202 protein-coding genes, 1 tRNA gene, 1 pseudogene and 1 other annotated feature (2 of these 205 cut by a window edge) are annotated in these 230,686 nt (G+C 41.5%); of the genes and pseudogenes, 81 read left to right on the top strand and 123 right to left on the bottom strand.

Annotated elements, in window-relative coordinates:
• Positions 1–1,422: the 5' portion of a family 20 glycosylhydrolase gene (locus OHT75_RS13220; RefSeq protein ID WP_264727350.1), read on the bottom strand. 1,269 nt of this gene lie to the left of the window's left edge; the window shows 1,422 of its 2,691 coding nt (coding positions 1–1,422); its start codon is at positions 1,420–1,422; its stop codon lies off the left edge, out of view.
• 593 nt (positions 1,423–2,015) lie between these two features.
• Here OHT75_RS13220 and OHT75_RS13215 point away from each other — a divergent pair.
• Complete coding sequence (locus OHT75_RS13215; protein ID WP_264727348.1) at positions 2,016–2,918, top strand: sulfite exporter TauE/SafE family protein; 903 nt, start codon at positions 2,016–2,018, stop codon at positions 2,916–2,918.
• 87 nt (positions 2,919–3,005) lie between these two features.
• Here OHT75_RS13215 and OHT75_RS13210 read toward each other — a convergent pair whose 3' ends face one another.
• The 3 genes from OHT75_RS13210 to OHT75_RS13200 all read right to left on the bottom strand — a co-directional run bounded on the left by OHT75_RS13210 (position 3,006) and on the right by OHT75_RS13200 (position 8,098).
• On the bottom strand, positions 3,006–3,707 hold the full coding sequence (locus OHT75_RS13210; protein ID WP_264727346.1) for a SapC family protein: 702 nt from the start codon (positions 3,705–3,707) through the stop codon (positions 3,006–3,008).
• 189 nt (positions 3,708–3,896) lie between these two features.
• A complete protein-coding gene (locus tag OHT75_RS13205) occupies positions 3,897–5,420 on the bottom strand; it encodes a tryptophan halogenase family protein (RefSeq protein WP_264727344.1) in 1,524 nt (507 codons plus the stop codon).
• A gap of 77 nt (positions 5,421–5,497) precedes the next feature.
• Positions 5,498–8,098 carry a TonB-dependent receptor gene (locus OHT75_RS13200; protein WP_264727342.1) on the bottom strand — a complete coding sequence of 867 codons (2,601 nt, stop codon included), beginning with the start codon at positions 8,096–8,098 and terminating at the stop codon, positions 5,498–5,500.
• 395 nt (positions 8,099–8,493) lie between these two features.
• Here OHT75_RS13200 and OHT75_RS13195 point away from each other — a divergent pair, with 395 nt between their 5' ends.
• The gene (locus OHT75_RS13195; RefSeq protein WP_264727340.1) at positions 8,494–9,513 is read left to right on the top strand and encodes a LacI family DNA-binding transcriptional regulator; all 1,020 of its coding nucleotides are present in this window, start codon (positions 8,494–8,496) and stop codon (positions 9,511–9,513) included.
• A gap of 57 nt (positions 9,514–9,570) precedes the next feature.
• Here the strand turns inward: OHT75_RS13195 and OHT75_RS13190 are convergent, their stop codons facing one another.
• Together OHT75_RS13190 and OHT75_RS13185 are read right to left on the bottom strand one after the other, a co-directional pair.
• Entirely contained in the window at positions 9,571–10,857 is a 1,287-nt protein-coding gene (locus tag OHT75_RS13190) for an NAD(P)/FAD-dependent oxidoreductase (protein WP_264727338.1), read from the bottom strand.
• An 85-nt stretch (positions 10,858–10,942) separates the two neighbouring features.
• Positions 10,943–11,281 carry a P-II family nitrogen regulator gene (locus tag OHT75_RS13185; protein ID WP_264727336.1) on the bottom strand — a complete coding sequence of 113 codons (339 nt, stop codon included), beginning with the start codon at positions 11,279–11,281 and terminating at the stop codon, positions 10,943–10,945.
• A gap of 234 nt (positions 11,282–11,515) precedes the next feature.
• Here OHT75_RS13185 and OHT75_RS13180 point away from each other — a divergent pair, with 234 nt between their 5' ends.
• On the top strand, positions 11,516–12,043 hold the full coding sequence (locus OHT75_RS13180) for a GspH/FimT family pseudopilin (protein WP_264727334.1): 528 nt from the start codon (positions 11,516–11,518) through the stop codon (positions 12,041–12,043).
• 121 nt (positions 12,044–12,164) lie between these two features.
• Entirely contained in the window at positions 12,165–12,662 is a 498-nt protein-coding gene (locus OHT75_RS13175; RefSeq protein ID WP_264727333.1) for a GspH/FimT family pseudopilin, read from the top strand.
• An 81-nt stretch (positions 12,663–12,743) separates the two neighbouring features.
• Here the strand turns inward: OHT75_RS13175 and OHT75_RS13170 are convergent, their stop codons facing one another.
• The 12 genes from OHT75_RS13170 to murJ all read right to left on the bottom strand — a co-directional run bounded on the left by OHT75_RS13170 (position 12,744) and on the right by murJ (position 26,720).
• Positions 12,744–13,040 (bottom strand): TapY2 family type IVa secretion system protein, encoded by a 297-nt coding sequence (locus OHT75_RS13170; RefSeq protein WP_264727331.1) that lies wholly within the window; start codon positions 13,038–13,040, stop codon positions 12,744–12,746.
• Positions 13,037–13,426, bottom strand: a complete 390-nt coding sequence (locus tag OHT75_RS13165) for a type IV pilin protein (protein ID WP_264727329.1) — start codon at positions 13,424–13,426, stop codon at positions 13,037–13,039. Before OHT75_RS13165 ends, OHT75_RS13170 begins: the two co-directional genes overlap by 4 nt.
• Before the next feature lie 2 nt (positions 13,427–13,428).
• Positions 13,429–17,022 (bottom strand): pilus assembly protein, encoded by a 3,594-nt coding sequence (locus OHT75_RS13160; RefSeq protein ID WP_264727327.1) that lies wholly within the window; start codon positions 17,020–17,022, stop codon positions 13,429–13,431.
• On the bottom strand, positions 17,019–17,489 hold the full coding sequence (locus tag OHT75_RS13155) for a pilus assembly PilX family protein (protein ID WP_264727769.1): 471 nt from the start codon (positions 17,487–17,489) through the stop codon (positions 17,019–17,021). The genes OHT75_RS13160 and OHT75_RS13155 overlap by 4 nt, the downstream gene beginning before the upstream one ends.
• A 12-nt stretch (positions 17,490–17,501) precedes the next feature.
• Entirely contained in the window at positions 17,502–18,515 is a 1,014-nt protein-coding gene (locus OHT75_RS13150) for a PilW family protein (protein ID WP_406682022.1), read from the bottom strand.
• Complete coding sequence (pilV, locus tag OHT75_RS13145) at positions 18,516–19,049, bottom strand: type IV pilus modification protein PilV (protein WP_264727323.1); 534 nt, start codon at positions 19,047–19,049, stop codon at positions 18,516–18,518.
• A gap of 262 nt (positions 19,050–19,311) precedes the next feature.
• Positions 19,312–20,241, bottom strand: a complete 930-nt coding sequence (gene ispH / locus OHT75_RS13140) for a 4-hydroxy-3-methylbut-2-enyl diphosphate reductase (protein WP_264727768.1) — start codon at positions 20,239–20,241, stop codon at positions 19,312–19,314.
• A 39-nt stretch (positions 20,242–20,280) separates the two neighbouring features.
• On the bottom strand, positions 20,281–20,724 hold the full coding sequence (fkpB, locus tag OHT75_RS13135; RefSeq protein ID WP_264727320.1) for an FKBP-type peptidyl-prolyl cis-trans isomerase: 444 nt from the start codon (positions 20,722–20,724) through the stop codon (positions 20,281–20,283).
• Complete coding sequence (lspA, locus tag OHT75_RS13130; protein ID WP_264727318.1) at positions 20,721–21,239, bottom strand: signal peptidase II; 519 nt, start codon at positions 21,237–21,239, stop codon at positions 20,721–20,723. The genes fkpB and lspA overlap by 4 nt, the downstream gene beginning before the upstream one ends.
• Positions 21,240–21,251: 12 nt before the next feature.
• Positions 21,252–24,074, bottom strand: a complete 2,823-nt coding sequence (gene ileS / locus OHT75_RS13125; RefSeq protein WP_264727766.1) for an isoleucine--tRNA ligase — start codon at positions 24,072–24,074, stop codon at positions 21,252–21,254.
• 31 nt (positions 24,075–24,105) lie between these two features.
• Positions 24,106–25,041 (bottom strand): bifunctional riboflavin kinase/FAD synthetase, encoded by a 936-nt coding sequence (gene ribF, locus OHT75_RS13120; protein ID WP_264727316.1) that lies wholly within the window; start codon positions 25,039–25,041, stop codon positions 24,106–24,108.
• A 110-nt stretch (positions 25,042–25,151) separates the two neighbouring features.
• The gene (gene murJ / locus OHT75_RS13115; protein WP_264727314.1) at positions 25,152–26,720 is read right to left on the bottom strand and encodes a murein biosynthesis integral membrane protein MurJ; all 1,569 of its coding nucleotides are present in this window, start codon (positions 26,718–26,720) and stop codon (positions 25,152–25,154) included.
• Positions 26,721–26,978: 258 nt separating this feature from the next.
• Between murJ and rpsT the strand changes: the two genes are divergently transcribed.
• Positions 26,979–27,245, top strand: coding sequence for a 30S ribosomal protein S20 (gene rpsT, locus OHT75_RS13110; protein ID WP_261297582.1), 267 nt, complete (start codon positions 26,979–26,981; stop codon positions 27,243–27,245).
• A gap of 133 nt (positions 27,246–27,378) precedes the next feature.
• Here rpsT and OHT75_RS13105 read toward each other — a convergent pair whose 3' ends face one another.
• The gene (locus OHT75_RS13105) at positions 27,379–27,675 is read right to left on the bottom strand and encodes an ArsR/SmtB family transcription factor (RefSeq protein WP_188841265.1); all 297 of its coding nucleotides are present in this window, start codon (positions 27,673–27,675) and stop codon (positions 27,379–27,381) included.
• 134 nt (positions 27,676–27,809) lie between these two features.
• On the opposite strand from OHT75_RS13105, the gene OHT75_RS13100 reads away from it, so the two are divergent.
• On the top strand, positions 27,810–29,246 hold the full coding sequence (locus tag OHT75_RS13100; RefSeq protein ID WP_264727312.1) for a M20/M25/M40 family metallo-hydrolase: 1,437 nt from the start codon (positions 27,810–27,812) through the stop codon (positions 29,244–29,246).
• A 137-nt stretch (positions 29,247–29,383) separates the two neighbouring features.
• Here the strand turns inward: OHT75_RS13100 and yaaA are convergent, their stop codons facing one another.
• Both yaaA and OHT75_RS13090 read right to left on the bottom strand, forming a co-directional pair.
• Positions 29,384–30,160 carry a peroxide stress protein YaaA gene (gene yaaA, locus OHT75_RS13095; RefSeq protein WP_264727310.1) on the bottom strand — a complete coding sequence of 259 codons (777 nt, stop codon included), beginning with the start codon at positions 30,158–30,160 and terminating at the stop codon, positions 29,384–29,386.
• 124 nt (positions 30,161–30,284) lie between these two features.
• The gene (locus OHT75_RS13090) at positions 30,285–31,721 is read right to left on the bottom strand and encodes an alanine/glycine:cation symporter family protein (protein WP_264727763.1); all 1,437 of its coding nucleotides are present in this window, start codon (positions 31,719–31,721) and stop codon (positions 30,285–30,287) included.
• Positions 31,722–32,213: 492 nt separating this feature from the next.
• On the opposite strand from OHT75_RS13090, the gene OHT75_RS13085 reads away from it, so the two are divergent.
• The 5 genes from OHT75_RS13085 to OHT75_RS13065 all read left to right on the top strand — a co-directional run bounded on the left by OHT75_RS13085 (position 32,214) and on the right by OHT75_RS13065 (position 39,351).
• On the top strand, positions 32,214–34,580 hold the full coding sequence (locus tag OHT75_RS13085) for a phosphoketolase family protein (RefSeq protein ID WP_264727308.1): 2,367 nt from the start codon (positions 32,214–32,216) through the stop codon (positions 34,578–34,580).
• Between the two features lie 378 nt (positions 34,581–34,958).
• A complete protein-coding gene (locus tag OHT75_RS13080) occupies positions 34,959–36,068 on the top strand; it encodes an OmpA family protein (protein WP_264727306.1) in 1,110 nt (369 codons plus the stop codon).
• A gap of 293 nt (positions 36,069–36,361) precedes the next feature.
• A complete protein-coding gene (gene tal / locus OHT75_RS13075; protein ID WP_264727304.1) occupies positions 36,362–37,315 on the top strand; it encodes a transaldolase in 954 nt (317 codons plus the stop codon).
• A 17-nt stretch (positions 37,316–37,332) separates the two neighbouring features.
• The gene (gene pgi, locus OHT75_RS13070) at positions 37,333–38,967 is read left to right on the top strand and encodes a glucose-6-phosphate isomerase (RefSeq protein ID WP_264727302.1); all 1,635 of its coding nucleotides are present in this window, start codon (positions 37,333–37,335) and stop codon (positions 38,965–38,967) included.
• A 198-nt stretch (positions 38,968–39,165) separates the two neighbouring features.
• Positions 39,166–39,351, top strand: a complete 186-nt coding sequence (locus tag OHT75_RS13065; protein ID WP_188841272.1) for a DUF3545 family protein — start codon at positions 39,166–39,168, stop codon at positions 39,349–39,351.
• 174 nt (positions 39,352–39,525) lie between these two features.
• On the opposite strand, the gene OHT75_RS13060 is transcribed toward OHT75_RS13065, so the two are convergent.
• The 4 genes from OHT75_RS13060 to thrA all read right to left on the bottom strand — a co-directional run bounded on the left by OHT75_RS13060 (position 39,526) and on the right by thrA (position 45,018).
• The gene (locus OHT75_RS13060) at positions 39,526–40,077 is read right to left on the bottom strand and encodes a hemerythrin domain-containing protein (protein WP_264727299.1); all 552 of its coding nucleotides are present in this window, start codon (positions 40,075–40,077) and stop codon (positions 39,526–39,528) included.
• A 203-nt stretch (positions 40,078–40,280) separates the two neighbouring features.
• Positions 40,281–41,564: a threonine synthase gene (thrC, locus tag OHT75_RS13055; RefSeq protein WP_264727297.1), complete on the bottom strand. Its 1,284-nt coding sequence runs from the start codon at positions 41,562–41,564 to the stop codon at positions 40,281–40,283.
• A gap of 35 nt (positions 41,565–41,599) precedes the next feature.
• Positions 41,600–42,550 (bottom strand): homoserine kinase, encoded by a 951-nt coding sequence (gene thrB / locus OHT75_RS13050; RefSeq protein ID WP_264727295.1) that lies wholly within the window; start codon positions 42,548–42,550, stop codon positions 41,600–41,602.
• Complete coding sequence (gene thrA / locus OHT75_RS13045; RefSeq protein ID WP_264727293.1) at positions 42,550–45,018, bottom strand: bifunctional aspartate kinase/homoserine dehydrogenase I; 2,469 nt, start codon at positions 45,016–45,018, stop codon at positions 42,550–42,552. Before thrA ends, thrB begins: the two co-directional genes overlap by 1 nt.
• Before the next feature lie 692 nt (positions 45,019–45,710).
• Here thrA and slyD point away from each other — a divergent pair.
• Together slyD and OHT75_RS13035 are read left to right on the top strand one after the other, a co-directional pair.
• Positions 45,711–46,271: a peptidylprolyl isomerase gene (slyD, locus tag OHT75_RS13040; RefSeq protein WP_264727291.1), complete on the top strand. Its 561-nt coding sequence runs from the start codon at positions 45,711–45,713 to the stop codon at positions 46,269–46,271.
• A 285-nt stretch (positions 46,272–46,556) separates the two neighbouring features.
• Positions 46,557–46,931 (top strand): hypothetical protein, encoded by a 375-nt coding sequence (locus OHT75_RS13035; RefSeq protein ID WP_264727289.1) that lies wholly within the window; start codon positions 46,557–46,559, stop codon positions 46,929–46,931.
• A gap of 102 nt (positions 46,932–47,033) precedes the next feature.
• On the opposite strand, the gene trpR is transcribed toward OHT75_RS13035, so the two are convergent.
• Positions 47,034–47,309: a trp operon repressor gene (gene trpR, locus OHT75_RS13030; protein WP_264727287.1), complete on the bottom strand. Its 276-nt coding sequence runs from the start codon at positions 47,307–47,309 to the stop codon at positions 47,034–47,036.
• A gap of 353 nt (positions 47,310–47,662) precedes the next feature.
• On the opposite strand from trpR, the gene OHT75_RS13025 reads away from it, so the two are divergent.
• Complete coding sequence (locus OHT75_RS13025) at positions 47,663–48,112, top strand: c-type cytochrome (protein ID WP_264727285.1); 450 nt, start codon at positions 47,663–47,665, stop codon at positions 48,110–48,112.
• 80 nt (positions 48,113–48,192) lie between these two features.
• On the opposite strand, the gene OHT75_RS13020 is transcribed toward OHT75_RS13025, so the two are convergent.
• Positions 48,193–48,858 (bottom strand): cytochrome b/b6 domain-containing protein, encoded by a 666-nt coding sequence (locus OHT75_RS13020; protein ID WP_264727283.1) that lies wholly within the window; start codon positions 48,856–48,858, stop codon positions 48,193–48,195.
• 370 nt (positions 48,859–49,228) lie between these two features.
• Between OHT75_RS13020 and hpf the strand changes: the two genes are divergently transcribed.
• Together hpf and OHT75_RS13010 are read left to right on the top strand one after the other, a co-directional pair.
• Positions 49,229–49,579, top strand: coding sequence for a ribosome hibernation-promoting factor, HPF/YfiA family (gene hpf, locus OHT75_RS13015; protein WP_264727281.1), 351 nt, complete (start codon positions 49,229–49,231; stop codon positions 49,577–49,579).
• Positions 49,580–49,690: 111 nt separating this feature from the next.
• Positions 49,691–49,811: a sequence feature (Phe leader region), on the top strand.
• Positions 49,812–49,858: 47 nt separating this feature from the next.
• A complete protein-coding gene (locus OHT75_RS13010; RefSeq protein WP_264727280.1) occupies positions 49,859–51,799 on the top strand; it encodes a chorismate mutase in 1,941 nt (646 codons plus the stop codon).
• A gap of 251 nt (positions 51,800–52,050) precedes the next feature.
• On the opposite strand, the gene OHT75_RS13005 is transcribed toward OHT75_RS13010, so the two are convergent.
• The 8 genes from OHT75_RS13005 to ffh form a co-directional block, all read right to left on the bottom strand.
• The gene (locus tag OHT75_RS13005) at positions 52,051–52,389 is read right to left on the bottom strand and encodes a hypothetical protein (RefSeq protein WP_264727278.1); all 339 of its coding nucleotides are present in this window, start codon (positions 52,387–52,389) and stop codon (positions 52,051–52,053) included.
• A 127-nt stretch (positions 52,390–52,516) separates the two neighbouring features.
• Positions 52,517–53,656, bottom strand: coding sequence for a bifunctional chorismate mutase/prephenate dehydrogenase (tyrA, locus tag OHT75_RS13000; RefSeq protein ID WP_264727761.1), 1,140 nt, complete (start codon positions 53,654–53,656; stop codon positions 52,517–52,519).
• 11 nt (positions 53,657–53,667) lie between these two features.
• On the bottom strand, positions 53,668–54,759 hold the full coding sequence (locus OHT75_RS12995) for a 3-deoxy-7-phosphoheptulonate synthase (RefSeq protein ID WP_264727276.1): 1,092 nt from the start codon (positions 54,757–54,759) through the stop codon (positions 53,668–53,670).
• 767 nt (positions 54,760–55,526) lie between these two features.
• Positions 55,527–55,880: a 50S ribosomal protein L19 gene (gene rplS, locus OHT75_RS12990; RefSeq protein WP_188740919.1), complete on the bottom strand. Its 354-nt coding sequence runs from the start codon at positions 55,878–55,880 to the stop codon at positions 55,527–55,529.
• Between the two features lie 34 nt (positions 55,881–55,914).
• Positions 55,915–56,661: a tRNA (guanosine(37)-N1)-methyltransferase TrmD gene (trmD, locus tag OHT75_RS12985; protein WP_264727272.1), complete on the bottom strand. Its 747-nt coding sequence runs from the start codon at positions 56,659–56,661 to the stop codon at positions 55,915–55,917.
• Positions 56,662–56,676: 15 nt separating this feature from the next.
• A complete protein-coding gene (rimM, locus tag OHT75_RS12980) occupies positions 56,677–57,207 on the bottom strand; it encodes a ribosome maturation factor RimM (RefSeq protein ID WP_264727270.1) in 531 nt (176 codons plus the stop codon).
• A 20-nt stretch (positions 57,208–57,227) separates the two neighbouring features.
• Positions 57,228–57,479, bottom strand: coding sequence for a 30S ribosomal protein S16 (gene rpsP / locus OHT75_RS12975; RefSeq protein WP_169563463.1), 252 nt, complete (start codon positions 57,477–57,479; stop codon positions 57,228–57,230).
• 190 nt (positions 57,480–57,669) lie between these two features.
• Positions 57,670–59,043 (bottom strand): signal recognition particle protein, encoded by a 1,374-nt coding sequence (gene ffh / locus OHT75_RS12970; protein ID WP_264727265.1) that lies wholly within the window; start codon positions 59,041–59,043, stop codon positions 57,670–57,672.
• A 354-nt stretch (positions 59,044–59,397) separates the two neighbouring features.
• Here ffh and OHT75_RS12965 point away from each other — a divergent pair, with 354 nt between their 5' ends.
• The gene (locus tag OHT75_RS12965) at positions 59,398–60,186 is read left to right on the top strand and encodes a cytochrome C assembly family protein (protein ID WP_264727264.1); all 789 of its coding nucleotides are present in this window, start codon (positions 59,398–59,400) and stop codon (positions 60,184–60,186) included.
• A gap of 224 nt (positions 60,187–60,410) precedes the next feature.
• On the top strand, positions 60,411–61,703 hold the full coding sequence (locus OHT75_RS12960; protein ID WP_264727262.1) for an HlyC/CorC family transporter: 1,293 nt from the start codon (positions 60,411–60,413) through the stop codon (positions 61,701–61,703).
• Positions 61,704–61,764: 61 nt separating this feature from the next.
• Here the strand turns inward: OHT75_RS12960 and OHT75_RS12955 are convergent, their stop codons facing one another.
• The 12 genes from OHT75_RS12955 to rpoE form a co-directional block, all read right to left on the bottom strand.
• The gene (locus OHT75_RS12955) at positions 61,765–62,289 is read right to left on the bottom strand and encodes an Mpo1 family 2-hydroxy fatty acid dioxygenase (RefSeq protein ID WP_264727260.1); all 525 of its coding nucleotides are present in this window, start codon (positions 62,287–62,289) and stop codon (positions 61,765–61,767) included.
• Positions 62,290–62,404: 115 nt separating this feature from the next.
• On the bottom strand, positions 62,405–62,788 hold the full coding sequence (gene acpS / locus OHT75_RS12950; protein WP_264727258.1) for a holo-ACP synthase: 384 nt from the start codon (positions 62,786–62,788) through the stop codon (positions 62,405–62,407).
• A complete protein-coding gene (pdxJ, locus tag OHT75_RS12945) occupies positions 62,788–63,525 on the bottom strand; it encodes a pyridoxine 5'-phosphate synthase (RefSeq protein WP_264727255.1) in 738 nt (245 codons plus the stop codon). The genes acpS and pdxJ overlap by 1 nt, the downstream gene beginning before the upstream one ends.
• A gap of 71 nt (positions 63,526–63,596) precedes the next feature.
• A complete protein-coding gene (recO, locus tag OHT75_RS12940; RefSeq protein ID WP_264727759.1) occupies positions 63,597–64,301 on the bottom strand; it encodes a DNA repair protein RecO in 705 nt (234 codons plus the stop codon).
• 45 nt (positions 64,302–64,346) lie between these two features.
• Positions 64,347–65,360: a GTPase Era gene (era, locus tag OHT75_RS12935; RefSeq protein WP_264727254.1), complete on the bottom strand. Its 1,014-nt coding sequence runs from the start codon at positions 65,358–65,360 to the stop codon at positions 64,347–64,349.
• Positions 65,357–66,037 carry a ribonuclease III gene (rnc, locus tag OHT75_RS12930; protein WP_264727252.1) on the bottom strand — a complete coding sequence of 227 codons (681 nt, stop codon included), beginning with the start codon at positions 66,035–66,037 and terminating at the stop codon, positions 65,357–65,359. The genes era and rnc overlap by 4 nt, the downstream gene beginning before the upstream one ends.
• Positions 66,037–66,951, bottom strand: coding sequence for a signal peptidase I (gene lepB / locus OHT75_RS12925; protein WP_264727250.1), 915 nt, complete (start codon positions 66,949–66,951; stop codon positions 66,037–66,039). Before lepB ends, rnc begins: the two co-directional genes overlap by 1 nt.
• Before the next feature lie 175 nt (positions 66,952–67,126).
• Positions 67,127–68,917 carry a translation elongation factor 4 gene (lepA, locus tag OHT75_RS12920; RefSeq protein WP_264727248.1) on the bottom strand — a complete coding sequence of 597 codons (1,791 nt, stop codon included), beginning with the start codon at positions 68,915–68,917 and terminating at the stop codon, positions 67,127–67,129.
• Between the two features lie 148 nt (positions 68,918–69,065).
• Positions 69,066–69,581 carry a SoxR reducing system RseC family protein gene (locus OHT75_RS12915; protein ID WP_264727245.1) on the bottom strand — a complete coding sequence of 172 codons (516 nt, stop codon included), beginning with the start codon at positions 69,579–69,581 and terminating at the stop codon, positions 69,066–69,068.
• Positions 69,582–69,616: 35 nt separating this feature from the next.
• Complete coding sequence (locus OHT75_RS12910; protein WP_264727243.1) at positions 69,617–70,546, bottom strand: MucB/RseB C-terminal domain-containing protein; 930 nt, start codon at positions 70,544–70,546, stop codon at positions 69,617–69,619.
• 63 nt (positions 70,547–70,609) lie between these two features.
• The gene (locus OHT75_RS12905; RefSeq protein WP_264727241.1) at positions 70,610–71,215 is read right to left on the bottom strand and encodes a sigma-E factor negative regulatory protein; all 606 of its coding nucleotides are present in this window, start codon (positions 71,213–71,215) and stop codon (positions 70,610–70,612) included.
• 27 nt (positions 71,216–71,242) lie between these two features.
• Complete coding sequence (gene rpoE / locus OHT75_RS12900; protein ID WP_188841302.1) at positions 71,243–71,821, bottom strand: RNA polymerase sigma factor RpoE; 579 nt, start codon at positions 71,819–71,821, stop codon at positions 71,243–71,245.
• A gap of 232 nt (positions 71,822–72,053) precedes the next feature.
• Here rpoE and nadB point away from each other — a divergent pair, with 232 nt between their 5' ends.
• Positions 72,054–73,661 carry an L-aspartate oxidase gene (gene nadB / locus OHT75_RS12895; protein ID WP_264727237.1) on the top strand — a complete coding sequence of 536 codons (1,608 nt, stop codon included), beginning with the start codon at positions 72,054–72,056 and terminating at the stop codon, positions 73,659–73,661.
• Between the two features lie 113 nt (positions 73,662–73,774).
• On the opposite strand, the gene OHT75_RS12890 is transcribed toward nadB, so the two are convergent.
• The 5 genes from OHT75_RS12890 to nhaA form a co-directional block, all read right to left on the bottom strand.
• Complete coding sequence (locus OHT75_RS12890; RefSeq protein ID WP_264727757.1) at positions 73,775–74,164, bottom strand: protein YgfX; 390 nt, start codon at positions 74,162–74,164, stop codon at positions 73,775–73,777.
• Between the two features lie 34 nt (positions 74,165–74,198).
• Positions 74,199–74,447: an FAD assembly factor SdhE gene (locus OHT75_RS12885; RefSeq protein ID WP_264727235.1), complete on the bottom strand. Its 249-nt coding sequence runs from the start codon at positions 74,445–74,447 to the stop codon at positions 74,199–74,201.
• Positions 74,448–74,484: 37 nt separating this feature from the next.
• The gene (gene nhaR / locus OHT75_RS12880) at positions 74,485–75,417 is read right to left on the bottom strand and encodes a transcriptional activator NhaR (RefSeq protein WP_264727233.1); all 933 of its coding nucleotides are present in this window, start codon (positions 75,415–75,417) and stop codon (positions 74,485–74,487) included.
• A gap of 158 nt (positions 75,418–75,575) precedes the next feature.
• Positions 75,576–75,962 carry a hypothetical protein gene (locus OHT75_RS12875; protein WP_264727231.1) on the bottom strand — a complete coding sequence of 129 codons (387 nt, stop codon included), beginning with the start codon at positions 75,960–75,962 and terminating at the stop codon, positions 75,576–75,578.
• Entirely contained in the window at positions 75,962–77,134 is a 1,173-nt protein-coding gene (nhaA, locus tag OHT75_RS12870) for a Na+/H+ antiporter NhaA (RefSeq protein WP_264727229.1), read from the bottom strand. Before nhaA ends, OHT75_RS12875 begins: the two co-directional genes overlap by 1 nt.
• A gap of 343 nt (positions 77,135–77,477) precedes the next feature.
• Here nhaA and OHT75_RS12865 point away from each other — a divergent pair, with 343 nt between their 5' ends.
• Positions 77,478–78,329: a thymidylate synthase gene (locus tag OHT75_RS12865; RefSeq protein ID WP_264727227.1), complete on the top strand. Its 852-nt coding sequence runs from the start codon at positions 77,478–77,480 to the stop codon at positions 78,327–78,329.
• Positions 78,330–78,362: 33 nt separating this feature from the next.
• Here the strand turns inward: OHT75_RS12865 and OHT75_RS12860 are convergent, their stop codons facing one another.
• From OHT75_RS12860 to rppH, 3 genes are read right to left on the bottom strand one after another with little or no spacing between them, the layout of a single operon-like run.
• Positions 78,363–79,163, bottom strand: a complete 801-nt coding sequence (locus OHT75_RS12860; RefSeq protein WP_264727224.1) for a sulfite exporter TauE/SafE family protein — start codon at positions 79,161–79,163, stop codon at positions 78,363–78,365.
• A 27-nt stretch (positions 79,164–79,190) separates the two neighbouring features.
• Positions 79,191–81,425: a phosphoenolpyruvate--protein phosphotransferase gene (gene ptsP / locus OHT75_RS12855; protein ID WP_264727222.1), complete on the bottom strand. Its 2,235-nt coding sequence runs from the start codon at positions 81,423–81,425 to the stop codon at positions 79,191–79,193.
• Positions 81,426–81,452: 27 nt separating this feature from the next.
• Positions 81,453–81,977, bottom strand: coding sequence for an RNA pyrophosphohydrolase (rppH, locus tag OHT75_RS12850; RefSeq protein ID WP_261297540.1), 525 nt, complete (start codon positions 81,975–81,977; stop codon positions 81,453–81,455).
• 885 nt (positions 81,978–82,862) lie between these two features.
• Here rppH and mutH point away from each other — a divergent pair.
• Complete coding sequence (mutH, locus tag OHT75_RS12845; protein ID WP_264727219.1) at positions 82,863–83,546, top strand: DNA mismatch repair endonuclease MutH; 684 nt, start codon at positions 82,863–82,865, stop codon at positions 83,544–83,546.
• A 227-nt stretch (positions 83,547–83,773) separates the two neighbouring features.
• Positions 83,774–84,805 carry an adenylate/guanylate cyclase domain-containing protein gene (locus OHT75_RS12840; protein WP_406682021.1) on the top strand — a complete coding sequence of 344 codons (1,032 nt, stop codon included), beginning with the start codon at positions 83,774–83,776 and terminating at the stop codon, positions 84,803–84,805.
• 3 nt (positions 84,806–84,808) lie between these two features.
• Here the strand turns inward: OHT75_RS12840 and oxyR are convergent, their stop codons facing one another.
• The 3 genes from oxyR to OHT75_RS12825 form a co-directional block, all read right to left on the bottom strand.
• Positions 84,809–85,729 carry a hydrogen peroxide-inducible genes transcriptional activator OxyR gene (oxyR, locus tag OHT75_RS12835; protein WP_264727214.1) on the bottom strand — a complete coding sequence of 307 codons (921 nt, stop codon included), beginning with the start codon at positions 85,727–85,729 and terminating at the stop codon, positions 84,809–84,811.
• 169 nt (positions 85,730–85,898) lie between these two features.
• A complete protein-coding gene (locus OHT75_RS12830; protein WP_264727212.1) occupies positions 85,899–86,264 on the bottom strand; it encodes an Hpt domain-containing protein in 366 nt (121 codons plus the stop codon).
• 247 nt (positions 86,265–86,511) lie between these two features.
• Positions 86,512–87,468: a TIGR01212 family radical SAM protein gene (locus OHT75_RS12825; protein ID WP_264727210.1), complete on the bottom strand. Its 957-nt coding sequence runs from the start codon at positions 87,466–87,468 to the stop codon at positions 86,512–86,514.
• Between the two features lie 521 nt (positions 87,469–87,989).
• Here OHT75_RS12825 and gltB point away from each other — a divergent pair.
• The 7 genes from gltB (at position 87,990) to OHT75_RS12790 (ending at position 97,429) form a co-directional block, all read left to right on the top strand.
• A complete protein-coding gene (gene gltB, locus OHT75_RS12820) occupies positions 87,990–92,438 on the top strand; it encodes a glutamate synthase large subunit (protein ID WP_264727208.1) in 4,449 nt (1,482 codons plus the stop codon).
• Positions 92,439–92,443: 5 nt separating this feature from the next.
• Positions 92,444–93,850 (top strand): FAD-dependent oxidoreductase, encoded by a 1,407-nt coding sequence (locus OHT75_RS12815; RefSeq protein ID WP_264727206.1) that lies wholly within the window; start codon positions 92,444–92,446, stop codon positions 93,848–93,850.
• A 267-nt stretch (positions 93,851–94,117) separates the two neighbouring features.
• Entirely contained in the window at positions 94,118–94,810 is a 693-nt protein-coding gene (locus OHT75_RS12810) for a 5'-methylthioadenosine/adenosylhomocysteine nucleosidase (RefSeq protein ID WP_264727204.1), read from the top strand.
• A 42-nt stretch (positions 94,811–94,852) separates the two neighbouring features.
• Positions 94,853–95,869 carry a cobalamin biosynthesis protein gene (locus OHT75_RS12805; protein ID WP_264727201.1) on the top strand — a complete coding sequence of 339 codons (1,017 nt, stop codon included), beginning with the start codon at positions 94,853–94,855 and terminating at the stop codon, positions 95,867–95,869.
• 69 nt (positions 95,870–95,938) lie between these two features.
• Positions 95,939–96,328: a DUF2721 domain-containing protein gene (locus OHT75_RS12800; protein WP_264727199.1), complete on the top strand. Its 390-nt coding sequence runs from the start codon at positions 95,939–95,941 to the stop codon at positions 96,326–96,328.
• Positions 96,325–96,951, top strand: a complete 627-nt coding sequence (locus tag OHT75_RS12795; protein WP_188841343.1) for a trimeric intracellular cation channel family protein — start codon at positions 96,325–96,327, stop codon at positions 96,949–96,951. The genes OHT75_RS12800 and OHT75_RS12795 overlap by 4 nt, the downstream gene beginning before the upstream one ends.
• A gap of 1 nt (position 96,952) precedes the next feature.
• A complete protein-coding gene (locus OHT75_RS12790) occupies positions 96,953–97,429 on the top strand; it encodes a nuclear transport factor 2 family protein (protein ID WP_264727197.1) in 477 nt (158 codons plus the stop codon).
• Between the two features lie 108 nt (positions 97,430–97,537).
• On the opposite strand, the gene tyrS is transcribed toward OHT75_RS12790, so the two are convergent.
• A complete protein-coding gene (gene tyrS / locus OHT75_RS12785) occupies positions 97,538–98,734 on the bottom strand; it encodes a tyrosine--tRNA ligase (RefSeq protein WP_264727195.1) in 1,197 nt (398 codons plus the stop codon).
• A gap of 185 nt (positions 98,735–98,919) precedes the next feature.
• Between tyrS and OHT75_RS12780 the strand changes: the two genes are divergently transcribed.
• The 5 genes from OHT75_RS12780 to OHT75_RS12760 all read left to right on the top strand — a co-directional run bounded on the left by OHT75_RS12780 (position 98,920) and on the right by OHT75_RS12760 (position 103,399).
• Positions 98,920–100,389: a peptidoglycan DD-metalloendopeptidase family protein gene (locus OHT75_RS12780; protein WP_264727193.1), complete on the top strand. Its 1,470-nt coding sequence runs from the start codon at positions 98,920–98,922 to the stop codon at positions 100,387–100,389.
• 81 nt (positions 100,390–100,470) lie between these two features.
• Positions 100,471–101,583, top strand: coding sequence for an anhydro-N-acetylmuramic acid kinase (locus OHT75_RS12775; protein ID WP_264727191.1), 1,113 nt, complete (start codon positions 100,471–100,473; stop codon positions 101,581–101,583).
• Between the two features lie 75 nt (positions 101,584–101,658).
• A complete protein-coding gene (gene aqpZ, locus OHT75_RS12770) occupies positions 101,659–102,357 on the top strand; it encodes an aquaporin Z (protein WP_264727189.1) in 699 nt (232 codons plus the stop codon).
• Between the two features lie 136 nt (positions 102,358–102,493).
• On the top strand, positions 102,494–102,880 hold the full coding sequence (locus OHT75_RS12765; protein ID WP_264727187.1) for a DUF2750 domain-containing protein: 387 nt from the start codon (positions 102,494–102,496) through the stop codon (positions 102,878–102,880).
• Positions 102,881–102,883: 3 nt separating this feature from the next.
• Positions 102,884–103,399 carry a hypothetical protein gene (locus OHT75_RS12760; RefSeq protein ID WP_264727185.1) on the top strand — a complete coding sequence of 172 codons (516 nt, stop codon included), beginning with the start codon at positions 102,884–102,886 and terminating at the stop codon, positions 103,397–103,399.
• Positions 103,400–103,614: 215 nt separating this feature from the next.
• Here OHT75_RS12760 and erpA read toward each other — a convergent pair whose 3' ends face one another.
• Both erpA and OHT75_RS12750 read right to left on the bottom strand, forming a co-directional pair.
• Positions 103,615–103,965 (bottom strand): iron-sulfur cluster insertion protein ErpA, encoded by a 351-nt coding sequence (erpA, locus tag OHT75_RS12755; RefSeq protein ID WP_055024237.1) that lies wholly within the window; start codon positions 103,963–103,965, stop codon positions 103,615–103,617.
• On the bottom strand, positions 103,958–104,782 hold the full coding sequence (locus OHT75_RS12750) for a DUF6776 family protein (RefSeq protein WP_264727176.1): 825 nt from the start codon (positions 104,780–104,782) through the stop codon (positions 103,958–103,960). Before OHT75_RS12750 ends, erpA begins: the two co-directional genes overlap by 8 nt.
• 63 nt (positions 104,783–104,845) lie before the next feature.
• On the opposite strand from OHT75_RS12750, the gene OHT75_RS12745 reads away from it, so the two are divergent.
• From OHT75_RS12745 to nhaD, 5 genes are all read left to right on the top strand, one after another.
• Entirely contained in the window at positions 104,846–106,570 is a 1,725-nt protein-coding gene (locus OHT75_RS12745; protein WP_264727174.1) for a chloride channel protein, read from the top strand.
• A gap of 9 nt (positions 106,571–106,579) precedes the next feature.
• Positions 106,580–107,653: a glucosaminidase domain-containing protein gene (locus tag OHT75_RS12740; RefSeq protein WP_264727172.1), complete on the top strand. Its 1,074-nt coding sequence runs from the start codon at positions 106,580–106,582 to the stop codon at positions 107,651–107,653.
• A 121-nt stretch (positions 107,654–107,774) separates the two neighbouring features.
• On the top strand, positions 107,775–108,794 hold the full coding sequence (locus OHT75_RS12735) for an aspartate carbamoyltransferase (protein ID WP_264727170.1): 1,020 nt from the start codon (positions 107,775–107,777) through the stop codon (positions 108,792–108,794).
• A gap of 27 nt (positions 108,795–108,821) precedes the next feature.
• Positions 108,822–110,108, top strand: coding sequence for a glutamate-1-semialdehyde 2,1-aminomutase (gene hemL, locus OHT75_RS12730; protein ID WP_264727167.1), 1,287 nt, complete (start codon positions 108,822–108,824; stop codon positions 110,106–110,108).
• Between the two features lie 493 nt (positions 110,109–110,601).
• Positions 110,602–111,849 carry a sodium:proton antiporter NhaD gene (nhaD, locus tag OHT75_RS12725; protein WP_264727164.1) on the top strand — a complete coding sequence of 416 codons (1,248 nt, stop codon included), beginning with the start codon at positions 110,602–110,604 and terminating at the stop codon, positions 111,847–111,849.
• A 72-nt stretch (positions 111,850–111,921) separates the two neighbouring features.
• Here nhaD and OHT75_RS12720 read toward each other — a convergent pair whose 3' ends face one another.
• Both OHT75_RS12720 and OHT75_RS12715 read right to left on the bottom strand, forming a co-directional pair.
• On the bottom strand, positions 111,922–112,968 hold the full coding sequence (locus OHT75_RS12720) for a general secretion pathway protein GspB (protein WP_264727162.1): 1,047 nt from the start codon (positions 112,966–112,968) through the stop codon (positions 111,922–111,924).
• The gene (locus tag OHT75_RS12715; RefSeq protein ID WP_264727161.1) at positions 112,968–114,626 is read right to left on the bottom strand and encodes an ExeA family protein; all 1,659 of its coding nucleotides are present in this window, start codon (positions 114,624–114,626) and stop codon (positions 112,968–112,970) included. Before OHT75_RS12715 ends, OHT75_RS12720 begins: the two co-directional genes overlap by 1 nt.
• Positions 114,627–114,753: 127 nt before the next feature.
• Here OHT75_RS12715 and OHT75_RS12710 point away from each other — a divergent pair, with 127 nt between their 5' ends.
• Together OHT75_RS12710 and OHT75_RS12705 are read left to right on the top strand one after the other, a co-directional pair.
• Positions 114,754–115,986: a multifunctional CCA addition/repair protein gene (locus OHT75_RS12710; protein WP_264727159.1), complete on the top strand. Its 1,233-nt coding sequence runs from the start codon at positions 114,754–114,756 to the stop codon at positions 115,984–115,986.
• A gap of 261 nt (positions 115,987–116,247) precedes the next feature.
• Positions 116,248–116,514: an Lpp/OprI family alanine-zipper lipoprotein gene (locus OHT75_RS12705; protein ID WP_124017059.1), complete on the top strand. Its 267-nt coding sequence runs from the start codon at positions 116,248–116,250 to the stop codon at positions 116,512–116,514.
• A 256-nt stretch (positions 116,515–116,770) separates the two neighbouring features.
• Here OHT75_RS12705 and OHT75_RS12700 read toward each other — a convergent pair whose 3' ends face one another.
• From OHT75_RS12700 to folB, 4 genes are all read right to left on the bottom strand, one after another.
• Positions 116,771–117,610 carry a putative RNA methyltransferase gene (locus tag OHT75_RS12700; protein ID WP_264727155.1) on the bottom strand — a complete coding sequence of 280 codons (840 nt, stop codon included), beginning with the start codon at positions 117,608–117,610 and terminating at the stop codon, positions 116,771–116,773.
• 82 nt (positions 117,611–117,692) lie between these two features.
• Complete coding sequence (locus OHT75_RS12695; RefSeq protein ID WP_261297512.1) at positions 117,693–118,493, bottom strand: undecaprenyl-diphosphate phosphatase; 801 nt, start codon at positions 118,491–118,493, stop codon at positions 117,693–117,695.
• Positions 118,494–118,534: 41 nt separating this feature from the next.
• Positions 118,535–119,050 carry a 2-amino-4-hydroxy-6-hydroxymethyldihydropteridine diphosphokinase gene (gene folK, locus OHT75_RS12690; protein ID WP_264727152.1) on the bottom strand — a complete coding sequence of 172 codons (516 nt, stop codon included), beginning with the start codon at positions 119,048–119,050 and terminating at the stop codon, positions 118,535–118,537.
• A gap of 48 nt (positions 119,051–119,098) precedes the next feature.
• Complete coding sequence (gene folB, locus OHT75_RS12685) at positions 119,099–119,452, bottom strand: dihydroneopterin aldolase (RefSeq protein WP_264727150.1); 354 nt, start codon at positions 119,450–119,452, stop codon at positions 119,099–119,101.
• A gap of 225 nt (positions 119,453–119,677) precedes the next feature.
• On the opposite strand from folB, the gene plsY reads away from it, so the two are divergent.
• Positions 119,678–120,307 (top strand): glycerol-3-phosphate 1-O-acyltransferase PlsY, encoded by a 630-nt coding sequence (plsY, locus tag OHT75_RS12680; RefSeq protein ID WP_406682020.1) that lies wholly within the window; start codon positions 119,678–119,680, stop codon positions 120,305–120,307.
• Between the two features lie 100 nt (positions 120,308–120,407).
• Here the strand turns inward: plsY and tsaD are convergent, their stop codons facing one another.
• A complete protein-coding gene (gene tsaD, locus OHT75_RS12675) occupies positions 120,408–121,421 on the bottom strand; it encodes a tRNA (adenosine(37)-N6)-threonylcarbamoyltransferase complex transferase subunit TsaD (protein WP_264727145.1) in 1,014 nt (337 codons plus the stop codon).
• Between the two features lie 302 nt (positions 121,422–121,723).
• On the opposite strand from tsaD, the gene rpsU reads away from it, so the two are divergent.
• The 5 genes from rpsU (at position 121,724) to OHT75_RS12650 (ending at position 126,493) form a co-directional block, all read left to right on the top strand.
• Positions 121,724–121,939 (top strand): 30S ribosomal protein S21, encoded by a 216-nt coding sequence (gene rpsU / locus OHT75_RS12670; RefSeq protein ID WP_006080725.1) that lies wholly within the window; start codon positions 121,724–121,726, stop codon positions 121,937–121,939.
• A 7-nt stretch (positions 121,940–121,946) separates the two neighbouring features.
• Positions 121,947–122,390, top strand: coding sequence for a GatB/YqeY domain-containing protein (locus OHT75_RS12665; protein WP_264727142.1), 444 nt, complete (start codon positions 121,947–121,949; stop codon positions 122,388–122,390).
• A gap of 90 nt (positions 122,391–122,480) precedes the next feature.
• A complete protein-coding gene (gene dnaG / locus OHT75_RS12660; protein WP_264727140.1) occupies positions 122,481–124,208 on the top strand; it encodes a DNA primase in 1,728 nt (575 codons plus the stop codon).
• Positions 124,209–124,355: 147 nt separating this feature from the next.
• Entirely contained in the window at positions 124,356–126,194 is a 1,839-nt protein-coding gene (gene rpoD, locus OHT75_RS12655; protein ID WP_264727138.1) for an RNA polymerase sigma factor RpoD, read from the top strand.
• 222 nt (positions 126,195–126,416) lie between these two features.
• Positions 126,417–126,493, top strand: a tRNA-Ile gene (locus OHT75_RS12650).
• Between the two features lie 185 nt (positions 126,494–126,678).
• Here the strand turns inward: OHT75_RS12650 and OHT75_RS12645 are convergent.
• Positions 126,679–127,029 (bottom strand): annotated as a pseudogene (locus OHT75_RS12645) (IS3 family transposase); the annotation flags it as partial.
• A 187-nt stretch (positions 127,030–127,216) separates the two neighbouring features.
• On the opposite strand from OHT75_RS12645, the gene OHT75_RS12640 reads away from it, so the two are divergent.
• The 3 genes from OHT75_RS12640 to OHT75_RS12630 all read left to right on the top strand — a co-directional run bounded on the left by OHT75_RS12640 (position 127,217) and on the right by OHT75_RS12630 (position 129,751).
• Positions 127,217–127,420 (top strand): DUF1656 domain-containing protein, encoded by a 204-nt coding sequence (locus tag OHT75_RS12640; RefSeq protein WP_264727135.1) that lies wholly within the window; start codon positions 127,217–127,219, stop codon positions 127,418–127,420.
• Positions 127,421–127,481: 61 nt separating this feature from the next.
• The gene (locus OHT75_RS12635) at positions 127,482–128,348 is read left to right on the top strand and encodes an HlyD family secretion protein (RefSeq protein WP_264727133.1); all 867 of its coding nucleotides are present in this window, start codon (positions 127,482–127,484) and stop codon (positions 128,346–128,348) included.
• 17 nt (positions 128,349–128,365) lie between these two features.
• Entirely contained in the window at positions 128,366–129,751 is a 1,386-nt protein-coding gene (locus tag OHT75_RS12630; RefSeq protein ID WP_264727131.1) for an FUSC family protein, read from the top strand.
• A 278-nt stretch (positions 129,752–130,029) separates the two neighbouring features.
• On the opposite strand, the gene OHT75_RS12625 is transcribed toward OHT75_RS12630, so the two are convergent.
• The 14 genes from OHT75_RS12625 to OHT75_RS12560 all read right to left on the bottom strand — a co-directional run bounded on the left by OHT75_RS12625 (position 130,030) and on the right by OHT75_RS12560 (position 147,351).
• The gene (locus OHT75_RS12625; RefSeq protein WP_264727129.1) at positions 130,030–130,752 is read right to left on the bottom strand and encodes a DUF599 domain-containing protein; all 723 of its coding nucleotides are present in this window, start codon (positions 130,750–130,752) and stop codon (positions 130,030–130,032) included.
• Positions 130,753–130,829: 77 nt separating this feature from the next.
• Complete coding sequence (locus OHT75_RS12620) at positions 130,830–131,489, bottom strand: RluA family pseudouridine synthase (protein WP_264727127.1); 660 nt, start codon at positions 131,487–131,489, stop codon at positions 130,830–130,832.
• 244 nt (positions 131,490–131,733) lie between these two features.
• On the bottom strand, positions 131,734–133,851 hold the full coding sequence (locus OHT75_RS12615; RefSeq protein ID WP_264727125.1) for a methyl-accepting chemotaxis protein: 2,118 nt from the start codon (positions 133,849–133,851) through the stop codon (positions 131,734–131,736).
• Between the two features lie 155 nt (positions 133,852–134,006).
• Positions 134,007–135,284, bottom strand: a complete 1,278-nt coding sequence (gene gabT / locus OHT75_RS12610; RefSeq protein WP_264727123.1) for a 4-aminobutyrate--2-oxoglutarate transaminase — start codon at positions 135,282–135,284, stop codon at positions 134,007–134,009.
• A 22-nt stretch (positions 135,285–135,306) separates the two neighbouring features.
• Positions 135,307–136,755 (bottom strand): NADP-dependent succinate-semialdehyde dehydrogenase, encoded by a 1,449-nt coding sequence (gabD, locus tag OHT75_RS12605; RefSeq protein ID WP_264727121.1) that lies wholly within the window; start codon positions 136,753–136,755, stop codon positions 135,307–135,309.
• A 30-nt stretch (positions 136,756–136,785) separates the two neighbouring features.
• Positions 136,786–138,072, bottom strand: coding sequence for an NAD(P)/FAD-dependent oxidoreductase (locus tag OHT75_RS12600; RefSeq protein WP_264727119.1), 1,287 nt, complete (start codon positions 138,070–138,072; stop codon positions 136,786–136,788).
• Between the two features lie 325 nt (positions 138,073–138,397).
• Positions 138,398–139,216, bottom strand: coding sequence for an ABC transporter permease subunit (locus OHT75_RS12595; RefSeq protein WP_264727116.1), 819 nt, complete (start codon positions 139,214–139,216; stop codon positions 138,398–138,400).
• Positions 139,213–140,112: an ABC transporter permease subunit gene (locus tag OHT75_RS12590; RefSeq protein ID WP_264727114.1), complete on the bottom strand. Its 900-nt coding sequence runs from the start codon at positions 140,110–140,112 to the stop codon at positions 139,213–139,215. Before OHT75_RS12590 ends, OHT75_RS12595 begins: the two co-directional genes overlap by 4 nt.
• A complete protein-coding gene (potA, locus tag OHT75_RS12585; protein WP_264727112.1) occupies positions 140,109–141,245 on the bottom strand; it encodes a polyamine ABC transporter ATP-binding protein in 1,137 nt (378 codons plus the stop codon). Before potA ends, OHT75_RS12590 begins: the two co-directional genes overlap by 4 nt.
• Before the next feature lie 135 nt (positions 141,246–141,380).
• On the bottom strand, positions 141,381–142,481 hold the full coding sequence (locus OHT75_RS12580) for a polyamine ABC transporter substrate-binding protein (protein WP_319803638.1): 1,101 nt from the start codon (positions 142,479–142,481) through the stop codon (positions 141,381–141,383).
• A gap of 282 nt (positions 142,482–142,763) precedes the next feature.
• Positions 142,764–144,128 (bottom strand): aspartate aminotransferase family protein, encoded by a 1,365-nt coding sequence (locus tag OHT75_RS12575; protein WP_264727110.1) that lies wholly within the window; start codon positions 144,126–144,128, stop codon positions 142,764–142,766.
• A gap of 84 nt (positions 144,129–144,212) precedes the next feature.
• Positions 144,213–145,568, bottom strand: a complete 1,356-nt coding sequence (locus OHT75_RS12570) for a glutamine synthetase family protein (RefSeq protein ID WP_264727108.1) — start codon at positions 145,566–145,568, stop codon at positions 144,213–144,215.
• Between the two features lie 3 nt (positions 145,569–145,571).
• Complete coding sequence (locus OHT75_RS12565; RefSeq protein ID WP_264727106.1) at positions 145,572–146,336, bottom strand: gamma-glutamyl-gamma-aminobutyrate hydrolase family protein; 765 nt, start codon at positions 146,334–146,336, stop codon at positions 145,572–145,574.
• Between the two features lie 466 nt (positions 146,337–146,802).
• A complete protein-coding gene (locus OHT75_RS12560; RefSeq protein WP_264727104.1) occupies positions 146,803–147,351 on the bottom strand; it encodes a cupin domain-containing protein in 549 nt (182 codons plus the stop codon).
• Between the two features lie 192 nt (positions 147,352–147,543).
• Here OHT75_RS12560 and OHT75_RS12555 point away from each other — a divergent pair, with 192 nt between their 5' ends.
• Positions 147,544–148,851 (top strand): NAD(P)/FAD-dependent oxidoreductase, encoded by a 1,308-nt coding sequence (locus OHT75_RS12555; protein WP_264727102.1) that lies wholly within the window; start codon positions 147,544–147,546, stop codon positions 148,849–148,851.
• A gap of 89 nt (positions 148,852–148,940) precedes the next feature.
• Here OHT75_RS12555 and OHT75_RS12550 read toward each other — a convergent pair whose 3' ends face one another.
• The 3 genes from OHT75_RS12550 to OHT75_RS12540 form a co-directional block, all read right to left on the bottom strand.
• Positions 148,941–149,792, bottom strand: coding sequence for a sulfurtransferase (locus tag OHT75_RS12550; RefSeq protein ID WP_264727100.1), 852 nt, complete (start codon positions 149,790–149,792; stop codon positions 148,941–148,943).
• On the bottom strand, positions 149,785–150,207 hold the full coding sequence (locus OHT75_RS12545; protein WP_264727098.1) for a VanZ family protein: 423 nt from the start codon (positions 150,205–150,207) through the stop codon (positions 149,785–149,787). Before OHT75_RS12545 ends, OHT75_RS12550 begins: the two co-directional genes overlap by 8 nt.
• 296 nt (positions 150,208–150,503) lie before the next feature.
• Positions 150,504–152,000 carry an aldehyde dehydrogenase gene (locus OHT75_RS12540; protein ID WP_264727096.1) on the bottom strand — a complete coding sequence of 499 codons (1,497 nt, stop codon included), beginning with the start codon at positions 151,998–152,000 and terminating at the stop codon, positions 150,504–150,506.
• A 290-nt stretch (positions 152,001–152,290) separates the two neighbouring features.
• Here OHT75_RS12540 and OHT75_RS12535 point away from each other — a divergent pair, with 290 nt between their 5' ends.
• The 4 genes from OHT75_RS12535 to OHT75_RS12520 all read left to right on the top strand — a co-directional run bounded on the left by OHT75_RS12535 (position 152,291) and on the right by OHT75_RS12520 (position 156,675).
• Positions 152,291–153,640, top strand: a complete 1,350-nt coding sequence (locus tag OHT75_RS12535; RefSeq protein WP_264727094.1) for an aspartate aminotransferase family protein — start codon at positions 152,291–152,293, stop codon at positions 153,638–153,640.
• Positions 153,641–153,709: 69 nt separating this feature from the next.
• Complete coding sequence (locus tag OHT75_RS12530; RefSeq protein WP_264727091.1) at positions 153,710–155,206, top strand: CoA-acylating methylmalonate-semialdehyde dehydrogenase; 1,497 nt, start codon at positions 153,710–153,712, stop codon at positions 155,204–155,206.
• Positions 155,207–155,222: 16 nt separating this feature from the next.
• Entirely contained in the window at positions 155,223–155,585 is a 363-nt protein-coding gene (locus OHT75_RS12525; protein ID WP_264727089.1) for a cupin domain-containing protein, read from the top strand.
• A gap of 352 nt (positions 155,586–155,937) precedes the next feature.
• A complete protein-coding gene (locus tag OHT75_RS12520; protein WP_264727087.1) occupies positions 155,938–156,675 on the top strand; it encodes a TorF family putative porin in 738 nt (245 codons plus the stop codon).
• A 96-nt stretch (positions 156,676–156,771) separates the two neighbouring features.
• Here the strand turns inward: OHT75_RS12520 and OHT75_RS12515 are convergent, their stop codons facing one another.
• The 5 genes from OHT75_RS12515 to OHT75_RS12495 all read right to left on the bottom strand — a co-directional run bounded on the left by OHT75_RS12515 (position 156,772) and on the right by OHT75_RS12495 (position 166,131).
• The gene (locus tag OHT75_RS12515) at positions 156,772–158,070 is read right to left on the bottom strand and encodes a glutamate-5-semialdehyde dehydrogenase (protein WP_264727085.1); all 1,299 of its coding nucleotides are present in this window, start codon (positions 158,068–158,070) and stop codon (positions 156,772–156,774) included.
• Positions 158,060–159,190, bottom strand: a complete 1,131-nt coding sequence (gene proB, locus OHT75_RS12510) for a glutamate 5-kinase (RefSeq protein WP_264727083.1) — start codon at positions 159,188–159,190, stop codon at positions 158,060–158,062. The genes OHT75_RS12515 and proB overlap by 11 nt, the downstream gene beginning before the upstream one ends.
• A 226-nt stretch (positions 159,191–159,416) precedes the next feature.
• The gene (locus tag OHT75_RS12505; RefSeq protein WP_264727080.1) at positions 159,417–160,706 is read right to left on the bottom strand and encodes an NCS2 family permease; all 1,290 of its coding nucleotides are present in this window, start codon (positions 160,704–160,706) and stop codon (positions 159,417–159,419) included.
• A gap of 707 nt (positions 160,707–161,413) precedes the next feature.
• Complete coding sequence (locus OHT75_RS12500) at positions 161,414–163,120, bottom strand: MFS transporter (protein ID WP_264727078.1); 1,707 nt, start codon at positions 163,118–163,120, stop codon at positions 161,414–161,416.
• A 1,481-nt stretch (positions 163,121–164,601) separates the two neighbouring features.
• Positions 164,602–166,131, bottom strand: a complete 1,530-nt coding sequence (locus OHT75_RS12495; RefSeq protein ID WP_264727076.1) for a M17 family metallopeptidase — start codon at positions 166,129–166,131, stop codon at positions 164,602–164,604.
• A 190-nt stretch (positions 166,132–166,321) separates the two neighbouring features.
• On the opposite strand from OHT75_RS12495, the gene OHT75_RS12490 reads away from it, so the two are divergent.
• Complete coding sequence (locus OHT75_RS12490) at positions 166,322–167,782, top strand: aminoacyl-histidine dipeptidase (RefSeq protein WP_264727074.1); 1,461 nt, start codon at positions 166,322–166,324, stop codon at positions 167,780–167,782.
• A 59-nt stretch (positions 167,783–167,841) separates the two neighbouring features.
• On the opposite strand, the gene dinB is transcribed toward OHT75_RS12490, so the two are convergent.
• From dinB to dnaK, 11 genes are all read right to left on the bottom strand, one after another.
• Positions 167,842–168,924, bottom strand: a complete 1,083-nt coding sequence (gene dinB, locus OHT75_RS12485; protein ID WP_264727071.1) for a DNA polymerase IV — start codon at positions 168,922–168,924, stop codon at positions 167,842–167,844.
• A gap of 308 nt (positions 168,925–169,232) precedes the next feature.
• Positions 169,233–169,700, bottom strand: a complete 468-nt coding sequence (gene bfr / locus OHT75_RS12480; RefSeq protein ID WP_261297476.1) for a bacterioferritin — start codon at positions 169,698–169,700, stop codon at positions 169,233–169,235.
• A 156-nt stretch (positions 169,701–169,856) separates the two neighbouring features.
• Positions 169,857–170,327 carry a bacterioferritin gene (gene bfr / locus OHT75_RS12475; RefSeq protein ID WP_264727067.1) on the bottom strand — a complete coding sequence of 157 codons (471 nt, stop codon included), beginning with the start codon at positions 170,325–170,327 and terminating at the stop codon, positions 169,857–169,859.
• A gap of 208 nt (positions 170,328–170,535) precedes the next feature.
• Entirely contained in the window at positions 170,536–173,757 is a 3,222-nt protein-coding gene (carB, locus tag OHT75_RS12470) for a carbamoyl-phosphate synthase large subunit (protein WP_264727065.1), read from the bottom strand.
• 23 nt (positions 173,758–173,780) lie between these two features.
• Complete coding sequence (carA, locus tag OHT75_RS12465) at positions 173,781–174,938, bottom strand: glutamine-hydrolyzing carbamoyl-phosphate synthase small subunit (protein ID WP_264727753.1); 1,158 nt, start codon at positions 174,936–174,938, stop codon at positions 173,781–173,783.
• Positions 174,939–175,111: 173 nt separating this feature from the next.
• The gene (gene dapB, locus OHT75_RS12460) at positions 175,112–175,927 is read right to left on the bottom strand and encodes a 4-hydroxy-tetrahydrodipicolinate reductase (protein WP_264727063.1); all 816 of its coding nucleotides are present in this window, start codon (positions 175,925–175,927) and stop codon (positions 175,112–175,114) included.
• 93 nt (positions 175,928–176,020) lie between these two features.
• Positions 176,021–176,638 carry an FKBP-type peptidyl-prolyl cis-trans isomerase gene (locus tag OHT75_RS12455; protein ID WP_264727061.1) on the bottom strand — a complete coding sequence of 206 codons (618 nt, stop codon included), beginning with the start codon at positions 176,636–176,638 and terminating at the stop codon, positions 176,021–176,023.
• Positions 176,639–176,727: 89 nt separating this feature from the next.
• Positions 176,728–177,534 (bottom strand): M48 family metallopeptidase, encoded by an 807-nt coding sequence (locus OHT75_RS12450; RefSeq protein ID WP_264727058.1) that lies wholly within the window; start codon positions 177,532–177,534, stop codon positions 176,728–176,730.
• A gap of 43 nt (positions 177,535–177,577) precedes the next feature.
• Positions 177,578–178,813, bottom strand: a complete 1,236-nt coding sequence (locus OHT75_RS12445; RefSeq protein WP_264727056.1) for a DEAD/DEAH box helicase — start codon at positions 178,811–178,813, stop codon at positions 177,578–177,580.
• A 133-nt stretch (positions 178,814–178,946) separates the two neighbouring features.
• Entirely contained in the window at positions 178,947–180,074 is a 1,128-nt protein-coding gene (gene dnaJ, locus OHT75_RS12440) for a molecular chaperone DnaJ (protein WP_264727054.1), read from the bottom strand.
• Positions 180,075–180,196: 122 nt separating this feature from the next.
• On the bottom strand, positions 180,197–182,113 hold the full coding sequence (gene dnaK, locus OHT75_RS12435) for a molecular chaperone DnaK (RefSeq protein WP_264727051.1): 1,917 nt from the start codon (positions 182,111–182,113) through the stop codon (positions 180,197–180,199).
• Positions 182,114–182,417: 304 nt separating this feature from the next.
• On the opposite strand from dnaK, the gene OHT75_RS12430 reads away from it, so the two are divergent.
• Positions 182,418–183,326: a DMT family transporter gene (locus OHT75_RS12430; RefSeq protein WP_264727049.1), complete on the top strand. Its 909-nt coding sequence runs from the start codon at positions 182,418–182,420 to the stop codon at positions 183,324–183,326.
• A gap of 115 nt (positions 183,327–183,441) precedes the next feature.
• Positions 183,442–183,768: a hypothetical protein gene (locus tag OHT75_RS12425; RefSeq protein ID WP_264727047.1), complete on the top strand. Its 327-nt coding sequence runs from the start codon at positions 183,442–183,444 to the stop codon at positions 183,766–183,768.
• A gap of 395 nt (positions 183,769–184,163) precedes the next feature.
• Here the strand turns inward: OHT75_RS12425 and OHT75_RS12420 are convergent, their stop codons facing one another.
• Positions 184,164–184,337, bottom strand: coding sequence for a hypothetical protein (locus OHT75_RS12420; RefSeq protein WP_264727045.1), 174 nt, complete (start codon positions 184,335–184,337; stop codon positions 184,164–184,166).
• Between the two features lie 248 nt (positions 184,338–184,585).
• Between OHT75_RS12420 and OHT75_RS12415 the strand changes: the two genes are divergently transcribed.
• Positions 184,586–184,930, top strand: a complete 345-nt coding sequence (locus OHT75_RS12415) for a DUF3634 family protein (protein WP_264727044.1) — start codon at positions 184,586–184,588, stop codon at positions 184,928–184,930.
• 82 nt (positions 184,931–185,012) lie between these two features.
• Here OHT75_RS12415 and OHT75_RS12410 read toward each other — a convergent pair whose 3' ends face one another.
• The 13 genes from OHT75_RS12410 to OHT75_RS12350 all read right to left on the bottom strand — a co-directional run bounded on the left by OHT75_RS12410 (position 185,013) and on the right by OHT75_RS12350 (position 198,590).
• On the bottom strand, positions 185,013–185,609 hold the full coding sequence (locus OHT75_RS12410) for a DUF3833 domain-containing protein (RefSeq protein ID WP_264727043.1): 597 nt from the start codon (positions 185,607–185,609) through the stop codon (positions 185,013–185,015).
• A 2-nt stretch (positions 185,610–185,611) separates the two neighbouring features.
• Entirely contained in the window at positions 185,612–186,232 is a 621-nt protein-coding gene (locus tag OHT75_RS12405; protein ID WP_264727042.1) for a chalcone isomerase family protein, read from the bottom strand.
• A 44-nt stretch (positions 186,233–186,276) separates the two neighbouring features.
• Positions 186,277–186,777, bottom strand: coding sequence for a DUF2878 domain-containing protein (locus tag OHT75_RS12400; RefSeq protein WP_264727041.1), 501 nt, complete (start codon positions 186,775–186,777; stop codon positions 186,277–186,279).
• 292 nt (positions 186,778–187,069) lie between these two features.
• The gene (locus OHT75_RS12395) at positions 187,070–188,305 is read right to left on the bottom strand and encodes an SAM-dependent methyltransferase (protein ID WP_264727040.1); all 1,236 of its coding nucleotides are present in this window, start codon (positions 188,303–188,305) and stop codon (positions 187,070–187,072) included.
• 96 nt (positions 188,306–188,401) lie between these two features.
• Positions 188,402–189,220 carry a DUF1365 domain-containing protein gene (locus OHT75_RS12390; RefSeq protein ID WP_264727039.1) on the bottom strand — a complete coding sequence of 273 codons (819 nt, stop codon included), beginning with the start codon at positions 189,218–189,220 and terminating at the stop codon, positions 188,402–188,404.
• On the bottom strand, positions 189,217–190,485 hold the full coding sequence (locus OHT75_RS12385; protein WP_264727038.1) for an NAD(P)/FAD-dependent oxidoreductase: 1,269 nt from the start codon (positions 190,483–190,485) through the stop codon (positions 189,217–189,219). Before OHT75_RS12385 ends, OHT75_RS12390 begins: the two co-directional genes overlap by 4 nt.
• 70 nt (positions 190,486–190,555) lie before the next feature.
• A complete protein-coding gene (locus OHT75_RS12380) occupies positions 190,556–191,326 on the bottom strand; it encodes an SDR family NAD(P)-dependent oxidoreductase (protein ID WP_264727037.1) in 771 nt (256 codons plus the stop codon).
• Between the two features lie 4 nt (positions 191,327–191,330).
• Positions 191,331–191,804: a nuclear transport factor 2 family protein gene (locus tag OHT75_RS12375; RefSeq protein ID WP_264727035.1), complete on the bottom strand. Its 474-nt coding sequence runs from the start codon at positions 191,802–191,804 to the stop codon at positions 191,331–191,333.
• Positions 191,805–192,024: 220 nt separating this feature from the next.
• Entirely contained in the window at positions 192,025–193,344 is a 1,320-nt protein-coding gene (locus OHT75_RS12370; RefSeq protein WP_264727751.1) for an ammonia-forming cytochrome c nitrite reductase subunit c552, read from the bottom strand.
• Positions 193,345–193,414: 70 nt separating this feature from the next.
• On the bottom strand, positions 193,415–194,626 hold the full coding sequence (locus OHT75_RS12365; RefSeq protein ID WP_264727033.1) for an NnrS family protein: 1,212 nt from the start codon (positions 194,624–194,626) through the stop codon (positions 193,415–193,417).
• Between the two features lie 437 nt (positions 194,627–195,063).
• Positions 195,064–196,533, bottom strand: coding sequence for a deoxyribodipyrimidine photo-lyase (phrB, locus tag OHT75_RS12360; RefSeq protein WP_264727031.1), 1,470 nt, complete (start codon positions 196,531–196,533; stop codon positions 195,064–195,066).
• A gap of 29 nt (positions 196,534–196,562) precedes the next feature.
• A complete protein-coding gene (locus tag OHT75_RS12355) occupies positions 196,563–197,525 on the bottom strand; it encodes a YbgA family protein (protein WP_264727029.1) in 963 nt (320 codons plus the stop codon).
• Between the two features lie 141 nt (positions 197,526–197,666).
• Positions 197,667–198,590 carry a DUF368 domain-containing protein gene (locus OHT75_RS12350; protein WP_264727026.1) on the bottom strand — a complete coding sequence of 308 codons (924 nt, stop codon included), beginning with the start codon at positions 198,588–198,590 and terminating at the stop codon, positions 197,667–197,669.
• A gap of 138 nt (positions 198,591–198,728) precedes the next feature.
• Here OHT75_RS12350 and OHT75_RS12345 point away from each other — a divergent pair, with 138 nt between their 5' ends.
• From OHT75_RS12345 to OHT75_RS12315, 7 genes are all read left to right on the top strand, one after another.
• Positions 198,729–199,205, top strand: coding sequence for a hotdog fold domain-containing protein (locus OHT75_RS12345; protein WP_264727024.1), 477 nt, complete (start codon positions 198,729–198,731; stop codon positions 199,203–199,205).
• 29 nt (positions 199,206–199,234) lie between these two features.
• Positions 199,235–200,119 (top strand): prohibitin family protein, encoded by an 885-nt coding sequence (locus OHT75_RS12340; RefSeq protein ID WP_188841506.1) that lies wholly within the window; start codon positions 199,235–199,237, stop codon positions 200,117–200,119.
• 106 nt (positions 200,120–200,225) lie between these two features.
• Positions 200,226–201,434: a DUF418 domain-containing protein gene (locus OHT75_RS12335; RefSeq protein WP_264727021.1), complete on the top strand. Its 1,209-nt coding sequence runs from the start codon at positions 200,226–200,228 to the stop codon at positions 201,432–201,434.
• 55 nt (positions 201,435–201,489) lie between these two features.
• Positions 201,490–202,143, top strand: coding sequence for a YceI family protein (locus OHT75_RS12330; RefSeq protein WP_264727019.1), 654 nt, complete (start codon positions 201,490–201,492; stop codon positions 202,141–202,143).
• Positions 202,140–202,517, top strand: coding sequence for a DUF1294 domain-containing protein (locus OHT75_RS12325; protein WP_264727017.1), 378 nt, complete (start codon positions 202,140–202,142; stop codon positions 202,515–202,517). The genes OHT75_RS12330 and OHT75_RS12325 overlap by 4 nt, the downstream gene beginning before the upstream one ends.
• Before the next feature lie 97 nt (positions 202,518–202,614).
• The gene (locus OHT75_RS12320) at positions 202,615–203,085 is read left to right on the top strand and encodes an FKBP-type peptidyl-prolyl cis-trans isomerase (protein WP_264727015.1); all 471 of its coding nucleotides are present in this window, start codon (positions 202,615–202,617) and stop codon (positions 203,083–203,085) included.
• 1,053 nt (positions 203,086–204,138) lie between these two features.
• The gene (locus OHT75_RS12315) at positions 204,139–205,131 is read left to right on the top strand and encodes a catalase family peroxidase (RefSeq protein ID WP_264727013.1); all 993 of its coding nucleotides are present in this window, start codon (positions 204,139–204,141) and stop codon (positions 205,129–205,131) included.
• A gap of 87 nt (positions 205,132–205,218) precedes the next feature.
• On the opposite strand, the gene OHT75_RS12310 is transcribed toward OHT75_RS12315, so the two are convergent.
• Positions 205,219–206,439: a M24 family metallopeptidase gene (locus OHT75_RS12310; RefSeq protein ID WP_264727011.1), complete on the bottom strand. Its 1,221-nt coding sequence runs from the start codon at positions 206,437–206,439 to the stop codon at positions 205,219–205,221.
• A 233-nt stretch (positions 206,440–206,672) separates the two neighbouring features.
• Between OHT75_RS12310 and OHT75_RS12305 the strand changes: the two genes are divergently transcribed.
• Both OHT75_RS12305 and OHT75_RS12300 read left to right on the top strand, forming a co-directional pair.
• Positions 206,673–208,466 carry an aminopeptidase P family protein gene (locus tag OHT75_RS12305; RefSeq protein ID WP_264727009.1) on the top strand — a complete coding sequence of 598 codons (1,794 nt, stop codon included), beginning with the start codon at positions 206,673–206,675 and terminating at the stop codon, positions 208,464–208,466.
• A gap of 230 nt (positions 208,467–208,696) precedes the next feature.
• Positions 208,697–209,998: a DEAD/DEAH box helicase gene (locus OHT75_RS12300; protein WP_264727007.1), complete on the top strand. Its 1,302-nt coding sequence runs from the start codon at positions 208,697–208,699 to the stop codon at positions 209,996–209,998.
• Positions 209,999–210,067: 69 nt separating this feature from the next.
• Here OHT75_RS12300 and OHT75_RS12295 read toward each other — a convergent pair whose 3' ends face one another.
• Both OHT75_RS12295 and OHT75_RS12290 read right to left on the bottom strand, forming a co-directional pair.
• Positions 210,068–210,442 (bottom strand): nuclear transport factor 2 family protein, encoded by a 375-nt coding sequence (locus OHT75_RS12295; protein ID WP_264727005.1) that lies wholly within the window; start codon positions 210,440–210,442, stop codon positions 210,068–210,070.
• Between the two features lie 38 nt (positions 210,443–210,480).
• A complete protein-coding gene (locus OHT75_RS12290; protein ID WP_264727003.1) occupies positions 210,481–210,699 on the bottom strand; it encodes a DUF6500 family protein in 219 nt (72 codons plus the stop codon).
• A gap of 101 nt (positions 210,700–210,800) precedes the next feature.
• Between OHT75_RS12290 and OHT75_RS12285 the strand changes: the two genes are divergently transcribed.
• The 5 genes from OHT75_RS12285 (at position 210,801) to OHT75_RS12265 (ending at position 217,474) form a co-directional block, all read left to right on the top strand.
• Complete coding sequence (locus OHT75_RS12285) at positions 210,801–211,430, top strand: peroxiredoxin-like family protein (protein WP_264727001.1); 630 nt, start codon at positions 210,801–210,803, stop codon at positions 211,428–211,430.
• Positions 211,431–211,568: 138 nt separating this feature from the next.
• Complete coding sequence (locus tag OHT75_RS12280; RefSeq protein WP_264726999.1) at positions 211,569–213,590, top strand: sensor histidine kinase; 2,022 nt, start codon at positions 211,569–211,571, stop codon at positions 213,588–213,590.
• 23 nt (positions 213,591–213,613) lie between these two features.
• A complete protein-coding gene (locus OHT75_RS12275) occupies positions 213,614–215,917 on the top strand; it encodes a bifunctional diguanylate cyclase/phosphodiesterase (protein ID WP_264726997.1) in 2,304 nt (767 codons plus the stop codon).
• Between the two features lie 88 nt (positions 215,918–216,005).
• On the top strand, positions 216,006–216,635 hold the full coding sequence (locus OHT75_RS12270) for a DUF2913 family protein (RefSeq protein WP_264726995.1): 630 nt from the start codon (positions 216,006–216,008) through the stop codon (positions 216,633–216,635).
• A gap of 95 nt (positions 216,636–216,730) precedes the next feature.
• Positions 216,731–217,474 carry a substrate-binding periplasmic protein gene (locus OHT75_RS12265; RefSeq protein ID WP_319803637.1) on the top strand — a complete coding sequence of 248 codons (744 nt, stop codon included), beginning with the start codon at positions 216,731–216,733 and terminating at the stop codon, positions 217,472–217,474.
• A gap of 13 nt (positions 217,475–217,487) precedes the next feature.
• Here OHT75_RS12265 and OHT75_RS12260 read toward each other — a convergent pair whose 3' ends face one another.
• Complete coding sequence (locus tag OHT75_RS12260) at positions 217,488–218,057, bottom strand: DsrE family protein (protein ID WP_264726994.1); 570 nt, start codon at positions 218,055–218,057, stop codon at positions 217,488–217,490.
• A gap of 78 nt (positions 218,058–218,135) precedes the next feature.
• On the opposite strand from OHT75_RS12260, the gene OHT75_RS12255 reads away from it, so the two are divergent.
• Genes OHT75_RS12255 through OHT75_RS12240 form a run of 4 tightly spaced genes read left to right on the top strand, consistent with a single transcriptional unit; the run spans position 218,136 to position 219,795 of the window.
• A complete protein-coding gene (locus OHT75_RS12255) occupies positions 218,136–218,648 on the top strand; it encodes a GNAT family N-acetyltransferase (protein ID WP_264726993.1) in 513 nt (170 codons plus the stop codon).
• Between the two features lie 3 nt (positions 218,649–218,651).
• A complete protein-coding gene (locus tag OHT75_RS12250; protein ID WP_264726992.1) occupies positions 218,652–218,999 on the top strand; it encodes a DMT family protein in 348 nt (115 codons plus the stop codon).
• A 17-nt stretch (positions 219,000–219,016) separates the two neighbouring features.
• Positions 219,017–219,274 (top strand): DUF2960 domain-containing protein, encoded by a 258-nt coding sequence (locus tag OHT75_RS12245; RefSeq protein WP_264726991.1) that lies wholly within the window; start codon positions 219,017–219,019, stop codon positions 219,272–219,274.
• Positions 219,275–219,285: 11 nt separating this feature from the next.
• Positions 219,286–219,795 carry an RDD family protein gene (locus OHT75_RS12240; RefSeq protein ID WP_264726990.1) on the top strand — a complete coding sequence of 170 codons (510 nt, stop codon included), beginning with the start codon at positions 219,286–219,288 and terminating at the stop codon, positions 219,793–219,795.
• A gap of 84 nt (positions 219,796–219,879) precedes the next feature.
• On the opposite strand, the gene OHT75_RS12235 is transcribed toward OHT75_RS12240, so the two are convergent.
• The 3 genes from OHT75_RS12235 to lptF are packed head-to-tail and all read right to left on the bottom strand — an operon-like array spanning position 219,880 to position 222,563.
• Positions 219,880–220,344 (bottom strand): hypothetical protein, encoded by a 465-nt coding sequence (locus tag OHT75_RS12235; protein ID WP_264726989.1) that lies wholly within the window; start codon positions 220,342–220,344, stop codon positions 219,880–219,882.
• A 48-nt stretch (positions 220,345–220,392) separates the two neighbouring features.
• A complete protein-coding gene (gene lptG, locus OHT75_RS12230; RefSeq protein ID WP_264726988.1) occupies positions 220,393–221,451 on the bottom strand; it encodes an LPS export ABC transporter permease LptG in 1,059 nt (352 codons plus the stop codon).
• On the bottom strand, positions 221,448–222,563 hold the full coding sequence (gene lptF / locus OHT75_RS12225) for an LPS export ABC transporter permease LptF (protein ID WP_264726987.1): 1,116 nt from the start codon (positions 222,561–222,563) through the stop codon (positions 221,448–221,450). The genes lptG and lptF overlap by 4 nt, the downstream gene beginning before the upstream one ends.
• 274 nt (positions 222,564–222,837) lie before the next feature.
• On the opposite strand from lptF, the gene pepA reads away from it, so the two are divergent.
• From pepA to OHT75_RS12205, 4 genes are all read left to right on the top strand, one after another.
• Positions 222,838–224,346: a leucyl aminopeptidase gene (pepA, locus tag OHT75_RS12220; RefSeq protein ID WP_264726986.1), complete on the top strand. Its 1,509-nt coding sequence runs from the start codon at positions 222,838–222,840 to the stop codon at positions 224,344–224,346.
• A 155-nt stretch (positions 224,347–224,501) separates the two neighbouring features.
• Positions 224,502–224,951, top strand: coding sequence for a DNA polymerase III subunit chi (locus OHT75_RS12215; RefSeq protein WP_264726985.1), 450 nt, complete (start codon positions 224,502–224,504; stop codon positions 224,949–224,951).
• Between the two features lie 32 nt (positions 224,952–224,983).
• Positions 224,984–227,899 (top strand): valine--tRNA ligase, encoded by a 2,916-nt coding sequence (locus tag OHT75_RS12210; RefSeq protein ID WP_264726984.1) that lies wholly within the window; start codon positions 224,984–224,986, stop codon positions 227,897–227,899.
• Between the two features lie 166 nt (positions 227,900–228,065).
• Positions 228,066–230,686, top strand: the 5' portion of a protein-coding gene (locus tag OHT75_RS12205) for an ImpA family metalloprotease (protein WP_264726983.1). Its footprint extends 391 nt past the window's final position; only the first 2,621 of its 3,012 coding nucleotides appear in the window; it begins with the start codon at positions 228,066–228,068; its stop codon lies off the right edge, out of view.

Raw genomic sequence — 230,686 nt, 5'->3', positions numbered from 1 at the left:
TGGCATATCCATTGACGGGATCACCTGAATTTGACGCGCATTGGCATACTTAATAATGTCAATATAATCCGCTTTTGTGTAGTAACCATTCACTTTAGTGTCAACAAAAGGTCCGCTGCCTAACTGAGGTAAAATACAGCTTGATTCAGTAATATCATGGCATCGTTTGCTGCCGATATCCGTCAATTCAGGTAAGCCATCAATCTCTAAACGCCAACCTTCGTCATCTCCCATGTGCAAATGTAATTTATTGAGTTTGTAGGCTGCCATTTGATCAAGCAAATCTAACAAGAACTGCTTACTATGGAAATTACGCGATACGTCAACATGCATACCACGGTATTGATAACGAGGACTGTCATCAATTTGCATGGCATTAATGGTCAAGTCGTTCAAATTAACCAGCGAGGTGATTGAGGCAATAGCATAGCTAAAACCACTGGGCTCATTGGCTTTGATCACAATGCCCTGATCCGCAATGGTTAACTGATATGAGCCAGCTTCTGGGTTAGCGGTTGATGATAATGTTGCAAATGAGACTTTTACCCCCTTGTCAGATTGTGGCACGCCAATACGTTCAAGACGGGCTAAAGCCGCTTGAATATCATCAGGATTCAACTTTGCATCCGTTATACTTTGCGTGTCTAAAGAGATCCCTTGTGATAAAGAGACCGCTTTAGCATTATCTAGCAGAACTTGTGTTTGAGGCGTGGGTAATAAAGAGTTAGCTGTTAATGCAGGCTCAATCGCTACGGCTTTATTCTGTTCAAATAAAACGCCTGATTTAGCCCATACTAATTTATCTTTATCGCTGCGCTGATATTGTCTTTTTGCATCAACGAATGCTTCGACATAGGGTCTAACTTCCATGCCTGTGTCAGCATCAATTTCAACACGGGTACTACTTATTATCTGCGGCGCTAGCTCTGTGCCATTAGCGTCTTTAGCAACGATGTAGTAATTAGGCATAAAGTCTGTTTCAGACAATTGCCATAACTCGCCACGAAAACGCAAGGTTTTAACCTGTCCGGCTTTAAATCCAGTAAATTTATCTGTAGGCGTTATACGGTGTAAATCACCTTTCACACGTTCAATCGTAAACTCGTCGTTAAGCACCGTTTGAACTGGGCGCATTTGGCTAAAATAGATTTCCCAATCACGGTTTAGCATATCTTTTGGACTGGTGAAATCAATCTCAGCAATAAAACAGCGCTCATCCGCTTTAGCGTCTGCGGGACATGCTTCTTCAGGTAAATTAGATACTAAGCGATATTTAACGATAAGTGCATCTGCAAATTCTGCTAGGTGACTTTGCTGCCAAGTGGCCGTAGCTGGAGAGGTTGAGACTGTCGATTCTGATGGAGAGCATGCGGTCAAACTTAATGACATCATTATGGCACTGAGCGCCCAAGTCTTTTTCATAGCGTCCTCGTTATAAATCTTGTTTTTATTAGGGCTTATTTAGTGTGGTCGGTTGATATCATCGCCAATAAAGACTGATTTTAGGGATTCCCCTTAAAATGATATCTTGTTGGTTAATTGATTATGCCACTTTATAAATGTGTGCTCGATAAATGTTCAATTATAAATTTAAGGAAAAAAAAAGCTGGGACATAAATCTGTGAAGACATGTACCCAGCCTATACTCGTTTCTGGGGAGAGACTAAAAGTATATTAAAAAGATAATGTCGCTCGCCCGACCGAGCTAACATTACCAAGCATGAATCAGAGACCTCTTCCTCTTCATGTTGACCTTAAATAACAGCGTTCCCCACAAGCAATGACAACGCTGTCATTTATTAAGTTACCTAATTTATTTAATGAGATCTACATCTTTTTGACAAAATTTTATTAACTCAAGCTTAATTCACCACAAAGCACTTTTATATCATAACCTTACAAAAAAAGTTGTCATCTAATAAAAAATCACAGCCAATTAACATCATCAATGACAAGAGATGAATGCACTGATAGGATAAATTCAATTTCACTTTACAGACTGTCTTTCAGCCAACATGCAGCTAAAACGCCATTTACCTAAAATGCATCCCATTATTTTTATCACCGTATTCGTCTTGATCGGTTTATGGCTGCAATGGGCATTGAACACCCCGAATATTGATCAACTTTTTTTCAGTCATAGTGGCTTTTTGTTACTGGGCATATGTGGGGCGATATTTGCCAATGCGACTGGCGCTGGCGGTGGTGTGATATTTATCCCAGCATTTTCAGCTTTAGGTTTTACTCCTACAGAAGCAATCAGCACCTCATTCCTCATTCAATGCTTTGGTATGACTGCTGGGTCAATGACTTGGTGTCATTACTACTTCAAACAACATCATCAGGATGACTCATGGCAAGGCTTTCCTGTTATGGTGGCGTGCTGTGCACTGTTCTCGATTTCAGGTTTTTGGACTAGCCAATTCGCTTCACTGAGTGCCCCCGTATCATTGCATGTCAGTTTTAGTGTTTTTTCTATTGTCCTTGGTGCAATTATTATCATAAATAGCCGTAAAAAAACCACGCAACATTCGCTAACCTCATTTAAAAACTCAGCGTTAAGAGATTGCATGTTCCTCAGTGGATTAAGTTTTGTTGGCGGAATAATTACAGCTTGGTTGTCGGTAGGTGTTGGCGAGATAATAGTTATCTATCTGATGTTGAGAGGATATTGCACAAAACTTGCTATTGCGACAGGTGTAGTTGTCAGCGCAATGACCGTTTGGTCAGCCACTCCTATTACACTTAGTGCAGATTCTGTTGCTAACGTCGAAGTATTACTTTTTGCTGGCCCTGGTGCGTTATTGGGTGGATTAATTGCAAAGAGAATTGCGTTATTTTTCTCGGTGATCAAGCTTAAAATATTTTTTGCACTGTGGATTATGCTGACAGGCTTAGTCATGATCATCGTGGCCTAGCTATAGTCAGGATGAATAAAGAGGCGATTCTCAAACACAAAAATGGCGCGTTAATCGCGCCATTTAGTATTATCAAGTTATAAAGTATTAACGGCCTAATACTTCCATACGCGCTAAACGATTGACTTGGTTGATTGAGCCTAAGTGACCATAAATAGGACCGAGTAAACCACGTTTTTTCAACTCTAAGAAGTCTTCATCAGATAATGAGTTCAACTTTTGCTCATCAATGAGGTATAACCCATTGATATTACGTTTTTCACCTGCCACATCAACGGTTAATGTTTGACTTATAAATAACTCTTTCTCCGCTAAAAAGCCCAGAATGCCACGAGTTGCTTGATCTTGCTCAAAGTGAGTAATCAAGGCTTTTTTACGTGCTTCTAAGAAGGGCGTTTCTTGATCGCCATTAAATAACGCTTGGCCTTCAGTCTTACTGACTTCTTTGGCTTCTTCACGTAAACCAATCCACACTTTATCTTTAACCTCAGGATTTAACACTAATCCTAATGGATAATCACGCACCACAGTAGGGATGTATAAACCTAACCACTTACCGTCTTTAACACTTAAATTCTGACCTGGCTTTAAACCCAACATAGCAACTGATTGAAACTCGCCAGTGTCACTGTTTTTAACAAAAACGATGGGATATTCAGTTGCAGCACGAGCAATTTCATGCAGAGTTACAGGCACAATGTGCTGTTCTGCAACATGGTTAAAATCACTTGCTGTGATTTTAAGTTCACCATGTTTTGCTTGTTCTAGTAGCGTAATTTGGTTAGACATCTTGGCTCCTTGAGGCGCTTCTCATTCAATGTGAACACTGTCATAACGGTGTTTAGTAAACGTTATTCGGTGTTTAAAATAATTTTAGTACTTGAAACTACCAAGTTACCCAGCTTTTTCAAGTGGCAACTTGGCTTATTCGAAATACTGAACATCAATAGCTTAAATAACCATCAAAAATGGTTGAAATTATAATTTTTGCAAACCGAACTGATGAATTTTTTGCAATAACTCACGGTGAGACGGCAACTGCTGACATAACATATTGGCACGCTTGGCGATCTTATCTGCATGCTTGTTGGCTTCGATAAGTGAGTGTTCATTTATTTGAGGCGTCTTAGTCATATACTTCATGCCGTAAAGCACATAGAGGTAATTCTCAACATTAAACACTTCAAACTTTGAGAATAAATCTTCACTCATTGGGACATATTGGTTCCACAAAGCCAGTTTGTTTTGCAATCCTTCAGGGATTGTTTCAGAGTTTCTGTTATCTATCCAAAAGTCAGAATCAGTTCGATCCGAAAGACAATAGTGCATCTTCGCAAACTCAACCACACGCTCCCACGCATACGTCATAGTGTGGTTAAATCGCTCTGATAACGCAGCCATTTGTTCGGTGCTAGTAGGAAAGCGGTTAGCTAAATAGCCTGCTGCAAAATCAGTCAACATGATAGAAGTGGCTTCAATAGGTTCTAAAAATCCTTGAGCTAAGCCTAGCGCAACACAATTTTTAGCCCAAAATTGTTTACGATATCCAACATTCATAGGAATAGTGCGATAAGAGTATTCAGATAAGCGGCCATCTAAATAGCGATTTAACTTTTGCTGTGCTTGCTCATCTTCAAGGTGGGCATTGGAATACACCAAACCAATACCTCGACGTGAAGATAAGGCAATATCCCAAATCCAACCACCCTGATGGGCTGTGGCCTTAGTATAAGGCGGAATAATTGCATACGGTTCGGTAGGCACTTGCACCACAACGGCTTTATTGACAAATAACTGCGCAGATTTATCAACAAAAGGAACCTTTAACGCTCTAGCTAATAAAATGGATTCAAAGCCACTGCAATCGATGTAAAAATCAAACTGTTGCTCACCAATGGTATCCAACATCAATGAGTCAATGCTGCCATCGAGGTGTAATTTAGCCTCTACAACATTGGCTTTAATGTGGTTAACAGCAAATTTTTGTTGCGCATTGTCAGCCAACAACAACGCAAACTTTGCGGCATTTAAATGATAGGCATACCCCTGAATTGCTTGATATTCCGGGGTTGTGATCAGCTTAGGCGCAAGATTAGCCTCGCAGACGTCATGCTGGCTCGATACCAGCTTGCTATAGTCTTGTGAAGGCTTTTGAAGCCAGAGCGCTGATAAATCATCTCCCAGCGGACTGGGCGGGTCAAATAGGTGATGATAAAAATTAGCAGGCCCATGTAAGCCCTTATCAAGCCAGTTTTGAAACTTAATCGACTGCTTGAATGTCACATCACAGCGCTTAATAAACTCAGTTTCACTAATACCAAAGCTTTGAAGTGTTTTACGAATGGTCGGCACTGTGCCTTCACCCACCCCGATGGTTGGAATGTCAGGTGACTCAATCAAGGTAATTGACACATTCTTATTAAGTAACGCTTTACCAAGATGATTAGCGGCTAGCCAGCCCGCCGTACCACCGCCAATAATAGCCACTTTTTGAATATTCATACGACGACCTTTGAATATAATAAAAAGCCCAGCATAGGCTGGGCTTTAAGGCATATCAATTAAAAAATTGACTCAAATTAGAAGCGTAGGTTTAAACCCAATTTGTAACGCGCTTCACCTTCAAAGCTCCATGCTGGGTAACCATTTTTAAGCTCAGGCTTAACATCGGCTCCATCAGGTGCAACACCTAACTGTACGCTGTCTTCTTCAAGTAAGTTAACCACTTCAAACGTCACACCTAAGTAGTCAGTGATGTTGTAGTTAGCACTTAAATCAACAGTACCAAATGCTTGGTGCTCACGGTTACCGTAGAAACCTGGTAATTCGCGGATCATGTATTCACTGCGCCAGTTGTATGCAACACGAGCAGAGAAATCATCCATTTCATAGAAGCCAACTAAGTTAACAGAATGCTTAGATGAATCAGAGAATACGCTCACTTGATCTGGATAGTTTTCTGCATCAGCATCTGAATCAGCGAAAGTATAGTTAGCGGCATAACCTAAACCATTTTCGAATGCATCTTGTAACTGAAGCTCAATACCTTGGATTTGACCACCAGTACCGTTTTTCTTGGTTGATACAGTCCACTCATCTTTACCTGAGTTAGGGTCGATGATACCAATGCTTTGATCTAAAATCTGTGCAGAGGTAATAAATGAGCTGATATCTTTGATGAAGAAAGATGCACCAAATAATCCGTCAGGGCTGAAGTACCACTCAACACCTAAATCAGCTTGAGTGGCTTTAAATGGTTCTAAACCAACATTACCGGTATTTAATACTTCGTTGCCAGCAGTACCATCGTTATAACCCGCTAGTGATGAAGCAGAGAACATATCAGCGTAGTTAGGACGAGAAATCACTTGTGAAGCAGAAGTACGAATAATGACGTCAGGTGCAACATCAAATGCGATGTTAATGCTTGGTAATACATCATTGTAGCTTTCTTTGTTAGTGCTTAACTCATCAGCGTATGTGCCATCAGCTTGAAGTTTAAAGTAATCTGATTCAGCGTCTGTAGAAATATAACGTAAACCAAAGTTACCACGCATACCGTCTGCATCGAAGTTAGCCATTGCATAAACTGACAGGTTTTTCTCGTTAATGGTGCCATAACCTGACTTATAAACAGTACCGTCAGTTAAGAAGCCATCAATTGCAGCATAGGCATCATCTAGCATTGCGTCCATATTAGGCTTAGGTAGTGTGAAACCTGCGCCAGATGAAACTTGACCGCTATAATAATATGAAGCATCTTTTTCAGTAACAGAAGCTCTTACATTTGCAGGTAAAGTTAGCTGAGTAACATCATGATCTGCATAACGTAAACCAGTTTTGAATGAAGTGATAACACCTAAATCAGCTGGAATTGTAAAATCAACTTGTGCATAGGTTTCTTCGTCTGAGTTTGGTTGACTTTTCAGTGCCCAACCTGCAGGAGAAAGTTTGCCACCAAAATCTTCAGCGCTGAAATTTTTGTTAGCGATATTGATATCAATCACTTCACCTCTGGCGTCATAGGTACCAGCATAATCTGCTGCAGTGCCTAACCAGAAACCGTAGTTAGATGTTAAATCAGTACCACCTTCAGATTTGGTATTACCTACACGACCTTCTACTTTGAAGTTTTCTGCTTCATAGTCGAAGTTTAGGTCATAGGTATTTGAATCCATGCTTGCTTTACGAGCCCAAGTTTGCGCCCAACCTGGATTAGCACCTTTGCCGTCACGACGGTAGAAAGTACAAGTACCAGAAGAGTTACGCTCTTCACATGCAGCATCTTTATCATCAGGGAACATAACAAATAAAGACGTGTTAGCATTGTTTGCTTTCATGTCTAAGCTCATGATGTTTAAACCGAAGTTTAAGTTATCCATTGGGCTATATTGGAATGCACCATTAATCGCTGTACGTTCACGCTTTTGCTCAAATGTAGTTGGAACAATTTCGCCCCAACCTAATAAAGATTCGATACCGTTACGTTGGTAATGAGTTTCAGAACCCGCAGCAGAGATTAGGAAACCAAAGTTTTCATCATCATTTTTCCAGCTGTAAAGGCCAGATAACTCTGGATCTGTCTCTTCTGAAATTGTACCGTAGTCACCTTTAACACTTAAGAATGTTGAATTAGCATCTAGGTCTAATGGCTTACGAGTTTTAACGATTACCGTACCACCAACACCACCTTCCGGTAAGTCAGCTTGTGATGATTTGTAAATCTCGATACCACCGACCATTTCAGGTGGTAATAAAGAATAGTTGAAGCTACGGTCAATTCCTTGTTGGTCGTACCAACCTGTAGAAGCTACAGAATGTCCGTTTAATAAAGTACGTGTCAAACTGCTTGATGCACCACGAATCGATACGCCTTGGCCTTGACCAAATTGACGATTAACTGCAACACCAGGAATACGGCCTAAAGATTCACCTACGTCACCGTCAGGGAACTTACCAATGTCTTCTGCAGTCACTGCATCAACAACGGCATTTGAAAAACGCTTCTCGTTTACAGAAGCTTTCATTGAGGCACGCATACCGCGCACTTCAATTTTTTCAATATTTTCATCAGCAGCAGTGGCTTCATCTGCAGCATAAGCGCCAACAGATACAACACTGCCAAGTAGGATTGCGATGTTAGTCGCTAGTACATTTTTCTTAAAGGTAGATGGTCGCATCTTTGTTCCCCTTCCATAACTTTATTATCGTTTTTGAGTTCATAACCATTCCGACGGAATGACAACGCTGTCATGTCTAGAACAAACATTACACAAAAATTAACAGCCACGCCACAACAAAATAACTATTTGGTGTTTTTTTTTACTACTATATTCTGTAATTTATCACCAGTTTTGATGATAAAACGCTATAAAACATAGACGTAAATAATGTAAACATGATGTAAACACTGTTATTATCACCCCCAAAAGTAAGCTGATCCTACCTGTTAAAAAATTGATGATTGCCTATTTTTTTAAAAACTCGCACTATTACACGATAAATAACCCATGAAAACGATCGATTCCGGGGGATCAATTAATTGGGTTTCGCCTGAAGAAGAGCTAACTTTTACATGAAAGTAACCATAAATGACGTAGCCAAATATGCTGGCGTGTCGATAAAAACTGTATCTAGGGTCACTAACAAAGAGCCCTCAGTCAAACAAGCAACAATTGATAAAGTAAATCAAGCGATTTCCGCGCTTAATTACCAACCCAATGTTGCAGCACGCAACCTTGCCAGTACCAGCTCTTATGTTATTGGATTTATTTACGATAACCCGAATGCTTATTACGTGATTGATATGCAAAATGGGATTTTATCTGCGTGTAATGACCGTGGCTTTGAGCTTCTTATTCATCCTTGCAATGCCAAGTCTGCCTCTATTTGTGATGAGCTCACCTCTATGGTGAAGCATTCTAGACTTGCTGGATTAGTGCTTACGCCCCCTATGTCTGAAGATCCCAACATTTTGGCCGCTTTAGATAAGATAAATGCCAATTATGTCCGGATCATCGCTGGTGAACACACTGACGAGAATAAAGGCCTAACGGTATTAGTCAATGATAAACACGGCGCGGTTGAAATCACTCAGCACTTAATCAGTCTAGGCCACCAGCATATTGGTTTTTTAAGTGGTGATCATCAACATGAATCGACAAAAGAGCGTTTACTAGGATTTAGAAAAGCCATCGAAAATAACAAGTTAACTGTTAATGAAAATTGGATCTTAGACGGAAAATATTCCTTTGAATCAGGTGTTGAAGGGGCAAATAAATTGATTGCGATGAAAAATCGCCCCTCTGCAATTGTAGCTTGTAACGATGAAATAGCCGCGGGTGCATTGTTTGCTGCACGTTTAGCCGGACTTGATATTCCTAAAGATTTATCAATTGTTGGATTCGAAGATAGCCCTTTCTCACGTCAAACATGGCCCAAATTAACTACGGTTCATCAACCCAATGTTGAAATTGCACAGATAGCGACTCAACTATTGATCAATAAACATAAAGATCAAGGTAATGAGAAATTCAAAATCTTTACGCCTAATCCGGTTATACGTGATTCATCCGCCTCACCTCACGGTAATTAATCACATAAAAAAACGTCTCCATTGTGAGACGTTTCTAATTTATAGCATTTGTCATTTTTAATGCAGTTTCAATTTTGGCCTTTTCCAGCGAAGCAGTTTTTGTGCAAGGCGATATACCAAAGCAGAAAACCAACCATATAGGCTAATAAGATGACGTTGATAAAGAGAAATATACATAATACGTGCAAGATGACCTTCAACAAAAAAAGTTCCTGTCCGTAAATTCCCCATCAAATTACCTACCGCAGAAAAACGGCTTAAAGACACTAGTGAACCATAATCTTTATAAATAAATGATTTTTCAGGTTGATGTTTTATTTTTAAACAAATGTTTTTAAATAATGTTTCAGCCATCTGCGCTGCAGCTTGCGCCCTAGGAGGCACAGGTTTACCGTTTTCTTGGATCAGTTGAGCGCAATCACCTAACGCATAGATATTATACATTCCCTTCACTCGCATATATTGATCAACTTCAATTTGATTGCGTGAAGTAATAGGTAGTGCGGAAAAATTTTCTAATACTTTTGGTCCCTTAACACCTGCGGCCCAAACCTTGATATTGGCATTAATCGTTTCGCCAGTTGAGGTAATAAAGCCTTGTTTGGTGACTTCTTTTACTTGCACAGCTAAATGCAATTTAATGCCTAATTTAGATAAAACAGCCTGAGCCCGAAAACTCACCTGCTCAGGTAATTGAGGCAATACTTTATCAGCAGCTTCTATGAGATGTATTTCTAAATGCTGTTTTGAAATATTACTATAGCCATATTCTGCAACCGATTCGATAACATGGTGTAACTCTGCAGCAAGTTCAACGCCCGTTGCACCGGCGCCGACAATGCCTATACTCAATTTGTCTTGAGTTTCATTTAATTGTAATAGCGCGTCTAACAGTTTGTCATGAAATCGATTTGCACTATTCAAACTATCTAAAAAGATGCAATTTTGCTCCGCACCCAGCGTATTAAAACTATTAGAAACGCCCCCCAGAGCTAGCACTAAGAAATCATAATCAATTTTTCTTGGCGGAATAATGACGTCATTTTCATCATTGATAACGGCAGCTAACTGAATAGACTTTGTTTGTGGATCACATTGTTCAATACTACCGCGCACATATTGGTAGCCATTTTTTAAACCATGGTCACGATATTGTAAACCTTCAAGCGACTGGTCGATAACGCCAACAGCAACTTCATGTAATTTAGGCTTCCAGATATGGATGGTATTTTTATCAATCAAACAAATATCCATTTGCTTACTGAGCCCAAACTTACGACCTAATCGAGATGCGAGTGCCAAACCAGCAGCCCCACCACCCACAATGACAACCTTTTGAGCCATGACAACATTCCTATGAATGACACCAATTAAACAAACAACGTTTTAACAAATTCAAGCCAATAAAAAAGGCCATAAAGGCCTTAAGTTATACCGCTTCTTCGTTTTCTTCACCGGTACGAATCCGGATCACGCGCTCTATTTCAGTAACAAATATTTTTCCGTCACCTATCTTGCCTGTTCTAGCAGTATCAACGATGACATCGATAGCTTGCTCTAAAAGATCATCTTGTATCACTAACTCAATCTTCACTTTAGGCAAAAAATCAACCATATATTCAGCACCGCGATAAAGTTCTGTATGCCCTTTTTGGCGACCAAATCCCTTTACTTCAGATACTGTCATGCCAGTAATACCAATCTCTGCGAGTGATTCACGCACATCATCTAATTTAAATGGTTTAATAATGGCTTCTACTTTTTTCATTTAATCACTCCTAAAAGGGCTAAACAGGCGAATTAACTTGCCTAAGACGATGTAACTTTTAAAGTTTATCGTAACAAAATGCATCTGTTCAACATCTTACTTGAAAGCCAATTAATTTTCTGCTGCATTTTGAACTTATTTTAAAACCGTCTTTTCAGTTAAAAACTTAATCATCGGCTATAATTAATGCAACGGCTGCTGGATGCGGCTATAAAATTATCAAGGATGAAAAATATGATGAACTTACCTCGCCACAATTGTGGATTCAATTTTGTTGAACTCATGACCACTATTACCATCACCAGCTTGTTGTCTGTAATAGCGTTCCCCTCTTTCAACGCTATTCAGCAGCAATGGAGAGTGGATAGCAATATAAGCACCATTCAACATGCGATGCAATTTGCCAGAAATATGGCAATCAGTTATGGCACCAGAGTAACAGTCTGTCCTCTTGAGCAAGGAAAGTGTGGGAACAACTGGCAGGGTGGATTTTCAATTTTTAGTGATAATGGTGTAACTAATGAATTAGATAGCAAGGATAAAATATTAAAAGAAATAAATGCCTTCCACGCAAACGATATCGTTCAATATAACCGAAAAGCAGTACGCTTCCAGCCTGACGGGTTAGCCTCTGGAACAAACGGTACACTGACTTATTGCCCAGAAAAATTTAACAGCCCTTATTCTAAAGCAGTGATCATCAATCAAGCTGGACGGGTGAGGTTTTCAACTAAAAAAGATATCAAATGCGCAGAGAAATAACGCAAACTGCATCAGACATTGTTACTATCTGTTATAGAATGTTTAATGATTAAGTTTTAGATACTGAAATTTAAACCATTCTCACATATACTTAATTAAGTAGTTTGGGGGGATGAAAGTCATGTTTAAAAATCAAAACGGCTTTACCGTAGTAGAGCTTATGGTAACTATTGCTGTTGCTTCAATTTTATTGACTATTGGAGTACCTTCATTAGTATCAGTTTATGAAGGTGTTAGGGTAAATAATAATATTGAAAAGATTCATAACATCATTGCTTTTGCTCGCAATCAAGCAATAAGTTATGGTGCTACGGTAAACATATGCCCTTTTGCAAGCGAAACTTCTTGTGGCACGACAACTGATTGGAGTAACGGTATTCGAGTTTTTATTAATAATGCAGATGGTGATCATGAGTTAAGGGTAATTGATAGCTTTCATAGCCAAGATGTTGTAAAAGGTTCTGCATCGATGGTTTCATTTACCGCTGAAGGTATGGTGAATGCTGGTAGCGGCAACATCATTTATTGCCCCGGAGGTAAAAATGCTGACTCCAAAAGCGTTAATGTCAGTAGTAGTGGGTTAATCTCTTATGGCACAGATGCGTTATCATGTTCTTAAATTTAATCAGCTCTTTATATATTTTTATAGGAGCCTATATAAAAACCTAGATAAATTCTAGGTTTTTATCACGTGAATAAATCATCTTAATGTTTGCTTATCTTGCTCTTTGGCCTTTTCACTCTTGAAGTCTTGACTTAACAGCACACATTCTTCGACTTCTTTAATAAAGTATTTTTTACCTTTATTATCCGTTAACTGCTTACCTACTATTCTAGCCGATCTCAATTGAGCGTCTTTCTCTTGCCAGCGATAAAACAAAACTTTCGAACCTTTTGTAGTATTCACATAGCACTTATAGTCCTGTTTCGCTGCGCTAACTGGCAGAGACAAACTGCATAGTGTAAAACACGTTAACACACTAATATATTTGATCATTTCCAACACTCCGCAGAAGGGCCTTTAACGCCAACTGATGTCATGGTAATTGTTGCACAGGTGCTATCACGACTAGCCTGACTTCCTTTAGCTGTTGCGGTTATGGTAAAATCACTCGTGCCTGCAGAAGCTATACTATAATGGCCATGTTCTGTTACAAAGGGATTTGCAAGACCAAGTTTAGACATATCGGTAGCATAAACACGATTATCTAAATAATACTGCTCTTGCAAATTTGCAACTTTCATCACTGCAGCAACACCCTCAGAACGCCCACTTTTAGTGATATAGTCGATATAAGATGGGTAGGCAATCGAAGCTAAAATACCCACAATTGCCACTGTTATCATCAACTCTATTAGAGTAAAACCTTCACTTTTATGCATTATTAATTATTCTCAGCTTGATGGTAATAAAGTTTATTGGTATTCAAACAGGCATCAAGGTTAATGGTTCCTGTACAATTAAATCCATTCTCATCACAAATACCTTTACCAATGATCAGCTTAATCTGGCTTTCACAATCAGACTCCGACTCAGGTTCCTCAGGTTTTGAACAATCATCTCCGTCACAAGGTGGAGGGCAATCCTCCCCCTCACAAGGAATTGGCTTATCTACTGGCGGAGTGATGATTTTTGGAGGTTGCGGAATACAATTATCACATACGTCAATAACATACTCTTCAGAATAACGGGCCCCTTTATGTAGATCTAATGTATAAAGTCTACCAACAGAAGAAACTGTACATACATCTTGATCTGCCGCAGGTTGTGTTGGAATAAAGGACGTGAAATAAACCTTTCCTTTAATGATTATTGAAGGCGATAAACTTTTTTCCCCCGCTACAGGAAAGTCATAATACCAACCTTTCTTAGTACCAAATTCGATATTTTCAGCCTCTGTAGTCGGGGACGCTGATGTTACATTGTAAAGATTCGAAAAAGTAATCGCTTCAGGAACGGGCGAACCACCAGAACCAAACTGTTGAGTAATAACATTCCTATCTTGTAAAACATAAAACATATCATTAGTAGTTCGTTCTAATGGTTCGGCTCTATTACCTGTTCCTAGAGTTACAGCATCATAAGGAACATTTTGATAAGAGATAGTTGATGTCGTACCTGACGCATCAGTAACAGTTACTTTAGTCGTATTGGTAAAGTAGGTTTGGGCAACAATTGGTTCATAAAAGAAACGACGGTCGTTATTTAATGTACCACCCAAATCAGCGAACTTAAATCCGCTCCAAGTACTCTTATCATCAGATGGCATGTCCATGCGCCAAACTTTACCGCCCAAATCGGATGCATACAATCTGTCTGTATAGCCGTCACTATTGCTGTCAAGAGTTGCAATAGCTCCAACGATTGAATCTTCGATACCACTTAATATGGTATTACCACTCGCTCCAAATTTATGCACTAATGAGCCCGTTTCTGCATCCACGATAAAAATAGCACGTCCGTCGGAGTTTTTGCCCGTTCCAGAATCATACCCATTATTATAACCACCGCCAAAAATGACTACTGGCTTATCCGATCCAGGAACTTTCGTCACAACAGGAGTAGACCAAGTTTGGCCTAAGTCTGTAAAACCCAAAGTACTATTAGATACCTTCCAAAGCAGTTTGGGCTGAGAAGAAGGATCTGTAACGTCAAATGCAAAATATGTTTCGCCGCCTCTTCGCATTCCAATAAATAGCCACGCTTTAGTTATAGAGCCACTAGCACTTCTCTCTAAATAAGCTACAGGTGATCCATCCATACCATAAACACTATGTCCTAGAGCATAATTATTTCCTCTAAGAGTGGTGACATTGGGAAGTAATTGATAAGGCATAAATGCCCAGCTCTCAGAAACCGATGAACCTGTATCTTTAAAAGCATGAAGCACCCCATGATTTGTTCCGAAGAATATAACCACATTGGAACCATCGCCGCCATAATCTATCGCAAGAGGTTGGGAATGTAAGGGATCACCTACTATATCTCCTCGTACGCCAGAAAAGTCCTCAGATGTAAACTCTCCATCATCGGCTTTATCAACATTATTCCCCTTAATCCACTCAAACGCCTTAGTTAAATCTGTACTGACATCTGTGAGAGGAAGCGACATGTATGTGGCCAAAGAGTTTGAACCACCTGCGTATAATGCCGCATTAGATAAAGATAGAGTTGTAATAGCTCCTCCAGCACCGATATCACTGTATAATATGCGTTTGTCAGGGGAAATGGTTCTAGCTGCCCCGCCAAGAATAACATCATTACCATCAGGTGTTCCTGCACAATCACTCCAAAAACTACAAGCCGTTTCAGAGATCCCGCCAGAGCTATCAATCGCTAATTCACCTTTTGCATCAACCAGCGCTCCGCTAGAATTCACCTTTAATTTTTTGAGATTACCAGCCCATTTAGGACTCTGAGATGGGCGGAATAATGCATAGTATGCAGCGTCCAATGTTCTTGTAGGGTCTGCGTTACTAAAAGCCACACCAGGGGCGGAAAAACGCTGTCCTGTCTTGGTGATTTCATCAACTATATTACTAATTTTTTCTTGTAACTGTGCAGTATCATTTGCAGCAAAGTACTTACCACCACCGCGTCTAGCCGTTTCAATCAATAAAGGCTCAGCTTCAGAGCCCTCAGCTAAACTAAATCCAATTGAATGAGTAATAACTCGTTGAAAATTATCTACATTAGGCATGATATCATTGTTATACATATATCCTGCTAATGCAGGTAAATAGCTAAACCTATTATTAACCGTGTCATATTCATATGGCGCATCATTTAATACTTTTATAAAATTATTCGCACTTTTATCAACCGTTGGCGTACCATCGGTGATATAAATCACGTACGCAATTTTAGCACACTCAGTCAATGGAGATTTATAACTACCATTCACTTCAATGCTTGAATCGTAGGGCGGTCTATTAGCTCGGTACCAACTCGAATAGTTACTATCAGAATGACCAAAGGTAACTTCCCCTCCGCTAAAATACTTATAAGCCTCAAATAAAGTTTCACATAAAGGAGTATTTGTTTCAGCTGGTATATTCTCAACCGTACTGATCAATAAATCTTTTTCAGCACTTGTTCTTTGCTTAATGCCAGCGACAATACGCCCGCCATCTCTATTACCTTCATTAGGATAGTTTAAATTAAAAAGAGCCAAACCAAAATCGACAGATGGGATAGAGCTAATCACACCTGTAATTGCACTCTGCGCCATTTCTAGCCGAGTTGGTGGAGTTTCATCTGGTGGCAGCAAACCATCTTTATACAGTTTGTACCAACGTAGATAATTATCAGTATAAAGAGTCACTAACTGCCCTGAGCCAAAACTAATAGCTTTAGCGGTATCTTGCGCAGCAGAGTCTGTAGAACCATAGGGGATATAAGAATTGCCAGATTTAACACTATCCTGTGGGTAACCTGGTTCATAACCAGTTAAACTCTTATTGTTATCAGTTATGCCCGCCTCAATATCCTCGCCACAATCAACAGGGTTGTTTTTTTCAGCACCACTATTTTCTTTAATCTGTTGCCATGTGCCTTTACCATTTCCGGTAAACTTAAATTCTCGAATATAGCCTGTAAAACGACCATATTTATTCAATGCTGTTTTTGCCGTAGCACATCCATTGATTAGCTCATTAAATCGCCGAGATTCAGAAGGGCTATCTGGTACTGGTAATGAAGACTCATCCATCCCCGTTCCAACAGTAAAATAGATCATTCGTCCCTGATACGAATTGGAGCTCCCAACAGCAGGGTAAGCTATGGCTGGATCATAACCCTTTTGCGCCCCCTCAACCTCTGCATCCATACTGCCAGAGTTATCAAATATGATTAACACTTTACTACGGTTTTGAGTTAACTCTGGATTTAAATACAAATCAGTATCGTCAGCCAGTAATTGCACCGGCAGTGCAAATGCAGCCACAAGGCTTGCACATAATATTTTACTAAGCTTCATATTCCACTCCCGTTGAGCACTTCCTGCTCAATACCTGTAACGACTATCACCTGACCTAAATCATCACGGCCAAAATTTACCTGGCTAGATATTTCGATACGTCGACATTTAAATACATCTATTCCACTAGCAGGCCCTTTGCGTTGACAAGACACATTTTTAGGCTCCACCTTAAGACCACCAGCCCCATCATCAATCAAAGGAAGTGGAGTTAACACTTGCGTCCCACCGGAATAGTTATTGGCATTATCAACATTAGACATGGTTGCTAAAAATGCTGGAGTCTTATCTAATAAAACGGCTGCAATGCCACCATCAGCCAATGCCTTTGCTTCAATACGTTCAGCTCCGGCCCCAGCCATTCTTAATGATTGAGTAGAGTTTACGGCTAAAGCAACACCTATAACTGTCATAATGATGAGAACAATTAACGAAAAAAACAGCACCACACCTGCTTGCTTTTTGATTTTTACCATTATCTAGCTCCCTATAAGCATTGGGTTCTCTAAAATTACGGTTGTTGACATTACTTTACGCCTATAATGGTCATTAGGTGCGGCTATCGTTTTATCTCCTAACAGATATTCAACATCATTGGTATAAGTAAAGTCTTCCTGCTGCGACCTAACTAACACATATATTTTTACAGCAACCAAACGGGGTAAAGTAAGTAATGTTATATCTGTATTGGGTCTCATTAATGCAGATTCCCACATTGAATTAGAAACGTTAGAAACAGATCTATATATATCAACAACACCATCAGCATCTTCATCAAATCCATATAACACACGAATATTTTCTATTCCTTCGACGAGTTGTTCTTCGTTATTCATGCCATTAGTGACTGTCAGTGTACGTCGCCTCAGCACTGGAACCTCACCGTCATTTTTAATAAAATAAATATGATGTAGATACTCCCAAATACGACTATTTTCAAGAACAGGCAAAGCTTGCCCACCAGTGAAAAAAATTGCCTCACCAGATGCGGTTGCGACATAGTGACGTGTTGTATTAAGCGGTAAAGAAGCCGAGGGCCCCAAGAGTCTTTTAAGTTGAATGACGTCAGTATTTGCAAGCACTCCAGTCAAACAATTTATGCCTACCCCACTAACACCAGCTTCATAACCCCAAACACGCCTAAATTGGAGCCCGGAAGTATTTGGAAGTGTCGCATTATTAGCTCCTCCACCGAAACAATCATTGGGTACTGCCGCCGACATAACATTAGGGTTGGTAGTATCTATATCATTCCCAGTATAATCTCCAAAAAATCCTAATTGACTTATATCACGCTCCATAATCGCCAATGCTATCCGGCCGTTTTCTTGTAATTGATTAAACTGGCTGGTTGTAGTTACGTTAGATGAAGACATACTAAACATGGTAAACACACCCGCGGTTAAAAATAAACCAATAACCATAGCAACCATCAACTCTACGAGTGACATACCTGATTGCAATGCTTTCAAATTATTAGTCATATCTACCATCTATATAATTACTGTTTGAATTGAAAATATGCGGCGATTTTCTTTGTCCGCAGCACAGGATATCGAAGTATCGACAATGGGAGAATCTGCATCAATTTTCGTCTTTCGAATACCTCGCCATACAAGAACAACTGTTACAGTATTAGCATTAACCTCAATACATGCTGTAGGAGTATCGAGTCCACCCACATTTTGGCTGTCAACAGTCTCGTTTGCTCCAGTAAATGACGATTGCCACTCATAAATGTCCCGCAATCGCATCTGAGATGGTGTACAAACTGCTGCATTACAAGCCGTTGCTGAGGAAGGTGTTCCACTATAGGTACCTTCATAGTTAGCTAGTTGGCTTGAATTCAACTTCATACGATTAACAATATCATTAGCATAATATGACGCTTGAGTTTGCTGGAAAGACTCAAAGCTGCCTCTTTTGGCAACAATGTGAAGGTTGAAAATGCCAATAAGGCCGATCACTAGGATAACCAGTGAGACCATGACTTCAATAAGAGAGAATCCTTTGACTTTAGCGCGCATGTGTCAAGCCTTCGACAATCGCCATAATTTTGACCTCAAAAATAACGTTTTAAGCTTAAAAATCTATAACTTATACCGTATGTGTAGACAAATAATTCTAGCTTACAAATTGGCAACAATCCAGATTAATCTGTTTACGTTTGCGTAAAGCGACTATAACTAACTAACTATACTCCGATTAAAATTTAAGCACAAAAAAAAACCCGTAACTAAAAAGCTACGGGTTTATTTCAAACAGTATGACTGAAAAAATGTGCTTACGCTATCTTAACTCAGCTGGAACGGCAAAAACGATGTCTTCTTTACGGCCTTCTACCTCAGTTATCACGCTAGGGGCATGCTCTGCAATTGCATTGACCACTTGCTGCACTAAGACTTCTGGCGCTGAAGCTCCAGCTGTAACAGCTACTTTTGTAACCCCTTTAAACCATGATGGCTCTACATCAGCAGCGGTATCAACTAAATAAGCTTGAGTGCCTGTTTTTTCAGCTAATTCACGTAATCGATTTGAATTGGAGCTATTTTTAGAGCCAACGACTATCAGTAGATCAACTTGCTCAGAGAGTTGCCTAACCGCATCTTGACGGTTTTGAGTCGCATAACAAATATCATCTTTACGCGGTCCCTCAATTGAAGGAAAACGTGCTTGTAAGGCTGCGATAATATCAAGCGTATCATCAACAGATAATGTTGTTTGCGTAACAAAACATAAATTATCAGGATTTTTAACCGTTAAAGCATTTACGTCTTCAGGGGATTCAATTAAATAAACCCCACCTTCATCATTGTCATATTGTCCCATGGTCCCCTCAACTTCAGGATGACCTTCATGACCAATTAAGATGCACTCAATACCTTTACGACTGGCGCGCGTTACTTGTAGATGCACTTTAGTCACTAATGGACACGTGGCATCAAATACTTTTAAACCGCGCGTTTTAGCTTCTTTCCTTACCGCTTGTGAAACACCGTGGGCACTAAAAATAACAATTGAATTGTCAGGAACTTGATGTAACTCTTCAACAAAAATAGCACCGCGATCTTTTAAATTTTGCACCACATAACGGTTATGTACCACTTCATGACGAACATAAATGGGGGGTTCAAATAGCTCTAGTGCGCGCTCTACAATACTAATAGCACGATCAACACCCGCACAAAAACCTCGAGGATTGGCTAATAAAATATTCAGTTTTGCAGAAGTAGGATCAACTTTTAACATTGCAAATGTTTACTCCGTGATGACTTTAACAACGTCCAATTCAAAAGTGACTTTACGTCCAGCTAAAGGATGATTTAAGTCTACAGTGATTGAATCACCTAGTGTTTCACGCACAATGCCTGGAATCTCACTTCCACCAGGGCCGGCAAAACTGACAATAACGCCTGGCTCTAATTTCATGTCTGCAGGAAAACGACTACGGTCCATATGGTGGATCGCATCTGGATTTGACTCTCCAAAGGCATCTTTGGCCTCAAGGGTAAACGTATGCTTATCACCAGCAACTAAATTAATAATCTGTGCTTCTAAGGCTGGACTTAAGCTTTGATCACCGATATTTAATCTTGCTGGCTTACCCGATGCTTTAGTGCTATCGGCAGTAGAGCCATCCTCAAGAATGATATTCATATGGCATACAATTGAGTGAATATCTGGCTTATTTAAATCGGTCACTTTGACTGCTCCTGCTCTTCATGAACCACATCGGGCTTAAATGCTTCCCAAATAATCAGTACAGCACCAATAAAAATGGCTGAATCAGCAATATTAAATGCTGGGTAATGACTGGTATTCCAGTAGAAGTCGATAAAATCGACCACAAAACCGTGCATCAAACGATCAACTAAGTTGCCTAATGCGCCACCTATGACCAATGTGTAGGCAAGGTTTGTACGCAGCATTTGATGTGATTGCTTTCTCAGCCAGAAAGTCAGCAATGTGCTGAACCCTACGGCTACAACAGCAAAAAACCATCTTTGCCAACCGCCTGCATCACTTAAAAAGCTAAATGCAGCGCCGTAATTTCGCACATACGTGAAATTAAAAAACGGCAATAACTGAATGGAATCATATAACTCAAAATTATTCAGTACCCATTGTTTAGATAGCTGATCTGCAATAAATACAAATACAGCTACCCAATACCAACGCAAGCCACTGTCTTTCCAAGTTAATGGAACAGTACTCATAGCATTATACCCTTATGCAAACTCACGTTTTTCGCCGTCACCTTCAATATTGGTCACACAGCGTTGACACAATGTTGGGTGGGTTTCAATGGTGCTAACCTCTTCGCGGTGATGCCAGCAACGTTCACACTTTTGTGCTTCACTTTTGGTCACAACTAATTTAAGGCTTTCAAGTTCAGTCACAACCGCATCTGAGGGTGCATCAGCTAAAGGTAAAACAACCGCTTTAGACGTTAGCAATACAAAGCGAAGTTCATCATCTAACTTAGCTAACTCAGCAATCAACTTAGAATCGGCAAATAGAGTGACTTCAGCTTCTAATGAACCACCAATACGTTTATCACGACGGGCTTGTTCAATTACTTTGTTCACTTCATTGCGAACAGTAAGTAACTTCTGCCAATACTCATCGCTCAAATCGGATTCAAGCGTTACTGACTGCAAACCTTGATACCATTCTTCCGTAAACACGTACTTTTCACGTTTACCTGGTAATAACTGCCACACTTCGTCAGCGGTAAAGCTTAGAATTGGTGTGATCCAACGTACCATGGCTTCGGCAATGTGGAATAAAGCCGACTGGCAGCTACGACGCGCATTACCATCCTGCTTCGCGGTATATTGACGGTCTTTAATAATATCTAAATAAAATGCACCCAGTTCAACAGAGCAGAACTGCATTAACTTTTGCGTGACTAAATGGAAGTTATATTGATCGTACGCAGCAATAATTTCATTTTGCAACGTATCTGCACGGCGCAGCACCCAGCGATCTAATGCCACCATATCTTCTGGCGCAACCATATCGGTCTCTGGGTTAAAACCATTCAAATTAGCCAATAAGAATCGTGCAGTATTGCGAATGCGTCGATATGCATCGGCACTACGGTTAAGGATCTCATCTGAAACGGTCATTTCACCGCTATAATCGGTCGCAGCAACCCATAAACGTAGAATATCTGCACCGAGTTTGTTGGTGACTTGCAGCGGCGCGATGACGTTACCGACTGACTTAGACATTTTGCGGCCTTTACCATCTACGGTAAATCCGTGCGTAAGCACTTGCTTGTAAGGCGCTTTGCCATTCATCGCCGTTGAAATCATCAACGATGACATAAACCAACCACGATGTTGATCGCTGCCCTCAAGATACAAATCAACTTCATGACCTTGGAACTCAGGACGCGATGCCACAACCGATGAGAATGTTGAACCGGAGTCGTACCATACATCTAGTGTATCTGTGACTTTGCGGTATTGAGCGGCTTCTTCGCCGAGGAGTTCAGACTCATCTAAATCCCACCAAGCTTGAATACCCTGTTGTTCAATGCGATGCGCGATACGTTCCATTAATGCAACGCTATCAGGGTGTAACTCTTCGGTTTCACGGTGAACAAATAAAGTGATTGGTACGCCCCAAGTACGTTGGCGTGAAATACACCAGTCTGGACGGTTTTCTACCATTTTTTCAATACGGCTTTGACCCCAGTCAGGCACCCATTGTGTTTTTTCAATTTCAGCTAATGCTTGAGTACGTAAGCCTTTGTTGTCCATCGAAATGAACCACTGTGGCGTGGCACGGAAAATAATCGGGGTTTTGTGACGCCAGCAATGCGGGTAGCTGTGACGGTAAGCCACATGGTTCAATAATGCGCCCTTCTCTTTTAAAAGAGCAACCACATTGTCATTTGCTTTGAATACATGTTGGCCAGCAAAAAATTCAGTGTCAGGCTTAAATACGCCGTTATCACCGACTGGATTTGCGACTTCTAAATCATATTTTTGCCCCACGACAAAGTCGTCTTGACCATGTCCTGGTGCAGTATGAACAATTCCAGTACCCGCATCTGTGGTGACATGGTCACCTAAAATTGCGGGCACATCAAAACTTAAAAAAGGATGCTTAAAGCGCGTTAATTCAATTTCAGCACCTTTGATTTCACCAATAATAGTATGCGAATCAAATGCAAAACGTTCAACGCATGACTCAACTAACACCCGACCTAATATAACCGCTGCAGTAACACCGTCTTTGGTGTATTCCACTAAGCTGTAATCTAAATCTGGGCTAAGTGACAACGCACGATTAGCTGGCAATGTCCATGGTGTGGTTGTCCAGATGACCATAGAAACTGGATAAGCGTAATTTTCAACGCCAAACTTAGCCGCAATAGCCGCACTGTCGGCTGCTTCGAAAGCCACATCAATTGCAGGAGACGTTTTATCTTCGTACTCCACTTCAGCTTCAGCTAACGCTGAACCACAATCGGTACACCAATGCACCGGCTTAACGCCTTTATGCAAATGGCCACTGTCGATCACTTTGGCAAGTGAACGGACGATATTCGCTTCAGTGCTGAAATCCATAGTCAGATATGGGTTGTGCCAATCGCCTAAAACCCCTAAACGGATGAAGTCATCACGTTGACCATCGACCTGAATAGCCGCATATTTACGGCACTCTTCACGAAACTCCGCTGCAGAAATTTTTTGGCCAGGTTTTCCGACTTTTTGCTCAACTTTTAGTTCAATAGGTAAACCATGACAATCCCAACCTGGAATATAAGGTGCGTCAAAACCTGACATGGTTTTAGACTTGATAATAATGTCTTTTAGGATTTTATTAACTGAGTGACCAATATGAATACTGCCATTCGCATATGGAGGGCCATCGTGCAAAATAAACGGTTTACGACCCGTTCTATTTTCACGAATGTGTTGATACAGCCCATCTTGCGTCCAGCGATTTAACATTTCTGGCTCGCGATTAGCTAAGTTACCACGCATCGGAAATTCAGTTTCCGGCAAATTCAAAGTCAGTTTATAGTCGCTCATTGATCCCATACCGTTGTTTAAGCTGAATACATCAGCTTGCATCAAAGCTGAACAAAGCCTTGGCTTCATTCGCATCATTCAAAATTTGTTTTTTTAGTGCATCCAGTGATTCAAAAGGTTGTTCATCACGAATTTTTGCCACTAACTCTACTTCTACTCGCTTACCATACAAGTCACCATCAAAATCAAATAGGTGAACTTCTAACTGGCAAACTTGGCCTTGCACCGTTGGTCTAAAACCAATATTGGCAACGCCTTCATATATATCACTGTCATCCCAAAATAAACGCACGGCAAACACGCCACGCACAGGGACAACTTTTCTTTTTAAAGCAATATTCGCAGTCGGAAAACCTATGGTTCTACCAATTTTTTGTCCGTGGGCCACTTTACCACTTAAAATAAAAGGGTGCCCCAGCAATCGCCTTGCTTGCTCAAGGTTACCCTGCTGCAATTGCTCGCGCACTAATGTTGAACTCACACGTTGCGAGCCAACAATAAAACTTTGTGTGCTGACCACGGTAAAACCAAATTCTTTTCCTGCAGCGACCAACATTTCAAAGGTGCCTTCACGGCCTTTACCAAAGCAAAAATCGTCTCCAACAACAAGGTATTTCACCCCAAGCTTATTAACGAGTAAATCTTCAATAAAAGCTTGTGCAGGTTGACTGGCAAAAGCAGGCGTAAAGTTGACACACAATAAACGGTCAATATCTAGTTCATCAAGTAATCGAACTTTATCACGCAGCAAGCTTAACCTTGCTGGCGCTTTCTCTCCTCGAAAGAGTTCTTGCGGCTGAGGCTCAAAGGTCATTATCGTTGCAGGCAATTGAAAATGATGTGCTTTATCAACTAAACGCTTTATCACTTCAGCGTGGCCACGATGCACACCATCAAAGTTACCAATGGAGAGCACGCACCCATGATGCGAAGGTAATATATTGTGTATACCGCGGATTAATTCCATTACGCCAATGCTTGCCCAAGTAATTTAATGATAGTAAATCGGCAGATTATATACCCAAAGCCCTATTCACTTAAACCCACTAACTCTATTAAGCCTGTTTAATTGTACCTTTATCCCGAAACAGGGGCTTTTTTAATTTTCCATGGTCTCACGCCAAGTAAAAGTAACATGAGCAAATAACTGATTGCGCCTGCAATAATTAACGTGATCAGCATTAACATTCGGTGACCAATATTCCAGCTAATCCATTGCGATTGGTCAGGAGAGAAATAAAATAGCAAACCAGACATCACTGCAGTTGCAATAACAACTTTAAAGGTAAAGATTAAAGTAGAGCGGCTAACTTGATAAACCCCAGCTTTATGCAAACCTTGATACAGTAATCCCGCATTAAGCAAAGCTGACATTGATGTCGCAATGGCTAAGCCAACATAACCAAATGGAATGGCAAAAAGAAGGTTAAAAAACATGTTGGTTACCATGGCAATAATGCCATATTTAACTGGTGTTTTAGTATCTTGCCTTGAGTAATAGCCTGGAGCTAATACCTTAATCATCATGAAACTCAACAGTCCTGCACCATAGGCGACTAAACTGAATGAAGCCATTTCTACATCTGTGATGCTAAATGCCCCACGCATAAACAGCACCATTAACATAGGTTGCGCGAGTAAAATCAAACCAAACATTGCCGGCATACCTAAAAGCAAAATAGCTTTAACGCCCCAATCCATGGTGTGATGAAACCCCTCACCTTCTGCATTAATATGCTTTCTTGAAAGAGCAGGCAAAATGACCGTCGCAATGGCAATACCAAATAACCCGAGTGGAAACTCGAGTAATCGATCTGCGTAATATAACCAGCTAATCGATCCGGTCATTAAAAAGCTGGCAATAAAAGTATCAAACAATAAATTAATTTGCGAAACAGAAACCCCAAAAAGTGCGGGGATCATTAATGTGCGAATTTTAACGACACCAGGATGGTGCCAACCCCACGAAGGTTTTACTAATGCACGCTCTTGAATTAAAAACGGAATTTGAAACACGAATTGCACTAGACCACCAGCAAAAACCCCCCATGCTAATCCAATTTCAGGGCTTTCCATTGAAGGCGAAACATATAAAGCAAATGCGATTATGGCGATGTTCAGAAAAACGGGCGTAAACGCAGATACCGCAAAGCGGCCTCTGGTATTTAAAATGGATCCAGCTAGGGCGGTAAATGTAATAAACCATAAATAAGGGAAGGTGATTTTTAGCATTAATGATGCAAGTTCGAATTTTTCAGCATTAGGGCCGTCATTTAACCAATCTAAAAACCAGCCACCGCCAAATAATGCCGCTAATATAGGTGAACCGATTACGCCAAAAAGCGTTACCAATGTCACCAACACACCTAGTGTACCAGCAACTTTACCAATTAATTCTCTGGTTTCTTCTGGAGTATGTTTCTCTTGATATTCGGTTAAAACAGGTACAAAAGCTTGTGCAAACGCCCCTTCAGCAAACAGTCGACGTAAAAAGTTTGGTATTTTATTCGCGAAAAAAAACACATCGGCGCTACTTCCTGCCCCCATTAGGTTTGCAATAACAACATCCCTCGCCAACCCCAACACGCGTGAAATCAATGTCATAGCACTCACAATCACACCTGATCTTATTAACTTTTTACTCAATTGGCCCCCTGAAGCGCATCCTGCCCACAAAATTTAATGGGATTTGTCACAAATATTCTAACCAAGCCCTGTCACATAAGCGAAAGAGCTGTTAGAATTGCCGCCACATATTACACGAGTGGGTTGAAGATAAGCACGCTCGATTGAAATTTTTATCTTTATGATGCTATTTCAATCATTGTCGTTGACAAAGCGACAAAAAGCAGGCATATTCCTCGGCCTTTAAAAGTATCAAATCCAGTTTTTAGGAGTTGCACCTTGGCTAATAGCAAGTCTGCAAAGAAGCGCGCGCTTCAGTCTGAAAAGCGTCGTCAGCATAATGCAAGCCGTCGCTCTATGTTACGTACATACGTTAAAAAAGTTATCGCTGCTATCAAGAGCGGTGACCACAAAGCGGCTACAGAAGCGTTCGCAGTTGCACAACCAATCGTTGACCGTATGGCGACAAAAGGCCTTATTCACAAGAATAAAGCAGGTCGTCAAAAGGCTCGTTTGAATGCTAGAATCAAAGCACTAGCTGCTTAATTTTAGTAATCAATTTTAAAAAACCGGCTTAGGCCGGTTTTTTTATATCTAAATTACAATAAATAAGTGATTAGGTTGATGTAATAAAAAAGCCTTAATCAGGTTACTGATTAAGGCTCAATATAAAGTTATATTAGTGACAATACATATTATTTAGCACTTGAATTAACGCTTTCACTTCATCACTTTTTAACGAGTAATAAACGGTTTGCGCTTCTTTGCGTGTGCACACTAAGTCGTCCTTTCTTAACCATGCAAGGTGCTGTGATAACGCAGACTGACTCAAACCTAGCTTTTTATTCATATCGCCAACGCACATTTCACCATCATTCAAAAGGTGGCATAAAATAAACAATCTACGTTCGTTTGCTAGTGCCTTCAGTAACACAACAGCATGATCGGCTTGTTGTTGCATTTTTTCTATATTCATCACCCGAAATACTCTCCTCATCTAACCTTAGCCTAATATAGCGTCACCTTAAAAATAGAGTCGGGACATGAAGCACACTTTTTGGTAGATTGTTTAAAAAAGTGAGACATAGTTAGAATATTTGAAGGAAACTCATGAAAAACTACACACGCGTCAGCTTAACCGCCTTATTTACAATGGCATTATTAGGCTGTCAATCGACACCCTCATCAGTTCAAAAAATGCCTGAGTTAGTCATAAATAATTCGCAAGACGCAATAATTAGTCAGCAACTTGCTCAAAAAGCCCTAAATTCTAATGCCGCCTATGACATTGTTGAATCACTCACCGTAGAAGTGGGTCCAAGGTTAGCTGGTACAGACAAAGATATCATGGCAGTTGATTGGGCCATGGAAAAATTATGGTTAATGGGATTTGACAAGGTTTATAAAGAATCTGTTCAAGTACCCGCGTGGTCTCGCGGCCATGCAAGTGCTAGTATCATAGCCCCGTATGAGCAACCCTTAGTGATTACGGCACTGGGCGGAAGCATCGCTACACCGATAAAAGGCATTCAAGCGCCCATTGTTAGATTTGAATCATTAGAAGAGCTTATGCTTGCTTCTCCGGGCCGTGTAGAAGGAAAAATCGTTTTCATCGACCATAAAACTGAGCGCCACAAAGAGGGTAATGGTTATGGTGTGACTGTGGGCGGGCGTTCAAGAGGTGCTGTTGAAGCCGCTAAAAAAGGTGCTGTTGCTATCGTTATTCGATCAATTGGTACGGATCACGACCGTATGGCGCACACTGGCATGATGCGATATGAAGAAGATGTACCCAAAATTCCTGCTGCAGCTATGTCTATTCCTGATGCTGAATTGATAAATGGCATGCTTAAGCGCGATCCAAATATTGTCATGTCATTAAACATGACGTCAGAAAATCTGGGCATCGCCACATCCTATAATGTCATCGCCGAAGTGACCGGCAGCAGTAAACCTGACGAAATAGTGCTAATAGGCGCACATTTAGACTCTTGGGATGAAGGCACGGGTGCAATTGATGATGGTGCTGGCGTCGCAATTGTGACTGCAGCTGCAAAATTGATTCAAGACCTTCCGCAAAAGCCAGCGCGTACGGTAAGAGTTGTTTTATATGCTGCTGAAGAAGTGGGCTTAGTCGGCGGTAAAGCATATGCTGCGCAACATGCCGATGAACTGGAAAAACACTATATTGCCGCAGAGTCTGATTTTGGTGCTGGACCGATTTACCAAATTGACTTTAATGTTGCACCAAACAGCTTTAAACAAGTTCAACACCAAGTGTCGGCAATGACGCGATTCGGTGTTGCATTAGGCACTAACGACGCATCCGGTGGCCCTGATGTATCTATGATGCCGGGATTAGGCGTACCAGTTGCCTCGTTAAAACAAGATGGTACCGATTATTTTGATTACCACCACACGCCTAATGACACCTTAGATAAAATTGATCCCAAAGCATTAGCGCAAAATGTGGCTGCGTATGTGCAATTTGCTTATATGATGGCACAATCTGAAATTGATTTAAGACCGTTAGCGTCAACTAAATAATGACAATATCATGTTGGTAAAAAAGCCCTGATTAAGGGCTTTTTTTACATTAACTGATGAGGCGCAATTTCATCTGCGATCAGGTTTAAACGGTAAAATATCTACACCATCACTTACCATCTTTAAGCTTCGAAGCGCTAAATTTGCTCTTGGCGTAAAAACACCGGGCTATTAGCGGTTGATTGCTCCGGAGAATAAAAGTAGCCTTCAAGGTCAAATTCAAGTAATGCTGATAAATTTTTAGGTTGCTTATCAATCAAATACCTTGCCATCAAACCACGGGCTTTTTTGGCATAGAAACTGATAACTTTATACTGTCCATTCTTACAATCTTTAAACACTGGCGTGATTAGCTGGCCGTTAAGCTGTTTTACTTTTACCGACTTAAAATACTCGTTAGAAGCTAAATTAATAATAATGTCATCACCTTGCGCTTGTAATGCATTATTGATCTCTTTAGTAATGGTATCGCCCCAAAAGGCATAGAGATTACTTCCTTGAGGATTAGCAAGCTTTGTGCCCATTTCAAGGCGATATGGTTGCATTAAATCTAACGGTTTAAGTAGTCCATATAACCCAGATAATATGCGTAAATGTTGCTGCGCTGACTCAATTTGTATTTCAGATAAGCTATCTGCATCAAAACCAGTATACACATCCCCCCTAAAAGCAAAAATAGCTTGTTTGGCGTTATCGGGAGTAAAGTTGGGCTGCCACTGTGCAAATCGGGCAGCATTTAAGCCCGCTATTTTATCACTGACCTTCATCAAACTAGCAATATCAACGGGCGAAAGCTCACGACACACCTTAATAAGTGATTCACTGTAAGATAATAATGTTGGCTGAGTGAATGTTTTCGTCGCTGGGGGATTTTCAAAGTCTAATGTTTTGGCGGGCGATACTAAAACCAGCATAGTTTACTCCTCTGTCTTAATTAGAATCATGATACGTGACTAAAATAAAAAAACCATGCTAAATCAGCATGGTTTTTTCGATTACCCTAACGCACATTTTCAATGCATTATATCGTTCTACTATCTATCGTTTATGTTTTGCAGAACCATCAGGCCAAATTTTGTCTTCTAATTGATCTGCTAATTCAGGAAACTTACTGGTCTCAAATACAGGATCTTTACCTGCGTTAACTTGCTCACGATAATCATTGATGACACGAATAGCCAAACCAGACAGTAATAAAATTGCGACAATATTCACCAAGGCCATTAAGCCCATCGATACGTCAGCTAAGTCCCACACTAGGCCAATTTTAGCCATGGCACCAAACATCACCATGCCTAAAACAATCAATCTAAAAATCGGTAACGCCTTTTTACTGTTACCAGATAAAAACATCACATTGGTTTCTGCATATGAGTAATTTGCAATAATCGAGGTAAAGCAAAATAGCAAAATTGCCGCAGCAATAAATCCGCCACCCCAACTGCCGACATGTGAAGATAATGCATTGATTGTCATGCCAATACCCTCACCACTGCCTGCTGCATCGCCTGACAGTAAAATGATTGCCGCAGTAGCAGTACAAATCACGATGGTATCGAAAAATACCCCCATCATTTGAATATACCCCTGTGATGCAGGATGATTTGGATTAGGTGATGCACTGGCTGCAATATTTGCCGCACTGCCCATACCGGCTTCATTTGAAAACAAACCCCGTGCGATACCAGCTTGCATGGCCTGGGAAACACTATAAGCAATTGCGCCACCAGCGGCTTCATGCCAACCAAAAGCACTGTTGATAACCAGCATAAACACACTTGGCAGTTCGGTGACATTCATCAAAACAACGACTAATGCCATCAATATATAAGCCAGTGCCATTACTGGCACGATAAACTCAGACACCTTAGCCACTTTCTTTAAGCCGCCCATGATAACGACACCACTAAAGGCGGTGATCCCAAGTCCGACATAAAGCGGATTGAAATCAAATACTGTCGTCATCGCCCCTGCGATGGTATTCGCTTGTACAGCATTAAAGACTAAACCAAAACAGATTATCAGTAGAACAGAGAATAAAATTCCCATCCAACGCTGCCCTAACCCTTTCTCCATATAGTAAGACGGGCCGCCGCGATATTGGCCATCGACATCTTTCACTTTATAAACTTGAGCGAGTGTAGACTCAATCATTGCTGTGGCCATACCTAAAACGGCAATAGCCCACATCCAAAAAACAGCTCCAGGCCCTGCAACACCTATCGCGAAGGCCACACCAGCCATATTACCCGCACCGACACGCGCTGCCATACTGGTACAAAATACTTGAAAAGATGACAAACCATTTTTGCCTGGTCGACGACTAATAGACAGTAACTTAAGACCATGACCAAACTGACTAAACTGAATAAAACCCAGTCTAATGGTGAAATATAACCCTGCACCCACTAGCCCGTAGACTAATAACTTACCCCATAAGAGGGCATTTAAATAATTAACGATCGTCTCTAACATTGCCATAATGCTTGTCTATTCCTTTGGGATAGCTTTATTTTGTGCAACCTAAACATCAGCAATGACAAAATAAAAATATCTTAGTTATTTGATTATTATAGATTTAATGCAATAACTGAGTGATAACCCGTTATTTAACTGGCTTCATTATACTCATTCAACAAAGTAACTCTAATTTAGTTTACGCTACAAAACTGAAATTTCTGTGTTGATTGCATATTTGTAACAAGTGCAAATTATCATGAGCTGTCAAACTGTTCTTGATAAGCGGATCGCAAAAAAACATTTAGCCTCCGTCAGCATAACAAATAGACAACCTAACAAACCGCTCAAAATTAAAGCCATTAACACTTCAAAAACAACATTGGTTATTTTTCACCCTACCTGATTAGCAAAAGTTTGAACCACCACACATTATTAACCACAAAATAAGAATACAGTGTTCTTAAATTAAGACTAAGTATTTTGTATTTCACGATGTATGAGGCCACTATGACAACTGCTAATGAAATTATTGCTCTGAAAAAGTATGTGAGAGCGACCAACTTTCTTGCCACTTCACAAATTTATCTAAAGCAAAACGTATTGTACAAACGCAAGCTTGAGCATACCGATATTAAGCCAAGATTATTAGGTCACTGGGGAACATGCCCAGGTATCAATTTTGTTTATGCCAATGTAAACCGTCTTATCGTTAAACATAACCGTGAATTCATTTATCTTGTTGGCCCAGGCCATGGTTTCCCTGCTGTGCAAGCTAACTTATTTATGGAAGGTTCATTAAGCCATTTCTACCCTGAGACAATTCCTTTAACAGAAACGGGTATCGAAGATATCTGTAAAAAATTCTCAGCAGCTTACGGTTACCCATCGCACGCTAATCCAGAAGCACCGGGGCAAATTTTAGAAGGTGGTGAGCTAGGTTATTCATTATCCGTTGCCTGGGGCTCTGTTCTTGATAACCCTAATCTTATTGCAACCTGTTTAATCGGTGACGGTGAAGCAGAAACAGGACCACTGGCAGCATCTTGGTATGCTAACCGGTTAGTGTCTCCAGCCAATAATGGTGCGGTATTACCTATCGTGCACATCAATGGCTATAAAATTTCAGGTCCTACTCGCATGGGTCGAATGAGTCATGAAGAACTTGATTTAGAATTCCGTGGTCTGGGTTACCATCCAATTATTGTTGATGATGAACTTGACACTGACATCTACGAACAGATGACAGCAGCAATGGATTTATCATATGACATGATCACCGATATTCAGCGCCGTGCTCGTTCTGGCGAAGATGTGGTTAAGCCACGTTGGCCGGTCATTTTGATGAGAACAGCCAAAGGTTGGACCGGCACATCAGAATACGCAGGTAAGAAGCTCGAAGGGAACTGCGAATCGCATCAAGTTATCGTCAACAACTGTGCTACCGACAAAGGCCATTTAGAGGCGCTTGATCAATGGCTAGCAAGCTATAAGTTTGATGAATTAGTGCAAACAACTGCATCTGGTGAACTCATATTTGATAAAGATATTTTATCCCTTATCCCACCAAAAGATTTATGTTGTGGCCGTCAACGTCTTAGCTACGGCGGTGAAGTGGTCCGTGCATTAGCCAATCCTGATCTGGCTAAACTGGGCTATGGTCCTGAAACACCTCGCGGTCAACGTGGTTACTCTATGTTGAAAATGGGCCAATGGATGCGTGATGCCTTCAAACTGAACCGTGATCAACGTAATCTACGCATTTTTAGCCCTGATGAAACCTATTCAAACCAATTACAAGCTGTGTTTGAAGAAACCGATCGTGCCTGGCAATGGCCTATTGAAAGTTGGGACGAAGATATGTCTCGTGATGGACGAGTGATCGAATTGCTATCTGAAAACTTACTTTTCGGTATGTTACACGGTTACACTGTAACAGGTCGTCATGGCATGTTCCCAACTTATGAGGCTTTCTCTCAAGTTGTGTCATCAATGGCTGACCAATATTGTAAATATGTACATGCTAGTCAAGACATACATTTCCGTAAGCCTATTCCTGCGTGTAACGTAGTATTATCTTCACTGCTGGAACGTCAAGATCACAATGGCTACTCCCATCAGAATCCGTCATTCTTGGGGGCAATGTTAGAAAAACATCCAAATATTATTTCTGCTTATTTACCTGCAGATGCCAACAGCACGCTAGTTTATACAGAACGCGCCTTTAGCGATCGTGATAAATTAAACATTATCGTTGCAGGTAAAAAATCACTGCCACAATGGTTATCATTGGAAGAAGCACGTAAGCAGGCTAAAGATGGCATTATGGTGTGGGATTTTGCATCTGATGAAAACCCAGACGTGGTTCTTGCTGGTTGTGGTGATTATGCCACTCAAGAGTGTATGGCTTCACTGGTGTTGATCCGTGAAATCCTACCTAGAGTTCGAATCCGCTTTGTGAGTGTGTCAGAACTTCATAGCAGCGGTCTAGGTAGTCTTAAATTCCAGAGCAAGCCTTGGATGATGGATGAAATCTTTACTGAAGATAAAGGCGTAGTATTTAACTACCATGGCTATCCAAACACTATCAAAAAGCTAGTATTTGATTATAAAGGTAACCGTCGTTTCCGTATTAAAGGTTATGAAGAAGAAGGTTCAACCACAACACCATTCGATATGGGCGTACGAAACGGAACTTCTCGTTATCATTTAGTCATTGATATGGCCTACAAGTTGTTCCAGCAAGGCGTGATTGACGAAACCCAACATGTGCGTATTACGACTGATATGCTGCAGCGATTGGTTGATCACAAGAACTACATCAAAGCCAATGGTGTTGACCCAGAAGAAATCGAAAACTGGATATGGACTCGATAAGCATTGGATTGTGCGTTAATTAAAGCGCAGCTAAATAATGCACCATAAGATAGAAATGCGTCCCATGGGCGCATTTTTATTTGGGTTCATTTAATAGAAAAATATTCACCCGCAAATCATTAACAATTTATAAACATAACCTCCATTTATACACCCAAATGTAAAATATTTTGATGGTGTCAATACTCTATTTCTAAGTTTATTTTGGCATTAAACATAAATTAATCATTTTTACTATGGCAAATCACTCAATTAGCAACGATAATTACGCCGCTGGCTAAAACATAACGGATTCACCTCTCAAGTGTCAGCTGCACATGTTTACAACAAACTCAAAACATGTGTGTTGGTGAAGTAAAAATAACAATGGACTTATAAATGATGAAGAACACATTAAAAGTAGTATTACTCACCTCTATGTTACCTTTTGCAGCATCTGCAGCAGAAGGAATGACTCCTTGGTATGTTGGTGGCGGTTTAGGCGTAAACAACTACGAGCCAAACTGTGACCAAAAAACCATGAAAGTATGTGGCGAAGATGATCCGTATGCATGGGATGTTTTCGGCGGTTACTTATTCAATGATTATTTCGGTGTGGAATTAGGTTACCGAGACCTAGGCCGTGCAGAATGGACTGACTACAGCAACAAGTTAAATGATGTTGGTGCTCGTGGCATGAATTTAGGTTTAGTTGCATTTTACCCATTTGCTGACAAATGGTCTTTATCAGCAGAAGCTGGTGCAATGAACTACCTAATCTCTAACAAAAAACAATGGAACACTGAATACTACAGCGACAGTGGTGTTGCACCATATGTTGGCGCTGGTATCGGTTACAACTTCACTGACAACTTAAAGTTAGCGGCTAAATACCGTCGTTATGAAAACTTAGACGAAGAAAAGTGGAACACACTTTCAATGGAAAGCAACTACTGGGGTCTTGAATTAAGCTACCGCTTTGGTTCAGCCGCTCCTACAGCCGTTGCTGCTCCTGTTGTTGCTGTAGCTGCTGATGTTGATTCAGACAACGACGGTGTTGTTGATCGTTTAGACAAATGCCCTAACACACCAAGCGACCACAAAGTTGATGCAACTGGTTGTACTGTATATGAAATGGCAACAACTAAGCATGACTTAGGTGGCCTTTTATTTGCTAACAACTCTGCTGTGATCAATCAATCTTCATATGCTGATATCGAAAAATTAGCAAACTACATGAAGAAAAATCCAGAACACACAGTGATCATTGAAGGTCATGCTTCAAATGTTGGTAAACCAGCATACAATATGACACTTTCTGAGCGTCGTGCTAACTCTGTTGCACAGGTTTTAGAAAACAAATATGGTATTAGCAGCAACCGCATCAAGTCTGTTGGTTATGGTATCACTAAGCCTATCGCTCAAGGCAACACTCCTGAAGCGCATAAGCAAAACCGTCGTATCGAAGCTATCGTTACCGGTACTGAAAAGCGCGCTGTACTAAAATAATTTAGTCTTAAACGCTAAAGTTAACAGCCGCTGATATCAGCGGCTTTTTTGTTTTATGAACAATCTAAAACATCATAAACTGTTGCTTTTAACCTAATTAGCTTACAAGTTTTTTAATAGCAATTATTCCCTTCGTAATCAGATACGGAATTAAACAACAATAAAAATTCAATTTTAAGTATAAAGTCGTATTATTTCGTAATTTTTTTACAAAACAAGTTGGAATAAAGGGTAAAATCGCTTCTAATAAAGGGATTGAAACATTCATTTTGCTTATCGAGAGGAAACGTTACATGGCCAACGCACTCACTCAACTCAAATCATTTACCACAATTGTTGCAGATACAGGTGACATTGAGGCAATCAAACGTTATCAACCAGAGGATGCTACCACTAATCCATCATTGATTTTGAAAGCCGCACAAATTCCTGAGTATGCCTCTTTAATCGATAATGCAGTTACTTGGGCAAAAAGCCAAAGTAACGATCAAGCTCAACAAATTGAAGATGCCGGTGATAAACTTGCGGTTAATATTGGCGTTGAGATCCTAAAACTTGTCCCTGGTCGCATTTCTACTGAAGTAGATGCGCGTCTTTCTTTCGACAAGCAAGGTTCTATTAATAAAGCACATAAACTTATCAAACTTTATAAAGAAGCAGGCATTGATAAATCACGCATTTTAATCAAACTAGCCTCTACCTGGGAAGGCATCTGCGCAGCTAAAGAGCTAGAACAAGAAGGAATAAACTGTAACCTCACCTTACTTTTTAGTTTTGCTCAAGCAAGAGCCTGTGCTGAAGCTGGTGTTTATCTTATTTCTCCTTTCGTAGGCCGTATCCTTGACTGGTACAAAAAAGATACCGGCAATGATTACACCGCAGACACAGATCCTGGCGTTATTTCTGTTACTGAAATTTATAATTACTACAAACAACACGGCTATAACACGGTAGTGATGGGAGCAAGCTTCCGTAATATCGGTGAAATTATTGAATTAGCAGGATGCGATCGCTTGACGATTGGACCCGCTCTATTAGAAGAGTTAGCCAATACAGATGCCGTTGTGACAGAAAAACTTAAAGCAGTCTCGGCATCATCAACCGCCCCTTCTGCGCTAACAGAAGCCGAATTCCGTTGGGCATTCAACGAAGATCCAATGGCAGTTGATAAATTAGCCGAAGGGATCAGAAACTTTGCAATTGACCAAGGTAAACTTGAGGTCATGCTAAAAGAGAAATTAAGCTAAACAAGGACTGTAAATTAATGACTCAATTAACACAATCAGCCACATGGCAACAATTAGCCACTCATACCACGGCATTACCGCACATGCGTGAGTTATTTGAAAACAATGATCAACGCTTTAATGCAATGCACTTAAAGAGTTGTGGCCTATTGCTAGATTATTCTAAAAACCGTGTAAATGAAGAGACATTGGCATTACTGTTCAAACTTGCCAATGAAGCACAGTTAACCGATAAAATTACCGGTATGTTCTCAGGTGATATAATTAATAACACCGAGCAACGCGCTGTATTACATACCGCTCTTCGCAGCAAAGCTTCACAAACCATCAAAGCTGAGGGACAAAATATTGTTCCTGAAGTACAACAAACCTTGGCTAAAATGGCAGAGTTTGTCGAACAAGTTCAAAGCGGGCAATGGACTGGCTACACAGGCAAAGCCATCACTGATATCGTCAGTATAGGTATTGGTGGATCGTTTCTTGGACCGAAAATTGTCACCCAAGCTTTGCGACCTTACTGGAAAGACTTAAACTGCCATTTTGTGGCCAATGTTGACGCAACGTCAATTTGCGAGAAATTAAAAGGATTAAACGCAGAAACAACGCTATTTGTGATGTCGTCAAAATCCTTTGGGACCCAAGAAACACTAACAAATACACTCAGTGCCAAAGAGTGGTTTTTAGCTCAAGGTGCATCACAACAAGACGTCGCAAAGCACTTTGTTGCGGTAACATCTAATGTGACCAAAGCGACTGAATTTGGTATGGATGCAAACAACATATTCCCGATGTGGGATTGGGTTGGAGGACGTTATTCTCTCTGGTCGGCTATTGGATTACCGATTGCGCTAGTTATTGGTATGGATAACTTTAAAGCGCTGTTATCTGGTGCCTTTGACATGGACCAACATTTTCAGCAAGCCCCATTAGAACAAAACATGCCTGTGATTATGGGAATGCTATCTGTGTTATATAGCAATTTTCATGGTGCCCAATCCCATGTGATTTTAACTTACGATCACTACTTACGAGGTTTACCGGCTTATTTCCAACAACTGGATATGGAAAGTAATGGTAAGTCTGTCACCTTAAATGGCACAGCAGTAGATTACAGTACGGGCCCTGTTATTTGGGGGGGAGAAGGTACCAATGGTCAGCATGCTTATCATCAGCTATTACACCAAGGTACAGCATTGATACCTGCAGACTTTATTATGCCGCTACAAAGCCATAATCCGCTTGGCGAACACCATAATCAGCTGGCTTCAAATTGCTTCGGTCAAACCCAAGCGTTAATGCAAGGTCGTACCTACGAAGAAGCATTAGCCGAAATGAGTTCAAGTAAGCTTGATGATACCCAAAAGCAGCTTATCGCTAAACATAAAGTGATGGCTGGCAACAAACCTAGTAATACTTTATTGATGGATAAGCTAACTCCACAAACCTTAGGCGCATTAATTGCGTTGTATGAACACAGAACATTTGTTCAAGGTGTCATTTGGCAAATCAATTCATTTGACCAATGGGGTGTTGAATTAGGAAAAGTACTCGGAAATGATGTACTCGACCGAATAGGTGCCGATCATGATGCGCAAGCGTTAGATTGTTCCAGTAATTCTTTAATCAATTTGTATCGTCAAGGACAGATTTAATCACTCAAATAGCCAGCATTAGCTGGCTTTTTATTAGTTTGAATCCGATAACTTCAGCATAGAATTCTAAAAGGCCGTTTAATTTATTCATCAAAGATTAACCCAGCATTAACATTAATGAAACATAACTATTGCACCCTATGATGGAAATATGTTATTTATCTGCATAGAGACATCATAATAACAAGGGAGGTTACCATGGATCGTTTAGACTATGGTGGTGCGTTAGATGAAGTTGTTGAAAGACCAAGCCGTACAAAAAGTTCCAACAAAAAACGTAAATGGCGCGAGATTGAAGCAATTAAAGATAAGCAGCGCTTACTGAAAGAGTTACAAGATATAGATGACTCTTTCGAATTTGATGCAAATACTTTAGTATTATAAATATTAGTTCAACTGAATATTTATTCATTTATGTTTAAATGTAAAAGAGCACTCTAGGGTGCTCTTTTTGATCTCTTAATGATTAATACCTGTGTTGTTTGCTGATTGAGTTTTGTTCGAAGCGAATAAATTCAATATCAAAACTTAAGCTATTAGTGAATCACTCTAACTGGGCTATAGCTTCATTTTTCTCTCAACATTCGCAATATAGGCACGAAGATCATCAAAAATTGCATTATCATTTTCGCTAAATAATGGATCGTCGACTAATTTTTTATTACAGAGCTGTTCCACTTTGTGCCAATCGTCATCATTTAATGATTTGGCAAATAAAGGAAATATTTCTTGTTCCTCATACTGCATGTGTTCAACTTGTAATTTAATATAATTAGCTAAATCATTAATTAACTTCTCTCTTGAAATCACGATATCTGAAAGAATCATATTTAAACTGTACATTAAAGAGCCTGATACCTGCGCAAGTTTGTCATGCTCATTACGCAGCTGTTCACTATTAGGCACTGACATTTTTTTTACATAATAGTGATAGGTAATATCTTCTAATGGATGATGGCTATGTTCGGCATAGCCTTGCATATACTCAACAATGTCTCTTACAAGATTAAAGTTTACTGGCTCACCTTCAATTAATCGGCTATTTTTATTGTTGAGTATGTCCAATAATATGGCTATATGTTGGTGATCTCGCTTTAATCGCTTAAGCATAGTCTTCTCCGTCATGTAAACCTCACTAGTCTATATTTTAGTCAATACTCAGGGTATTTCCCAATCTACCCTATTGATAAATATTCGTTATGACCAAGATCATGTTCTAGAAAAAAACTCACAATTATCTCAAATAAAAAAACACTCAATAATTGAGTGTTTTTATACTAAACCAATGATTAATTGAGTTTATATCGCAATGACTAACGTAGGGTTGCAAACAAATGAGACTTTAACTGACTGAAATCAGCATCCAACCCAACTGATAGAATTGGCTTATTAGCTACCGCTTTGAGCTCAGGAGGTAGCGGCAAGTCAACTTTTAGCTCACGATCAACCACATCTTTAAATTTAGCAGGGTGCGCGGTTCCTAAAAAAATACCGTATTCATCTTTAGTTAACAATTGGCGTAAACCTTGAGCAGCAATGGCAGCATGTGGTTCAGATTGATAACCTAATTGATATAGGTTTTTAAGCGCTTCTGAGGTTTGTAATTCATTCAACGCTAAGCCTGTAATATCAGATAAGGGCCAGCCCATTTGCTGACAAATCGCTTCTACTCTAGGCCAATTACTTGGTTCTGACACGTCCATTGCATTAGACATAGTTGCAACTGTATCGTGCGGAGCCCAATCGCCATTGACTAAATAACGAGGCACAGTATCGTTGCTGTTGGTCGCGGCAATAAAACGCTTGATCGGTAACCCCATCGCTTTGGCAAACAAACCGGCGGTTAAATTACCAAAGTTTCCACTTGGTACCGATACCACAAAGTTTTCATGGCCAGCTTTTTTCGCCTGTGCAATCGCTTCGAAGTAATAACAAATCTGCGCTAACAATCGGCTAATGTTGATTGAATTTGCCGAATTTAATGCTAATCCTTCACGCACTTCCTCGTCATCAAATGCCTGTTTAACAAGATGCTGACAGGCATCAAAATCAGCATTAACCGCCACTGTATGAATATTTTTACCTAAGGTGGTGAACATCTTTTCCTGCAGTTCACTGATTTTACCCTTAGGGTACATCACAACCACTTGCACTTTCTCCAGCCCATAAAAAGCATCAGCAACTGCCGCGCCAGTGTCACCCGATGTGGCGGTTAAAATGGTTAATCCTTTATCGCCAGATAATAAATTAACGCATTGGGCCATAAAGCGGGCACCAAAGTCTTTAAAAGCTAAGGTAGGGCCATGAAATAACTCTAAGCAGCTACGGTGGTAATCCACCTCTGCTAGTGGCGCTGCAAAGGTAAATGCGTTATCCACTAATACATCGACGTTATCTTGTCCTAATTCATCAGCAAGCCATGCGCCGAGTACCTTTTTACTGCGCTCGGCAAAAGGCATTGCTAACAATTCATCGATGTTGCTTAACACTGGAATTGATTTAGGGAAAAACAGTCCTCTATCTTTGCCTAATCCTAACTGCACAGCTTGACTAAAATTAACTTCCTGAGAAGGATGTTTTAAATTATATAATTCCATTACCACTACCTATAAAATTGAAAACTATTTATTATCTAAATGCGGCGAGTACCTTGTTCATCTAATTGACATACATGGGCAAAACCACCTTGCTCTGTCACATAATGTTGTTCTAACCACGCTTTCGCCTGCTGAGCTTTTTCTAATGAGTCCGTTACGCTAAATAATGTTGGTCCGCTACCTGATATCCCAGTTGTAAGCATACCTTGCTGTTGCAGTGCCTCTCGGGCCGCTAGGTAGCCAGGAATCGCAGCCGCGCGATAAGGCTCAGCTAATACATCTTTAAGCACTTCAATTGCCATATCAGCATCTTGCTGGTAACTGGCATGCACAAATGCGCTCAAGTACCGACCAAACTCTATCGCCACAGCTTTATCGTATTGTGCGGGTAATAAGGCCCGCATTTTTGCCGTGGACAATGAAATACCAGGATAAGCCACCACCCAATACCATTGCTTAAAACTTGGAATTGGCGCACACACCTTGTTCGCGGTGTTAAGCATCAGTTGCATACCGCCTAAGAAACATGGCGCCACGTTATCATAATGAATACTGCCAGATATCTGCCCTTCAAACTCACCCATTAATAACAATAATGCTTGTTGATCAAATGGCTGTTTAAAATGTTCATTTAACGCATATAGTGCAGCAACAACAGAGCTAGCACTCGAACCTAAGCCGCTGCCTACCGGTAAGTTTTTTTCTAATATTAATTTCACGCCATCGGTGCGCTGTAATTTTTCAAGAAAAAATACTGCGCACTGATAAACGATGTTTTCAGTCAAATTAGTTGGAAGTTTATGTGCCCAAGTTCCAACTTGTTCAAACTCAACACCGGCGTCAAGGGCGCTTATGGTGACACGGTCACCCAATAAACTTCCATCAATGGGGGCTAGCGCCGCGCCTAACAAATCAAAACCCACGCCAACGTTTCCCATTGAGGCTGGAGCATAGACAGTGATTGCAGCTTGATTACTTTTATTCATTACAGCCCTACCTCACGAGTCCAATTCAGTGTTCTCAATACATCAGCAAAGACTCCGGCAGCCGTTACATCAGTTCCTGCACCATAACCGCGTAAAACAAAAGGTATAGGCTGATAGTAACGACTATAAAATGCAAGGGCATTCTCGCCACCTTTTACACTGTATAACGGATCGCTTGCTTCGACTTCTATAATGCGAACATGACACTTACCTTCATCGATTTGGCCCACATAGCGCAACACTTTGCCCTGCGCTTTTGCCTTTGATACACGATCTAAAACTTGCGCATCCAAACTCGGTAATTTAGCCATAAATGAGTCAACATCACCGCTATCATCGAAATCAGTAGGTAATACTGATTCGATATTGATATCGCTTAACTCTAAGGATAAGCCAACTTCACGAGCTAAGATAAGCACTTTACGAGCAACATCCATTCCGCTTAAATCATCACGTGGATCGGGTTCGGTAAAACATTTTTCACGCGCTATTGATGTCGCTTGCGATAAACTCATACCCTCATCCAGCATACCGAAAATATATGATAATGAACCCGATAAAATACCGTTAAATTTATGCAGTTTATCACCCGCACATAAAAGCTTTTTCAAATTATCAATCACGGGGAGCCCTGCTCCCACAGTGGTTTCATATAAAAATTGCCGACGTTGCTCTAAACTTACTTGGCGTAAAGATTGATAAAACGCATAATCACGTGTGTTTGCCTTTTTATTAGGGGTAACCACATGAAAACCGGCATTCATTACATCTAAATAGCGGTCAGATACTGCTTCGCTTGAGGTACAATCGACCAACACAGGATTGAGCAGTTGCTGCTGTTGACCAAACTCAAGTAAATCATTTAAATCATATTTTTGAGCATTATCACTCATTAACCCTTGCCAATTGGATAAATCAACTCCATTACTATCAAGCAGCATCTGACGCGAGTTAGCAATACCACAAACCCGAATACTAATATGTTGTTCTTTGAGCATGTCATTCTGTTGCTTTATTTGCTCAAGTAACCCAGCCCCAACATTCCCCGCGCCAACCAAAAACACATCAACATATTGCTGAACATCGAAAAAAGCTTGATGACAAGCACCTATAGCATGCTTGGTTTTTCCCTGCTGAATAACCGTTGAAATTGAGCGCTCTGAAGACCCCTGTGCAATCGCTACGATATTAACGCTTGCTTTGGCCAGCGCACTGAAAAACTTCGCCGCTACACCTTTGTGAGTTTTCATACCGTCGCCAATTAAAGACACAATCGCTAACCCTTTACGTAACTCAATAGGCTCTAATAGTTCAGACTTTATTTCTAACTCAAACTCTTGCTCTAACGACCATTTTGCTTTAGCGGCTTCATTGGTTGCGACACAAAAACTAATGCTGTACTCAGATGAGCTTTGTGTAATAAGGGATACCGAAATACCGCTACGTGAAATCGCAGCCAATGTTCGACTGGCCATCCCAACCATGCCTTTCATACCAGGGCCTGATACGTTAAACATGGTTTGATCATCAAGATTTGAAATGGCCTTCACTTGCAGCCCCGTTTTATCCGCATCGTTAGACACTAATGTCCCAGGTGCTGATGGGTTGAAGCTGTTTTTGATGTAGCAAGGAATATGATATTGAGCGATCGGAGCAATCGTTTTAGGATGCAACACTTTTGCCCCAAAATAAGAAAGCTCCATCGCTTCTTGATAGCTCAGTTGTGACAATAACTTCGCATCGGTCACCACTCTAGGGTCGGTATTATAAACGCCATCAACATCTGTCCAAATTTCACAGCTTGAGGCATCTAAACATGCAGCCAATACCGCGGCAGAATAATCAGAACCATTGCGACCTAAGGTGACGACTTTTCCATGGGCATCGGCAGCAGTAAAACCAGGCATAACCCAAACTCTGTAATCATTTAACGGCAATACAGAGAAACGTGGCTTACTGACATTAATATCCACAACCGATTCTAAAGGCTGCCCATGTGCAAGGAATAACGACACAGGATCTAATTGAGCGGAAGTAATGCCTTTGGCAAGCATGACTTGTTCCATTAATGCAGCGGATAAGCGTTCACCAGATACAACTATTGCTGCGCGCACTGAATCAGGGCACTCCCCCAATAAGCAAATCCCTTCTAGCTTATGTTTCCATTGCAGCATTTGATCATTTAATTTTTCTTGAAGTAATGCCTGCTGGGCCGGCGATAACAACGCTTCACTTGCTTGCGCATATAAGGTATTAAAAACAGTATCGATGTGCTTAACAACAGCCTGATATGATTTCCCCTCCACGGCTAAATCTACCATCTCTAACAATGCATTAGTAATGGTTGCTGGCGCTGAAAGCACTGTTGCTACAGGTTCTAACTTAGAAGACTCAGCAATAATATCCGCCGCCATTAAAAAACGCGGCCAATTTGCTAAAGATGTACCACCAAATTTCATTACTTTCATATCGTCTTCTCCAGTCAAATACATGACATCAATGCAAAATTATTAATAAAAAAGCCCGCGTCCTTTGTAGGGAGGCGGGCTGTTTATTGAATTCTTTTAGGATGTGTCAGCCCGCCCCCACTATGGTAATAGTGGTAGTTGTAATAGTTGTAATAACAACGTGCTTAAATGCTGACATCTCGCTCACTTTCTTATTCAGGTTATATAGCTTGATACGTAATCTGACTAGGTTACGTCGCTCCCTTTTGACTAATGCTTACAGAATTGCTTTTTTAGCACCATATTGTCAACCCCGCTTAGCGATTTATTTACATATTAACTAACATTTAAATTGATTTATTTAAGATTACATATTTCATAATCTGAAACATCAATACAATTAGCAATAAAATCAATTAAAGTCCGCATTTACGCTAACGTTAACGCAAATAACATAAAATTTAAAATATTCATATTTTTCATAAGCTAAAATAAAAACGGTTTGATAAGCATAGTTAATTCCTTATTTATGCGACATCAAAATTGCTCCTGAAAACTTAACGCCTTATCTTTTTCGAAAAACAATGTTCAAGATCAAAATAATTAAAATTTACAGCATCTAATCAATAGAAATTTAGCAAAACCTGATGTAAATCATCGCAGCAAAAAAGAAATAAATGTATTATGCGCCAATATCAGCTATTGGAGTCTTTATGAAAATCTCAAAACATGCAGCAGTAACGATTCATTACCGCCTAAGCGATGCTCAAGGTCAATTGTTGGAAAGCTCTTTCGATGCTGAACCAATGATATATTTACAAGGCACTGAAAACCTTATTCCTGGTTTAGAAGCAGAATTAGAAGGAAAAGTTGCTGGTGATAAATTTGAAGCCACTATTCCAGCAGAACAAGCCTATGGCGAATATCATGAAGGCTTAAAGCAAGAAGTCCCTTTAGCCGCCTTTGGTGATATTGAAGATATCGTACCGGGTATGCGCTTTATTGCGGAAACAGAAATGGGCCAACGACCAGTGCAAGTTACAGAAATCAAAGATGATACTGTTATTGTTGATGGCAATCACCCTCTTGCAGGCCAAGCATTAACCTTCAATATTGAAGTAGTTGATGTTCGCGAAGCTACGGCAGAAGAAATTGCTCACGGTCATATTCATGCCCACGGTGGCAGTTGTGGTGGAGGCCATGATCACGATCATGAACCCTGCGATACTCAAAAACCTGGGTGTGATGGCAATGGCGGCTGCGGATGCCACTAACTCAAAATCAATTGCAACACTGATCAAGTCTTGTTGGCAATATTCATCAAACTAGGTCAGTAAAAAGGTTGAAATAAATGTAGGTCGTAGACTAAAAATAGTCTGCGACTTTTTTTATGGGCTATAATTATTACAAGTGTTGTGCTTAAAACGGACACACTCTAAATTGTGTTTGGTTTACTCTTTCCCATCTTTTTGATTATGGAAGATTTTATGAACTTTGGGCTGTAAACAACATATCTACATAGTAAACAATAATAATTAATGCTCAGCGACGGAGTGCTTATGTTAATTAAACCTGTATACGAGCTTTTGCCTTACACTTACATCGTAATTGGTGGAATAAGTGTTCTACTACTGCAACAACAGTATGCTATAGCTGCCGCCATTTTGATGTATTTATTAGGAGCCAGAATTTATAACCTTCGCTCCGAAAATAGACGAACGGACATGAAGCGCAAGCGCAGGGAAGGTATTTTGCCTGACTGGCTGTATGGCTACATGCCATTTTTGTACATATTATCAGCCGTTTTGCTGTACCGTTTTTATCCTAAAGACTCAAGCGCATTATTTGCCATCTGTTTAATCACTTTCGGAATGTATTTATTGCTCAGAAGATCCACTTACAGAAGGCATAAAATTCCTGTCGTGAGAGTGTAATCATCAGGACTTGTTTCATTGAATAAACAACAAAACCGCTTGATATCATCAAGCGGTTTTCATTTTAACAGTGTCATTAAGTTAACAATTTATTGTAATGGCTTACAAAATCAACTTTTGTACTAGTTCGCGCTGCTCTGCTGACATATTTTTAAGATAATTTGAACAACGGGTGATAGTCGCAATACTGACCTGATACTCGGCAGCGATTTGCCTTTGACTTAACTCACCAGCCAATAAGGTTTGAAATACCTTTAAACGCCCAGCTATCGCGCTACGCTCTTCTTCTGTTAATAATAATCGAAATAATACTGCTAAATCATCATGATTCGAATGAGTCAAAATTTTCTCGACCACTAAACTCCAATTCGCTCTCATAGTTACTCTCTTCAATAAAGTCATATAGATAATAACAAGTAACCCAATGAAAGCAAAAGCTAGCCTCAAAGTAATAAGTTTTATTTTAATTTTTATAAATCATCAAAATTGAATACGAAGTCAATGATAACAAAATCACATAATAATAAGTCACTTAGACCATAGCTATCGTAGTTCCTTTTCCGCTCACCAAGCTAAAATCAACATTAGTCATTAATCTGTACTGAACCGATTAAAACTCAATTTAAGCTTATGTAAATTTCGCTCACATTCAGAAACAATCTAAACGTGATATCCGTTTGAAAATGTGTAAAATAATGTTCTTTACCCACCTGATAATAATAGAGAATCTGATGAAAAAATTATTAATTGCAATGACCGCAACTGTACTGCTTGTTCCAAGTGTTTATGCCAATAACTTTAAAGACACTGACCACGCAATTGACTACCGTAAATCAGCTTTTGGTCTAATCGCTTATAATTTTGGCGACATGGGAGCGATGCTTAAGGGTAAGAAAGATTTCGATGCCGCTGTTTTTGCTAGCCGTGCAACCAATGTTGCAGCGCTTTCTAAAATCCCTCATGAAGGATTTATCGCAGGTTCAGACAAAGGTGATACCGATGCTCTTGCTAAAATTTGGACTGATAAGGCTGATTTTGATAGCAAAATGACTCAATTCCAAGAAAATGCGGCTAAGTTAGCTGTGGCTGCACAAGGTAGTGATTTAGGTCAAATTAAAGATGCATTCGGTAATACAGGGCAAAGCTGCAAAGGCTGCCATGATGTTTATAAGAAAGACTAAACGCTAAACTCTTAAAAAATTAAACCCCATACCTTTAAAAAGAGATGGGGTTTTATATCAAGCCAAACAACCTAGTATATCTACATGTATTTAACTGCATTCGCTAAAACACTAAACCAAACACAAGCAAATATAATCGCAAATAGGATTAATCCAATCCAAGCTGGACGCATTTTAGGTTGTAACACCTCTTCTTTTAGATGTTTATAGCCAGTAAACATCGCCTTAATCAGATTTTCGCCCTTTAGCAGATAAATCACCACAGCTAGAATATGCATTGCTGAAAAGGCCAAAATAAGATTGAAATTTTGCTTATGCAACCAGGTCATTGTGCTAGCGGTTGCAGATGAAACATAACTATAAAGCGGGCCTTCAGTAAAAATGTCATCGGTAGCAAATAAGCCACTCACTAACTGGATCGTCAATAAACTGAGTAACAAAACCACCATATACCCGCCCATTGGATTATGGCCTATTGATTCCGGCTTTTGACGAGTAAAAGCATACTGAATGACGGTTTTAGGAGCACGGACAAAGTGATTAAATCGGGCCGTATCACTTCCAATCACTCCCCAAATAAGGCGAAACGATAAAATCACCATCAGTAGATAAGCAAAGACTTGATGAAGGCTCATTTCACCAGCATCAGCACTCCACCATAAACCGATGAGGAGGCCAAGCATGCTCCAATGAAATACTCTTACGGGTATGTCCCACACTTTGATTTTTTTCGATTGAGAATGCATGTAATAACTCGACTTGAATAAAAGGTTAATCATTCGCCTTTGCGAACACCAGGGACATTATAAAATGATTTATATCAATTAGGTGAATTCGAAACGTAAAGAAATGTAAGAAATATTGCGATTGATATTGAGAGAGAAATTTAGCGACAAAATAACAAAAAACCAAAAAAGCTGGCTTGTTATCCATTCAAATATGCGCCTTAAAAAAGAGTCTTTCAAGCGGTTTTTGACATCTTTTTAATGAAAATGTCTAAGCGATCAAATTTGCATCTGTCAGCTAAACCCCCCTTTAATTATGTGACGAAGATCACATTTTATGTATGATAACTTGGTAATCTGAACTTAAGCAATACAACAGAAGGTTCAAAATATGCTGAAAATCACTAGCAAGCAACTTGAAGTCACTGCCCCTATTCTTGAACGCATCGAAGGACAAATTGAAAAACTAACCAGACACGATGTCCAATTAATCAATCCACACATCATCATTACTCAGGAAAAGCAACTCTTCAAGATAGAAGCCAATATCGGCTTGCCAAGTGGAGAATTATTTGCCCAGGCGAAAAATGAAAACCTTTACGCAGCAATTACTGCAATGGGTAAAAAGCTGGAGAAACAGCTAAATCGTCTGACCGATAAACCCCAGGCTCAACGTCATGCTACATTTGAAAATGCGGAAGATGACTTTGAGTATGTCTATAAGGAGGAAACCGCAGCTTGATTTTATTTAATCCACAGAGCGCACCTTCGGGTGCGCTTTTTATTGCTGTTTTAGCAAAGTGAGTAATTTTACATTGACACTTATCAAGCTACGTTTTAGTTTTAAGTTATGAATCAGATCTTCCGTCGCGTTTTTATTTCCTTTTTTATGCAGCCCACATAGGGAGGCGGTTTTTCTGTATCAAAAAGAAAATGAAAATACCAAAGCCTCCCAAGTGGGAGGCTTTTTAGTTTTACTCGTTAATAAAGTAAATCTGTTAAACAATATTAAGAGGTGAGTATGAATAAGCCACAAGGGTTAAATCTAACTCGAGAGCAAATTACGTCGTTGGATAATGAATTACTGACCTTACTCTCAAAACGTCGAGAATTAAGCCTTGAAGTAGCCCGTAGCAAGGAAGTAGATATTAGACCCATTCGCGATACCCAAAGGGAAAAAGAGCTACTAGAGCGCCTTGTACAGCAAGGGCGCGAAAAAGGCCTTGATGCACATTTTGTTATTTCACTTTATCAAAGCATCATTGAAGATTCTGTACTTAACCAGCAAGCTTTTTTGCATAGTAGAGCAAACCCTGACACCCAAAAACAGCAATATACCGTCGCCTTCTTAGGTGCTAGAGGTTCATACTCTTACTTAGCTGCCACACGCTATTGTGATCGACGTCAGGTCAGCATGGTTGATTTTGGTTGTCAAAGCTTTGATGACATTGTCAATGCTGTAGAGTCTGGTCATGCTGATTATGGTTTTTTACCTATAGAAAATACCTCTTCGGGTTCAATCAATGAAGTTTATGACGTATTGCAACACACCAGTCTGTCTATTGTCGGTGAAACAACCATTGAAGTAGGACATTGTTTGCTCGCAAAGCCTGGAGCAATCACTGCAGAAATCAAAACCGTTTATGCTCATCCTCAACCCATTAGTCAGTGCAGCCGCTATTTAAGCCAACATCCTGAGTTTAAACTAGAGTACTGCTCTAGTAGTGCAGAAGCTATGGCGAAAGTGATTGAGGCGGATAATGCAAACGTCGCTGCTATTGGGAGTGCTGAAGGCGGTGCCTTATATAAACTAACTGCAATTGAAGATGGTCTTGCCAATCAAAAAATCAACCAAAGCCGCTTTATTGTCGTTGCCAGAAAGGCTGTCGGTGTGCCGACACAACTACCAGCAAAAACCACCTTAATTATGGCAACAGGTCAAAAACCGGGGGCGTTAGTTGAAGCTTTATTAGTGCTAAAAGCCCATAACTTAAATATGTCGAAATTGGAGTCAAGACCTATCCCTGGTACTCCATGGGAAGAAATGTTTTATATCGACATAGATGGTAACCTTGCACATCAAAATGTTCAGCAAGCGATTAAAGAATTAGAACGATTAACCCGCTTTATCAAAGTACTGGGCTGTTATCCTTGCGAATCCGTTAAACCGACCCAATTATCACAAGCACAACTGTTGATTGAGCCGGATAGCTCAAAAAATACAGAATTAACCACAAGCAATACCGAATTATCTGAAGCAAAGTACAGTCGAGAATACAAATCACAAGACAGTGAAGTGCATTGTAAGCATTTGCAAGTTGGCGGTAGCCACTTTGGCGCATTTCAATTTGTTAGCAATCCTCAAAATGAAACAGAATTAACCAGTCTTGCAAAACAAAGTAAGGAAACCGGTTTTCAAGCCATTATTCTTCATCAGTCTGCCACGTTTCTAAGTGATAACAAGCTTAAAAAATATTTTCAAATTATAGAACAAGCAGGACTTGTCAGTGTTATCTATATCGAACACGAAGCCGACATTACCTGCAGCCACTTGGCTGATATGGTGATGTTAAGTGGCCAGAATATGTATAATCAGGATTTATTAGAACAACTAGGATGTTTGAATTTGCCCGTCATAATCGAGCGAAATCACATTGCCAGTTTAGAAGATTGGTTATCGTCAGCACAAACCGTGCTTACCAAGGGCAATCAACAGGTTATCCTGTGTGATTCTGGTATACGCAGTTTTGCCAAACCAGATACCATCAGCTTGGACTTATCCTCATTAGTAGCTGTGAAGCAAACCTGCCACTTACCGATTATTTGTAACATAAGCCATGAGATCGAAACCTTAGGTTATGCTCAGGCGAAAGCTGCAAAGCAGTTACATTCAAACGGTATTGTATTGCCCTACCCGAATACAACCGCCAGTAGCCGTTTGCTTCACGAGCTCTATCAATAAGTAAAAGCAAAAAATGCCGGTAAAAACCGGCATTTTTTATTACTAAATGATAACTAAACCTCAACTCCGCTTAAGAGATGGGTTCAATAAGCTGAATTCAACTGATTGAGCTTATTTTGTAGCAAACTTGCCATGTGTTTTGAAACAAGACGCATTAACTCGTCAATAGCTAGCCTATTGCACATTAATGAACGCAGTTAGCACGACAAAGGGCTGTTTGGGAAGCATTTATATCCCGAGATGAGGTTAACTTAAACCATCAAGTCTTCATTTAAGCTGACCCAACCTTTAAATATGCGGTAACTAAACCAGCTGATACCTATCAAGTACATACTGATACTTAGCCATGCAGGGCTGAAGCAATAACCGGCAATAAAGAAAGGGCATAAACCAATAATGCTTAATCGCTGCCAGCGAAGATGGGAAGCAAGTAACGAATTAGGTTGAATATTCTTCTGTATAAGATTAAGCCAAAAGCTGACTAGCACCGGAATTAAAAATAGCGGAAAAGCACTCATCATGGCATATAGAAAATGACCAACCGTCTTATCTTGTGGTGTCGATGTAGACAGCATATTGGATGTTGTCATGGGCTCATCTCCATGGTGAATGATAAAAATAACGGAAATTGCATCATGACAACACAATCTTCTTTTTACAACACTATAAACATAAGCCCTAGACTAGATTTACGCAATCAACAAACGATAAAAATGCTTATCCTGCTTTCATATCATTAACCGATTGCAACATCGCTCTGCTTTCATGCTGAAACTGTGGAGCAAAATCACCGAACCATTTTGCAACACGTTTAAACTCTTCAACAAATGTACTTCTGTCGCCAGACTTTAACAATGCAAGTGCATTGCGATAATTATCTAAATAGTCACTTATCGCATCTTGGCTGCCTTGTTGTGCAAAAATTATATCGGCATAAAGCTCAGGATCTTGAGCAAACAAGCGGCCGACCATCGCCAACTCTAACCGGTATATTGGTGAACTAAACTGCAATAAAGTGTCAATGTCAGCCTGCTCTTCGCATAAATTCATCCCGTAGACAAAGCTAGAGAAGTGGCGCATAGCCTGCACAAGTTGCATGGCTTTATCGTGTTTTACCGGTTCAGCTTCAACAATTCTCGCTCCCCAAATAACAATTTGATCAAGCAGCCATTGGTATGCTTCGCTTTGACGGCCATGGCAAACCACAATGACTTGCTTAGCGAGACTGCCAACATCTGGGCCAAACATGGGATGTAAACCAACGACGGGGCCTTTATGTGCGTTAAGCATGGCTTCAACAGGTTGTTCTTTAATTGACGTAAGATCCGCTAAAATACATGTTTCAGGTAAATTGGTGAGATGCTCACGAATCACACTACAAGTGACTTTGATGGGAACCGTAACAATGACTAATCCAGCGCCATCAAATAAACTATTAGCACGATGCCAGTCATTTTTGTCTAGGCTTTTAACTTGATAACCCGACAATGTTAGCATTTGGGTAAATAGCTGTCCGAGCTGACCTTCGCCCCCGACAACCACAATATGACCTAAATCATGCTTTACTTGTTTAAAGCCAACATCTTTTTCATTCAAATAAGACTCGCGCATTAATCGACGTAAAATATCCTCAATGAGCTGTGGCGACACATTCATTTTTTGCGCTTCATCACGGCGTTTGGCTAACATAGAGGCTTCACGTTGCGGCGCGTAAATTGGCACTCCTGCGGCATGCTTCACCGCCCCAACTTGAGCGACTAAATCTAAACGTTTGCGTAATAAATGTAGAAGTTGTTGATCGACGCCATCAATTAAATCGCGCAGCTTTTCTAAATCCGCAGTGGTTTTTTCATTCATCATACTTTTCATTAACCATTAACAACTTGCAGCATATCGAATCGAGTCGGAAGTACTGCAGATAACTGGTTAGCGCCTTGTCGTAATATCGTTTCAGTGGTGTTCCAATCAATACAGGCATCGGTAACCGACACACCGTATTCAAGTTCATTTAAAGGCTTATTCGTACTTTGATTACCCGCATTTAAATGACTTTCTAGCATAACACCAATAATGGATTTATTGCCTTCAACAATTTGATTAAATACGTCTTCACATACTTGTTTTTGACGATTGTGATCCTTGGAGGAATTACCATGGCTGCAATCAACCACAAGTCGCGCATTTAATTTGGCCTTATGAATTTGTGTTTCGCAATCAGCAACACTCTGCGCATCATAGTTTGGTACAAGTCCACCACGCAGGATAATGTGTCCATCAGGATTACCAGCTGTTTGTAACAAACTCACTTGCCCTTCTTGGTTAATTCCCATAAAACGGTGACTGCTTGCAGCTGATTTCAAGGCATTAATAGCGACATCTAACTTACCTTCAGTACCATTTTTGAACCCTACAGGCATAGATAAGCCCGAGGCCATTTCACGGTGGGTTTGTGACTCTGTTGTACGCGCTCCGATTGCCGACCAGGTGACTAATTCTGAAATATATTGCGGACTAATCGGGTCAAGCGCCTCTGTTGCTACAGGTAATTCGAGCTCTGCTAACCAAATCATTAACTCACGCGCCATTCTTAGCCCTTTTTCAACATCAAAAGACTCATCCATATTGGGATCGTTGATTAAACCTTTCCACCCTACAGTTGTACGAGGCTTTTCGAAATACACTCGCATTAAAATATAAAATTCATCGCTAAGTTCATCATGGAGTTTTTTGAGCTTTAATGCGTATTCTTTAGCGGCATCGATATCATGTATAGAACAGGGTCCGGTTACCACAAGTACACGGCTATCACGCTTATGTACAATATCAGCGACCGTTTTACGTGCATCTAAAATATAGCGGTAAGCATGCGCAGATAAAGGCAACTCTTGCTTGAGCTGCGTCGGTGTAGAGAGCACTTGCTCAGAACTAATATGAACGTTATTTATGGTATCTTGCTGCATGATCTTGGCTCACTTCTTATCTTTTAAAAGTTAACTTTGTAGAGCTTGTTAACGATAATTAACACTCCACTTGTAATTTTGTAATGATACACCATTACACTTTAACGACAACTATGCCTGCGAGTAACCATGAGATCAAGGCTTATTTCAATCAAGATGTGAAAATATTGCAGTAACTCTGGTAACACACTCGTATTTCATATCTATCGCAGTCAATAGGAACTCAGTAATAGCCGAGAAAAATGCATGACGACAAGGCAGATTTTTACGATAAGTCGTTATTCTACAATCTAAAAATTTAACGCTGTTATTGAGCATTTTAACAGGCAAAACCTAATTGATGATAGCTACCTTCTTCAGAAGGTGGCTTTGATATCACGCCCTAAAAGGGCGCTTTCCTAAAATGCGTTAACAAGACGCCGTAAATATATCCCTATAGGCTCTACTAAATCATCCCTGATTTAGAAGCTTGTACCGCACCATTAGCAAAGCTTACGTATCACTTGAGTTAATAAGCTATGTTCAAATGAACTGATAAGCCGTGTATCGCATGGATGCGATAAGCAAACCGGTATGAAAGCAACCTCGGCGTGCTTAAAAGTCGTTAAACATTGCCTTACTCCTCCATACCATTGAACATACTTCAGGCAAAGCCTAATTGATGATATCCACCTACTGAAGTCGGTGGTTTAGGGCTGAAAACAAAAAACCGCCTTTCGGCGGTTAGTTGTGCGAACACTGCATCTTTTAAACTAAATTGATAACTATTACTTAGTTGCCAATTTTTCACGGATACGTGCAGATTTACCTGAACGCTCACGTAAGTAGTAAAGTTTAGCACGACGAACACGGCCGCGACGCTTAACTTCGATGCTAGCAATTAATGGGCTGTGCGTTTGGAAAGCACGCTCAACACCTTCACCATTAGAGATTTTACGAACTGTGAATGCAGAGTGCAAACCACGGTTACGTTTTGCGATAACGATACCTTCAAAAGCCTGAAGACGCTCTTTATCACCTTCTTTTACGCGAACTTGAACTACTACTGTATCACCAGCACCAAATTCAGGTACGTCTGTTTTCATTTGCTCATCGTTGAGCATTTTAATGATGTTGTTCATAACTTACTCCGTTCTAGAATAACTGAAGCGATGACTATACGGACGTATCCGTTTCGTTAACAAACTGCGCTAATAATGCGGTTTGCTCGTCAGTCAGAGCTAGATTTTCAAATATTTCTGGTCGTCGTAAAAAAGTTCTTCCGATACTTTGTTGCAACCGCCAGAGTCTAATTTTTTCGTGGTCACCGCTCAACAACACTGCTGGTACATCCATGCCATCTAAGTTTTCAGGGCGCGTGTAATGAGGACAATCCAGTAACCCATCAGAGAAAGAATCTTGCTCTGCTGAAGCTTGCTTACCTAGTACACCTGGTACTAAGCGCGCCACTGAATCGATTAAAGTCATTGCTGGTATTTCACCGCCCGAAAGCACGTAATCACCAATTGACCATTCTTCATCCACTTCAGTTTGAATTATGCGCTCATCGATACCTTCGTAGCGACCGCACACTAAAATCAAACTGTCTGATTTAGCTAACTCAGTGACACCTTGCTGATCCAGCTTGCGTCCCTGAGGAGATAGATAAATCACTTTCGCTCTGTCACCCGCTGCAGCTTTTGCTGCATGAATGGCATCTCGTAGAGGTTGCACCATCATTAACATTCCAGGTCCACCACCGTAAGGGCGATCATCAACCGTGTTATGTCTATCATGGGTGAAATCACGAGGATTCCACGTTTGCACCTCAAGCAGGCCGTTTTTTACGGCTCGCCCCGTCACCCCAAAGTCTGTAACGGCACGAAACATCTCTGGAAACAGGGTTATTACCCCTAACCACATGTGTTGTACCTCGACTTAGAAGTCAGGATCCCAATCCACTGTTATCTGTTTACCTTGCAAATCCACTTTTAAAATGAATTGTTCAGGGACAAAGGGGATCATACGTTCCGCTTTGCCAAAAGCATCTTTGGCATTAGCTTTAACAAGTAATACATCGTTTGATCCTGTTTCCACGATCTGGTCGACAATACCCATGTTATAGCCGTTACTATTTGTCACTTCACATCCGATAAGATCTCGGTGATAAAATTCATCATCACTGAGTTCTTTCATTTGCTCAGGCATAATCGCAATTTCACAATTTGTGAGCATTTGCGCCTGTTCCCGCGACGTTACACCTTCAAGCTCAGCAATTATTGCTTTACCTTGTGAACGCCATTGGCTGACTTTAACTTCACGCCATTTTCCTTGGTCATAAATGAGCCAAGGAGAATAATCAAAAATGCCTTCAACAGAATCGGTATAGGCAGTGATTTTTAGCCAACCTTTAATGCCATGACTTGCGCCTAATTTTCCCAGCACAATCGGCTGTTGGTTACTACTCATCAATCTATACCTAAACGCAATTAAGCAGCAGCTTTACGTGCGTCTTTAATTAACTTAGCAACACGGTCAGATGTTGCCGCGCCAGTAGCAACCCAGTGCTCAACACGGTCTAAATCTAAACGTAAAGTTTCTTCTTGACCACGAGCTAGTGGGTTGAAGAAGCCTACACGTTCGATGAAACGACCGTCACGAGCATTGCGGCTATCAGCAACAACGATATTGTAAAATGGACGCTTTTTTGCGCCGCCACGAGCTAAACGAATGGTAACCATGCGTTTTATTCCTCTAATGATTTGCTAGAAGCAAAAATAAAAACTGGAACCCGTGTTCGCGAAGGTCCCAGAAAGAAAGCCGGAAGATTTTACCTGACTTTGAAACTATTGCAACCCACAGTGCCGTTTTTTACAGCAAAACTGGATTATAGTTGCCAAGCAGGTGACCACTTACGGAGATTGAAATAAATTAACGGCCAGGCATTTTCATGCCAGGTGGAAGCATCCCACTCATTCCACGCATCATTTTTTTCATGCCGCCTTTAGATGACATTTTTTTCATCATCTTTTGCATTTGCGTAAATTGTTTCAATAAACGATTCACATCTTGAATTTGTGTACCTGAACCTAATGCGATACGACGCTTACGTGAGCCTTTAATAACATCAGGATTTTTACGCTCTTTGGCTGTCATGGAATTAATAATGGCTTCCATTTGCCCAGTCATTTTTCCATCTTGTACTTGCGCTAAAGCTTCAGGGGGCAATTGGCCAACGCCTGGCAGCTTTTCAATCATGTTCATCATGCCGCCCATATTCTTCATTTGCTGCAATTGCTCACGAAAGTCTTCTAAATCAAAGCTTCCACCCGCTTTGACTTTTGAAGCAAGCTTCATCGCTTTGTCTTTGTCGACACCACGTTCAACTTCTTCAATAAGCGACAGTACATCGCCCATGCCTAGAATACGTGATGCAATACGATCTGGGTGGAAAGGTTCTAACGCATCGGTTTTTTCACCCACACCTAAAAACTTAATCGGCTTACCGGTTATGCTACGTATAGATAACGCAGCACCACCACGTGCATCGCCATCCACTTTGGTTAAGATAACCCCTGTAAGTGGTAATGCTTCATTAAATGCCTTTGCCGTATTTGCCGCATCTTGACCTGTCATAGCATCAACAACAAATAAGGTTTCAATTGGTTTAATCACCGCATGAAGTTCTTTAATTTCATCCATCATGGCTTCGTCAACATGCAAACGACCTGCAGTATCGACAATAACAACATCAATGAACTTTAATTTGGCATGAGCAATGGCGGCTTTAGCAATATCTAATGGCTTTTGACTGACATCAGAGGGAAAGAACTCAACCTCAACCTCTGTGGCTAATGTTTCAAGCTGTTTAATCGCTGCTGGACGATAAACGTCGGCACTGACAACTAAAACGGATTTTTTATGGCGAGTACGTAACAGTTTACTCAATTTAGCCACTGAAGTCGTTTTACCGGCACCTTGTAAACCTGCCATCATAATCACAGCTGGCGGCTGTGCAGCTAAGTCTAACGCTTCATTTGCTTCGCCCATTGCACGTTCAAGCTCACTTTGAACAATCTTAATAAAAGCTTGTCCAGGACTTAAACTTTTTGAGACTTCTTGACCAACAGCGCGCTCTTTGACGCTGTTAACAAATTCTCTTACTACAGGTAACGCAACATCAGCCTCGAGCAAAGCCATGCGGACTTCACGTAAGGTGTCTTTAATGTTGTCTTCCGTTAATCGACCACGACCACTGATATTTTTTAGTGTTCTAGATAGTCTGTCAGATAGATTCTCAAACATTTAACCGCTCTTAATACGCTTCTCGATAATGCGCACTATTATACTCAAAAATTTTTAAGATGCGCGCTTGTGTGACAATTTATTCATTTTTAGCGCTATCGATTTTATAAGCGGGTTGCAAAGATGCAAGCGTTGACGAAAAACAATCAATTTAAACGGTGTGTTCAGCATCATTTATGTCTAAACGTAAATTATTTGCGACTAAGAGTAAGATACTGTTAAATTTTGCGTATTAGGTCACTGCCCTTATAGGGTCACTTCATGTTAGTCTAACCTCATAATGCCCGTGTACTTTGCATGACGTGATATTTTGTCTAGTCAACATGTCTGTATAACTTGATAGGTTCTAATCGGATGGTTATTTTTTCTGCTTCGGCTATGTTGTTTTATTGTATTGCATTGATTCTTGCCACTAGCCGGCTATTTCATGCTGATGGCCCTAATCGCAAACTCATTATGATTATTTCTGCTTTGGGTGTGGTAATGCATGGTTTTGCGTTATCGAATTCCATTTTTACCCTCGATGGGCAAAACTTCAGTTTAACCAATGTGATTTCAATGGTGAACTGGATAATCGCTTTTACCTTTACCGTGACATTACCGCGACTAAAAGTCATTGTCGTGTTGCCAGTAATATATGCCTGCTCGATCATATCTGTGGCTTTACTGTGGTTATTGCCACCGCAATTTATTACTCATTTTGAACTACACCCTGAGATTTTAGCCCATGTGGTGTTATCGCTAATGGCCTACAGTGCCTTAATGATTGCCGCACTTTACGCATTACAATTATGGATGATTCAAAATAAGCTCAAAACCAAAAAAATGATAATGAGCCCTTCAATGCCACCATTGATGACAGTTGAGCGTCAATTATATCATCTCGTGGTAATCGGGTTTGTGTTACTGAGCCTGTCACTGATAACTGGGTTTGTCTTCCTTGAAGATATGTTCGTTGAAGGTAAAGGACACAAAGCCATCTTATCTATCGCCGCTTGGCTAGTTTATGGCGCGATGCTTTGGCAACATTACACTATAGGCTGTCGTATCCGCACCGCTGTGCTTTATAGTTTGTCTGGAGCAGGCTTATTATCATTGGCCTATTTCGGTGCTCGCATTGTGAAAGAGCTTATCCTCAATTAAGCGACATACTTAAGCCTTTAAAGATAACGGCTATCCAGCAGAGTAGTCGTTTTCTTTAGTATTTAGAGACTTTTTTACCTGCATATTCATTTTCTTTTTTTACTTTGCTGATAATATCCCCGCATATCTCTTGACTCTTTTTGTCAGTCATTAATAATGTCCAACTTAATTCATCCATTTTAGCTGTAAAAAACAGCTTATATGCAAAAACGGAGCCCCTTTCTTTGGACGCTATATCTACCAGCGCACTCCTGATTTTCCTTTTGGTTTTATTACTGATCTCAGCTTATTTTTCGGGTTCAGAAACCGCCATGATGACGTTAAACCGTTATCGACTTCGCCATCTAGCAGGCAGTGGGCATAAAGGTGCCCAACGAGCATTAAAAATGCTCGATAGACCTGATCGCTTAATCGGTCTTATCCTAATTGGTAACAACTTGGTCAATATCCTTGCATCTGCTATCGCAACGATTGTCGGGATGCGTCTATTTGGTGATGTTGGCGTGGCCATTGCCACCGGGGTATTAACGGTTGTGGTATTAATTTTTGCAGAGGTCACCCCAAAAACCTACGCAGCTTTGCATCCTGAGCGCATCGCTTTTCCATCAAGCATATTATTAAAGTGGTTATTGATCCTTTTACTTCCTTTGGTCAAATCTCTCAACATTATCACCACTGGATTTTTACGCCTAATGGGCATTAAGACGGTGCAAACGGATGATGCATTAAGCCAGGAAGAACTTCGAACCGTTGTGCATGAAGCGGGCGCTTTGATCCCGCAGCGTCACCAAGAAATGTTGCTGTCGATATTAGACTTAGAAAAAGTCACTGTTGAAGATATTATGATCGCGCGTTCAGACATATACGCCATTAATATGAACGATGACTTTAAACTGATTAATAAACTGGTCACTCAAAGTCCACATACGCGCGTATTGGTATATCGTGACACGATAGATGAAGCTGTAGGGTTTATTCATTTGCGTGACGCATTGCGCCTGCAATCAAAAGAACAATTCAGTAAGTCATCATTGTTACGCGCCGTAAAAGAGTTGTACTTCATTCCTGAAGGTACGCCACTTAACGTGCAGCTGGCTAATTTTCAACAGAATAAAGAACGTATTGGCCTAGTGGTAGATGAATACGGTGATATTCAAGGTTTGGTTACGCTTGAGGATATATTGGAAGAAATCGTTGGCGACTTCACCACATCGATGATGACCACGCCCAGTGAAGATATTAATATCCAACAAGATGGTAGTTTCTTAATTGATGCGACGATTAACATTCGTGATCTGAACAAAGAAATGAAATGGGATTTCCCCATCGATGGCCCTAAAACGTTAAATGGCCTGATTGTCGAATATCTTGAAGATATCCCTGCGGCAAAAACCAGTCTTCGTTTAGCTGATTATCATATTGAAGTCATAGAAGTTGCCGACAATATGATCAAATTAGTGCGGATTATGCCTAACTCACCCATTGTTGAAAAAAACGATGACGATGAAATAAGCTAATACTTTCAGTAAGTAATAAAAAAGGCGCTCTGCGCCTTTTTTATTACGGTAAAATCATTCGCTACACTGCCCGCTTTGCCGCTTCCATGGCGCGGCGCTTTTCTCTGGCAATTGGAGTAATCTCAGCATCTAACTGTTTTTCCCAACCAAGCATAAAATACAATTCAGCCATTAAGAAAAATGGGCCAATTAATAGTTGGTTTAAATCATCCATGAACGCGGGCTTCGCTTTTTCATATTTATGACCAACAAATTGAATTATCCAACCAATAACGAATATCGAGATTGCCAACATAAACGGCTTGTCGGTATGAACAGCCATTTCCGAAGTAATTAATACTGGAATAATGAACAAGGTTAACCCGAAAGCCAGTTTAACATGGAGCTTGTAGTAATAAGCCAATACCAACAACATGAGTACCATAGCCGCACTTAATTCTACACCAGCCAGTTCAAAACGAATCGTACCTAGCATCAAAAAAGCTGACCAAATGATCATTGGCACCCCGAAAAAATGCGTTCTAATGTTTTTGGGGTTCAAATGAACGCTTTTATAAGTAGCAAGTTGTTCTACGGCAGATTTCATAATGGCTCTCGATGCATGTTGTTATTATGCTGTTAACTTAGCGCATCTCTGAAGATTTTAAAAGCCCATTAAAAAAGGCGCTATTGCGCCTGATGTAAAACCAACACCACACTGTTCACTCACTTTCTAGCACCACAGTTGCAACAGCATAGTGTTGTTCATCTGCAATGCTGATAAACCCATGATGCCCACTCAATAACTCAAGCCGGGCTTTAGCTCCAGCACTAAAACTCAAGGTTGGCGCGCCATTTTCATCATTACCAATATGAATATGTTGAAAAGACACGCCCCGCCCAATTCCAGTACCTAACGCTTTAGCAGCAGCTTCTTTCGCGGCAAAACGTTTTGCCAGAAAACGCTCTGGTAATGAAGATTGCAAATACACAGCAAACTCGGCATCGGTCAAAATACGCTTAGCTAACTTGTCGCCTATGCGTTCACGTTGTGCACGTATTCGTGCAATTTCAACAATATCAGTGCCTATGCCGATGATTGCCATTATTCGCCTCTACGGCCTTCAAGCATCAATTGCTTCATATCGCGTACGGCTTTTTCCAACCCATCAATAGCTGCACGGGCAACCACAGCATGACCAATATTTAACTCATACAATTCAGGGATTGCTGCAATAGGTTTCACATTATGATAATGCAGTCCATGACCGGCATTAACGACTAAGCCTTTACTATGGGCATAAGCTGCCATTTCGGCGATACGTTTTAACTCATAAGCTTGCTCTGCATCAGTATGAGCATCAGCATAACAGCCTGTATGGATCTCGATATAGGGCGCACCCGATGCTACCGCCGCATCGATTTGCTGCTTATCGGCATCAATAAATAGAGAGACTTTAATTCCTTGAGCTGCCAATCGAGTGACTGCTGATGTGATTTTATCTAGCTGACCAGCAACATCTAAACCACCTTCTGTCGTCAACTCTTCACGCTTTTCTGGTACCAAGCAAGCATAAGCAGGCTTAACCTCACACGCAATCGCAATCATTTCCTCTGTCACAGCAAATTCAAAATTCATCCGTGTCTTAAGGGTTTTTGCTAATAAATACACATCTCTGTCTTGAATATGGCGACGGTCTTCACGTAAATGAATGGTAATGCCATCTGCGCCAGCATGCTCTGCCACGGCCGCTGCATGAATTGGATCGGGGTAATTAGTGCCACGAGCCTGACGAAGGGTCGCAATATGATCGATATTAATACCTAAAAGAATAGCGCTCACGGAAGGTTCCTTAACGTGATGACAAAATAGTGTGGTTGTTATTGTACTGACAACCGTGACTGAATTCGAGATTATTTAATGAATAACTGACGGCTTAATAATGGCTTAGTACCGAGTAACGGCCTAAGTAAAAAACGCATTAACCCTTTAGCGGAGTTTAAATGTTCTTCAGGTAAATTTTCAAGGTGAAGAGCAATCAACATTGCACCTGGGACGACACTTTTACCATGGCTAAACACACCAACAGCATGCTGTAATACAGGAATAAAGCCGCATTCTGCCTCTAAACGATAAAATGTTTCTCCAGCAATAGCATTCCCATCAACATCATATTGCAATGAAGGCAATGCACCCAACTCGCTTAACAGCGCTTTCTCATAAAAACGTAAATGGCTTGAACAAAAGGCCTGAGCCAACGATAAAACACTTCGATGATAAGCTAAAAATAAAGATTCGGTTTGGTGCTCGACCGTTAATAAGCGAACAGATAGCTCATTTAAATAAAAACCTGAAAATAAGCTATTACCAGATAATGGAATTGCAGGCGCGGCCGCCTCAATATGCGTAATGGTTTTGAGCGATAAATTTTTGACTTCAGACTGAGCACTAAATTGAATAATGAGGGGTTGAAAGGGTTGTAAAATAGACTTAATAGAACGTTTACCGCTACCTGTTCGAACAATAGCGTCAACTCGCCCGACACCATCGACGAGCAAGTTTACAATCACGCTTGACTCACGATAGGCGCGGTGATGCAAAACATAGCCACGTTTCATTGTGGCCATGTTAACGTCACCCAATCGGTGATCCCATCATAGTGCTTAGTCTTCACCATAACCTAAGCTACGCAGCGCACGTTCATCATCAGCCCAACCTGATTTAACTTTGACCCAAATCTCAAGAAATACCTTATTATCAAATAGTGTTTCCATATCTAATCGGGCTTGGGTGGCGATAGTACGAATACGTTCACCTTTGTTGCCAATCACCATACGTTTTTGGCCATCACGTTCGACTAAAATCAGGGCATTAATTTGATAAACGCCATTGTCCATCATTTTAAATTGCTCAATTTCAACGGTGCAATCGTAAGGTAATTCATCTCCTAAAAAACGCATGAGTTTTTCACGGACAATTTCAGATGCCATGAAGCGCTGTGAGCGATCGGTCACATAATCTTCAGGAAAGTAAAACGGCGCTTTTGGCAATGATGTTTGCGCCAACTCTAAAATACGCTGCACGTTAGTGCCTTTATTGGCTGAAATAGGCAAAATCTCATCAAAATCAAATTTTTTGCCCAGTTCACTTAAATAAGGGAATAAGGCTTCTTTATCTTTGATGTTATCCACTTTGTTGATGGCCAACACAATTTTGCGGTCATCGTTACGATGTTTGATCTTTTGTAAAACCATTTCATCGTCAGCAGTCCAAGTCATGCCATCAACAACAAAAATCACCATAGACACATCCGCTAATGAACTGGCCGCTGCACGGTTCATTAAGCGATTAATGGCACGTTTTTCTTCAATGTGTAAACCTGGGGTATCAATAAAAACGATTTGTTTTGGGCCATCACTGTGGATCCCCATAATACGATGACGTGTTGTTTGTGGCTTTTTAGAAGTAATACTGACTTTTTGGCCAAGTAATTTGTTCAGTAAAGTAGACTTGCCCACATTGGGACGGCCAACAATGGCAACCATGCCACAATAAGTCACATCATACTGAGCTGCGGCCTCGGGTGCGGCAAGGTTCAATCTCGACAATAACTCATTTAAGCTTGGCTCTTTATCTGCCGGTGCTTGTTGATCTGGCAAGTCATTTTTCTTGGTCATTTGTTCAGTAACTCCAACACCTGAGCGGCGGCTAGCTGCTCAGCTTTTCTTCTTGAACTTGCTACGCCAATCACGACATCAGCTAAATCCGTAATACGACACTCAACCGTAAAGGTTTGATCGTGCGCTTCACCTTCAACTTTCACCACTTGATAATCGGGTAATGGCTTTTTAAAACCTTGAAGATGCTCTTGTAAAATAGTCTTAGGATCTTTTTGATTAATGCCTGGCTTAATTTTAGCTAAACGTTGCTCGTACCAGCTCAATAATAGTGTACGGCAGGCATCAATATTGGCATCAAGATAAACGGCACCAATGATGGCTTCAACAGCATCAGCCAAAATTGATTCCCGTCTAAAACCCCCACTTTTAAGCTCGCCAGGGCCTAAATAGAGGTAATCACCTAACTTAAACTCTTTGGCAATCAAGGTAAGTGTATCGCCTTTCACCAAGGTTGCACGCATACGGCTTAAGTCTCCTTCTGTGGCTTTAGGAAACTGATGGTATAACGCGTCTGATATCACAATTGATAAAATCGAATCCCCTAAAAACTCTAAACGCTCGTTATGCTTATTTGCCGCACTTCGATGAGTTAAGGCTTGGGTAAGTAAGTTAATATCTTTAAATTCATAACCTAAGGTACGACAAAGTCTAGGTAAGTTTTTAATTGGTTCCATTACTTAATTCCACCCGTTCGCTCGAAACGCACTCCGCTGGGTACCCATGTTGGTAAAAAATCACTTGCTTGGCGATCAAACTCAAAACTGATCCAAATAGCCACCGCTTTACCAACAAGATTAGCTTCTGGCACGAAGCCCCAAAAACGACTATCAGTGCTGTTATCTCGATTATCACCCATAGCAAAATACTGCCCTTCAGGCACAATAAACTCACCGATTTGAGTACCAGGTTGTTGATAAAAATGCTGTCTAAAATCAGGACGCGATGGATTGATTAAAATATCATGCGCAAAACCTGAGGTCGTTTCTGTGTAACGGGTTAATGGTACATTTTCTTGGGTGAACTCACCTTGGTTAAGTTCAACATGTTCAATGACTAACGGCTCAGGACACACATTATCAGTGCTACATTTAGGCTGAATGCTCAATTGCTTGTTACGATAAGTGACCGTGTCACCAGGTAATCCAACAACACGTTTTATGTAATCAATTGAAGGGTTTTCTGGGTATTTAAAGACAAATACATCACCACGTTCAGGCTCACCCGTTTCGACTAATTTGGTACGCCATACAGGATCCCTTAGACCATAACTGAATTTTTCAACTAAGATAAAATCACCCACTAGCAAAGTTGGCATCATAGACCCTGATGGTATTTGAAATGGTTCATAAATAAATGAACGCAGAATCATTACAAATGCAATCACTGGAAAAATAGAGTGTGCTGTTTCGACTAACATTGGCTCACGAATAATTTTATCAATCGCTTCATCACTGAGTTGTTTTGATCCCGATTGAGCTAAAGCCAATTTCTCTTTGCGTTTAGGGGCAAAAAATACCACGTCAATAAGCCAAATCAGACCACTGATAAGGGTGACGAGTACGAGAATGGTAGAAAAGTGAGCTGCCATTGCTGATAGAACTCCTAAATATAAGTCTTACACTTTAACGGTTATTATCTCAACAAACAGTGTAAGCCAATTTCGACGACTCAATACTGAAAAAATTTGCAGATAAATTAGATTTATTATAACGATAACGCCGCTAAATGCGGCGTTATCTTAGAAGCAATTGGGTTAATTATGATTAATCATTTAACTTTAATACTGCTAAGAATGCCTCTTGAGGTACCTCAACATTACCCACCTGCTTCATACGTTTCTTACCTTCTTTCTGCTTATTAAGCAGTTTCTTCTTACGCGAAACGTCACCACCATAACATTTAGCTGTAACGTCTTTACGTAGTGCTTTAATTGTTGAACGCGCAACAATTTGGCTGCCAATCGCAGCTTGAATTGCGATATCAAACATCTGTCGTGGAATAAGCTCTTTCATCTTTTCAACAAGGGCTAAACCACGATGACGAATATTCGTGCGGTGAATAATCATCGCCAGTGCATCGACTCGATCGCCGTTAATAAGGATATCTAATCGCACCATATCAGCAGGATCAAAACGAATGAAGTTATATTCAAGAGATGCATAACCACGGCTCGTTGACTTTAAGCGGTCAAAGAAATCCATTACCACTTCAGCCATTGGAATGTGGTAAGTTACTGCAACTTGATTGCCATGATAAACCATGTTTGTTTGCATGCCGCGTTTATCAATACATAAGGTAATAACGTTACCTAAATATTCTTTGGGTACGAGTATGTTCGCTTCAACAATCGGCTCCCGCACTTCTTCAATGTTGTTCAGTGGGGGTAAATCAGATGGATTATCAACATAGATCACATCGCCGTTAGTCATTTCAACTTCATAAACTACCGTTGGTGCAGTGGTGATCAAGTCTAGATTATATTCGCGTTCTAAACGCTCTTGCACGATCTCCATGTGCAATAAGCCAAGGTAACCGATACGGAAGCCAAAACCTAACGCACCAGAGGTTTCAGGTTCGAAAAACAGTGAAGCATCGTTTAGTGATAATTTATTCAATGCTTCACGGAAGTTTTCGTATTCATCAGTCGAAATAGGGAAAACACCCGCGTAAACCTGTGGCTTCACTTTTTTAAAGCCTGGAAGTGGTTTTTCTGCACCGTGTTTAGCATGAGTTAATGTATCACCTACTGGTGCACCATGGATCTCTTTGATACCTGAGATAACATAACCCACTTCACCTGCTCGTAGTTCAGGTTCGTCCTGTTCTTTTGGCGTAAAAATACCGACGCGATCCGCGTTATAGTTTTGTCCAGTTGACATCACTTTAAACTTGTCGCCTTTCTTTAGTACACCATGTTTAATACGAACTAAAGACACCACACCTAAATAAGCATCAAACCAAGAGTCAATGATCAGCGCTTGTAAAGGGGCATTTTCATCGCCTTCTGGTGGAGGGATTTTGGCTACAATTTCTTCAAGAACATCTTCAATACCAACACCGGTTTTAGCTGAGCAGCGCACAGCATCCATGGCATCAATACCCACAATGTCTTCAATCTCTGCAGCCACTCTATCGGGCTCTGCTTGAGGCAAATCGATTTTGTTTAGTACTGGAACCACATCAAGATTCATATCTAATGCGGTATAACAGTTTGCCAACGTTTGCGCTTCAACACCTTGACCAGCATCTACCACTAACAATGCGCCTTCACAGGCGGCTAGTGAGCGCGACACTTCGTATGAAAAGTCTACGTGCCCAGGGGTGTCAATGAAGTTTAATTGATAGGTATTTCCATCTTTAGCTTTATAGTCCAAAGTCACGCTTTGGGCTTTAATGGTAATGCCACGCTCACGTTCAATGTCCATTGAATCGAGAACCTGAGCAGCCATCTCGCGGTCACTTAAGCCGCCACAAAACTGGATAAGACGATCCGATAAGGTGGATTTGCCGTGGTCGATATGGGCAATAATTGAAAAGTTTCTAATGTGTTTCATTATGAGGCAATGACTACTACTAAAAAGGGTGAAAAATATGGTGTGAAATTGTACCTGATTAGGGTGCTAATACCAATCAGATTCATCATCCATATCCCAATCAAGCCTAAAATTGTCTAAAAACAAAGGCTCAATTAAATTGAAATGACTAAACCTGACGGAATAATTCAACCTGCTGGCCTAAATTACTGATGATAACGGGTTGTGCGTTGGCTTCAATTTTATGGGCAAAATATTTACCTACACGCCAACTCAATACGGCACCTAACAGGGCAAGCGTCATCGCACTAAGGTTAGTATCGATTTCAAGGACAAGCGCGAATAAATGCCCTATACCTGCAAATAAAAACAATCCTAACAAAGGAAGTAGGTAAACCAATGCTGCTGCTTGAATGATGACGCTTTCTGGAAGGCCCAATTTCAACATATCGTTTTTGTTATATGCTTGGTCACTGGCAATAGAAAATCGCTGGGTTTTAACCGAAAAAGCTTTAGCCACAGCCGATGTACCACAATTTTCATTATTAGCGCAGTGATTACAGGCGCTTTTTAACTCAACTTCGACCATTACCCAGCCAGGTTGGTAATCAACCACTTTAGCCAACTCCTCCAATAAAGGACTTGGCTTTAGTTCGCGAACTGAGGGCGTTGGTTGATTAGGCATATCTATTTGCTTATGGTTAATGGGCAATGAAAGCACTATTTTAACGCTAAACTTCTAGCAATGCGCTCTAAAGTTTGACTGGGGACTTTACCTAAGGCAACCACTTCAGCATTACCGACTTTTTCCACCACCATTGATAAACCATTTCGGGTGACTAACTCTTCAGGCATAGGAGCCTCTGGCGCTCTAGCAACGTAAACTGAAATATTCGCTAAACCATCGGTTAACGCAATATATTCAACCGGTTCATGAATACCAATTAAACGATGATTATCGCTTACAACCATGCTAAAACCTTGCGGTAACCAAGTGAACTGCCAATCTTGTGCATCTTTACGATCGGCTTGTTTGATCACTTCTGGCCAATCGTGCTTACTCGCCTCAACTAAAATACTGGGAGAGTCAGTAAATTCAATAAGCTCGATAACCATGGTCTGTTCGAGTAACTGCTTGTCACGATTCAGCGTGTCATATCGCAAAGGTAAATAGGTTTCTAAATCAAGCCAGATTTGCGCATCATAACGATATTCATCTTTGGCAATAAATCGAATCAATTGCCCCGCGCGACCTGCAATACGGCTGCGACCGCCTAATACAAATTGATACCCCTGCTCTAGTTTACTAATGTCACCATATAAAGATACCGGCCAAACACCTTGAATCAGGTTGGCGTTAACACTGTATGGGGGTTGGTCATGCTCTAAAAAAGTAACGGTATTATTCACTTTAACCGCATTTTTGGGCGGACCATTGAGATATTCTAAATAGGCTATTCGCTTTTCATCTACCGTACCTTGTAAAAATACCAAAGGACGCACATGATCAGCTTGAATTTGAACAACTGAGGCTTTGAACTGTGTTTCGCTAAGGGCTTGGCTCATGTTGACAAGCCAATCTTTTGCTGACAATTCTTCACTATGACTAAAAGGGGAAATGATTAACAGTGCTAGCAGGAAAAGGCGCAAGCTAACTCCTAGAAAGTAAATCAGCAATGGCCTATTGAACCATTGCTGTAGGGAGAATAAAAGTTATTGGTTGATTTCAGCTTGGTTAGCTTGCTCAACTTGAACACCTGGGTTTAAGCGTTGTTGCAGCATGTGATCTTGAATGTATGCGTTGATACGTTTGCGCTGCTCAAGCACTTGCTCGTTTGTATAACCTTGCTGATTAGTGACCGGACCCGTTTGTAAACTAACTGGAGACATAGTGCCCACTAACGGGCGGGTATTAAACACGGGTAATGGAGACTCAACATCTTGAGATTGATCGTAAGACTGCACACCCACAATGGCAACTAAAGCAACACTAGCGGCAATGGCATATTGGCCAAACTGCTTAAACAGCGAAACCACATTAGAGGTCTTAGGTGTCTTGGACTCAACACCTTGAACTTCTATCGCAGGGCTATTTTTAGGGGCCATAATAGTTGGTTCTAACTCAATAGCCGCTGCAATGCTTGCTGTAATATCTAAGTCGATGGCCGCGGGAAGTTCACCACGCATCGTATCACCAATCATGTGATAACGTTGCCACTCTTGATGAGAATCAACATCAGATGCAAGTTGAGTTAATGTTTGCGCATCAACCTCGCCATCAACTGCTGCAGATACCCACTCTTGACTTGATTTAACCATTTTTCACCTATCTTAATAACAAGGCTATTACTTTTCCAGTAGAGGCTGGAGCTGTTTATCGATTGCTTCTCGAGCACGAAATATTCGCGATCTCACCGTACCAACGGGACAATCCATGATGTTGGCAATATCTTCGTAACTCATACCATCTAATTCACGTAAAGATATCGCCATTTTTAATTCTTCAGGTAGTTTATCGAGCGTATCAAATATCACTTTACTCATTTGATCTTTCATCAACAAACGCTCTGGTGAAGCGAACTCTTTTAAAGCATCACTGCCTTCATAGTATTCAGCCTCTTCAATATCAACATCATTCGCAGGCGCTTTACGGCCTTGAGAAGTCAGAAAATTCTTTGCCGTATTCACGGCTATTCGGTACAACCAAGTGTAAAAAGCACTATCACCACGAAAATTAGCAAGTGCACGGTAAGCTTTAATAAAAGCTTCTTGCGTAACATCAGCTACATCCGCTTGATTACGAACGTATCGTCCAATCAGGCTCATTACTTTGTTTTGGTATTTCATTACCAACAGGTTAAAAGCGTTTTTATCGCCTTGCTGTACACGCTCAACTAATTGTTGATCACTATATTGTCCACTCATCCGAGCCGACTACTCCTAAATCTGTATCACTGATATTCAGTCGCTCGAATCCTGTTCATATAAGTAGACAGAGCATTTCGATAAAAGTTCGATAAAATATAAAAAAAAATTCATTTTGCTGGCTTTATGCCAAATAAACACTAAATAGCACGAACAAAATATCGGCTTAATGTACCCAAGTATGGTGTTTTGATTTACCATTACTGAACCATTTCTTTACCCATGATACCCGATGACACAAGCAGTTGAATACCAATCTGACATTTTGGTGATAGGTAGCGGTGCGGCTGGGCTCACTTTAGCACTTCATTTGGCAGAAACATCTTCTGTCATTCTCCTCTCTAAAGGTCCTTTAGCTGAAGGCTCAACCCTCTATGCCCAAGGTGGCATTGCTTCCGTATTTGATGAAGATGACACGATTGAATCCCATGTAAATGACACCCTAATAGCAGGTGCAGGAATATGTGATAAAGCCGTAGTCACTTATACCGCTGAAAATGCCAAAGCATCGATGCAGTGGCTGATAGATTGCGGTGTGGCTTTTGATAAAGAAGAAACGTCAGATAATCAAAAAGATGCGCCTTATCACCTCACCAGAGAAGGCGGCCATAGTCATCGTCGTATTTTGCATGCTGCTGATGCGACAGGCAAAGCGGTACAAACTACACTACAAGCACGCGCCCTTGCCCACCCTAACATTCGCGTATTAGAGCGCTATAATGCAATTGACCTAATTACCTCTCGAAAACTTAATCGCCCAGGTAACCGTGTGCTTGGTGCCTATGTTTGGAATCGAGATAAAGAACACGTCGAAACCATTACGGCAAAATTTGTGGCACTAGCAACAGGGGGATGTTCAAAGGTTTATCAGTATACCTCTAATCCAGACATTGCCAGTGGTGATGGTATTGCTATGGCTTGGCGCGCAGGTTGCCGCGTGGCCAATATGGAGTTTAATCAATTCCACCCAACGTGTTTATACCATGCTGAAGCCAAAAACTTTTTGTTATCAGAAGCATTAAGGGGAGAAGGTGCTTATCTTCGCCGCCCAGATGGCAGTCGTTTTATGCCAGAATTTGATGAACGCGCAGAACTCGCTCCTCGCGATATCGTTGCAAGGGCAATTGATTATGAAATGAAACGCTTGGGTTCAGATTGCGTGTATCTGGATATTAGCCATAAGCCTGCTGATTTTATTATTAAACATTTCCCGACGATTTATCAGCGTTGTTTAGAGTTAGGAATTGACATCACTAAATCGCCTATTCCGGCGGTACCTGCAGCTCATTATACCTGTGGTGGTGTGATGACAGATTTACATGGCCAAACTGATTTAACTGGCTTATATGCGATAGGCGAAGTCGCTTATACCGGACTGCACGGCGCTAATCGTCTAGCAAGCAATTCGTTATTAGAATGCTTGGTGTTTGCAAGAGCGGCCTCTCAGGATATTGAAAGTCAGCTTCAAAAAATTAAAATGCCGATGAATGTACCTAACTGGGACGAAAGTAAGGTCAGCAACTCTGATGAAGAAGTCGTCATTGCGCATAACTGGCATGAGCTCAGACTGTTTATGTGGGATTATGTTGGCATAGTCCGAACGGATAAACGATTAGAGCGGGCACTTAGACGCTGTATGATGTTGCAACAAGAAATCCAAGAATATTATTCTAACTTCCGTGTGAGTAATAACCTACTGGAATTACGAAACCTAGTGCAAGTGGCTGAACTGATTATTCGCTGTGCAATGGAGCGTAAGGAAAGTAGAGGCCTACATTATAATATTGATTACCCTAAACTGCTTGAAAATTCAGGGCCAACTATTTTGCAGCCCAAATGAATGTGCTGAGCTTTACCTAACAATATATTCCAAAGGAATATATTGTTAGGACAATTTAACGCTGTTATCAGTAAAATAGTCACACGAGAGCAAGTAGTGATACGAGGTTTATATTAACTAGACTGCTTTGCAAGACGACATAAAGTACGATACTGAGTGTCGTCTAGCATATCCGCCCACACACAACAGATTTGCCGTGAGTGATCATCAAACTCAAGATAAAGCAGACAAAATAAAGGGCAAATAAAAGCCGGTTTAGCTAATTTAAACCCGTCTTCTGTCCCAAGCCGACCGCCTGAACGTCCATCTAATACTATCTGACATTGCCAATGCCTTAATCGACGCAGTTGTCCAATAAACACTATGATGGCAGCTGACATACATCCATAAAAACAAATCGTTAATAAAGTTGAATTCAAGTTTGGCCACGCGATAAAACTGGTCATCACGACAGCAAATATTAGCCAGTAACAGAGATATTGATGAAACGATGCCCTCAACACAAAGAGACTTGTGCGAGGGGAATTTCCAGCTTGATTATGGTGCTGGGCGTCCACGAACTTTTATCACCATGGCCGCTAAATCGACATCGGGGCATTGTTCATGCCCCATGAACCATGCAAATAGTTCAGGATCTTCACATTCTAATAAGCGAATAAATGTCTGTTTTTCATGATCGGGTAATTGTTGATAATGTGCCTCAACAAAGGGTTGAAACAATACATCAAGTTCTAGCATTCCGCGACGACAAGCCCAGCGAACTCTCGCTATATTCATTAATTCCAACACATACTCCTGCAATAATGAGGATCAACCACCATGGCTAATCAGCGAATCCTAAACGATTATCAAAATCTTGTACTTGTTGATCTAACCCTAAAAATAAATCGGTAAAATCTGTTTCAAGTAAGCTTTTTACGGCAGGATGTTGAATCATTCGCTCAGCAAACATGACATGATATTCTTCTTTAATATCGGTGGTTTCACCTAATAAAACCATTCCTTGCGAAAGTATATCATGTCGATAAATAGACGGGGCAACAAAAATTCCGCGTTTGAAATAGCCAAAAGCTTTCATCATGGCCGCATCATCAAACTCACCTAAGATACTCACATTCAGATTTTTCTCAGCAAACCAGCTATGCAATTGTTGACCAAGTGAAGTACGGATCCCGGGGATCAATAATTTTTCTTGCTCTAAACAAGCAGGAAATGGGGCATCGATAGGATGAGCACAAAAAAAGCTGACACCGCACTCCCCCAATTTTTTAGATAAAATATCGCTGTATTTTAATGATTCACCGGCGCAATCCGATAATATCATATCTAATTTATGCTCACGTAAACGTGCAATCAAACTCTCATGGGTTGATTCATAACATGCTAAATGGATCGAACCATCGTGTGGAATAACCGTTAACAATACTCGGCTAGCGAGCGCTTTTGAGAGCGCATCAGCAATGCCAACCTCAAAGAGCAACGATGTGTCTTTTTGATAATTGAGCAAATCGAGCATTTCATAACTCAAGTTAAACATTTTATCGGTATAGCGAAACACAACTTCACCAAGTTCTGTTGCTTCCAAATTACGTCCAACACGCTTAAATAATGCGCCTTTTAATCGGTTTTCGAGTAAGCGCATTTGTCCTGTTATGGTTTGTGGTGTTAAACACAGTGCTTCAGCAGCTTTAGCGACTGACCCTTTGCGCTTAACCATCCAGAAATAATAAAGGTGATTATAATTAAGATGCTGCATAACATACGCCTTTTAAAGAATACGCTTTAGTAAATAAGCCAACTGTCACTCGTTCTGGTTAAGTTGGCAACTTAGCAGAATATCAACCACAGCATGCAAACCCCTATCTAAAAAAAATCGCCCACGAGCGTGAGCGATTTTTGATAAGTAAACATGCATTACTGCTTACGGCAATCCATCAATGAATTAATGACCAACTCAAGTTCATCACTGTTTGAAACGTTATCCATTGCAACCTGCTCAGATAAAGCATCTACAATGTCACCTTTAATTGGTACTTGGCTGACGCAATATTTACTGTTAGCCGTTTGATAGCGTTTTCCAGCACGATACTTTAATGCCCTAGACTCGTAGCTATTGGCTTCCACTTTCTTTGCGGGCACGTCTTTACGGTACATTAACGCACCATCAACTACACCTTCAAGATAGCTTGTACAGCTTTGGCTAGTTGAATCGGTTAAGCACACATCAAACGCGCTTGCAGAAACTGGGGAGGCATATACCCCTATGCTTGCCACTAAAGCAACAACAGATAACGTTTTCATTATTTGGCTCCTTTTTTCGGTAACACTTTGTCTAACCAGAAGTACCCCAATAAAGCCGCAAGTAATGAACCCGTCAAAATGCCTAATCTAGCAAAGTCACCAAACGCTGCTGGTGAATTTTCAAATGCAAGTGAAGCAATGAAAACTGACATGGTAAAACCAACACCACACATAGCCGCCACAGGAGCAATATGTTTCCAACCTATACCCGGTGGTAATTCTGCCCATTTAAGCTTAACCGCAACAAAACTAAACAGTAATACACCAATCGGTTTGCCCAACACTAAACCTAAAATAATACCAATGGTAATGGGCTCAGCAAAAGAGGCAAAAGTCATATTAGCCAATGATAAACCCGCATTAGCAAATGCAAACACTGGCAAAATTAAGAACGTACTCCAAGGATGTAAGCTATGTTCTAAGTGCTCTGAAGGCGATGTGCCATCTTTAGCTCTTAACGGAATACAGAATGCGATAATCACGCCTGCTAATGTAGCATGTACCCCAGATTTCAATACTGCAACCCAAAGAATGAACCCGAGTAATCCGTAAGGTGTTAATGATGTAACCCCTTTACGATTTAATAAAACCATTAGTCCAATCGCAATCGCCGCAATAATCAAGCTCAGCATTGATAAATCGGTACTATAGAACAGTGCAATGATGACAATCACACCAAGGTCATCGATGATCGCCAACGCTAATAAGAATACTTTTAATGCGACTGGAACGCGATTGCCTAGCAACGCCATAATACCCAAAGCAAAAGCAATGTCAGTCGCGGCAGGAATAGCCCAACCAACTTGAGTTGCAGGGTTTGAATAATTAAACATCAAATAAAATAGCGCGGGGAATAGCATCCCGCCGATAGCGCCAAAAGTAGGTAAAGAAGCTTTTGCTGCTGTTGATAACGCCCCTTCTAATAGTTCGCGCTTAACTTCTAAACCGATCAACAAGAAAAATAGTGCCATCAAGCCATCATTAATCCACAACAATAGTGGCTTATCAATATCTAGTGCACCGACACGGACTTGTACCTCAGTATTTAAAAAACCTTCGTACAAACCAGATAGTGGTGAATTTGCTAAAATCATGGCCAAGGCGACAGAGATCATTAAAATGATCCCACCTGCAGACTCTTGGCTCAGAAAGTTTCTAAGTGCTTTTTCCATTTGTAACTCCTAAAAATCGATCCTTTGAGTCTATACCAGAACATTAAAACAAATATAATCGAATGTTTCGAGCTAATACATCGAAAAAACCGAATCGAGCTCACATTTAGTCGTTTTTACTGAGTAAATGCCCCTAAAAGCGCTGTAAACTAATAAATCTAATGTTAATTTACACTTCAATCACTAATCCATTTGCAGATAAATACAACATAAATGTTAAAAAAACATTTTTCAATCAGTATTAAAAATGGCTGTGAAGTTCATTTTAGTAAAAGATTGGGTTTAAGCGTCAACAACACAAAGGTATACTCAGCAGATAACGCACAATGAAATCAGGGACACCATGAAACAATATTTGGACCTTTGCCAGCGTATCGTTAATGAAGGCGTTTGGATTAATAATGAACGGACAAATAAACGTTGTTTAACCGTCATTAATGCAGATCTGACATACGATGTTGCCAATCATCAATTTCCACTAGTTACCACCCGGAAAAGCTACTGGAAATCTGCAATTGCTGAAATTATTGGTTATATGCGTGGTTACCAAAGTGCGGCTGATTTTCGTGCTTTAGGAACCAAAACCTGGGATGCTAACGCAAACTTAAACGAGGCATGGTTGAAGAACCCTCATCGCAAAGGCGAAGATGATTTAGGATTAATTTACGGCGCATTAGGGCGAGCGTTTCCAAAACCTAATGGAGGCCATGTTGATTTGCTACAAGGTATTGTTGATGATCTGACTAAAGGGGTCGATAATCGTGGTGAAATCCTGACCTTTTTACACCCTGGGGCATTTGACTTAGGCTGCTTACGCCCATGCATGTATGAACATCATTTTTCATTATTAGGTGACACCTTATATCTAAACAGTACCCAGCGCAGTTGTGATGTGCCACTTGGGTTAAACTTTAATATGGTTCAAGTTTACGTATTATTGGCATTAATGGCGCAAATAACCGGTAAAAAACCTGGTAAGGCTTATCACAAAATTGTTAATGCCCATATTTATGAAGATCAACTAGCGCCCATGCGCGATATTCAACTCAAGCGTGAACCTTTCGCTGCCCCGCAGTTGATTATCAACCCTGATATTAAGAGCCTTAAAGATATTGAAACTTGGGTCACATTAGATGATTTTGAAGTTAAAGGATACCAGCACCACGATGCGATTCAATATCCTTTTGCGGTGTAGAATGTATTCAAATTCTGTTTAGTAAACCACTACTTAACTGAATATCATTTTTAGCCCCACAACCAATAACAGGCCTGCAAAGGCCTTTTTTAGTTTTGGTGTGGGTAACGTGCTAGCGGCTTTAACGCCAAATGGCGCAAAGATCATTGAACTAATAATAATGCCAAATAACGCTGGTAGATAAATATACCCTAAGGTGCCAGAAGGTAAATCAGGCGCATCAAAGCCGGCTACAACGTAGCCTATCGTGCCAGCTATCGCAATCAAGAAGCCCGTGGCTGATGAAAACCCCACAGCCTGCTTCATTTGTAAACCACAATAACTTAAAAAAGGCACCAATAATACGCCACCACCAATGCCCATCATTCCAGCAACTAATGCGATAATCACAGAGACAATAAACAACACACCATCGCCAGGCATTTGTCCTTCACCCTTAGCTTTAAACGGAAAAGCCATTTGCAAAGCCATTAACACCACAAAAACAGCAAAAGCTTGCTGCAATCGATCAGACGAGATTAACTCAGATACAAATCCCGCTGAAAGTGCCCCGATAATAATGCCGGGTAAAATGGGTTTAAATAACGCCCAAGGAATATTTCCGCGTCGGTGATGCGCGGTAGCAGAAGATAAAGAAGTTAAAATAATCGTGCTAAGCGAGGTTGCTATCGCCACATGAGTTAATTGCGAAGAGGTGACTCCCACCCAAGGCAAAATATACAGCAGGGCTGGAACAATAATAAGCCCTCCGCCAATACCCAGTAACCCAGCTAAAAAACCCACTAAAGAACCTAATGCTAAACAAATAGCAAAAATAAGTAGAAAATTATCCAAGGTTGTCCCCTAAAAATGACCTGCGGGTTAATGCAATATATCTTCCAATTGATGCTGCACAGTAAATGTTTGTAGCAGTTGCCTCACTTGCGTGGCATTTGAGACAGCCAAACAACGCTCTAATAACAAGTTAAGATGACGGCATGACACACGCCTGAGTAGATAATTAATTCGTGCTAGGCTTGCTTGGTTCATGCTGAGTTTCGTATAACCCATAGCGACCAAAAGCAAAGCGCCATAGGGCTCGCCAGCAAGTTCACCACAAACACTCACATCTAATTTGTATTGTTGGCATTCATCTAATGCACGTTTTAATGCACGTAAAATACCGGGGTGATAACTATCAAACAAAGAACTTACACTGGGGTTATTACGATCCACCGCCAATAAATATTGGGTTAAATCGTTACTTCCGACGGAAACAAAATCGACCCTTTTGGCCACGTCAGCTAATTGATAAAGCAATGCTGGCACTTCTAACATCACGCCAATTTTAGGACGAGTCAATACTCCTGCCAATTCAACATTAAGCTCTTCATAAGCTTGGTCTAAATATTCCAAGGTTTGATCTATTTCATCTAAATTACTGACCATAGGTAAGAGGATTTGCAATTGCTTACCTGATCCACCCGCTTGCAGCATTGCTCTTAATTGCACTAAAAAAAGCTCTGGATGATCTAAAGACAATCGAATTCCACGCCAACCAAGAAAAGGATTATCTTCTTTGATCGGGAAATAGGGTAATGGCTTATCACCACCTACATCAAGAGTGCGCATAACAACCGGCCTGGTTCCTGCCACGTTAAGCACTTGCTGATAAACCTTAATTTGTTCAGCTTCGCTCGGAAAACGTTGATGCAGCATAAACGGAATTTCAGTACGATATAAACCAATGCCATCGGCACCGTCAGCTATGTTTGATTCCATGCCACTTAATAAGCCAGCATTGAGGTATAGATGAATACGCCTGCCATCTAATGTTTTTGCAGGCAGACAAAGCTCAGCAGAAAAACGCTTTTGCTTCTCTACATCAGCATTGATCAGCACCCGATACTCATCAACCACTGTTGGAGAAGGCGACACGAGCAACTGACCACGAGTCGCGTTCAACACCAACAATTTATTATCGATGTTGGTGTCTAAAACCTGTTCAACCCCAATTAAAGCAGGCACGCCCAGTGCGCGAGCAAGAATGGCAGCATGCGCATTGACCCCGCCTAATTTAGTGACAATGCCGGCTAATTTATGTCGAGGAAACTCAGCCAACATAGTGGCATCGACCTCTTTAGCAACCAAAATTACAGGTGTATCGGGTTCTAATTCTAATCGATCGGGTTCAATAAGCTGGCGTAATACTTTTTGGCCTAACTCACGAATATCGCTTGCACGTTCTTTTAGATAGGGGTCATCCATCGCCAAGAATTGTTCGATATAACGAATAGAAACCCGACTAACCGCAGATTCGGCTCGCCATCCGCCTGTCACTTCACGAACATATTCACCGCCAAGGCTACTGTCATCAAGTAACATTTTAAAAGCCGAAAAAATTGAGGCGACATCGTCAGCTTGATCATGTTCAAAACGTTGCGAAAGGGTGTTTAATCTGTCTCTGCTGCGGTTAATTGCAAGTTTAATTCGCTGTGTTTCATAAGCTATATCTTCACAAGCTAAATCAGCTTGTTCGAGTGATATTGCACCTCCAAGCACAAACCCTTTTGCAATGGCGATACCGCTTGAGGCTGTGGTACCACTAAATACCACTTTATCTTGTACATTGGTGATAGCCGCTCTATTTTTTAAACTGCGGATCACCACTGCCAGCTGCGCAGCTAGCGTCATCAAAAAGGCTTCTTCACCCTCGCTAAACTGTCTGGCATCAGGTTGTTGCACGACGATGACACCCACAACCATTTTTTGATAAATGATGGGTACGGCCAGAAAAGCGCGATATTCTTCTTCTTCAACTTCGGGGAATAATTTAAAACGGGGATGCACTCTAGCATCAGCAAGATTGATTGCTTCTTCACGCTCAGCCGCTAATCCAACCAACCCTTGTGACAAGGGCATTTTCACATGACCAATAGCAGAACGCTGAAGTCCTTCAGTTGCCCAAAGCACTAGCTGTTTCTGCTCTAAAAGATAAACAGAACAACACTGGGTTGCCATCGCTTGTTTGGTTTGCACAACCAATAAATCAAGCGCTACGTCTAACGAATTAGCCGCAGCGACAGCCTGTGTAATGTCCCTAAGTGTATTTAACACTTTTTTCTCATCCTTTAATAATGGCAGTTAATTTCGGTTACGGCCTCTTCGTCTATTTTGATGAACTTCCCTGGCTTGCAGCGCTAAAGTTGTGACTGCAAACTCTTTCATCACCTTACGATAAACATCTCGTTTAAATGACACCACTTGCCTAACAGGATACCAATAACTCACCCAACGCCAATCATCAAACTCTGGATGACCCGATGAATTCAAGTTAATAGTGTTATCATGTCCCTTTAGTTGTAGCAAAAACCATTTCTGTTTTTGTCCAATACACACAGGCTTGCTGTCTTGCCGAATTAATCGCTTTGGTAAACGATAACGTAACCAAGCACGCGAAGTTGTCAGAATTTGAACGTGTTCAGGTAAAAGACCGACTTCTTCATATAATTCTCTATACATGGCTTGCTCAGCAGTTTCGCCTTCATCAAGCCCACCTTGTGGAAATTGCCAAGAATGCTGACCAAAACGTCTTGCCCACATAACTTGACCGAACTTGTTACAGATAATGATGCCCACATTTGCGCGAAAGCCGTCGCTATCAATCACATGGACTCCAAATTCACAAAAATTTCATTGATGTGATTGTTTCACAAAGCTTGGCTATCGGCAAACACCTATTTTCAACATAATTTGGGATAAATATAAATTAAATGCAATTTTATCAACAGCAGAAACCATTACAACTGTGCGTTATCCACAAAATCTGTGGATATCTCTGTTTGAAACTTCCGTAAACTAAGATATTTGGTTAAAAAAACAGTCGTGACCGACTTGTTTTAAAAAAACAACCATCAACAAAAATTATTTATAAACAATACATTATAATTTAAAATTAAATATGTAAAGTATTAAAAAACCTTGAAGCTCATTTTTTAACCGCACTTAAAGTTATTCTACAAACCTCATTGACACAATAAAACTTATTCACAAATAACAAGCGAATATTTATAAAAAAAGCCTTTTTTTCAATAAAAAAGTCATTGACGATAGATTTTACATCGGTTAAGACAATAACTTTAGCGTGTTATTCAACAAAACTGTGGATAACTATGTGTGAAATACTAGGGATAAAAGCGTGTAACTTTTTTAAAAGGCCATTATCTGAAAAACAAAATGCATTTAAATGTCTTATTTTCATAAACTTAAAAGATCATTTTTAGCGTGAATAACTTACCCATATTTTAGTGAGCATATTTTAACCACACCAAGTTAAAAGCATCTAGTCCACATTAATCAACAGACTATGATTTTCTGCTCTAGGAAAACAATATAATGACAAAGAGTTGCACTTGATGCTGATATTGATAACCTAAACCACATACTTGATTTCACTTAATTCAGTTTGAGGTTAGCTAAGGCATTAATAATGTTAGCGCTGAATATAGCTGCTGCAGATAGATTGATTAACCAAAGTTCGGGTGACTAACCTTTATGACAAAACCAGCGCCTAAAAATATCCATGAATTGATGTTACGAGCCAATGCAATGGCCGGAATATCTTTAGCTGACATAGCCGCAGAGCATCATATTCCCGTACCTAACAACCTTCGGCGAGATAAAGGCTGGGTAGGACAGCTCATTGAATTAGAGCTTGGTGCATTAGCGGGTTCAAAACCCGAACCTGATTTCATCCATTTGGGGGTAGAATTAAAAACGATCCCGATAGACAAGCAAGGAAAGCCATTAGAAACCACTTATGTGACAGTTGCGCCATTAACTGACATTCATGGTCTAACATGGGAGCAAAGTGTGGTATTTCATAAGCTTCGATGTGTTTTATGGGTACCAATTGAAGGCGATCGTCATATCCCTGTAGGGCAAAGACGTATAGGAACCCCACTACTTTGGTCGCCCTCCCTAAAAGAAATGGCTTTACTCAAACAAGATTGGGAAGAGATTATGGAAAAAATAGCTTTAGGTCATGTGGATAATATCACCGCCCGCCACGGTGAAGTACTGCAATTACGCCCTAAAGCCGCTAACAGCCATACATTAACAGAAAGCATTGGACCTGATGGAAAATTACAATTATCCAATCCACGTGGTTTTTATTTAAAAATTCCCTTTACCCAAAAAATTCTCAGTAATGCTTTTGCCATTAATACGGCATCATAACGGCTAACAGAGCTTATCTTTTTTCATGCTACAAGGAGGAACTTTGGCTAAAAGTAACGTTTTATGGACATCTCTTGATCTAAATCACAATTACCACTAACACAAGTAGGGTTTTTTCGTTAAAATGCCGCCTCCTTTGCAGCCCACTTCGGATTAAACTTCTAACCGTGAAAGCCAAGAAGCAAGTTAAAAAACTCGCGTTTGCCATATTAGCTTGGTGCTTTGCTATGGCCGCATTTGTTTTTTTTCGTTACGCACAAATGCCAGAACTCCCGCAATGGGCCGTTGGCCAAGGCGATCTCGCAACACTGGCCATTTTTATGGGCTTTGTATTTGGCAGCCTTCATTGGATGTCTAACCTTATTGCCGATTTCAGCGCAATTAGCCGTCTTCCCTATCTTTTTTCAGTCATATTCAAAGGGTTATTCTTACTACTTGGTGCAACAACCTTAGCTTATGTGACGCAATTTTTGAACATGTGGGCAATTGAGAACCATATGGTAACCTTGCGCCAAATGCTAACCGCACATGTGCTTTATAGCCCTTCATTTCAAGCGTTAGTTGTTTATCTAGTTGTGGTTAGAGTCGGGCTTGCGTTTATTGAACAAATGGGGTTATTGGTAGGACCAAGAGTTTTACTTAATATTGGACTGGGTAAATATCACAAACCCAGATATGAACAGCGCTTATTTTTATTTTTAGACATGGCGTCTTCAACCTCACATGCTGAGTCATTAGGTGACTACCGCTTTTCAAGATTAATTCAAGATAGTTTTAGTTTACTGGCAGATACTGTGATCAGGAACGATGCCGAAATTTATCGTTATATGGGTGATGCTGTGCTGATCCATTGGCCATTAAAAGAAGGGATCCAACACGATCGCTGCATGAATATTTATTATGAATTTTGTAATGAACTTCAATGGCAAAGAAAATACTTTGAAGAACAATATGGGTTCGTACCGAAGTTTAAGGCTGCAGCTCATTGTGGTCAGGTTGTTGCTGCTGTAGTTGGCGTACACAAACAAGAAATAAGCTTCTTTAGTGACGTATTAAATACCCTCGCCCGTCTGCAAGATCAATGTAATCCCCTTGGCCAACGCATGCTGTTATCAGGGGATTTAGCACACCGTTTGGAACAACAGGGCAGCAATTATCAATTGCAAGATCTTGGCTTAATACCGCTAAAAGGAAAACAGCATCCTATTGAAGTTTATGCTGTTTCCCCAAAAAACACGACATCAAGCTTTAATCGTTAACCGCTATTTTTTAGCAAGCACTTGTGGCATCAACTTTTGTTGAATAGCTAAGCCTAAGGTTCTAAAAGTGCTGATCCTGCTAGTGGTTTGCCGCCATACTAAACCGATATCACGATAAGGCGCCTCACCTGGTGGGTCCATCACTTTAAGTTCAGTGTCTTTCAAAATACCCGCATCAATCGCCATTTGCGGTAAAAAGGTTGTGCCCAGCTTGCTATTAACCATCTGCACTAAAGTATGCAAGCTTGTGGCCGCAAATGGGTTGATTTTTGCGCTATCGCCTAACTGGCAAGCCGTAATAGCATGACCAGTGATACAATGCTCTGCCTGCAATAAAAAGATACTTTCATCAGGCATAGATTGATAATCAATTGGCTGTACCACATCATGGGACATCTCCTGATGCATCACCATTTTAAAAGGATCAATCCCGACTTTCATGCTATGAAAACCACTGGTATCGACCGGTAAAGCCAAAATCAATAAATCAAGCTCTCCTTTTGCCAAAGCATCAAGTAAACGCTCTGTGGTGTCTTCTTTCAATAATAAAGACAATTGTGGGTATTCTTGTTGGCAAAGCTTGACCACTCTACTGAGTAAAAAAGGCGCGATGGTGGGTATGCAGCCTAGACGAATTTCGCCCGTCATTGGTGCCCCCTGATTTTTAACTAACTCAACCAAATCATCAACATTAGTTAAAATATCACGAGCACGTTCAACCACTTCTTCGCCAATTGCCGTAAACATGAATGATTTATGATCACGTTCAATCAGTTGGTAACCCAATTGTTCTTCTAAATTTTGAATGCCACTGGATAAAGTTGATTGACTAACAAAACAAATTTTGGCGGCGCGATTGAAATTCTGCTCTTGGTATAAGTTAACCAAATAATACAGGTTCTTAAGACTAGGAAGGTTTTTCATGTAATCGATTATATAAGACCAAGGTAATTCAAATAATGAATTAACAACGCCAGAATGACAAGGTCAGTATGATGAGCAATTCCACAAAATCAGTAAAAATGATAAAAAAATGCTCCTTATATTAAGGAGCATGTCAATTCGCTTTATAGCTGCAATTGGTATCGAGAAATTAAGCTTTCGCTTCTAAGAATAACTTCAATTGCTGTAAATCACGTTCTGCATGTTCAACAATACCTGCTAACCACACTTTATGCTCGGCATCCCATGTGGTTTCTTCGCCATGCTGAAGCGACTGGGCAAACTGCTGAATACGCTTCAAACCAACAGAACCTGCTGCCCCTTTGAATTTATGAGCTTCTGAGCACAATGTCTCTTTATCGCCAGCGTCATTTGCTTTAACTAAACTACCAACATATTCAGGCATTAATTGTTCAAATAACACGACACTTTTCAATAACGTGCCTGCTCCGATTGCACTGATATATTGCTCAAGAGTATTCAGATCTAAAATAGCATCTAACTGCGTTGCGGACATGTAGGGCACCTCTATTAAATTAAAATTCTAAATCGCAATCTATTAAATTAACTTTATAATACCCCGTCTTTTGCCCTATGCAAGCTTTCAGCAGTGTATGTGTGCTAAACCTCGCACAGCCAACAAACTGATAACAATTGTACAAACAACTATTCATCATGGCGAAAAAAACATCTTAACAATTACGATTAAAACGTCATACATTCAGCCATATAAATATAAAATAGCGCCACTTATCATAAACCTACTACAGAGAACAATTTTTACTGTTACCAATGAGTGCACTTCCCTGTTCTCCTTTCACAGCTAATAAATCAACAATGGCGACCAATCCATCCCATCTGAACCCACACCACTGTGGCGCGATTAATAAAGGTTTTTTAGCGTATGCCGTGACTCTATGATAAATGATGTGTTTTGGTGTATTGCAGATCAACTCAGTAGCTGCTTCGGCATAATCTTGAATACTTAAAAGTGAAAAAGGTTTATAGCGCCATTGTTTGGCCATGGTACTGCCTTCAACAATATGTAGAGGATGTAATTTCAATCCATCAACCCCCACAGCTAAAACCTGTTTCAGGCTAGACATATAATCCGTTAACGTTTCATTAGGTAACCCCAAAATCAGGTGACAACACACTTTAAGTCCGCGCATGCGCGCTCGGGTAGCTGCATCTTGGTATGCGGCAAAATCGTGCCCTCGATTAATACTTTTCAACGTCTGATTGTTTGCAGTTTGCAGACCCAACTCTAACCAAACCTCAACACCCGATTTTTGGTAACTCACCAGCAAATCTAATACATCATCAGGGACACAATCGGGCCTTGTGCCAATGTGTAATGCCACAATTTGTGAATCCTGTATGGCTTGATCATATTTAGTTTTTAACTGCTGATATTCTTCATATGTTGATGTGTAAGCCTGAAAGTAAGCAATATATTGACTGTCACTATGGCTACTGCTTGCACGAGGATTTTCTTTCAAGTTCATTTTAGCCGAATCAAGTTGGACTGCAATTGACTGCAATTCCCCCTGCTTTTCATGAAAAGAAGCCACATTACAAAAACTACAGCCTCCTACACCCAATGTGCCATCTCTGTTAGGACAGGTGAATTTAGCATCTATAGTGAGCTTTTTTAGTCTTTTACCATAACGCCTTTTACAATCCGCGCCGTAAGTATTGACGAAATCATCTAAGCCCATATTTAACCTCTACCCTATTGCAAAACGGCGCTTAATTTAGGATAAAATCAAACAGCAAACTTAGATTTAAATCAAAGAAAGCGAGTTTAACCAAGGCCCAGTGTAAAGACTGTAAACAGTTAAAGATTGTTTAAAACAACATCAATAAATTTTAAATTACTAAAAGTGAATATTTAGTCACAAACAGCATTTATACCCACTGCCACTGTGTTTGGAATAAAATTCACTATTTCTATTTCAAAAACAATTTACCCACCTTGTTACCAAAAAGTTACAAACAAAACTGCAATATATTAAAATTCTTTTTATTCATAACGTTATACAGGCAAAACCACAGTTGACGTTAACGTAAACATGATAAAATATTACAATTAGTTGGTAATAATATTTCAGAATAATACAATAAATGCGTTTGACCTTTGTACTAACTCAGTTTAATTTGAGAGGTTCGGGTGCATATCTATGGAATTTCTTCACATTTACCCCGAGTCGTATCAGTAAAGGTTTTAGGGGGTTTTTGTATGAGCTTATATCATCCCAGTTTCGAACGGGACAATTGCGGGTTTGGATTGATTGCACAAATGGATGGCGATGCCAGCCACAGAATCGTGCGCACTGCAATTCATGGGCTCGATCGCATGAAACACCGTGGTGGTATTGCATCCGATGGACGCACAGGTGATGGATGTGGTCTATTAATGCAAATGCCGACCCAATTTTTTGAAGCCATTGCAGCAGAGAATGACTGGCACTTAAGTCGAAAATTCGCTGTAGGCATGCTGTTTCTTAGTCAAGATCAGCAAAAAGCTGACGAAGCGAAGTTTATTTTAGAAAAAGAATTACAACGAGAAACACTAAGTGTTGCGGGTTGGCGCAAAGTTCCCATTAATCCTGACGTATTGGGTGAAATTGGCCGTAATAGCTTGCCACAAATTTATCAGGTTCTCATTAATGCGCCTGTCGGTTGGCGTGAAAAAGACTTAGAACGTCGTCTGTATATGGCGCGTCGTCGCCTTGAACAACAAATTGTTAATGATAACGACTTTTATGTTGCCAGCTTATCTGGTCAGGTTATTGTCTATAAAGGCCTAATGATGCCTGCGGACTTGCCATCATTTTATTTAGACCTAGCCGACATTCGTTTAAAAAGTGCTATTTGCTTATTCCACCAGCGCTTTTCAACCAATACCTCACCTAAATGGCCTTTGGCTCAACCCTTTCGCTATTTAGCGCACAATGGTGAAATCAATACCATTACCGGTAATCGCCAATGGGCTCGCGCACGTGCTTATAAATTTAATTCGCCATTGCTACCAGATTTACAACAAGCCGCGCCATTTGTGAATGAAACCGGCTCTGATTCTTCATCTCTGGATAACATGCTAGAAATGTTGTTATCGGGTGGTATGGACCTATACCGTGCCATGCGTTTGCTTATTCCACCAGCGTGGCAATCAAACCCTGAAATGGATGACGAGTTAAAGGCCTTCTACGACTTTAACTCTATGCACATGGAACCATGGGATGGCCCTGCGGGTATCGTAATGACTAATGGCCGTTATGCCGCCTGTGCGGTTGACCGTAATGGTTTGCGCCCATCGCGTTACGTTATCACTAAAGATCGCATTCTTACCTTGGCTTCTGAGGTAGGCATTTGGGATTACGCAGCTGATGAGGTCATCGAGAAAGGCCGTGTAGGCCCTGGTGAGTTATTGGTACTTGATACCTTAAATGGTCGCTTACACCAATCATTTGAAATCGATAATGACTTGAAACGTCGTCACCCATACAAAGAATGGATGGCAAAAAACAGCCAAACATTGATCCCTGCAGAGCAAACTGAGCCTAGCAAGCAAGGTTCTAGCCGTTTTGATGCTAAAACCCTATTACAGTACCAAAAACAGTTTGGATTTACTCGTGAAGAGTTAGAACAAGTGATTTGGGTATTAGCCAGCAAAGGTGAGGAAGCGATTGGATCAATGGGTGATGATACCCCGATGGCGGTATTGTCTAAAAAATCACGTTCGCTGTATGACTATTTCCGCCAGAAATTTGCTCAGGTAACCAATCCACCCATTGACCCATTACGTGAAAAACACGTGATGTCACTGGCAACTTGTGTAGGGCGCGAGCAAAACTTATTTAGCGAAACCACAGGCAACGCATATCGCGTTATGTTTAACTCGCCAATTTTATTATTCAGTGATTTTAACCAGTTACTCGGCTTAGACAGCACCAACTATCGCGCTAACACTGTCGATTTAAACTACGACGGTCACGAAACACTGGAGCAAGCCATTCATCGTATTACCGATGAAGCAGAACGTTTAGCCAGAAGTGGCACAACACTGCTTATCCTATCAGATCGTGCTGTCGACAAGAATGCGCAGGTTATTCCTGCGGCTATGGCTGTCGGTGCGGTTCAAACACGCTTAGTTGATAAAAGTTTACGTTGCGATACCAACATCATTGTTGAAACCGCGTCAGCGCGAGATCCCCACCATTTTGCGGTATTACTCGGCTTTGGTGCGACTGCTATATACCCTTACCTTGCCTATGAATCGATTGCGGCCATGGCCAAGCAACATGCGGTTGAAGATATTACCAGTCTAATGCTTAACTTCCGTTACGGCATTGAAAAAGGCCTGCGTAAAATCATGTCAAAAATGGGGATCAGTACCGTTGGTTCCTATCGTTGTAGCCAACAGTTTGAAGCTGTCGGCTTAGCCAGTGACGTAATTGAATTGTGCTTTAAAGGCGTGATAAGCCGCATTGAAGGTGCTAGTTTTAGCCATATTGCTGACGATCAAAAAATACTGCATACCGCAGCTTATCGTGCGCATGTGCCACTGCCTCAAGGTGGATTACTTAAATATGTTGAAGGTGGTGAATACCACAGCTTTAACCCAGATGTGGTTAACACGCTTCAAGCATCATTAAAAAATAAAGATTATCCAGCATACAAACAGTTTGCCAAGCTTGTTGATGAACGCCCAATTGCCACCCTACGAGACTTAATTGGCATCAAAGGCACTCAAGCCGCAATCGACTTAGACAAAGTGGAAGATGCTAGCCATTTGTACACTCGCTTCGATAGCGCAGCTATGAGTATTGGTGCTTTAAGCCCTGAAGCGCATGAGGCATTAGCCGTTGCGATGAACCGCTTAGGCGGTCGCTCTAACTCAGGAGAAGGTGGAGAAGACGCGCGTCGTTTTAACAGCGAGCGTAACTCAGCCATTAAGCAAATTGCTTCTGGTCGCTTTGGTGTCACCGCCCACTACCTTGTGAATGCTGATGTGTTACAAATCAAAGTCGCCCAAGGTGCAAAACCCGGTGAAGGTGGTCAATTACCCGGTCACAAAGTCAGTGTTGAAATCGCTGGATTACGTCATGCGCGTCCTGGCGTAACACTCATTTCACCTCCGCCTCACCACGACATTTATTCAATTGAAGATTTAGCCCAGCTGATTTTCGACTTAAAACAAATTAACCCAACAGCACTGGTTTCTGTGAAGTTAGTGTCAGAGCCTGGCGTTGGAACAATTGCCACAGGTGTAGCCAAAGCATACGCCGATATGATCACCATCTCCGGCTATGATGGCGGTACTGGTGCAAGTCCAATTACTTCCGTTAAATACGCTGGCTCACCATGGGAGCTGGGCCTAGCTGAAGTGCAACAATCTTTGGTTGAAAATGGCTTACGCCATAAAATCCGTTTACAGGTTGATGGCGGCTTAAAAACCGGTACCGATGTGATTAAAGCAGCGCTGCTAGGGGCTGAAAGTTTCGGTTTTGGTACCGTGCCCATGATCGCGTTAGGTTGTAAATACCTGCGTATTTGCCATTTAAATAACTGCGCTACCGGCGTTGCAACCCAAGACAAAAACCTGCGTGACAATCATTACCATGGCTTACCCGAGCGAGTAATGACTTACTTTGAATTTGTGGCACAGGAAGTCCGTGAATGGATGGCGGCATTGGGTGTAAGCCAATTTGAAGATTTAGTCGGCCGTAGCGAATGGTTACATGAACTTGAAGGTCAAACGGCTAAGCAACAAGGCTTAGATCTTGCCCCTATTTTATATAAACCAGTGGTGCCCAGCTCATCATCACTCACTTGGAAAGAAATTAACCCGCCATCAGATGTTGGCCAGCTAAACCAAACCTTGCTAGCCGATTGCAAGCATGCTGTGGATTCGGGTGAGGCATATGCATACCAATATGCCATCAATAACACTGACCGCTCTGTGGGCGCAACGCTATCGGGCTACATAGCCACAGTGCATGGTGTTGCGGGTACCAAAGAACCTATATCGCTAGGTTTTAGTGGCAGCGCAGGCCAGAGCTTTGGGGTATGGAATAGCCCAGGGTTAAACCTCAAATTATGTGGTGATGCCAATGACTACGTTGGTAAAGGTATGTCAGGCGGGAAGATTGTTATTCATCCTCCTATTGGCAGCCCATTTCAATCTGAGCGAAGTGCCATTGTAGGTAATACCTGTTTATACGGTGCGACTGGCGGTAAATTATTTGCAGCTGGTCAAGCGGGTGAGCGTTTTGCAGTGCGAAACTCAGGTGCAATTGCTGTGGTCGAAGGTTTAGGTGATAACGGCTGTGAATACATGACCAGCGGGATCATTGTCGTGCTAGGTAAAACCGGTGTTAACTTCGGCGCGGGTATGACAGGAGGATTTGCGTATGTATTTGATCAATTCGGCCGCTTTAATCGCCGTGTAAATACCGAATTAGTCGATACCTTAAAAGTCGAATCAACCATTCATCGTCAACACTTAAAAGGCTTAATTGAAGCCCATGTCGCTGAAACAGGCAGTGAACATGCCAATATGATTTTAAGTGATTTTGACAATTGGATTGACTGTTTCGTACTGGTTAAACCTAAAAATATTGCCGTTGCTGATCTGTTAAAAATAGAGCAGAAAAGCCCTGAATTAGTTGTTAAGGCGGGATAATAAACATGAGTAATGATTTTCAATTTATCGAAGTTGGTCGTGTTGATCCAACCAAGCATGCCGCAGAAAAACGTGCGACTCAGTTTATTGAGATTTATCAGCCGTTTACTCAACCACAAGTGAGCAGTCAAGCCGATCGCTGTTTGGATTGTGGCAACCCTTATTGTGAATGGAAATGCCCATTACATAACTATATCCCTAACTGGCTTAATTTGGCCAAGCAAGGACGTATTATGGAAGCGGCAGACTTAGTCCATGAAACTAATACCCTGCCAGAGATTTGTGGTCGTGTATGTCCTCAAGACAGATTATGTGAAGGCGCTTGTACCCTCAACGAAGAGTTTGGGGCTGTGACAATTGGTAATGTCGAGAAATACATCACTGACACGGCTATCTCCCAAGGTTGGCGCCCAGACTTAAGCAATGTAACACCACGTAAAGAACGTGTTGCCATTATCGGCGCGGGTCCTGCGGGTTTAGGCTGTGCTGATATTCTTGCCCGTAACGGTGTGCAGGCGGTGGTGTATGACAAGTACCCTCAAATTGGTGGTCTACTCACGTACGGTATTCCATCTTTTAAATTAGATAAAAACGTCATGGCAACTCGCCGCTCGGTGATGGAAGGCATGGGTATCCAGTTCAAATTGAATACCACTGTCGGCAAAGATATTAGCTTCCAAAGTTTGTTAGACGAATACGATGCTGTTTTCTTAGGCATGGGGACCTATACCGCCATGCCTGCTAAATTACCTAATGAAGATGCCACAGGTGTTTTACAAGCCCTTCCCTATTTGATTGGTAACACGCACAAAGTGATGGGGACCTCGGATGCGGCCACACCTTACATTAGCCTAGAAGGTAAAAATGTGGTGGTGCTGGGTGGAGGTGACACCGCAATGGATTGTGTTCGCACAGCTGTCCGTCAGGGCGCAAAAAGCGTTACCTGTGCTTATCGTCGTGACGAGGCCAATATGCCAGGTTCAGTTCGTGAGGTCCAAAACGCACGCGAAGAAGGCGTAAAATTCTTATTTAATCGCCAGCCTGTTGCCGTTAAAGCTGACAATGGTGTTGTAGTGGGGATTGAGTGCGTTGAAACTCAAATGGGTGAAGCCGATGCCACAGGACGTCGCCGTGCTGAAATAATTGCAGGAAGTGAACAAATACTCGAGGCCGATGCGGTTATCGTTGCCTTTGGTTTCCAGGCCAGTCCTGCCGCTTGGTTTGCAGATTTTGGTATTGAAACCAATGAATGGGGACTCGTAAAAGCGTCCAAAACAGATGCTAATCCTTTTCAAACAACAAACCCTAAAGTGTTTGCTGGTGGGGATATGGTGCGAGGATCCGATCTTGTTGTTACAGCAATTGCTGAAGGTCGTGATGCCGCATTAGGTATTTTAAACTTTATCGACTGAAGCCGATAAACCCGTTTGCTTGTGATTTTGCACACCTTAGGGTGTGCATTTTTTTTGCCCATTCGTTCTCAAGCCCTCACAACTTGTGTTACAAAATCGAACGGTAAAATGCCAAAAAACGGGAGACTAAGCTAGTTTAAAAATCAGTAAAATCGACTTAAGCCCGACTATCGTGCAAGAGAATGAAGAGAGTTTTCACAAAGCCTATTCTGACGTGATATATTATTCAGCAATTCTATTTGTATAAAACTCGTTTAAGGTTACCCAATGAAAATCGGTATTATCGGCGCTATGGAGCCCGAAGTCGTTCATCTTGTTCAAGCTATTCATTCTCCAGTTCATACCACCATTGCCGGTATTGAGTTCATCAGCGGCAAGATTGCTGACAAAGACGTAGTGGTTACCCGCTCTGGTATTGGTAAAGTTGCAGCCAGTATCGCAACAACCTTATTGATCGAAAAATTTGCTGTCAGCCATGTGGTTAACACGGGGTCTGCGGGTGGATTTGTTGATGACCTTGCTATTGGCGATATTGTGATTTCATCAGAAGTGCGCCATCACGATGTAGATGTCACTGCATTTGGCTATGAAATTGGTCAAATGGCACAGCAACCTGCGGCATTTATCCCTGATGCAACACTCGTTCAAGCTGCCCAACAAGCGGTAGCATCATTAGGCGAAGTGAAAGCGATAGAAGGTTTAATTTGTACTGGCGACAGTTTCATTTGCGATCCACAGCGCACAAAAGTGATGCGTGCAAACTTCCCAACGATGGCGGCATGTGAAATGGAAGGCGCGGCTATCGCACAGGTGTGCCATCAATTTAACACGCCATTTGTGATTATCCGTTCTCTGTCAGATAATGCCAATAATGACTCACCGGTGGATTTTGATTCATATATTATCAAAGCAGGACATCATTCTGCGATGATGGTCATCGCGTTACTGCAACAGCTATAACATCACACCCTGTATGAGCTTGCGACGGATATGCAAATAAATATGGAAAGTCTACTGCTGCAAAACGAGCTCATCCAACAATGCCTGGTCCTATTGGCTGCAATTGCTGTGGCGCAAGTCGCGCCTCTTCCTAAGCGATGGCAGCCATTTAATGCCTTTAGCATGCTAGCTACTGAGCTGGCATCAAAAGTCAATCATAACGAACGTCCCGTTTCGCAGCAAATGACCGCTGGTATTCTAGCCACCTTGTTACTGGTGGTTCCAATAACCGTGATCGCGAGTTTTTTATTGGAATTTGCCGCATTTCCCTGGTTTTTCGATTTTATTGTTTTGTATTGCTGTATCAGTAATTATCAATTTACCCACCAAGCAAAGCGTATTCAAATGGCATTGGAGCAAAATAATAATCAACAAGCAAAGATATTGTTAGCTCCCTGGGTAAGCCAAAGTACACAGAGGTTGTCGAGTATCGGCATATGTAAAACAACGATAGAAAAAACCCTTACTTCGCCCATTTATGGCAGTATTTCTAGCATTGTATTTTTTGCTGTTGGGGGCGCATCTACGGTCATCGCAGTTCATCTATTAAAGCAATTAGAGTTATCATGGCCACCCTATCAGAAAAAATATATCAACTTTGCCAGCTTCGTTAGCCAATTTAATCGAGTATTATTTTTTGTGCCGCAATGGATTTGGCATTGCTCCCTTGCTATCCAATTTGGTCAACTTGGTTTAAAAAGCATGTGGATGAGTGACCCACAAAGTCTAGGGCTTAATAACGATTACCGTACCCTTCACCTTGGGGCAAATTTGCTTAAAATTGAACTAGGTGGACCGCAACAGTTTTTAACCCCAACAACACAAACCTTAGCTTATACACAAGATCAAACTGCACCAGTTAATGTAGAGAAAGTCACCCTCGCGAAAGTGAACGCTGGCCCATTACCTCAATACCAACATATTCAATTAGCGATTAAAGCCAGTCAAAATGGTAAATTTTTCTTCCTAAGCTTAGCGATTTTATTACCTTTACTCTGGGCAACGTTACAAACGGTGTAAATCAACAATCAAAAACGTTATTATTCGCGGCTGATTTTTCATGAATGCTTTTGCAATAGGAAAGCCCAATTGTTTAATAATTTACATGTATCACTGACCACACCAGCATTACTGTTTCCAGCAATATCATTGTTATTACTGGCGTATACCAATCGATTTTTTTCATTAGCGGCGTTAATTCGCCAACTAAGCCAGGCAGGAAAGCCAGTAAACGACAACCAAATCAAAAACCTCAAACAAAGAATTAACCTTATCCGCAAAATGCAAGAAGCCGGTGTCAGCAGCTTTGCCCTATGCGTATTATGCATGATTTTTCTCTACACTGGCTTTAACCAAACCGGCTCAATTATTTTTGGGATCAGTTTATTGCTATTGCTATATTCGTTGATTTTGTCGGTCATTGAAATTCGTATCTCAGTTGATGCCCTCAATATTCACCTAAAAGAGTTAAGTAAATGAGTCAATGGATCTACTTTTTTGACCTTTGTGGCACGGCGGTATTCGCATTGTCAGGCGCATTAGCCGCGGGAAAACACCGCATGGACCCTTTTGGGGTGATCGTTTTGGCTTCGGTCACCGCTATTGGCGGCGGCAGTATCCGTGATGCTTTGTTAGGCACCACGCCGGTATTTTGGATCACTAATCACAATTACATCATAGTGATATTAGCCACCGTTTTAGCCTGTTTAGTGTTAGTGCGTAAACCACACAAATTACCACAAATGACACTGCCGGTCGCAGATGCCTTTGGTTTGGCCTTATTTACCGTGATTGGTGCTGAAAAAGCATTATTACTGGGTCACTCAGGCATGATTGCGGTTGTTATGGGCCTAATCACTGGCGTTGGCGGTGGGATTATTCGCGATCTTTTATGTCGCCAAGTACCAATGGTTTTACGTACTGAAATATACGCGACGGCGTCAATCATAGGTGGTATATGTTATACCTTGAGCTTACTCTCAGGAATGGATAGTATGACATCGATGTTTTTGGCCATGTTAAGTACCTTGATCATTAGATTGAGCGCTATTCGTTGGCACCTGTCATTACCCGCATTTGATTTAAAAACGAAGAGACACTGATGTGCGTTTAATTAGTCTACTATTTTGCATCATTTTCAGTTTTCCAGCACAAGCAAATCTTGGTGATATGCCTGTCGAACAGCAATTAGCCATGCAATATATTAAAGCCTACACTGAGCATGACTTTAAAACCCTAAAACAATTCTATACCCGTGAAAGCATATTTTTTGATAAAACCGCGGGCGTTGAATACAAGGGAGAACGCCATATTATTGATTTTTTAACTCGCGCCCATGAGGGTGTGTTGGAATATCGACTCAATATCGAGCATATGTTTAACAACGGCTCGATTGTGGTGATTATCGGCAGTTACCGATTACGTGGGCCGGGAGACCAATACGGTAAACCAGACAGAATCATTGATATTGCTGTACCAGGCGTCACCACCTTAACGTTTGATAAAAACACCCAGCGTTTAATAGAACACATGGATTTAATGGATTACCAAACTATGGCTGACCAATTAGAGTCTCAGTAATGCGTCATGCTAATGTGTGGGGATTATCAAATATTGCGGTACACCAATGATAAAAAAACATTAAAAAAGGCTCCTAAGAGCCTTTTTAATTGGTTAGTTTTTTGTAAATTAACTTAATACCACTTTAGCAAATTTACGCTTGCCAACTTGTACTACCGCTTCAAAACCGCTGTTAAACACCTGACGACTGTCTTCGGCTTTTTCACCATCAATTTTCACTGCACCTTGTTTAATCATGCGCATGCCATCAGAGGTAGATCCCACTAAACCAGCATCTTTTAGCAAGTTAGCAATCGCTAACCCCTCGCCAGCCTCAAGGATAACTGTTTCAATATCATCCGGTATGGCACCTTTTTGGAAACGATTGATAAACTCTTGATGCGCAGCTTCTGCTGCGGCCTCATCATGGAAACGAGCAATAATCTCTTTGGCTAGAGTGATTTTAATATCACGTGGGTTAGTGCCATTTTCGATATCTTGCTTAAAGCCTGCAATCTCTTCTAATGGACGGAAAGACAGTAATTCAAAATAACGCCACATGAGATCATCGGAAATCGACATGATTTTACCAAACATTTCATTGGCAGGTTCACTCACACCAATGTAGTTATGGGCCGATTTAGACATTTTTTTCACGCCGTCTAAACCTTCAAGCAATGGCATCATAATAACCGTTTGCGGTTTTTGTCCTTCTGCTTTTTGTAATTCACGACCCATTAATAAATTAAATTTTTGGTCGGTTCCGCCCAGTTCCACATCAGCTTGCAGTGCAACCGAATCGTAACCTTGCAGTAAAGGGTACATAAATTCATGGATCGCAATTGACTGACCTGACGCATAACGCTTTTTAAAATCATCACGTTCCATCATACGCGCAACCGTTTGCTGAGATGCTAAACGGATCATACCAGCTGCGCCTAATGGCTCTAACCAGCTAGAATTAAATTCGATGCGCGTTTTAGCTGGGTCTAAAATTTTATACACCTGTTCTTTATAGGTTTCAGCATTAGCAAGCACTTGCTCACGTGTTAACGGTGGACGCGTACTGTTTTTACCACTTGGATCACCGACCATACCGGTAAAATCACCAATCAAAAAAATCACTTCGTGACCTAACTCTTGAAAAGTACGCATTTTGTTCAAAATGACCGTGTGGCCTAAATGGATATCGGGTGCGGTAGGATCAGCACCTAGCTTTATCTTAAGTGGGCGACCTTCTTTAAGTTTTTCAATGAGATCTGTCTCAAGTAAAATTTCGTCTGTACCACGTTTGATCTCTGCCAACACTTGATCTAAATCAGCCATCTCTACTGCAACTCCTAGAGCGTAATCATGAAAGCCTGTTGTTCTTTGCTGCCAAAACAACCGTCAAAGATGAACAAGCCTTAATAAATAAAATAAAGAGGACTATGTTACTTGTTAGCCACAGCAAATGAAAGAGTGTACACTTAACGGATAACAACAAGAGTGGGAAATTGGTACTAGAGTCAATGGCAAAGCTGATTACATTATTTAAGTTGCTGCCTAAAGCACATCAAATAGCCTTAGCAATATTGGCTATTTTCACTTTTTTTATTTTGATGTTTCCATCAGAAGACGCTCAGGCTTCTAAACAAACCTCGATGGAACCTTCTGCAACTCTGCAAAGCAATACCCGCTATCAAGTACCTTTGGCTTTTAGAAGCCCAAGCGCACCAGAAAAAACCGCTAACAACGATGATACCGAAGCAGAAATGGGATTACCCACTGCCGATGATGAAGCCTTTATCGCTCACCTTTCAACCTTATCGTCTGGCGCGAAAACGGATGAGATAATTGATCGTATCGATGAAGAACTAAAAGCGCAGCAAAAAGCGTTAAAAGAGGCTGCTGCACTTGAAAATCAAGTTGAATATTATGAAGTTGCCAAAGGCGACACCTTGGGTGGTTTATTCAATCGTGCAGGACTGACATCAAAAGATGTTTATGACATTACTCGCCTGCCACTTGCAAAAAAGAATTTAGTTAAAATCATCCCTGGCGAAGAAATTGCGATCAGTAAAAATGCCCAAGGCGAATTAACCGAATTAAGCTACCGAATCGATAAAATATCCACATTAGTTATCACCAAAGCAAATGATAAATATAAAGAAACCGTAAACAAAAAATCGCTCGAAACTCGGCAGTCTTTTATTACTGCCAACATAAAAAGTAATTTTTGGAGTGCCGCTGCCGATGCAGGTTTATCAGCTAACCATATTATGCAGTTGGCTAATATTTTCGGTTGGGATATCGACTTTGCCTTAGATATCCGTAAAAACGATCACTTTTCACTGATTTTTGAACAAGAATATGCCGATGGGCAATTTATTCGAACTGGCAATATTTTAGCGGCCGAGTTTGTTAACCAAGGCGAGCGTTATACTGCGATTAGATATAAAGATGGCCAGTACTACTCGGAAACAGGCGATAGTATGCGTAAAGCATTTTTACGATCACCCGTTGATTTTAAATACGTAAGCTCTAATTTTAATCCTCGTCGACTTCACCCAGTTACAGGCCAGGTGAAAGCCCACAGAGGGGTAGATTATGTTGCCGCCATTGGCACTCCAATCAAAGCGGCTGGTCGCGGTAAAGTAATCGAATCGAGCTACAATCAGTACAACGGTAATTACGTATTTATCAAACACAACGATACTTATACCACTAAGTATTTGCATTTAACTAAGCGCAGCGTAAAACGTGGCGACACGGTAAAACAAGGGCAGATCATTGGGACACTTGGACGCACTGGCCGAGTGACAGGCGCACATTTACATTACGAATTTATTGTCAATGGGGTACATCGTAATCCGCGCACCGTTAACCTGCCTAAATCGCTGCCGATAGACCGCAGTGAAAAAGCAAAGTTTGATGGGTTAAGTAAACAACTGATGGCACAGATTAAGTCGAATCAACAACAACAGCTCGCCAGTAATTAATCCCTTATCTATATTGTGTGGGTGAGCATATTATCACCCATACATCTCTTTTAGTTTCCCTTGTTACAAGGAATGTCATTAATGTCGCAGCCTGAATATTATATTGGCCTTATGTCTGGAACCAGTATGGACGGCGTTGATGCCGTTCTGGTCGATTTCAGTAGCGGTTATCCTTTATTGGTTTACGCACATACAGAAGCCATTCCTGACCACTTGTTAAAAGGACTACAACGCCTTTGCCAACCCTCAACGGACGAAATAAACCGTTTAGGCCGTATTGATCGTAGTGTCGGTTTGTTATTTGCAAAAGCAGTCAATCAATTATTAGCACTGGCAGGTGTGAGTCCAAGTGAAGTCATAGCGATAGGGTCTCACGGTCAGACAGTCAGACACATGCCCAATTTAGAAATTGGCTTCACCCTACAAATTGGCGATCCTAATACCATTGCAGTCGAAACCGGCATTGATGTTATTGCCGATTTTCGCCGCAAGGACATTGCGTTAGGTGGACAAGGCGCGCCACTGGTACCCGCATTCCACCAGCAAGTATTTGCCAAAACTGATACTTCCAGAGTGATATTAAATATTGGCGGTATTGCCAATATTACTTACCTTCCAGGTGATTCGAATCAGGTACTTGGGTTTGATACCGGTCCTGGTAATAATTTAATTGATGCTTTTATCCAACAAGTACAGCAACAGCCCTTTGATAAAGACGGTGAGTGGGCGGAGTCTGGCACTTCCAATCCTGATTTATTAAAACAGCTATTATCCCATGCTTATTTTTCATTACATTACCCCAAAAGCACTGGACGCGAGTTATTCAATCAAGCCTGGTTAGAGCAGCAACTCGCTGATTTCAGTCATTTAGATGAAGAAGATATTCAATCAACCTTGCTCGACTTAACCTGCCACAGCATTGCCAACGATGTGAATAAACTTAACCCCCAAGGTGAAATGTACGTTTGTGGTGGCGGCGCGCTGAATAAAGCCTTAATGCGCAGACTTAGTCTGCTTTTACCTGGCTATAAATTGGCGACAACGACCGAGATAGGCGTTGACCCTAAGTGGGTTGAAGGCATCGCTTTTGCTTGGCTAGCCATGCGTTATGAACACCAATTACCCGCAAATTTACCCGCCGTTACAGGTGCAAACAGAGAAGCGGTGCTCGGTGGAAAATTTTCATCAAAATAATCTTTTGTGTTATTGACAACTTACTGTTTTATAGACTTTACTTGACTGGCATGCACATTAACAAGGAATGAAGTTATGGATATAAAACAAAAAATGCTAGCAGAGTTTTTAGGCACTCTCTGGCTAGTATTAGGCGGTTGCGGCAGCGCAGTACTTGCTGCGGCCTTTCCAGATGTAGGAATAGGACTGCTTGGTGTATCATTTGCTTTTGGTTTGACCGTTTTAACCATGGCTTACGCCATTGGCCATATCTCTGGATGCCATCTTAATCCTGCAGTGTCATTTGGATTATGGGCCGGTGGCCGTTTCAATGCCAGTGAACTACTTCCCTATATCATTGCCCAAGTTTCTGGCGCCATAATGGGCGCAGGCATTTTATATTTAATTGCATCAGGACAGGACGGATTTGCATTAAGTGCAGGGTTTGCCTCAAATGGTTTTGGCGAACACTCACCAGGCGGCTATGACTTAATTGCGGTATTGATTTGTGAAATTGTCATGACGCTGTTTTTCTTGCTGATTATATTAGGAGCAACCGATGACCGCGCGCCAAAAGGTTTTGCGCCAATTGCGATTGGTTTTGGTTTAACTCTTATTCACCTGATTAGTATTCCGGTATCTAACACTTCAGTTAATCCTGCACGAAGCACCGGGCCTGCATTGTTTGTCGGTGATTGGGCGCTCTCTCAACTTTGGTTATTCTGGATCGCACCGATTGTTGGCGCTATTTTAGCCGGCATCATTTATCGCAGTTTTCAACCCGCCGCTAAATAAATTTTATCCCCCGTTTAAGAAAAGTCCGACCGTGTTCGGACTTTTCTTTTTCAATTATTCTTGTCAATGGTATTATGCGCACATAATTGTCCCTGATCGGCATAGCTATTGCTGATTGCAGCCATATGAGAATCACATGAGCACTAAAGAAAAAAGCATCGCTGAACTAATGAACCTAACGCCTGAAGGCCGTTATGACTATATGATTGAGCAAGTAAAAGCCAATAAAGTCATTTGGTCTTTACAAGACAGCGATGGCTGCGTGATGTTAACCACCGAAGATGAAGATTGCATTCCGATGTGGCCATCTGAAGAAACAGCAGCACTTTGGGCTGTTGATGATTGGAAAGATTGTGAACCTTTAGCGATCCCACTTGATGAATTTCAACAACGCTGGGTAAGTGGTATGGAAGACGATGACTTATTTATTGCTGTCTTCCCCGTTCAAGAAGACTTAGGTGTGGTGGTGGCACCTTTTGAAGTTGACCAACGTCTAACGCCTAAAAGCGACAAGAAACACTAATTTATGATTAATCCAATGGATGCTCAATCTAAGGTCGTGACGCCAGTGCAAACTGATGCTTTGCCAGATGTCGATACTGTGTCTGACACTTTAGCTTTCCCAAAAAAACCAACGTTGCCTAAACGTTTAACTGCGCTGATGCTGATATATACAGCGGCGTCGATAAGCGGGTTGATGTCAGCAGGTTCTGTATCAGATCTAAGCTCAATGTTATGCATGTTGACGTTATTGATGGTCGTTGCGGTATTTGGACGCCAAAAAGCGGCGTTATACATGCTTAGAGGTTACAGCGTACTGCAACTTGCATTTTACAGTTGCTTACCCGCTATTATGTACGATCCTGAAAATCTCGTCGCCGGCCCAACAACGGTTGATTTTGGTTTGTTTCAGGCGGTGGTGTCTGATTGGATCATCTTCAGTGTGCTAATTTTTATAGGTGCGTTTCAAGTTTGGATTAGCTTTAATGGCAAAGTGAAAGCTTGGTTTAAACCCAGACAAAGCATGAATATTATGAGTTAAACCCACTGAAAACGAAAAAGCCGTCAAAAGACGGCTTTTTTATGCTTGAGTGTAATGCCAATAGTAATAAATAACCAGCTGGTAAAAATGCGCAGTAAAGGCATTAAATTTTTAGATGGTATAATCACGACTCATCATAAAAATCTACCTTATTATCAAGCATTTCCCCTTGGCTATTTCTGTTAACCTATGGACTGTGATTGGGATAAAATCCATTACACTGAGAAGCTAGCACCACAACCACAGGTGGTCGTTGCATTGGGATTTTTAACAAAGAAGCGAGAGCCTTCTAAGCCAGAGGTGTAATCCACTTCACCACCCACAAGGTATTGTAGGCTCATTGGATCTACCACTAGTTGTACGCCTTGTTTTTCAATAGTGAAGTCACCTTCGTTGACTTTTTCATCGAATGTAAAGCCATACTGAAAACCTGAACAACCACCGCCGGTAACATAAACTCGCAGTTTTAATTCAGGGTTCTGTTCTTCTTCTAACAGCCCTTTTACCTTGGTCGCCGCAGCATCGGTAAATTGGATCGGCATTGCTGCATCAGTTTGTTCAGTCATTACTACCTCTTACTTCAGTTTTCTGCGGTGAATTATCCGATACCTGACTGTTTTGTTCAAGTATTACCCGAGGTTCTTTTTGATTGTCTGTGACTTCGGTGGTTAATGAAGCAATATCGGCAATATTAAATACCTGCTCAATCTCACCGCCTTTCACGCCTCGTGCTGATTTAACTAGCACATTCACCTTCACTCTTTGCAGCTCAAATCCCACGGGCAGAGTAAAATCACTATCCATAATGTGGAAATACTTAAAATCAATATTATGCTTTTTACCTAGCAACTGACTTAAAGTGAGTTCAGTGACTTTATCATCCATCACCCCAATAAATACTGCATCAACGACAACCTTTAAATTAACCTTACGCTTTTGTAGCTGAGTTAAAACAACCCTAAGCTGTTGTTGTTCAGGTAATATGCCTGCATTGATTTCAACATTGTGGATCATCACTCCCTCAACTTCAGCATCGGCAACCATTACGCTTCGATAAAATGCCAGCTCTTTTTCTAATACTTTTTGACGCACTAATTGATCGCTGAACATTTGCTGTAAGTTTTTGTTGGCTTCTTGTTCTATTGTTAACGCAAGATTACGACTTGCCAATACCTTAGCTTGCGCATCAAGATCGGATAGCAATTTTCGTTTACCACTGACGCTATTGGGCGCGGCCTCTGGCGCTAAGGACAGCCAAATTTGATGGGATAACACACCGGTAATGAAAGCGACTATCACCAATGCAATAAGATAGGAACTTGAGGCACGTTTTTTTCGTTCGATTGATTTGAAAGTGTCCAACATGCGATGATAATTTAGCATTAGGTAACAAGCCCTTAATAAAATACAATGATAAAGTAACTACAGGGAAGCAAGAGCATAACAGTGCAACTCAAACTTAATAAAGCTGCTATTATTCACGCCAAGAGGGCCACACGCAAATATCTGAACAACGAATTTCGCGATAAATTATCACAAGCGAAAATAAGTGTTCAACTATGCGCCCTAGCATTGCTGTTTGCGGTTATCGCATCCAGCGTGATTATTCTATTCCGATTGATGTTGGTGTGGGCTGAACAGTATACCCATAGTGAGGCAACCAGCTTCAATAATGTCCTTACCGATTGGCGTTCTTATTTACCCCTGATCGGCGCATTACTCATTTGGTTGTTATCATTACTCGGTTCAAAACGTTATCGCCGTATGGGGATTGCCTATGTATTACATCGATTTAAAATCCATTACGGCAAAGTGCCTCTTCAATCTGCTGCGGGTCAATTTTTTCAAGCACTTATTGCACTGGTAACAAACTTTTCGGTTGGACGCGAAGGGCCTGCTATTCATTTAGGCGCTGTAAGCGCCAGTGTCATGGCTGAAAAATTTAAGTTACCCGATAACAGCGTCCGGATCATGTGTGCCAGTGGTATTGCCGCCGGTATTGCCGCAACCTTTAACGCACCTTTAGCCGCGGTGCTGTTTGTGTTTGAAGTGATTGTTCGTGAATATAAAATTCATTACTTTTTCCCCATCATGCTATCCGCCATTTGTGGCGCAGTATCAAGTCAAATAGTATTTGGCAATGTCCATGAATACGACCTAATTAATGTGATCCGCATTCCGCTAGATCATTACCCAATATTATTGCTTGGTGGTTTAGGCTTAGGATGTACTGCAGCCTTGTTTAATCATTCATTATTAACGGTGACCGCCAAAGGACAACACTGGCCCTTAATCTATCGATTGCTCATCGCAGGCTCAGTGACCACTTTAATTGGCTTGGTGTTACCTCAAGCACTAGGTTCTGGCGATTTAGCCATCCATGAAGCAATTAGCGAGTCCCCCAACCTGTGGTTTTTAATCGCGCTATTACTGGGTAAGATGCTGGCAACCATCGCCGCAATAGGTTTTGGCGTGCCAGGAGGATTAATTGGTCCGTTATACGGTATTGGTGCTTTAGTGGGTGCAATACTGGCGCTGGTCAGCAGTGCGCTATTCCCATCTATTGCGCCTTACGTTGGACTTTATACCGTTATTGGTATGACAGCCATGATGGGCGTGTGTTTAAGCGCCCCACTTGCTGCGTTAGTGGCTTTACTCGAGTTAACCAACGATGCATCGATTATTTTACCGGCAATGTTTGTAACTATTCCTGCATTTTTAGTGGCTTACCAGGGCTTTAACACCAGCTCCATTTTTATTAAGCAGCTAGAGATTATGGGCTTAGAGTATAAAATCGCCCCGATGAATCAAGGCTTACAGAAAAAAGGCGTCAGGGTATTAATGAATAGACGCTTTGTGGTGGTCAACGACGATGATGAATTATTACTCGAAGTATTAAAACGTGCAGAAGGTCGGCCTGTGTTAGTCCGTAATGCTGACAATCAAATAGAAATGCTCAGATTAGAAATTCAATCATTTGAAGATGAAACCACCTTATCGCGGCATTTGATGGTCGGATTACCGGACTCAGCAACCTTGAATGAGGCTTACGAAGCACTTGCAGCAAAACGCGCTGGAGAGGTCTATATTTATCGTAACACGCCAAATAATGTCATTGGGGTGATCAGTTGGGCTAATTTAATACAAGAAATTCGCTCTGGCCAACTATAGGACTGAATCATGAAAATAATGACCAAATCATTTTGGGCACTGCTAGGTATCGGCATATTGTCAGTATCGGCTTTTATGATATTTAGCCTCTCTACAGACAAAGATGAATCCCTTGATATCACCTTAGCCGACGTTAAAAACACCACAGATGCTAAAACCGATATAAAGCTTGCTCCATTAAGCGCCTTTACTGACAATGAACCAGACCAATTACAAAACAGTTTTTCGTTAATTTCAGATAATCGCCCAACCCAAAAACCTAAAAGAGTGCCGATTTATTCGTTAGACAGTATAAAAAACCTCTTCGATTCGCTTAATTATAACTCTCAAAGTTGGCAACAAGGCAACCGCGAGGTACCAAGGCTTACCTTCAATACCGTCACCGAAAAATGGCAACGAACGGCAAATAGCATTCCCGTAGAAGAGAAAAAAATGATTTTCTTCCGCCTGATGGCGCCCTTGATTTTACTCAGTAATGAAAAAATGCTGCTGGAACGCAGATACATCGAAGTCAACGCCAATAGCGATGAAAAAGTCAGAAAACTTGCGCTGAAATACAACGTTATTGATGAAGAATTTCTAGAAAGTGGCGCAAGTCTCTCAGATGAACAACGAACCACATTACTTAATAGCGTTGATATCGTGCCCCCCTCTTTGGTTCTAGCACAAGCAGCCGAAGAAAGCGGCTGGGCTACCTCACGATTTACAATTGAAGGAAATGCCTTTTTTGGCCAATGGGATTTTAGCGGCAACGGCATGGTGCCAAAGCAACAACGCACTGAACTGGGCAACTATGGTATTGCCAGGTTTGACTCGCCTCTGGCATCGGTCATCGGCTACTTGCACAACATAAACACCAATAATGCTTACCAAAAGTTGCGAGATTTGCGTGCAAAACTTAGGCATGAAAATGCCCCAATAACAGGACTAGCCCTAGCTAGCACATTAGATAAGTATTCCGAACGTGGCCAAGCTTACATCGACAGTTTACGCAATATGATCCGCTTTAATGGCTTAGATCAAGTTGATGAAGCTTATCTATCCGATGCCCATCCGCTTCATTTGATAACAGGTTCACAGTAATCTAGTTTAACTGTACAAGATTGTCTGTTACAATTTTGCCTCAGCCACCCTACACAACTTGGGTAAATCTCCCGCTGAATTTCAAGCACGATTTACCCCTCAAATATTGGAAATCAGGCTGATGACTCAGTTCGAAGGTTCACACATCCTTTCCGTAAACCAGTTAAATCTGGATTCAATTACTACCATTTTTGATGTTGCCAATAAAATGACCCCGTATGCGTTGCGAGAAAAGCGCACTAAGGTATTAGAAGGCGCGATTCTAGGTAATTTATTTTTTGAACCCAGCACCCGTACCCGTGTTAGTTTTGGTTGCGCATTCAACCTACTTGGTGGGCATGTTCGCGAAACCACCGGAATGGCATCGTCATCGTTGTCAAAAGGTGAATCTTTGTATGACACAGCGCGCGTGCTGTCGACCTACTCTGATGTTATCGCCATGCGCCACCCTGATGCTTACTCAGTAAAAGAGTTTGCTGAAGGCAGTCGTGTTCCGGTGATCAACGGCGGTGATGGTCCAAATGAGCACCCTACCCAAGCCTTACTTGATTTATTTACCATTCAAAAAGAACTCAGCCACTCAGGTATGGGCATTAATGGTATGCATATCGCTATGGTAGGTGATTTGAAATATGGCCGCACTGTGCATTCACTCTCACGTTTGTTATGCATGTATAAAGATATCCAGTTCACATTAATTTCACCTTCTGAGCTGGCAATGCCCGACTATGTGATCGCCGACATTGAAAATGCTGGTCATAAGATCAAAATAACCGAACAACTCGAAGGAAATCTGCATCAAGCGGATATTCTTTATTTAACTCGAATTCAAGAAGAGCGTTTTCCTTCCCAGGAAGAGGCGAACAAATATCGGGGTAAATTCCGATTAAATCACAATATTTACACTCAACACTGTAAATCGAACACAGTGATCATGCATCCTTTACCACGTGATTCACGTGCACAGGCAAATGAGCTTGATAACGACCTAAACAGCCACCCAAGTTTGGCTATTTTCCGTCAAGCTGATAACGGATTATTAATCCGTATGGCATTGTTTGCATTAACGCTAGGTGTTGAAAACCAACTCGAAAAATATGAATGCCCAGTAAATTGGTATTCACGTAAAGCTGATCGTTAATCAGCGGCATTAAATTAAGGATTACACATGACCCGTTCCGAAACACTATTTGAACAGGCTAAAAAGACCATCCCTGGTGGCGTAAACTCACCTGTTCGTGCATTTAACGGTGTAGGTGGCTCGCCATTATTTATCGAAAAAGCCGATGGTGCTTATATCTATGATGCTGATGGTAAAAAATATATCGATTATGTAGGTTCATGGGGACCGATGATTTTAGGACATAACCACCCTAAAATCCGTGAAGCGGTATTAGCGGCTGTTGAAAATGGTTTATCTTTTGGTGCCCCCACTGAACTTGAAGTCAAAATGGCTGAAAAAGTGATTTCGATGGTACCATCAATGGAACAAGTTCGTATGGTGAGCTCTGGTACAGAAGCCACCATGAGTGCGATTCGTTTAGCCCGTGGCTTCACAAATCGCGACAAAATTTTAAAGTTTGAAGGTTGCTATCATGGCCATGCTGACTGCCTACTAGTAAAAGCAGGTTCTGGTGCATTAACCCTAGGTCAACCTAGCTCACCGGGTATTCCTGAAGACTTTGCCAAGCACACGCTCACAGCAACATACAATGATTTAGCGTCAGTACGTGCTTTGTTTGAACTGCACCCGACAGAAATTTCTTGTATCATCCTTGAGCCAGTGGCGGGCAACATGAACTGTATTCCGCCAGTTGAAGGCTTTTTACAGGGTCTGCGTGCAATTTGTGATGAGTTTGGTGCGTTACTGATTATTGATGAAGTGATGACCGGTTTTCGTGTATCAATGAGCGGTGCACAAGGTCATTATGGCGTTAAACCTGACTTAACAACCTTAGGTAAGGTGATTGGCGGCGGTATGCCAGTAGGCGCATTTGGTGGTCGTAAAGATGTGATGCAGTTTATTGCTCCAACAGGACCTGTTTATCAAGCGGGTACCTTATCGGGTAACCCTATTGCTATGACCGCAGGTTTAGCGCAAATGGAAGCCTTAAACGAACCTGGTTTATATGAAGCACTTGCCGCTAAAACTAAGCGTATCGCAGAAGGTTTTAAAGCCGCTGCTGATAAGCACGGTATTCCATTAAGCATCACCTATGTTGGTGGTATGTTTGGTTTCTTCTTTACAGAAGATCAAGCGCCAATGACCTCATTCAGTCAGGTGACAAAATGTAATATGGAACACTTCCGTCATTTCTACCATGCAATGTTAGATGAAGGCATTTACCTAGCACCTTCGGCCTATGAAGCCGGATTCTTGTCTATGGCACATGGTGAAGAAGAGATCAGTTACACTTTGGCCGCTGTTGACCGTATTTTTGCAGCAATGAAGTAACACCTGATTTAATCAGGCGTCATGCTAAGGCCAATCTACTCAGATTGGCCTTTTTATTGATTTCCCTGCGCCTTTTAAAAGGCATTTCCGCTTTAGTTAACGTTGAATATCACACCATTGTTACCATAATGACAGCATGAAGTTAATGCGTATTTAGCCGCTATTGCGGTGTTTCTCAGTCCTGTTTTTCAGATCACTAAAAAGATGTCGATGTAAACCGATTAAGTCCAGCTAAAAACCCCATTAAGTGGGATTAATTTTGAGCGCCAAAATTGATAATTATTCAATAGCATATCTAGAAAGCCTTCCTTGTTAGAGATTCTGGCTCAGCGTTGTGCTTATTTACTTAAAACAATGAGAAGCCTGTTGCAGAAATCGCCATAGTGTGATGTGATCCGCACCGCCTGAAGAAAGCTTAATTAAAACTTAATTAAGCTAGCTTAAATTCATGACATAGCAGCTATGTCATTAACAAGCCGTTGGAATTGCCGTTATGCTAGAAACCTTTCTGCTCACACTTGCTGTACTTGCACTACTTAGTATCATTTTTGAAGAAGTTACCCATATTAACAAAGCTAAGACCACCTTATTTTTAGGCTGTGTGTCTTGGATTACTCTATTTATTGCCGCTCAGACACCAGAAAAATCAGCCTTGATTTCAGAGGAACTGAACGAGAACTTATTAGAAATTGCCACTTTATGGCTATTTTTAATGTCAACGATGACCTTTGTGGCCTACCTTAACGCGAAGGGTATGATCCAGGTCATGGTGCAAAAAATATTCCCGCAACAGGTGTCTGTCAGAATGCTGATGCTGCAAGTGGGGATGTTTTCCTTAGTGTTATCGACATTTTGTGACAACGTAACAGCAACCCTCGTATCGCTTGGGCTACTAACAACGTTTAATTTAGATAGCCAAATGCGTCGTCGCATGGCGGTTTTGATTATTTTTGCGGTCAACTCTGGTGGTGTCGCATTGATCACTGGCGATGTCACCACCTTGATGATTTTCCTTGCTGGCAAGGTGCATATCTCTGAATTATTAGTATTGTTTATACCTGCATCGCTTAGCGTATTGTTGTTAGCGGTGTTGTTTTCGTTAAAAGCAGAAGGTTCTGTCAATACCACGCCCATGGCGCAGTCTTACAACACGGTCGATATCGTTATTGGGGTCATCTTCCTCCTAACAATCATTTTGACTATGCTACTTAACGTGCTATTTGCCATTCCTCCTGTGCTGACCTTTTTAGCCGGTTTATCAGTGATGTTTTTAGTGGGGCGTAGCAATAAAAGTAAAGATGAAGAAGTACAAATTTTAGAATATGTTCGTCAGGTTGAGTTTGATACGCTACTGTTTTTCTTAGGTATTTTGTTACTTGTTGGTATGCTCAAAGAAATAGGTACGCTGCACTTATTAACTGAGGTCTACTCTATGTACGACCCAAGTATTTCAAACTTTTTTACCGGTGTTGGCTCAGCCGTGTTAGATAACGTACCGTTAACTGCGGCGTTATTAAAAGCCGATCCTGTACTCACTACTGCGCAATGGTTAGGTTTAACCTATTCTGTCGGTGTAGGTGGCTCGCTGCTGGTTATTGGATCAGCCTCAGGCATTATTGCGATGAGTAAAGTACCTGAGCTAACCTTTGTCAGTTACTTAAAATACGTGCCAGCACTATTGTTATGTTATTGCTTAGGTTATTCATTAACATTATTTTTAGCCAATCACTTACACGGTTAATCTTTATCAGACATAAAAAAGGCGCCTAGGCGCCTTTTTTATTGCTTGTCTGTCATCTACAAAAGTCGATGATTAAATGGCAGGCACTTTAAACTCTTGACCATCAATATCTAAAATAATGTCTCGAGGGCGAATTTCAATAATGGTTAATTTACCTTGGATCATATCGCCCTGCTGTAACTCTTGACCATCTACATTTAACCAGCGATTGCTGGGTTCTGTTGAATACACATGCGCAACAATATTAAACTCGGGAATACGTAACTGTATGCTTGCAGGTAAGTCGCCGTATTTGGGGATCCCCTGCGGCTTAGGTTTAGGAATAGGATCCAATTTAGCCTCAGTCACATCACGATTAGCAGACTGCTCGTACTCAACATCTTTTAAAGCTGCAGCAAATGCATCAGCAAGATTGTTATCCTGATTCACTCGCTCCTGTCTAACCGACTGAAAATCAACTTCATTTGCTGCCATATTCACTTGAAGTTTTAAGGCTTCTAGCTCTTGTAAGCCACGCTGATTGGCATTTGCACCTAAAATAATCGGTTCAACATCCTGCGTATCAGTTGATTGTTGATAGGCATTTTGCAATTGTTGATCGTATTGCTGACTCAATTGCTGCAACTGCTCTATCGTCAATGCATTAGATGAAGACGCGGTTGTCAAATGGGGTTGCTGTACCGGATCAGGTTGGCTGTATTGGTTGCTCATCGGCTGTGGCTGCTGAAGCTGCGGCTCAGTCATTACCATGGACGATGACAGTGGTTTAGGTCGTGGTAATGCCACTTTGCCTGCTAAACTAAAATCTTCCATTGCTGAAGTCTCAGATTCGACATCCGATTTAGACACTTCAGGCACAATAGTCGCCACAGGTAAAACCGACGGAGCCGATGTCACTTTACGGGTTGCAGCGTCTTGATGGCCACGACTCAATAAGGTGTTTAATCCCCATGCGCCGGAAATTGCAAACGACATAGCAACGGCGAGTATAGTCACTTTCGTCGCCAAGCCGCGCTTACGCCGGATCAAAGGTGACGCAGGGCGTGGTGTCAAAACCGGATCATATACTCCCGCAGATTGTTGCTTCTGTTTACTGACCGCATCCAATAAAATTGACATTATTGACGCCCCGCTGAACTCAATCTTGGGCCGGTTTGGCTTAGATATAAATTAATTTGCACCAGTGTTTGACTGCCTGCTATGCCATCTGCTTTTAATCCATGCAATCGCTGAAACGACATTAAATGCTCTTCTAATTGGCGATCAAACTGGCTCACTAAGCGGGCTGGACGTTGATCAATCATGGCGAGGCTATTTTCTAACCACTGCACTTGCGCTAAAGGCGCACTTTGGCCTATTTCTCTTGGCATAGCTTGTTCTGACTGCCATAAAATTTCAAAAGTGCCACTGAAATGGCGATCAAACCAATCTTTACCCACCCAAAATTGTTGCTCGCCTAATTGCAATAATATTTGTTCATACTGACGCTCTACAATCACCCCATAAAACGGGTTAATTTTTGCATCTTGTAAATACACCACGGCAGGATAGTTGAGGCGCATGATGCTATTCCAATTACCTTGTTGTTGGTAACAGGTTAATCCTTGTTGCTGTGCAGCCTGACAAGGGGTTAACTCGCTAATAGGCTGTAATTGCCATAAACCGAATAATGCAGCAAAAGCCACATCAATATTTTGGCTTTGTGCCATGGCATTTTGCATCACCCTTTGATTGGCATTCATCTTACTTGAATTAACCTGTAATGCAGTATCAGCAGATGGTGAATGTGATACAGCTTGTGATGCCGAAGGCAGCGTTTGAATGGGTTGATTTGTTTGCTGATTATGGAGCACTTCAGCAGCGGATGATGTCGTTTCACCACTTTGATAAAAAAGATAAAATGCCGCAGAAAACGTGAATAATGCCACAACAGCAATCGCAGCATACCAACGTTTATCATTATTTGGCAATGACTCTCCAAGCACTTCCATCGCTGCCTGATCGATCATCTTATGATCTATCGGCACCTTAGATTGACCATATCCTGCCATTAATGCTCTTTCGCATAAAAGGTTGGTCAATCGAGGTATGCCACCACTGTAGTGGTGCAACCTGCGGATCGATTTTGCGGTAAATAAAGGCTCATGCCGGCCAGCAACCTGTAAACGATGCTGCACATACAAGGCTAATTCATCAGCATTGAGCGGTAATAAGTGATATCGCGCAGTAATACGCTGCGCAAGCTGACGTAAGTCTTGGCGCTTTAGCAGTTGTTGTAATTCTGGCTGGCCAATTAAAATAACCTGTAATAGCTTTTTAGTATCTGTTTCAAGGTTAGTTAATAATCTTAACTGCTCTAGTACCTCTGAGCGTAAATGTTGCGCTTCATCAATGATTAGTACCGTGTTACGCCCATTTTTATGGCTATTAAGTAAATATTGGCTCAATAAATCGGTAAGTTGCTTAATACTGGGATTTTCACCATAGGTAATGCCAAGCTCATCACACAGGGTCGCCAATAACTCTTGCTCAGTGAGTGAAGGATTAAGAATAAATGCAGTATCAGTATTTTCAGGTAACTGCTGCAATAAACAACGCGATACAGTTGTTTTACCCGTTCCCACCTCACCAGTAAGCAACACAAAGCCACCGGTTTCCCCCAAACCGTAGGTCAAATGCACGAGGGCTTCACGGTGACGATCACTTAAGAACATATAATGCGGATTAGGAGCAATGGAAAATGGATTATCGTTTAACCCATAAAAAGCTTTATACATACGACTTAGCATCCTTAACTAAAACTGACGGCTCAAGTTAATCCCTGCGAGGTTGCTTGTCAAAAGTTAGCCGCAAAAATCGAACTCTGGTAAGATTTATTTCCTATATTGACCAAAAGTGACCCAAATGAAGATCTATTTAGTCGGTGGTGCGGTGCGAGACAAGCTGCTTGGCCATGCAATTAAAGACCAAGATTTTGTTGTTGTTGGCAGTAGTGTTGAAGAAATGCTAGCAAAAGGCTATCAACAGGTAGGCAAAGATTTTCCGGTTTTTTTGCACCCTAAAACGCAACAAGAATATGCACTTGCCAGAACTGAGCGCAAAACGGGTATGGGATATCAAGGTTTTGCATGCTATGCAGCCAAAGATGTCAGCCTAGAGCAAGACCTATTACGCCGAGACTTAACCGTTAATGCCATTGCTGAAGATGAATCAGGCAACTTGGTGGACCCTTATGGGGGCCTGCAAGATATTGAACAAAAAATTCTCAGACATGTTTCAGATGCATTTATTGAAGATCCACTAAGGGTCTTACGCGTCGCCCGCTTTGCAGCACGATTCCATCATCTTGGCTTTACCATTGCGCCAGAAACTCAAGCACTTATGCAACAAATTGCAGAGTCAGGTGAACTGGAGCATTTAACCCCTGAACGTGTATGGCAAGAGCTAGATAAAGTATTAAGCAACAATAACCCTGAAGTGTTTTTTCAAGTATTGCGTAACTGCAACGCCTTAAAAGCGATATTTCCTGAAGTTGACGTGCTATTTGGCATTCCGCAACCTGAAAAATGGCACCCTGAAATAGACACAGGAGTACACACCTTACTGGTACTGGCGGAAGCAAGTATATTATCGACAGATAAAGCCATCAGGTTTGCCAGTTTAACCCATGATTTAGGTAAAGCCCTTAGCCCCAAAGAAACGTTACCTAAACATCACGGCCACGGTCAAAAAGGTGTCGGTGTTATAAAACGCTTGTGCCAACGTTTGCGTGTGCCAAATGAATATCGTGATTTAGCTATTTTAGTCAGCGACCAACACCAAAATATTCATAATGCGTTTGAACTAAAAGCAGAAACCGTTATCAAAATATTCGACAAAGCTGATTTTTGGCGCAAACCACAGCGATTAAAGCAAATGTTAACCTGTTGTCATGCCGATATGCGGGGCCGCTTCGGGTTTGAAAATGCGCAATATCCGCAACAAGCGTATCTTGAATCCTGCTTTGAAGTAGCAAGTAACGTTGATGTTAAGCAAATTATATTAGGTGGATTTCAAGGCGCGGAAATAAAACAGCAATTGCACCAAAAAAGAATTGAAGCCGTGCAAGCTTTAAAGCAACAAAGCCAAACTATATGACTTATAGCTCAAAAAATAGCTATGGGCAGAAAACTGCTTTTTTATTGATTTTCGTAGGATAATTCACTAATTTCCTTCAAATAGTACACGAATCAACCCAATAAGCTCCAAAACGCTTGCATTTTTCATTTATTTGACTACTTTAGGTAAACATTTTGTTGTTTGCCTATAGCAAATTATAGAATGTGTGACATAATTACGCCGCTGCAAAGGCATAGGCTTTTGCGCTAAAACTACAACCTATATTTAAGGGATTTACCCATGAACAAAAAAGTACTGATGATTGCTGGTGTTGCTATGACTGCTTTACTAGGTGGCTGTGCTAACACTACTGCTCTAGAAGAAAGCGTTGCTAACTTAGGTAACAAAGTTGATCAACTATCTGCAGAAGTTGGTTCTTTAAAGTCTGAGCAAAGCAAATTATCTGCTGATGTTAAAGGCGCTAAAGCTGCTTCTATGGACGCACAAGCTGAAGCTAAACGTGCTAACGACCGTTTAGACAACATGGCTTCTTCTTACAAGAAGTAAGACATAGCTATAAAGAATTAGCTTATTTTCATAGGTTGATTATTAGGGCTTGAATGTGGATTAACTGCCATGCAGTTTAAATCAACTTCAAGCCTTAATTATTTGTTTTACTTAATAATTGATTAACACGTCAAAAAGACTTTATCGGTTTTGCTAACCAACGCTTGTTAATATTTACCACAAACAACTACATATCAGCGTAAAATCCTATATTTGTAGCCTACCATCGCATCTTGGCTACACATCCTAAAAACACCTATGCTTGCTTGAGTACCAATACATCAAACTCACATTTCAATCCTTCAATGGGCCGAGCTTTAATTTGATGTCTAAGTTCATCATTAGCACGCCAGGCAAACAAAGAACTGTCTAATAAACCTAGCGCCTGATCGCCACTGACATTAATGTCAAATGACACGCACTCGTGTGTTTCAATGCTTAAGCGCTTAGGAATATTGATTTGAAATGGTTTCTCCATCAAATCAGGGTAAACCTGTTGTTTAATTTGCCATAAATGCTGGTGACTCGGCTGCACTAGGATCATGCGGCCATCATCCTTTAATATCCGAATACATTCTTGACCTTTGATCGGCGCATCAAATATCGTCACAATATCAATGCTTTTATCCGCAAACGGTAATGCTTTGAGTGCACTAAAAATCAAACAGGCCGGCAACTGTAATTTTGAAGCGGCAAATAAGGCATTTTCAGCATCAGACACCCCCCAAACAGACAAATTGTCAGCTTGTTGCTGTGCAACTAAAAAGGCATGAATTTGCGCTAAATAATAGCCATCACCACATTGATAATCTAACCAATTAACTGCTTGTTTATCATTAGTCAGCGACAGCATTAATTGTTGCAATACATCGACAAGCGGTTGGAAAACACCACTTTGGAGTAAAAACTGCCTTGCTCGCATTTGTTGTCGACTAACGGATGATTGCAGTGTTTTTGCTTTTACCTTCACCAAAGGGTAATAGCCTTGTACTAAACGATCAAAGTGATGCTTTGCGTCGCAATATAAACCTTTTGAAGCATCATGTTGATGCAATGGCTGAGCACAGATCGGGCAAATTAATGGAGAAATCATCATAAATAAACTTTCAATAAGGAAAACTAAAAATAAAAAACGGGTAAAAATACCCGTTTAATTCATTTGTTACTGACTCAAAACCTTATAGGTATAACAAACCAAGTAAAATGCTACCTAATATTAGTCGGTAAATCACAAATGGGGTCATGCCGATTTGACTAATAAACTTCAAGAAGTAATGGATACAGATATAAGCTGCCACAAACGATACCACCAAACCCAAACCTAATGCTTGATAGTCAATCGGTAACGGGCTTTCAATTAAGTCTTTAGTGACTAATAGTGCGGCACCGCAACTGACTGGAATAGACATCAAAAATGAAAAACGCGCTGCGGCTTCACGGGTCAGTCCCAACATTAATGCTGCGGTCATGGTTGCACCAGAGCGAGAAGTCCCCGGAATTAATGCCATAGCTTGTGCAACACCAATTAACAGGGCTTTTTTCCAACCCATCTGAAACTCATTAAGCTGTGCTTTTGACATTCGGTCGGCAACCCATAACAACAAACCAAAAAAGATGGTTGTGATTGCGATAACTAAAGTATTACGTAAATGGGTTTCAATAAAATCTTTGGCCATAAAACCGACGATAACCGCAGGAATGGTGGCCAACAAAATCCACCATGACAATTTACTTTCCTGGGTTTGAGTGCCGGTAGCAAAACTTTTAATCCACGCCTGAGTTAAGGTCACAATTTCTGTACGAAAATAAATAATCACCGCGAATAATGACCCAGTATTTACCGCTACATCAAATGATAATCCTTGGTCTTCCCAGCCCAATAATTGTGCAGGTAAAATTAAATGCCCTGAACTTGAAATAGGTAAAAACTCGGTTAAACCTTGAATAAGTGCCAAAAATATAACTTGTAGCGATTCCATATTTGTCCTTGTTTAAATAACGTAATACATGCAGGTTTTCATCATAAAGCACTAGTACAATGTAGCTGGGGTGAAAAAGTAAAAGGAATTGGCCATATTTGCTGCTGTTGCTTATCGTATTGCTGCCACAATGTTTGATATGACAATCCAACGATTGGGTGCAATACATCAGGGGCTAACTCTGCCAATGGCCACAGCACAAAAGCATTAAATAGAATTTCACCACGAGGAAGTTCAACTGGCTGGCGGGTTATTTCGTCATTATAAAGCAATAAATCAATGTCTAAACTACGAGGACTAAATTTTTTCTCGCCTCTTATACGGCCATTGGCTTGTTCAATCATCTTAAACGTGGCAACAACCTCAGCAATCGACATATCGGTATCAGCACTCGCAACCATATTTAAAAAGTTAGTGCCTTTAAACCCAACCGATTCACTTTCAAACACCCGCGATAAAGACAAACGTCCAAAATGTTGCTGCAAATCCAACAATCCTGCCTGGAGGTGTCGTTCAGGTTCAATATTGGTGCCTAAACTGATATAAATTTTTGCCATTAAATGTGTTAATCCGGGTTATTGGGAAGATTGATCATCAAAAATCGTTTAAACAATGCCTCGTTCAATTTCAACACCTACAGATGCGGCGTGAGGTACGGCACCGGGTTTCATCACAACAACCTTGACCCATGGCACATTGAATTCATTTTGCAAACACTGGGCAATCATTTCAGCAACGGTTTCAATCAATTCCAATGGTTTTTCGGTAATCAAAGCGGTTAAACGGTTCGAGACGGTTTCGTAACACAACGCATGGGCATAATCATCACCCGCAGCGGCTAATCGATTATCCCAAGCCATGTCTAAATCAATCAGCAAGGTTTGATGGATCTTCTTTTCCCACTCATAAATTCCAATCACAGTTTCAATTTTCAACTGCCTGATAAGCACTTTATCCATGTGAACCTCCAGAAAAACCCATATTGTTAGACTGTTCAAAATTAATTGCAGATAAACAGTGATATTCTCACCATCTGGCCTTTTGCCTGCACGCGTAAAGCAGTAGGATAAGCCAATACAAAAACAAAGGTAACGAATTTAATTCATACCACGGAACTTGCTTTTGATGCTTGCAGAATGACTTGCAACAGCGCATTAAAAAAACATGCGCGATAATACCCTAAGATGAGTAAGGAAACCAATTTGAACACCATAGTCGTAACCGTTTTGATGATAATTGTTGCATATTTGGCAGGTTCGATCTCAAGTGCGATATTAGTTTGCAAAATGAGAGGTTTGCCCGATCCTAGAGAAAACGGTTCAGGCAACCCTGGCGCGACAAATGTATTAAGAATTGGCGGTGCAAGTTCTGCATTGCTGGTGTTGTTTTTTGACATGCTGAAAGGGGCTGTTCCGTCTTACCTGAGTTATTTACTTGGTTTAGATGCCCCATCCCTTGGATTTATTGCGGTTGCCGCTTGCCTTGGCCACATTTACCCAATATTTTTTCAATTTAAAGGCGGTAAAGGCGTTGCAACGGCTTTTGGCGCCATGGCCCCTATTGGACATGATTTAGCACTTTGCTTAGTAGCCACATGGGTCATATTAGTTTTTATTACCCGTTACTCCTCCGTTTCAGCCATGGCAACTGCGGTACTTGCCCCTGTCTACACATGGTGGCTGGATGAGCGCTTTGTGCTACCAGTAGCCATGTTATCGACGCTGATTTTAATTCGGCATAAAGATAATATTGAAAGGTTAAGAATTGGCGAAGAAACCAAAGTGACCCGAAAAAGAAGCAATAAAAAAACTTAACGCGATTAAACACGTTAAGCTTTAATGTTTGATCTTATCTAGGGCGTGTTTATCAACAAAGATAAACACGCCCTAATAATTTACAGCCGACGCTAACGATTTAAACCGCAGGTAATGAATCTAAAGGCCAACGAGGTACACCTTTCACAGCTAAATCTTCTATTTGTCCCGCTTTCAGTCGTTGCATACCCGCATAAGCAATCATAGCGCCATTATCAGTACAAAACTCACCCCGTGGATAATACACTTTTCCGCCCATGTCTTGCATCATCTTAGCTAAAGATTCACGCAAACGCGTATTGGCGCTCACGCCGCCGGCAATCACTAAACGCTTATAGCCAGTTTGCTTGAGGGCACGCTTACATTTAATAGCAAGAGTATCAACTACCGCCTCTTCAAATGCCCTAGCGATATTGGCACGGGTTTGCTGATCATCCGGTTCTGAAGCAATAGTATTAGCAGCAAAGGTTTTTAAACCTGAAAAGCTGAAATCTAGGCCTGGTCTATCAGTCATTGGACGCGGGAATTTGTATCCAACCTCCAATCCTTGGGCTGCCAATTTTGCTAAACGCGGACCGCCCGGATACTCTAATCCCATCAATTTAGCCGTTTTATCAAAAGCCTCACCTGCTGCATCGTCAACAGACTCACCCAATACAACATATTGACCGATTCCGTCCACTTGCACCAACATTGAATGTCCACCTGAAACTAACAAGGCAACAAACGGAAACTCAGGAGCATCATCTTCAAGCATCGGGGCTAATAAATGCCCTTCCATGTGATGCACACCTACCGCAGGTTTCCCCCAAGCATAGGCTAATGAACGTCCAACACAGGCGCCCACTAATAGCGCCCCAATTAAGCCAGGTCCTTTTGTAAATGCCACACCATCAATATCATCAATAGTAGAATTCGCTTTAGTCAGCGCTTGTTTGATTAGTGGAATAATTTTACGTACATGATCACGAGAAGCCAATTCAGGCACAACGCCACCATAGTCAGCGTGCAGCTTTACTTGGCTATATAATACATGTGAAAGCAGGCCTTGCTGATCATCATAAACGGCAATGCCAGTTTCATCACATGATGTTTCAATACCAATAATGCGCATAATATCTTGTTCCTGTAAAATTAAGCGGCTAATTCTAGCCTTTGGTGTCAGTTTTCTCCAGATAAAATCAACAGCCCCACCTAGGCGATCGTTTTTGATCGCTTATATCACTTTTAAAACAGCTATTTATTGTTTTTTAACTTGCCTTCAGCAGACAATCTGAACAAAGGGTTTACAAATACCCTTTGCTCGGTGTAAAATTCCGCACCATTTTAATTAGCCTTTTGGCTATTTAAGGGTTTAAGTTTCGAACTTAAAACACTTACATAACCAACTCAACTACACCTAAGGGGTGATGGCGTATGCCAATTATTAAAGTACGTGAAAACGAACCATTCGACGTAGCTCTTCGTCGTTTCAAGCGCTCTTGTGAAAAAGCTGGTATTTTAGCTGATGTACGTGCTCGTGAATTCTACGAGAAGCCAACTACTGCACGTAAGCGCGCAAAAGCTGCTGCAGTTAAACGTCTAGCTAAGAAGCTTTCTCGCGAAAACGCACGTCGCGTACGTTTATACTAATCTCATTATGAGCCTAGTCGATAAGCTAAAAGACCAAATGAAAGACGCTATGCGTACCAAAGAAAAGGTACGCCTAGGCACTATTCGTATGGCACTTGCCGCCGTCAAACAAGTTGAAGTGGATACCCGCGAAACCTTAAATGATGAACAGGTAATAGCTATCTTAACCAAGATGGTCAAGCAACGTCGTGATTCAATTGCTCAATATGAAGCAGCGAATCGCCCAGAGCTTGCAGCAGCTGAAGCAGAAGAGATTCAAGTCATTGAAACCTTCTTGCCAACACCCTTAACAGAAGCAGAAGTGGCAGCGATTATCGATGCAACTATTGTTAAAGTCGGTGCTGCATCCATGGCGGATATGGGCAAAGTAATGGGAGCATTAAAATCTGAAGTTCAAGGCCGTGCAGACATGAGTGCCATTGGTGCTTTAATCCGCGCAAAATTGAAATAATCAGGCGTTAATGTTGAATGAGCCGTGCACCTGCACGGCTTGTTTGTTTTAATTAGTTGATAAAGTGACTTCGAGAATTTATAGCAATCAATGGCGATCCCTCGTGATTTTATCAATGAGCTAATAGCTCGAACTGACATTGTCGATCTTATTGATCGAAAAGTGCCACTGAAAAAAGCGGGCAAAAATCATTCTGCATGCTGTCCTTTTCATAGCGAAAAATCGCCCTCTTTTACCGTCAGCAGAGATAAACAGTTTTACCATTGCTTCGGCTGTGGTGCACATGGCAATGCTATTGATTTTGTCATGGAATACGATCGATTAGAATTTGTCGATGCGATCGAAGAGCTCGCCAGTCAACTGGGTTTAGATGTACCACAAGAAAATGGCAACACAAAACGCCAGGATCACGGATTAAGCCGCGATTTATATCAATTAATGGAAGAAGCGAACCTTTTCTATCAAAGCCAATTAAGACAGCATCAAGATAAGCAAAAAGTGCTTGATTACCTTGACTTCAGAGGGTTATCAGATGAAGTTATTAAGCATTTCGGCATAGGTTTTGCGCCTGACGGCTGGGACGGATTATTAGGCCGCTACCGTCAAAACCAATCAGCACAAGATAAATTACTGACCGCTGGCATGTTGATAGAAAACGACAGTGGTAAGCGTTACGACCGTTTTCGTGATCGCTTAATGTTTCCAATCCGCGATAGACGCGGCAGAGTGATCGGCTTTGGTGGCAGAGTTTTAGGTGAAGGTACACCTAAATACTTGAATTCTCCAGAAACGCCCATATTTCATAAGGGTAATGAACTTTACGGCTTATACGAATTAAAACAGCGTCATCGCGATCCTCAACATGTTTTAATTGTTGAAGGCTATATGGATGTTGTGGCGTTAGCGCAATTTGGCGTTGACTATGCTGTTGCATCGCTTGGTACATCGACAACGGCTGAACAATTTCAACTGTTAGTTCGTAGTGCCAAAGAAGTCATCTGTTGTTATGACGGTGATAGAGCAGGACGTGAAGCCGCATGTCGCGCACTTGAAACCGCTTTACCGCTTTTAAAACCCGGTGATACGGTAAGATTTATGTTTTTACCTCAGGGTGAAGATCCTGACACCATGGTCAGAAAAATTGGCAAATCGGCTTTTGAAGAGCTCATTCAACAGGCCATGCAGTTACCCGAGTTTTTGTTTGATACTTTAAGTAGTATCCATGGAACAGATAAAGGTGCCCTTGCCAAACAGGCAATAACCTTAATCGAAAAAGTACAAGACAGTGTATTACAAAACCTGTTGTTAGAAAATTTGTCGCACAAATTAGGCATGAACAGCAGTGATGATTTAAAGAAAAAATTAGGTTTTGCGGTCAAGAAACCGCAACCACTTAATGCCAAAGGCTTACAAGGGCGAGGCACACCATTAAGGTTAGCTATTGCATTGTTAGTACAAAAACCAAGCTTAGGCTTCGGACTTGCCCCGCAACCGGCATTAAACAAAATTCAAATGGCTGGCATTGACTTGCTGATTCATTTGCTTGAAATAACTCGAACTCAACAATTTAATAGCGCACAACTACTTGAAATACATAGAGAGCACGAACAGAAGAGCACTCTAATAAAGTTAGCCCAATGGGACCATCAAGTGGCGGATGAAAATGTGTTGACCGAGTTTAAACAAACCCTGATATGGTTGACTAACCAATATATAGAACAACGCTATCAGGAACTTAGTCTCAAACAGACTTTAACAAAAGCTGAGAAAATGCAGCTTACTAAGCTGATTTCAGTAATGAAAGGTGTTGCGAAGTAACCCGAAAAAGACAAAATTTTCGCGGTTAAAACAACGCCATGGACTAGCTAAGATGAGTCCACACAGCTATAATTGACGATTTGCGCGACACTAAGCTAGTCTCAGTGTCCTATCGTTATTTCAGTTCCCCAAACTTGGATGATATCTATGGATCACACTCCGCAGTCGCAACTTAAACTGTTGCTCGCTAAAGGTAAAGAGCAAGGTTATTTAACCTATGCAGAAGTGAACGACCACTTACCTGCAGACATGGTCGATTCAGATCAGATTGAAGATATTATCCAGATGATAAATGACATGGGTATTCGTGTGTTTGAAGAAGCACCGGATGCCGATGACATGATGATGTCGGAAGACAACACAGACGAAGATGCAGCAGAAGAAGCTGCTGCCGCACTTGCGACAGTTGAAAGTGAATTAGGTCGTACAACTGATCCTGTACGCATGTACATGCGTGAAATGGGTACGGTCGAGCTTTTAACACGCGAAGGCGAAATTGTAATTGCAAAGCGCATTGAAGAAGGTATCAATACCGTTCAATGCTCAGTGAGTGAATACCCACAAGCCATTGCAATGATTTTAGAGCAATTTGATCAGTATGAAGCTGACGAATTACGCTTGTCTGATATTATCTCTGGATTTGTAAACCCTGACGAAGAAGACGTTGCCCCAACCGCAACCCATATCGGCTCTGAACTATCTGATGATGATTTAGATGATGAAGACGACGATGACGATGATGATGACGACCAAGAAGAGGAAGAAGGTCCAAAAGGTCCTGATCCTGAAGAAGCGAAAGAAAAATTCACTCAATTACGTGAAGCTTATGAAAAAAGCTTAGCGATTATTGCAGAGAAAGGTCGCGACCATCCTGAAGCTATCGGCTCATTGTTTGTTATCGGCGAACTATTCAAAGAATTCCGCTTAGTGCCTAAGCAATTCGATCGTTTAGTCAAAAGCATGCGCACCATGATGGACCGTGTTCGCGTTCAAGAACGTCTGATCCTCAAGCTTGTTGTTGAGCAAGCAAAAATGCCGAAGAAAAACTTCGTGAAAGCATTTACAGGTAAAGAAACCAGTCTTGAATGGTTTACCACCGAAATGAACAGCACTAAACCATACGCTGAAGGCTTACGTATGGTTGAAGAAGATGTTATTCGTTGTGTGAACAAACTTGATGCTGTTGAAAAAGAAACCGATTTAACCATCGCAGGCATTAAAGACATTAACCGTCGTATGTCAATCGGTGAAGCGAAAGCCCGTCGTGCCAAGAAAGAAATGGTTGAAGCTAACTTACGTCTGGTTATCTCGATTGCTAAAAAGTACACCAACCGTGGTTTACAATTCCTAGACTTAATTCAGGAAGGTAACATCGGTTTGATGAAAGCCGTTGATAAGTTTGAATACCGTCGTGGTTATAAGTTCTCAACTTATGCAACTTGGTGGATCCGTCAGGCGATTACCCGCTCGATTGCTGACCAAGCACGCACGATCCGTATTCCGGTACACATGATCGAAACAATCAACAAGCTAAACCGTATTTCTCGACAAATGCTTCAAGAAATGGGCCGCGAGCCGTCTCCTGAAGAATTGGCAGAGCGTATGATGATGCCTGAAGATAAGATCCGTAAGGTACTGAAAATCGCTAAAGAACCCATCTCCATGGAAACACCAATTGGTGACGATGAAGATTCGCATTTAGGTGATTTTATCGAGGATACCACCCTCGAGCTACCTTTAGACTCAGCCACTAGCGAAAGTCTAAAAAATGCAACCCATGAAGTGCTAGCAGGCTTAACCGCCCGTGAAGCCAAAGTATTGCGTATGCGTTTTGGTATCGACATGAATACAGATCACACGCTAGAAGAGGTTGGTAAGCAGTTTGACGTAACACGTGAACGTATTCGTCAAATCGAAGCGAAAGCGTTACGTAAGTTGCGCCACCCTTCACGCTCTGAAATCTTAAAATCATTCTTAGATGAGTAATCACTAGTAATGATATAGAATCAATCGATTTTTAAATTGATTGTGCTAAAACCTGCTTCGGCAGGTTTTTTTATGCCTATTTCACGCGCCGCGGCATACTTTTTGATTAACACATAACCAATTGAATCAAGATACTAAAATTGAGTGAAAATCACGGGTGACAAGCGAGGATAAACTTCGTATAATTCCTCCCGCTTTCGATAGTGACGACTATCTTAAGTCGGCCCCTTAGCTCAGTTGGTTAGAGCATACGACTCATAATCGTCAGGTCCCCAGTTCAAGTCTGGGAGGGGCCACCAATTCTGATAAGGCGTAGCAAGTTAGTACTTGCTACGCCTTTTTCATTTCTGGTTGTTTTGGGCGTAGTTGTGCCTGTAGTAATGATTTAGGTAAGCTTCACAATTTAATGAATTATTGCTCTAGTTAACGAATAAACTTGTAGTGTTCAAGTAAAATTGGCCACGGTTTTAGAGTCTTTCCAATATTAACGTTCTGACCTATTTGGCGTTAATCCACCGTTATATTGATGGATCTAGTTTCACTGTCATATCCTGTGGTGTAATTTGTGTTAGATTTGACTGCTTCGGTAAAATTACCATCACCATTTGCTGGCTCCCATGCAGATTTCAAACTTCTACAGCAACGCTCCATTAGGGCAAACTGCCAACAATTTCCTTTGCGACTCATGCTTTACTCAATCTAAAAGCGTCATAATAACTGGCTGAATTTCAAGCTTGTCTAGTGCGAACCTTGGTTGCTGTGATACATCAGATTATTAGGACGCCCTACCCCTTAATTTAAACTCCATTTTCAGAAGTTTAGAGGTCAGGTTTATAGATGCTGAACTAGAATGTAATTAAACACTTAATTTGTAGGGTTTGATACATCATATGCGATAAACAATAACAACAGATTAGGCTTATGATTGTGCTATCAAACAATTGATATTCACTTTGTACATCAATGCTTAGAAATACTCTTGGCATTTTAATTAATATCATCAACATAAAAATGGTAAGACTATGCCTCACGAAATCGCATTCGGAGAAATATACGGGCCACCACTGCTCGCTCTCATCCCTATTGCCTATATTTTAATGATCATTTTTACCAAAATATCAACCAAACTAGGTTGGTATAAATGGATAGCATTGCCTGCCATATTTGAATTGAGTTTAGTGGCTATATTTACCATAGCATTAAGTCAAATGATGGCAATTACCTAAGTACATTGTACAACTCGCCAAAATATCTTGTTAACACACTCAATTTTAAGGTCATACTGACATGTTTCGATATTTCATCACTACTATAGTCGCCATTGCTGCAATTGCCGGTATATACACTCAATACAAACATTATAATGAAAATCCATGGACCCGCGACGGCCAAGTCCGCGCACACATTATTCAAATTACTCCACGAGTTACAGGTCCCGTTGTCAAAATTGGAATTAACGATAATAGCCAGGTAAATAAAGGCGATTTATTATTTGAAATTGATCCAAGCCTTTATCAAGTTTCACTCAATAATGCGTTAGCGAAACAACTGCAAGCCAAGGCGGTATTAGACAAAGCCATCAACGAAAACAACCGCGCTACCGCGCTTGAAAAACGTAAACAAGGTACGGTTTCTGTATTAGATTTGAACAACTTTGAAAATGCAGTGCAAACCGCCAAAGCTAACTTAGCGGCAGTAAATGCCTTAGTAGAAGAAGCGCAACTAAACCTCAATTTTACCAAAGTGTATGCACCAACAGGTGGTTTTGTTACCAATTTAAATCTACGTGAAGGCGCACAAGTGGTCGCCAATTCACCGGTAATTGCCCTTATCGATAAAAACAGCTTTTGGATTGAAGGCTTTTTTAAAGAAACTGATCTTAAAGGGGTAAAAAGTGGCGACAAAGCACTAGTCACCTTAATGATGGATACCGACAAAATTATTAAAGCACAAGTAGACAGCATTGGTTACGGTATTTCTAAATCTGATGGCAGCACTGGCAATACACTGTTACCCACAGTAAACCCTAACTTTCAGTGGATACGTTTAGCCCAACGTATTCCAGTAAAGCTGTTATTAAATGATGTGCCAGAAGACATTCAATTGCGAGTTGGCATTACGGCTTCAGTGAAAATCATCAAATCAAACCCATAATTATTTAGGCGGATCGGATGCTATCATTCACAACCAAAGATGCCCTTAAAGTTGCTATAAGCTTTGTGATCAGTATTGTCCTTTCACTTTATTTTGGCTGGGAAAAACCTTATTGGGCAGCGGTCACAATTGTAGTATTGGCATCAAATGAAACCTATGGCCAGTCACTAAAAGTCGCACGTGAGCGGTTAATGGGAACACTAGCGGGAGCCATAATAGCGATTATATTAATTGCTTTTTTCTCCCAAGATCGACTGCTATTTATTGGTATATATTTGATATTAGCCGCTATAGCTACCTACATGGCCTTCGATCCAAAGCATGGTTATGCCTATAGAATGTCATTTATTGTCTGTACTATGATCACCGCTGTTGGCAGCTTTGATGATTTTACTTCGTTTTCAATGATTATTTTGCGCTTACAAGAAACCCTTTTAGGCATTGTTGTTTATTCATTGGTATACCGATTTGTATGGCCTAATAGCACTGAAAACTATTTCTTTACGCTATTAGACAAAGTGTTACTTGAATTGAAAACTTATTGTATTCAACTCAATGACGCTATCAGTATTGAAGATGGTCAAAAACTAGTTGAAAAACTGGCTCATACCCAGCAACAAATAGCAAAAATGGAAATGTTATTAGATTTGCCCCTCAGTGGTAGCTATAGACTAAGTAATCAACTTAAAAAATGGCAGTCTTGTACTATTGCAAGTTATGAGATAGCACAAAAGCTCAACCACTTTGCGGTGCAAGACCCAAAGCAAGAAACCACAACTAAAGTAACATCAAATGATTTAGATGAAATACAACGTAAACTCGCACTACTGCAAGAAGGTGTGAAAAACGATGAGCGTCCGATGGGCCAATTGTCACTGACAAAAAGCTGGCATGATTTAACAAATCTCAGCCCAATGGAGTCAAGCAGAAATAGACTCATTAACGCGATGATGTCGTTCATCATTATTGGATGCTGTTTTGGGGCATGGATTTACATACCCATTATGGGCAGCTATATGTTCCCATTATTGTCATCCATTCTTGCCGTGTCGATAATGACGATGCCAAAAGGGTTAATAAAGCCGGCAGCAACAGTGACGTTTAATACTAGTGTTATTATTTTGATTGAATATGTGTTTCTTATGCCTTATTTCACCGAACTATGGCAGTTATGCTTATTTTACTTCATTAATATCTTTGCTATTTGGCGAATATGCTCAACCCCAGCGCTTGCGCTTTACAAATTATTAGGTGGTAACTTTGTGGTCATTTTAACCATGAGCGCGTTAAATTTAACGCCAAGTTACTCAATTGAAACACCGCTAAACACTTTAATTATGCTGTTTTTAATTTTTGGGATTATCTCTTTCTTCGAAAATCTTTCTAAACCACTTTATAAATAGTCCACAAGGACGGGGGAAGATTAAGGGACATAGTAACCAAAGCAGAACCACGATTAGTCTTAAATTCAAATAGTTATCAGTTAAAATAACGAATTTAGTTGTATGGCATTGAAAATTGGCACTTTCAGTGCCAATTTTCATATTTTAACCGGTGTTGAAGTTAAAAATAGTGCTGAATAAGCCATCTTGTTAGCAACGGTACAACAACCAGTTACAAATACATTTTATAATAGGCTTGTTTGTCGCAGTTATTATCAAGCAGCAGGGCCAATTATCGGTTATTCATTCACTTTGTAAGCAGGATCTTTTTCTAAATGTGCTTGTGCTAACGTTATTGCCTGCACAGCCCGAGAATTAAACTCACGTTGATAAAGAGTATAAACAACGAATAAACTGGCAAAAATAAAGGCCGATGGGTGTAAAAACCAGCACAATGCCGCCATAGCAAAGTAATATGATCGTAAACCATAATTGTATGAATGCGCGGCTTGATCCTGTACTACTGCCATCTGCCTTGCATAAGCCAGCAAATTTTTATCTGTTCCAGATTTGTCCAGTGGCGCAGCACCTATCATGACATTAACAAAACCATATTGACGCATTGACCAGGTAAACTGGAAAAATGCCAACACAAAAATACAAGCCAGTAATGCTAACTTAACTTGAACCAAAGCATGATCTGGCGAAACTGAAAACGGAATAGAGCCAATAACCATTTCAAGTTTTTCCACTTGCGAAAACAAGGTCAGCACACCCGCTAAAATAAGTAATGTGGTGGAAGCAAAAAAGGCGATGTTTCGTTCAAGATTTGCCAACAATGCGGCCTCAGCCACTCGCACCTCTTTGGCAATCACTTGCGACATCCAATGAATACGTTGTTGATGCATCACTCTGGCAATACACTGCGTGGTCTTAGCTTTGCGCTTTGAAAACTGGGTGTAACCCAGCCAGCTGGTCAAAAAAGTGACCAAAGCTAAATAATCTAACGCCGACCCGATCATGCTAATTTCCTATAAACTGAATAATAAGCGAATTTGGGCAATATTATGCACCAGTTTTATGACGCCATGAAGATTATTTAAAACCCACTTTGACTCTCTATATTTATTCTCACACCAGTGATGGGGTGGACAAATGACAGACTACTAGCATGAAGCATCAATCGTGGTGCTAAATGCTTTGAATACCCCTGAGTATAAAGGTCACAGCCAATAATAGGGTGGCCAATATACTGGCTATGTAACCGTAATTGATGGGTTCTTCCGGTAATAGGGCGATAAACCACTTTAGTCACGGGTACCCCTTGATATAACCGGTCATATTCAAGTACACGGTAATGGCTATGAGCAGCTTTACCTGTTTCACATACTTGCATTAAAGGAAACTCGCCTTTAGCAATTGGGGCTTTTATGTTGCCTTCTAAACAAGCTAGCTCACCTTGCAGTATGGCTGTGTAGGTTTTATCTACTGCGCCATCTTGAAACTGTTTCGTCAGCAGGCCATTAATGCGTTTATTTAATGCCACTAACAGAATGCCTGAGGTGCCAAAATCTAACCTATGTACTAACGTGCAACCTGGAAAGTCTTTGATAAGGCGATAATGCACTGAATCTAAATTGAGTGGGTGTTTGCCCGATAAACTTAATAGTCCTGAGGGTTTATTGATGACCAATAAGTGCTCATCTTGAAACAAGATATCAATTTGCTCTAAACAAGGTGGGGCAATAAACTCTGTCATTGGATAACCATATAATGCCAATCGAAATAAATCACTGCTCACGCTAGCGGCTGAAAATACACGATAACAGCGTTAAATGTTTAGATTGTATAATAACCACTTATCATAAAAATCTGCCTTGTTATCATGTCTTTTTCTTTGGCTATTTCTGAACACTTATTTATTGTGATGAAGATAAAATAAAATCGCAGCATAAACAAAAGGTGGCCATTGGGCCACCTTTTAACTGCAATAGCAAACACGATTAGGTTCTTAGCTTACCTAATTCGCTATGCTGTTGCTGAACTAACTCAGCTAACGAATGACTACTTTGTTGAGCTTCATCAGCTAGCTGTGACAACTCTGCTGCCGAGTCTGAAATACCAGTAATATTTCGGCTTACCTCTTCAGTCACCATACTTTGCTCTTCAGCCGCAGTAGCGATATGAGTCACCTGCGATGACACTTCATTAATCTGCACCACTATCGCATTTAAAGAGGATAAAGCCATCTCAGTTTGCTCAACGGCAAGCAAAGCGCCTTTTGCACCTTTATCTATGATATTGGATGCATTGCGCACTTCTGATTGCAGCGAATCAATCAATTTAGTGATTTGATCGGTCGAGTTTTGTGTTTTTGATGCTAATGCTCTGACCTCATCAGCCACCACCGCAAAACCTCGCCCTTGCTCGCCTGCTCTAGCTGCTTCAATGGCCGCATTCAAGGCTAAAAGGTTAGTTTGTCCCGCTATTGAACTTATCACCTCTAAAATGCCACTAATATTGCCACTACTTTGAGAAACCAGTTCAACCGCCTTTTGCGCTTGAGCAGACTCAACTGACATCTCATTCACGTAGCTCATTGCCTGTGTCAGACGCTGTTCACCTTCCTTAACATTCTTAGTCATCGATTCGGTTTCATGCGCGGTTTGCTCTGAGGCTTTAGCCACTTCTAGTGCGGCGGCGCTCATTTGATTAACAGCAGTGACAACACTGTCAATTTCAGCATATTGACGATTAACGCTTTCACGGGTTAATTGCGCAATTTTGGCCGACTTCTGACTTTCAGATTGTGAACGATCGGCCAAACCTTTAAGACCGATAATCAAGTCTCTTAGTTTAGTGATAAAGAGATTAAACCCTTTTGCCAGCGCAATAAGTTCAGCATGTGAATCGACATGAATAGATTGGGTTAAATCCCCTTCTGCACTGCCTAAATTTTCAACTCGTTGCTGGATCTTATTCAGTGGTGAAATAATACTGCGGATCACTATGCTAATTAGACCTATCGCAATAATCGACACTATCGCGCCTAAGGTTAACAGTAAACTGCCTAATGAAGCCGCCATTTCATCCATGGCGTTATCCATTTTAGTAATTGCAGCAAATGCTTGCTCTTTGGGCACTTCAATCACCAGTGACCAGGTAGCTTGAGCTAATGGAATTTGAATAGGAAAAGCCACCGCGATGATGTCATCATCACTATACATTTGATTACTTTTATGCAGCTTCATTAATTCTGAGGCTTTTTGAGGAGAGATAGATTCAGCAAACGGCCTCGCTAACTTGTCATAATGGCTTGCTGCCACCACTAAGCCCCGCTGGCTAAGTAAAGTCACTTTAGCTTTTCCCTGATAAAGGCTTTGTGATAACTGAACAATTAACTTTTGAAAAATAGGTAAATTAACATCAGTCCCGACCATGCCTATAAACTGTTGATTAACCAGTACAGGAACGGTAAGAGATGTCATTAATGCATTATTACCAGGGGTGATCTCATAGAGGTAAGGTTCCATCAAACAAGGCTTTTTGGTGTCTTTGACGCACAAATACCATTCCGCTTCGCGTATACCAAATTCATTAAGGGTCGCGACGTACTTTTCGTCAGCATCATCCACTTGTTGATGCTCGGTCGACCCATCATCATTACGGGTGTAATAAATTTCTAATCCACCGTTATCGGGTACACTGTGAGTAAAGCCCTGCAGATATTCACTGTCTCTGCCGTCGTATCCATTTGATTCAAATTGCGCATACATAGACGATATTTGCGCGTTTTTGTGTAGGTTTGCAACCAAGAGTGCTTCTAGCTTTGAACGGTCGAGGGGCTCATTTTGTGCGGTGTATTCAACCATGCCAGAAAACGAATAAGGAATACGGTAGGCTTCATTAATAAACCCCGCAATTTGTTGACCATACTCAGCTGCCTTAGCTGATAATTTTTGACTAATTTCTTGGTGTAAAGTGTCATCTACTTGCGCTGATAAAATTTTGTTTTTATCACTTAATCCCCACCATAAACTTAATGATAACGTTAATACGATCAGCAAGAATAGCCCTGAAGTAATCCAAAGTAGTTTTGTTTTGACAGGCAATGCCTTCATATTTTCACTCCGCTTTTATTATCATTTTTATTGTTTAGCTAAAAATTGCCACTTACACACTTTAGTATAGTCTAGATTCTTGAAAATGAGAGACAAAGAAACAAAAAAGCCCTATTTGTGAATAGGGCTTGAAAATTTTGCAGGCCTAATGGGATTTACCCATTAAAAACAACATTAAAGACTTCATCCATAATAGCTAAACCGGCATCCACTTGCGCATCGGGCGCCGTTAGAGGCACTAACACACGTAGAACATTTCCGTAGGTACCACAAGACAGTAAAATCAACCCTCGATTTCGCGCTTCGGCTAACACCTTGGGACAATATTGCGGGGCAGGCTGGCCATTTTCCATTAACTCAATGGCAATCATTGCGCCTAAACCACGTACCTCAGCAATTTGCTTATATTTGCTTTGCATTGCAGCAACCGATGCTTTGATGTGGTCGCCTAAGCGATTGGCACGATCAAGGAGTTTTTCTTGTTCAAAAACTTCAATGACCGCTAATGCCGCAGCACATGCCAGCGGACTACCGCCGTAAGTGCCACCTAAACCGCCTGGTGCAATCGCATCCATGACCTCTGCACGGCCTGTAATACCCGATAATGGGAAACCACCGGCTATGGATTTCGCAAAAGTGGTAATATCAGGTGCTACGCCCATTTGCTCCATCGCAAAGAAAGTGCCAGTACGACCAGCTCCTGTTTGCACTTCATCTGCAATAAGCATAATCCCATGGGTATCACACAATTGACGTAAACGCTGCATAAAGCTTGGTGATGCTGCGTAGAATCCCCCTTCACCTTGAACAGGCTCGAGTATGATTGCCGCGATATCGCTTGGCTCGGCATCATTTTTAAAAATACGCTCAATTGAAGCCATGGCAGCATCTTCAGATACGCCATGTAACTCACAAGGAAATTCAGCACGAAATACGTTAGCCGACATTAACCCCATGCCTTTACTGTATGGCGCAACTTTACCCGTTAAGGCCAAAGCTGCCATAGTGCGACCATGGTATCCTGAGGTAAACGCTATCACCCCCGAACGCTTGGTATAAGCTCGAGCAACTTTAACCGCATTCTCAACCGCTTCTGAACCGCTTGTAAATAAGGCGGTCTTTTTAGCAAAATCGCCTGGCACTAAATGATTGAGTTTTTCACATACTTCAACATAGTTTTCATAGCCCAACACCATAAAACAAGTGTGCGAGAAATCATTTAATTGTGCTTGTACTGCCGCTTTCACTTTTGGGTGCAAATGTCCTGTGTTTAACACCGCAATGCCACCAGCAAAATCAATATACTCGCGACCTTCAACATCCCATACCGTGGCATTTTCCGCACGCTGGGTAAAAATTGGGTGAATTTGCCCCACACCTTGAGCGACCGCAGCTTGGCGACGGGCCATTAATCCTTCGTTTGTTTTACTCATTGCCTACTCCCCTTGATGCGGACTACACCGACATGCAGATATATTTCATTTCGAGGTATTCCTCGATGCCAAATTTAGAACCTTCGCGGCCTAAACCAGAAGACTTAATGCCGCCAAATGGTGCGACTTCATTAGAGATTAATCCCGTGTTAACCCCGACCATGCCATATTCAAGCGCTTCTGCCACTTTGTATACCAATGAGATATCACGGCCATAAAAATAAGCGGCTAAACCAAACTCAGTATCATTGGCTTGTTTGATAACATCATCAACAGATTCAAATTTGAATACAGGAGCTAATGGGCCGAAGGTTTCTTCACGGGCCACTAACATGCTTTTATCTACATCGCGCATGATAGTGGGTTCAAAAAAGTAACCGCCTAAATTATGCGGTTTTCCGCCAACAACAATGCTCGCACCTTTGCTAACGGCATCATCTAAATGCCGTTGTACTTTAGTCACTGCATCTGCATTAATTAATGGTCCCGTCGTGACACCTTGTTCGGTACCTGCACCTACTTTCAACTTACTGACAGCCTCGGCAAATTTTTGAATGAAAGCATCATAAACGCCCGCTTGCACGTATATGCGATTCGCACAAACACAGGTTTGTCCAGCATTACGGTATTTAGCTATCATGGCGCCATCAACGGCTGCATCTAAATCAGCATCATCAAATACGATGAACGGTGCATTGCCACCCAATTCTAAAGACATCTTTTTAAGCGTAGGAGCACATTGCTGCATAAGCTTAATGCCCACTGCGGTTGAGCCCGTAAACGATAACTTACGCACAATCGGACTGTCACAAAGGGTGTTACCAATAGCAATTGCATCACCGGTTACCACACTAAAGACACCGGCAGGAATACCCGCTCGATGAGCCAGCTCAGCCAACGCTAAAGCGGTAAACGGTGTTTGCGGTGCAGGTTTAACCACCATAGTACAACCTGCCGCCAATGCAGGCGCCGCTTTACGAGTGATCATAGCCGCAGGAAAGTTCCATGGGGTAATCGCCGCCGTAACACCAACCGGTTGCTTGATAACGGTTAGCCTTTTATCTGCTTGATGCCCTGGGATAGTATCCCCATAAACACGTTTAGCTTCTTCAGCAAACCATTCAATAAATGAAGCGGCATAGGCCACTTCGCCTCTGGCTTCAGCTAAAGGCTTGCCTTGCTCGGTTGTCATTAACAACGCAAGATCATCTGCATTTTCAATTAATAGCTCAAACCAACGTCGCAACTTACTGCTGCGCTCTTTGGCTGTGAGTGCTCGCCAAGCCGGTAATGCTTTATTGGCTGCCTCAATGGCAACCAAAGTTTCAGTCGCGCCCATAACGGGTACGTGGCCGATAATCTCATGATTGGCCGGGTTAGCTATTGCAATGGTTTCACCCGAGTTAGCACTAACCCATTGACCATCGATGTAACATTGATCTTGTAATAAGCTTGGATCATTTAACACCATGACGATCTCCTTAATCTCAATAATCCGAAGTTAAATGCCGAACTTATCGCGCATTGTGTAATACCAAGCACCCAGTGCACTAAACGGCACTCTTAATGCGTGCCCTCCAGGGAACGGATAATGCGGCAATGCCGCAAAGGCATCAAATCGGGTAGCTTGACCGTTGAGCATTTCAGCCAATAACTTACCGGCTAAATGGGTGTAAGTAACACCATGGCCACTACAACCTTGTGAGTAATAAATATTATGACCAATACGCCCTACTTGCGGTAAACGCGATAAGGTCATTAAGAAATTACCTGTCCAGGCATAGTCGATTTTTACGTCTTTTAATTGCGGGAAGGTTTTCAATAATTTCGGTTCAATAAGCGCTTTGATGTTGGCAGGATCACGAGCACCATATACCACTCCACCACCAAAAATTAGGCGTTTATCTCCGCTTAAACGATAATAATCAAGCAAGTAATTACAATCTTCTACGCAGTAATCTTGCGGTAAAATGCTGGCAGCCAGTTCATCTGAAAGCGGTTCTGTGGTTACCACCTGTGTGCCACAAGGCATTGATTTAGCATGTAACTCTGGTAATAACTTACCTAAATAGGCGTTACCAGCAACAATCACAAATTTACATTTCACTTGGCCATGAGCAGTGCGCACAACGGGTGAAGACCCATCGTCAATATCAATGACAGCAGAGTCTTCAAAAATTAACCCGCCTAATGATTCAACAGCACGCGCTTCACCTAACGCCAAATTAAGTGGGTGGATGTGGCCACCACTTTTATCTAACAAGCCACCGACGTATAAATCAGTATCAACAACTTTACGAATGGCATCTTGATCTAAGATTTCAAGTTGGTGATTGTGACCATGGGTTTCCCATAGCTTTTTTTGATCGTGTAAATGACCCATTTGTTTTTTATTCATGGCAGCAAAAACACCACCATCTTTTAAATCACAATCAATATTATATTTGGCAATACGTTCGCGAATGATACGTCCGCCTTCAAATGCCATTTGACCAAAAAGTTTTGCTTGTTCTTTACCAACTACTTTTTCAATGCTGTCGATATCACGGCTAAAAGAGTTAACGATCTGACCACCATTTCGACCAGATGCTCCCCAACCGATACGGGCTGCTTCAAGTACCACAACCTTCATACCGCTTTCTAAAAGATGTAGCGCAGAAGACAAACCTGTGTAACCTGCACCAACAATACAAACATCTGTTTCTATTGATGATTCAAGTCTAGGACGCTCCACTTTATCGTTGGCCGATGCGGCATAATATGAACTAGCATGAGGTGTCGCGGACATAGCATTTCCCTTATATGTACATTGCAAAATACAACTGTCTAATCCTACACCTAGGCTAAAATAAAAACTAGCAAAAAAGGCATGATTATTTACAGTTTGTTGAAAATATTAAACACTCAAAATAAGACAATCTTTCTTAGCGCTAAATTGTATTAGTATGATTTGAAAGATTTAGGCTTATACCCAAAGTGTTTGGTATAAATTTGCTTCTATGGCGGAGTATCAGCCTGAGAAGTTAAGTGTTTTAGAAGAAAACAATCAATAAAAAAGCGCGTAGATTATCCAATCGCTTGAATCATCACGCGCTTTTTTTATCACAATGAAATTAAGATTCCATTGCTTCTTTGGCTTTTCTCTCTGCGCGTCTGGTCAAGTACCATGACAAGAAAGCCACTAAAGATACCGCTAGAATGATAATCGTCGCGAGGGCGTTAATCTTAGGTGAAACACCTAAACGCACTGAGGAAAACACCACCATCGGCAAGGTTGTTGATCCTGGACCCGATGCAAAGCTAGCAATAACTAAATCATCTAACGATAAACTGAATGACAATAACCAGCCGGCAATTAATGCGGGGGCGATCATTGGCACAGTAATCAAGAAGAAGGTTTTTAGTGGGGTAGCCCCTAAATCCATGGCAGCCTCTTCAATTGACTGATCTAACTCACGTAACCGTGACGACACCACCACCGCAACATAGGCTGCACAGAATGTTGAATGTGCTATCCATACGGTTAACATGCCACGCTCAGCAGGCCAGCCAAATGTGTCTGCCATTTGAACAAAAAGCAGCAACAATGACAAACCGGTGATCACTTCAGGCATTACCAGCGGTGCGGTGATCATGTTTGATAAGGTTAACTTAGCCCATGAACGACGGAATCGTGTCATGACAAATGCAGCCATAGTGCCAATAATGACCGCCATAGTGGCACTGTAAAATGCAATACGTAAACTCACCCATACTGCATCTAAGATTTGCTCATCACGAAATAATTCGCCGTACCATTTAGCTGAAAAACCACTCCATACCGTCACAAGCTTAGATTCGTTAAAAGAATAAATAACCAAAATAAACATTGGCGCATATAAGAATAGCAAGCCAAACCATAGCATTACTTTAGAGAAACTTAACTTCTTCATGCATCGTTCTCCATGCTGCGTGACTGATATCTATGGAACAAGGTAATGGGCACAATAAGCAGTGCAAGCATCACAATCGCCAGTGATGACGCTACAGGCCAATCGCGGTTATTAAAGAACTCTTGCCACAGCACCTTACCAATCATTAATGAATCAGGGCCACCTAACAATTCAGGAATAACAAACTCGCCGACAGCAGGAATAAACACCAACATTGACCCCGCTACCACGCCGCCCATTGCTAAAGGCAAGGTGATTTTCCAGAATGTATTGAAACTGCTTGAACCTAAATCAGATGCGGCTTCAATTAAGCTCATATCCATCTTCACCAAGGTGGCATATAGCGGCAAAATCATAAACGGTAGATAGGCGTAAACAATACCGATATAGACTGCAAAATTGGTGTTCAGCATTTGAATCGGTTCAGAAATAACCCCTAACCACATTAAGAAGTTATTAATTAACCCTGTATTACTTAAAATTCCCATCCAAGCATACACTCGAATCAAAAACGAGGTCCAAGAAGGCAACATAACTAATAACAGCAGTACCGGCTGAAATCTTGAGGGGGCTCTGGCAATAGCATAAGCCATAGGAAACCCCAGAATTAAACAGCCAATAGTGGCAATAAATGCCATTTTGAGTGACGTTAAATACGCCATGTAATACATGGAGTCTTGTAATAAGAGGAAGTAGTTACCTAAATTCAGAAAAATAGATAACGTTTCATCAACATAGCTAAACGTCGCTTCATAGGGCGGTATGGCAATCGCAGCAGTTGAAAGACTCAACTTAAGCACGATGGCAAACGGTAACGCAAAAAACATCAGTAGCCACAAATAGGGCATGCCTATCGTGAGATGTCGGCCTCTTAGGCGCTTAAATGGATTTATCATGAGTTTAATACCACCCCGCTAGTATCTTCCCAGCTGATATACACTTCATCTTCCCAAGTTGGGTTATCGGCACGACGCTCACGGTTGGCCATAGAACACTGAACAATTTGGTTGTTTCTCAGTTTGATATAAAATACTGAAATCCCCCCCAAATAAGCGATGTCATGTACCACACCTCTTGCCCAGTTATATTCACCCTCGGGTTGCTCTCGGGTAATGATGGTTTTCTCTGGACGAACAGCAAGTAATACGGACTTGTTATCTAAACTGGTAGAAATACCATGGCCAATATAGAAAGGCTGCTTTAATGTGGGCGATTTGATGATGGCGTGGTCAGCTTCATCTTCAATAATATCGCCTTTGAATAAGTTAACCGTACCGATAAATTCAGCCACCATGCGGCTATTTGGCGCTTCATAAATGTCCATTGGGCTGCCCGTTTGAGCAATCCAACCCTCATTCATAATAGCGATCCGGCCCGCCATGGTCATGGCTTCTTCTTGGTCATGGGTTACCATCACGCACGTTACACCTACTGCTTCAAGAATATCGACTACTTCAAGCTGCATTTGCGTACGGAGTTTTTTATCTAATGCGCCCATTGGCTCATCAAGTAACAGTAATTTGGGACGTTTAGCTAACGAGCGAGCTAAAGCCACACGCTGACGCTGACCGCCTGATAACTGGTGTGGCTTACGCTTAGCATATTTTTCCATATGCACTAGCTTGAGCATTTCTTCAACGCGCTGAGCTATCTCGGCCTTAGGCATTTTGTCTTGTTTAAGACCAAAAGCGATATTCTGCTCAACCGTCATGTGTGGAAATAATGCGTAAGACTGGAACATCATATTGATTGGACGTTCGTATGGAGGCATGTCGGTGATATCTACACCGTCTAGAAAAATTCGGCCTTCAGTCGGTTTATCAAAACCCGCTAACATACGTAGCAAAGTTGATTTACCCGATCCTGAACCGCCCAATAAAGCGAAAATCTCACCTTGATTGATGGTCAATGACACATTATCAACTGCACGGACATCATCAAAAAGCTTACTAACACGATCAATTTTGAGAAGTACTTTATCTTGCGTCTTTGTGGTTGGTTTATTAGTGACGCCCGAGGTGTTTACCATAATACTGCTCCGCCTATTTGGAGTATGTGTTCTGTAACATTGATTATTATTTGGGGTTACATGAAACATTAAAATCTGATTGATGAAAGACTACATTAAGTCGGGCGAGTTTCCTCGCCCGACTATAAAACCTGATTACTGACCAGATTTCACTTTAGTCCACGCGCGTGTCACAACACGTTGAATTTTCATTGGACGAATATCACCAATGTAAAGCTTATCAATTACCGCTTGTGACGGATAAATAGCTGGGTCGTTCTTGATTGACTCATCGACTAAATCCTGTGCTGGAGTATTTGGATTAGCGTAAGCAACATAGTTAGTGATCGGTGCAATAACTTCTGGGCGCAATAAGTAATTGATAAACTTATGCGCATTTTCAACGTTAGTCGCATCTTGTGGGATGGCTAACATATCAAACCAAAGGTTTGCACCTTCTTTTGGAATTGAATAACCAATTTTATTGCCGTTTCCTGCTTCATCTGCACGAGCCGCAGCCTGGAACACATCACCAGAGAATCCAAACGCAACACAAATATCGCCATTCGCTAAGTCAGAGATATAACGTGATGAGTGGAAGTAAGTGATGTATGGACGTACTTTAGCCAGTACTTCAGCCGCTTTTTCATAGTCCGCTGGATTTTTACTGTTTGGATCTAAGCCCAAGTAAATAAGTGCCTGAGGCAACATATCATCAGCAGAATCTAACATTGAGAAACCACATGATGCGATTTTTTCTGCATACTTAGGATTAAAGATAAGTTCTAATGAATCAAATGGCGCATCTTCACCTAACACCGCTTTGACTTTATCGATGTTGTAACCGATGCCATTTGTACCCCATAAATAAGGGACAGCATGCTCGTTTGCAGGATCGGCTTTTTCTAGTTGCTTCATTAAATCAGGCTTTAAGTTGGCATAATTAGTCAACTTAGCGCGATCAAGCTTTTGAAAAGCCCCAGCTTTAACTTGCTTAGCTAAAAAGTGATTTGAAGGCACAACGATGTCATAACCGCTGCGTCCTGAAAGCAATTTAGCTTCAAGCACTTCGTTGCTATCAAAAACGTCATAAATAACGCGAATACCAGTCTCTTTTTCAAAGTTTGCTAAGGTATCTTCAGCAATATAATCAGACCAGTTATACATCTTTACCACTTCTTCAGCATGCAGCGTTGTGCTAGCAAATACCGACGCTGACATAAGCGCGATGGTAGACAGTTTGTTCAGTAGCTTCATATGTTCTCCCTTACTTGGATAATGGTCAGATCTGAGCTGACAGTTTTTCGCTTTTAAAGCGTTATTATCATTCCCTTATAAAAAGGAAATTATCCAATGCTACATCGTATTTCTGCATCGGTAACATCACAGCAAAATGTAAATGCCATAACTTTTTGGATTCTATCAAAAACCTTTTCAATTACTAGACAGTGATACTCTAACTGATTAAAAAATCACTACTTGCTCATAAACATTCATTCGGTTGATATTATTATTCAAAACTTAAAGCCAGTCTATTCGCTATTTTATCGATAAACACTGGGTATATGTATCATTTAACGCGAGTAAGGCTTTTTCAATTAACTCATCTATTTGTGCTTTAGTAATCACTAACGGCGGCGAAATAATCATAGTATCGCCAACGGAACGCATCACTAAACCATGCTTAATACAGGCATCGCGGCACCAGGTTCCCACGCCAATGTTTGACGGGTAACGTTGACGCTTAGCTTTATTTTGCACAAGCTCAATTGCCCCAACCAAGCCTAAGCCGCGCACTTCACCCACTAATGGATGCTCAGCTAATTGTTGTAAAGACTGTTGGAAATAAGGTGCGATTTCAGCGCCCACTTTTTCAACCAACTTTTCTTGCTTGATGATATTAATATTTTCTAGTGCGGCTGCTGCTGCAACAGGATGCCCTGAATAAGTATAACCATGGGTAAACTCACCACATTGTTGCTTGATAACATCAGCAACTCTATCTGCAATTATTACGCCACCCATTGGCATGTATCCAGACGTCATGCCCTTGGCAATCGAAATCAAATCCGGTTGTAAATCAAAATACTCGGCCGCGAACCAATGGCCTGTTCGACCAAAACCACTGATCACTTCATCAAGAATAAGCAAAATATCATATTTAGCTAAAATACGTTTAATTTCAGGCCAGTATGTTGATGGAGGAATAATGACTCCACCCGCCCCCTGAAATGGCTCAGCAATGAAGGCCGCAACATTGTCTTCACCCAAGGCTAAAATTTCAGTTTCTAGCGCTTGTGCCGCTTTTAAACCGAATGCCTCAGGGGTTAAATCTCCGCCTTCTTGATACCAGTAGGGTTGCGCAATATGCACTATTTTAGGGATAGGTAAATCACCTTGTTCGTGCATACCAGACATTCCGCCTAAACTTGCCCCCGCTACGGTAGAACCGTGATAGGCATTATGGCGACTAATAATGGTTTTCTTGTTAGGTTGCCCTTTCAAGTCCCAATAACGGCGCACCATACGCAAGTTAGTATCATTTGACTCTGATCCTGAACCAGTAAAAAACACATTATTCATATGCTTTGGCGCTAATTCAGCAATCGTTTTTGCCAGTTCTATTGCCGGAGGATGCGTACATTGAAAGAAGCTGTTGTAATAAGGTAGTTGCTGCATTTGCTTACTCACAGCATCGACAATAGACTGTCTGCCATAACCCACATTCACACACCAAAGCCCTGCCATTCCATCCAGTAACTTATGACCTTGTACATCCCAAATGTAAACGCCTTCGGCACGTTCAATCACGCGGGTACCTTTTTCGCCAAGGCTTTTAGAGTCAGTAAATGGATGAATAAAATGCGCTTGATCAGCTTGCTGTAATTTTGTTAAGTCTGTCATACCCGTTCCTTTATCGCTGGCAATAAACCACTATTGCCAGCGCTTCAATCAAAAATGCAAATCACTGAAATGTCTCGGTTAGGCTTAAACCGTTAACAATAAGAACTCACGTTCCCAAGAACTGACCACGCGACGGAAGTTCTCTAACTCAGCTTGCTTCACCGCCACAAACCCTGTGGTGAATGATTGACCTAGGTATTCAATACAAGCTTCACTGTCTTGCATTGCCATTAACGCTTCTTCTAACGTGAGTGGTAAACAATATTCATTATTAGTACGACTTTCGTTTGAACGACCTGTCACAGGCGTTGATGGACGTAAACCTTTTTCCATACCAATAAAGCCACATAATAAACTAGCTGCGATGGTTAAATAACAGTTCGCATCGGCGCCTGGTATACGGTTTTCAATACGACGATTTTGTGGTGAAGACTCAGGAATTCGTAAACCACAAGTGCGGTTTTCAACACCCCACTCTAAGTTTACTGGCGCTGATGTGCCAGGTAAAAAACGACGGAACGAGTTTGCGCTTGGCGCCATTAAAGGTAACAGTTCAGGAATATACGTTTGTAAACCAGCAATGTAATTCAAGAATAACTGGCTTTGGGTACCATCTTCTTTAGTGAAAATGTTTTTGCCGGTTTTCTTATCAATCACACTTTGGTGAATATGCATCGCACTACCTGGCTCGTCGGTGACCGGCTTAGCCATAAACGTAGCACAAACGTTATGCTTTAATGCTGCTTCTTTTAGGGTGCGTTTAAAGATGAACACTTGGTCAGCTAATGCTAATGGATTACCATGGCTGAAGTTAATCTCCATTTGTGCAGGGCCATCTTCATGGATCAAGGTATCAATATCTAAGCCCTGGGCTTCACACCAATCATACATGTCTTCAAATAATGGATCATATTCGTTAGCTGCATCAATTGAGAAAGACTGACGACCGGCTTCTGGACGACCAGAGCGACCAACTGGAGGCTTAAGTGGTAAGTCGTGATCGTCACTACGCTGAGTTAAATAAAACTCCATTTCTGGCGCAATGACAGGCTCCCAACCTTTATCTTCATAAAGTTTAAGCACTTTTTTCAGCACGTTACGTGGCGAAAGTTCAATTGGGTTGCCCATACGATCATAACAATCATGTATCACTTGTGCGGTAGCTTCAACGGTCCAAGGTAGCATGAACACGGCGTCTTCATCAGGAACACAAACAAAATCAATATCGGCATCATCAAGTAACGAGTAAAAAATACTGTCATCGATAAAATCACCCGTCACGGTTTGTAACAGCACACTTTCTGGAAGGCGCATGCCTTTTTCATCGATAAACTTATCAACCGGTGCAATTTTACCGCGGGCAATGCCCGTCATATCACTAATAACACATTCTACTTCTGTAATTTTTCTATCTTTTAAAAACTTAATTAACTTATCCATTTGTTATTTCTCTCGTTTAGCAGCATGTAAACGGCAGGCGTTGCCGAATGCATCAAAAATTGACGAATAAAACTGGTTATCTTGTACTTTCCACTCAGGATGCCACTGTACCGCTAGTGCGAAGGCTTGTGCCTCTTTAACAGAGAATGCCTCTACCAATCCATCTGGAGCATGTGCTTCTGGCTGTAACCCTTTACCCAAACGATCGACACCTTGAGTATGAACAGAATTCACTTCTGCAAAGTCACAGCCCCATGCATCGTGGAGCAATCCACCCGGAACAATATCGATTTTATGTGACAAGCCGTACTGCACATCAAGTGGGGCATTTTTATCTTCACGATGTTCAATATATTGGCCAACTTCATGCAATTTTTGGTGCAAGCTACCACCGAACACCACGTTCATCTCTTGAAAGCCACGGCAAATACCTAACACTGGAACACCAGCATCAATAGCAGCTCGAATTAACGGTAAAGTAGTCGCATCACGTTTAGGGTCGTGGTGAGTACCCTCAGCACTGCTTGGGCCTTGATAGTGATGTGGTTCGACGTTAGAAGGAGATCCTGTAAATAAGATGCCATCTAAACGAGAAAGTAACGCTTGGGTGGGTAAATCTATACCGAGTGAAGGGATAACTATGGGGAATCCCTTTGCTCCATTCACTACGCTAAGAAGATATTTTTCACCCACAATATTAAATGGGTGTAACCCTATTTGTTGATTACATGCCACGACCCCAATCATTGGGACATTTGACAAAGACATATCACACCTACTTGAACTGCGTAAACGCAGTGTTCCTTTCAATCTGTTTGGAAGTTTATTGCCTATTGAGTTGTCAGCTTTACCATACATCTACAACCGATGACGGACTCAATAAACCAATATTTTGTGTTCATTTTTTCACACACTACACCTAATTTTGAAACTAGGCAATAGCAATAATGCAACTGAATTCACTTTTATTATTCTAACCAAACAAAACGCTTCAAACGTACTAAAGTTAAGAGTAAATGGTTATTAAAAGGCAATTTAATGAAAATTAAGAATATATATTAGGGTGAAAAACAATACTTTCTGCATAACAACCATTCAGAATATCGAACAATCATGTGCTTAATATTATTTACATTAGCCAAAAAGCTTCAATGTCTTGAAGCGAAAGGACTTGAAAGAAAAATAGCAGAAATACCACAGAGCACATTAATTGCTCCGTGGTAATGTGATCGGATTAAAAATCGCCAGGTGTGGTGGCGCTAACTAATTTGCAGGATTCAGAAAATGGGTTTGAAAAATGATGTGGTAGTTCACTGTTAAAGTAATAACTGTCGCCTTTTTCTAAAACAAATGTTTCATTAGCAACAGTCAGCTCAATTTTTCCCTCGAGAATATATGCCCCTTCCTCACCACGATGTTGCAGCATGTCATCGCCCGTACTGGTGCCTGGTGGATAGGTTTCAAGCATAAGCGACATAGATCGATTAGGAAAATCTCGACCAATCAATTTATACACTAAATCGCCGGTACCTATATCAAGAAGTTCTTCAGAGCGATAAACCACTTTTTGCTCGCCCACTCTACCTTCTTCAATAGAGAAAAACTCTACCAATGACATAGGGATGCCTGCCAGTACCTTTTTTAAGGAACTGATAGAAGGACTGACACTGTTTTTTTCAATCATAGAAATAGTGCTATTCGTCACACCTGCACGTTTAGCTAATTCACGTTGAGAAAGACCACGCATTTTTCGAACAGCTTTTAAGCTTGCTCCAATATCCAATTTATTTCTCCTGAAAAAACATCCTGCTCAAAACACCTACTTTGGATCTGAAATTTAACACTGTTTCATCAACTGATGAAAGGAATTGTATTCTAGCTTAATTCCGTGTTAAATAAAATGCACAATCTGTCGATTAAAACGTACCCATTGACAGTGACTTTTTACTTTTAACAAAATACCGTCGGAGACGCTATGCCAAAACCTTCACCTATCCATAGCGATAACTACCCAGATTCCTTTTATTTTCATAGTGCTAAAGAATTATATAATCATCCACAATTAACAGAATCGATTCACGTTGATGTCTGTATTGTCGGTGGCGGTTTTAGCGGAATTAATACCGCTATTGAACTGGCACAGAAAGGATTTAGCGTTGCAGTTTTAGAAGCTAAACGCATAGGTTGGGGGGCTTCAGGTCGCAATGGCGGCGAACTGATCCGTGGCATAGGCCATGATATTAGCCAATTTAAAAATGTGATCGGTACAGAAGGTGTCAACGCCATTACCCAAATGGGTTTTGAGGCGGTAGAAATTGTTAAACAGCGTGTAACACAACATCATATTCAGTGTGATTTACAAATGGGCTACTGTGATCTTGCCGTTAAACCTCGACATATGCATGAATTAGCGCAAGAGTTTGACGATTTAAAGCAAGCAGGCTATCAACATGAAATAAAGCTACTGGATAAAGCTCACACAAGTGAAGTGATTCAATCAGATTTTTATCAGGGTGCACTAGTCGACATGGGCAGCGGCCACTTACACCCGCTTAATTTAGTACTGGGCGAAGCACGTGTTGCACGTGAAATGGGAGTACAAATTTTTGAAAATAGTCCTGCAGAACATATTTACAAAGGGGATAAACCTGTAGTCAAAACCGCTAAAGGCGAAGTTAACTGCCGCTTTTTAGTGCTTGCAGGCAATGCTTACATTGGTCACAAACTCAATGATTATGTCGGCGGTAAAGTGTTACCCGCTGGAAGTTATTTATTAGCCACTGAGCCACTAACCCCAGAGCAATGCCAGGCGATCATTCCACAAAATATGGCCTTTGCAGACATGCGAGTAGCATTAGATTACTTCCACTTATCGGCAGATAACCGCTTATTATTTGGTGGATTATGTACCTATTCAGGCAAAGATCCCCGTAATATCGAAGCGGCACTGCGACCTAATTTAGAACATGTTTTCCCGCAGTTAAAAGGGGTAAAGATAGATTATCAGTGGGGAGGCATGATCGGTATTGGCGCGAATAGAATGCCGCAAATTGGCCGATTACCCGATGCCAAGAATATTTTTTATGCTCAAGCGTATTCAGGCCATGGCGTGAACGCCACACATATGGCTGCCAAACTGATAGCTGAAGCGATTACAGAACAAGCTGAACGATTTGATATTTTTGATAAAATAAAACACATGACCTTTCCCGGCGGACCGCATTTTCGCTCGCCAATGCTCGCAGCTGGGATGCTTTACCACAGATTTAAAGATATATTTTAATATTACCCAAGCTTTCAACCGCTTCGACTTCACAGCACTTCGTCAGTGCGGGTGAAGTGGGAGCGGATGAAGTAGACATAAATACGGCACTATGTGCGAGATTGTCCTCCAGTAATTGGCAGTGTTTCGCTGGCCCCCCACTCCGCCCAAGAACCGTCATATAACATGACATTTTGTACACCAGACACTTTAGCCGCAACCAGTAAAATACACGCTGTAATTCCGGAACCACAACTAAAGATGAGCTGCTCAGCATCATTGTTGACTGTTTGCTGAAACACAGCTGATAACGCCATTGGGGATTTTAATCGATAGCCATCAAGCACGTTCGCAAACGGTAAATTGACCGCCCCAGGTATGTGGCCGCTTCTAATTCCGGGCCTTGGTTCTGGCGCCAACCCCTTAAATCTTGCCTCTGCTCTGGCATCAACTATTGTGACCCCCTGTTTGTCAAAGGTGCATAACACTGTAGCACTATCACAAACGTACCCTGTTTGCGCTGTTGCGGTCACATTACCTATTCTGATTGGCGTATTATATTGATCTGCTGTGGGTAAATTTTCAGCCATCCATTGGGGCAAACCACCATCAAGAATATACACCTTTTCAAACCCCATGGTTTTGAAGGTCCACCAAGCTCTGGGCGCAGAGTACATCCCTTGGTTATCATAAATCACCACCACACTATCTTGGTTAATGCCTAGTTGTTGTGCAGCCTGGGTAAATTGCTCAACTGTTGGCATGGCATGTGACATGGATGAATGGTGATCAAAAAAATCCTGTTCCAACTGCATATTTATCGCATTTGGAATGCACCTAAACTGTTCATAAACTAAAGGCTCTTTACCTAACACCACATCCATACTGGCATCCAGCAAAATAAAATTGGTGTCATCTAGATGCTCGACTAACCAGGCTGTTGAAACAGTAATGTTATTCATGATTTTTTCCTTGATAAGAGGACAGTATAAATCTGTGGGTTAACCAACTGAAATAGCTAAATAATGCAATGCCAAGGGCGTCAGCAAGTAAATCGGCGCCATCTAAAGTGCGGCTTGGGATAAAACCTTGGCTAATCTCTTCTACCAGCACAAACACGGCCACTAAGCATGATCCAATATAAGCACTAACGCGACCCAATGTGATGGTATTGAACTTTAACGTTAGGTTAGCCAAAAAAGTTAAGGTGCCAAATAATAAGCAATGGCCAACTTTATCACCATAAGGTATATGTTTGATTAAGTCGAAAAACACACTCGATGCGCCAGTATTGGCAAGATAAATAATCCAGATAATAAAGCCTAGAAAAGCGCCCGCCATTAACACCGATAACACATAAAACCGTGATGAAAGCATTCTAAACAGATCCTGAATTGTAAGATGCTGTCTATCCTAGTATACGAACAGCCAAAATGTGCATAAATATCGATAAATATCACCTAAGAGAGGGTTAAAATGCACACAAACAGTATCCATTCAATCGCTTTTATCTTAATAGCGAGTCATATAAAACGCCGAGTGCAAAGGTGTTTTTACAATTCAAGAGCATCTTGAATACCAATGACCTTATCCTGAAAATAGCTAATAAAAAAGCCCTGTGATGAAGGCTCACAGGGCTTGCTTTAAATCAAATGAATTACACGGTCAATGAATTACAATGCAATCCAAGTAGCTTTAATTTCTGTGTACTTGTCGAATGCATGCAACGATTTATCTCGACCATTTCCTGATTGCTTATAACCACCAAATGGCGCAGTCATATCGCCACCATCATAATGGTTTATCCACACCATTCCGCTGCGTAACGCTTTGGCAGTTTTATGCGCTTTAGAAAGATTTGATGTCCATACACCCGCGGCTAAACCGTAAATGGTGTCATTAGCAATTTGAATTGCTTCGTCCATACCATCAAATTCGATCACAGATAAAACCGGCCCAAAAATCTCTTCGCTGGCGATGGTCATTTTGTTGTTCACTTCAGAGAATATCGTTGGCTGGACATACACACCACCGGTATCCGCCATTACTTGTTTGCCGCCTTGTACTAAAGTTGCACCTTCATCTTCACCGGCTTTGATATAGCCTAAAACGTTTTCCATTTGCTGGGTATCAACCATTGCTCCCGTAACCGTATCGGGATCTAATGGATGACCGGGCTGCCAAGATTTTAACTCTTCAGCAATAAGTTGAATCAATTCATCTTTAATGCCAGATTCAACCAGTAAACGCGAACCTGCAGTACACACTTCACCTTGATTAAATGCGATAGCAGAGGCTGCAGCTTGCGCCGCGGCTTTCAAATCAGGTGCATCATTGAAAACGATATTCGGGCTTTTTCCACCCGCCTCTAACCAAACACGTTTCATATTTGATTGCCCAGCATAAATCATCAACTGCTTGGCAATTTTTGTTGAGCCAGTAAATACCAAAGTATCCACATCCATATGTAACGCTAATGCTTTACCGACAGTATGACCCAAACCTGGTAATACGTTTAGCACGCCTTTAGGAATCCCTGCATCCAATGCAAGCTGCGCCATTTTTATCGCGGTTAACGGTGACTTTTCAGAAGGTTTTAATACCACACTGTTACCCGTTGCTAGCGCTGGGCCTAACTTCCAACACGCCATAATCATTGGGAAGTTCCAAGGCACAATGGCAGCAACGACGCCAACAGGTTCACGGGTGATCATGCCTATTTCATTGTGTGCTGTAGGGGCTATTTCATCATAAATTTTGTCGATGGCTTCACCACACCATCTGATTGCGCGAGCCGCACCCGCTACGTCAACCGCTTTGGCAAACTGAATAGGCTTACCCATGTCGAGGGTTTCAAGTAAAGCAAGCTCATCTGCATTTTGCTCTAAAAGCTCGGCAAAACGGATCATAATCGCTTTACGCTTTACAGGAGGAAGTTCAGACCATGTACCGGCTTCAAACACGGCTTTAGCATTTGCCACAGCTTTGTTGGCATCTTGATAATCGCAACTGGCGACTTTAGCTAGCATGCGGCCATCAACAGGGCTAATACAATCAAATGTTTCACCCGATTGTGCTGATTGATACTCACCATTAATCATGGCGTTGCCATTAATAGTGAGACTTTTTGCGAGTTGTTCCCATTCGCTACGATTTGTTGGAGAGCTCATTGCCACCTCGACATCCTATATGTGCATGTTTGGCTGTAACCAAATTAATTAGCCAAACAACCTGACTGTAATTACAGAGTGTAATTGATGCTTCAAATTATGCTGAACCGACAAAAATTTCAATATATTTTACAAAATTGTCCAATTTACTTTAATTTTTTACCAAAACCTCTTCCATGTTCATTATATTTGATATAGCGTAGCAAATATTGACCATCAATAGATGTATTGACTACAAAAAAGTGTGCTGATAACGCAATTTCAGTGCGATGAAAAACAAGGAATTAGCAATGCAACAACATCCGCCTCAATCAAGCAGTTCATCAATATCCACGCCAGACATGGCAAACTATTGGATGCCCTTTACTGCCAATCGACAGTTTAAAGCCAACCCAAGGTTACTGACCCAAGCTGAAGGTATGTACTATACCGATGATCGTGGCCAAGCTGTGCTAGATGCCACTGCGGGGTTATGGTGTTGTAATGCGGGTCATGGTCGCAAAAAGATTTCTGAGGCGGTCAGCAAACAGATTAATCAAATGGATTATGCCCCTTCATTCCAATTGGGTCATCCATTGGCATTTGAATTAGCCCAAAAACTCACCCAAATGAGTCCTGATGGACTTGATAAAGTGTTTTTCACTAACTCAGGTTCTGAATCAGTTGATACCGCATTAAAAATGGCTCTGTGCTATCACCGCGCAAATGGTCAACCTTCACGCACTCGCTTTATCGGCAGAGAGCTTGGATATCATGGTGTCGGTTTTGGCGGGATCTCAGTAGGTGGTATTGGCAATAATCGTAAAACGTTTAGTGGCCAGTTATTGCAAGGGGTCGATCATTTACCCCACACCTTAGATATTGCTAACAATGCATTTTCAAAAGGGCTACCGAAAAATGGCATTGAAAAAGCTGAAGTATTAGAACAACTGATTACCCTACACGGTGCAGAAAACATTGCCGCCGTGATTGTTGAACCCATGTCAGGTTCTGCTGGGGTTATTTTACCCCCTGATGGTTATTTAAAACGCTTACGCGAAATCACCCAAAAACACGGCATTTTATTGATATTTGACGAAGTCATTACCGGATTTGGTCGATTAGGCGCAGCGTTTGCCAGTGATTTTTGGCAGGTAACACCAGATATTATTACTACAGCCAAGGCCATTAACAATGGCGCGATTCCGATGGGCGCAGTGTTTGTTAGTAATACCATTCATGATACCTGCATGCAGGGTCCAGAAAACATGATTGAGTTTTTCCATGGTTACACTTATTCAGGGCACCCTGTTGCTGCCGCTTCTGCATTAGCCACTTTAGCGATATATCAGGAAGAGCAACTTTTTGAACGCGCTAAAAACCTTAGCCAATATTTTGAAGACGCGGTGCACAGCTTGAAAGGCTTACCGAACATTATCGATATTCGCAATATTGGTTTAGTTGCGGGCATTCAGTTTGCCCCCAGCGACAAAGGAGTGGGTAAACGTGGGTATGAGATATTCGACCACTGTTTTAGAAATGGCACTTTAGTCCGTGCCACTGGCGATATTTTGGCCCTTTCGCCACCGCTAATTGTCGAAAAATCGCAAATAGATGACATGGTCAATAGCCTGTCTGATGCGATACTGGCAGTGGGTTAACGGCTACTGATTTGATCACTCAACAGCACAAACACAACTACATTTACACTATTAATAGAAAGGTTTTTTATGCTCACTTTATCTCATTACGTCAATGGCAAGCACACTGAAATCAGTCAACGCCAGCAACCTATTTATGAACCCGCTAGTGGAGAACTTCGCGGCCATGTGTCGTTAGCGAGTACACAAGAAGTGAGCCATGCCGTTGAGATTGCAAAACAAGCCTATCAAACATGGTCACAGGTAACGCCACTCAATCGCGCACGCGTACTGTTCAAGTTTAAAGCATTAATGGAACAACACATTGATGAGCTAGCTGAACTTATCACTCGCGAGCACGGCAAAGTATTAGAAGATGCCAAAGGTGAATTGGTACGTGGTTTAGAAGTGGTTGAATTTGCTTGTGGCATTCCACATTTACTGAAGGGCGAACATACTCAACAGGTTGGCGGTGGCGTAGATTCATGGTCTGTGAATCAATCTTTAGGCGTTGTCGCAGGAATTGCACCGTTTAACTTCCCAGTAATGGTACCTATGTGGATGTTCCCTATTGCCATCGCTTGCGGCAATACTTTCATCATGAAGCCTTCTGAAAAGGATCCAAGCTCTGTGCTGCGCATGGCTGAATTACTCACTGAAGCAGGTTTACCTGATGGAGTATTTAACGTTGTCAATGGTGATAAAGAAGCCGTTGATACGCTGCTAACTCACCCAGATATTCAAGCAGTTAGCTTTGTTGGTTCAACGCCAATCGCCGAATATATTTACAGTACAGCCTCAGCGCACGGTAAACGTGTACAAGCATTAGGTGGCGCTAAAAACCACATGTTATTAATGCCAGATGCTGATTTAGACCAAGCGGTTAAAGCGCTTATGGGCGCAGCTTATGGCAGTGCAGGCGAACGCTGCATGGCCATTTCAGTCGTGTTAGCGGTTGGAAATAGCGGCGACAAATTAGTAGAAGCTTTACTGCCACAAATTGAAAATCTTAAAGTGGGTAACGGCTTAACACCAGAAATGGATATGGGGCCTTTAATTTCAGCCCAGCACCTACAAAAAGTTCGCGACTACGTGGAAAAAGGCGTGGCTGAAGGCGCAACACTGATTGCCGATGGCAGAAATTTATCGGTAAAAGATCAGCAACAGGGTTACTTTTTAGGGGCATGCTTGTTCGATAACGTCACCCCTGAGATGACCATTTACCAAGAAGAAATTTTTGGTCCGGTATTAGCCATTGTACGCGTAAAAGATTACGCCGAGGCGCTTAACCTGATTAACAAACACGAGTTTGGTAACGGCACCGCGATCTTCACTCAAAATGGTGAAGCTGCACGCCATTTTTGCCACCATGTTGAGGTTGGTATGGTTGGGGTTAACGTGCCTATTCCTGTACCAATGGCATTCCATAGCTTTGGCGGTTGGAAACGCTCATTGTTTGGTCCTTTGCATATGCATGGACCAGATGGCGTTCGTTTTTATACAAAACGCAAAGCCATTACCGCAAGATGGCCAAAAGCATCAGTCACCACTGAAGGCTCGGCGTTTATCATGCCGACAATGAACTAATCTCGAGTACATAAACATGACAAAACTAATCAATGATATCGAGAGCTTTGCAACATCATCAGCTGAAATCGAACAATATCATTTACCTGATGAAAAAAGACTTAACGGCAACCCATTACAAAGCATACAAAATCATTATGCCAGCCCATGCGCACAATTTAATGTAGGCATATGGGAGAGTGATGTTGGTTGTTGGAACGTTGAATATACTGAACATGAGTACTGCGACATTCTCGCAGGTACTAGCATCATAACCGATGTGAATGGTGCCAAACTGACTGTCAATGTGGGTGACAAGTTTGTCATTCCTGCTGGCTTTAAAGGTACATGGGAAGTAACTGAAAAGTGTAAGAAAATTTATGTTATTTTTGAAAATTAAAATTATTTAAGTAAAAAGTAAGCTGACATAAACAAAAGTATCTTTGTCCCAATGGGATGGAAACAACCTTTTGTATGTAAAGCACCTACACTGTAAAAAAATATGATGAAAAATTACACCAAATCAGTTGATGTGTAAAAAATGTTAAACTATGATTTAACTCAACCTAATTTAGGTTGGTTAGATTGTGCCCAACAGCTCTTCAATATAACTGAATATATGGGAGCAAATAACAAGCGGTAGAATGATCAGCAATTAATCTTGGTTTTGTTTTATATAAACCAAAAGAATTTAACGCTTTGAGTTCAACACAAAGCATTAAATACACAATAATAAAACTTGAGGGATGAAAATGAAAAAATCACTATTACAAGCTGTGGCTTTATCAAGCACACTGTTACTTAGCGGCAGTGCGCTTGCTGAATTCTCGGCTAATATTGGCGCAACCTCTAATTATCTATGGCGTGGCGTAACTCAAACTGATGATGCTGTTGCAGTACAGGGTGGCTTAGACTACGCACATGAATCAGGTTTTTATGCAGGAACTTGGGCCTCTAATGTCGACTTTGGCTCTCCAGATGAAGAAGAAATGTTAGATGGCATAGAAACTTACGGCACCTACGAAACCGATTTTTATGCCGGCTATGGTGGTGAGTTTGGTGAAGATTTCTACTATGACATAAGCTATATTTATTATGCTTATCCAGATTCAGATTATGACCTTAACTTTGGTGAAGTGACCCTACTTGTCGGTTGGCAATGGTTAGAAGTGGGTTATACCCAAGTGGTTAATGCTGATGATGATGTATCAGGTGCTGATGACGAAACAGATTGGAGCTATGTACAAGCTAATCTAAGTTTCCCATTAACTGAAAAAGTTAATTTAGGTCTGCATTATGGTTACTCTATGGGTGACGTCGCTGATGATTTATACGGCGATAGCTATTCAGATTACAATATCTCATTAAGTGCCGATACCGATGTAGGCACAGTATCATTTATGGTCTCTAAAACAGATTTAGACAATGATGTTTGGGGCAAAGATGATGCTAAAGTTGTAGTAGGTTACGTATATAACTTTGACCTATAAACTATTGAGTTAGTTAATAAGTTAACGCCACCCTAGGGTGGCGTTTTTATTTTTAGCCCTAAACCACCTACTTCAGTAGCTTATTAACGTGAGCCACTAACCACGGCAGGTGTAATCGCCCCACGCAAGCCATTTATAGGTGGTTAAGGCATCCAACGCCATTGGCCCTCTGGCATGCAATTTTTGAGTACTCACCGCCACCTCTGCACCTAAACCAAATTGAGCACCATCGGTAAAACGCGTGCTGGCATTAACATATACCGCCGCTGAATCAACTTGATTCATAAAGTAACTTGCCGCGTGAATATCATCGGTTAATATCGCTTCAGAATGCCCGCTTGAATGCTGACGAATATGAGCGATTGCCGCATCAATGTCAGCAACCACTTTTATGCCTAAAGTTAATGATAACCACTCAGTCGAAAACGACTCATCATCGGCAGGTGTGATATCAAACCCTAATCCACTTAAATAGCCCTGAGTTTGCTCACACACATAAAACTTCACCCCAAGGCTATGTAAATGTGCTGCCACCTTAGGGACAAAGGCTGCGGCAACTTGCTGGTCGATTAACAAGGTATCTAAAGCATTACACACGGTAGGTCGTTGCACTTTCGCGTTAGCAATCACGTCAACAGCACGGTTCAAATCAGCTTTTTTATCGACCAATAAATGGCAAATACCAATACCACCCAGAATAACTGGAATACTTGATTGTTCAGCGCATAAGCGCTGTAACGCTTGCCCGCCACGTGGAATGATCATATCGACATACTTATCTAAGCGCAGTAAACCACTTACAATTGCCCGCTCTGGGGATGCGATTAATTGCACCGCATCTTGCGGTAAGTTCAAGCTATTGAGCGCGCCTCGAATAACATCACTGAGTACTTTATTCGACTCGATGGTTTCTTTACCGCCACGTAAAATAACCGCATTACCGGTTTTTAATGCTAATACCGCAATATCCACGGTCACATTCGGGCGGGCTTCGTAAATCACGCCAACGACCCCAAGAGGCACGCTTCGCTGGGTCAGTCGTAATCCATTATCAAGTAACTGGCTGGCCGCTTCTTTACCGATAGGATCGGCAAGGGCTATCACATTATCAATGTCACCAATAATGCCGGCTAATCTCGCTTCATCAAGCAGTAAACGGTCAATCATGGCATCGGTTAACCCATTGGCCTTGGCGGCCGCCACATCTTTAGCGTTTGCAGCTAAAATCGCACTGGCATTATCAGCTAAACGTTCACTGATGGTACTGAGTAAATTATTTTTCTGGGTAGATGTTAACGTGGCAAGGGTAAAACTTGCCGCCTTGGCACGTTGACCTAAACCTTGCAAATATTCATTAATTTGCGCTTGGCTGGCGTCATCCTGATTAACTGACATGAGTTTTCTCCTTGTTTTCTAATACAACCATGTCATTGCGGTGCACAGCGGCATCCCCATAGTCATACCCTAAAATATCTTCAATTTCATTGGAATGTTTGCCGCTGATTTTACGTAAGTCAGCGGCGCAATAACGGCTTATGCCCTTAGCTAAAACACGCGTTTCTGTATTAATAATTAAAATGGTGGCGCCTCGATCAAACTCCCCTTCAATGCGGATGATCCCTTTAGACAATAAACTGCGCCCGCTTTCTACAACTGCCCGAGCAGCCCCCGCATCCACAACCAGCTTACCTTGGCTAGCAGGCCCAGCTAATATCCACTGTTTACGACTTTCTAAGGGCGAATCTATCGCACTAAAATGAGTTCCGACCGACTCCCGCAGGGCGACTTTATTAATCACATCGGGATGATGACCTGAAGCGATCACCACCTCAATTCCCGCGCGTCTCGCAATATCTGCCGCCTCAAGTTTAGTGGCCATACCGCCGGTGCCTAATCCAGAAACCGACCCACCCGCAAGTAAGCGCAAGCTGTCATCAATATTCACCACTTGTTTGATTAATTGAGCATCGGGATTGGTACGCGGATCGGCATCAAACAAGCCTTTTTGATCGGTAAGTAAAATCAACAGGTCAGCATCACACAACAACGCCGCACGAGCCGATAAGTTATCGTTATCGCCGACTTTAATTTCGTTGGTGGCGACCGCATCATTTTCATTAATAATCGGGATAATATTGTTATCTAATAGCGCGTTTAACGTATCGCGCGCATTGAGGTAGCGCTCTCTGTCTTGCAAGTCTGCACGGGTTAGCAATAGCTGACCCACATGCAAGCCATATAAACTGAACAATTGCGACCAGGCCAGAATTAATTGGCTTTGCCCCACCGCCGCAAGCAATTGTTTGTGCGCCATGGTGTCGGGCAAAATGGGATATTGTAAATGTTCACGTCCCGCGGCAATTGCACCTGAAGTGCATAACACTACTTCAACACCAGACTTCATTAAGTTAGCCATTTGTCTGGCTAATTCAACCATATGTGCCTTGTCTAATTTCTTGCTGCCGGAAGTCAGTACACTGGTGCCTAACTTCACTACCACGCGGCGATAACCCATTTAGCCTTCTCTCTAATTTACTTGATAATATTCCGAACTATTTTTATACCCAATTCAATGTTGAATTCCTAGATAAAGCTGCAATCAAATGGGTTTAAGTGCATTTTATTTGTGATCTGCCATAAAAAAGGGCTATGCATTGCATAACCCTTAATCAAATGGCGCTAATCTTGAACGCGTTAAACTTTGCAAAACAATCTTGAAAGCTCAACCGCCCTAGTTGTCGTTAGCCGTAGATAAACTTCACTAAGAACAACAAGGCAATAAATACCACTCCGGCATTTAAGTCTTTAATACGGCCCGTTAACAGCTTTATCACTAAATAAGAAATAAACCCGAAACCAATGGCGTTCGCAATAGAGAAGGTAAGCGGCATTAATAAACAAGTGACCACTACAGGTGCAGCTTCAGTCAAGTCATCCCAATCCACATTGATAAGACCAGACATCATTAAAATAGCGACATAAAATAGTGCGCCTGAAGTCGCATACGCAGGGACCATTCCAGCCAGTGGCGAAAGGAACAAGGCGGCTAAAAATAATACCCCAACCACAACAGCGGTTAAACCGGTACGACCACCAGCACTGACACCTGCTGTACTTTCAATGTAACTTGTGGTGGTTGAAGTGCCTAATGCAGCACCGGTAATGGTGGCAACACTGTCTGCGGTTAATGCACGTTTCACTCTTGGTAAACGGCCTTTATCATCTAAAAAACCACCACGTTGAGCCACAGCAACTAAGGTGCCTGATGTATCGAATAAATCGACAAACAAGAACGCAAAAATCACTGAAATCATACTGATTTCTAATACGCTTGATAAATCCATTTTCATGAATGTTGGCGCAATAGAAGGCGGCAATGACATAACCCCATTGTATTGCACATCACCAAATAGCAAACCTAATACCGTCACTATCATGATGCTTAAGATTACCGCCGCTTTCCAGCCGCGCTGCACCATAGCAATGATCAGGAAAAACCCAAGTGATGCCATTACTGCCGGAAATGAGGTGATATCACCCATAGTGACTAACGTGGCAGGACTTGCCACCACAATGCCCGCACTTTTAAGGCCGATTAATGCTAAAAACAGACCAATACCCGCAGCAATACCTAACCGTAATGACATTGGAATGCTATTCACAATCCACTCACGAATTTTGACTAGAGACAACACTAAGAAACAAACACCAGACATAAACACCGCGCCTAACGCGGTTTCCCAGCTGTATCCCATCTCGCCGACGACGGTGTAAGTGAAAAACGCATTCAGTCCCATTCCTGGTGCTAAAGCGATTGGATAATTTGCTAATAATCCCATGATCAAACAGCCAATTGCCGCCGCTAAACAGGTTGCGACAAATACTGCGCCATGATCCATCCCTGCATCAGCAAGCATCATAGGGTTAACAAAGATAATGTAAGCCATAGTTAAAAACGTAGTCAGTCCAGCAACCACTTCTTGTTTTAACGAGGTATTGTTTTGTTTCAGTTTAAATAGTTTTTCTAACATGGAACCATGTTCCTTGGATGAGGGTTAATTAATATTGTTATAATTTTGAGCAATTTCGATAATTTGACCCCGAATGCTCAAAGCCGCGAGATTATATCCCGTAATATGTCATAAAATCATACTTTGGTCGCAAAAACACCTTATAAAGCCTGAAAACAGACTTTTGCTAACAGGTTAATCATCGTCGTTCATTGCTGACGGCTTGGCTGAAATTAACGGGTTACTGGACAAAATCGGAGTGGAAGGTTTCAGTTTAATAAAACTGTAACCTGATAGAATTAAATCCTCATAGATTTGAGTTTAATTACAAGTGCAGATAATCTAGCGAGGCGCCGCAGGCACATCCATGTGGGCATAACCAAAACAAATATCATCCATGTTAAACAGCCAGTTCGGCATTCATGCCTCTCGCTCAGAAATGTTTCACTTAGTGAAACTTCGCCCTGTTTTGGATACTCGCTAGCTCATCTGCACCCGCAGTATGATCTCTTCGATTTAGCTTCATTGAACGCTGCGGGAAAGAGCTATATAAAACAGGGGTTAACTCATTTTTGAATATAAACGTTTTAGAAAAGGCAGTGTTTCAATTTACTTTTTATAAAAGTTTACCCTGACCCCACTAAATTCTGACCCCACTAAATTTTTGGCGTTTTTTGACTGGCCTAACTCGACGCCGCTTAAATGAAAGCGGCACCAAGTCAGCATCATTAAGCCGTTTGCGTTATATCTAATGTGGACGGCTTCATTACGCTAAAACGGTGGAACAGTACTAACCCCAAGGCAGCGACGACGCCAAGCCCGCCAATGATGTACCACATCAATGCTGGTTGATTAGCCGCCTTAGCTACTTCGGCATAGAGGTAGCCAGAGAGAGGCCCAGCCAATAAAAAGCCGATGGCTGATGAAACAAAGTAATAACCCATAAACATCGCTTTCTTATCGTGCGGTGCAAAACTGGCGACATACTCCTGACTTTTCGGCGAGGCCACCATTTCACCAATTGAGAACACCAGTATCGAGGTGAGTACCATAGCGCCGCCCATCAAGATACCATGGGCAAGTCCGCCTAATGCTGTGCCGAGTGCTAAAATCAGGGTACCTGCAACCAGCACGGGAAGCGGACTGAACTTCTCTGCGATACGACTGACCGCGATCTGCATCAATACGATAGAGAGGAAATTTAACCCTATAAGATACTCAGGATTAATCTGGCGATATTGGCTTGACCATTGCTCTGCGTACTGCTGTGCCAGTGTTGGGGATTGTCCTATTAGTGGCAAGGCATCATTGAGTACATTGAGCGGTACCATTATCTTGGTATGCACCAGCTCAAAATAGACTTGCTGAGCATTAATCACACCAGCAAGGTGCTCACCAGCTAAACGCTGTAGTTCACTGTTAATAAGTGACAGATCGACGGGCGCAAAGAATGCCAGCAGATCGGGCGACCATGCAAGTAACTGTACTAAGTCTTGGGTATCGACAAAGTCACGGATATAGATAGGTAAGGTAATAAATATCTGCTGATAGACCATCCAAAAACCAGAGAGTATCAATAAGTAAGTTACAAATGGCTTATTACCTACTGTAATTTTTTGTCGATACCAAGGCGCATTGCGCTGATGGCTGGCCAGGTAGTTCCATAGTCCGTGGCCACTAAACCAGAGGGCATAGGTTATTAGACAAGTTTGGCCGCTGATCCACTTTGCGCCGTAAGACATTAAGATGATTAATGTGCCAAAGAAGAGGATGGCAAAACGTGCGTTACCCAATACATCCTGAATATCCTTTAACACTTGCGAGAGTGGCTTACCTTGTTGCTTATGGGGATCTGTGGGTTCTTGGTAGAAGAAAATGGCGGGAATGAAATTAAGGCCTATCCAGAACGCCGACATGATAAACACCCAGTCCCAGCTAATGGCGCGTACATAGCCAGCGATAAAGGGGCCAAGAAATCCGCCAATATTTACCATCATGTAGAAAATACCAAAGCCTATGCCTCGATTGGTATTGTCAGTGGTTCTGGCTACAGTGCCTGTCACCACAGGTTTAAAGCAAGCCGCGCCAATCGCTACGCCCATAAAGGCGATAAAGAAACCACTGAAGCTGGTGACTTGCCCAAGCAGATAATAGCTGGGACACATAATACCGTAGGCGATTAGGAACATTTTTCGATAGCCATAACGATCGGCCAAAGCCCCGGTTAACACCGGGAACAGATAGAGAAAGAAAGGGATCATCCCTTGTAATAACCCACGTTCTTGCTCGGTAAAGCCCAAGCCACCTTGATTGTGTGGCGATGTAATGTAAAGCGATGAAAGGGTAAAGAAGCCATACCAAGCGAGTCGCTCGAAGATCTCCATGGTATTGGCGACAAAAAACGTCTTCGGTAAAGGGGTACGTTCTGTAGTCATTACTATTCTCGTATATTGTATACATTTGTTAATTTTATGCTATCGACTATTGAACGGGAATACAAGTTCGATCCAGAAGTGGGTGAAAAAGCAGTAAGGATAGAAATTAGTGGGTCAGGAAATTAGTGGGTCAGAGTAAACTTTAAAAAGGGGGTTGATATGCACATACTATTGAATGGCTTTTTCTTCCCTGAATGGCGCACTCGATGAATATGTTCGAGCTTACCCTACCTTGTCCTTAAGTTTTGATACTTTAATCTACTTTATACTTTTTAACTCAATGTTTTAATAAAAGTTGTACTGGGTAGGTTAAGTGAGTCCGTGACGGCAATCTAATCCATTGCCTGCCGCTGGGATGTTCAGGATGAACGGAATGTCGCGTTTACATGGATGTGAAAGAGCGACCTTATGTGCAAGCACGACCGTGACACGCTGCACTCTTTTATAAATCAAAGGTCCCTGAAATTTTCGTCTCTTCGATTTAGCATTGTTTGTTACTAATAGAAAAAACATAAAAATTTAATTCAAAGTATCATTTTGCTTTAAATCTTGGGTTCAAATAAAGCCAAATCGAAGAGATAAAATGGCCCGGTGTAGATACGGCTGAGGGTATCGAAAACAGGGACGTTTTCGTTAAGCGGCCATGGATGGCGTAAAGCGCCCCGAAGCAGGATCTACAAAGGGATTATTACCTATTAGATTTAAATTGAGGTCATCGAGACTCTTTATTTCGAGAACCCGTGAGCTTGGCATGGATGCCAAACTAGCTTTCGTTAGGCCATGGTCACTCTTTGACATCCCTGCCACCGTGACATTTGTAAATCCGTTTATTTCAAACGCCAATAACTGCTCATTCATGCCTATGAAATAACAAAAAACAGGCAAAAAAAAGCCTACTCATAGAGTAGGCTGACATGGTTCAAGCATCCCGTTGGGGAACGGAAAACTAGTATCACTTGGGGGAGTGATAAGGGAATCAATCAAGTTGATCAATTACCCGAGTCAAAACGTCAAAACGACGAAAAAAGGTGGTGAACGGTCAAACGGAAATAAGTAAAGCGATTTAAAACTTCATGGCGAATAAACCGCCACGCAAAACTTCTGGGTTAATCCAAGTGTTTTGCCAATAAATTTTGCCATTGCCTAAATAAGACATAATAAATTCTCCAAATTAAAGTTGTTAAACCTAGTAGTGGCTCTGGTCCATGGAACTTACTTTTTCTCAATCCATTGAGACAACTTTCTTTCACTCGTTTCCTTGGAGATAACATCCATCCTGGATTTACTAGTATTGACGGCGTCACGCCAGCCAACGAGAGTAATTATACGAAACTGTAATTAAATTACAAGTATTTTTTGATCTTAATCATAAAAAACCTTTATTAAGTAATATCATTACAAAATAAAGGTTTTAACATTTTCAGATCAACTTATTAACAAAGAGCTATATAACTGTTATTAAAGGATAATCTTGCAACAAATTAACTTTTAGCGAAATGTAATAAAGCAACCAAAGGTTGAGCGGTCGGTTTACCGTATAACGGGTCACCCTCTGTCGCACTACCAGCAATGTCGATATGGGTATAACTCAATGGTAAATCACTTTGTAAATGATGTAAGTCTAACCCTGAAGCCTTGAGCAAAAAGGCTGCCGGATATTGATGACCACGTGCAGTCACTGATGACGGAGCATTATTGGAGGAGATCACATCAGCAGCGCCATTTTTATCTGCCACTTTATCGAAGTCTTCTGGGCGTAAATAAGACACTTCAAAAGGCTCTGCCCATTGTTGGCCAATCTGTTGAAGCTTTGCGGCTACACCTTGCTGCTTGGCCACAGCATTTTCAACCAATGCGCTATAACCGCCGTAAGCACGAACTACATGCCCAGTTAATGTTGCTACTGAAAACAAACTTGGGGCGATAGATTGGGTTGCTTGAATACGTAAATGCGATAATAAGTCGGCTAATACTAGGCGCCCTTCGGCATCCGTATTACCAATACGGACACGCACTCCGGCATGACTGGTAATAATTTCATCGGTGACAAATGCTTCGCTGCCTATGCTGTTACGCACTAAACCTAATTCAGCAATCACTTTGACCCCTTTGGGTTTAAGCAGTGATAATGTTTTCATTAACCCCGCTACCGCAGCGGCGCCGCCTTTATCGCGGCTCATTCCCGCCATTCCCCCAGCGATTTTGATATCGGCTCCGCCTGTGTCGTAAACCACACCTTTACCAGCAAATAACAAGGTTCGGTTAATTTCGCCCTCGCCTGTATAAGTCAGTTTAACAACTCGTGGGTGATGTCTAGCAACATCAAATGAGCTGCGCCCCACTGCACTCAATAACGGGTAGTCTTTCAGTAACGTGGCTTTATCATCCACAACGGCAACCTCAAGGTCACTGTCTTTAAAGGAAGTAACACAGTAGTTGGCAAAATGAATCGCGCTCATCCGCTCCGGTTCGGTGCCACATAAGTCTCGAGCCAACACCCTGCCTGCTTCGAGGGCATTTAACAAATCACTTTTCGGGTGGCTGCTCATCACGCCAATGGCACTGAAGGCGGGTGATAACGCTTGGGCCTCACGTGTTTCCAGTGGTTGCCATAACACTTGTCCACACGCCAATGCAGCAACATCTGCCGCAAAACTGAATCTGTGATCGGTTGATGCCGCCACTACCAGCAAAGGTTTATTCGCGCCGGCATCTTTGGCTATCGTAATACCTTCTTTGGCGGCTTTAGCATAAATACGCACATCGGCGTAATCATCATTTCCAGTAACAGGCGAGATAATCAAGCGACCACCTGCCAGTCCTGGGGCAAATAATAACGTGGCTTGTTTACCAACCCGATGATCGATGTGCTTGGCGTGCTCTGCCAACAAACTAATTTCTTGCTGGGCTACATCATTCAAATTAGGTGTGACAACCACTACGGCATCAAAACCTTCACCGTCAAAAATAGCTTGATCGTTATTTACATCAATTACTGGCACCTGAAACATGGTTTTTCCTTATTATTGTTTTCACTATGGCGATAGCAGCACATGAACTTTTTTAGATCACATCAGCTTTTAAAGTTAATTAATATTTACATAATAGCGTTTATAGATCTAAGAAAAAACACGCTGTCACAATAGCATTTAAACAGCCTATGTTAGAATAACGCCATATTTTTCAGATTGAGGATGTTCCGTGACCGCATTAAACCAATTATATCCACAACCTCTATGGCAATGGTTCGAACAAATTTGTGCTATTCCCCACCCTTCTAAGCATGAACAAGCATTATCAAATCACATTCAACAGTGGGCAAAAGGTAAAGGCCTTAGCGTTGTTGAAGACAAAGTAGGTAACCTTATTATCCGTAAGCCTGCTACACCTGGCATGGAAAACCGCAAAATTGTCGTGCTGCAGGCACACATTGATATGGTGCCGCAAAAGAATGCAGATAAAGTGCATGACTTTGAAAAAGATCCTATCGAAGCCTATGTTGATGGCGAGTGGGTAAAAGCGAAAGGCACCACTTTAGGGTCAGATAATGGCATTGGTATGGCATCAGCGTTAGCGGTTTTAGCCAGCGATGACATTAAACACGGCCCTTTAGAAGTGTTATTAACCATTGATGAAGAAGCTGGCATGACTGGCGCATTTGGCCTAGAAGCCGGGTATTTAGACGCCGAGATTTTGATCAACACCGACTCTGAACAAGAAGGTGAAATTTACATGGGCTGTGCTGGCGGTGTGGATGCGCAGATATCCCTTCCCTTGTCATGGCAAGCACCAGAGTTAAGTAATCAATCATTCAAGCTGACATTGTCAGGCATTAAAGGCGGTCACTCAGGGGTAAACATTCACCTTGGCCGTGGTAATGCCAACAAATTACTGGCGCGTTTCTTATTTAAATATAGCGATGAATTAGCCCTAGAATTAGTTGATTTCACTGGTGGCTCGCTGCGTAATGCCATTCCGCGTGAGGCCAGCATTAGCTTTATGTTACCAAGTGAAAATGTTGACGCCTTAAAGCAAGCGATCAGTGATTTTCAAGCCGTTGTCCGTGCAGAGTTAGCCATTGCCGATCCAAGCATGTTACTGACTCTTAAATCAATTGATGCCCCTGCCAAAGTGATGGGTGAAGATGCGCAAAACTGTTTAATCGATTTCTTGCATGCTTGCCCCAATGGCGTGATGCGCATGAGTGATGAAGTTGCAGGCGTGACAGAAACGTCATTAAACGTTGGCGTGATAAATACTGAACAGGAAAGCGTTGAAATATTATGCTTAATTCGTTCATTAATTGATTCTGGTCGAGATGAAGTGCAAGGCATGTTAAATGCGTTAGCCAATCTTGCCGGTGCCAGCATTGAATTTAGTGGCGCATATCCTGGCTGGAAGCCAGATAACAGCTCGCCGGTTATGGCAATTGTGCGCGACACCTATAACGACATTTATAAAAAAGACCCAACCATTATGGTGATCCATGCAGGTCTTGAGTGTGGCTTATTTAAAGAGCCTTACCCAAACATGGACATGGTGTCGATTGGCCCAACCATTCGCTACCCGCATAGCCCTGATGAAATGGTTAACATTGAAACCGTTGGTCAATACTGGCAGCTACTATTAGCAGTGTTAGAGCGCATTCCAGAAAAAGCTTAAACGGCTGTTAACGCTAACAAGATTTTGATATTCCCTATCAGCCTTGCGTAAGCAAAATATTAAAACTGCAAATCGAGTTGGGTAACCGACTTAGTTTGCAGTTTTTTTTCATTCGATTCTCCCACATCAGCTAAACCAACACTGACCCCTAATAATCGTATGCCTCTGCCATTAGTGCGAGATAAAGCTTGTGCTAATAAGTCATAAAACAAATTAACCGACATTTCTGCACTACGATGTTCTATGGTGGTTTGTTTAAAGTCATTAAATTTAATTTTTACCACTTGCTTGCTTATCTGCCTACCTTTGGCACTGCGGTTGACTCGGGTATCTAACTCTTGAATCAATTGCGGCAAGACTTGATGGCATTGTGCTAGGGTAAAAATGTCTTTTGCGAGGGTGGTTTCTACCCCAACCGACTTACGCACTCGATTGTTACTAATAGGCCTTGAATCAATACCATTGGCGCGTTCAATCAGTACTGCGCCAAACTTGCCAAAGGCTTCAAGCAATTTGTTTTTCGGATACTGCTGCACATCGGCACAGGTTTCTAATCCCAACAGCGACAGCTTTTGTGCTGTTACCTTGCCGACGCCCGGAATTTTCTTTAGTGGTAAAGTGCGCACAAATTCAGGAATATCATCAGGAGTTATCACATACTGGCCATTAGGTTTATTTAAGTCGGACGCTATTTTGGCAAGAAACTTAATTGGTGCGATGCCCGCCGATGCTGTTAATCCGGTTTCAGCTTCAATGTCTGCTCGAATAGCTTTGGCAATTAAAGTGGCACTGCCGTGGTGTAATTGGCAATCTGACACATCAAGAAATGCCTCATCTAAAGATAAAGGTTCTATCAGATCACTATATCGATTGAATATTGCTCTTATCTGCTGCGATACCTGTTTATAAACCTGCATGCGACCAGGCACTAATACCAAGTTAGGACATAGCTTTAATGCATGATAGCTAGACATTGCTGAACGCACCCCAAATTGACGAGCGGCATAATTACAGGTACTGATCACTCCACGGCGATCACTGCGACCACCTACCGCAATGGGCTTATCACGCAATTCAGGAAAATCACGCATTTCAACGGCAGCAAAATAACAGTCCATGTCGATATGAATAATTTTTCGCATAGTGTAATCAAAAGTGATCAGAATACCTTGATAATACTGTATATAAAAACAGTATTCAATATAAGGGGCCAACATAGAAGTACTGCAGATCAACAGGGCGTGACGAACGGGTTAGCAGAATGAGCAAATTTAGATGCTCAGCAGCTAGTTAACTACATGACAGCGAATAATATTGGCATCGGCTGATGTGTATACCGTAAAGGGTATGACAAAGGAACAGCTAGAATGCCACTATGTCTTCTAGATAAAAAAGCCCACCATCTTGCGATGTTGGGCTTTCATTTAAAATGTAGATTTAAGCGGATAAATTACATTTTAGTTTGTAAATAGTTTTGTAAACCAACACGCTCAATTAAACGTAATTGCTTTTCTAACCAATACATGTGATCAGACTCGGTATCATCAAGTAAAACCTCTAAGATTTCACGGGTTTGATAATCGCCTTTTTCTTCACATAGCTTGATCACTTTACGTAAATCGTCAGCCACTTTGTATTCATACTGTAGGTCATTTTTCAGCATTTCTTGTACATCTTTACCGATGTTTAATGCTTCACGACTCGCCACATCTGGCGTGCCTTCTAAAAACAGAATGCGTTGCACTAATTTAGCGGCATGGACTTTCTCGTCGTCAGACTCATGAAGAATACGAGTATATAACTCATCAAATCCCCAATCTTCATACATATGTGCATGGACAAAATATTGATCCATTGCTGATAGTTCGCCTGTTAACAAGCTGTTTAGTGCGTCAATGACTTCTGGATTGCCTTTCATAATCTTGTCCTATTCATCTTAAATTTGTGATTGAAGTGACGGTTTAATTAGGGTTGTGAAATGAATACCTATGTCTCAACCCAAGTAAAATGTCGTGCTTCATCTCCACCTTTAAGTAGCTGTTCAAGCTAATCGAGGTGATATAATATTGTGCGATTAATCTTTAATTTGTGATTGAAGATAATTCTGGATGCCCGTTTGACCGATAAGCTCTTGCTGAGACTCAATCCAATCTAAATGCTCTTCTTCATCTTCAAGCAAGTCTTCAAGTAAATCACGTGACACGTAGTCTTGTTCTGTTTCACACAATTTGATCACATCACGTAGTACCGCAATTTGCTCGGTTACTGCTTCTTTATCGCAGCTCAACATCTCTTGCGCTTCTTCACCAATACGCAGCTTATCGAGTTGCTGTAAATTAGGTAATCCTTCAAGAAATAAAACACGTTCGATCAGTTTATCGGCATGCTTCATGTCTTGAATCGATTTTTTATATTCTTTTTCGTTAAGCTTTTCTAAACCCCAATGCTTAAACATACGCGCATGAAGGAAGTATTGGTTAATCGCAGTCAGCTCGAAGGTTAATACGCGATTTAATTGGCTGATGACTTTTGGGTGACCTTTCATAATGATGTCCTTGATAGCAAAACTTGATCTGGATCAATGTCGAATAGAATAGTGCAATAGAGCACAAATTGCAAATTTTCCTTTAAATTCATATACATAATATTGATAACCATTGTCATTATCACTAAGGTTTGTAACTTAGGTTAAATTACGACCATAAAAAAAGCCTTCAAAATGAAGGCTCTTTACAATGTATGTTTGCTAACGTTTAGCCAGTGATACGTTTATGTAACTCTTGCACCGAGTTGACATTGGTACGGTCATCGGCAGCATGCGCAAGACATGTTGCAAACGCAGCATTCAATGTGGTGGTGTAATTCACTTTGTAACGTAATGCACCGCGACGGATTTGACGAGAGTCTTCAATCGCTTGACGACCTTCAGTAGTGTTAACAATGTAGGTATACTCATCATTCTTGATACGGTCAAGAATATGTGGGCGACCTTCATGAACCTTGTTCACTAAACGAGGGTTAATGCCCGCTTCACCTAAAACCACTGCTGTACCGTGGGTTGCATCAATCTCGTAACCCAGCTCAATTAACTTAGCGGCAAGAGCGGCGACACGCTTTTTATCACTGTTACGAACAGATAATAAAGCACGGCCAGATTTAGGCACTTCAGACGTCGCACCTAACTGCGCTTTAGCATACGCTTCTGCGAAGGTTTCACCTACCCCCATCACTTCACCTGTTGAACGCATTTCAGGCCCTAATAAAGGGTCAACGCCAGGGAATTTATTGAAAGGCAATACCACTTCTTTTACTGAAAAGAACGGTGGGATAACTTCTTGAGTGAAGTTTTGCGATTTCAAGCTTTGGCCAGCCATCACACGAGCAGCAATTTTAGCTAATGGTACACCAGTCGCTTTAGAGACAAATGGTACCGTACGCGCTGCACGTGGGTTAACTTCAATCATGTAGATTTCGTTATCTTTGACGGCAAACTGTACGTTCATTAAGCCAATCACGCCTAACTCAAATGCCAACTTAGACACTTGCTCGCGCATTTGTGCCTGAATGTCAGCGCTTAAGCTGTATGGCGGTAATGAGCAACCAGAGTCACCTGAGTGAACGCCTGCTTGTTCAATGTGCTCCATAATGGCGCCAACCACCACGGTTTCACCATCACATACCGCATCGATATCCACTTCAATCGCATCATCTAAGAAGTGATCAAGTAACACTGGTGATGCGTTAGAAACTTTAACGGCTTCTTTAAAGTAGCGTAGTAAATCTTGCTTGTCGTAGACGATTTCCATCGCACGGCCACCGAGTACATACGATGGACGAACCACTAGCGGATAACCAATTTTCTCAGCTTCAATAACCGCACTTTCAACGGTTGTTACCGTTGCGTTTTCTGGCTGCTTCATACCAAGACGTTGAATCGCTTGCTGGAAGCGCTCACGGTCTTCTGCGCGGTCAATCGCATCAGGGCTAGTACCAATAATTGGCACGCCTGCGGCTTCTAATTCACGCGCTAATTTTAGCGGAGTTTGGCCACCATACTGAACGATAACGCCCTTTGGCTTTTCGATACGCACGATTTCTAATACATCTTCCAGTGTTACTGGCTCGAAGTAGAGTCTATCTGAAGTATCGTAGTCAGTTGATACGGTTTCAGGGTTACAGTTAACCATGATGGTTTCATAACCGTCTTCACGCAAAGCTAACGCCGCATGAACACAACAGTAATCAAATTCAATACCTTGACCAATACGGTTAGGACCACCACCTAAAACCATGATTTTTTCACGGTCCGATGGGTTCGCTTCACACTCTTCTTCATAGGTTGAGTACATGTAAGCGGTATCGGTTGAGAATTCCGCCGCACAGGTATCTACGCGCTTGTAAACAGGGTGAATTTCATGACGGTGACGTAACTTACGTATTTCGCTTTCATTCACACCAAGTACTTGTGCTAAACGCGCATCAGAGAAACCTTTACGCTTTAATTGACGTAAGAAGTTTTGCTCTAAACCTGACATGCCTAACTCGGCCACTTTAGCTTCTTGGGCAATCAAATCTTCGATTTGAATCAAGAACCAATGATCTATGTTGGTCAATGCAAAAATATCATCACGGCTTAAACCAGCACGGAATGCATCAGCTATGTACCAAATACGATCACAACCTGGCTCTTTTAATTCATGGCGAATGGTTTGCATGGCTTCTGACGATTGTAAATCGACAATCGGGTCAAAACCACTGCGACCCACTTCAAGGCCACGTAATGCTTTTTGCAATGACTCCTGGAAAGTACGGCCAATGGCCATCACTTCACCCACTGACTTCATTTGCGTGGTTAGGCGATCATTTGCACCAGCAAACTTTTCAAAGTTAAAGCGTGGAATTTTAGTCACAACGTAATCGATGGCAGGCTCGAACGATGCGGGTGTTTTACCGCCAGTAATATCGTTGCTTAGCTCGTCAAGGGTAAACCCAACCGCTAACTTAGCCGCAATTTTAGCAATCGGGAAACCCGTTGCTTTTGAGGCGAGTGCAGATGAACGCGATACACGCGGATTCATCTCAATAATCACCATACGACCCGTTTTAGGGCAAATACCAAACTGGACGTTTGAACCACCGGTTTCAACACCAATTTCACGCAGTACTGCTAACGAAGCATTACGCATTAATTGGTATTCTTTATCGGTTAAGGTTTGCGCTGGCGCAACAGTGATGGAGTCACCGGTGTGAACCCCCATTGGATCGAAGTTTTCAATCGCACACACGATAATACAGTTATCGTTGCGGTCACGAACCACTTCCATTTCGTATTCTTTCCAACCAATTAGTGATTCATCAATCAATAACTCGTTAGTTGGCGACAAATCTAAGCCTTGAGAGCAAATCTCTTCAAACTCTTCTTTGTTATAGGCAATACCGCCACCGCTGCCACCCATGGTGAATGATGGACGAATAATACAGGGGAAACCGACCATATCGAGCACGCCATAGGCTTCGTCCATATTATGGGCAATGCCCGCACGTGGACATTCTAAGCCGATAGCTTTCATGGCTTTGTCAAAACGACTACGGTCTTCAGCTTTGTCGATTGCATCAGCTGTTGCACCTATCATTTCAACGTTAAATTCTTTAAGTACGCCTTTCGCCTCAAGCTGAAGAGCGCAGTTCAGTGCGGTTTGTCCACCCATTGTAGGTAGAATGGCATCTGGACGCTCTTTAGCAATAATGTTGCGTACAACTTCCCAGTGAATGGGCTCGATATAGGTTGCATCGGCCATTTCAGGGTCGGTCATAATCGTGGCTGGATTAGAGTTAACCAGGATCACACGGTAGCCTTCTTCACGAAGGGCTTTACAGGCTTGGGCACCTGAATAATCGAATTCACACGCCTGACCAATTACAATTGGACCGGCACCTAGGATAAGAATACTTTTTATATCGGTACGTTTTGGCATTGCTTCTCTCTTCTCCCAGATAACTACTTAGCGTGCTGACGATATTGTTCAATAAGCTCGATAAAATGATCGAACAGTGGCGCGGCATCGGTTGGCCCAGGGCTAGCTTCAGGGTGTCCCTGGAAACTAAATGCAGGCTTGTCGGTTAAATGGATACCTTGTAAAGAGCCATCAAACAGCGACTTGTGTGTCACTTTGATGTTGGCTGGCAATGTGGTTTCATCAGCAGCAAAACCGTGGTTTTGGCTGGTGATCATCACGTTACCTTTTTCGATATTGCTCACAGGGTGGTTAGCACCGTGGTGACCAAATTTCATCTTTAAGGTTTTAGCACCTGAGGCAAGTGCAAGTAACTGGTGACCTAAACAGATACCAAATACTGGAATTTCTGTTTTCAGAATTTCTTGAATCGCGGTGATGGCGTAATCACATGGCTCTGGATCGCCAGGACCATTTGATAAAAACACCCCATCTGGGTTCATTGCTAGCACATCTGCTGCAGGTGTTTTAGCTGGTACCACGGTAACATCACAACCACGGTCAACTAACATACGTAAAATATTACGTTTTACGCCGTAATCATAAGCAACAACTTTGTATTTCAATGCAGATTCTGGCGTGTCTGATGGTAAACCACCCACTAACTTCCAGCTACCGTTGCGCCATTGATAGGCTTTATCGGTAGTGACTTCTTTGGCTAAATCCATGCCTTTTAAGCCAGGGAATGCTTTTGCTTCCGCTAGGGCTTTTGCTTCGTCTAGGTCACCCACCATAATACAACCGGCTTGGGCACCTTTTTCACGCAGGATACGGGTTAACTTTCGGGTATCGATATCCGCTATACCAACGACATTATGCGCTTTTAAATAATCACTTAAAGATTGTTGGTTACGGAAGTTACTAGCAATTAACGGCAAATCGCGAATGATTAAACCACAAGCATGAACCGAGTCCGATTCTGTGTCTTCATCATTAGTACCGGTGTTACCGATATGCGGGTAGGTTAAAGTTACTATTTGGCGTGAATATGATGGATCCGTTAATATTTCTTGGTATCCGGTCATTGAAGTGTTAAACACCACTTCACCAACTGAAATACCTGATGCACCAATTGCAGTGCCAGAAAATACGGTTCCATCTTCGAGTACGAGTAAGGCAGACTGTGTCAACGCGACCTCCAGAAAAGAGCCAAGCCATTGAAATTATTTTATTTTATTTTGCACTAAGATACCAATTTCCGCTGTTTTACGAAATTTTGACAAATTTCGGCGATTTTACAGGAATTCCATAAAGTCGTCTATAGCGGTAAAACTGTTTTTCAAAAAAAACCACCATATCAATGGTGGTTTTTAATTTAATCATTTAGTCCAAGGACCTGCTGCATATCATACAGACCCGGATTTTGATCATATAGCCAATATGCAGCACGCATTGCGCCATTTGCAAATGTCATACGACTGGATGCTTTATGGGTAATCTCTAAACGCTCACCAATGTCGGCAAACATGGCGGTATGTTCACCGACTAAATCACCTGCACGAATAGTCGCAAAACCTATGGTGTCACGATCACGCTCACCAGTGATCCCTTCGCGGCCGTAAACAGCACACTTTTCAAGATCTCTGCCTAGCTTTTTAGCGATAACTTCGCCCATTTTAAGCGCGGTACCCGAAGGTGCATCTTTCTTAAAACGGTGGTGACCTTCAATGATTTCGATGTCGGTATAATCACCCATCACTTCAGCGGCAAGTTCGAGCAACTTCCACATTAAGTTAACGCCAACAGACATATTTGGCGCAAATACCACAGGAGTTTGCTCGGCATATGCGCCAATCAACTCTTTTTGAGCGTGATTAAAGCCTGTTGTTCCTATAACCATGGCTTTGCGGTTACGCGCACACCAGTCAAGATGAATAATTGAGGCTTCAGGCGAGGTAAAATCGATGAGTACATCAAAATCATTGATCACATTATCCAATGAATCAGTGATAGCAACATCCATTGAGCCAACGCCTGCGAGTTCGCCTGCATCAACACCTATTAAGGTGGAGCCTGAACGTTCTATGGCAGCGCCAAGACGGATGACTTCTTGATGTTTAGCTGATTCAATTAACGTGCGACCCATACGGCCACTGGCACCCACAACGGCGACTCTCACTTTTGCTGTCATATGTCCTCCCAGTGAAAGTCTGCAAAGCATCTTACACTTGATAAATCGGCTATATACAAAAACGCCTAAGATATCTTAGGCGTTAATTAACAATTAGATAATGTCTAACAATTCAACTTCAAACACTAATGCAGTGTAAGGAGGAATAGATGCGCCTGCACCACGTTCGCCATAGGCTAAGTGATGTGGTACGAATAACTTAAGCTTGGTACCCACTGGCATTAATTGTAATGCTTCAGTCCAACCAGCAATTACGCCAGATACAGGAAACTCAGCAGGTTGACCGCGAGTCACTGAGCTGTCAAATACTTCACCGTTTAGGAAAGTACCGTGGTAGTGAGTACGTACTGTTGAATCAATTGTTGGCTTTTCGCCATCACCTTGAACAAGGACTTCATATTGAAGACCTGAATCAGTGACAATTACACCATCACGTTTAGCGTTGTCAGCTAAAAATGCTTCAGCTTCTGCAGTTGCATTTTCTGCAGCCGCTTCTTGTGCAGCTTGTAAACGACGACTAATTTCTGTAAAAGCCGTTTGTAAGTCTTCCATAGACACTTGGCTTTCTTTACCAGAAAATGCATCCGCTAAACCAGCTTGAACAGCAGGGATATCGATGCCTTCAAAAGGGTTGGCGGCTAATTGCTCACCCATTTGACGACCTACACCATAACTTGCATGTTGCTCCATTGTGCTGAACACATCTGACATAATTTCTTTCTCTCATCTGGACAATTAAAAATTTTACGGAGTCTATCACATTTAAACCGCGCTTGCTGACAAAAAGCCGAACAAAATGACTATTTTGAACCGTTAATTTTACATTCAGTCAAAGACTGTTTTCGAGCTTGAGTATAAAGCGGCATAACGCGGTTTTGAGCCGCCTGCAAATCTTCTATTCGATGGCTGTGTGATGGATGGGTTGAAAGTAATTCGGGTCCTTGGCTACCACCGGCTTTAGCCATATTTTGCCAAAGTGTAACGCTCTCTTGTGGATTAAAACCTGCCTTAGCCATTAACTCTAAACCCACCATATCAGCTTCGCTTTCTTGATTTCGGCCAAAGGGCAAAATGATCCCAACTTGAGTGCCTAACCCTAAACCAGCCATATATAAATCTTTGTTGGCGACGCCACTTGCGCCTAACGCCGCATCAGCCACTTGCATGCCGATACCGGTAAGTTGTGAACGCGATACTTGCTCATTCCCATGCTGCGCCAATACGTGAGCAACTTCATGGCCCATTACCGTAGCCAGTTGATCTTGATTCACCGCCACATTTAATAAACCGGTATAAACGCCAATATGACCTCCGGGTAATGCAAAGGCGTTCACTTGTTCCGATTCAAATAACACCACTTCCCATTGCTGACTTTGATCGGGTAAAACCGCAGTGATCCTTTTGGCGATGCAATTCACGTATGCAGTTTTGTTTTTGTCTTGGCTAATTTTTTGATCTTTTTTCATTGCGGCAAAGGATTGTGCGCCCATTTGTTGCATCTGTGCGTCGGAGAATAATAAGGTTTGGCTTCTACCCGTGGGTGATTTAGTACTAACACAACCGACTAATAATGCGGTAATACACAGTGATAATGCCAATTTGTTCATTTTTACATCCTTTAAAAAATAATAGGTTTATCTAAAATCTACTTTATCGAGACCTTGCACGTTTAGCAAAATCACTTATGCTTTTTTTATTTGCCGTGCGGCGATTGGCTTGTTTGTCACGGGGGGGCCGTTTGCTGTTGGCATCAATCGGTTTATCGGTAACCGGAAAATCTGCCAACGTTTGCAGTGGTAAAGCTTGGCCAGTTAATTGCCTGATTGCCACTAAGACGGACAATTCAGCATGACACACTAACGAAAGCACAATGCCACTCAATCCAGCACGGGCTGTGCGGCCAACACGATGTATATAAGTGGTAGGTTGAGAAGGCAACTCAAAATTAATCACTACTGGCAAAGCCTCAATATGAATACCTCTAGCCAACACATCGGTTGCAATCAATACCGTCAATTGTTGTTGCTGAAACTGAGCCAATGTTTGCGCCCTAAGCTTTTGCTCTTTATCACCGTGCATGGCAGCTGCATTGATCCCGGCTTTTAACAGTTTTTTGCATAAAGCATCGGCATCATCTTTGGCATTAACAAACACCAATACTTGGCGCCATTGATGCAACTTTATCTGCTCAATAAGTACTTTAGCCTTACTGCCTTTATTCACATGATAAATACTTTGTACAATCTCTTCGACAGGATGATTTAAAGTGCTCGCTTCTATCCGAGCAAATGGCTTAGATAAAATATTACTGGCTAACTCCGCTAACGTTTCTGGCATGGTGGCAGAAAATAACAGGGTTTGTCTGGTTGGCATTAACGCCAGCAAGGCATTTAAATCATTAATAAACCCCATATCCAGCAAACGATCGGCTTCATCTAGCACTAATGTCTCTAAATCTGCAAAGTTAAGGGAATTCTGTTGTGCCAAAGCTAATAATCGCCCCGGTGTCGCGACAATAACATTAATGTGTTTTGTGAGGCGCTCTACTTGTAATGCGATATCTTCACCGCCACACAGCACCTCAAGTTTAAGATTCAGCGCCTGCGCAAGTGGCGATAAGCTTTGTCCCACTTGCGAGGCCAGTTCTCGTGTCGGCGCAATAATCACCGCAGACAAACTGTAACTATTTCGCTGCTGAATGATGCGATGCAATAAAGGCAAACCATAGGCGTAAGTTTTACCGCTGCCCGTTTGCGCTAATGCCAATACATCCTCACCAGACAACACCGCGGGAATAGCCTGTTGCTGTATCTGACTAGCGACCGACACGCTAGTAGGTAAGGCATTAACTAAACCGGAATGAAGAGAAAATGCAGTCAATTTCATCAATAGCGCCTGGTCACGAAGGGAAGGAATAGCCAATAATGAACAGATTATAACATTCACTTAAACAAAAAAGGCTGCTTACTTAAGTAAACAGCCTTGCTATTGATATTTGTTTTAGCCTAGCGAGTTGCGATTAGCTATTTAAATCTTGAAAGAACTTCTTCACGCCATCAAAAAAACCTTCCGCTTTTGGGCTGTGTTTTTTTGATTCACCAGTCAAGGTGGCTTCAAACTCACGTAATAATTCTTTTTGCTTTTCGTTTAGGTTAACCGGTGTTTCCATAACCACTTTACACAGTAGATCGCCTACTGCATGGCTACGCACAGATTTCACTCCTTTACCACGTAGGCGGAACATACGACCCGTTTGGGTTTCTGTTGGAATTTTCAGGCTAACTTTACCGTCCAGTGTTGGCACCTCAATCTCGCCGCCTAATGCCGCTTTACTGAATGAAATAGGCACTTCACAGTAAAGATTGTTGGCATCACGGGTGAAAATACTGTGCTCACGTACGCTCACCTGAACATATAAATCACCAGGAGGTGCACCAAACTCGCCCGCTTCACCTTCACCTGTTAAACGAATTCTGTCGCCGTTATCAACGCCAGCAGGAATTTTAACCGATAAGGTTTTGCTCTTTTCAACTCGGCCTTCACCATGACACTTGTTACAAGGGTCTTTGATGATTTTGCCGCGACCATGACACGTTGGACAAGCCTGTTGTACCGCAAAGAAGCCTTGACGCATTTGTACTTGGCCTTGACCATGACAAGTGCCGCAAGTGGTTGCTTGAGTGCCCTTTTTCGCGCCGCTGCCATCACAAAGATCACACGCAGCAAGTGTAGGTATGCGTAACTCTTTGGTTAAACCACGAACCGCTTCTTCAAGTGATAATTCTAAGTTGTAGCGTAAATCACTGCCACGTGCCGCTTGACGCTGACCACCACGGCGGCCACCGCCGAAGATATCACCAAAAACGTCGCCAAAAATATCACCGAAATCGCCTTGTCCACCATGGCCACCACCACGGTTAGGATCTACGCCAGCATGACCAAATTGATCATAAGCCGCTTTTTTATCGCTGTCGGTTAAAATTTCATAAGCTTCTTTTGCTTCTTTAAAGCTTGCTTCTGCCGCTTTATCACCAGGATTGCGATCAGGGTGAAATTTCATCGCTAAACGCTTGTAGGCTTTTTTAATTTCGCGCTCACTGGCATCACGACCGACACCGAGAACTTCGTAAAAATCACGCTTTGACATAGTGTTTTGCTTCTCGAAGGTTTGCTTAAAATGATTAAGAATATTGTGCAAACGGGCGTTAGAGGTAAGCCTCAACGCCCGCTTTATACTAACTAATTGCTTTTACTATAGAAAGTAACTAATTATTTTTTGTCGTCTTTCACTTCTTCAAACTCAGCGTCAACAACATCGTCAGCAGGGTTAGCTTGCTTGCCAGCATCAGTTGCTTGCTCTGCGCCGCCTTGTGCTTTAGCTTGAGCAATTTCCATTAACTTAGCAGAAGCTTCGATTAATGCTTGTGTCGCTTTATCAATGGCTTCTTTGTCATTGCTCTTCACTGCTGCATCAACGTCAGCCATTGCTGCTTCGATTTTCTCTTTGTCTTCTGCAGGTAAATCATCACCCGCTTCAGTGACTTGTTTCTTAGTAGAGTGAACTAAACCATCTGCTTGGTTGCGCGCTTGAACTAACTCTTCAAACTTGGCATCTTCATCAGCGTTAGCTTCAGCATCACGTACCATTTGCTCAACTTCTTCATCAGACAAACCTGAGTTAGCCTTAATGGTGATGTTTTGCGCTTTACCGGTTTTCTTGTCGGTTGCAGACACTTTTAAGATACCGTCAGCATCGATGTCAAAAGCGACTTCAATTTGTGGTTGACCACGAGGTGCTGGCTCAATACCTTCTAGGTTAAATTGACCTAAAGATTTATTGTAACTCGCTTGCTTACGCTCACCTTGAAGTACGTGAATGGTCACTGCACTTTGGTTGTCGTCAGCGGTAGAGAAAATTTGACTCGCTTTAGTCGGGATAGTGGTGTTCTTCTCGATAAGCTTAGTCATTACGCTACCCATGGTTTCAATACCAAATGATAACGGTGTTACGTCAAGTAATAGAACGTCTTTCACGTCACCAGAAAGTACGCCAGCTTGAATCGCTGCACCTACTGCAACCGCTTCATCTGGGTTAACGTCTTTACGAGGCTCTTTGCCAAAGAAGTTAGTTACCGCTTCTTGTACCTTAGGCATACGTGTTTGACCACCAACTAAGATAACCTCGTTGATGTCTGATACAGATAAATCAGCATCAGCTAACGCGACTTTTAACGGCTCTAAAGAACGTTGGATTAAGTCTTCAACTAATGACTCTAACTTAGCACGAGTGATTTTAACCACTAAATGCTTAGGACCTGTTGCATCAGCTGTGATGTAAGGTAAGTTAACTTCAGTTGAGTTAGTGCTTGATAATTCAATTTTCGCTTTTTCAGCCGCTTCTTTAAGACGTTGCATCGCTAATGGATCTTTACGTAGATCTAAGCCTTGGTCTTTTTTGAACTCGTCTGCTAAATAGTTAATTAAACGGTTATCGAAGTCTTCACCACCTAAGTGAGTGTCACCATTGGTTGCTAATACTTCGAATGTTTGATCACCGTCATTGCTGTCGATTTCGATGATTGAAATATCGAATGTACCACCACCTAAATCGTATACCGCAACAATGTTGTCGCCTTGCTTCTTATCAATACCATAGGCTAATGCCGCTGCTGTTGGCTCGTTGATAATACGCTTTACATCAAGACCCGCGATACGACCAGCATCTTTTGTTGCTTGACGTTGTGAATCGTTAAAGTAAGCAGGAACCGTAATGACCGCTTCAGTCACTTCTTCACCTAAAAAGTCTTCTGCAGTTTTTTTCATCTTTTTCAAGATTTCAGCAGACACTTGTGGCGGTGCCATTTTGTTACCACGTTGCTCAACCCATGCATCGCCATTATCTGCAGCGATAATTTTGAAAGGCATGATGTCAACATCGCGCTGAACTTCGTCATCTTTAAAACGACGACCAATTAAACGCTTGATTGCGAAAAAAGTGTTCGCAGGGTTTGTCACTGCTTGGCGTTTTGCAGGCTGGCCTACAATTGTTTCATCATCGGTATAAGCAACAATAGAAGGGGTTGTACGATCGCCTTCTGCGTTTTCAATTACGCGTGCTTTACCGCCATCAAGGACAGCCACACATGAATTTGTTGTGCCTAAGTCGATACCAATAATTTTGCCCATGAGGTCCTCCGGAAATTGACGATATTCGTCATAAATTTGTTGTCTGATATTGATATGGGGGACGCTGAGATTATTTCAAGCATTTATTTGCGCTAAAATCTTGGCTTTTTTTACCGCCCAAATCTTTCTTACCAATGTATATAGGGGCGGGAATTTCATTTACAAGGGGAGACATTAAAAATTTATGCTGTTTTCCTAATATGAGTTATGGGAAAATGCCAAAATTGGATATTGCATACAATTTGTATGTTATTATTTACCTTCCTAAGCACTATTACCACTATTCATTTTTGAGGGTGTCATCTTGAACTCAACCCAAATCGCCTACCTATATGGTTTAAGCGCGGTGTTTTTATGGTCAACGGTCGCCGTAGCATTCAAAGTTGCGCTGGGTTATTTCACGCCCTTACAACTGGTCTTAGTGGCAGTGCTAACGTCTGTGGTAGCACTGAGTATTATTTTGTTGATGCAAGGTAAACTCAACTTAGTGAGCCGCCAGTTTTTACAGCGGCCTACATTTTATCTGATCAGCGGGATGTTAAATCCATTTCTTTACTATTATGTGCTTTTTGCTGCTTATGATTTGTTACCTGCACAACAAGCTCAGTCATTAAATTACACTTGGGCTATTTTGTTGCCTCTCCTGTCCGTTCCCTTTTTAGGTCACTCGCTGAGTAAAATCGACATAATTGCTGCCATTATTGCTTATGTTGGTGTGTTTATTATCGCTACAGGCGGAAACATTACCACAATGAACTTTGATAGCCCCGTCGGTATTTTACTTGCTTTGTTGAGTACGGTTTTATGGTGTTTATATTGGATTTTCAACACTAAAGATAATGGCAATGCGATTGTCAGCTTACTGCTTAGCTTTACGCTAGGATTGCCGTTTATTGTTATCACACTTTTATTAACTGATACGCTACCAAGTTTGTCTACAAAAGGCTTACTTGCAGGTATGTATGTTGGGCTATTTGAAATGGGCGTCACATTTGCTTTGTGGTTGATGGCATTAAAAAACACTAATAAAGCAGCCAATATGAGCACCATGGCATTTTTAACACCCGTGTTATCTATCTGTTTTATAAGCTGGATATTAAAAGAAAATATCGCAACAGCAACGTATCTTGGTCTTGGTTTTATCCTGCTGGCCCTTGCACTGCAAAAACTGCTTCCTCATGTTATTTGTAAATTCGAATCACAATTGACATAAACATCACTAAACAGTTGAAAAAATAATCATATCTCACTATAACTATACTTATCTTAGCGGTATTTAATTGCCGCTATATTGCAACTGAGTCAGCAGAAATGGAGAGGTGATGGCAATGGGATTGCCTAGATGGAACTTATCAAATAAAAATGAACGTTTGTTTCGGATCATAGTTCTGACCATTGTTAGTTTCGTTTTGGTTTATGAAAAAATCTATGGTTCAAGCTCAACTCAATATGCAGCCATGTACTTGTGTGTATTTTCTTTAGTCGGCACATTCTTATCGAATGCGGTACAAAAACGCTACTTCACTTCTGTCATGGAATATGCGCAAGTATTCAGAATTGTTGCCTTGCTGATGATGCTATGCTTTTTAATTATTTGGGTTTACGTCACGATAGAGAGAGTATCCCAAGCATCATTGCTTACAGGTATCGTCTGAGTCTGAGTATAAGAGTCATTTGAGTATTGATCTTCTCAGATAACTCAATGCAGCTGTATTTAGGCGTATTGATCTTTGTTTGTTTTTTATCAACAAAGATAAACTCGCCCTAATGTTCATTTAAACGTGACACTTTTGAAAGTCGACAAAACCTAATTCAGCACAATTCAAATACAATTCAAATACAATTCAAGCCAAGAGGTAAATGATTGATTGTTAAAATATCAATCAGATACTTACAGTGAATCTTTAATTTCGTGCCGACAATAAAGCGGGTTTGAGTTCCAATGTCGCTCGCTCCCCTATCATTGGAGCGTATAGCATATAAACTCAACGCTACTAGCTATAAAAAGCGCTGTATATATAACGTTTAACCGTGCTGAGGTTAATTTAGACTACTTCAGTGAGGGAACTTTATTTTGCAGTAATTGCTGTTGCATATGGCGCCAGCCATTAGAAATAGTAGAAAGGTGTTCACGACGTTCAGGAAACTGATTTGCAAGATTATTCATTGTGATAATTTGTAATTCACACAATTCATTCCAACGCTTAGCATTTGATATCGACATAACATTATCCTTAATGAGATAAAAATCCATTTACCGTGCCTAAACAAGTAACAGTTTGATTGCTTAATTAGTGCAAAATACAAACTTGAACCTGATGTAATAAAAATGTAACACAGCTTTTCAGTTTGCGCCAATAACAGAAATTAATATTCTTGCTAAACACCACTTTTTTAGTAAAAAAAGATTGCACCTGCGATAATCAAGCGTATCTTAACTATAAGAATAACAAAGCTTAAAGGACGCTTAACATGACAGAAACTGTATTCAAAATTTTATTTATCGTGGTGTTATTTTTTCTTGCTTACAAGCTAATTTTTTCAGGTAAACGTGGGTTAACGCTATTTGAAATGCATTTCAAACAAGGGCGTTTGAATAAACATAAAGGTAAAATTCCGGAAAAATTTGAACGAGAATGTCGTGCCTTTGCTAAAGAACACAAACTGACCTGCACTGTTCGCGCTGAAAAAGATAATCAGGTTAGATTACATGTATCGGCCAATGTTGGTGACAGCTTAACTCAGCAAATCAGAAATATATTCCCATTTGAATATTATGATAAAAAGCACATCGACAATTCAAAGCTCAAGGGATAAAACGACTTGAGCAGATAAAAAGTTAGTATTACCTTTACATTCAACCAGATAACCTGAATTCGATTTATTTATCACATTCAGGTTATTTTTTTTGTATTACTAAGGTGACTTCAGCTACTTTAATGCCAAACTTGTTAATGTCGCTTTTGTTGATAATGGTTTTGTTATCAACTAAAAACATCCAATCATCAAATTCAACTTCATACTCACTGCCATCGACCAATAATTTCATGTCATAACGCCAGCGCAGTGCACTACCATTGGCCTCACCTTTGGCGACACCCAAAATATCATCAGCTCGGCCTTCAAACTGGCCATTTCCTAGATCGGTTAGATACCAGATTCGAATTTGCTTTTCACCATCGTCATAAACAAACCACTCCTTTAACTCACCTTTATTGCCTTGCCAACTGCCTTCCATAGTAACGGTAAATTTACGAGTAACCTTGCCAGAATAATCCTGCACTATGCCTGCTGCAGTTAATTCACCATCAAAAAAAGCAGCTAAATTTAATGATGGAGTGGTATTAGAGTAATCCTCAATTGATGCCGATGAACAAGAAAACAAGCTTATACAAGCAAGTATCGCGACGCTTTTTTTTAGCCACTTAAAACGAGTTAGACTTAAAAAAGGCCCTTTATTGATAACTGCAAATGCTGGCTTTAGCACAATATTCATTATTATTTTGCTCCAATTAACTGTTTACGCAATTTCGGATGAGTGGTTTTTTCTGATAACCAAATTCCGATAAATGCTTCACTAAAGCGTTGATCTGCTAGTTGATAAAACGGTTTATCGTTGAATAAAAATTCAGCTTGTTGTTCATTATGGATAATGAAACTTAAGCGATCATTTTGTTTCACATCAGGCCATGCAGAGGTGAGGTGCGACTTAATTTGATTAATTTCGGCACTAGAAATACCATTTTCATGCCATTGGTCGATCGTGGCGTCGATCAATTCTTGCGCTGAAATATCGCGGTGATATTCGATATCGAGCATTAATGGAAAACGTCTTGGTTGATAAATACCATCAATGGAATACAGCTTGGCTAAATACACATCAAACCACAGCACATCCATATCAGCCTCACCGACTTGGATAAGTTTTAATGGCACATCAGTGTCAGTTGAAGAACCTGACAACGGTTGTTTTGCGTTTGTTGTCTGCGACTCAAACTTATCTTGGTTGGGCTGGTTATAATCAATCGAAGCTTGATATTTTGCCAATGCAATCTGCGGAGTTGCTAACATTGTGATTAATAATATTTGCCCTAATCGCCATCTATTTTCAATGTGCATGCCATTACTCCGCTAACCTAAACATGATTGGGTATCATTAATGATTACTTCAATCGCGCTGCTATAGTCATTGATACGGGAAATAACACACACCAGATCACAATAAGAATAGCGACAGAGTAAACTGTACCTAACGGAAGTGTCACAGCACCCAAATTAGCACCAGCAAGATAACTTAAGCTCCCTGATACGCCTCCCAGTATCACTTGCAAAGGTAAGCGTAATTTGTGTGCAAATGCCAAACTAGAATTTAAAGTAAGGGCAAAAAAACACCATAATAATGCCAGCCATAATGGGGGAGTTGAAAACTCAAAGACACCAAAATGAACCAGACTTATGTCGACAACAATGCCTAATGAACTTACCGCTAACAGCACTAATAAATCACTTTTTTTGTTCTTTGATACAGCAAAATGAAGTAATACTATCAGTATCGATATGATAATAAATTGGTTTTGATACAACACCCCAAGCCACCAAATGCATTGAAAACAGAGGGCGTTAAACACTACAGATAACGTCGATGGGGATACGGTAGAATGCATCTTTAATCCTTCACATGTATCCTAGGGCGTGTTTATCTTTGTTGATAAATTATGCAGTAGGCGATTTTCTGTCAGGCAATCACAAATGAACGCTGTTTAGCCCGTTAAATGAGTGAATATGTGAGCAGAATGACTGGGAAATAGCCTCTGCCCTTCGGGTTGAGGCTAAAATGACGTTATACTGCGTTGGATAATCTTGACGTCGGGCGACTATGCCCGCAGTTATCCGCCTTGCCTAAAGTCATTTTATCTCTCAACATAAAAAATAAACCAAGATAAACACGCCCGATTGTTAGCATCGATAACCTGGTCTTACTGCGGTTAAATGTACTGTACTGGTTGTGCGCTCTAAGAAGCCACCTTCACAATAACTTAAATAAAACTTCCACATCCTGATAAAGTCATCACCGTAACCTAATTCAGTAATGGTTTGTTTGGCGTGGTCAAAATTATCATGCCAGTGCTTCAATGTACGTGCGTAATCCAGACCAATGTCATCAATAGACCATATCACCATATCGGTTTTATTCGCGATATGACGCGACATCTCGCTAATTGATGGCAAGCAACCACCTGGAAAAATGTAACGTTGAATAAAATCGACACTTTTGCGATAACTATCATAACGTTGATCGGCAATGGTGATCGCTTGAATAAGCAGTTTTCCTTCTGGCTTTAACAAATGTTGAAGCTTTTCAAAAAATCCCGGTAGATATTCATGGCCAACGGCTTCGATCATTTCAATCGATACCACACGATCATATTCACCAGTCAGCTCACGGTAATCTTGCTTTAACAAGGTGACTTTGTCGGCTAAACCTTCGCTGTTAACTCGTGCAACGGCATAGTCATACTGGGCATCCGAAATAGTGGTTGTGGTGACAGTAACGCCATAATGTTTAGCAGCATAAATGGCTAACGCGCCCCACCCCGTGCCCACTTCTAAAAGCGTCTGCCCCGGTTGTAACTCTAAACGCTGGCATATGGTGTCTAATTTGTGTAACTGCGCTTGTGCAAGACACGCATCATCTGTGGGATAAATTGCACTGGAATACATCATTTCAGGATCTAAAAATGTTTGGTACATATCATTGCCCAAATCATAATGGGCAAGAATATTTCTTTTGGATCCAGATTGAGAGTTTCGATTAAACACATGTTTAATCCGATTAATTCCATTACTCAACCATGAGAAATAACGTTCAATGTTATCTAGCAGCGCTAAGTTTCTAGCAAACACTTGAACAACTTTAGTTAGGTCTGGACTACACCAGTGTCCTTGTATATAAGCTTCGCCAGCACCAATGGACCCGCCAAATACGACTTGACGATAAAAGCTAGGATGCTGAACTTGCATGGTGGCATGTAATGCGCTGTTGTGATCACCAAATACATGGGATTGAGTGCCATCAACTATGGTTAATTGCCCCTGAGCGAGATGCGCTAAAGCGCGCAATAAAATCTTTTTTGCCAAGCTGTCTGATAACGAGGCCTGAGCAATACTGCTTTGGGTTGCGATGTTGTCCATGTCTGGCTCCATTTAAAAACAAGGTAGTTTTTTAATAATAACGATCAATACGTCCATGAAAGTGTTTTGGATTCATTTTTGAAGTTAAATCAGCATTTAAGTTGGCAGCTTCACTTTGGGTTTGCCGACAAAAGGGATCCGCTTAACAAATAGCTTCATAGCCTGCCAATAAATACCCATGACAATTTTTACTGTCATCAAAGGATAGCCCAATACGAAGCGCTGTATATTCTTAGGAGTAAATGGTAAGCGGGTTAATGCGATAGTGGCGTCAAATAATTTAGCATTTTGGTCATTACGATTCTCAATAGTCACTTTAAAATGCTTTTGTGGCGGAACTATGCGCCATAAATAGTGCATATCTAAGGTCATAAACGGAGACACGTGGAATACTTTATCGGTATGTGTGGTATTGGCTAAATCAACCAAATAACAATGGCGTTCGTTCCAGGGAGTGTTGCTGACCTCAGCTAGCATATATAACGGAGTATCACCCTGATAACAAAAAAAGAAGTTAACGGGACTAAAATAAAACCCAAAGTGACGGACTTGACCACAAAACACCACTCGATTACAGGCGTGTTGTGCCCCTAAATGCTTTATGGTTGTGAGGGCGCGTATTTTTAAAGCGTCTACAGATGGCAAATGTGTTGATTTGAATTGCAACGCAAAATCTTCACCAAACTGCTTATCAATACTATTGAGATAATCTTCAGCTTTAAAGGTTAATAATGCCCAGTTGTGGTCAAATAATTTAGACGAACTGTATAACTGCGGCAATTCATCTAAATCAAGCGCCATCATGGCAATATCGTAACCAAAACTGTGGCGTTTAGGCACATGCCTTCTGTGGCTGACTTTGCCATAATAAATACCACTATTTAAGCCACTGGTTTCAACCGAGCTATCGGTCATAAACTGATCCCAAATTGATTACACACATCTACAGCGCTTCTGACGCCATCTTCATGGAAGCCGTTATACCAATAGGCACCCGCGAAGTAGGTATGACGCTTTCCAGATATTAAGGTACGTTTTAATTGTGCCCGCATGCTCGCCTCATTAAAAACAGGATGGGCATAATTAAATTTACGTAATATTTTGCTTTCATCGATTAATTCGGTTTGATTCAAGGTAACACAAAATGTCGGGGCAGTTTTTGGTAATCGCTGCAAAATATTCATATTATAGGTCACGCTAGCAGGTCTATCTGCCATGGCAACATCGTCATCACCGTCTAAACGGTAATTCCAACTTGCCCAAGCCGCTCGTCGTTTAGGCAATAAGTTAATATCGGTGTGTAATACCACTTCATTATTCTGATATTCCATAGCCGATAAAATGTGTTGTTCATCAATACTCGGATCGCTCAACATTGCCAATGCTTGATCGCTATGGCAGGCTAAAATAACATCATCAAAATGCTGCCAGTCGCCATTAGCAATTTTTACCTTTACCCCTTCATCATCACGCACAATGCTGCTAACTGGGCTATTTAAAAGAATATTATCTTTGAAAGGTTCAATCAGTGCGGGGATGTAGCTTCTCGAACCACCTTTTAATACCGACCACTGAGGACGGTCGCTGATATTGAGCAAACCATGGTGTTGAAAGAAACGGATAAAAAAGCGTAATGCAAAAGCGCGCATATCGTTAATACTTGAGGACCAAATTGCCGCCCCCATAGGCAAAATGTAATGCTCGCAGAAAAAATCGCTAAATTGATGCTGGTCAAGGTATTCGCCCAAGCTGATCTCGGGGTAATTATCAGATTCATAAATCGCTTTGCAGCTATTATTGAACCGCACTATCTCTGCCAGAAAACGATAAAAACTAGGACGCAGTATATTGCGTTTCTGGGCAAATAAGCTCCAAAGGGTATGGCCGTTATATTCAAGACCAGTAAGGGCATTGTGAACACTAAAGCTCATTTGTGTTGGCAACGACTCTACGCCTAATTTAGCCATTAACTTTTCAAAACGAGGATAAGTTCTGTCATTGAATACGATAAAGCCTGTGTCGATAGCATAGTTTTCGCCATCGACTTCAACGTCCACTGTAGCGGTGTGACCGCCAATATAATCATTTGCTTCAAATACAGTGACATGATGCTTACTGCTCAGTAAATGCGCGCAGGTTAACCCAGAGACACCCGTTCCAATTACGGCAATTTTTTTCATTGTTGTTTTTCTCCACTATCCCATTCACGCTAATAAGGGGTATACGTATTTATTGCAAATGAGATCGTTGTTATTTTGTCGATTTCTCTGCGAGTATTTTAATTAATAATTTTTCAGGCAACCAAGATAAACACTTCAATATAAAGGTAAACCTTCTAGGGAAGTGGATCTCAAACTGACGTTTGACCATACCTTCAAAAATCCGCTGTGCGGCTTGCTCGCTGCTCACCCGCATTGGCATAGCAAAATCATTTTTGTCTGTTAGTGGGGTCTTCACAAAACCAGGACAAATCACGCTCACACCGATCTGCTTTTTGGGTTTTGCTGCCAAATCCAATCGCAAGCTTCGTCCTAAATAACTTATCGCCGCTTTAGATGCGCCATAAGCTTCCGCTCGTGGAAAGGGTAAATAAGTTGCACTGGAACTCATTAGCCCCAGCTGTCCCCCTGTTGCCATTAATGGCAAAAAAGCTTCAATACAATAACCAATTGCAATTAAATTGGTGGTAATGACTCGGCTAAATAGCGATGAATCAAATTCAAAGACATTCTCAATGTACTCACACGTGCCGGCATTGAGTATCACTTGAACAAGTGATAAATCATGTTGTACAAGGTGTTGCTTTAAGGCCGCACTTGCAGCGGTGACTTGTTGTGGTTCAGTAATATCAAATGTCAAAAAATGATGAGTATTTAATTGATTAAGTATCGACTCATTTCTGCCGCATGCAATGACATGAAAACCTTGGGATGTATAGTAATTGACACAGGCTAGGCCAATACCCGATGTTGCACCGGTAATCAGTACCGCCTGAGAAGATGCTGCGCGCTGCGTATTCATAAATTCAACCTATGCGTTTATTTAGCATATTGATTAACCCACCTAACAGCGGTACGTGTTGATAAAGCATCTGACCTGCATCGAAATAATCCCGATGAAAATATATTTTGTCATTAAATTTAAGCAAACTTGAACCATCAACATGAATCGTTTGCCCCTTATTTAATTTAGGATGCGAATAGCTCATCACCCAATAAAGTGATGCCTGATGCTGGCATTCACTCAAGAGTATTTGATGAATATCAAACTCAATGTGAGTAATGTTTTGGTACAAATTAGTAAAGTAATCCGTTAGTGCTGTCATTCCATAAACCTGATGCAACGGATCTTGAAAATGCACATCTGAACTGTAGATTTCCGTTAATCGTTGCAAATTATCTTTATTCAACTGTTGGTAAAGCCGAATAAATTGGCCAACAATTTCAGGCACCTTGTCATCAGGTAACGTAAGTTCGGTTACATTTGACCTATTTTGCATATTTTGCTCTCTTATCTCGTTCGCACGTTAACCATAAAACGCAATGTAATAAATTACAATGTCTTATATCACAACAACATATATTACTTTTTAGGGGATAAAATATGCGTTATATCACTTACAAAAAATACGGTAATAAGAGAGAAAAAGATCAAAAAAAAGCACTTAATATTTTAAGTGCTTTTTTGGCAGACAAATCGAAGGTTAACTTTGATATTTGTTAATTTTCATAACCATGGCGAGCAACTGGGTTCCAGTGTTTATCCACTTCATCTTTAATAAACATCGCTTTTGCGGCTTCTGCGGCATCTTTATCAAAGCCAATAACCGCATGGGCCTTCTCTTTGGTACTGATATCGGGGTAATCCACTTTTTCGACATCAAGCTGTTTCAAAACCATGGCCAATAAAGTACGTGATAAGGTCACTTGCTCAATCGCTTTATCCAACAATGCATTACCTTCTTCTGGATTATGAGCATACAAACCATGGGAAGCCATGGCAAAATCCCAACGCCATTGCCCATGACGAATGCCCATGATGGCATCATTCATAAGTGGCCATGTTGCGCCTGCATCCCACGCAGCTTTGGCCTCAAAGTGTGCTTTAACCAACAAGTCCTCAACCTTACGTGCCTTAATATTAATTTGCTGCTTGTTTTTGTTTAATGTTTTGGTAATCGCCTGCTGACTAGAGTGACAAGCCTTACATGTACTATCGAAATGTTCTAGCGCATTACCCACTTTATGATCGGTAAACTGATGGCCTTTATCATCTGTTGCTGGCGGCATATGACAGGTTATACAGGTAACGCCAGCTTTGGCATGTTTGCTGCGACTCCAATGCTCAAACTCTGGGTGGCGCGCCTTTAAGATGGGTGTTTTTGAAATAGGATGAATCCATTCATAAAAACGACGGGTATCATAATACTTTTCAATATCATCGGCGGTGCTGCCAAAAATCCATGGAATATTGACTTTATCGCTCCGCTCAGGCTGAAAATAATACGTCACATGGCACTGACCGCATACTTGAGCCCCTTTCATACTGTTATTTTGTTTATCAAAAGGCAATTTTATTTTGGCCATAGCATCCTGTGCATGTGGACGAGGTAGCGCCAATTTAGCACTGCCGTCTTCGTGACAATCGCTGCAATACACCACAGATTTAATTTCAGTACCTAAATCGGTAAAATTGGCGCCAGAAAACCCCTCAATGCCCATTTCACTCATCAATCTTGGCGCATCAGGTGTTTTACAGGTCCAGCAACTGGCTGACAGCCCTTTTTTTCCTTCTTCGACTGAGACTCCAGTTCGTAAGATATGAGTCACATCAGCGACGGCAAACTGATGTCCGCGAGGACTATTATACTCTTTCGCAAAAGACGAACCCGCCCATAAAATGATGTTTGCTGGGTATGAGGCTAACATGTCTTCTTTATCTGCTTGCTCTGATGTCGCTAACCAAGTTTGATATTGGTTAGGGAATTTACCCTGATTGATGTCTTCTACATTGGCCATCGCAGGCAAAGTGGCTATCATCCCTACGCCTGCAAGTATTGACACGAATAGAGGGTATTGATTTAAAAACATAGCTTACTCTTCTTAAAATTTATCCAGGGCGACCATCTAATCTGGGACGGGTTAAAATAGGGGCGTAATACCACACGAACATTCCAAAACTAATAAACCAACATGCCCCCGCTAACCATAGCCAAGTAGAGGAATATTGAGGCACGACTAAAGGCATAATCGCGCGTAATATTGCCGCTAAGGGCAAGCAAGCAAAGGCTAATACCATGTTAGGGCCTTGGTAGATATTACGACTTGTATGACCTAAAGAGACGCGCGATATCATCGACAAACACAAGGATGCGATGCCACCAACGGCAAATAAATGCAGTAACGTGCGGTATGCAAACTCATTGTTAATATTCCACGCCATCGCAAGCAAGGTCACAGGTAATGCCCAATATGAAACATGTAAAGACCACAACATAGGTTCTTTAAAGGTTTTATGGCCTTTCCAACGTAATACTCTGATCAGTTGCAACAGTCCGGCACTCAATAAAATACCTTGTTCAATTTCACGCGAAAAGACATGAAATACTGACTGGACAAACAAAACACCCATTACGAATAATAACGTTAATTCAAGTGCATGTATGGGATCTGGCTTTGAATGCTGTAACTTCATCGCAGTAAAGAAAGGAATAACTCGTCCACCAACGATGGTAATCACCATGGCCAACCACCAAATCATAGCTTGCCATAACTGAGTTGATAACGAAAAATTTCGTTCATACAAGGCGTAATAACTGACTAAGTTAACAACCAGAGCAAGCATAATCATTATGGGAAAACCAATGTTTCGCCACTGTTTTACTTTATAAATACAACGCCATAATGTTGCAGCTGTGATACCTAAAAATAAGGTGTCAAACAATGCTGGTAGCCAAATAGGAATATTAAAAGGCATTAATAACAGTAAACGAGCGGCTAACCAGCAGCTAAACGTTACAGCTAACAAAGGCCCTTTCATGGTGGGTTGGTTGGTCCAAGTTTGTGCCGCGGTAAGCAAAAAACCGCTTACGATAGCCAGTGCAAAACCAAACAACATCTCATGGGGATGCCACCATAATGGCAACACATTAGCCCAAAACTGGCCATTAAATAAACTGTATTGCGGCGTAAACCAGCCCATTAACCAAAGCGGAATATACAAAGCTGCAACCACCGCACCTCCAAGGAAAAAAGGTCTAAAGCCTAATCGCCATATAGCGGGTGTTTGCTCAATTTCTCGGGGGTCATCAATGTTTAACATTTAACACAGCCTTAAACATGCATAAAAAATAAATCTTTAATGCAGTTTAAGCCCATCTAGACTTTTGTTCAATAGTAATAGGGCTGCGTGATAAGCCATTAGATAAAACTGTGATCTACACGTTATCTTGTACTTGAAGAATGTTGCTAGAAAATAGCCGGTAAAAAAGGTTAGTACTGTCTATCGCAACCAGAACGAGTGTTAAGACATGAACAAACCAGAGTTAAATCTTTATATTCAATTGTTTACTAAAAGATTTTAACTTTGTGCAGCTAACAGTCAAAATTAGCCTTTAATAGCGGGTGTCAGCTTCAGTTGCAACCAAAACTCTATCCCATCCTTGGGGTCTTATCGCCTGTCAATTCAACGCTGTTAGCGATACAAAGGCCTGGCTGGTTGCATTTATTTTCCCGAGCGAGATGACTTAGATAGAATAACTACCCGCGCTTCAATGCCCCTAATACTTCAAGTGCGCGTTTTCGGGCAAAACCATGTTCAACTATCGGCTGAGGGTAAGCCTTTTCTTGCTTGGCACGTTCAGAAAATAAATCGGCCATGGAATTAATATGATGCGCCTTTAAATGTGGCTCGTGAATATGCTTTAAACTCCAATCGGCCACTTCAGGAACAAAATGCTTTATAAAGCTCGCATCGGGATCAAACTTGCTACTTTGTGTCATAGGGTTAAACACCCTAAAGTACGGTTGGGCATCGCACCCTGTACCGGCAGACCATTGCCAGCCACCATTGTTAGCCGCTAAATCTCCATCAATAAGATGCTGCCTAAAATATTGCTCTCCCCAGCGCCAATCTATCAGCAAATGTTTAGTTAAAAAGCTCGCCACGACCATGCGTAAACGATTGTGCATCCAACCCGTTTGGTTGAGTTGCCGCATTGCGGCGTCAATTATCGGGTACCCCGTCTGCCCCTGACACCAGGCTTGAAATTCATCATTGTCATTGCGCCATTGAATAAACTGACCCAATTCATTAAAGCTTTGAGATCTTGATAATTTAGGAAACGCCACCAGCAAATGACGGTAGAACTCTCGCCATATCAGTTCGTTTAACCATGTTTTAGCTGGACTGGCATCATTAACAAGTGCATCTGGATAATAAAATAAAATGCCAGCAACACACTGACGTGGGCTCAATACACCAATGGCGAGATAAGGTGAGAGTTTACTTGTTCCATCGATGGCTGGTAAATCACGGTATTGTTGATAGTCAGCAATGTCATTCTCAATAAACTGTTTCAATTGCTTTCTGGCGCAATCCTCCCCCGCCGCCCACAGCTCACTTGTCACTCGTTGAGGATAAAACTCATCACAATTAAATCGACTTAATGAAGGCGCGGCTATTGGCTGCCTAAACGCAGGGATCCCTAATGGCACGATGGGTTGGCTTGACGCTATTTTTTTCCAAGCTTTCGAAAACGGGGTAAAAACTTTATACATCTGCCCGGATAAATTGTTAACAGTACCGGTTGCTAACACACAGTCTTGCTCAATTAACCTTAGCGGGATACCCGCATTAATGAGTTTTATATCGCGCTGCCGCTCATTAAATTCTGACTCATTAGCGGCAAATATTTGCCCTATATGATGCTCAGCACAATACGCCTTTAGCCAAGGTAAAATATCATCAAAGGTGCTTAAATTAACTACGGTTAACTCAATACCAATTGCCGCTAACCTTTGGTTTAATTGCTCAATATGCCTTTCGATAAAATCAATTTGAATAGCAGCAACGTCGTGTTCAGCCCATTGTTTAGGGGTAACAAAATAAATCGCAGTTAGATTTGAATCATGCAACTGCGCGAACTCACAAGCTTGAGTTAACGCAGGATGATCATGAATACGTAAATCTTGTCGAAACCACACGACACTATTATGAGCAAATTGCATGCTGTATTTTTACCTTGTATTAACCTAACCTAGTATGCATAACGTAATTTAAGTGTTTCCGGGTGCGGATTTAAATACACTTGGTCTGCAATGTAAGGCACTTCAAACTCATTCAAATAATGGTTAATTAGCGTAATTGGCACCAGCAAAGGAAAAAGCCCTTGGCGATATTTCATAATCGACTCGGTTAACTCTTCTTTTTGACGGGCACTCAAGTGCTTCTTAAAATAGCCCTGAATATGCTGCAAAGTACTGGTGTGATTTTTGCGCGTTGCTTTGACTTTTAGCGCACTCATAAAGCCTTCAAAATAGCTATTAGCGGTTTGTTCTAAGTCTTGAATATCAGCCAATAACGGCCCCAATTCGCGATACCATTTAGGGCTATGGGCCATCAACAAATACTTATAACGAGAGTGAAATTGAATCAACTTGTGCTTTGTCAAACCTGATTCGAGCATTTTTCGCCAATCATGATAGGCATAAACACGGGTAAAGAAGTTTTCTCGAATCACCATATCATTCAGGCGACCTTCTTCTTCAACGGGTAAGTGCGGGTAAGCATCCATTAGGGCTTTAGCAAAAACCCCCACCCCTGTTTTGGTACTGTTATTGGTACCCATTTTGTATTCTAAAACACGTTCCATACCACAAGTTGGCGACTTTGCACAAAGCACATAGCCGCCCAAATAACCCAGTTCAACCACCTTTTGTTGGCTAAATTGAGTCAATTTTTCCGTCACATCCAAGGTACCGTCAGCACTTTGAATGAATAACACATCGCCATCACGAATTTGGCGAATGCTCTTTCTTGGTGCCCCCATACCGATAGCCATTTCGGGGCAAATACTGGTGTATTCAAAAAATGGTTCTATTTCGGTGGCGCAGTAATAAGAGTTCTTGTGTCCACCATCAAACCGAACCTCACTCCCGAGTAAACAACTGCTAATACCAATTTGAATTTTTTCTGGTACAAATGTTTGAGGTTCATTCATAAAAGCGCACTCCTGTGGCGGGTAAATTTTTTAATGAGGCTAATCATATTGTAAAATTATACGTGGATGCTTTAAAACTAGTTCATTTTAAACAAAAAAACAGAACCTAAGTTCTGTTTTTTGTTTAAATCTTGCTTAAATCTACTTCAATGTACGTCGATGGCCAAAATATTCTAACGACCAAACTAACACAACCCCAAAAAGTGCGCAGGCTATGGCAGCAATAAGCTGATGTGAATCCCCCGTTATGGTTTGAAAATCAAATGGACTTAAATTTTGCTCAAGTAATGGAACTTGCTCTCCACTAGAGTTTTCACGCCAACTAACAACTTGTTTCCATGGCCAGATTTTTCCTAATGTGCCTAACATCAAACCAATTAAAAACATTAACGTGGCATCATGAAACTTTCGCAGCAAAGCAGATAAGACATGACTAAAGCTCAGCAATCCCAGTACACACCCCATTGCAAAACAGGCCAAATAAGCAATATCAAACCCTTTAACGGCGGCTAACACCGCAGGATAAAGACCAAGCAACAGTAGAATAAAACTGCCAGAAATACCCGGTAAAATCATCGCACATATCGCAATTGCACCAGCAAAGAAAAACGTTACATAGCTGACTTCTATAGCGATAGGGTTTAACACTGTTATGCTCCAAGCAAATAATACCCCTAGGGCAAACAGCAGCATTCGCGGCAATGTATACTGACTGACCTGTTTAAGCATATGGATAACAGAATATAAAATCAGTCCAAAAAAGAATGACCACACTGGAATAGGATGAGTGACTATCAACCAAGAGATTAACTTAGCAAAGGCAAAAATGCTGGTCAAAATACCGCCAAACACACACACAAGGAAAGGACCATTAATGTGTAAAAAAGCGGCTTTAATCCCCTGCTGACGCACAATACCAAATAAACTCGGATTAATCTTACGGATCCCATCCAGCAAAGGGTCTAATAACCCCGTGATAAAGGCAATGGTTCCACCTGATACGCCCGGCACAACATCAGCTGCACCCATGGCCATACCTTTTAAATACGTTATAAATAACTTCAAAATTAACCCTAATCCGTAGTTTGGACACAATAATCTAGGCGGCGATTATACCCACTTGCACAAAGGCAAACCACTAGCAGAGTGTTAACAATAATGCTAACCTCATCCGACCAGACAAATAATCACCAGTAATGGATTATGAATAACAACAAACCTAATAAAGTCATGGCGTTATACCACAAGGTTACTCGCTACCCTTTCGGCGATAAAATTTTCTCTAAAATGGTATCCCGTATGGCGCCGTATTTCGGCACGATTCACCCTCAGATCACTTCACTGCAAGAAAATCGCTGTGAATGCTTAATCAAAAAACGCAAAATTGTGCAAAACCACATTGGTACAGTGCATGTGATTGCCATTTGTAATGGCCTTGAAATGGCAATGGGCACGATGGCGGAGGCTTCGATTCCTAAGCATCTTCGCTGGATCCCTAAAGGTATGTCTGTAGATTATACCGCTAAAGCCGGTAGCGATATTCTGTGTGTCGCAGAGGTAAAACCAGAACAATGGCAAGTTGGTGATATGTTAGTCGACGTCAAAGCCTATGACACTCATGGTGTTGTGGTGGTTCAAGGCCATATCAAGCTATGGATTTCAGAAAAGCCACAAAAATAAATTTTGTTCAATTTTGCTAGGGAAGCACAATGTTAAAAAATGGTCTAACAACCGGCGACAATCATCTAAGTAAAATCATTCCTGGGGTTATTTTTATCAGCTTACTAACAGGTCTTTATGGCAGTTGGTACACGGTTGATCAGGGGGAACGAGGTGTTTTACTGCGCAATGGTAAAATTATCGATACGGCTGAACCAGGATTAGGTTTTAAAATTCCGTTAATCGATACGGTCGTCAAAATTTCGACTCAAACTCATACCGCCAGTTATCAAGCGCTGCAAGCTTATAGTCGCGATCAACAGCCTGCGACCCTGCGTGCATCCGTGACATTTAGTGTGCCACCGGACAGAGTTGAAGAAGTTTATGCCAACTTCAAGGGCATTGATTCTATGGTGTCACGATTGTTAGACCGTCAGGTACCTACCCAGGTTGAAAATATCTTTGGTAAATACACCGCCATTTCAGCGGTGCAAGAAAGGGTTAAGTTTGGTATTGACGTGACTGATGCGATTACAAAATCAATTAAAGGGCCTGTGACAATTAGCTCAGTGCAAATTGAAAACATTGATTTTAGTAATGCCTATGAAAAATCAGTAGAAGACAGAATGCGCGCCGAAGTTGAAGTACAAACCCAATTACAAAATCTTGAAAAAGAACGTGTCAGCGCGCAAATTGCCGTGACTCAAGCACAAGCTGAAGCTGACTCACAATTGGCTAGGGCGATTGCTGAAGCAGAAAGTATTCGAATTAAAGGCGATGCTGAAGCGTCGGCAATTAAAATCCGTGCTGAAGCCTTAGCCCAAAATCAGAATTTAGTTGAACTGACCAAAGCCGAACGCTGGGATGGAAAGTTGCCAACCACCATGTTGCCAACAGGGACAATTCCATTCTTAGAAGTGCAAAAAAATAAGTAGCAAATCGCTTATTCGGTTAGCCATAACCATAGTCAAAGGATTTACTTTGCCTTTTAAAGCAATTTTTTAGGCGAAGTAAATCTTATTGATGACGTGATTAACATCAATGATAAAAAGGAATTCAATCATTAATCGTTATCCGCTTGCCAACGCGCCAAAACCACCTGAGGAACAGGCAAACATTATCACGCCCACGATAAAATATCCCCCAGACAGATCTGCTAATTTAGATGCCATTCGAGGTTTGGCGTTACTGGGTATTTTGTTTTTAAATATTTATTTCATGGCGAATAACTTTTACGGTTATGCCCCACATCAGCCAGAAATCTTATCCGATCAAATCATCGAAATACTGAGTAATTTTGCATTTGAAGGGCGCTTTATCAGCTTGTTTTCAATGTTGTTCGGTGCAGGTTTATGGCACCAACGTTGTAAAGCGGGCGATGATATAAAGGCGCAACACACCATCAAACGACGATTGTACTGGCTTATCGTATTTGGGCTGGTTCATGGCGTATTGATTTTCTCTGGAGACATTTTACTAACCTACGGTTTATGCGGATTACTGGCTTATCAATACTGCTCGTTTGCCCCTAAAGCCTTGTTAGTCAAGTCGGTAAAATTTATCATGCTTGCACTAGTGGTGATGGCGCTCATATCTTTAACCATTGAGGATGACCCCTTTTACCGCGGCTCTGACTATTATACACAGCAGCTTGATATTTGGACCGGCAGTTACACTACACAGGTGATGATGCAAGCCATCATGGTGGGGTACATGCTGTTGATAATCCCAATTAGTATTTTATGGTACGGCGCAGGATTAATGCTTATCGGCATAGCCCTGATGAAACAGGATTATTATAAACGCGGCTTTAGTACCAAACAGCTAGGAGCATTTGCCGTTACAGGCATAATATTTGCGATACTTGACAGTGTATTAAGCCAGTCTAGTTCTGCGGTGCTAAAAGAAATATCGGCTATCTTTATGATGCTGGGCGCCATACCCACCGCACTGATTTATTGGCATATTATTGTTAAACTCTGTCAAAACAACCCGCTAAAATTAACCTTATTACAAAACCTAGGGCGGGTATCTTTAAGCTTTTATATTCTACAGTCTATTTTAGGTGTGCTGTTATTACGACATTGGATGCCACAATGGCAGATATCATTTGATCGTATCGATTACATGCTACTTGCCATAGTATTAAACGCGTTACAACTGAGTATGGCTGCTCTATATGTGCGCTTTTTTAACCAAGGCCCCTTAGAATACTTATTGCGAGTGCTGTCTAAACGAATCAATACCTAAATAAATCAATGTGTAACTAAAGTCAGCACTTACTCAGATAACTAAAGGAGTTTTTTTGCAAACCATAATCCGTCATATTAACAGCCAATACCGCCATATATTGGCGATATTGTTTGCCCTAGTTAGCCTTTCGGGCTGTATCAGTTGGGTTACACCTTCTGTGACACCAGAACTGGTTCAGCTTAAAGGCGGTGAATTTACCTTAGACCCAAACCATGCGGCATTGATTTTTAAAATACCGCATTTAGGCTTATCGACCTATGTGGGTCGTTTTAATCAATTTGATGCTCAACTGAATTTTGATCCCAATAACATGCAGGCAGCATCATTAGTAGCCAGCGTGCAAATCAGTTCAATTGACGTCAACAATGAAAAACTCGCAACCACCCTGCAAAATAGCACTTGGTTTGATAGTCAAACCTTTCCCCAAGCGCTGTTTAAAAGCCAAAAAGTGACCCCGATTAACGCTGATGGCTCTGATAATCAATTTGCCTTTGAAGGTTTACTGACCTTACGAGGTGTAACAAAACCCGTCACCTTTAGCGCGACATTTCATGGCGGTGCTGATAATTGGATGACGGGGAAATATACCTTAGGGTTTAGCGCAGTTGGTACCATTAAACGCTCTGATTTTGATATGAGCAGCTACATCCCAATCGTGGGCGATAAAATAACCCTAGAGATCTACGCGGAGTTTTTAAAACAATGATGATATTTGCCCTAATAATGCTGGTTATCTGGCTAGTATTTTTGCTTGTCGGTTATGGATTCTATGCACTTTCGCCTTGGGTTATTGGCATATTTATTGGCATTAACCTGTTGAGTTTTATAATAACTTGGTATGACAAGCGCATTGCGGCTCAAAACCAAACTTCGCCCGATACTCAACGCAATCGTATTAGTGAAAAAACCTTATACATTTACGCCTTAATCGGCGGCTGGCCTGCGGCTATTATTGCCCAGCAATATTTTCGCCATAAAACCCAAAAGAATGCCTTCAAATATCGATTCTGGTTATGTATCGCAATCAATATGTTACTCACTGTCGGGATCAGTTATTTATATCTGCTGTATATCCTTTAACGCATTAAACTTAGTCAGCTAAGAGTGGCTATATCCACTGACTAAACTAAGGTAAACTACAGCACTATTTTACTCATACTAACCGAGAGAATTTTTCATGCGCATGATCATTGCTGTAGCGGTAATCGCTTTAGTCATTTTTTATTTTTTTAGCCAAATGAATAATCAAAAAGCCGCCAAAGAAAACATTGCCAAAGGCAGTGCTTTTTTGGCAGAAAATGCCAAGCGTGATGGGGTCATTCAAACCTTATCAGGCTTACAATATGAAGTGCTGACTAAAAGTGACAACACCGAACACCCTACTGCCAAAAGTAATGTCACTGTGCATTATCACGGTACTTTGATAGACGGTACGGTTTTCGACAGCTCTGTCGATCGCGGACAAACCATCGCATTTCCGCTTAACCAAGTGATTAAAGGTTGGACCGAAGGTGTGCAGTTAATGACGGTTGGCGATAAATTCCGTTTTTATATTCCAAGCCAACTGGCCTATGGCAACCGCTCAACCGGTAAAATTGTTGGCGGGTCTGTGTTAATTTTTGATGTCGAGTTATTTGCAATTAACTAACCTCAACTCGGTTTAAGAGATCAACAAAAAGCCATTATATCCAATGAAACTTTTAGAGACGTCAGCGTGACTTCAATTGGCATCAGATTGATTTCAAATACAAATGGTCCAGCGAGACGCCGCAAGCCCGTCCATATGGGCTTATCCTAAACGCCGAAGTTAGGGATACTCGCTGACTCATCTGCACCCGCATAATTATCTCTTCGATTTAGCTTATTGATAGCTTTGGTAACACAAGGTTAACTCGGAACTGGACAAAAACGATTTAGAACACAGCCTGCCGCAGGCCTATGTGCAAGCACGACCGTGACACGCTGCGATTTCGTCCCTGAAACCTCGGCCATGACGTCCATGTCATGGTCAAATTTGTTCCAGACAAATTTTGACATTCCCACCATCCATGGTGGTCAGTAGTCACGGCCGCGCTTACACTGGAATTATTATCTCTTCGATTTGACTGTATTTGGGCAATTATAAAAAGCAAAAAGATAAGTAACTAATCAGCTAAAAGGCTCAATATGATTTAAGGTCATCGAGAAAAGTCCGTGAGCTTGGCATGGATGCCAAGCTAGCTTTCGTTAGGCCACGGATGGCCTATCGGAAGCGTTAGGGCTTTTAGACAATGGCAGAAGTAAGCTAAAAATGAAGTTTAATGCTGAATCAAACCCCATCGAAAATATGCGTTTTTCAGCATTTTTCGTCTGGGGCGCTGAGGGTTTCCAAAGGGCTTCTTTTGTAAAAAAAGCGTGCGTTTTGCCCCTTTGGTCTGGTGTGGGCGAAGCGCCTTTTCAAAATAGAAAATATGAACACACATCAACCGCGGCTGTGCCTATAGAGTGTTGCTATTGAACTCAGCCAAGGACACCCCGTCTGCAAATAAATTATAATATTTAAAACTCTGATTTATAAAGAATACTATATCAAACCAACATTTCTTATCATCGTGAGCGAAGATAGTTTATCTTTCAGCATTTTATTTTTGTCATGGTGAAATAAATATCAGCTTTTGCCTTTCTTTATCCAATAACAAATAAACGAATCAATAGGATGACAATGCACACTCGCACACTTTCAATGCTAATCAAAGCAAGTCTATTTACCGCTTTACCAATGTTGATGTTACCCGCTGCAGCCACAGAAAAAACCATCTCTGATTTAGTGGATGCGGTTAATGGCACGCCTGATGATATCAGCCGCGATGCGGGTAAAAAGGTGAAGTTACGCAATCATGCTAATGGTTTTTGCACCTCTGGCGTGTTTAAGCCGAACCCGCAAGTTACAGAGACATTGGCAATCCCGTTTTTCACCCAAAGCAATATTGATGTCGTTGCCCGTTTTTCATTAGGTGGCACCAATCCACAATCATCGGATAAAACCGCTGGGCGCTTTATGTCGCTTAAGCTAAATGGTGAGACTGAAAGTTTGCATTTTGTTACCTCAAATGCCGAGGTGTTTTTTGCCAGTAATCTTGATGATTTTTTTACGTTTCAAACCAAAGTAAAACAAGGTAATGAAGGCAAACAATGGCTGATTGACAATAAACCAGATGCTAAAGCTTTTTTTGAATATATTAAAAAGCTCCCGCCAACAAGCAGTTATGCAGACAACCGCTATTTTGGTGTCAATAGCTTTATGTTCACCTCAAATAATGGCGAGCCCGTTGCGGGCAGATGGATTTTTGAGCCTGTAGACGGCGTGATAGCCGCATCAGCAGCAGAGCTTGCTCAAAAGCCGGATCATTTTTTACAACAAGAATTGACCAATCGAATAGCCACGACACCCGCCACCTGGGATCTATATGTTCAACTTGCCGAAAAACAAGATAAGGTGAATGATCCTACTATTGTTTGGCCGACGTCTCGACAACGGCTGTTAATCGGCCAAGTGATTATTAACGGTCAGCATGACGATGCGAAAGCCACCATAGAGTGTGATAAAGGTATTTTTAATCCATTGCAATTACCTAAAGGCATATCTGCATCGGCTGACCCAATATTAAATGCACGCTCTGCCGCTTATATTGAATCCTTTATCAGACGTAACTAAACACGATAAATTCACAAGGCGACATAAAAAAGCCTCCATCAACTTAGGCTGATGGAGGCTGAATTATTCACCACATACTCGCATGGGTTATCCGAGGTAAAACGGATCATCAATGGATTTGGCGGGTAAGGTAAACCACTTAGCGCCCTCTGCGGTCATGTAGAAATGATCTTCATGGCGAATGCCAAATTCCCCAGGTACACATAACATAGGTTCATTACTGAAACACATTCCCGCGGCTAATGGGGTACGATCGCTTTTCACCAGATATGGCCATTCATGAATATCTAAACCAATACCATGTCCGGTACGATGCGGTAATCCCGGTACGGCATAGCCTGGGCCAAAGCCCGCTTGTTCTAATACCTGCCTAGCCGCCGTATCAACATCACCACAGGGTAAATCAACTTTAGCGAAATTAAACGCCGCTAATTGAGCTTGTTGCTCTAACTGCCATAATTCGCGTTGACGCGCGCTGGGCTCACCAAACACATAAGTACGGGTGATATCTGAGTTATAGCCTTCTAGTTGGCAACCTGTATCAATTAGCACGGTATCATTTTTAGATAAGGCTTTAGGCGACTTCACGCCATGCGGATATGCGGTATCTTCACCAAATAACACAATGCAAAAATAAGAACCACGAGAGGCACCTACTTTACGGTGCGCGGCATCGATAAAGGCTGTCACTTCATCGGTTGTGATACCTTCACGCAAAATACTGGCCGCCGCTTTATGCACTTCAAGGGTCATATTCATCGCCTGTTGAATCAACGCCAGCTCTGTGGATGATTTAATCATCCGACAACCTGCCGTCACCGTTTTCGCATCAACCAATGTTAATTGCGGCGCAGCTTTAGCAATGCCATTACTGATGAAATAGGAGGTTGACTCATCGATGGCTAATTTTGCCCGAGTAAGGTCAAACCCCATCTGGTTAAGCGTTTTTGCAACCAGTACATAAGGGCTTTCATCTTCATGCCAGGTGTTTACCTCGCCTTTTACCACCATAAAGCCTTGCAATGTATCAAGCTCAAAAGCAGGCGCAATATATTGCACTTTGCCAGTGGCGGGTAAAATGGCACCGACCAAGCGCTCACTGGCATACCAACGTGTGCCAGTAAAGTAGTAAAGATTGGTGCCCGCATTTAAGTAAAGCGCATCAATACCTTGCTGCTGCATGATATGCTGCGCTTTGGCAATACGAGCTTCAAACTCTGATAAAGCAATAGGTTCAACACCTTGAGTCATATTTGTTAAGCCTTCAAGGGCTTGTTGTGGGCTTACGCCGCCAATACCTATTGTCATTTTTACTCCATATTAAGTGAATGATTAACTCAGATTTCCCTCAAACTAGCACATATTGGTCGCTGATGAGGGTGATAATACAATGTTAAGCATGATTGAAATTGTATACAATATAAAGTTACAATTGGTTAGGTCAAGTTAAAGTACAGTTAACTTGCAACATAACATCCGAGCTTGAGATAATCAGGCCATGCTACTTTCTAGCTCAACCCTATCACAGGAGTCGACTCTTTATGCCCCAATCAGCTGTTATTGCAGAACGTCTAAGCGCTATTCGCCTGCAACTTGCCCTTGAAAATATCGATGCTTTTATTATTCCTCGCGCGGATGAATATCTTGGTGAATACGTTCCAGTCAGAAATGAGCGACTTCGTTGGGCCACAGGTTTCACTGGCTCTGCGGGTATGGCCATAGTATTAAAAGATACCGCAGCCCTCTTTACTGATGGCCGTTATACCGTTCAGGTTCCAAAGCAAGTAGACAGCTCTTTGTATCAGTTTTTAAGCCTAACCGATGACCCTCAGATTGAATGGTTAGTTGACACCCTAAGCGCTGGAAGCAAAGTCGGTATTGATAGCCGTTTACATACTTTAGCCTGGTACCAACAAGCTAAGGCGCAATTTGATAAAGCTGATATTGAGTTAGTTGATGTAAAACAAAATCCGATTGATGTGCACTGGCAAGACCGTCCACAGCTACCAACATCAGCTTTCACCCTTTTCAGCCATGAAGGTGCAGGCAGAAACAGCCTAGAGAAGCGTCAGCAAATAGGCGCTTTAGTTAAAAAACAAGGTGCTGACGTCGCTCTTATTGCCGCACTCGATTCTTTTTGCTGGTTACTGAATATTCGTGGTAACGATGTGCCCCGTCTGCCGGTTATCCTAGGTAGCGCATTACTCGCAACAAATGGCGACATGACCTTATTTACTGACTTAAACAAAGTGCCTAGCGGTTTTGCTGAACATGTGGGACAAGGCGTCACGGTAAAAGATGAAGCGGAGCTGGTAAACGCGCTAGCAGAATTAAAAGGCATGAAATTACTGGCGGATCCCCATTCAGCCAACGCATTTTCACAACTGCAAGCTCAAGCGGCGGGTGCAAAACTGATTGCCGGACTTGATCCTGTAGCCTTACCCAAAGCGCAAAAAAATGCTGCTGAGTTAGCTGGCATGAGAGCGTGTCATGTGCGTGATGGTGTGGCCGTGTCTCGCTTTTTAGCTTGGTTAGATAACCAGGTTGAACAAGGCATTATGCATGATGAAGGCGTATTAGCGACGCAATTAGAAAGTTATCGTTTACAAGACTCACTTTACCGCGAGCCAAGCTTCGATACGATTTCTGCCACAGGCCCGAACGCTGCGATGTGTCATTACAATCATAATAATGGCACGCCTAGCACCATGACAATGAACAGTATCTACCTAGTGGATTCTGGTGCCCAGTACTTAGATGGCACAACAGATGTTACCCGTACCATTGCGATTGGCGATGTCACTGACGAACAACGCAAAATGGTCACCTTAGTGCTAAAAGGCCATATCGCTTTAGATTTAGCTCGTTTCCCTAAGGGCACTTCAGGTCAACAGCTTGATGCCTTTGCTCGCCAACATTTATGGCAACATGGTTTTGACTATGACCACGGCACAGGTCATGGTGTAGGCCACTTTTTAAGTGTGCATGAAGGCCCACAGCGTATCGGTAAAAATCTGAACAATGTGGCTTTGCTTCCTGGCATGGTGTTATCAAACGAGCCAGGCTACTACCGTACTAATGGCTTTGGTATTCGTATAGAGAACTTAGTGATAGTACAACATTGCGCAGCATTAACAGGCAGCGAGCGTGAAATGTATGAGTTCGATGCGATTACATTGATCCCTATCGATGCCCGTTTAATTGATAAGTCATTACTCACTGATGCTGAAATCAACTGGTTTAATCAATATCACGCCAAAGTACGTGATACCTTGACACCATTTATGCAAGGCGATGATTTAACATGGTTAAATAAAGTAACCGCGGCAATTTAACGCAATAAATTGTATCCATATAACACGGCGATCATTCAATGATCGCCGTTTTTATTTGATAAAGCGCAAGAACTATACAAACTCTGTATAAAAGTTTGGTATAATCCGCGCCCGTCAAAACGAACCGCTAATGCGTTATTAGGCTTTAGTGTAGCGTTGAAATAGACCCAAGAATGCCAAATCCCCGCCGAATAGATTGTCGGCTTGCAGCTTAATTAGGAACTGAAACCATGAAATTTGAATCTTTTAGCTTCGCACCAGAACTACTCCGCGCGATCGCTGAATGCGGTTATCAGACAATGACCCCTATTCAGCGTCAAGCCATTCCAGCCATTCGTCGTGGCTCAGATGTACTAGCCAGTGCCCAAACCGGCACAGGTAAAACGGCTGCCTTTGCTTTACCTATCTTACAAAAAATGATGGAAAAGCCTAAAGAAAGAATCGCCTCAAATACCCGCGTACTGATTTTAACCCCAACCCGTGAATTAGCGGCTCAAGTTGCTGACAACATTACTGCCTACGGTAAATACATGGACATCAATGTACTGACCATTTATGGCGGTGTAAAAATGGACAGCCAAGCCGTTAAAATGAAACGCGGTACCGATGTAATTGTGGCAACCCCAGGGCGATTACTCGAGCACATTTTATCGTGTAACTTGAGTTTATCCCACGTCGACTTTTTAGTATTAGATGAAGCCGACCGCATGTTAGATATGGGCTTTAGTGCCGATATTGAAAAAATCATGCAAGCCGTGAATAAAAATCGTCAAAACTTATTGTTCTCAGCCACCTTCTCGACCGCGGTTAAAAAACTGGCTAACGAGATGTTAGACAAACCTAAAATTATTGCTGCTAACGATCAAAACAGTACCGCAGACACGATCAGTCAAGTGGTTTACCCAGTCGAGCAACGTCGTAAGCGTGAGTTATTATCGGAACTGATTGGCACTAAAAACTGGCATAAAGTCATGGTTTTCAGTGCCACGCGTGAAGACTGCGATCGCTTAGTAAAAGAGCTTAATTTAGATGGCATTCCAACCTCGGTAGTGCATGGCGAAAAAGCCCAAGGCAGTCGCCGCCGTGCCCTTCGTGAATTTATGGAAGGCAAAATCCGTGTATTGGTTTCAACTGAAGTCGCAGCCCGTGGCTTAGACATTCCTGATTTGCAGTATGTTGTAAACTACGATCTTCCTTTTTTAGCAGAAGATTATGTGCACCGCATCGGCCGTACAGGCCGTGCCGGAAAGTCAGGCATTGCCATCTCATTTGTCAGCCGTGAAGAAGAACGTACTTTAGCCGATATTGAAAAATTGATTGGCCAAAAAATTCGCCGTATTACCGTACCAGGTTATGAAGTCAGTAACCGTGAGTTGTTGCTAAAGCAGATCCAAAAACGCCGTAGCTTTGCAAAAAGTAAGCAGCGTGATGACGGAGCCAGTGCACAGATGATTGCAGAAAAAAGCATGCAAGGTCGCCGCGTGACCGTGGGTAAAACCAAAGATTCGGTAAAATATAAAAAGATTAAGTAACCTTAATTTAGATTCAAATTAGCATTTTAGCGCGGTCGTAAGGTCGCGTTTTTTATGCTTTTGTCAAAGTTAACCCATAAAGGTTACCCGCCGAATTAGCCCCTGTTCTACTTCATATGCGGCGATGACTTTAACACTTCTATCAATGGTATTTTCATCTTCACTGGCGGATTCTGCTAACTCATGGTCAACCAAATACTGGCCTTGCACAATCCGGGTTAATGAAGTGGCATGCAAATATTTAAGTCCCGCGAACTTAGCACCATATTTTGCTTTTAAAGTAGGTTTACCTTGATATTGCAGTCCACCTGTTAAAGTGTAAACCTCAATATCATCATGATAGGTAGCAACAAACGCTTCTATATCTCTGGCATTGTAAGCCTCTAGCTGTTTATCTATCAATGAGATAGTCGCTAATTCTTGGGCACTATAATCGCTTGGCATTAATCTTTTATCCTCAAACCTCATTTAACGGCTTTAGTTTATTTTCCATCTTGAATCAAAGCCATAATCTTTACCGCTTTTTCAAAATGGTCGAGTTGATGTGTTTGTATCCACCACGTTGCAGCCTCCATCAGCAATTCAGGTTGATCATTTTTATTGGCAAAAAATGCATAAAAAGATAAGCCGACATTGTCACCTTTTTGCTGGATTTTACGCTGACAAACCGCAATCACGTTTTGTCTTAATGTTGGGCGCATTTTACCTCCTTGTTATCATCCATTTGGGTTTTGATGAAAGTTTTTATCCCATATTCTGGTCTATTGCGTTAATCCATACTATTACACTTTCAGGACACTGCATGTTGACTAAATTAATCATCACAGCTGCAATAGCGCTTTTGAGCTTCACCACCACAGCCAACCCCATCGCCATAGATGAAAATAATATCAGCCCATTACTGAACGGTCATGAGCTCCCCAACATCAGCTTACAAACCGTTGAAGGTGAAGATGTTAATTTAAAAGAGTTAGTTAGCCACAAGAATACCATATTGTTTTTTTACCGTGGCGGCTGGTGCCCATTTTGCAATGTTCAAATGGGACAACTGCAAGCAATTGAATCTCAGCTATTGGCAATGAATATACAACTGGTGGGTATTTCACCTGACTCACCCGAAAAACTCAAAGCCTCAATAACCCAAAATAAACTCAATTATCTGTTGTTATCGGATCAACACCTGCAAGCCGCTCAAGCATTCGGTTTAGCGTTTTATACCAGTGACAAGGTGACTAAAATGTATCAGGCAAAGTTAGGTGTTTCTAATCCCCTGTTTAACATGCCTACTGGGGAAGCACGTTTAGTGTTACCTGTCCCTGCGATTTATATGATCGATAAAACCGGTCTCATTCAATTTATGTATGCCAATCCTAATTACAAAGTGCGCCCTGCACCAGAGCTGATCTTATCGGCAGCCAGTTTACTGAACTAACCAGCAACTACTGCTCACTTTCATGCTCCAGTTTGGGTATAACAATTGTATTTGTTATACCTTTTTTTGTGTTTATTTTATTCGCTTTTAAATATCCTTTGCTACACTTAAACCATTCAATCTACAACAAATATGGCTATGGCTCGCAAATCAATCCTGACCCAACTAAACAAAGTGTTTATTTCAATTACTTTACTGGTCATTATTATCGCCAGCATTTTTGCATTTACTAGTCAGAAAATGCTTGTCGCCAGCAATGCTATTTTACGGGCAGATTTGCCGCTGGAAATGGCCATCGAATCGATGAACTCTACACTAAAAGCCATGCAAACCAATGCCGCCTTGTATTTGCTTGGCTATGAAGATCAAAAACAGCAATATCAAGTAAACTTAGCCCTACTTCAATCCACCAAACAAACTATTTCCCATCAAAAGCTATTAACTAATAATGAGCAGATCAATGCTTTTTATCAAGTTAATCAATTAAGTAACGCCATTAACCAGCAATATCAAACCCTTATTTTTGATGTTTATTCTCCTGAGGATGAAAAGGCCGCAAAACAAATTGCAGCGAATCTGTTAGAAAACAATGCTAAGCCTCTGGAGAAAATTATTGACTTTAGGGCTCAAGATGAAATTAAGGGCTCCCAAGAAAGTTCGGATGAAGAGGAGCTACGCTATGATGATATTCCGGCCATTCACTATTACCTCCAGCTTGTAGATGAAGCAGGTGACATGCAAAATGCATTAGCGAGCTACCTACTGAATGATAAAAATGCTAAGCAAGAATTTGATGAGAATGGAGAAGCCTTTGTTAAATGGCTTACATTATTAGAACCCTTAGAGCAGGATGAGGATGAAGTTGCTGATATAACCCATATAAAGCAACTATTTGAGCAATTACTTGATGGAGGGTATCAATTATTTAATCTGTATAACCCTGAATCATTAGCCTCAGCGACCCATGCTTTTAATCAATTGAAGCAAACACACATTGCAGACATTGAACAGCAAATGTCTGTGCTACTTAACAGCACATCTAATCAGGTTGTCAGCCAACTTGAAGATTTAAAAAGTACCAATATTGGCAGTATTATTCTGCTAGCACTGTTTGCCATGATAACCATCATTTTATTAATATCATTAAGTTTTTATACTAAGCGGACCATTTACTTACCGATAGAAAAACTGGCTAAGTCAGTCGATGCATTGCGCCTTGGCGAGCGAAACATTCAATTTATCCATAATGATGATGAGCTCGGCGATGTCTTTAAAAATGTCGAAAAATTTCAGCATGATCTAAGGCAATTGGATGCGTTACAAAAAAATGAAGCTCAATATAAACTCCAATTAGAGCTTGAGCGCGATAAGTTACAGCAAGCGTTAAATACCTTACAACAAGCGCAGAAGAAACTGATTAACAGTGAGAAAATGGCCTCGCTTGGAGCATTGGTTGCAGGTATATCACACGAAATCAACACTCCGATAGGCATTGCGGTCACCATCAGCTCAACATTTGAATCTCGGGTAAAAGAGTTCGTGACCCAAGCCAGAACAGGACAACTCAATTTATCTGATTTAGAAATGTTCGAACAAGAAAGCTTAGAAGGTTTAGTGATCATGCAAAAGGCACTTAACCGCGCCGCTGAACTCATCCATAGCTTTAAACAAGTGGCTATCGATCAATCCAGTAATCAACGCAGATCATTTTTACTCGACGAAATGCTCAATGAAGTATTCAATACCTTAAAGCATCAAATTAAGCGTTCAACATATACCGTTTCAATTGATTGTCCTGCGGACATTATGATGGACAGTTTCCCAGGGCCTTTTGGTCAGGTTATTACCAACTTATTTAATAATGCCATTATTCATGGGTTTGATGGCGCGCAAACGGGTGATATCAGTGTCAAAGTTTATCTGGAAGAAAATGATAAAATAAAGCTGCAATTCAATGACAATGGTATAGGGATCCCCGTTAGCCATATCGATAAGATATTTGATCCATTCTTCACCACCAAACTGGGTCAAGGTGGTTCTGGACTAGGGATGAATATTGTTTATAACATAGTCAATAATATTTTAGGTGGGGATATTAGTGTTACCAGCCACAATGGCACCACTTTTACCCTTATTATACCTATCATTGCGCCCAAATAATTACAGCACAAGGAGCGTGAGTAATGAGCGATTTTTTCTTAAAAATCATTAACGATAAACCTGCTAGTACGGATACCGCGGCATCAAAAGACACCAGTGTTCGACAAACAACACGAGAAGCAGATCCTTGGATTATCGGGATCATTGATGACGAACCTGGCATGCATGAAGTGACTAAATTGGCATTATCTCGGGTAGAGATTCTGGGGCGACCTTTAACATTTGTCAGCGCCTATGATGCCACAGAAGGTTATAATATCATCAAAGATAATCCCAACATGGCATTGGTGCTGCTTGATGTGGTAATGGAGACCGAGGATGCGGGTTTAAAGCTGGTTAAACGTATTCGGGAAGAGCTTAAAAACAAATTCGTGCAAATTATTCTACGCACTGGTCAACCTGGATTTGCCCCTGAAGAACAAGTCATTATTGATTATGAAATCAATGCCTACAAAACCAAAAGCGAGCTAACACGTGCAAAACTATTTACGGCATTGGCTAGCGGCATTCGCAGTTATCGACAAATCACCGCCTTAGAAAAAAGCCGTCAAGGTTTGCGCGCCATTATTGATGCTTCATCCAATTTACTGCAAGAACGATCTGTATTTGATTTTTCAAGCGGTGTATTAAATCAAATAGGTGCATTATTTAATATCGAGGCTGAAAGCATCTTTTGTGTATCTCAACGCCCACAAAATGGCCCCTCTGCCATTATCAGTAGTCAAAGTGATGATTATGTTGTGGTAGCCGCCAGCCATAAATATCAACCGCTATTTGGTAAAGGGCTAGCAAAGCTCAATAGTGAAGACTGCGCCATTCAAGCGGTACATCAGGTGCTAAAGCAAAAAGCGCATCTTTTTAATGATGATTTCAGCTGCCTGTATTTGTCAACGCCCTCACTTTGGGAGGGCGTGATTGTGGCAGAAAAAGCCGCAAAACTTAAACTCGTAGACCAAGAACTCTTGCAAGTGTTCTGCATGAATGTTGCAGTAGGCTTAGAAAATGCAAAATTCTTTAACTATTTGAATAAAGCCGCTTACTTTGATGATGTAACCGGTTTATACAGCCGTGCAGGCTTTATCGATTATGCACGCTCATTCCATCATCAACATGGCGATGATATTTGCCTGTATTTAATTGATATTGATTATTTCCATAATATTATTGAAAGTCTGGGGTATGAATTTGGAAATAAAATCCTCAAACGCATTGCTACTCATTTAATATCATCTTATGGCGATGAAGTATTGCTAGCCCGATTACATTCTGATGTATTTGCCTTACTCCTGCCAAACAGTCGCACCAAAGCACAGGATATTGCCCTAAGAAGTTCATTCCCTTTCAATATTGAAGAGCACTCTATTCGATTAGGGGTCACGGTCGGCGCGGCGCAGTATTCCAATGAGTACATACAACATCCATCACAAGATGGTAGTAACAGCCATGAATCCAACTTTGATGCAGCACTATTGCTTCGTCATGCTGAAATTGCCTTAAAAGTGGCCAAGGAAAACCGCCGAGGTTCAGGAGAGCTTTTTGACTCTGGATATGAGGTTGACTCCTATAATCGCATGAACTTACTCAATGACTTACGTAATGCCATAACCCATGAGGCGCTTTTCTTAGTTTTACAACCTAAAGTCAATACGCAAGATAAAACCATCATAGGCTATGAAGCTTTACTGCGCTGGAATCATGCTGAAAAAGGATCAATTCCACCTGGGGCATTTATCCCCGCGGTAGAAAAATCGGGCTTATATTACGATGTCGATTTATATGTGGCGAAAGCCACCTGCAAACTGCTTAACGACTACCCTCAAATCACCCATCCTATTTCAATTAATTTGTCAGCCAATTCACTTAACCATGAAACCTTTGTTGATGATCTTTTCGCCATTTTTAAACAGGCGAATATTGGTTTGGATAGAGTGGAGCTAGAAATCACTGAAAATGCCTTAATTCATTCTGATTCAGCGATCAGGGAATTAGACAGGCTTGCGGATTATGGGTTTACTGTGTGCTTGGATGATTTTGGCGCGGGCTATTCATCTTTGGGGTATTTACTGAGATTACCGTTAAATACCATTAAAATTGACCGCGCATTTGTGTCTCATTTGGTCGACAACCACAATGCCCAAATCGTATTAGAGGGTATCATTCATATGGGCACCAAACTTGGCAAGGAGATGATTGTTGAAGGTGTAGAAACCGAGCGGCAACTTAACATTGTAAAAAAGATGGGCGTCAATGTGGTTCAAGGATTTTATTTTTTCAAACCATTGACCATTGAACAAGTACTCAATTTATCAGCACAATATCAGATATAAGCATGTCGAAACCCATCCACTCGCAGTACACTATGCATCAGATAATCAAACCGACTATGCATAGATGTGCATTGGAATAAACAACAGCATGATTGAAACTTATAACGCAACAGTACTCGAATTGGCTTTAGCGGGTATTCACGATTTAACTGAATCCAATAAATCGCATAAAGGGCAACGCACTTTGGCACAAGAAAGCCATTTTTTATGCAGTTGGATGGTCGAAGCACTCAAAACAAAACGATTTTCAAAACAGGTCGCTGATGATTTAACTCAGTGGATCCGTTTAGGTCGCAGTCATGGCGCGGGGGCACAATTAAAACAACTGCTAGAACGCATCATTTTGCAATATCAAACGGCTAAAACAGCCGAACTTGCAACAGCTTTGAACGCCATGCTTACTGACTTTGAACAACAAAATTGGTTAGTCGTGACAGATACACCGTTATCAACCAAATTAAAATTAGAAGGTGATGGACAATCAAGTATCGTTATTTGTGCAGAACAACTGCAACGGCACTGTAAAGAGGCGGAAATCATTAAACCTATCGCACTCTATGTTAGAGGTAATGAAAACACACTAGCAAAAAATGCCTTAGCACACGGATTATTGCTAAGTCAGGCCAATAAAAAGAACAGTCTTATTAAGCACCATAAAACCTATTTAATTACGCCACAAAATCAACACCAAAGCCTGTGTTTATTGGCAATAGAATAAGACCAAAGTTAACCAGGCCAGCCACTAAAAAGGTTGAATATTTATCTTAAACTGATATACCTAATGTGCAGGTTGTTTTCAAAAAAGGATAATCATTGAAACCTTTATTTTGTGCCTTAGGGTCATTTGTTGTTATGTTGTTCTGCAGTCATGCTTCTGCAGATGTGGTATTAAAATATAATATCAATGGCTCAAGTAGTTGGGTGCCTTATTACATCCCTTACCAACCAGAACAACCGGGTATTTTAGCTGAAATTGTGCCGCAAATTTTAGTGTTGGCACAAATTCAGAACGAGAAGCATAACTACCCGCCCAAACGCACCAATCAAGCACTAGAAACAGGGTTATTGGACTTTGACTTAGTCAGTCCTAGTTGGTTTCCTGATGAAGACATGGGTGAAAGCTTTGTTCAATCTGATGCTATTATTCAGATAAAAGAAAACATCATCGCCCTTGAAGAAAATGCACAAAAATGGGCCAATATTCATGCCATAAAAGATCAGTCCATCGGCACTGTTAGAGGATACCTATATCATGATGACAGCCAGTTTACTCGGATTGATTTCACCTCAGAAAGAGAACTGATCAAAGCACTACACAAAAATAGAATTGAAGCCGCTATTTCGGGCGACTTACCAGCGCTTTATTGGAGCAATAAACTGAATCAGAAAATCGTCCTTGCTGCGGTGCATTCTAATGGGGTATTGGTGATGCGCCTGCGTAAAGAGCATCAGCGTCTATTGCCGCAAATCAATGCGGCAATAGCTCAACTTAAAGCCGATGGCACTATTGATACGATTATCGATAAGTACACCAAGAAAATTGTGCTCACTCAGTAATCCATTTTTATGCTTAAAATGGATTTAAACTGTAACCTTGCTGAGCCAAAATAGCATGGGCGGTTAATGCCGATAACGCCATATTGACACCAGGAAGTAAGTCCTCGGCACCTATCCCATAATACGCAGCCGTTTGTCCACAAACATAAAATTTGACCTGATGTTTCGTTAATTCAGCAATTAACGCTTGGTTGGCATTTAACGTGCCTTTATTTAGCTTTTGATAAAAATCCCCAGTCATATCCATGGCGGCTTTACCATGAACAACCATGGCTAGCTCTATGTTTTCTAATTTCACCCCATTGGCTACATGCATATTGATAAAGCGAGCTAAGGTGTCAATTTGTCGATTTATTTTCCCCTCCTCTGCAGCCTGCCCCAAATCAAAAACCACCTTAAATGTCATATTTTCAGGAATAGGTAGCTGATTATCTACCGCGGCTATGCGGCCAAAATCTTTGATTACAGCACCGGATTTAAATGCCGAAAGTCCAGACGCTGCCTGAGCCTCTAGGCTAAACATTAACAGGATTAAACAGGCAAGATTAACAATCGTATAGGCAGTTTGAGGTAAAATTTTCATCGTGTTCCTTTAATGTGTAATAGTTGTTTATCCCTTCTCATCAAAGATATACTAGCAGCTGATTTTTTGATGTGTAGTATGAAAATGAACATTAGACAAATTACCGCTAAAGATTGGCCTGCAATAATGGCAATACAACAAAACTGTTATCACGATATTGCACCTGAATCACTTGCAAGCATGCAGAGCAAATGGTTAGTGTCGCCAGATTCTTGCATGGTTTATGAACATCAGGGGCAAATCATGGCTTATGTGTTGACGCACCCTTGGCAAAAAGGTGATGCGCCTAAGCTAAATAGTGTATTTACCTCGATTGAAAATTCCTGCTCACTGTATATTCACGACATGGCCGTATCCCCCTGCGCCCAAGGTTTAGGTGTGGCAAAAAAACTGGTAAATCATGTGGTACAAATATCAACAACTTTAGGGTTTTCAGGTATCGGCCTCATTGCGATTCAGGGCGCGAGTGAATTTTGGCAACGGTTTGGTTTTCAACCTGTTAACAATATGAGTAAGCAATTATCAACCTCACTTGCCAGTTATAGTGATGATGCCTGCTACATGTACCTGCCAGCCGATAAGGCTGTATAAAACATGCATCCCACTCTCATCACCATAGGCCTCCTTTGCCTGAGCAATATCTTTATGACATTTGCTTGGTACGGTCACCTCAAAACAATGAACAGCAAACCCTGGATCATCGCCGCTTTAGTCAGTTGGGGAATTGCATTATTCGAATATTTATTACAGGTTCCAGCAAATCGTATTGGTTATACGGTGATGAACGTGGGACAATTAAAGATTCTGCAAGAAGTGATTACATTAAGCCTATTTGTGCCTTTTGCTGTCTGGTACCTCAAAGAGCCGCTTAAACTCGATTACCTTTGGGCAGGTTTATGCATTCTCGGTGCAGTATATTTTATTTTTAGAAGCGATATGTGATCGCGTGAGGATTGTTAATGGCACGCCAAGTAATTTATACCTACAAAGGTAAAACGAAAACCATAGCCTTTAGTTACGACAAACACCATGACCTATATGAAGCAGCAGCAGAGGCTGAAGGTATCGACTTAACGAGTTTTCTTGCCATGGAAAAACAAGTGGCATTAACCTCTAAAAAAGGTGCAAAAGCGGAGAAAGAGTTTCGGCAAACCGAATTTAACCGTTTTGGTTTCACCAGCATCAAGTTTGTTCGCGATGAAGATGAAGCAAAATAAGGCACATTAATATGTTAAATACAGAACATGCCAATTTCCCTCGCGCAGGCTTCTTTCGCCGCTTAGGGGCTATGATTTATGACTTATTACTGGCCGTTGCGGTGTATATGATTGCCGGTGCTATAGGTTTTGGCATTTTTTACGGTTTACATACCATGGGATTGATTTCACTTGGTGGTCATGAACATATCTCTGATACTTTGAATAATACGCCGATATACCAAGGCATTTACCAGTTATGGCTGGCGTTATGGGTATGTGGATTTTACGCACTTTTTTGGAGCAAAGGCGGCCAAACCCTCGGGATGCGTGCTTGGCGATTGAAAGTGCAGCATCCAAATGGACAAAACCTCAGCTTTATCACTGCCTGTGCTCGTGTGGTATGGTCTTTAGCGGGGATTGGCAACCTATATATTTTGCTTAATAGTGATAAACTCGCGCTGCAAGATAAATTGACTCGTTCAGAAGTGGTGGTGTTGTCGGTTGAAGCAAATCAAATGCGTAATTGGCACGGTGCGTAAACTTTTAGCCTAAAAACTGATGGCTTTAAAATAATAAAAAACGCGCATTGAGCGCGTTTTTTATTTTATTAATCAAATGATATTTTAACGTTTTAATATATCGATAATTTCACGGGTGTTTTCCATTACACGAATGACGGTCCCATCCACGTTTACCGAGACTCTTCCCTCTCTATCTCGGGGAGAAATAATTTCACCACGAGAGAAAATATCACGACTTAATATATCCCCTTTAGCGAGCTTTTTTTGCCAACCAGGTGGTAATGGCTTGCCTTGGGCTGCCTTTTTCTGCAGCCCTGGAGGAAGTGATTTATTGTTGTCGTTATATCTGTCGTTATAATTGTCTCTGTCTCTGTCTCTGTCTCTGTCTCTGTCTCTGTCATCACGATCGTCTTTGTCTTTCTTGTGGTCTTTGTCTTTCTTTTTATCGCTATGTTTTTCGCTATATTGATCACTTTTTTGATCGTTTTGCTTGTCGTTTTTAGCAATAGCCGCAGGCATCATTAATGAAGCAATAACCACGGCTAAACATGAATACCAAACTTTCATTTTAATGTTCCTTTATTAAAAATCTGCACAGGAGTTATCAAGTAAAGCCTACTTTCTAATGTAATACAAAGCCACACCAGTAAATAAAACACTCGGCGCGACCGCTCCAACCATCGCTGGCAAATCATATACCATACTCATAGGGCCAAAAATTTGATTACTGATATAGAAACTGAACCCTGCAACCACGCCCAAAAGCACCCTCGCCCCCATGGTAACCGTTCTTAGCGGACCAAATACAAATGACAATGCCACCAGCATCATCACAGCAACAGTCACAGGCTGCATGATCTTGCGCCACAAAGCCAATTCATATCGGCTTGAGTCTTGCTGATTCACTTCTAAGTATTCTAAATAACCCAGTAATCCTTGAATCGATAACGCTTCAGGTTTTATCGATACCACCCCCAATTTATCAGGGGTTAAAGTCGAGCGCCATTGCTCGCTGGGCGTGGCAACTAATTCAATTTGGTCTTCTGATAATTCTGTCGTTGTCACATCCGTTAAACGCCATTCATCATTTTCAAAGTGTGCTTTTTTCGCTTGGGTTATTTGCACTAATTTTGATTGATCATCAAATTTATACAAGGTGACATTATTGAGCTTATCAATATCTCGCACCTCAGCAATATTGACAAACAAATCGCCATCTTTAGCCCAAATCCCACGTTGTGACTTAATTAAACTGCCACCCGATATCTTTGTTGCCTGCAACTCTTTGGCAGATTGCTCTGCTACTGGCGCGCCCCACTCTCCTAATGCCATCACCATAATCATAAGTGGAATAGCTGTTTTCATTGCAGACTGAGTGATTTGCAACCTAGACATGCCAGACGCCTGCATCACCACTAGTTCTGAATTTGAGGCTAACATTCCCATACCGATCAAGGCACCCAGTAATACCGCCATCGGGAAAAACATCTCAATATCACGTGGCACTAAATACAATACATAAACGCCTGCATCCATCATGGTATAGCTACCACGGCCAACTAGCCGGAGTTGGTCGACCCATTTAATGATGCCAGATAAGCCCGTCAGCACCAGTAAACATAAAGCCGAGGTGCTCAAGATCACACGTGAAATATATAAATCAATGATATTCATGACGCCACCTGCTTATTGGTTTTAAACAGGCTAAGAAACTTACCCCTTGAAGGGCGTTCTTTACCCAACAGCAAAATCCCCATAATCAGCGCGCAAACATGGATCCACCACATGCCTAAATAAGCAGGAATCACCTCATCTTGTAATGCTTTACGACCAGCAACCATTAAACCAAAATAGCCGAGGTATAACAAAATCGCAGGGAACATTTTAGCAAACTTACCCTGACGCACATTCACTCTTGCTAATGGCACCGCGATAAGCGTCAGTAACGGGATAGACAGTGGAATGGCTAAACGCCACTGAAATTCTGCTACCGCTTCCGGACCGGTAGTATTCATTAATTGTTCAATTGGCATGGCGGAAAGTTTACGGCTGCGCTCATCGACTTCTTGCTCTTTGATTTCCATTTTATAACCACCAAATTCAATAATTTGATAGTTCATGGCATTCGGGCTGCCTTGATAACGCAAACCACTTTCAAGTTGTAACTGTTGACTACCGTATTCATCTTCAATCACTTTACCTTGTTGGGCGACCACAATATTGGTTAAACCATTCTCATCATCGGCATCGGGCAACTGAGCAACAAACACTTTATCCAATTTATTATCTTTGCTGATTTTCTCAACAAAAAGCACCGCACGGCCGTTAGGACTGGTTTGAAAACGGCCTTGCGTTAATGCCGCTAACCCCGCCTCAGACTGAGCCTGCTCAAGCACTTGGTTTTGCCTTTCTTCAGCCCAGGGGGAAACATAAAGCGCTAAATAGGCGGTGAACGCCATATTAACAACAGCAAGAATTAAGGTGACACGAGTAACATACCATTCACTGACACCTACGCCATGCAATACCACCATTTCATTTTCGGCGTACATTCGACCGTGGGCCAATAAAATACCCAAAAAGAAACTTAACGGTAAAATCAATACGGTAAGTTGAGGCAAATTTAGCCCCAATAATGTCATGACTAATGATGCCGGAAATTCGCCATCTGAGGCATCGCCTAAAACGCGGACAAACTGTTGGCTAATAAAAATAGTTAACAGCACGGTAAGTACGGCTAATTGTGCTTTTAAAACTTCGCCAATCAAGTATCTAAATACAATCACAAATAGGATCCAAGGGCTAAACGTATCTTTTTACTGGTATCAGAGTTACTTTCATGTAAACTGTCTACTTTTAGCAGTTTTGATAGTTTTCTGACCAGCTCGGAAGGTGCTAAACAGCTAAGGTTCAGGCCAATTAAGTCGTCTCTGTTATAACGCTTATTTTGCCTACATGCCAGTAGCTTATCACTTTAAAGTTGATCTACGGCCATTCGGCCCGAAAGCAAACATTATCTTATAAATATAAAAATTTGTCTTTAAGAATCTAGGAGTGCTCATGGAGTTTAGCGTAAAGAGCGGTAGCCCCGAAAAGCAACGTTCAGCGTGTATCGTTGTTGGTGTATACGAACCTCGCCGTCTATCTGGTATCGCAGAGCAGTTAGATAAAATCAGTGAGGGTTACATCAGTAACCTTCTACGTCGTGGCGACCTTGAAGGTAAGCCAGGGCAAATGTTATTACTTCACCACGTGCCTAACGTGTTGAGTGAACGTGTATTATTAGTCGGTTGTGGCAAAGAGCGCGAGCTAGACGAGCGCCAATACAAACAAATTATCACTAAGACCATTAATACATTAAACGAAACAGGCTCAATGGAAGCAGTGTGCTTTTTAACTGAGCTTCACGTTAAAGGTCGCGATACTTACTGGAAAGTTCGCCAAGCGGTTGAAACCACTCATCAGAGTTTATATACCTTCGATGCATTAAAAACTCGCAAAGGTGAAACCCGTCGTCCATTACGTAAAATGGTATTCAATGTTCCTACTCGTCGTGAATTGACTATTGGCGAAAAAGCGATTGAACATGGCGCAGCAGTATCGCAAGGCATGTCATTATGCCGTGATGTGGCGAACATGCCGCCAAACATCTGTAACCCAGCTTACCTTGCTTCACAAGCTCGTCAAATGGCCGAAACTTACGCAACACTTAAAGTGTCAACCGTAGGTGAAGAGCAGATGGCTAAGTTAGGGATGAACTCATACCTTGCAGTTGGCCGTGCCAGTGCCAATGAATCCATTATGACCATTATGGAATATCAAGGTGCTGTCGACAGCACTCAAAAGCCAATTGTGCTTGTTGGCAAAGGGTTAACCTTTGACTCTGGCGGTATTTCATTAAAGCCTGGCGAAGCCATGGACGAGATGAAGTACGACATGGGTGGCGCTGCGGGCGTTCTCGGTGCGATGAAAGCGCTGTGTGAAATGAAACTGCCTATCAATGTTATTGGTGTACTCGCGGGCTGTGAAAACATGGTTTCGGGTAGTGCATACCGTCCTGGTGATATTCTGACCACTATGTCAGGTCAAACCGTAGAAGTATTAAATACTGATGCAGAAGGTCGTCTAGTACTGTGTGACGTCTTAACTTATGTTGAGCGTTTTGATCCTGAGTTAGTGATTGATACCGCAACCTTAACCGGTGCGTGTGTGATTGCACTCGGTAAACATGCTTCAGGTTTATTCAGCTCACATAACCCACTCGCCCATGAAATTTTAAATGCGGGCGAACAAAGCGGTGACCGCGCGTGGCGTATGCCATTGTGGGATGAGTACCAAGATTTGTTAGACAGTCCTTTTGCTGACATGACTAACTTAGGTGGCCGCCCAGCGGGGTCTATCACGGCTGCGTGTTTCTTGTCTCGCTTTGCTAAAAAGTATAATTGGGCTCACTTAGATGTGGCAGGTACCGCGTGGAATAGCGGTGCAAACAAAGGCTCAACCGGTCGTCCAGTGCCAATATTGACGCAGTTCTTGATTAATCGTTCAGGCATTGAAATCAACGAATAAGCTGTTTTCAAACTAAAGCAATATTTTAAAAGGCGAAGAACTCACTCTTCGCCTTTTTTATAACCTTAAAACGCATGCCATTTCTCCCATTAACCCCATTAGATTTTTAGTGTAAACTCCCCTTTACCTTATTCACCTGTAAAAGCATCTACACAATGCCCGAAACCGTGTTTTACCTTATGCCTGATAATCAGAATCAAATGAGTGCATTAGATGCCGTCTATTTAGCTGCCTGCCAATTAGCAGAGCAACATTATAGACAACAAAAACAGGTATATATTCATTGCCAAACCAAACAACAAGCCTATGCCATTGATGAACTATTATGGCAATTTGAACCCAGCTACTTTGTACCGCACAACTTAAAGGGTGAAGGCCCAGTTAACGGTGCCCCGGTTGAAATTGGCTTTGACCCACTTGGCCCGAATAAAAGTCGCCAAGTTCTGATTAATCTTGCAGACCAAGTGCCCCAATTTGCGGTAAACTTGGCGCATATTATCGATTTTGTGGCTAATGATGACACACTAAAAGGCATCGCAAGAAAGCGCTACCGTGATTATCAAACCCTTGGGTGTCAGGTTACGACCCAAGCTTTAGCTGAATAAACACTAAATTTAGATTGAGATAAAACGCCCCCATGGAAAAAACATACGATCCTAAGTCTATCGAACAAACGCTTTACCAAAACTGGGAAGAGCAAGGTTACTTCAAGCCGCACGGTGATGAATCACAAGGCAATTATTGCATCATGATCCCGCCGCCAAATGTGACAGGTAGCCTGCACATGGGCCACGCTTTCCAAGATACTATCATGGACACTTTGACCCGCTACCAGCGCATGAAAGGTAAAAACACCCTATGGCAAGTGGGTACAGACCATGCAGGTATTGCGACCCAAATGTTGGTTGAGCGTAAAATTGAAGCTGAAGAAGGCAAAACTCGCCACGACTTAGGCCGTGACGCCTTTATGGACAAAGTATGGGAATGGAAAGCACAGTCTGGCGGCACCATTACCAAACAGCTTCGTCGCATGGGTGCCTCTGTTGATTGGGATCGTGAACGTTTTACCATGGATGAAGGCTTGTCTAAAGCCGTTCAAGAAGTGTTTGTGCGCTTGTATGAAGACGACCTGATTTACCGCGGTAAGCGCCTAGTAAACTGGGACTGTAAATTACACACTGCTATTTCAGATCTTGAAGTTGAAAACAAAGAAAAACAAGGCCATATGTGGCACTTCCGCTACCCATTAGCAGAAGGTGCATTAACGGCTGATGGTAAAGACTATTTAGAAGTTGCCACCACACGTCCTGAAACCATGCTAGGTGACAGCGCGGTTGCCGTGCACCCAGATGATGAGCGTTATCAGTCATTAATTGGCAAATTTATTTTATTGCCAATCGTAAACCGTTTAATTCCGATTGTAGCGGATGACTATGTCGACATGGAATTTGGTACGGGCTGTGTAAAAATCACCCCTGCGCACGACTTTAACGATTATGAAGTCGGCAAACGTCATGCATTACCTATGTACAACATCTTTACCTTAGATGCCGCAGTACGAGAATATGTTGAAGTGATTAACACCGACGGCACACCAAACAAAGATATCGAAATCGCTTTACCTGAGCGTTATGTTGGCCTTGACCGTTTTAAAGCCCGCACAGCAATTGTGGAAGAGTTTGAGACCTTAGGTTTACTTGAAAAAATCGCCCCACATGGTTTGAAAGTTCCTTATGGCGATCGCAGCGGCGTGGTAATTGAGCCACTGCTAACTGACCAGTGGTATGTTGCGGTAGCACCAATGGCAAAAACCGCATTAGAAGCCGTTGAAAATGGCGACATTAAGTTTGTACCGCAGCAATACGAGAACATGTATTACTCGTGGATGCGTGACATCAATGACTGGTGTATTTCACGCCAGCTATGGTGGGGACACCGCATTCCAGCTTGGTACGACCAAAATGGCAAAGTGTATGTCGGCCGTAATGAAGCAGAAGTCCGCGCTAAACATAAACTTGCTGACTCAGTCGTATTACGCCAAGACGATGACGTATTAGATACTTGGTTTAGTTCTGCACTATGGACCTTCTCTACCTTAGGTTGGCCTGACAACTTAGAAGATTTAAAAACCTTCCACCCAACTGACGTGTTGGTGACTGGTTTTGACATTATTTTCTTCTGGGTTGCCCGTATGATCATGATGACAATGCACTTCATTAAAGATGAAAACGGCAAGCCACAAGTCCCTTTCAAAACCGTTTATGTGACTGGACTTATTCGCGACGAAGCCGGTAACAAGATGTCTAAGTCAAAGGGTAACGTTCTTGACCCATTAGACATGATTGACGGTATTGATTTAGAAAGTTTAGTGAGCAAGCGTACTGGCAATATGATGCAGCCACAATTGGCCGCTAAAATTGAAAAAAGTACCCGCAAAGAATTTGCCGAAGGCATTGAAGCCCACGGTACCGATGCACTGCGCTTTACCCTAGCAGCAATGGCATCAACCGGTCGTGATATTAACTGGGACATGAAACGTCTTGATGGCTACCGCAGCTTCTGTAATAAATTATGGAACGCATCACGTTACGTGCTAATGAATACCGAAGTGCAAGCGGATCCTGACAGCAATGAAGCAGGCGAACCTTTAGATTGCGGCCAAATTCTTGTTGATGGCAAACCCGGTGAAATGCAGCTTTCACTTGCTGACCGTTGGATTATTGGTTTATTCAACCAAACGGTGAAAACCTTTGAAGATCACATGGCGGCATACCGTTTCGACTTAGCAGCGAATACCTTATATGAGTTCACATGGAACCAATTCTGTGACTGGTATTTAGAATTAACTAAGCCTGTCATGCAAAATGGCAGCGAAGCCGAGCAACGTGGTACTCGTCATACTTTGGTTACCGTGCTTGAACAAATGCAACGTTTAATGCACCCCATTATGCCATATATTACCGAAACCATTTGGCAACGGGTTAAGCCGTTGGCGGGTGTGACGGGCAACACCTTAATGCTAGCAAGCTTTCCAACATATCAAGCGGATAAAGTTGATGCTGCAGCAATGGCTGATCTTGAGTGGGTTAAGCAAGTGATTGTAGCTGTGCGTAATATTCGTGCTGAATTGAATATTGCCCCATCAAAACCACTTAATGCCTTATTACGTGGTGTGAGCTATGAAGACCGTATTCGTCTTGAAGCGAACCAACCATTCTTTGCCAGCTTAGCCAAATTAGAGTCTATGACGATTCTGAATGAAGGTGAAACTGCGCCAATGTCGACCACCCAGTTAATCGGTAATATGGAATTACTGATCCCTATGGCAGGTTTAATTGATGTTGCAGCAGAAATGGCACGTATCGATAAACAACTTGAAAAGTTAAGCCAAGAAGTTAGCCGTATTGAAGGCAAATTATCAAACCAAGGTTTTGTAGCAAAAGCCCCTGCTGCGGTGATTGATAAAGAGCGTGAAAAAATGACCAGTTTAAGTCGTGATATTGAAAAATTGAACGAACAAAAAACGGAGTTGGCTAAACTAGAAGTTGAATAATAACCAGTAGTTACCCCAAACTTGATGCCAGTACATTTGTACTGGCTTTTTATTTAGCCAAACAAATGTGACAAGTTGTAACGCACTAAAATAATTAGCTATTTATTTTTGCACTCGATCACCTCAAGCGGCATAATGCTACAAACATGTTAAAAAAGATGGCAATATGAAACAAAAATACGCATTAATCACCCCTGCTCTATTGTTGTTATTAACGGCATGCGGAGGCGGAGGTGAATCATCTGAGCCACCTGTAACACCACCCACAGTCACGCCCCCCGTAACACCTCCGCCAGTTGAAACTGCTGCCCCCACGATTGCCGCCATTTCTCCGTTAACCGAATGGAATGATGAGGTCATTACGATTAACGCGAATGTGACCCTTGATCCCAGTGTGACCGCGACTTATCAATGGCAACAAACTGCAGGTGCTGAAGTGGTCATCCGTGATGCGGATAAACAGACGGTCAGTATTGATGCTTCACAACTAGAAAGTGACACAGTTGTCACCCTTGAATTAACTGTGACAGACACAAACAACAAAAGCGCTTCAACTCTGGTTAATATCAGCCTGAACGATCGCATTTCTGCAGCCATGAAAACGGGCGATGCCAGTGATATTAATGGCCCACTATTAACGACCTTGATTAAACGCCTTGATAAAGACTTTATTCAATCTCAGCAGTTGCAAAGTGATTTTTTAAAAGCCATTTTTAATACTGATGCCATCGTATTTGAACCGGGTCAGCACTCACAATTAATTGAAATTAATAACGCAGTACATGGTTACCCTGATAACCCAACCTTTGAGTTATTAAAAGGAAATAAAGGGCGTGTTTTCGCTGCAGCCAGCATACAACAGGGCGTTAACCACGCTGCATTTGGAACCGATATTTTCAATCGTCTTAATGCTGGACACTTCCCTGAATTTGAAGCCAGTTTTAAGCGTTTATTAGCTTGGCAAATGCAGCAAAACTTAACTGATACTTCTGATAATCGCATCAGTATTTTTGGTCTAAATGAATCTGGTGCAAATCGGGTAAAAACCTGGTTTACAAGTCATTATCCTAATATGATCGTCACTCTTTGTGCCGATAGTGCGGCAACGGATGAAGCATTAACAAGTTGCGTTAATGACAGTGATTTAGTGGTTGTTGCCTCAGATGAAATTTTTACCGATCTTCAAATTAATACCGTATTAGATTCTGCGTTAACCCAGAAAAAGCCCTTACTTTATACCCACAGACATTCTTGGAATAGCAAACCACAAACCGCAATTGTGTTAGGTAAAATTCACCTTTCAATGCAAGCCCCTGGTGGGCCTGGTAACTTTTTCAATACGGATAAAGCCAATTGGAATACCGTTACTGACATGCTACAGGCCTCACCGTTATTCAATGATGAGCAAAAATGGGTTAACGGATTCTTAAACCAAGAATTTCCGTTTAATTTTAGCCTATGTCAAACCGATTGTGATGCCATTTATAACGACAGTTACCGTCCAAGTTTACTCACAATAAAACAACGTATTAATCAGTTAGATCAAAATAAAATAGCGCTTTTCGAGCAAGAAAATAGTCATGCGATTTATAAAAAACTGGTACTGCTGGGGGATGTTTATCGTCAAAACATTCAGTATCCGATGAATGTCGCCAGTTTGGACAATTTAAGTTTCGCCAAAGCCTACTTTGCTGATCACAGTGTGTTTTATACCCGCTCATTTAGCATGGTACCTAACTCACTGGGTAACTTTAGTCGCACTGACTTTAGTCATGTGACACCTAAAGATAAGCAAATCAATCTGACCAGTAAAAATGGCTTCCGCTCGACAGGGGTTTATCACATTCCCGGTCAACCAATGAGTATCACGCGCTTGGACAATAGCGCGGTCCGTGCATGGGTATTTATCAATACCCAACGCTCAGCCTCGACCAAAGAGTTTGGTGAAAACACATACAACAGACCTAAATATCTGCAGTCTCCTCAAATTGAGCTCAAAAAAGGCGAAACCATCACCCTCACCAGCGCCTATGGTGGTCCGGTTCAAATCCGATTTGATCAATCTGATATCAGCACCCAGTTCAACTTTAGCAATATTGGTGAGCACCCGTATTGGCGTGATGGAATGGATGCCAATACCTTTGCCACTGCACTTGCTCAGGCAGATTATGATTGGGCAGAAATTGCCAGCCCGCATTTTGAAGTGCATTCGCAAACGGATAAAATGCAAAAAACCATGGCACTTTATTCACGCTGGAATAGCGCTGATACTATGGCTGAGGCCATGAACAACAACTTACATAATTTGCCTCACGTACTCGCTGGGTTTCAAGGTCCGAATATTGATACCGTTGCTGAAATCGTTGATTTTGCCAATAACCACAACTTAGCCGTGACGCAGTTGAACACGGTAAAACACATGAATGCAGACCAAGCAACCTGTGGTTCAGGTTGTTCAGGCAACCCTTACGATGCATTTTGGAATTTCAATCCACTGGGGCATGGTGATATTCATGAACTCGGCCACGGCTTAGAGCATTCCAAACTGCGTTTTGATGGTGTTGATGGTCATGCATCAACTAATCCATATTCTTATTACACTAAGTATATGAACTACTTATCTTTAGGTGAGTTGCCAAACTGTCAGTCATTACCGATTAAAAATGAGTTTGATTTACTGCAGCAAAGCGTGCAAACCGCTGATCCATCGGCCTTTATGAAAGCCGCCAATCTAAACGGTTGGAGCCAAGGCATGTCAATTATGGTGCAGATGTATGCCACAGCCCA

This window comes from Shewanella subflava (assembly GCF_025971955.1).
Taxonomy (GTDB): Bacteria; Pseudomonadota; Gammaproteobacteria; order Enterobacterales; family Shewanellaceae; genus Shewanella; species Shewanella subflava.
The sequence above is the reverse complement of the archived record's forward strand: the minus strand, read 5'-3'. Positions and strand labels throughout refer to the sequence as shown.

What these genes read in the sequence shown, in the direction of transcription:
- OHT75_RS13215 (WP_264727348.1), top strand. Translation starts at nt 2,016, where the DNA reads ATGCAGCTAAAACGCCATTTACCTAAAATGCATCCCATTATTTTTATC.
- OHT75_RS13210 (WP_264727346.1), bottom strand. Translation starts at nt 3,707, where the DNA reads ATGTCTAACCAAATTACGCTACTAGAACAAGCAAAACATGGTGAACTT.
- OHT75_RS13205 (WP_264727344.1), bottom strand. Translation starts at nt 5,420, where the DNA reads ATGAATATTCAAAAAGTGGCTATTATTGGCGGTGGTACGGCGGGCTGG.
- OHT75_RS13200 (WP_264727342.1), bottom strand. Translation starts at nt 8,098, where the DNA reads ATGCGACCATCTACCTTTAAGAAAAATGTACTAGCGACTAACATCGCA.
- OHT75_RS13195 (WP_264727340.1), top strand. Translation starts at nt 8,494, where the DNA reads ATGAAAGTAACCATAAATGACGTAGCCAAATATGCTGGCGTGTCGATA.
- OHT75_RS13190 (WP_264727338.1), bottom strand. Translation starts at nt 10,857, where the DNA reads ATGGCTCAAAAGGTTGTCATTGTGGGTGGTGGGGCTGCTGGTTTGGCA.
- OHT75_RS13185 (WP_264727336.1), bottom strand. Translation starts at nt 11,281, where the DNA reads ATGAAAAAAGTAGAAGCCATTATTAAACCATTTAAATTAGATGATGTG.
- OHT75_RS13180 (WP_264727334.1), top strand. Translation starts at nt 11,516, where the DNA reads ATGATGAACTTACCTCGCCACAATTGTGGATTCAATTTTGTTGAACTC.
- OHT75_RS13175 (WP_264727333.1), top strand. Translation starts at nt 12,165, where the DNA reads ATGTTTAAAAATCAAAACGGCTTTACCGTAGTAGAGCTTATGGTAACT.
- OHT75_RS13170 (WP_264727331.1), bottom strand. Translation starts at nt 13,040, where the DNA reads ATGATCAAATATATTAGTGTGTTAACGTGTTTTACACTATGCAGTTTG.
- OHT75_RS13165 (WP_264727329.1), bottom strand. Translation starts at nt 13,426, where the DNA reads ATGCATAAAAGTGAAGGTTTTACTCTAATAGAGTTGATGATAACAGTG.
- OHT75_RS13160 (WP_264727327.1), bottom strand. Translation starts at nt 17,022, where the DNA reads ATGAAGCTTAGTAAAATATTATGTGCAAGCCTTGTGGCTGCATTTGCA.
- OHT75_RS13150 (WP_406682022.1), bottom strand. Translation starts at nt 18,515, where the DNA reads ATGGTAGATATGACTAATAATTTGAAAGCATTGCAATCAGGTATGTCA.
- pilV (WP_264727323.1), bottom strand. Translation starts at nt 19,049, where the DNA reads ATGCGCGCTAAAGTCAAAGGATTCTCTCTTATTGAAGTCATGGTCTCA.
- lspA (WP_264727318.1), bottom strand. Translation starts at nt 21,239, where the DNA reads ATGAGTACTGTTCCATTAACTTGGAAAGACAGTGGCTTGCGTTGGTAT.
- ileS (WP_264727766.1), bottom strand. Translation starts at nt 24,074, where the DNA reads ATGAGCGACTATAAACTGACTTTGAATTTGCCGGAAACTGAATTTCCG.
- ribF (WP_264727316.1), bottom strand. Translation starts at nt 25,041, where the DNA reads ATGGAATTAATCCGCGGTATACACAATATATTACCTTCGCATCATGGG.
- OHT75_RS13105 (WP_188841265.1), bottom strand. Translation starts at nt 27,675, where the DNA reads ATGAATATAGAAAAAATGCAACAACAAGCCGATCATGCTGTTGTGTTA.
- OHT75_RS13100 (WP_264727312.1), top strand. Translation starts at nt 27,810, where the DNA reads ATGAAAAACTACACACGCGTCAGCTTAACCGCCTTATTTACAATGGCA.
- yaaA (WP_264727310.1), bottom strand. Translation starts at nt 30,160, where the DNA reads ATGCTGGTTTTAGTATCGCCCGCCAAAACATTAGACTTTGAAAATCCC.
- OHT75_RS13090 (WP_264727763.1), bottom strand. Translation starts at nt 31,721, where the DNA reads ATGTTAGAGACGATCGTTAATTATTTAAATGCCCTCTTATGGGGTAAG.
- OHT75_RS13085 (WP_264727308.1), top strand. Translation starts at nt 32,214, where the DNA reads ATGACAACTGCTAATGAAATTATTGCTCTGAAAAAGTATGTGAGAGCG.
- OHT75_RS13080 (WP_264727306.1), top strand. Translation starts at nt 34,959, where the DNA reads ATGATGAAGAACACATTAAAAGTAGTATTACTCACCTCTATGTTACCT.
- tal (WP_264727304.1), top strand. Translation starts at nt 36,362, where the DNA reads ATGGCCAACGCACTCACTCAACTCAAATCATTTACCACAATTGTTGCA.
- pgi (WP_264727302.1), top strand. Translation starts at nt 37,333, where the DNA reads ATGACTCAATTAACACAATCAGCCACATGGCAACAATTAGCCACTCAT.
- OHT75_RS13065 (WP_188841272.1), top strand. Translation starts at nt 39,166, where the DNA reads ATGGATCGTTTAGACTATGGTGGTGCGTTAGATGAAGTTGTTGAAAGA.
- OHT75_RS13060 (WP_264727299.1), bottom strand. Translation starts at nt 40,077, where the DNA reads ATGCTTAAGCGATTAAAGCGAGATCACCAACATATAGCCATATTATTG.
- thrC (WP_264727297.1), bottom strand. Translation starts at nt 41,564, where the DNA reads ATGGAATTATATAATTTAAAACATCCTTCTCAGGAAGTTAATTTTAGT.
- thrB (WP_264727295.1), bottom strand. Translation starts at nt 42,550, where the DNA reads ATGAATAAAAGTAATCAAGCTGCAATCACTGTCTATGCTCCAGCCTCA.
- thrA (WP_264727293.1), bottom strand. Translation starts at nt 45,018, where the DNA reads ATGAAAGTAATGAAATTTGGTGGTACATCTTTAGCAAATTGGCCGCGT.
- slyD (WP_264727291.1), top strand. Translation starts at nt 45,711, where the DNA reads ATGAAAATCTCAAAACATGCAGCAGTAACGATTCATTACCGCCTAAGC.
- OHT75_RS13035 (WP_264727289.1), top strand. Translation starts at nt 46,557, where the DNA reads ATGTTAATTAAACCTGTATACGAGCTTTTGCCTTACACTTACATCGTA.
- trpR (WP_264727287.1), bottom strand. Translation starts at nt 47,309, where the DNA reads ATGAGAGCGAATTGGAGTTTAGTGGTCGAGAAAATTTTGACTCATTCG.
- OHT75_RS13025 (WP_264727285.1), top strand. Translation starts at nt 47,663, where the DNA reads ATGAAAAAATTATTAATTGCAATGACCGCAACTGTACTGCTTGTTCCA.
- OHT75_RS13020 (WP_264727283.1), bottom strand. Translation starts at nt 48,858, where the DNA reads ATGCATTCTCAATCGAAAAAAATCAAAGTGTGGGACATACCCGTAAGA.
- hpf (WP_264727281.1), top strand. Translation starts at nt 49,229, where the DNA reads ATGCTGAAAATCACTAGCAAGCAACTTGAAGTCACTGCCCCTATTCTT.
- OHT75_RS13010 (WP_264727280.1), top strand. Translation starts at nt 49,859, where the DNA reads ATGAATAAGCCACAAGGGTTAAATCTAACTCGAGAGCAAATTACGTCG.
- OHT75_RS13005 (WP_264727278.1), bottom strand. Translation starts at nt 52,389, where the DNA reads ATGACAACATCCAATATGCTGTCTACATCGACACCACAAGATAAGACG.
- tyrA (WP_264727761.1), bottom strand. Translation starts at nt 53,656, where the DNA reads ATGAATGAAAAAACCACTGCGGATTTAGAAAAGCTGCGCGATTTAATT.
- OHT75_RS12995 (WP_264727276.1), bottom strand. Translation starts at nt 54,759, where the DNA reads ATGCAGCAAGATACCATAAATAACGTTCATATTAGTTCTGAGCAAGTG.
- rplS (WP_188740919.1), bottom strand. Translation starts at nt 55,880, where the DNA reads ATGAACAACATCATTAAAATGCTCAACGATGAGCAAATGAAAACAGAC.
- trmD (WP_264727272.1), bottom strand. Translation starts at nt 56,661, where the DNA reads ATGTGGTTAGGGGTAATAACCCTGTTTCCAGAGATGTTTCGTGCCGTT.
- rimM (WP_264727270.1), bottom strand. Translation starts at nt 57,207, where the DNA reads ATGAGTAGTAACCAACAGCCGATTGTGCTGGGAAAATTAGGCGCAAGT.
- rpsP (WP_169563463.1), bottom strand. Translation starts at nt 57,479, where the DNA reads ATGGTTACCATTCGTTTAGCTCGTGGCGGCGCAAAAAAGCGTCCATTT.
- ffh (WP_264727265.1), bottom strand. Translation starts at nt 59,043, where the DNA reads ATGTTTGAGAATCTATCTGACAGACTATCTAGAACACTAAAAAATATC.
- OHT75_RS12965 (WP_264727264.1), top strand. Translation starts at nt 59,398, where the DNA reads ATGGTTATTTTTTCTGCTTCGGCTATGTTGTTTTATTGTATTGCATTG.
- OHT75_RS12955 (WP_264727260.1), bottom strand. Translation starts at nt 62,289, where the DNA reads ATGAAATCTGCCGTAGAACAACTTGCTACTTATAAAAGCGTTCATTTG.
- acpS (WP_264727258.1), bottom strand. Translation starts at nt 62,788, where the DNA reads ATGGCAATCATCGGCATAGGCACTGATATTGTTGAAATTGCACGAATA.
- recO (WP_264727759.1), bottom strand. Translation starts at nt 64,301, where the DNA reads ATGAAACGTGGCTATGTTTTGCATCACCGCGCCTATCGTGAGTCAAGC.
- era (WP_264727254.1), bottom strand. Translation starts at nt 65,360, where the DNA reads ATGACCAAGAAAAATGACTTGCCAGATCAACAAGCACCGGCAGATAAA.
- rnc (WP_264727252.1), bottom strand. Translation starts at nt 66,037, where the DNA reads ATGGAACCAATTAAAAACTTACCTAGACTTTGTCGTACCTTAGGTTAT.
- lepB (WP_264727250.1), bottom strand. Translation starts at nt 66,951, where the DNA reads ATGGCAGCTCACTTTTCTACCATTCTCGTACTCGTCACCCTTATCAGT.
- lepA (WP_264727248.1), bottom strand. Translation starts at nt 68,917, where the DNA reads ATGAAACACATTAGAAACTTTTCAATTATTGCCCATATCGACCACGGC.
- OHT75_RS12915 (WP_264727245.1), bottom strand. Translation starts at nt 69,581, where the DNA reads ATGCCTAATCAACCAACGCCCTCAGTTCGCGAACTAAAGCCAAGTCCT.
- OHT75_RS12905 (WP_264727241.1), bottom strand. Translation starts at nt 71,215, where the DNA reads ATGGTTAAATCAAGTCAAGAGTGGGTATCTGCAGCAGTTGATGGCGAG.
- rpoE (WP_188841302.1), bottom strand. Translation starts at nt 71,821, where the DNA reads ATGAGTGGACAATATAGTGATCAACAATTAGTTGAGCGTGTACAGCAA.
- nadB (WP_264727237.1), top strand. Translation starts at nt 72,054, where the DNA reads ATGACACAAGCAGTTGAATACCAATCTGACATTTTGGTGATAGGTAGC.
- nhaR (WP_264727233.1), bottom strand. Translation starts at nt 75,417, where the DNA reads ATGCAGCATCTTAATTATAATCACCTTTATTATTTCTGGATGGTTAAG.
- OHT75_RS12875 (WP_264727231.1), bottom strand. Translation starts at nt 75,962, where the DNA reads ATGAAAACGTTATCTGTTGTTGCTTTAGTGGCAAGCATAGGGGTATAT.
- nhaA (WP_264727229.1), bottom strand. Translation starts at nt 77,134, where the DNA reads ATGGAAAAAGCACTTAGAAACTTTCTGAGCCAAGAGTCTGCAGGTGGG.
- OHT75_RS12865 (WP_264727227.1), top strand. Translation starts at nt 77,478, where the DNA reads ATGAAACAATATTTGGACCTTTGCCAGCGTATCGTTAATGAAGGCGTT.
- mutH (WP_264727219.1), top strand. Translation starts at nt 82,863, where the DNA reads ATGACAAAACCAGCGCCTAAAAATATCCATGAATTGATGTTACGAGCC.
- OHT75_RS12840 (WP_406682021.1), top strand. Translation starts at nt 83,774, where the DNA reads ATGGCCGCATTTGTTTTTTTTCGTTACGCACAAATGCCAGAACTCCCG.
- oxyR (WP_264727214.1), bottom strand. Translation starts at nt 85,729, where the DNA reads ATGAAAAACCTTCCTAGTCTTAAGAACCTGTATTATTTGGTTAACTTA.
- OHT75_RS12830 (WP_264727212.1), bottom strand. Translation starts at nt 86,264, where the DNA reads ATGTCCGCAACGCAGTTAGATGCTATTTTAGATCTGAATACTCTTGAG.
- OHT75_RS12825 (WP_264727210.1), bottom strand. Translation starts at nt 87,468, where the DNA reads ATGGGCTTAGATGATTTCGTCAATACTTACGGCGCGGATTGTAAAAGG.
- gltB (WP_264727208.1), top strand. Translation starts at nt 87,990, where the DNA reads ATGAGCTTATATCATCCCAGTTTCGAACGGGACAATTGCGGGTTTGGA.
- OHT75_RS12815 (WP_264727206.1), top strand. Translation starts at nt 92,444, where the DNA reads ATGAGTAATGATTTTCAATTTATCGAAGTTGGTCGTGTTGATCCAACC.
- OHT75_RS12810 (WP_264727204.1), top strand. Translation starts at nt 94,118, where the DNA reads ATGAAAATCGGTATTATCGGCGCTATGGAGCCCGAAGTCGTTCATCTT.
- OHT75_RS12805 (WP_264727201.1), top strand. Translation starts at nt 94,853, where the DNA reads ATGGAAAGTCTACTGCTGCAAAACGAGCTCATCCAACAATGCCTGGTC.
- OHT75_RS12795 (WP_188841343.1), top strand. Translation starts at nt 96,325, where the DNA reads ATGAGTCAATGGATCTACTTTTTTGACCTTTGTGGCACGGCGGTATTC.
- tyrS (WP_264727195.1), bottom strand. Translation starts at nt 98,734, where the DNA reads ATGGCTGATTTAGATCAAGTGTTGGCAGAGATCAAACGTGGTACAGAC.
- OHT75_RS12780 (WP_264727193.1), top strand. Translation starts at nt 98,920, where the DNA reads ATGGCAAAGCTGATTACATTATTTAAGTTGCTGCCTAAAGCACATCAA.
- OHT75_RS12775 (WP_264727191.1), top strand. Translation starts at nt 100,471, where the DNA reads ATGTCGCAGCCTGAATATTATATTGGCCTTATGTCTGGAACCAGTATG.
- aqpZ (WP_264727189.1), top strand. Translation starts at nt 101,659, where the DNA reads ATGGATATAAAACAAAAAATGCTAGCAGAGTTTTTAGGCACTCTCTGG.
- OHT75_RS12765 (WP_264727187.1), top strand. Translation starts at nt 102,494, where the DNA reads ATGAGCACTAAAGAAAAAAGCATCGCTGAACTAATGAACCTAACGCCT.
- OHT75_RS12760 (WP_264727185.1), top strand. Translation starts at nt 102,884, where the DNA reads ATGATTAATCCAATGGATGCTCAATCTAAGGTCGTGACGCCAGTGCAA.
- erpA (WP_055024237.1), bottom strand. Translation starts at nt 103,965, where the DNA reads ATGACTGAACAAACTGATGCAGCAATGCCGATCCAATTTACCGATGCT.
- OHT75_RS12750 (WP_264727176.1), bottom strand. Translation starts at nt 104,782, where the DNA reads ATGCTAAATTATCATCGCATGTTGGACACTTTCAAATCAATCGAACGA.
- OHT75_RS12740 (WP_264727172.1), top strand. Translation starts at nt 106,580, where the DNA reads ATGAAAATAATGACCAAATCATTTTGGGCACTGCTAGGTATCGGCATA.
- OHT75_RS12735 (WP_264727170.1), top strand. Translation starts at nt 107,775, where the DNA reads ATGACTCAGTTCGAAGGTTCACACATCCTTTCCGTAAACCAGTTAAAT.
- hemL (WP_264727167.1), top strand. Translation starts at nt 108,822, where the DNA reads ATGACCCGTTCCGAAACACTATTTGAACAGGCTAAAAAGACCATCCCT.
- nhaD (WP_264727164.1), top strand. Translation starts at nt 110,602, where the DNA reads ATGCTAGAAACCTTTCTGCTCACACTTGCTGTACTTGCACTACTTAGT.
- OHT75_RS12720 (WP_264727162.1), bottom strand. Translation starts at nt 112,968, where the DNA reads ATGTCAATTTTATTGGATGCGGTCAGTAAACAGAAGCAACAATCTGCG.
- OHT75_RS12715 (WP_264727161.1), bottom strand. Translation starts at nt 114,626, where the DNA reads ATGTATAAAGCTTTTTATGGGTTAAACGATAATCCATTTTCCATTGCT.
- OHT75_RS12710 (WP_264727159.1), top strand. Translation starts at nt 114,754, where the DNA reads ATGAAGATCTATTTAGTCGGTGGTGCGGTGCGAGACAAGCTGCTTGGC.
- OHT75_RS12705 (WP_124017059.1), top strand. Translation starts at nt 116,248, where the DNA reads ATGAACAAAAAAGTACTGATGATTGCTGGTGTTGCTATGACTGCTTTA.
- OHT75_RS12700 (WP_264727155.1), bottom strand. Translation starts at nt 117,610, where the DNA reads ATGATGATTTCTCCATTAATTTGCCCGATCTGTGCTCAGCCATTGCAT.
- OHT75_RS12695 (WP_261297512.1), bottom strand. Translation starts at nt 118,493, where the DNA reads ATGGAATCGCTACAAGTTATATTTTTGGCACTTATTCAAGGTTTAACC.
- folK (WP_264727152.1), bottom strand. Translation starts at nt 119,050, where the DNA reads ATGGCAAAAATTTATATCAGTTTAGGCACCAATATTGAACCTGAACGA.
- folB (WP_264727150.1), bottom strand. Translation starts at nt 119,452, where the DNA reads ATGGATAAAGTGCTTATCAGGCAGTTGAAAATTGAAACTGTGATTGGA.
- plsY (WP_406682020.1), top strand. Translation starts at nt 119,678, where the DNA reads ATGAGTAAGGAAACCAATTTGAACACCATAGTCGTAACCGTTTTGATG.
- tsaD (WP_264727145.1), bottom strand. Translation starts at nt 121,421, where the DNA reads ATGCGCATTATTGGTATTGAAACATCATGTGATGAAACTGGCATTGCC.
- rpsU (WP_006080725.1), top strand. Translation starts at nt 121,724, where the DNA reads ATGCCAATTATTAAAGTACGTGAAAACGAACCATTCGACGTAGCTCTT.
- OHT75_RS12665 (WP_264727142.1), top strand. Translation starts at nt 121,947, where the DNA reads ATGAGCCTAGTCGATAAGCTAAAAGACCAAATGAAAGACGCTATGCGT.
- dnaG (WP_264727140.1), top strand. Translation starts at nt 122,481, where the DNA reads ATGGCGATCCCTCGTGATTTTATCAATGAGCTAATAGCTCGAACTGAC.
- rpoD (WP_264727138.1), top strand. Translation starts at nt 124,356, where the DNA reads ATGGATCACACTCCGCAGTCGCAACTTAAACTGTTGCTCGCTAAAGGT.
- OHT75_RS12640 (WP_264727135.1), top strand. Translation starts at nt 127,217, where the DNA reads ATGCCTCACGAAATCGCATTCGGAGAAATATACGGGCCACCACTGCTC.
- OHT75_RS12635 (WP_264727133.1), top strand. Translation starts at nt 127,482, where the DNA reads ATGTTTCGATATTTCATCACTACTATAGTCGCCATTGCTGCAATTGCC.
- OHT75_RS12630 (WP_264727131.1), top strand. Translation starts at nt 128,366, where the DNA reads ATGCTATCATTCACAACCAAAGATGCCCTTAAAGTTGCTATAAGCTTT.
- OHT75_RS12625 (WP_264727129.1), bottom strand. Translation starts at nt 130,752, where the DNA reads ATGATCGGGTCGGCGTTAGATTATTTAGCTTTGGTCACTTTTTTGACC.
- OHT75_RS12620 (WP_264727127.1), bottom strand. Translation starts at nt 131,489, where the DNA reads ATGACAGAGTTTATTGCCCCACCTTGTTTAGAGCAAATTGATATCTTG.
- OHT75_RS12615 (WP_264727125.1), bottom strand. Translation starts at nt 133,851, where the DNA reads ATGAAGGCATTGCCTGTCAAAACAAAACTACTTTGGATTACTTCAGGG.
- gabT (WP_264727123.1), bottom strand. Translation starts at nt 135,284, where the DNA reads ATGAGTAAAACAAACGAAGGATTAATGGCCCGTCGCCAAGCTGCGGTC.
- gabD (WP_264727121.1), bottom strand. Translation starts at nt 136,755, where the DNA reads ATGGTGTTAAATGATCCAAGCTTATTACAAGATCAATGTTACATCGAT.
- OHT75_RS12600 (WP_264727119.1), bottom strand. Translation starts at nt 138,072, where the DNA reads ATGTCCGCGACACCTCATGCTAGTTCATATTATGCCGCATCGGCCAAC.
- OHT75_RS12595 (WP_264727116.1), bottom strand. Translation starts at nt 139,216, where the DNA reads ATGAAGAAGTTAAGTTTCTCTAAAGTAATGCTATGGTTTGGCTTGCTA.
- OHT75_RS12590 (WP_264727114.1), bottom strand. Translation starts at nt 140,112, where the DNA reads ATGATAAATCCATTTAAGCGCCTAAGAGGCCGACATCTCACGATAGGC.
- potA (WP_264727112.1), bottom strand. Translation starts at nt 141,245, where the DNA reads ATGGTAAACACCTCGGGCGTCACTAATAAACCAACCACAAAGACGCAA.
- OHT75_RS12580 (WP_319803638.1), bottom strand. Translation starts at nt 142,481, where the DNA reads ATGAAGCTACTGAACAAACTGTCTACCATCGCGCTTATGTCAGCGTCG.
- OHT75_RS12575 (WP_264727110.1), bottom strand. Translation starts at nt 144,128, where the DNA reads ATGACAGACTTAACAAAATTACAGCAAGCTGATCAAGCGCATTTTATT.
- OHT75_RS12570 (WP_264727108.1), bottom strand. Translation starts at nt 145,568, where the DNA reads ATGGATAAGTTAATTAAGTTTTTAAAAGATAGAAAAATTACAGAAGTA.
- OHT75_RS12565 (WP_264727106.1), bottom strand. Translation starts at nt 146,336, where the DNA reads ATGTCTTTGTCAAATGTCCCAATGATTGGGGTCGTGGCATGTAATCAA.
- OHT75_RS12555 (WP_264727102.1), top strand. Translation starts at nt 147,544, where the DNA reads ATGCCAAAACCTTCACCTATCCATAGCGATAACTACCCAGATTCCTTT.
- OHT75_RS12550 (WP_264727100.1), bottom strand. Translation starts at nt 149,792, where the DNA reads ATGAATAACATTACTGTTTCAACAGCCTGGTTAGTCGAGCATCTAGAT.
- OHT75_RS12545 (WP_264727098.1), bottom strand. Translation starts at nt 150,207, where the DNA reads ATGCTTTCATCACGGTTTTATGTGTTATCGGTGTTAATGGCGGGCGCT.
- OHT75_RS12540 (WP_264727096.1), bottom strand. Translation starts at nt 152,000, where the DNA reads ATGAGCTCTCCAACAAATCGTAGCGAATGGGAACAACTCGCAAAAAGT.
- OHT75_RS12535 (WP_264727094.1), top strand. Translation starts at nt 152,291, where the DNA reads ATGCAACAACATCCGCCTCAATCAAGCAGTTCATCAATATCCACGCCA.
- OHT75_RS12530 (WP_264727091.1), top strand. Translation starts at nt 153,710, where the DNA reads ATGCTCACTTTATCTCATTACGTCAATGGCAAGCACACTGAAATCAGT.
- OHT75_RS12525 (WP_264727089.1), top strand. Translation starts at nt 155,223, where the DNA reads ATGACAAAACTAATCAATGATATCGAGAGCTTTGCAACATCATCAGCT.
- OHT75_RS12520 (WP_264727087.1), top strand. Translation starts at nt 155,938, where the DNA reads ATGAAAAAATCACTATTACAAGCTGTGGCTTTATCAAGCACACTGTTA.
- OHT75_RS12515 (WP_264727085.1), bottom strand. Translation starts at nt 158,070, where the DNA reads ATGTCAGTTAATCAGGATGACGCCAGCCAAGCGCAAATTAATGAATAT.
- proB (WP_264727083.1), bottom strand. Translation starts at nt 159,190, where the DNA reads ATGGGTTATCGCCGCGTGGTAGTGAAGTTAGGCACCAGTGTACTGACT.
- OHT75_RS12505 (WP_264727080.1), bottom strand. Translation starts at nt 160,706, where the DNA reads ATGTTAGAAAAACTATTTAAACTGAAACAAAACAATACCTCGTTAAAA.
- OHT75_RS12500 (WP_264727078.1), bottom strand. Translation starts at nt 163,120, where the DNA reads ATGACTACAGAACGTACCCCTTTACCGAAGACGTTTTTTGTCGCCAAT.
- OHT75_RS12495 (WP_264727076.1), bottom strand. Translation starts at nt 166,131, where the DNA reads ATGTTTCAGGTGCCAGTAATTGATGTAAATAACGATCAAGCTATTTTT.
- dinB (WP_264727071.1), bottom strand. Translation starts at nt 168,924, where the DNA reads ATGCGAAAAATTATTCATATCGACATGGACTGTTATTTTGCTGCCGTT.
- bfr (WP_261297476.1), bottom strand. Translation starts at nt 169,700, where the DNA reads ATGAAAGGCAATCCAGAAGTCATTGACGCACTAAACAGCTTGTTAACA.
- bfr (WP_264727067.1), bottom strand. Translation starts at nt 170,327, where the DNA reads ATGAAAGGTCACCCAAAAGTCATCAGCCAATTAAATCGCGTATTAACC.
- carB (WP_264727065.1), bottom strand. Translation starts at nt 173,757, where the DNA reads ATGCCAAAACGTACCGATATAAAAAGTATTCTTATCCTAGGTGCCGGT.
- dapB (WP_264727063.1), bottom strand. Translation starts at nt 175,927, where the DNA reads ATGACAGCAAAAGTGAGAGTCGCCGTTGTGGGTGCCAGTGGCCGTATG.
- OHT75_RS12455 (WP_264727061.1), bottom strand. Translation starts at nt 176,638, where the DNA reads ATGTCAGATGTGTTCAGCACAATGGAGCAACATGCAAGTTATGGTGTA.
- OHT75_RS12450 (WP_264727058.1), bottom strand. Translation starts at nt 177,534, where the DNA reads ATGAACAAATTGGCATTATCACTGTGTATTACCGCATTATTAGTCGGT.
- OHT75_RS12445 (WP_264727056.1), bottom strand. Translation starts at nt 178,813, where the DNA reads ATGAAATTGACTGCATTTTCTCTTCATTCCGGTTTAGTTAATGCCTTA.
- dnaJ (WP_264727054.1), bottom strand. Translation starts at nt 180,074, where the DNA reads ATGTCAAAGCGTGATTTTTACGAAGTTCTCGGTGTCGGTCGTGATGCC.
- dnaK (WP_264727051.1), bottom strand. Translation starts at nt 182,113, where the DNA reads ATGGGCAAAATTATTGGTATCGACTTAGGCACAACAAATTCATGTGTG.
- OHT75_RS12425 (WP_264727047.1), top strand. Translation starts at nt 183,442, where the DNA reads ATGGGATTGCCTAGATGGAACTTATCAAATAAAAATGAACGTTTGTTT.
- OHT75_RS12420 (WP_264727045.1), bottom strand. Translation starts at nt 184,337, where the DNA reads ATGTCGATATCAAATGCTAAGCGTTGGAATGAATTGTGTGAATTACAA.
- OHT75_RS12415 (WP_264727044.1), top strand. Translation starts at nt 184,586, where the DNA reads ATGACAGAAACTGTATTCAAAATTTTATTTATCGTGGTGTTATTTTTT.
- OHT75_RS12410 (WP_264727043.1), bottom strand. Translation starts at nt 185,609, where the DNA reads ATGAATATTGTGCTAAAGCCAGCATTTGCAGTTATCAATAAAGGGCCT.
- OHT75_RS12405 (WP_264727042.1), bottom strand. Translation starts at nt 186,232, where the DNA reads ATGCACATTGAAAATAGATGGCGATTAGGGCAAATATTATTAATCACA.
- OHT75_RS12400 (WP_264727041.1), bottom strand. Translation starts at nt 186,777, where the DNA reads ATGCATTCTACCGTATCCCCATCGACGTTATCTGTAGTGTTTAACGCC.
- OHT75_RS12395 (WP_264727040.1), bottom strand. Translation starts at nt 188,305, where the DNA reads ATGGACAACATCGCAACCCAAAGCAGTATTGCTCAGGCCTCGTTATCA.
- OHT75_RS12390 (WP_264727039.1), bottom strand. Translation starts at nt 189,220, where the DNA reads ATGACCGATAGCTCGGTTGAAACCAGTGGCTTAAATAGTGGTATTTAT.
- OHT75_RS12385 (WP_264727038.1), bottom strand. Translation starts at nt 190,485, where the DNA reads ATGAAAAAAATTGCCGTAATTGGAACGGGTGTCTCTGGGTTAACCTGC.
- OHT75_RS12380 (WP_264727037.1), bottom strand. Translation starts at nt 191,326, where the DNA reads ATGAATACGCAGCGCGCAGCATCTTCTCAGGCGGTACTGATTACCGGT.
- OHT75_RS12375 (WP_264727035.1), bottom strand. Translation starts at nt 191,804, where the DNA reads ATGCAAAATAGGTCAAATGTAACCGAACTTACGTTACCTGATGACAAG.
- OHT75_RS12370 (WP_264727751.1), bottom strand. Translation starts at nt 193,344, where the DNA reads ATGATAGCCACTTTGCCTGCGATGGCCAATGTAGAAGACATCAATCAG.
- OHT75_RS12365 (WP_264727033.1), bottom strand. Translation starts at nt 194,626, where the DNA reads ATGTTAAACATTGATGACCCCCGAGAAATTGAGCAAACACCCGCTATA.
- phrB (WP_264727031.1), bottom strand. Translation starts at nt 196,533, where the DNA reads ATGCAATTTGCTCATAATAGTGTCGTGTGGTTTCGACAAGATTTACGT.
- OHT75_RS12355 (WP_264727029.1), bottom strand. Translation starts at nt 197,525, where the DNA reads ATGAATGAACCTCAAACATTTGTACCAGAAAAAATTCAAATTGGTATT.
- OHT75_RS12345 (WP_264727024.1), top strand. Translation starts at nt 198,729, where the DNA reads ATGAATAACAACAAACCTAATAAAGTCATGGCGTTATACCACAAGGTT.
- OHT75_RS12340 (WP_188841506.1), top strand. Translation starts at nt 199,235, where the DNA reads ATGTTAAAAAATGGTCTAACAACCGGCGACAATCATCTAAGTAAAATC.
- OHT75_RS12335 (WP_264727021.1), top strand. Translation starts at nt 200,226, where the DNA reads ATGATAAAAAGGAATTCAATCATTAATCGTTATCCGCTTGCCAACGCG.
- OHT75_RS12325 (WP_264727017.1), top strand. Translation starts at nt 202,140, where the DNA reads ATGATGATATTTGCCCTAATAATGCTGGTTATCTGGCTAGTATTTTTG.
- OHT75_RS12320 (WP_264727015.1), top strand. Translation starts at nt 202,615, where the DNA reads ATGCGCATGATCATTGCTGTAGCGGTAATCGCTTTAGTCATTTTTTAT.
- OHT75_RS12315 (WP_264727013.1), top strand. Translation starts at nt 204,139, where the DNA reads ATGCACACTCGCACACTTTCAATGCTAATCAAAGCAAGTCTATTTACC.
- OHT75_RS12310 (WP_264727011.1), bottom strand. Translation starts at nt 206,439, where the DNA reads ATGACAATAGGTATTGGCGGCGTAAGCCCACAACAAGCCCTTGAAGGC.
- OHT75_RS12305 (WP_264727009.1), top strand. Translation starts at nt 206,673, where the DNA reads ATGCCCCAATCAGCTGTTATTGCAGAACGTCTAAGCGCTATTCGCCTG.
- OHT75_RS12300 (WP_264727007.1), top strand. Translation starts at nt 208,697, where the DNA reads ATGAAATTTGAATCTTTTAGCTTCGCACCAGAACTACTCCGCGCGATC.
- OHT75_RS12295 (WP_264727005.1), bottom strand. Translation starts at nt 210,442, where the DNA reads ATGCCAAGCGATTATAGTGCCCAAGAATTAGCGACTATCTCATTGATA.
- OHT75_RS12290 (WP_264727003.1), bottom strand. Translation starts at nt 210,699, where the DNA reads ATGCGCCCAACATTAAGACAAAACGTGATTGCGGTTTGTCAGCGTAAA.
- OHT75_RS12285 (WP_264727001.1), top strand. Translation starts at nt 210,801, where the DNA reads ATGTTGACTAAATTAATCATCACAGCTGCAATAGCGCTTTTGAGCTTC.
- OHT75_RS12280 (WP_264726999.1), top strand. Translation starts at nt 211,569, where the DNA reads ATGGCTCGCAAATCAATCCTGACCCAACTAAACAAAGTGTTTATTTCA.
- OHT75_RS12275 (WP_264726997.1), top strand. Translation starts at nt 213,614, where the DNA reads ATGAGCGATTTTTTCTTAAAAATCATTAACGATAAACCTGCTAGTACG.
- OHT75_RS12270 (WP_264726995.1), top strand. Translation starts at nt 216,006, where the DNA reads ATGATTGAAACTTATAACGCAACAGTACTCGAATTGGCTTTAGCGGGT.
- OHT75_RS12260 (WP_264726994.1), bottom strand. Translation starts at nt 218,057, where the DNA reads ATGAAAATTTTACCTCAAACTGCCTATACGATTGTTAATCTTGCCTGT.
- OHT75_RS12255 (WP_264726993.1), top strand. Translation starts at nt 218,136, where the DNA reads ATGAAAATGAACATTAGACAAATTACCGCTAAAGATTGGCCTGCAATA.
- OHT75_RS12250 (WP_264726992.1), top strand. Translation starts at nt 218,652, where the DNA reads ATGCATCCCACTCTCATCACCATAGGCCTCCTTTGCCTGAGCAATATC.
- OHT75_RS12245 (WP_264726991.1), top strand. Translation starts at nt 219,017, where the DNA reads ATGGCACGCCAAGTAATTTATACCTACAAAGGTAAAACGAAAACCATA.
- OHT75_RS12240 (WP_264726990.1), top strand. Translation starts at nt 219,286, where the DNA reads ATGTTAAATACAGAACATGCCAATTTCCCTCGCGCAGGCTTCTTTCGC.
- OHT75_RS12235 (WP_264726989.1), bottom strand. Translation starts at nt 220,344, where the DNA reads ATGAAAGTTTGGTATTCATGTTTAGCCGTGGTTATTGCTTCATTAATG.
- lptG (WP_264726988.1), bottom strand. Translation starts at nt 221,451, where the DNA reads ATGAATATCATTGATTTATATATTTCACGTGTGATCTTGAGCACCTCG.
- pepA (WP_264726986.1), top strand. Translation starts at nt 222,838, where the DNA reads ATGGAGTTTAGCGTAAAGAGCGGTAGCCCCGAAAAGCAACGTTCAGCG.
- OHT75_RS12215 (WP_264726985.1), top strand. Translation starts at nt 224,502, where the DNA reads ATGCCCGAAACCGTGTTTTACCTTATGCCTGATAATCAGAATCAAATG.
- OHT75_RS12210 (WP_264726984.1), top strand. Translation starts at nt 224,984, where the DNA reads ATGGAAAAAACATACGATCCTAAGTCTATCGAACAAACGCTTTACCAA.